This is a genomic window from Kribbella sp. NBC_00359 (genome assembly GCF_036097425.1).
Taxonomy (GTDB): domain Bacteria; phylum Actinomycetota; class Actinomycetes; order Propionibacteriales; family Kribbellaceae; genus Kribbella.
On record NZ_CP107975.1, the window covers coordinates 6,585,978 to 6,816,663 of the forward strand.

Genomic DNA, 230,686 nt, shown 5'->3' on the forward strand with positions numbered 1-230,686 from the left:
GATCCGATCGGCGGCGGCCGCGGCCGGCTACGACACCTGCGTCTCGTACGACGTCGACGGGTTGGACTGGCGGGACCCACCGGCGGACACGGTCGTCCGTGCGGTCCTCGACGGAGTCCAGCCGGGCTCGATCGTCAGTCTGCACCTCGGCCATCAGGTCACCATCGCGGCGCTGCCCCGAATCCTGGCCGGACTGTCCAGCAAGCGACTCCAGCCGGTCACCCTGACCGAGCTCCTGGCATGAAACCCCTCCGGCTCGCTCTGCTGGGAGGGCTGCTGATCGCGACCGCGTGCACCGGAAATCCCAGCGCCACCACCACCAGTGGTCCGACGTCGATCGTCACGCAGGTTCCTACGACAGGCCCCGCAAGGACGGCCACCCCGCAACTCCTGCCGGGGATGCCACCGCCGCTGTCGCCCACCGATGTCTGGGCCGCCGACCGCCCCGGCCGGTTCGCCGCCTCGGTACGCGGGATCCCGGTGCGGATCTATGTCCCGAACAGTGGCAGCAACACGGTCACCGAGATCGATCCGCGGACCTACCGGGTGATCCGGACGTTCCCGACCGCCCGGCAGCCGCAGCACGTCGTACCGTCGTGGGACCTGCGCGTCCTGTGGGTGAACAACGACCTCGGCAACAGCCTGACCCCGATCAACCCGGTCACGGGACTGCCCGGCCGCTCGGTGGCGGTCCACGATCCCTACAACCTCTACTTCACGCCGGACGGGAAACACGCGGTGGTGATGGCCTCGGCCGACCGGCGGCTGGTGTTTCTCGATCCACACACGATGGCCGCGCAGAGGTCGGTTCCGGTGCCTTGTGCCGGGGTGAACCATGCCGACTTCGCCGCCGACGGCCGGACCTTCGTGGTGTCGTGCGAGTTCTCCGGACAGCTCCTGCTGGTCGACACCGCGGCCGAGAAGATCCTGCAGGTGCTCCGGCTGCCGCAACGACGCAGGATGCCGGCTCCGATGCCGCAGGACGTGAAGCTCGCACCTGACGGGCGGGTCTACTACGTCGCGGACATGATGAGCAACGGCGTCTGGCTGGTGACTCCCCAGCCATTCGCAGTCCGCGCCTTCGTGCCGACCGGCAAGGGCGCACACGGTCTCTACGTGACCCGCGACTCGCGGCGGCTCATCGTCACCAACCGCGAGGAAGGCTCGATCTCCTTGCTCGACTTCGCCACCCGCCGAGTGGTCGCGACGTGGCGCATTCCGGGTGGCGGCAGCCCGGACATGGGTGGGGTCTCGCCGGACGGGGCCGTGTTGTGGGTCTCGGGCCGCTACAACGCCGTCGTGTACGCGATCCGGCTCCGTGACGGCCGGCTGCTCGCCCGGATCAAGGTGGGCAGTGGACCGCACGGACTCGCCGTCTTCCCGCAGCCCGGCAGGTACTCGCTCGGTCACACCGGCGTCTTCCGCTGACAGCAACCGAGCGGCACCTGGCCGGATCAGCCCATTGTCTTCACGAGCGCCTGGATCGCCTTCTTCTCGGCCGCCGGGTCCTTGCTGTCCCGGACCGAGGTGAAGAGCGCGTCGTTCTGGCTGTCGATGAAGTCCCAGGCCTTCCCGTCGAGCGGCTTGAGCCTGGTCTCGTCGTCGTCCCAAGCCTTCTCGTAGGCGTCGACGGCGTTGTTGAGGCCGGCCTGGTCGCCCTTGGCGAGGTCGGCGTCCATGCCACGGACCAGGGTGCGGAACCCGGCTACGTCAGCGGCGGGGAAATGCGAGGTCGCCTGCTGGGAGGTCAGGTGGACGTTCGCCTCCGCCGGGTTCGGGCCTTCGCCCTCGGCCGCCGCGTTCGCGTGCGGCTGTGCGGACGCCCAGTTCAGCAGGATGCCGGCCGCGATCGTGGCAGCTGTCATGACGCCGACGAGCGGCCACTCGCGGCGCGGCTGGTGGTACTTCGCCCCGCGTTCGCGGTGCTGGTGGCCCTCGATGACATCGGTCTTGGTGAGGGTCAGGTAGACGACCGTCGCCAGAATCGCGCACAGGAAGATGATGCTGGTGACCAGCGTTCCCAGGCCCAGGCCTTGGTCGGGGACCTTCGGGGAGGCCAGCCAGTCGCCCAGGTTCGCGCCCAGCGGACGGGTCAGGATGTACGCCAGCCAGAAGGCCAGGACGGGGTTCGCGCCCAGTCGCCAGCAGCCGACGATGATCGCGATCAGGGCCAGCGGAAGGAGGACCGACACGCCGGGGCTCCAGCCGGTCAGCTCGAGGGTCCAGTCGCCGGCCGCGGTGCCGAGCGCGAAGGTGACCAGGACGGCAAGCCAGTAGAAGCCCTCGCGGGGCCGCGTGACGATGCTGTGGATCGAGAGGGTGCGCTCGCGGGCCCACCAGATGCCGAACACGACCGCAAGGCCCAGCGCGAAGACCGACGTACTGATCCACAGCGGTACGCCGAGCTGGTCGGTGAGGATGTCCGTGTAGAGCGTGCCGGTGACGCTGACGACCACGACGGTGAGCCAGTAGGCGGCCGGCTTGTACCGGGACGTGCTCACCTGCCAGCCCAGGACCACGGCGAAGACCACGGTGAAGATGATCGCGGTGGCGACGAGTCCGACGCCCAGCTGCATGTTGATCCAGTCGGCGAAGCTCTCGCCGACGGTGGTGCAGAGGATCTTGATGAGCCAGAACCAGATAGTGACCTCGGGCACCTTGTTCAGCAGCACCCGGGGTGCGGCCGTACGGGATGCGGTATTGGTTGTCATGCGGCCACGCTTGCGCAAAGCACCTGCACGCAACCTGACTGCCGCCGTCAGGCCCGCGGGAACCGCACCTCGACGTGTCCGCGTCCGTCGGCGACCGCCCGTACGCCGAGGCCGGTCGCGGCCGCGATCCGGCGGACCACGGCGAGGCCGAGCCCGTGTCCGTCCGCACCGCTGTGACCGGGCGCGAAGACGCGTTCGAGATCGTCCGGTCCGAAGCCCGGCCCGTCGTCGAGGACATGGACGACGACACTGTCGCCGGCCACCTCTGCCTGGAGGGACGCAGTCGTCCTGGCGTGCCGGGTCGCGTTGTCGATCAGAGGCGCCAGTACAGCGGTCACCACCTCGGCGGGGACCGCCACCTCGAGCTCGGCTGGGACGTCGATCTGTACGTCGCGGCCCTCGGATACGTGATGCAGGACCAAGGCGAGCCGGCAGGACGCTTCTCCGCGCATGCGAGACCGGGCGGCATCGAGGATCGCACTCACCGCGGCACTGAGCCGGTCCGTCTCGGCGAGGACGACGTGCGGTACGACGTGGGTTCCCGAGAGTTCGGCAAGTTGGGCCTCGCCGCGCAGTACGGTCATCGGCGTCCGCAGCTCGTGGGCGATCTCGTCGGTCAGCCGCCGCTCGTCGGCGATCGTGTCCGAGACCCGGTCGAGGAGCCGGTCGAAGGTCTGGGCCAGCTCGCCGAACTCGTCGCGGGCCGGCCCCAGGCCGAAGCGCCGACCAGGGTCGTGGTCCCCCCACTCGTCGGCCAGCGCAGACATCTGATGGACGACACGCAAGGCCCGGCTGACGCCGAGGTAGGCGACGAAGCCCGCGAGTACGACGGCGAGACCGCCGAGCACGAGCGACATCAGCAAGCTGCGCTGCTCCGCGTTCTCGTACGGCGCGAGGTCCACCGTCACGACGACGGTGACCGGATGCCCGTGCACCGGCAGCGGTTCGGCGTACAGGAGGTAGTGACCAGTCGTCTGGAACTCGGCTCGGGTGGAGCTGCCCAGCCGGTCGACGATCCCGAGCATGGGGGAGTGGGCCGCTCCGTCGATGAGCCGGCCGTCGGCATAGACCCAGGCGACAGTGTCGAACGCGTCGCCGGTGCCCTCGACGAGCCTGACTGTTCCGTTGTGAACCTGGACAGTCGATGCGACGGCTTCGGCTCGTGTGCGCGCCAGCGTTCGGGTATCGGCGTCGGTCGCCCGGGTGAGCAGGACGTGGCTCAGCACCACGAGTACGGCGACGACCAGCGTCGCGGTCAGGACCGCGAGCGAGACGATTCGACCCCGGAAGCCGGTCAGTCCCATCGGTAGCCGACTCCGCGCACGGTCGCGACGCGGCCGGCGACACCCAGCCGATCGAGCTTCACGCGCAGTCGCCGCAGGTAGGAATCCAGGGTGTTCTCGCTGACATAAGCACCGTGCGGCCACCCGGCGGCGACCAGCGCGTGGCGGCGTACGACCTCGCCGGGAACCGAGATCAGCCGGCCCAGCAGCCGGAACTCGGTCGGCGTGAGTGATGCACCGGCGTCGCCCCGGCGTACCTCGTGGCTGGTCGGGTCGAGGACCACCTCGTCGACGGCGACAGCGACCGTGGTCCGGCGCAGCAGTGCGCGGATCCGCACCAGCAACTCCGGGACGTCGAAGGGTTTGGTGAGGTAGTCGTCGGCTCCGGCTTCGAAGCCGCTCACCTTGTGGTGCATGCCGCCCAGCGCGGTGAGCATCAGCACCGGGGCGTGCACCCCGTGCGCACGGAGGGCCAGGCAGACGTCCCGGCCGTCGGCGTCGGGCAGGCCGATGTCCAGGATCACGACCTGAGGGGCCGGGTCGAGCCGGGCGAGAAGATCGGAACCTTTCGCCGTGGCAACGACCGCGTGACCGTCGCCTTCCAGGGCTCGCCGAAGCAACCCGCGCAGCGCCCGGTCGTCCTCACAGACAGCGATCCTGGCCATAGCCAGAACCGTAACCGGTCGGTTGCTGGAGGCAAATGTAGTTGCTCAGCGTCCTCTCAGCCCCGCCTCGCCAGGATGGCGAGGTGCTGCTCGTGCGACGTAGGCGGACGTCAGAAGCCCCCTGCGACCTCACCACGGACGCGGTCGGGCCTAGGTTCAGTGTGGTGATCCCCGCCTTCAACGAGGAACGACTCATCGGGGACTGCCTGCAGTCGCTGGCCCGACAAGACTTCACCGGCGGGCACGAGGTGATCGTGGTCGACAACAACTGCACCGACGACACGGCGGAGATCGCCCGCCTGTACGGCGCGATCGTCGTACGCGAGGAGACGCCGGGCGTCTGCGCGGCGCGCCACCGTGGCACGCTCACGGCCCGCGGACAGATCGTCGTGTCGAGCGACGCCGACACCGTGTTCGGCGCTGGTTGGCTGTCCCGCATCGCTCAGACGTTCCGGCAGCTGAGGTCACGCGGCCGGATCGCCTTCGACCGGTGCAACCCCACCCTCACCTCGGCGCGCCGGCTGACGCAGGGCCTGGCGTACAACGTCGTCGTATCGTTCTTGTTCTACTACGTTCTCGCCGTCACCCTGAACCACGCGACCGGGCGCGCTGTCATCGGCACCGCTCCCGCCTTCCGGAATGATCGGTCCCGGCCGGTTTCACGGCGTTACCGGTTGAGCGGTTTGGGTTGGCTGACCGTGGCCGCCGCTGCCACGGCGCTGACGGCCCGACTGATGGACAACTGATGGGCAGCGCAACGAGATCGTCCAAAGCCCCGCGGTACGTCGCCGGGCTGACGGTGGGTGCGGCGGCGGCCTATTGGCTGATGATGTCGCCCTACTCGCAGACGCTCGGCCCGTTCCCGTACCGCGGCCCCGCCGACCGGTATGTCGTCGCCCTCACCTTCGATGACGGCCCGAACGAGCCGCACACGTCGCAACTCGCGGACTACCTCGACCGCGAGGGCATCCGGGCGACGTTCTTCCAGGTAGGTCGAGCCGTTCAGCGCTATCCCGAGGTGACGACCCGGCTGGCGTCCGCAGGTCATGTGATCGGCCTTCACGGTCACACCCACCACTTCACCCAGTACCTACGCCGCAGCACCCTCGCCGAGGACCTGGACCAAGGGATGGCTGCCTTCGCCCAGCTCGGGATCCGGCCGGCGCTCTACCGGCCGCCCTGGCTGCTGCGGATCCCTGCGCTTCACGGCCTGCTGCGGGACCGCGGGCTCGAGGTGGTGTCCGGCGAGTTCTGCCACCCGCTCGAGGTGGCTCAGCCCAGTCCCGAACGCATCGCCCGGCTCGCTGTGCGGGTCACTCACCCCGGCTCCATCATCATTTTCCATGACGGCCGTGATGGCAAAGGCGGCGACCGGGCCGCCACCGTCGACGCGGTCAAGGTGGTCGTCGACCGGCTCCGCGACAAGGGGTACGGCTTCGTCACCGTCGATCGCCTCCTCGGCGTACCCGCCTATCAAGATCCCTTTGCCGGCTCCGGGCGTTGGACCGAGAGATGAGCACACACGCCCGGCGGGCACGGAGTAGTCGCCGTACAAGGTCGATGCCCAGCGCAATTGCGCTCACGCTGGTCAGCGCCTTGATCCCGGGTTCTGGGTTGTTGATGGGTGGGCGGAAGAAGCTGGGTGCGTTCGTGCTGACGATCAGCGTCGGGTTGCTGCTGATCGCCGCGTACGTCGGTCTGACGCGACGGGACTCGATTCTGGCGTTCGCGGTGTCGCCGCGGCAGTTGCTGATCGCGACCGCGGCCGTCGTGGTGCTGGGTGTGTGCTGGATCTGGATAGTGGTTGCCTCGCACAAGCTGCTGCGCCCGGTCAGCATGACTTACACCGGGCGGCTGGTGGGGTCGATGTTCGTCGGGTTGTTGTGCTTCGCTATCGCGGTGCCGACGACGGTGGCGGCGCAGACGGTGATGGCGCAGCGCGACCTGGTCGGGAGCGTGTTCCAGTCCGAGGGCAACTCCAAGAGCGCGACCCGGCCGAAGGTGGACAACAACAAGGACCCGTGGGCCAAGACGCCCCGGTTGAATCTGCTGCTGCTGGGTGCTGACGACGGTGTCGGGCGGACCGGGGTGCGGACCGACACGGTGATCGTGGCCAGTATCGACACCAGGACCGGTGACACGGCGCTGATCTCGTTGAGCCGGAACTGGATGCGGATGCCGTTCCCGGCGGATTCGCCGCTGCACAAGGTGTATCCGGACGGTTTCTGGGATCCGAGGCTGGGCAATGTCGAGCAGCCGGAGTATTACCTGGACTCGATGTATGACAACGTCCCGAGGCAGCATCCGGGGATTCTGGGTCAGACCGACAACGAGGGCGCCGACGTGGTGAAGTTGGCCGCGAGTGCCGCGTTGGGGCTGGACATCGACTACTACATGCAGGTCAACCTGGCCGGGTTCCGGCAGATCATCGACGCGGTCGGCGGGATCACGGTGAACGTGAACTACCGGGTGCCGATCGGCGGCGACTACGGCGACGGTCCGGGGTCGAACACGGCGAAGAAGCCGTCGGGCTACATCGAGCCGGGCCCGAACCAGAAGCTCGACGGCTACCACGCGTTGTGGTTCGCCCGGGGCCGCTACGGCCTGAGTGACCCGTCGCGGCAGGAGCGGCAGCGGTGCACGATCCATGCGCTGGTGAACAGCGTGAACCCGGCCACGTTGGTGACGAAGTATCAGCAGATCGCCTCGGCCGGTAAGCAGTTGCTGCGTACCGACATCCCGCAGGAGATCCTGCCGGCGTTCATCCAGCTCGGCTTGAAGGTGAAGAGCGCGAACGTCACCAACGTCGACCTGGACAAGACCAAGAACTTCCCGACCGGCAAGAACCCCGACTACACCGCGATGCAGGAGATCATCCAGAAGGCCATCGCCCCGAAGACCAAGCCGGTCTCCACCCCGCCGAAGAAGCCCGGCACGAAAACCACGGCCACCCCGACAGCACCAGCCGGCACACCACAGAACCTCACCGACGCCTGCGCCTACAACCCCACCGGTAAGTGACGAACACCGACCCGGCGTCCGCGATAGGGCGGACGCCGGGTGGTGGGGTCAGAGGATGCTGAGGGTGATCGTGCCTCGCGCCAGCCCGCGGGTGGCGACCGTGTCGCGGCCGGCCTGCGTGTCGACGGTCAGGTGGTCGGTCGGTTCCGCGTTCTTCAGCCGTACGTCGGCCCGCAGTCCCGACACCCGCACGTTCCCGGCGGAACCGGAGACCTGGATGTGGTCCCGGCCGGCGGTGCCCGTGACGGTCACGGCGTCGACGGCCGAGTCGCCGCCGCTGGTGTTGAGCTGCGCACCGAGGTCGACGTCGACCCTCTGAACATCGGTGCCGCGCAGATCGCCGACGGTGACCGTGTCGGCGCCGCCGAGTGCGTTCAGCGCGACCCGCTCGACGTCATCGGTGTCCATCACGATGTTGCCCAGGTCCCGGGTGAACCGCAGTCGCGGACCGTTGGCGGAGGCAACGAACTTCTCCGCGCCGGCCGCACCGTTGAACACCATGGTGTCCTGGCCGCGACCGCCCTCGATCACGTCGCTGCCGTCGCCCGGATCCCAGATGAACTTGTCGTTGCCGTCGCCGAGCAGCGCCGTGTCGGTACCACGGTTCCCGTCGACCACGTCGTTCCCGGCGCCGGTGCGGATCAGTTCGTTGCCGCTGCCACCGAATACGGTGTCGTTGCCGTCACCGGTGTCGATGATCGTGAACGGCTGCACCTCGGCGCCGTAGTCGATCCGTACGGTGTCGTCGCCACCCCGGCTGGTGACCTGGATCTGGCCGAAGTCGCTCCGCTTCACGGTGCGCTTCGCCGTACCGTCACCGAAGTCGACCTCGAGAACCGACGTGTCGGCAGCCGGCACGCTCAGCGTGATGTGGTCCGCGTGGTTCGTGCCGGTGACGATCAGCTGGCCGGTGTCGATCGCGACGCTGCCCGAGGGCGTCGCGGATGCCGGGCCGGCCAGACTGACGGCGATGCCTGCGCTGAGAGCCGCGGCGGCCGCCGCGCTCAGGCTCCGCCGGATACGTCTCGTCGTGCTGCTCATGATGTGGGTCCCTCCCTGTTGATCACGGCGGTCCCGGATCGGAACGCCGGTTTGTATGGGGCCTATACGGGCGTCATCGCCGGCGGGTTCACCGCATATCTCCAAGAGTTTTCGACGCACCCGTTCCAAGAAGTTGCCGAGGGCACCTAAAGACAGAAGTGTCCGGGACGATCGGAATTCTCAGCGGTCCAAGGTCGAACCGGATCGGCTCGACGTCCGTATTGAGAGCACGAGAGGCGTATCAGGACCGGCAAAGGCAGGCGATCATGGCAACAGTCGTGGTGGACCCACCACCGACGGTCGTCGCGCCCGGTCACCTGGTAACCGGCCGATACCGCTTGACGATGTTGCTCGGCCGCGGCGGCATGGGCCGAGTCTGGCTCGGAGAGGACGAACTGCTGCGGCGGCGAGTCGCGCTCAAGCACATGGTGCTCCCGGCCCACGCGTCCGAGCACGTCCGCGCCACGGCGCTGGCCGAGGCACGCGCGGCGGCGCGACTGAATCACCACAACGCGGTCAAGGTGTACGACGTCATCGAGGACGCCGGCGATCACTGGATCGTCATGGAACTGCTGTCCGGGCGAACCATGGCCGATGCGCTGAGGTCGGACGGACCACTCCCGGCCGCGGACGTACGGCGGATCGCGCTGCACCTGGTCGACGCACTGCGGGCCGTCCATCGTGCGGGCCTGGTGCACTCCGACGTCAAGCCGGCGAACGTCCAACTGTGCGACGACGGGCGGGTTGTCCTGATGGACTTCGGCATCGCCGCTGCCATCGACGATCAGCACACGCTGTCGAGTGAGGCGCTGGCCGGCAGTCCGGCGTACATGTCACCGGAGCGAGCCCGTGGTGACGCGGTCGGCCCGGCGTCCGACCTGTTCTCCCTGGGCGCGACATTGTTCGCGGCTGTCGAGGGGAAGTCACCCTTCGGCGCCGGCGACCCGTTCAGCACGCTGGTCGCGGTGGTCGAGGCCTCACCGGGGCCGTTCGTGAACGCCGGCCCGCTGCGCCCGATCATCGAAGCCCTGCTCGCGAAAGACCCCGCCGATCGGCTGACCGTCGACCAAACCACCGCCGCCCTCCAGCGGCAGCCTGTCGAGTCGGAATCAGAACGGAAGTAGCCGGCCCGACGGGGACCGAAGGTCGAGGTCTCTCAGGCGTCTGCGTCTGACTGTTCGAATCCGCCTCGGCCGAATCAGAACCTGCTGCATCGATTACACCTCCTTCGAAGTGGCCGCCGCGCGCCATTGTGCCGACGGTGTGTTGATCTCATTGGTAATGACGGCGTAGCCCGCCGGAATGTGACGCTCAGCCTCTTGGACTGGCGTCACAACGAGCGTTCTCCGTCATGATGGTTGGAACGACGGAGACGGGAGGGGAGTGACCTTGCCTGAGTCCCTCGCACGCACCCTCGCGACTTCCGGTGACCTGCGGGAAGGTCCGAGTCGGAGCGCACACCCACCGATTGCGGACTATGCCTTCTTGTCGGATTGCGAGTCCAACTGCCTGATAGCGCCGAGTGGTGCGGTCGAGTGGATGTGCCTGCCGCGACACGACTCACCCAGTGTGTTCGGGGCGATTCTCGACCGGGCCGCGGGGAGCTTCCGGCTCGGTCCGTACGGCGTACAGGTGCCCGCCGCACGTCGTTATCTGCCAGGCAGCCTGATGCTCGAAACGACCTGGAAGGCACCGACGGGCTGGTTGATCGTCCGTGACGCCCTGCTCATGGGTCCGTGGCACAACGTCGCCGAGCGGTCCGTGACGCACCGCCGCACACCGACCGATTACGACGCCGAACACTGTCTGCTGCGGACCGTGAAATGCGTCAGCGGCACTGTGGATCTCTCGATGGTGTGCGAACCGATGTTCGGCTATGGCCGCAAGGAAGCAACGTGGCGGTATGACGGTCCCGGCTACGGCGAGGCGGTCGCGGACTGCCCTGACCTGGATCACGACGTCACGCTGAAGCTGACGACCGATCTACGCCTCGGTCTGGAGGGCCGCACGGCCCAGGCCCGGACCAGGATGTCGCAGGGCGATACGGCGTTCGTGGCGCTCTCGTGGTCGGTTCAGTCGCCGCCGCGGACCTGGGTGGACGCCCTCGAGAGGATGGGGCGAACGGCCGAGTACTGGCGACAGTGGATGAACGTCGGTGTGTTTCCGGATCACCCGTGGAGCAGCTATCTGGCGCGCAGCGCACTCACCCTGAAGGGACTCACCTTCGCTCCCACGGGGGCACTGCTCGCCGCCGCGACGACATCCCTGCCGGAGACGCCGTACGGCGAGCGGAACTGGGACTACCGCTACTCCTGGGTCCGGGACTCCACGTTCGCGCTCTGGGGGCTCTACACCATCGGGCTCGATCGCGAGGCGAACGACTTCTTCTCGTTCCTGACCGAGATGTGCGACGGCGACCACGACATCCAGATCATGTACGGCATCGGCGGCGAGCGCGAGCTGCCCGAGCAGACCCTGGACCACCTGACCGGTTACGAAGGCGCGAGACCGATCCGGGTCGGCAATGCCGCCTACCTGCAGGGCCAGCACGACGTCTGGGGAGCCATCCTCGATTCGGTGTATCTGCATGCCAGGTCGCGCGACCAGGTGACCGAAAGCCTGTGGCCGTTCCTCAAGCGGCAGGCAGAGGCGGCTGCGAAGCACTGGCGCGAGCCCGACCAGGGGATCTGGGAATCACGCGGTGAGCCGCAGCACTTCACGTCGTCCAAGCTGATGTGCTGGGTGGCGATGGATCGTGGCGCCAAGCTGGCCCGGCTGCACGACGAGCCCGGATTCGCCGATGATTGGCAGGCGGTCGCCGACGAGATCCGTCACGACATCTGCACCAACGGTGTCGACGACAGAGGTGTCTTCGTCCAGCGGTACGGCGCCGGCACGCTCGACGCCTCGCTGTTGCTCCTGCCGTTGCTGCGGTTCCTGCCGGCTGACGATCGGCGGGTTCGCGCCACTGTGCGGGCGATTGCCGACGAACTCACCGAGGACGGCATGGTGCTGCGCTACCGCGTCTCGGAGACCGACGACGGGATGCACGGTGCGGAGGGAACGTTCACGATCTGCTCGTTCTGGCTGGTGTCCGCGCTCGTCGAGATCGGCGAACTGGACGAGGCCACCGCGCTCTGCGAGAAGCTCCTGTCCTACGCGAGCCCGCTGGGTCTGTACGCCGAGGAGATCGACCCGGTCAGCGGACGCCACCTCGGCAACTTCCCGCAGGCGTTCACCCATTTGGCCATGATCAACGCCATCACGCACATCATTCGCGCCGAGGAAGCTGTCGGCCCGAACACCTTCGTCCCCGCCCACCAGCGTCTCTGATGGTCCGCGTCAGGCGGCTTGGGGCAGAAGGGTCCAGCGGGGGTCTTTGTCGGACCAGTGGTTGGTGAGGGCGTCGACGGCGAGGCGGTGGGTCGCCGGGTCGAGGATGCCGTGATCGGTGGCGGCTGTGAGTACCTCGAGGTACGTGGCGATGGACTCGATCGGAAGCGTCTTGGCGATCGGAGCGACGGAAGTCGCAACGTCGCGCATGTCGATGAGGGTGAAGACGCCGACGAGGATCGCGCCTTCGCTCTGGAGTTCGTCGGCGAACGCCTCGAGCGCCGTACCTGACGAGACGGCGTCGTCGACCAGCAGCACTCGCCGGCCGGTGACCGATGCTCCGCGGACGCGCCGTTCATGGTCCTCGTGCCCGACGTACCCGGGCTTGCGGACGAACGCGAAGGGAAGGTCGCCGGCCAGCGCGACCGCGGTGGCGAGCGGGATCCCACCGGTCTCGGCGCCGACGACGACGTCCACGTCGAGCTGATGGGCGAAGGTTGCACCTGGTTCGGCGAGGTCGTGCAGCAACCGCGGGTCGCCGTACGCGTTCTCGTTGGACAGCGGCTGCAAGGGGAGCCGGGTCTTCATGTCCCAGTGCCCGATGCCGGGCCGGACCAGGCCCGGCACGGTGGCGAGCCGGGTGACGAGGTCGGTGCCCGGATTCGGTACGGCGGTGAGGCGGGCAACGTCTGCACGGTCGGCGAGCCTGGTCCGCCGGGGGTTCGCCAAGGTGATCTGGTTCGTAGTCATGCCATTCACGGTCGCGCCGATGCGCTTTCGTCGCGCCCGTGGCTCTCACTAGTGATCACCCTGGAGGCCCCGCGGGGAACCGAGGCGTGTTCAGCTGGCGACGGTGATCAGCACCTTGCCGACCGCTCCGCTCTCGACGGCGGCGTGGGCGGCCGCTGTCTCCTCGAGCGGATAGCGGTGCAGGGGGAGACCGGCCTCCTCGCCGACCCGGAAGGCGCCGTCCACGATTGCCTGGTTGATGTCCGCGGCACCGGCGGAGATCCGGTCCCAGCCGACGGTGTAGAGCAGGACGAACTGGTAGCGCGTGTTCAGCCCCATGTTCCGCCGTACGTCGAGATCGAACGGGACGCCACCGTCGTTCGCGTAGATCGAGATCGTCCCGCCCGGGCGGAGAACTCCCAGATCGAGCTCCGCATTGGCTCCGGCCGCGACTTCCACGACGAGGTCGACCCCGTCGGGCGCGATACCCCTGATCGCCTCGACCGCGTCCGGATCGCGGTAGTTGACGACATGATGCGCCCCGGCGGCCGTCGCGAGGCGCGCTTTGGCCTCCTGGCTGACGGTCGCGATCACCTCCGCGCCCGCCCAGCGCGCGAGCTGGATCGCCGCGTTGCCCACTGCTCCGGCACCGCCTGCGACCAGGATCGTCCGATCCGCCAGCGCATCGGGTGCGAGCCGGGCTGGGCCGCCCTCACCGACCGTCAGCGCTCGATGAGCGGTGAGCGCCGGGATCCCGGTACTGGCGCCGAGGTCGAAGCCGGCCCCCGCGGGCAAGGGGAACACGCGCTCGGCGGGGACGACGGTGAACTCCTGCGCGGTCCCACTCGCGGGACGGCCGTCGCCGGCCAGCGTGACCCAGACGCGATCGCCGACGGCGAGGCTGTCCACGCCGGCGCCGAGTTTGTCGACCACGCCCGCGCCGTCGTGGTTGGGGACAGTTGCGTCCTCGGGTCCGCCGCCGTACTGACCGCTGCGCGCCTTCCAGTCCGTCGGGTTCACCCCCGACACCATCACGCGCAGCCGGACTTCGCCGTCGCCGGGTTCAGGGACGGGTGCGTCGACCAGGTCGAGCACGGCCGGATCGCCGGGGCGCGTGTACCTGATCGTTCTCATACGAACGTCCTCCTCGACATCGGCCGCTGCGGGCAGCGTCTCACGACCGGTGCGAAGCCGTCGCCCCTGGGCCGAAGGCCTCGGCGCCGGACACGCACCAGGAGCTGGACCAGTGACTTCCACTGGGGTGACACGTCAACCACGGACGCACTGTGGTCGTAACGGAACCCCTCCGATGATTGGAAGACCGATGAGAAACCTGATGTCGAATGCAAAGAACCTGCTGGTCGGCGCGGCCGGTGTGGCGGTCCTGCTGGCCGGGGCGACCACAGCCCAGGCCGCGGAGTCCGGACAGACCAGCCAGTCCGGGCAGGTGAAGCCGACGATCGTGCTGCTGCATGGTGCGTACGCGGACGGCTCGAGCTGGTCCGGAGTGACCAGCCGGCTCCAGCACGACGGCTACAACGTCGTGGCTCCCGCCGTACCGCTGCGCGGGATCGCGTCCGACACGTCGTACCTGAGCGGCGTCCTCGCGACCATCCCCGGGCCGAAGGTGCTCGTCGGTCACTCGTACGGCGGCGCCCTGGTCAGCGAGCTCGCGGACACCTCCGGGGTGAAGTCGCTCGTGTACGTCGCGGCGTTCATCCCGAAGGCCGGCGAGACGCTGGGCGCACTCAACTCGCAGTTCCCCGGCAGTGAACTCGGTCCGGACGTGACCAACGTGATCAGCTACCCCGGTGGGGTGGACCTGGCGCTGAAGCCGGACAAGGCCGGCCCGATCCTGGCCGCGGACATCCCGGCCCGGGAGGGTGCTGTCTTCATCGCGGCGCAGCGGCCGGTTGCGGCTGCGGCGTTCAGCGAGCCGGTTGAGAAGACCGCCCCGGCGGCCCTTCCGAAGTACGCGGTGATTCCGACCGGTGACAAGGCGATCGCCCCGGCCGCCGAGCGGTTCATGGCCACCCGGGCCGGCGCGACCGAGGTCGAGGTCCCCGGTGCGTCGCACCTGGTCGCGGTGTCTCAGCCGTCGGCAGTAACTCAGGTGATCGAGCGAGCCGCGCGTTGATCGCGCCCCTCGCCAGAGCCGGCCGGAGCATCCCGCTCCGGCCGGCTCTTGTCTGTCAGGCGGGTCAGCGGAACGGATCGCGGTCGGCTTCCTGCCGGACTGCATGCAGGGCCTCGCGGAGGTCCGGAATACTGACCGAGCCGAGTGCCAGGCGCAGGGCGTGTGGCGCTGTGGGCGTGGTTGCGAATGGTTCGGCGGTGGAGATCGCGACCCGTCTGCCGGCCAGAGCTGCGGCGATCCGGTCCGGGCGCGCGTCCCGGGCCAGGGGCAGCCACAGGAAGTACGACGACGGGTGCGCGATGCAAGGCAATTCGGCCAGGATCTCCGCGGCGATGGACTGGCGTAGGCGGGCGTCGTCGCGCTTCTGTGCCTCGAGCCGGTCGACGGTGCCGTCTTCCAGCCACCGGCAGGCGATCGCGGCCGTCAGGCCGGGGGTGTGCCAGGTCGTTGCCCGGATGACGCGCTCGAGCGCCGGCACGAGTGCCGCGGGTGCGGCGACGAAGCCGATCCGCAAACCGGTCGCCACGCTTTTCGACAGGCCTGAGACATAGATGGTGAGGTCGGGGGCCAGCATCGCCAGCGGCGGTGGTGCGTCCTCGACGAGGTAGGCATACGAGGCATCCTCGATGATCGAAACGCCGTACCGGTCGGCGATCGAAACGAGCCGTGCACGCTGGGAGTCGTCGTACACCCAGCCGAGCGGGTTGTGCAGGGTCGGCATCGCATAGACGGCGCGGACGCGGCGTCGTCGGCACAACTGTTCGAGCGCCTCGAGATCAGGATCGGCCTCGGTCACCGGCAGGGGCGACAACTCCAGCCCCAGCGTGCGCGCGAGCACGATGAACCCGGGATAGGTGACAGCATCCACCGCGACCACGTCGCCCGGCTGCAACCGGGCCATCGCCGTCACCGCGAGACCGTGCTGGGCGCCATTGACGATCAGGACTCTTTCGCGGCCGACGTCGAGTCCCCGCCGGCGCAAGTGCTGGGCGACCGCGGCCCGGTCTTGAGCGCGCCCGCGATGTGGCTGATAGCGCAAGAGCGCGTCGAGGTCGCCGGATCCGGCGAGGTCCCGCAAGGCCTGGCGCAGCAGTTCGGCCTGGCCGGGAACCGAGGGTGAGTTGAAGCTCAGATCGATGGCGTCGACGGCCACCGACCGTTGATCGATCTCATCGCCGGCCGCGGCAGCGAGGTCACGGACGAACGTGCCCCGGCCCTGCTCTGAGCTGACCAGTCCCATCGCTTCCAGTTCGCCGTACACCCGGGACGCCGTCACGAGCGCGATTCCCTCGTCCGCGGCGAGCCTGCGATGAGTGGGTAGGCGGTGGCCGGCCGGCCACCGGCCGTCGCGGATCTGCGCCGCCAGCGCATCGACCACGCCCTTGTACTTCGGCACTCTCACCGAAGCATTGTATGCATGACAATTCTTTGATCGTCATGGATCGGCGGCTCTAGCCTGCGATCCATGCACATCGCGATCCTGACCTTCGACGGCTACAACGAACTCGACAGCCTCATCGCCCTCGGCATTCTGAACCGCGTCAGCGCGCCAGGCTGGCGGGTGTCGATCGCGAGCCCGGCGCCGCGGGTGCGCTCGATGAACGGCGTCACCATCGACGCCACGATCGATCTCGACGAGGCCTGCACCGCGGACGCGGTCATCGTCGGCAGTGGCAGGAAGACCCGCGAGGTGGTGGAGGACCCCGCCATCATGAACTCCCTGCGCCGGCTCGACCCCACCCGGCAACTGTTGGCGGCACAGTGCTCCGGCACGTTGGTTCTGGCCAAGCTCGGTCATTTGACCGACGTGCCCGCCTGCACGGATCTCGTGTCCAAGCCGTGGGTCGTCGCGGCCGGCGTCGATGTCCTCGACCAGCCGTTCTTCGCCCGCGGCAACCTCGCCACCGCCGGCGGCTGCCTGGCATCGACGTACCTCGCCACCTGGACGATCGCCCGCCTCCACAGCCTCGAAGCCGCCGAAGACGCCATGCGATACGTCGCCCCAGTCGGCGAGAAGGACGACTACGTCGCCCGAGCACTCCGCAACGTCACTCCCTACCTCGACCCGGCCCCGACCGAGCTCGCTCGGCCAGTTGGCGCCCGGGGCGAACTGTCGTGAGGTGCTGTAGGCGTCCGGGGTGAGTGCGATCCTGTGGCGGTGAGAACTGGGATGACGGCCGCTGCTTGGGCCGAGCAGCAGGTTGCCGCGGTCCGCGACGACCCGTCCGGCCGGCTCGCCCTGATGCAGCGTTGCTACTACGGTCCGTTCGGGAAGGCGCCTCGGCATCTGCCGTATCGCCGGGCGGCGATGTCGGCGATGCAATGGGAGTTGCGGCGCGGGGTGCTGCAGCCACCCTTCAGTGATCGTCCGGGGAGTCCGTGGTGGCGGGCCGTGAACGAGCGCGTCCTTCGGGACGGCTGCGAGGCTGTGGCGCTGAGCGGCGACCTGTCGGGCTCGGCCTCGTCGCGCACGGTCGAGTTCTGGCTGTCCTTCGCGCAGTACCCGACCGCCAGGGCGTGGTGGAGGGCGCACAACGGCAGCGTGATCGCCGGTTATCTGGAGCACAGCGCGCTGGCTGAGACGGAGACCGTCGCTGAGCGCTTCTTCATGAACGTCGTGCTGTGCCGGGTGCTCTACACCCATGCCCTCGTCGCGGCGCCGCGGATCGCCTTGGGTTGGCTTCGTCCGCTCGCCCCGCTGCTCGGTGACCCGAGGCTCGGTATGGCCGGGATCTTCCTCCAGTTGTCCCGAGTGCTGCCGGACGAGTATCCGCTGCGCGAGGAGGTGCGGTTCTATCTGCGCAACGAGCTCGGATTCGGTCGGCTTCTGGACTACGGCGTGATCGTCCCGCGGCTGCAACAGATCTACGCGTGGTCGGCACACGAACTCGCCGACCCGGGCCTGCTCGAGTGCATCGACGACGGAGCCCTGACCTACGCGCTGTCAGCCGACGACCACACCTTCTGGCAGCCACCAGAGTCCCTCATCCTCCAGTTGGCCCGACGCCTACTGCCGCCACCTGGGGTCCGTCGACGCGCACAGGGTCAGCCTGAGTAGCGGGCGACGAGCGTGTTCATCGCTTCGTCGATGGCGTTGTCGACGCGGCGCCGGCTGGGGTCCTCGTCGTACCAGGTGATGATTTCGCGGGCGCCTGTTTCGAAGGGGATGGTCGCGACGAAGTCCGGGACGACTTGGCGGAGCTTGCTGTTGTCGAAGACCGCCGAATGGGTCTTGTCGCCCAGCAGGCCGTCACCCCACCCCTGATGTACGGCGGCGATCGCGTCCGAAGGAACGTGGACGATCTGTGCTGACGTCCCGGCTGCCGTGGCCAGCGCGTGCGCGATCTGGTCCCAGGTCAAGACGTCGTCGGAGGTGATCTGGAAGGTGTCGCCGAGTGTGCGTGGGTGGCCGAGCAAGGGGACGAGTCCGCGGGCGAAGTCGCGGTGGTGCGTCAGAGTCCACAGTGAGGTCCCGTCACCGTGCACCACGATGGGTTGCCCGCGGCGCATCCGTTCGACGATCGTCCAGCCGCCGTCGAACGGAACGAGAGTGCGGTCGTAGGTGTGTGAAGGCCGCACGATCGTGACCGGATAGCCCTCGTCCCGGTACAGCGTGGTCAGGAGGTCCTCGCAGGCGATCTTGTTGCGTGAGTACTGCCAGAACGGGTTGCGCAACGGCGTCGACTCGGTGATCGGCAGCCGGGCCGGTGGCGTCTGGTACGCCGAGGCAGAGCTGATGAACACGTATTGGCCGACATGTCCGCGCAGCGCGTCGGTGCGGGTGCGCACCTGATCGGGCGTGAACGCAATCCAGTCGACCACGGCATCGAAGTCCTGGCCGGCCACAGCGGCCAAGGACGCCGGGTCGTCGATATCGGCAGTGATCTGCTTCGCCTCTGGCGGGAGTGGGCGGATCGAGGTCTGGCCCCGGTTGACGACCGTGAGATCGAGTCCCAGCTCGACTGCTCGCCAGGAGCAGGCCGAGCTGATGATTCCGGTTCCACCGAGAAAGAGAACACGCAGCCCACTCATGCGAACAACCTCTCCGTAAGATCACCCAGGTCCCGAACTTGGAGAATGATAACAACTGAGCCATCCTGGGCTTTCATCTGAAAGATCAAAGAAGGGCGGGTGGGTTGTGAGCAGCCTCGAGGGGCGCGTTGTGCTGATCACCGGCGCCGGTGGTGGTATCGGCTCGGCGACCGCTCGCACCATGGTCGCCCAAGGCGCGCACGCGCTGATTCACGACATCACGGGATCCGCGCTCGATCCTCTCGCCAAGGAACTCGGTGACAGCGCCACGGCCCTGGTCGCCGACCTCACCGACCTGGCGGCGGTCAAGAAGCTGTGGGACGACGCCTGGGTCGTCAAGGGGCACGTGGACGTCCTGGTCAACAATGCCGGCGCCTATCCGCCTGCTCCACTGGACGCCCCGCTCGAGGAGTGGCTCAAGGTCTGGGACTTCTCGCTCGACCTGCATCTCAAGGCGCCCGCGGTCCTGTGCCGCGAGGCGGTGGCGGCGTACGCCGGACTGGACCGGGGCGGCATCATCATCAACCTGGCGTCGCGCGCTGCGTTTCGCGGCGAGGATCCGGAGTACTGGCACTACGCGGCAGCCAAGGCCGGTGTGGTTGCGATGACGCGCACGATCGCACGGCAGTACGGACGCAACGGCGTGACTGCCTTCGCTGTCGCTCCTGGCTATGTCGACACCGACTTGAACGAGCACTTCCGTGACACGGTCGGCGTCGAGGTCGCCGCGGAGCAGACCGGTCTGGGGGAGGTTGCACAACCGCAGGACGTGGCCAACATCATCGCGTTCCTGGCGAGTGGTCTGGCGAAGCACGCGACAGGCACCACCATCGACGTGAACGGAGCGTCGTATGTCCGTTGACACCGCCCTCGCGCGGATGAGTGCGGACCTGTTCCTCAACGGATGCTGGACCACGGGCAAGGCCGGGGCACTCGACAACGTTGACCCAGGCAACGGTCGTACGATCGGTGCCGTGTCGCTGGCCGGCACCGACCAGGTCGCCGAGGCGATCACTGCCGCCGAGAACGCGTTCCCTGCCTGGTCGGCGATGCCGGCCGCTGCTCGAGGAGACATCCTCCGGTGTGCGGCCGCGTTGCTCGCGGATCGCGGCGAGGAGGCCGTGGCAACGATCTTGTTGGAGACCGGCAAGACGGAGGCCGACGCCCGCGGCGAGATCGGCCGCGCCGTGGAGACACTGCGCTGGAACGGTGAGCAGGCCGGCCGAATCCCAGCAAGTGTGTTCCCCGGCGTTGTCGCCGGGTCGCGCCGTCTTTCGATTCCGACTCCGCTCGGTCCCGTCGCGGTCATCACGGCCTGGAACTTCCCGGCCGTCCTCGCGACGCGGAAGCTCGGCGCGGCCCTCGCCGCGGGCTGCACGGTGGTGTTCAAAGCATCGGAGTTCGCCCCGGCCACCGCACGACTCATCGTCGAACTGCTGGCGGAGGCGGGGCTTCCGGCCGGGGTGGTGAATCTGGTCTTCGGTGATCCGCAGGCGGTCTCCGAACAGCTCACGTCCTCCCCGGCGATCAAGGCTCTGTCCTTCACTGGATCCACAGCCGTCGGCAAGACGCTGGCCGCGCAGGCGGCTCCGAACCTCATCCGCACGGTCATGGAGCTGGGCGGGCACGCGCCAGTACTGGTGATGGATGACGCCGACGTCGATCACGTGATCGCCACCACCGCGGCCGCGAAGTTCGGTTCCGCCGGTCAGTCGTGTGTCGCGCCCTCGAGGTACTTCGTTCACGAGTCTCTGTACCGCGAGTTCGTCGACAAGCTCACGGCCAAGGCGGCGTCCTACGTCCTCGGGCACGGCACCGAGGACGGCGTGACGCTCGGCGCGGTCGCCCATCAGGGACGGGTGGACGCGCTTGTCCGCCTCGCCCGCGATGCTGCCGATCATGGGGCCGTCATCACGACCGGGGGCCGGCAAGTGGGCCGCGATGGCTTCTACTTCGAGCCGACGGTCGTCGCCGGACTCCCACTGGATTCCGAGGCCATGATCCTCTCGGAGGAGCCGTTCGGTCCGATCGCGACCGTCTCCTCGTTCAGCACGCTGGACGAGGCGATCGAGGCAGCCAACGCGGCGCCCTTCGCATTCGCGGCGTACCTGTTCACGAACAGCATGGACGTGCGCGACGAGGTCGTCCGGCGGCTGAGCGCGTCGAACATCGGCGTCAACCAGTTGGCTCCGTCGCTGCCCGACGTACCTCTGGGTGGCCTGGGCATCTCCGGCTACGGCTACGAAGGCGGAATCGAAGGCATCCTCGCCTTCACCCAACTACGTCTCGTCTCCGAGACCGCGGGAGATCCTCATGCTCGCCGATAATCATTCCTCCTTGGCGCACGTCCGTGACGTGGCCGCGACGGCGCGCGAACCGTACGTGCTCGACGCGATCGACCTGGCCCTGCTGAAGATCCTCGTGGCGGACTGTCGTACGTCGCAGCGCCAGATCGCCACCATGCTCGGAGTCTCCGCCCCCACCGTCGGTGAGCGGATGGCACGGCTGGAGCGCAAGGGCGTCATCACCGGGTACAGCGCCCAGGTCGACTGGTCGGTCGTCGGCTACGGGCAGGTCGTGTTCCTCTCCATCGAAGCCGGCCCGGGATACGACGTCGCCGCGATCATGGCCGCCCTCTGGGACCTGGCGGAGGTCGAGGACGTCACTCTGGTCACCGGTGAGCTCGATCTCCTGATCCGGATGCGGGTCCGCGACTACGGCGAGCTGAGGACGATCCTGATGGACCAGGTCTGGCGGATCCCGGGCATTCAGAGGACGGCGACCCTGCTGTCCGTGGCCGACATGCCGGCGAAGGACTTCGGAGCCGCCCTCCTCGACAAGCTCGAGCAGGCAGCCGGCGACTGACGGGTTCAGACCGCAAGCGCGACGGCGATCCGGGCCGCGAGGTCAGCGTTGTTACGGGCCAGCGCGAGGTTGGCCGGCACGCTCTCCCCGTCCGTCTCCTGCTCGATCCTCGCGAGGACGTACGGCGTGACGGCGGGACCTGCGACTCCGGCACGGGCACTCGCTTCCAACGCCGCCGTGAGTACGGCGTCGATGCGCGACGCCGGGATCTCGTCGTCGACGGGAATCGGAACAGTCAGCAGGACGCCGGTAGCCGACCGCGCCCGGAAGCGGAGAACGTCACAGACGACTCGCTCGTCGTCGACCCGGTGCGGAATCGGCAGGCCACTCGACCGCGTGTAGAACGCCGGGAACCAGTCGTGCTGCCAGCCCAGGACCGGGACGCCGGCGGTCTCGAGATACTCAAGTGTTCGCGGCAGGTCGAGGAAGGCCTTGGCGCCGGCGCAGACGATGATGACGGGGTGGTTGGCGATCGCGTCCAGGTCGGCCGAGACGTCGCCGCTGACTTCTGATCCGCGGTGGACACCGCCGATGCCGCCGGTGGCGAAGACCGAGATGCCGGCGGCGTGGGCCAAGGCAACCGTCGCCGAGACGGTGGTGACGCCGACGTCCCATCCTTGTGCCTGCGCCACTGCCAGATCGCGCTCGGCGACCTTGCGGGTGCCCTGCAGCACTCTCTTCTCTTCATCCGGCGAGAGACCGACATGTGGCCGGCCGTCGAGGATCGCGGTCACGGCTGGGGTGGCGCCGTGGTCGAGGACTGCTTGCTTGCACAGTCCTAGGGCTTCGGCGTTGGCCGGGGCCGGCAGGCCGAGATTCGAGAAGATCGTCGACTCGAGCGCGACGACCGCGCGACCTCTCTCCAGAGCCTGCGCCACGTCGTCGGACAAGATGGGCTCAATCACACACAGTTCCGTTCTCGTCAGCGGTGATGGATAGGGTGGCACCAGGTTCGCCGAGAACCCTGCTGGCAAGGCTATGGCCGGCTTCGACCGCCTCGACGGCATCGGCTTCATCGAGTACGGCGGACAGGAAGCCCGCGGCGAACGCATCGCCGGCGCCAGTCGTGTCACGCACGTCCTCCACCGGGGGTACTTGGACTGTTGCTGACCTGTCGCCGCCGAGATGAACCTCAGTGGGCTCCACGCCGTTCTTGACCACAACCGTCGTACCGGGATTGGCGAGGTCTCGCAGGGAGGCGGCGTCGGCTTCGATCCCGTTCGCGAAGACGTACGTCGGCTGCAGTGTTCTGATCAGGTCACGGAACTGGGTGGGTCCGATGGCCTCGATGAGTGCGACCGAGGACGCATCGATGGTGAGGATCGCGCCTTCGGCACGGGCGATGCCGGACGCTTGGCGGAGGACGGACAGCGACGGCCCGGCGAGGGAGTACGCCGAGAGGTGGATGGCGTCCGCACCGGACAGCCAGAGGTCAGGTACGTCGGCCAACTGAGCCGCGGCGGCTCGGTCGGGGTACATCGTGCGTTCTCCATCGTCATCCACCAGGATCACGATGGTGCCGGTTCGTCCTTCCCTCTGGACCCTGGCGTCGACACCGGCCCGGGCCAGGTCCCGCACCAGTGCCGCACCAACAGCGTCATCCCCAACGCGCCCGACGAACCGAACCGCCGTCCCAAGACTGCTCGCGAAGGCGGCAACATTGGACGCCGCACCACCGCGCGCCCGGCGGATCAGTGCCGGGTTGTCCGTCCCCTCCCGCGTCCCACCAGCCACCCAAACAACAACGTCCTCGACAAGGTCACCAACACACACCAGACTCCGTCGACCCTGCAACGCCCCACCTCCCATCCCGGCTGAGGCGACGGTATGGGAAGCGAGTCGGTCAGTCGACCACCGCCGGCGGTACCTGGTCCCCGACGAGGGGTGTCACCTCGCGTTTGCGGGGGAGCATCAGTGCCGGCACCAGGGTGAGCACCACCAGCACCCAGGCGACCCAGAAGGTGTGCGCGAACGACGCGGCGGCGTCGACCAGCCCGCGCAGGACCGCGGCGGGGTCGAGATGGAGCAGGGCGATGCCGCCCGGGCGGGTGTTGGCCGCGATGGCCGCCTGGGTCTCGCGGATGCCTCCGTCCTGCCCGGGGATGTTCTGCGTACCGGGGATGATCGGCGAGTTGTTGAGCTGGTTGGTGAGGATGACCGACATCGTCGCGACGCCGCAGGACGAGGCGATCTGCTGGGTGATGTTGAGCAGGGTGGAGCCGCGCGCGACCTGAGGGCCGGGGAGGGTCTTCAGCGCCGAGGTGAACAACGGCATCATCGTGGCGCCCATCCCGAAGCCCATCACGACCAGCATGCCGATGATCAGCAGGTACGGCGTCGTCGCCGTGAGCTGGGTCAGGCCGAACATGCCGATGACGATCAGCACCAGCCCGAACGGCACGATCCGGCCGACCGGCACCTTGTCCACGAGCCTCCCGGCGATCGGCATCGTCACCATGGCGCCGAGTCCCTGCGGCGCCACCAGGAGACCTGCCTGCAGGGTGGACTCGCCGCGGATCTGCTGGAAGTAGGTGGGCACCAGGAGGAGCCCGCCGAAGAACGCCGCGGCGAACAGGAACATCGTGATGATCGAGACGGTGAGGTTGCGGTTGCGGAACAGCCGAAGGTCGAGCAAGGGGTGCTCCGGCCGGAAGGAGTGCCAGACGAACGCCCCCATCAGCAGCAAACCGACCAGCATCGAGAGCCACACCCGGGTCGCGCCGAAATCACCGTTCTCGGCGGGCAGGGAGGACACGCCGAAGAGGAACAAGGCGAGACCGGGAGACATGAGGAGCACCCCGACGACGTCGAGCGACTCCGACCGATGCGCGGTGTCCCTGGCCAGTGCGAACCAGGCGTAGACCAGGGCGATCACGCCGAGCGGCACGTTGATGAGGAAGATCCAGTGCCAGCTCGCCACCTGGATCAACCAGCCGCCCAGGATCGGTCCCAGGATCGGGCCGAGCAGCATGGGCACCCCGAGGATGGCCATCAGCCGCCCCATCCGGTGAGGCCCCGCGGCTCTGGTCATGATGGTCATACCCAGCGGCATCAGCATGCCGCCGCCGAGGCCCTGCAGGACGCGGAAGCCGATCAGCATGTTGATCGTCGTCGCGGTCGCGCACAGGGCGGACCCGGCGGTGAAGAGGAAGATCGCGGTCATGTAGAGCCGCTTGGTGCCGAACCGGTCGGCCGCCCATCCGGTCAGCGGAATCACGGTCGCGAGTGCGAGCGTGTACGCCGTGACCGTCCAGGCGACATGTGAGTAGGCGACCGGGTTGCCGGGCGTACCGAACTCGATCTGGAAGGTCGGCAGGGCGACGTTGACCACCGTGATGTCGAGGATCGACATGACGGCGCCCAGTACCACGACGCCGGCGATCTTCAGTACGGCGGCATCGATGTGGTCCGGGTAGTCGGACTGGGTCGCTGGCTGGCTCATTGTGCCCCCCTGAGCGCGAATCACGTGATCCCGAGCCTACGCGCGAACCCTGCGCGGGCACGAGCCTTTTCCGTGATCAGCCGAGTTTGAAGGGGTCGCGGGTGGCGCCGGTGAGTTCTACCCAGACGGCCTTGACCTCGGTGTACTCGTGGATCGCATCGAGCCCGTTCTCACGGCCGATTCCGCTCGCGCCGAAGCCACCGAACGGCACGTTGGGAGCGACGACGCGGTAGGCGTTGATCCAGACGTTGCCGGCCCGGAGCCGCGCGGCGACCCGGTGCGCACGGTGCACGTCCTTCGTCCACACCGCACCGGCCAGACCGTACGGCGTGTCGTTGGCGAGACCGAGCGCATCGTCCTCGTCGCGGAACGTGTACACCGCCAGGACCGGGCCGAAGATCTCCTCCCGGACGACGGTGTGCGCCGAACTCACACCGGTGAGTACGGTCGGCCGGATGAAGAGGCCGCCGTGGTCCTGGTCGGGACCGCCACCGCAGGCGACCACGGCCCCTTCCTTCCGCGCTGTCGCCAGGTAACCGAGCACCTTCTGGTACTGCGGTGCGTTCGCGGCCGGCCCCATCTCGGTGTTCTCGTCGTTGGGGTCCCCGAGCCGGATCCGGTCGGCACGCTCGACGATGAGACCGACCAGTTCGTCGTGGACACTCTCGTGCACGATGAGGCGCGATCCGGCCATGCAGGTCTGTCCGGTCGCGGCGAAGACACCGGCAATGACGCCATTGGCCACCGCGGCGAGGTCCGCGTCGGGGAACACCACCTGAGCGGACTTGCCGCCGAGTTCGAGCGTCACCCGGTTCAGATTCGCGCCGGCGGCCCGGGCCACGGCGGCACCGGTCGCGGTCGACCCCGTGAAGGCGACCTTGTCCACGCCGGGGTGCCCGGCCAGCGATGCGCCGACCGACCGGCCCAGCCCGCAGACGACGTTGAACACGCCAGGCGGGATCCCGGCTTCGTGAACGAGTTCGGCGAAGGCCAGGGTCGAGGCGGGGGAGTGTTCGGATGGCTTCACGACGAAGGTGCAGCCGGCCGCGAGTGCGGTGGCGAGCTTGAAGGTCATCAGCAGGAGTGGCGAGTTCCACGGCGTGATGGCCGCGACGACACCGACCGGCTCGCGTCGGGTGTACACGAGGAAGTTGTCCCGGTCCGAGGGGATCGCGCGGCCCTCGATCTTGTCCGCCAACCCGGAGAAGTAGTAGTACCACTCCGGTAGGTACCGCATCTGGCCGATCATCTCGCGGTAGAGCTTGCCGGAGTCGGCGACCTCGAGCCGGGCCAGTCGCTCGGCGTTGGCGGCGATGACGTCCCCGAGTCGCTGGAGGAGCCGCGCCCGCTGGAAGCCGGTCATGCTGCCCCACGGACCGTCGAGAGCGTCCCGCGCGGCTCGGACCGCTCGGTCGACGTCGTCGACGGTCCCATCCGGAACAATCGCCCAGTCCTTGCCGGTGTAGGGATTGTTCGAGGCGAAGGTCGCACCCGACAGGGCGTCGACGAACTCTCCGCCGATGTACATCTGGAACCGCTGCAGGTCCTCCCGGTCCGTCTGCGGCGTGAGCGTCGTACTGGTCATCGCTGCTCCTGATCGTCGGAGGCGTCTCCCTACGGACGGTAGGTCACGCCCGCCCCGACGGCTAGCCAGGACGTCTGATCGAACGGGAGGCTTGACAGTTCCAGCGGCGGGGGAGATCTTCGCTTGTGACGGGGGGTCGGGATGGTGGGGAGCGATGGTGTCGGCCGACGGCTCGCGCTGATCGTGGCCACGTCGGCGTACGAGGATGAGGGTCTCGCGCAGCTGGTGTCGCCCGCGTACGACGCTGCCGCGCTGGCCGGTGTGCTGGCGGATCCGGCGATCGGCGGGTTTGCGGTGTCGTCCGTGCTGGATGCCGCATCCGGGCAGATCTCGCAGACCATCGAGGACTTCGCGGCCGAACGCGACCGTGGTGACCTGGTGCTGCTGTATCTGTCGTGCCACGGGCTGAAGGACGAGCAGGGCAGGCTGTACTTCGCCGCGCGCGATACGCGACGCGATCGGTTGCGCTCGACGGCTGTCTCGGCTGGGTTCGTGAACGACGTTCTGTTCGCCTGTCGATCGCGCTGCAAGGTTCTGGTGCTGGACTGCTGCTACAGCGGCGCGTTCGCCAGGGGCTTGTCCGTCAAGGCCGATCCTTCGGTTCACACCGCGGATCATTTCGACGCGCGCGGTCTGGTGGTGCTGACGGCATCCGATGCGACGCAGTACGCGTTCGAGGGCGACAAGGTGGTCGGAGGCGCCACGCCGTCGATCTTCACCTCCAGCGTGACCCGCGGGCTCCAGACCGGTGCCGCCGACATCGACGGAGACGGCCTGGTCTCGGTCGACGACCTGTATGAGTACGCGCGGCGACAGCTTGCCGGGCAACCGCAGCTGCAGAATCCGCGCAAGTGGGAGTTCGACGTGGCCGGCACGATCGTCCTGGCCAGATCGCCGGCTGCGCCGGGGCCTACAGTCGCGCCTCCGGCTGAGAGTCTTCCGGCGGTTCTGTCCCCCAACTGGGGAAACGCGGCGCCGGTCTCGGCTCGGGTCCGGCAGACCCAGTGGTGGCTCGGGCTGCTGCTGTTCCTGGCCACCGCGGTCGTCCTCAGCGTGTTGCTGATGCGGTGGCTCTTCGATTGGCTGTATTTCCTGGGTCTGACAGACCAACTGCCTGCTGACACTGCGGGGCTGGTCACAGCAGCCGCGGGCGGTGCCCTGTGGGCTGTCGCCTACGGCGCCGTCGATGCGGCTCGGAGCTCGCCGGCCCGCTGGTACGACCTGCACCTCCGCTGGCTGGCCACGCTACGCCAGGTGGTCCAGCCTTCAGGCTGGCGCCAGTTCGGGCAGGCGGTCCGCGCGGCGGTGCCACTGAACGTTGCACTCACCCTTGTGGTATCCGTCCTCATCGGCGCCTACGGCTACGACCACTGGGGCGGCTCGCAGGGCCGCGACAAGTCCTTCCCACTCGCTTACACACTCCTCACCACCCTCGCCGTCGCCACCTACCTGACCAGCGAACAACGCAAACGCCGAGAAGACGCCTAACCGTGCGGCGCTTGGTGAACTGCTAGCGATCCGCGTCAGGATCGCCGTACAGCAGCGAGGCGAGTCCTCTTCGGAGTCCTGTTTCGTCGGCGACCCGGCGAATCGCCAGGAGGGTTCCGGCGACGTATGGGTCCGCGGTCGAACCAGGATCGTGACGCATCACAAGTCGTTCCCCTGATCCACCGAACACCACCTCGGTGGTCACGACGAAACCGGGCAGCCGGACGGAATGGATCCGGGTGCCCGCAACCTCGACACCTCGGGCCTCGACCGGACCGTGCAGGTCCGGGAGCGGGATCGCCGCCCCGGGCCGGCGCACGCTGCCCAAGGTTTCGGCGAGCTCCCGGGATGTGCCGCTGGGGACGTCGGGCTTCTGATCGCTGGCGTAGTCGAGCACTTCCCAGTGCTCCAACTGCTCGGCGGCCATCGACGCGGCACGCAGTAGCACCGCCGCCATCACGGAGAAGTTTCCCGCCGCGATCACGCCGACGCCACGGTCACGCGCCGTACGATCGATCTCCGCATAGTCGGCGGCAGTCAGCCCGCTCGACCCCACCACGGCATGGATCCCGGCCTCGATCGCCGCGACCACGTTCGTCTTGACGGCAGTGGCGCTGGTGAAGTCCACGACCACGTCCACCGGAGCAGATCGCAGGGCCTCGGCGACCGTCCCGTAGATCGATCCGGCGGCTTTCGAGCCGGTGACCGTCGCGATGTCTTGACCGGCCGCCGATCTGGACACCCCAGCGGTGAGCGTCAGATCATCGGCGGCAGCGATGGCGGCGACGATCGGCGCCGCGGTCCAGCCAGTGATGCCGGCGAAACACACATTCGTCATGCCAAGACACTACGGCGTACGTCACTCGCGCGACCTGGGTTTCTGCTGTTGTTGCCGTCAGCAACATGGTGGCCGGCTGACCCGGATGTGAAGTCGGCTTGGCGATTCGGCAACTTTGATGGCCCTCGGAGCATCAAACAGGTGTCCAAGGGGGGCATCGTGAAGTCTTTTCACAGCATTCGTTCTGTCAATCTCCGTCTACCGATCCACATGAAGTGCTCGAACTCGCCGCCATACCCGTGGGAGCGATCACCGTCCCGGCGATCGTCGGCGCCGACTCTGCGCCGACAGGCCTGTTCCTGTCGCGTCCGCCACCTCAGCATGCGGCCTTCGGTCGCGCGATGAGACGCCGTTCGTTCGTCTGTGGTCTGTCGACCGCAACGCTGGCGACAGGTGTGCTCCTCGTGGGGAGTACGTCCGCGTCAGCCCAGAACACCGAGTACGCACCGGCCCAGCTTGTCACCGGCACCACCACGGTTCTGCCGCCGGTGTTCGGCAAGGCACGGTTCACGTGCCATGACGAAGGCGCCAACGTCACCGCCCGGCTGCGCAACGCCAACGCGACGGTCCAGTACTACATGGTCGGGATCACGGCGGGCGACATCCACTATGACTACGTCGTGACTCTGGCCGCACGCGGGGCTGAGCTCGTCGAGTTCGGTGGTCTGCCCAACGGTACGTATCTGCTCCAGGTCCAGAACGCCGCCGGTGCCTTCGACGCCCAAACCCGGGTGCGTGTGCGCTGCAACGTCACGCCGCCAACCGGAACACCTACGCGTACGCCGACCGCATCGCCATCGCAGACGCCGACTGCGACGCCGACAACCACCGCGCCGACAACGCCGGTGGGCGTGCCAACCGCGGTGGATGCTGGTCTTTCTGGCCCCCTCGCACAGGATGACTCGAACCAAGACCGGACGATCGTCGGCATCGGCCTGCTGGCGGCCGTCGCCATCATCATCGGCCTGGCCGCGCTCCTGGTACGGCGTCGCCGCGGACTGCACCACCTCTGACAGGAACGTCCCGCGTGGGCAGAAGCCGGAGCGGTCACAGGCGGATCTGGATCTCTCCGTCGAGTTCCTGCACCTCGTAGACGCTCAATGGCTTGACGGCCGGGCCGTTGATCACGGCGCCGGTCGTCACGTCGAATCGGGAACCGTGGCACTGGCACATGATCGTGCGTCCCGTGCGCAAACCTCCGGACAGCGGGCATGGCTCGCTGCCGCACGTGCAGAGGTCGCCGAAGGCGTAGACGCGGCCGTCGACCCGCGCGAAGGAGACGCGCAGCTTCCGATCGCCCAGGGTGAGGTAGTACGGAGCGACGCTGTCGTCGGCGATCGCCGCAGCGGCGTCGACGGTTCGGAACGTGCCCGCTGTGAGCTCGGACATCGGGTGCTCCTAGTAGGGATAGTCAGGGATGACGTCGGACTTCTTCGCATCGAGTCGCAGCTCGCCCAGAGCGCCGGCAGGTACGGCGGGACGGTGCGGCATCACCGGGGTCACACGCTCGTACCCGGACCCCAGGGGCGGCCTGGGGTCGACATCTCCCTTGTTCGGCCACAGTGACAGCGCACGTTCGGCCAGGGCGGTGATCGAGAGTGAGGGGTTCACTCCGGTGTTGGCCGGCATCACGCTGCCATCGATGACGTGCAGGCCCGGCTGGCCGAAGACGCGCTGGTAGGGGTCGACCGCGCCGCTCTCGCTGCTGTCGCCGATCGGAATCCCGCCGGTGAAGTGGGCCGAGGCAGTCCGGTTGATGACCTCGAACGGCAGGGCTCCTTCGTGGCCGCCCATCGTGGCCGCCATCCGATCGACGAACTGCTCGACGACGGGGATGTGCACCGACGGAGGCGTGCCGGTGTGGCGGCTTCGCAGTACTCCGTCGTGCCAGTAGAGCTCGATCGACGTGTCGGTCGTCTGGGAGCAGAGCATGACGACGGTCCGCTCGGCCCAGTTGCGTGCGTCGTCGAAGCTGAGGACGGACGTCGGATGCTCGATCAGTTGCTTGACCCAAGCGGCCGTCGGGTGTTTCTGCTCGCCGTGCTGGTGATAGGTGACCAGGAACGCGAAGAGGTCGTTCCCGACGCCCCAGTAGACGGGCTCGATGCTCGTGACGGGGTCGGGCCAGACACCGGAGGTGATCGACACGGACCCCGGGGTGAGCCGGATCCGGTCCGGATCACGCTTCCATTCCTCGTGCGTGCGGGTGATCGCGAGGAGCTGTTCGGAGTTCGTCCGCGCACGTTGGCCGAGCTGGGAGGAGACGTCCCGCAGTCGGCCCTCGTGTTGCGTGTGCAGCAAGAGCTTGGACGAGCCGTATGCGTGGGCGGCGACGATTACCTGCTCGGCGGTGTAGGTGTGGTGCTGCAGGTGCTCGGCCCGTTGCGCCCAGCCCGGGTGCCGTGCGTGCACCTCGAACCCGCCTCCCTCGAGGGGGATGAGGTCGTAGACCTCCTGGAGTTCGTGGACCCGGGCGCCGAGCTTCTCCGCCAGGTACAGGTAGTTGGTCGTGAGCTTGTTCTTCGCGTTGTGGCCACAGCCGATGTTGCACTTCCCGCACGAGACGCACCCAGTACGACGCGGTCCGGCGCCACCGAAGTACGGATCGTCGGCCTCGACTCCCGGGCTGCCGAAGTACACGCCGACCGGCGCTTTGTTGAACGTTTCCCCTCGTCCCATCTCGGTGGCGACCTGTCGCATGACGCGGTCGACGTCGGTGGGCATGTACGGGTAGCGAACGGCACCGAGCATCCGGGTCGCCTGGTCGTAGTGGGGGGCCAGTTCGTCGGCCCAATCGGTGATGCTCGCCCACTCCGGCGCGTCGAAGAACTGCTTTGGGGGCACGTAGAGCGTGTTCGCGTAGACATGAGATCCGCCGCCAACGCCCGCGCCGCATAGGACCAGCACGTCATCGAGGTACTCGACCCGCTGGATCCCGTAGAGGTCTGCCGCGGGGAACCACAAGAACCCGGGCAGATGCCACTGGCTCTTCGGGATGTCCGCGTCGCTCCATCGCTTGCCGGACTCCAGGACGCCGACCCGATACCCCTTCTCCGCGGCGCGAAGCGCGGAAACGCTGCCGCCGAACCCGGAGCCGACAACCAGCACGTCGTAGTCGAAGCTGTTCATCGGGATCTCCCTCCTGGACCCACTTGTCATCGACCACATTCGCGCCCGGTAGCTTCACATCGCACCCGTGGAACACCCTGGTCTCAACGCTGCTGCTGCGCAGCCTCGTCGAGAAGAAGGGTCGAAGCCGATGGACTACGAGACGCTCACCGTGCGGCAGGAGGGTGCCGTTCTGTTCGCAGCGATCAACAGCCCGCCGATGAATCTTCTCGGGCCCGAGCTGGTCCGCGACCTGGTGTCGTTGATTCAGCGGGCCGAGGCCGACGGCTCCATCCAGGTGCTCGTGTTCAAGAGCGAGGACCCCGACTACTTCATCCCGCACGTGGACGTCACCCGGATCGCGGAGTACCGGGCCGAGGCAGCGAAGCTGGTGGGCGAGCCGTCGATTGCGCTGCTCTTCCGCTATCTGAGCGCGAGCCGTCTGGTGACGATCGCGCAGATCGAGGGACGGGTACGGGGGGCCGGCAGCGAGTTCGTCCTGGCGTGTGACATGCGGTTCGCCGCCCGCGAGTCGGCGATCTTCGGTCAGTTCGAGCCCGCGTTCGGTCAGGTGCCCGGCGGGGGAGCGACCCAGCATCTGGTGCGCCTGATGGGTCGCGGCCGGGCGCTCGAGGTCATGTTGAGCGCGCGGGACTACGACGCCGAGCTCGCCGAACGCTACGGCTGGATCAACCGTGCCCTCCCCGCGGACGAACTCGACGGCTTCGTGCGCGATCTCGCTCACCGCATCGCCGGCTTCCCGGCCTCGGGCCGGACCGCAGTCAAGGACCGCGTCAACGCGATCGCCCTCGCCCCGGCCGACGACTTCCGCCAGGACTCCGACCTCTTCGGCGAGAGCGTACGCACCCCCGAAGCCCAGGCCCGAATCCGAGCAGCCCTGTCCAACGGCTTCCAAACCCGCCCCGCAGAACTAGACCTCCCGCAACTGCTGGAGGACCTACCCGTCTCCTGACGATCGGGCGTTCACCAGGGTGTCGCCGAGGTCACCAGCCGACTGCCTGGTCGCGAACCGCGCCAGTGACCGCTGAGCAGGTGCCGGCGGTGACGGAGCCTGTTCCTTGTGGAGTGGATGGGCTGCCCGAGGCGACGGCGGGGTGGGTGGGGTGTAGTTCCCACCGTCACCCGCGGGCCGAAGCCCTGGTCCCCGTCAGACCCCCTGGTAGTGCGGAGCAGATGCCCGGGTTGCCGACTGATCGCGCTCCCCGGGTTGTGCCCGGGGGTGTGACGGGTGCGATCGCGGTCCGCGGGCAGTGATAGTGGGTGGAGCCTCGGAGCAGGGAGCCGCTGATGACTCGATCTCGGCAGTGTTGGCTCGGTGCGATCGGGAGCCTTGACGGGCTTTGGCACCGACGGACCGCAGCGCAGGAAGGCGTGATCGCTGTCTTGGTGGATGGCGGTTCGGTCGGCCTGCGGGCAGTGGATTGGGCCGCGCTGGAGGCATCCGCCCGCGGGGTCCCGTTGCGTGTCGTCCATGCCATCGGGCATTCGCTCGACGCGTCGGCGGTGGACGGGGCCTCGACTGTGGTCGACGCTGCCTGCGCCCGGGCGCGGGCCGTCGCCGCCGATCTCCGGGTGATCACTGACGTGCAGGCGGGTACGTCGCCGCTCCTGTGCGGCCTCGAGGAGCTGATCGTCGTCGGCCGGCGCGGTCTGGTCCGGACGGGTGCCGACGGGCCGTCCGCCGGCCGTGTGGTGGTCGGTGTCGACGATCGACTCACGTCACCAGCAGCCCTGGGGTTCGCCTACCGGGCCGCGCGCCACCGTGGCTTGGGTCTCACGGTGCTGCAGTCGGTCTCGCGTGGCGACGATGTCCTGAGGTTGCTGGCGAGCGCGTTCCCGGACGTCGACGTACGACGTAGTTGCGTGCCGATGCCAACGGGCAGGGCGCTGGTGGACGAGGCCGCCGGAGCGGAGCTCGTGGTGGTCGGTACGCGCGGCCGCCGGCGAGCGCATCACGCCGTCTGTTGCTCGTTCACGAACAAGCTCCTTCGCTCGGCCCGCGGTCCGATGGCGATCGTCCCGACGCTGCGAGCGGACTGACGCCATCGAGACCCGCAAGCCTCGTTCGACGACGGAGCGGTGGCGCGTTCAGATATCCCTTCACAGCCAGGCGGAGGCGACGATCTGAGCTCTGTTGGCGGCCGGGTGTTCGCGGACGCCGTACTGCGCCCCGGCGCCCGCCCAGAGAATCAGCTGCCCTGCGTAGTCGGGATGGAGCTCGATCATGTGATTGAAGTAGCCGAGGGCAGTGGTCTCGGTCTTCAGGGCGGCTTCGGCTTCGTCGAGATACCGCCGGGTGGCGGCGATCTGGCGGCCGGCGTCGTCGTCACCGAGCCGGTTCAGGTGTCCGGAAACGATCGTTCGCGGGGCGAGTGCCTCGACGTTGTCGATCGCGGCCCGCCACGGTGCGAGACCGTCGGGTCCCAGGGCATCGCCGACGTACTGGTGGGCCCCGTTGTAGATCACGTCGCCGGCGACGACCAGCCCGAGGTCCGGCACGTGCAGGACACTGGAGTCGTCGGAGTCACCGTGGCCGACGTCGACGATCCGGAGTTCGTGGCCCTCCAGTGCGAAGCGATTGTCCGGCACCGTCACCGCGGTGACCGCTGACGGCGGAATGTCGTCGTACATCTTGTCCCACAGGAACGGCCGGGCCGCGACGCTGGCATGCATCTGCCGGATCACGCCCGCGGACGCGACGATGCGAGCGCCGAACCGGTCGGCGAGGAGCTGTGCCGCGAACCAGTGGTCCCCGTGGCCATGCGTGATGTAGATGTCGGTGAGCCTGCGTCGCTTGCCGGCCACCCAGTCGCCCAGGTCGCGCGCCGCGGAGGGGTTGAAGCCAGGGTCTGACAGGACGGCGTTCTCTTCTCCGAAGATCAGGGTGCTTGCGATCGGGGAGAAACTCCTCGGCTCACCGTTCGGAAGGGCACCGGGCTGCGCGGGCGCTTCACTGACGAACACCTCGTACGCGAGACCCTCTCTCGGCGTGCTGTTCATGGTCCTCTCCTCTAGTCGATGGACGTCTACGACGATGCCCTTCAACTGCGCTGCTCGCGCCTGGGCAAATCCCTGGTCCACTGATCCAGCCACGCTGCCGACGGTTCCGCAGACCAGGGAGTCACCCGGGCGCGACGCACGCCGCATCCGGGCAATCCTTAGGTTCGAAGGAAACTCGCAGAATGTTCGAAGGAGCAGGATGATGAAGCGCGATCGACTCACCCCGCTGGGAGCCATCACTCGCGGGCTGGTCGCGGGCACGATCGGAACCGTCGCCATGGACGCGCTGTTGTACGCGGAGTATCGAAGCGGCGGCGGCAAGAGCGAGGTCGGCCGCTGGGAGTTCTCGGCCGACATCAAGACCTGGGAGCAGGCACCGGCCCCAGCACAGGTCGGAAGACGGGTGTTCGAGGGCCTCTTCCAGCGTGAGCTGCCGGACAGCCGGGCCGCGCTGGTCAACAACATCATGCACTGGGGGTACGGGATCGCGAACGGTGCCGCGTACGGCGTTGTCGCCGGGTCAGTACCCAAGCCCCGGGCCTGGTACGGCGCGATCTTCGGCGCCGGTGTGTGGGGGACCAGCTACGTCGTACTCCCGGCGGCAAAGCTCTACCGCCCGATCTGGCAGTACAACTACAAGGTCCTGGCCAAGGACCTCAGCGCCCACCTGGTCTACGGCCTGACCACCGCGACCGCCTTCAAACTGACAACCTTCGTGCGAAGGCGGCGCCGCTGACCGCCGTCCGGCGATCGGAGCGGCCCTGCGCAGCTCGTGGGTGCGCAGGGCCGCCGTGTTCAGCTACCGGCTGTCAGAGTCCGGCGCACTGGCCCGACTTCGGGCCGGACGCGGTGTTGGGTTGGCCTGCGTTGGTCGGCGCGGGGGAGTTGCCCGTACAGGACAGCGGCCCGCTGATGTGGTTGCCCGAGACGATCGTCGAGCCGGTGTTGTTCTGCACGACGATCGAACCGGCAACCGTGGCACCGTCGATCGTCACCTGACCCACCGAGTTGCTGACCCTTACCGGACCCCTGACCGTCGTGGGCGCGCACTCTCCGTTGTGGTTGCCGAGCCAGACCCGGGTTGCACCGGTCACGCTCACCGGCCCCGACACGGTCGTCCCGCACAGCAGTACGTTGCCTGCTCCGGACGCCGTCACCGGCCCGCGGAATTCAGACCCGGATGCGTAGAGTCCGGCACCCGCCGCCACGGTTACAGGTCCCGAGAGAGTCGCGCCGTCGAAGCACGCGACGCCCGCGGACACGGTCAACGGACCATCGTGCGTTCCGGTGACCATCGTCGTACAGGAGGGGACGCCGGTGGCGACGAACGGCACGGCCCAGGTCTGGCCCTGACGGCTGTAGGTGACAGTCCCGTGATACACCCCGTCCACCGGGTAGGTGTGGCTCCCGCTGACGGTCATCAGGCTTCGGCCTTGACGTTGGCTCGCCACGTAGTCGCGTGCTGCGATACCGGCGGCCTCGGCCGGGGATCCGTCGCCCCAATCGATCATGGCGGTGAACTCACCCGGCGGAATCGAGCCGGCAGCGAGACGTCCCAGAGGTGCGTTGCTCACGGTCCTGTCCACGCCGAGGCGGGTGACCGTGCCCATCGCCTCCGAACTCCAGGTGACCTGGGCGATGGAGCCGAAGTTCACGTTGGCGAAGGCCCACCGAGGTCCGGCGACGCTGAGCCGTTGGCGATACGCGTCGTAGTCCTGGGTGAGCACCTTCGGAGACCAGGCCTTCTCCAGGATGCCGGCCAACCTTGGGAAGACCATGTACTCGTTCGTGGCCAGGCCACGCATCTGCTCGCCCCAGATGGGCGCCTCGATGCCGATGATGTCCGCCGCCTTCGGACCGCCGTACGCCGGTTGCGCCCAGACGGACCGGTACTTCTCGTACACCCACTCCGGGTCCCACGAGTAGGCCTTGTCGAGTTCTGTCCGCGGTGTCCGGCCGGGAGAGCCGTCGTACCCGAAGTCGAGGTAGGCGTTCCATTCCGGGGTCGTGATGACGCTGCGGCCCTGGTTGAACCACTCGGGCTTGATCAGCGGGGGGCCACCGCCGGTGTAGTCGGACCAGTAGTGGTTGATGGACGTCGAGCCCGGTGCGTATCCCTCCAGTGCCGGGTTCCAGCCCATCATTCGCTTGCCGGCGTTGTCGACGATGGTCTCCATCTGCCCGATCCACCACTTGTAATCCTCGTGCGGCATCCCGATGGCCTCGTCGCCGCCGATGTGGATGATCGGTGCGGGGGAGATCGCGGCGAGCTGTGCGATCGCGTCCCGCCAGAAGGCGAGCGCTCGCTCACTCGCCGGGTCGTTCGGGTTGGTGCAGAACCGGTCGGTCTGGGTCTGGCCCTGGCAGCCCACGACCGCGACGCCGCCGAGGGATCTGACCGCCGCCGTCGCGTGGGCCGGGCCCTCCAGCTCTGGGACGATCTCGATGAACCTGTCGGCGGCGTACTTGACCAGGCCCTTGAAGTCGTCTTGCGTGTAGAAGCCCGCGATACAGGCCGATCCGTTGCACCCGGTGCCGTCCAGAGCCGGGTAGCCCTTGATCTCCAGGCGCCAGGACTGGGAGTCGCTCAGGTGCAGGTGCAGCCGGTTCCCCTTCAACGCCGCCAGCTGGTCGATCATCGAGCGGATCTCGGCAACAGTCATGAAGTTGCGGGCGGGGTCGAGCTGAAGACCTCGATGCTCATAGCGCGGGTAGTCCAGGACTGTGATGGGCTGCGCAGTCCACGGCCCGACGCCGGTCGTGGGGGAGTTGATTGCCGCTGGCAACAGCTGTCGAAGGCTCTCGAAGCCGTTGAACAGGCCGTGTGCTTGCGGGGCGACGATCTTCACGCCGGCACTCGACACCGTGAGCGAGTAGCCCTCGGCCGCCTTGTTCTCCGGGATGCCGGACACCGATCCGAGGCTCAGTGAGATGTCAGACGCGGTAGCGGAACCTGTCACGACGGGGAGTACGAACCCGGTGGCCGGCCGCAGATAACCTGCGAGTACCTCGGCCGTGGCGGTGAGGGCATCACTGGAGACGATGATCCGGGATGTGTTCGTGAGCTCCCATGGCTGACCCGTGCCGGGCTGCTGCTTCACCGGCACGGGGATGATCTGTCCCACGGTCGGCGGCGGCTTGGGTCCGGACCAGATCTCGAACTCATTGATCGTGTAGCCGATGGTGGACGTGGTGGCCACGGCTTGCATCCGGACACACGAGATCGGGTCCTTGCGATCGATCACCTGGGAATCCTTGTCGCTCGGATTCACCACGTGGGTGACCGTCGACCAGGTCTGGCAGTCGGCGTCCGTGGAGACCTGCAGGTCGTATTCCGTCGGCTTGGCCGGAGAAGTCCAGCGGCTGAACACCTCGTAGACCGGGGCGGGCGTGGCCAGCTTGACCTGGAACCAGTCCTGGGTCGGATCGTAGCCGTTGCCGACCGACGCGTAGTTCGAGCTCCATCCGTTGTGCACGAACACGTCGACCGCGTTCGCGGGCGCGTACGTCGCCGCGGGCGGAGTCATGCGTTGGGACTTGGCGGAGGCGACCGCACCCGGCAGGAGGGCGAGGTTGACGCTCTCGGAGGCTGAGGGATCGGCGGACGTTGCTGGTGTGCCGGCGGACGCCTGTCCCACTGTCAAGGGGACAAGAGTTGCGGCCACAAGCGCACCGATCATAAGAGCGGGGACAGCGCGAGGCCGGGACCGACGGACTGCAGCCGGTCTCCCCTCGGGTTTCGACGACAAGAACGAGATTCTCACGTCACTCCTTACCGGTGCTGGGCGGTGTCACGCGGACGTAGAGAGGACGACCGTACCGGCGATTTTCCCGCCCCACTCGCCAGACGTGCAACAACACCAGCGCGCCGCCCCTGACCGGTCATCGAACCTCTGGCGGGCAGGCAGGTTACCCCATCTGCCAGCGACTAACCTTCGGGTGATCCTGCATGCCAGGACTGCCAGAGTTTGCCGTAGACGCGGCCTGCGCTGACAAGTTCGTCGTGGGTGCCGAGCTCGACGAGTTCACCGGCTTCCATGACCGCGATTCTGTCGGCGTCGTGCGCGGTCTGCAGGCGATGGGCGATCGCGATCACGGTGCGACCGCGGAGGACGGCGGCTAGTGATTGTTCTGTTCGCCGGGCTGTTTTTGGGTCGAGTTGTGCGGTGGCTTCGTCCAAGATCAGTGTGTGGGGATCGGCGAGGACAACTCGTGCCAGCGAGAGCTGTTGGGCACTGGCGCCGTCGAGGTTGGTGTCGTGGCCGAGCTCGGTGTCCAGGCCGTGGGGTAGGTCAGCGAACCACGCGGCTCCGACGGCGTCCAATGCGGCGTACAGCTCCTGGTCCGTGGCGTTCGGTCGTGCGACGCGCAAGTTGTCGCGCACGGTGTCGTGGAAGACGTGATGATCTTGGGTGATGAGTACGACGTGCTCGCGCAGGTGGTCGGGCGACAGGTCGGCAACTGGTGTCCCGCCGATCGTCACAGACCCGGTGCGAGGGCGGTCGAGGCCGGCGAGGAGACGTGCGAGGGTTGATTTGCCTGCTCCGGAGGTGCCGACGATCGCCAGCCGTTCTCCGGGCTGCACGAAGAGATCGATTCCGTGCAGTACGTCGCGAGCACCCGTGTAGCTGTAATACGCGTTGTTCACTTGGATGCGGTCACCGTCGAGGGCGTCGACGCCTTGGCCGTTCGCGGTCAGCTGGATGTCAGCCAGCCCTTCGACGCGGGCGTAGGAGGCTCCGGCTCCTTGCAGCTGCTCGATCCAGAGCATCAGCGTGTCGAGTGGGCCGACGAGTTGGCGTAGGTAGACCGTCGCCGTCACCACAGTTCCCAAGCTGACCAGACCATTGGCGTAGAGGCCACCACCGATGACCAGGACGCCGACCACCGGTAGTGCTAGCGCAATCTCCGACCACGGAAACAGCACCGTTCGCAGCCACAATGCACCTAGGCGTGCTGACCGGGCTTGAGTGATAGCGGCTTCCGTGACCTGTGTCCGGCGGTGTTCCAACCCGAGGAGTTCGATCGTACGGGCGCCTTTGGCCGTGCTGGCGACGACGTCGGCCAGCTCTGCCCCAGATGCGGCAACTGCCAAGTAGGCCGGCCTGGCACGTCGCAGATACCAGCGCACGGCCGCTCCAACGCCGATCAAACACACGAGCCCGCAAAGCCCGAGCAACGGATCCACGACGAGCACCGCGACGACGAGGAACAGGGCGTGGACCACTGCCACGAGAACTTCGGGCACTGCCGACCGCAATGTCGTGGCCACCAGCGAGGCATCGGTGCTGCCGCGGGCGATCAGATCGCCAGTGGGAAGATGGTCCGCCACTCGTGGGGGCAGCGCCAAGGTCCGTAGCAAGAATCGCTCGCGAACGCGTGCGGCGGTGCGTTCGCCGAACCGATAGCCGATCTTGAGCGCCCACCACGTCAGCACCGTCTGCACGATCGTCAACACCAGCGCGCCGAAGGCAAGTCGGTCCACCGTGCTCAGCACATCATCGGAGCCGGCTTGGATCGTGTCGATGATTCGGCCGAGCAGCCACGGACCGGTCAGAGCTGCCGCGGAGGCGAGCCCATTGACAAGGATGATCCCAACCACGGCCCGGCGGTCTGCGCCCAAGTCTCCGATCGCCGCAGCCCGGACTTCGGCTGGGCCCGCGACCGGCATCTGCCTACTCATCGGCTTCGGTGTCATCTTGGGCGCGGGATACCAGGTCGCGATAGTACGGGTCGCTGCGCAGAAGTTCCGCGTGCCTTCCGACTGACGAAGCGTGGCCGTTGATGAGGACGACGACCTCATCAGCACGATCGAGCACGAGTGGCGACGCCGTCGTGACGACCGTGGTCGTGCCGCGCCGGGCTTCGCGGAGCCGGTCGATCATGGCCGCTTCGGTGTTGGCATCGACTGCGGAGGTCGGGTCGACGGCAAGCAGTACGTCGGGTGTGGAATAGACGGCGCGGGCGAGTTGGATGCGTTGCCGTTGCCCACCGGAAAGGTCACTCCCGCCGGCGGCGATCGCCGCATCCAGACCGCCGGGCAAGGCCTCCACCACATCCTCGGCGACCGCGGTGCGGATGGCCGCACGAATCCGGTCATCGTCAGGTTCGAGACGCCCCGCCACAACGTCGCGCACTGTGCCGGCGAACACCTCGGCATGGTTGTCAGCGACAACCAACCGATGCCGGAACTCCTCGCGGGCAACATCATGAATCCGCACACCGGCCCACGTCACACCTGCCTCGGAATCGGTGCTCAGGTGCCCGAGCCTCTCGATCACCGCGGTCGCCTCCGCCGGCCGGGCAGCTACCAACGCTGTGAAAGCGCCAGGACGAACGATCACGCCCGAGTCAGGATCGGCCAACGGGCCACAACCAGTCGGGATCATCGCAGGGTCGTCGTCGTTGTGGCGTACGACCGGCAGGTTGAGCAGATCGATGATTCGTTGACCGGCCACCCGCGCACGAGCGATATCGCCAGCGCCCTCGATGAAGGACGCGACCGGAATGACCAGCACGGCAACGTAGCCGTAGACGGCGACAAGATCACCGATGGTGATATCGCCGACCGCAGCCATCCTTGCCGACGACCACACCACCGCGGCCAGGAACAGCGCCGGTAGGCCGCCTGACAATGCGCCAACCCAACTCGAGGGTCCGGCGACCCGGTAGCCACGATCCACCAATCCCTGCGACTGCTGTTCGTACCGCTCGGCCACGAACGCCTTCCCACCGAGGCCATTGAGCACGCGAAGTCCGGCCACCACATCGACGAGACGCGTCGTCAACCGCCCCTGGTACGCTCGGTACTCGCCGCCGGTGTGTTCGATGCGCCGCAAGAACGGACCGACTGCGATAGCGAGCAGCGGAACGCCGCCGAGGACCAGGGCGGTCAGCAACGGTGAAATGGTGAACAGCACGACCGCAACGACGGCGTAGGCCAGCACCGCGCCAACGCCAGGCCCCGTGACAGTCAACGCCTGCGCAACAGTGTTCACGTCGGAGATGCCGACGGTCACCACCTCCCCGGCGCTCACGCGACGCGCCAGGGAGGCGCCCAAGCGGGACGTGTGCCACACCGTCGCCCGGACCGAGCGAAACGATGCGTCCATCCGGATCTTGGTCATCGTGCGATGCCGAGCGATCCCCAGCAGCGCGTTCAGCACACTGACCGCGAGCAGTACCAGCGCCCACCCGACGAGAGCGGCGGTATCGCCTGCGACAAGCCCGTCATCCACCGCACGAGACAGCACCCAAGGTGGCACCGCCAGACCGACCATCCAGCAGCTGCCCAACATCGCACCCGCCGCGACACGTCGTGACTGCGATCGGGTAAGCCACAACAGGAAGCGGAAGGGGCTGGTCAGATCAGCCGATGTCGGCGGGACCCAGGTCTCGGTTGTCCTGTCCAACCACCGGCGCATAGCAGCCATCCGCCACATCCGCCGCCGTGCACTGTCGCTGGCCATGCCGCAAATCCTCGCAGGAGTTGGCGGTCACCTCACCCGGGCTGAGCGGGCCGCGTTTTCGATGAGGGCGGAGAACCGAGGCGCCTGCCGGGTGATTCCGCCAACGTGGCTGGCGGTCGAGTATTCGACGACGGTGGCGCCGACGCGTGCTGCCATCCAGCGTTCCTGGGCCGGGTCGATCATGCGGTCCTGGCCGGACACGGCGTACCAGGCTGGAACGTTGTGCCAGCCGACCGGGCCGGAGGGTGTCGTGACGATGGGGAAGTTGAGCGGCCGCTGTGCGGCGTTCAACTCGGCTGCCTGCCGGTTGCTGAGGTCTTGAGCGAAGTACTGATGGAAATAGGCCGGGTCGATGTACGCCGGCGAGGCGAACGGCTCGCCGGTGAAGACCAGGTGCCCGAAGGCCTCGGACGGGGTGAAGTCGGCGCCGAGGCTGGCAATCGAGTCGCCTTCGTCAGGTACGAGCGCCGCCGCGTAGACGAAGGCGGAGACGTCCGTGCGGTCGTGGGAGGCGCCGGCGGTGACGATACCGCCGTACGAATGGGAGACGAGCACCTTCTTGCCCTGGATGCCGTCCAAGGCGGTGCGGACGATCGCGACATCCTCGGCGACGCTGTTCAGGCCGAGCTTGGGGGTCACGGTGCGGTAGCCGTCGTCCTTGAGTCGCCGGGTGACCTCGAGCCAACTGGTGCTGTCGGCCCAAGCGCCGTGCACGAGCACAATCGTTGGTTTGGCGGTGTGCGCCTCGGCGGGCACCGTCAGGGACACGGCGGCGGTCAGGACGGCCAGTACGGCGGCTCCGAGCGCAGCGATCCTGCGGCGGCGGCCTGGGGGAGTGGCGGTCTCCGATGTGGGCTGGGTGTGCATTTGGTCCTCCTAGTGGGGTGAGTCCGTTGCCGCCACTCTGGGCGGAAAGCACGGACCCGGGCGCCCGGGTAGTCCCGGGTCAATGCCCGGGTCGACCGCCCCTACGCGCTCAATGTCTCGGACGAGATGTTCTACGGGGGCGTATTTTCAGACGGTGAGCCTGACGCGCTGACGAAGCTCCGCGAGTGCCCGCAAGCGTGACTTCCGTTTGGAGGATGAGTGATGCCGACCGACGATCGCCGGCCGCAGCCGATGCCTACGTCGGCGAGCGCGATGCTGGCCACGCTGACAGACGAGCGGTTCTCCGATCCGGAGTGGTTGTTCGAGCGGAAGTGGGACGGCGTGCGATGCCTGGCGTTCCGTACGGCGTCAGGCGAGGTCCGACTGCGCACACGCAACGACAAGTCGCTGGAAGGCACCTACCCCGAGATCGCCGACGCGGTGGCGAGCGAGTGCGAGGTGGCTGCGGTATTGGACGGTGAGGTCGTGGCGTTCGTCGGCCGCCGCACCAGCTTCGAGCGCCTGCAGGGCCGCTTGGGGCTGACCGATCCTGTCGCCGCGAGGGCGACCGGCATCGCTGTCTTCTACTACGTTTTCGATGTACTGCATCTCGACGGGTACGACGTTCGGGGCTTGCCGTTGCGGGAGCGCAAGCGCCTGCTCCGCGACGCCGTCCATTTCGCCGATCCGCTGCGGTTCACGGCGCACCGCAACACCACGGGCGAGGAGGAGTTCCGCAAGGCGTGCGCGCGAGGTGACGAGGGCGTGATCGCCAAGCGGGCCGATTCGCCGTACGTCGCCGGCCGGTCGCACGACTGGCTGAAGTTCAAGTGCGTGCGTGACCAGGAACTGGTGATCGGCGGCTACACCGCACCGAAGGGCTCCCGGATCGACTTCGGCGCGCTGCTCGTCGGCTACTTCGACGGCGCCGATTTCGTCTACGCCGGGAAGGTCGGTACGGGTTTCAACGCCTCGGTGCTCAACGACCTCTACGCGCGAATGCAGAGCTTGGAGCGGGAACAGTCCCCGTTCACTCGTGGACGAGTTCGTGAGCGGGACGTGCACTGGGTCGAACCGCGGCTCGTGGCGCAGATCGGCTTCACCGAGTGGACCCGGGACGGCCTGCTCCGACATCCGCGGTACACCGGGTTGCGCGACGACAAGAACGCGCGAGACGTCGTGCGCGAAAGCTGATCAGCCCGATTTAGCCTCTGGGTCGGCACATGGCCTGGTCGATCGCGGTCATCGCGGCCATCACCGCGACGTCCGGATCGGGATCGGCCAGGTTGTGCCAGACCTGGGGATCACACGGGCGGCCGCCGAGATCCGGAGGTGTGCTCGAGCTGTCCCAGACGTCTCGCGCGGTGGCGCCGCTGGAGGCCAGCGGGATGACGCTGACGCCGCGTTCGAGCGCCCAGCGGACCTCTTCGCTGGTGCCACTTCCCCCGCAGATGACAAGCAGCGCGCGGCAGTCGTTGAGGACGCTGCCGACGAGTTCTTCCCGCCCCAGATCAGTGAAGATCGCGGTGCCGACGTGCGCGTCCATCAGTGGCGCTTGCTCTCCGAGATTCTTCCGGAAGTAGATGCGGAACCGGTCAGGTTTGTAGCGGCCGTTGGCCCGGAGGAGTTCGGCGAGCCGGCTCGTGACACCCCACCCCGCCGGTCCGCCGAGCGAGGCGAGTTGCCACGACGGAGGGCGTGCGGTGAGCGCGACCGCGAGCTTGTCGTACCACGGTTGCAGCAAAGCCTTGTCGCCGCTCCCGCTGACGAACAAGCGTTCCGGGCGGGTTCGAGTGGTGATGGCCCGCAGCATCGGGGTGAGTTCGCTGAAGTTGCTGATCTCGCAGACGTGCACACCGCTGTTCTCCAGGTCGCGGACCCGCAGTTCGTGGAGCTGGACCCCCTCGGGGTCGGCCGGTCGACGCAGCACGGTGAGGTGCCGGTCCGCGGCTGTGGTGCCGTACCGGCGAGCAAGTCGCAGCAGAACGTCGATGTTGGGGTCGGCGAAGCTGAAACCCAGGAAGAGCATGGTGCGGGTGAGGTACGACGCTCGCAGCAGGGCCCACATCCGCGGATGCGTGTCCTCGTACTGCTCGAAGTCGCTGCGCGTGATCACCGGTGGCGCGATCCAGGTCGGCGGATTGTCGAGGCTGAGGCCGCCGTGCATCTTGATGATCGTCCGGCGCCCGGTGCCGATGTCGAGGGCGTCGTTGTCCTGCGTGGCGACGCTGGCCTCGGGAGCTGCGGTTTCCAGCAGCGAATCGAAGTTGGTCGTCCAGATCTCGTCGATCGGCAGCTTCGCGATGAGGTGATGACTCGCCGCCGGTGTCCGGTACGCCGACAGTTCGTTGCGCAGGTGATTGTCCAACGCCGGGCGCCGGCCGGGACCGTTCTGCTCGTAGTACTCGGCGAGCAATGGCAGATCCGCGAACGCGCCCGCTACGCCGATCTCGGCGGCGAGCGGGCTCAGGAGGTCGCTCCAGGTCGGCAGTCCGGCCGCCGCGGACAGACCGGCGCCTACGAACAGCGAGGCGACGCCGGCATCGACGGCGCCGCCGAAGATCCCCACGAGTTCGTACCGGTCGATGGTCACCCGGACAGCGTGCCACGTCCGGCCCGCGCCGAGGATCTCAAAAGCGTCCGTGCGACCAGTTGCGATGTTGCTTCTGTGAGAAAATCAGGCCGAGGTTTCCCGCCTGATCCGGCGCGTGTCGACCGACGCGACGACGTGAGTCGTCGAGGCCGCTGAGGCACACATCGACCTCACCTGGAGGCTCGATGGGCACGACAACCAGTGGTTCCCGGATGTCGTCGTGACCTCACCCCAGCTGCCTACGGAGCTCCGCGGCAGGCAGAGCGAGTGCGCGACCCTTGACGCCCTCGTTGCCCGCGTGCGCGCCGGCGCGAGCCAGGTGCTGGTACTGCGCGGCGAGGCCGGCGTCGGCAAGACAGCGCTGCTGGACTACCTGGCGAGTGGACTGGGACCGAGTTGCCGGCTGGCACGAGCGGCGGGTGTCGAGTCCGAGGTGGAACTGCCCTTCTCCGGGTTGCACCAGTTGTGCGCACCGATGCTGGACCATCTCGATGGCCTGCCCGGGCCGCAGCGTGACGCGCTGGCCACTGCTTTCGGGATGCACGCCGGACCACCGCCGGACCGGTTCCTGGTCGGACTGGCAGTGCTGAGCCTGTTCGCGGACGTGGCGGAGGAGGAGCCCTTGGTGTGCGTGATCGATGACGCGCAGTGGTTCGACCCCATCTCGGCCCAGACACTCGCGTTCGTGGCACGTCGTCAGCTGGCCGATCCGATCGGGCTGGTCTTCGCGCTGCGAGGCGAGCGCGAGGACAAGGAACTGACCGGGCAACCGACGATGGTCGTTCGAGGACTGCGGGACGCCGACGCCCACGCGCTGCTCGACAGCGTCCTGCCCGGCGACGTCGACCCTCGCGTGCGCGAGACGATTGTGGCCGAGACCCGGGGCAACCCGTTGGCGCTGCTGGAACTGCCTCGCGGTCTGTCGAGAGCCGAACTCAGTTTCGGGTTCGGTCTGGCGGCCGCTGCGCCGTTGGACACTCAGCTGGAGCAGGGCTTCTCGCAACGCCTGGCAGCACTTCCGGAACCGACGCGCCTGTTCCTGCTGGCAGCTGCCCTCGAACCTGTCGGGGACCTGAATCTTCTGAGACGAGCCTTGCAGCGGCTCGACGTCGACTTCGCCGCCTCGGTGCCGGCGGTGCGGGCGGGCCTGATCGAGCTGAGCGCTCGAGTCCGGTTCCGGCACCCGTTGGTGCGATCCGCCGTTGCCCGGGCCGCGGAGGTGGCCGACCTGCGAGCCGTCCACCTCGCGCTGGCCGAGGAGACCGATCCGGAGCGCGATCCCGCCCGCCGGGCCTGGCACCGGGCGCACGCGGCAAGCGGGCCTGATGAGGAGGTCGCCGTCGCGCTGGAACGGTGCGCGGATCGGGCCCGGGCCCGGGGTGGTCTGGCGGCGCAGGCGGCATTTCTCGAACGTGCCATCGAACTGACCGACGACCCGGCCAGGCGACCTGCCCGGGTCCTCGCCGCCGCCAGAGCCCGGCACCAATCCGGCTCGTCGGATATGGCGCTGGCGCTGCTCGCGGGCATCGAGACCGCGCCGCTCGACGAACCGACGCACGCCGAGGCGGAGGTTCTCCGGGCGCAGATAGCGTTCTTCTCCAGCCGTGGCCGCGACGCCCCGCCTCTGCTGCTGTCAGCCGCCCGGCGGATGGAAACGTTGGACGAAGCTGCCGCGCGCGACGGCTACCTCGATGCGTTGGCGGCGGGGCTGCTGGTCGGACGCTTGGCCGACGACGTCGGCGCCCGCGAAGTCGCCGTGGCGGCCCGCGCGGCACCTCCATCGACCGCTCGGCCGACCGATCTCCTGCTGGACGGCCTGGCAGTCCTGATGACCGAGGGCTATGGGGAAGGCGTCCCACTATTGCAGCGCGCCTTGAACGCCTGGCGCACCGAGGAGGTGTCGACCCCCGATGCCGTTCGCTGGCTGTGGCTCGCCACCCACGCCGCCCACGACATCTGGGACGACGAGAGCTGGGAGGTGTTCTGCACACGACACCTCCGCCTCGCGCGCCAGGCCGGAGCCCTGGCGGTGCTGCCGATCGCACTCAACAGCCGGATGGGCCTGCACTTCCTCGCCGGCGAGTTCGCAGCAGCGGCCGCGCTGGTCAACGAGTTTGCAACGGTCAACGAGGTCATGGGCAATCACCTGCTGCCGTACGGCGCTCTGGCTCTCGCGGCGTGGCAGGGCCGGAAAGACATCGTCTCCGCGCTCACCCAAACCAGCCTCGCGGATGCAGCGGCGCGGGGTGAGGGCATGGGACTCACGATCGTCGATTACTCATCGGCTGTCCTGCACAACGGTCTGGGGCAGTACCAGGAAGCGATGAGAGCGGCCGAGCAAGGCGCTGGATATCCCGACGAGCTCGGGTTCTCCACCTGGTCGCTGGTGGAGCTCGTCGAGGCCGCTGCGCGAAGCGGCCACCCCGACCGTGCAGCGGATGCACTCGAGTCGCTGAGTCGGACGACGAGCGCCAGTGGCACCGACTGGGCACTGGGAATCGAAGCCCGGTCCCGCGCACAGGTGAGTCAGGGCGACACGGCCGAGGGCTACTACGCCGAGGCAGTGGAGCGACTCAGCCGGACTCGTCTGCGCGTCGAGCACGCTCGCGCCCTACTGCTGTACGGCGAATGGTTGCGGCGGGAGAACCGTCGTCGCGACGCCCGCAGCCACTTGAGGTCGGCGTACGAGATGCTGACTGACATGGGTGCCGAAGCCTTCGCCGAACGGGCCCGTCGCGAACTGGTGGCGACCGGGGAGACGCTCCGCAGGCGATCCGTCGAGGCTCGGGAAGCATTCACGGCGCAAGAGGCGCAGATCGCGCGACTGGCGGCGGAGGGTCGTACGAACCCCGAGATCGGCGCTGAGCTCTTCCTCAGCCCCCGCACGGTCGAGTGGCACCTCCACAAGGTCTTCGCCAAGCTCGGCATCGGCTCTCGCCGAGAACTCACCGGCACCCTCCTGAACGTCTGAAGTGCCCGTGACCCGGGGGTTGACCCGGGACTACGCGGGCGCCTGGGGTGCGCCGTTCAGCCCAGAGTGGGGTTCACCGAACACAACCGCACCTAGCTGGGGTCTTTGATTCCCAAGCAGCGGTAGCTGACTTGACTGCACGATAGTCAGCTTCTTATATTCAGACTATCAAACCTGGACATTAGACATCCAGAATCATGTTGAGGAGTGGCGATGAGGATCTTTCTGGCCGGCGCGTCCGGAGTGATCGGGCAACGGTTGATCCCCCGGTTGGTTCAGCAGGGGCACGTGGTCGGCGCCATGACGCGCTCGGCCGGCAAGACGGAGCTGCTGCGCAACCTTGGTGCGCAAGCGATTCTCTGTGACGTGTTCGACCGGGAGGCGCTGATCCAGGCCGTGGTCGACTTCCAGCCGGACGTCATCCTGAACGAGCTGACCGACCTACCGGACGACGTGACGAAGATCGGCGACCACGCGGACCTGAACGCCCGGATCCGGACCGAGGGCAACCAGAACCTGATCGAGGCCGCGCGGAAGAGCGGTTCGCCGAAGATCCTGGCCCAGAGCGTCGCCTGGCAGCTGCCTGACGGGCCTGATGCTCTGGCCGTCGCAGAGCTGGAGGCTTCAGTTCTCGCCGAGGGTGGGGTCGTGCTGAGCTACGGACAGTTCTACGGTCCCGGCACCTATCACGAGCAGGGACGGCCCGCGGAGCCCCGGGTCAACATCGACCGAGCCGCCGACCGGACGGTCGAGGCGCTGGGCGAGCCGTCCGGCGTCGTCGTCATCACCGACTGAGGATCAGGTGTCCTGGCGCTCGGCCCAATCTCCGTTGGCCACGATCGCGAGGTCGTCGAGGTCGAGGTTCCGCCCGGATTCGGTGCGCGGACCGATGACCACAGGTTCGCCGGTACCTCGTTCCACCAGGCGCAGCGGCCCGCCCTCTTCCGCCTGCAGGTACTTGTTGCCCCACTGCATGAGCGCGAAGACGGCGGGCAGTAGGTCTCGTCCACTATCGGTCAGGTGGTACTCGTCGCGGGTGCGCTTGCCTGCCTCCCGGTACGGCTGCTTGGTGAACAGTCCGAGATCGGTGAGTTCCTTGAGCCGCGCCGCCACGATCGCAGCGGTGACTCTCGTGCGCCGGGCGAAGTCGTCGAACCGGGTGGTGCCGTAGAGAGCCTCGCGCAGGATCAGCATCGACGACCGGGTGCCGATGACATCCATCGCCAGCGCGATCGAGCAGTTCTCCAGCCGCCACGTACTCCGATCGGCCAGAACGCCTTCGAACGTGATCGCCATGACTTCTCCACCTCACAACTTCAAGGAGCTTCTCTTGTCATCCTCCCAGGTCTCCACCAGGGCGCCCGCTACTCGGCGCCGCCCGCTCCTGCCCGCAGGAGTGGCTTTGGCGGGCGCGGCGGTCACGTTCACGAGCCTGTATCTCGCGGCGGGTGCGCTGACGCCGTTGCTCGTGGTCTACAAGGAGCGGTGGGACTTTCCCCCATCGCTTCTCACGGTGGCGTTCGCCGTCTACGCGATCGGCTTCCTCGCTGCCGTTCTGACGGTCGGGTCGCTGTCCGACCACATCGGCCGGCGCCCGGTGCTGATCGGCGCACTGATCGTTCAGGTCGCATCGAACCTGCTGTTCCTCGTTGCCACCGACATCGGCTGGGTGATCGCCGGCCGCATCGTGCAAGGAGTTGCCGGCGGCGCGGCGACGACCGCCTTCACCGCGGCGCTCGTCGAACTCGCGCCGGCCAGCCGGAAGAGACTGGGCATGATTCTCGGCAGCGTCGGCCTGACCGGGGGCCTCGGGTTCGGCTCGTTGCTGGCCGGCTTCGCGATCCAGTTCACGTCCGCGGCGAACACCATCATCTTCGTCGTCCTCACCATCGTCACGATCCTCGGCACCGTGATCGTTGCCGTGTCTCCCGAGAGCGTCACTCGCTCACCGGGCGCGCTCCGCTCGCTGATCCCGCGGATCGCCTTCCCACCTGCGACCCGGAGAGAGTTCGCCGCGGCGGCTCCCGTCGTGGCCGCGGTCTGGATGCTCGCAGGACTCTCGGGCGGGATCGCGCCGAACATGGTGCGCAGCGTCTTCCATCTGAACAGCGGCCTGCTCAACGGCGTGGCCGGGTTCATTGCGCCGGCCACCTCGGCGGTCGTCGGACTCGTGTTCGCCCGCGTCGACTCCCGGCGCGCGATGACCATCGGCATCTACGCGTCCATCATCGGGGCCGTAGGCATCATCAGTGGCGTGTACGCCGGAAGCCTGGCCATCATGATCCTCGGCCAGGCGATCGCCGGTGTCGGCTTCGGTGCGTCCTTCACCGCGGCCCTGCGCCTCATCTTCCCGCTCGCGGCGGAGCATCAGCGCGCGGGGGTCGTCGGTGGGATCTACCTCGTCTCGTACGTCGCGCTCGGACTGCCCATCGTCATCGAAGGTCAACTCACCGGCCCTCTCGGCGAGATCCCGGCAGTCTCCTGGTACACCGGATCGGCCATCCTCCTCGCCCTGATCAGCCTCATCGCCCAGCTCCGCCTCAAGCGCCGGAGCGAGAGCGGAGGCTTGCCCGCCGCGACGTCTGTTGCTTGACCACGACGATTCAAGATCTCTAATATCCAGAACTGTGAAGATGAGCGAGGGCGTCGAATGGGCGATGCACAGCTGCGTGAATCTCAGTTGGCTGCCCGATGAGGCCGTCACGGCCAAACGACTCGCCGCCTTCTACGACCTCCCCACGGCGTACCTCAACAAGCAGCTCCAGGCCCTCACTCGGGCTGGGATTCTTTCCTCGGTCTCCGGGCCGAAGGGTGGGTTCCAGCTCGCCCGCGACCCGCGCAAGATCACCCTGCTCGACATCGTGATCGCGATCGACGGTGCCGATGACGCATTCCGTTGTACGCAGATCCTGAAAGCCGGGCCAGGCGGCAACCCTCGCGCCAACTACCGCAACATCTGCGTGGTGTCCCAGACGATGCGTGCCGCGGAGCTCAACTACCGTCGCGAGTTGGCCGGCCAGACCATCGCCGATATCGCCGCCCGCGTCGAGGCGCAGGCACCACGAGTCCCCGACGACACCCGCACCCGTTTCGCGGAGCTCAGATCCTGAACCCGGTCCACCATCCAGCTGGCCCCGAGCCGAGGGTGCGGGTGGTCAGTGTTTGCGGCGGGTTCGGCGTGGGGGTGCTGAGCTGGCGCGGAGGACGAGGTGGGTCGGGAGGACGGTGTCGGTGTCCGGCTCGTGGTCCGACGGTGTCTCCAAGGCTTGCAGCAGTAGCTGGGCGGCGACCGCGCCCTGCTCGTGGGCGTCTTGTGCCACGGTCGTCAGGTCGAGGACCTGTGCCAGCTCGTGATCGTCGATGCCCACGACCGACATTCTTTCGGGCACCTGGAGGCCGGCCCGGCGTAGCGCCCACAATGCGCCCAGGGCTAGTTCGTCGTACTCCGCGAACACCGCGGTCGGCAGTACCGGTCCCGAGAGCAGTTGTGCCATCGCGGCCGCGCCGCCTTTGATCCCGTAGCGACCGGTGACAATGAGGTCCGGATCGACCGTGAGCCCGGCGGACCTCAGGGCCAGGTCGTAGCCCCGGCGACGTTGCTCGGAGGAGGCGAAGCCGAAGCCGGGGTCGTCCGGTACGCCGGCGATGAGGCCGATCTTCTCGTGTCCCTGGTGCAGGAGATGGGTGACCGCGGTTCGGGCCGCGGCGACCTCGTCGATGCGTACCGAGGGCGAGCCAGGCACGTGGGATCCCACACTGACGAGCGGGAGGTCGAGGGCGCGCAGCGCCAGTGTGTGCTCCTCGGTGAGTGGCATCGACAGCGAGAGGATGCCGTCGACCCGTCGGGCGAGTGGCATCCGCTCGAAGAACCGGTCGCGGTCGTTCGCGCTGCCGAGGTGGTAGAGGACGACGTCGTACCCGGACTCGCGCAGGACGTCCGTCACGCCGGCGACCACGGTGCTGAAGAACCAGCGAGTGATGAACGGGACCACCACCGCGATGGCACGGGTCCGCCCCGACGCCAGGCCGGACGCCTGGGGTGAGGCGACGTAGGAGAGCTCCCGCGCAGCGTCCAGCACGCGCCGGCGGGTCTGCGGAGCGACCTTGGACTGTCCGCGCAGGGATCGGGACACGGTGGCGGGGGATACGCCGGCCAGAGCGGCGACGTCGAGAATGCCGGGCCGGCCGGCTGTCGACTCCCGCCCCGGCTCAGTGTTCACGACTCACCCCCATTGGATTGGATCTTCTGATGAAAACGCTTTCATCAACTCTTTTCCCATCTTACCGCCAGTAAAGGCTTAGGAAATAAGGACTTGTGGAGTCAAGGCGACACGCCCTTGTCCATCCTCAGTGACTCATGTCACACTCACCATGAAAACGCTTTTACCACTCCCGTCGGCCTCGCCCGATGCCCGCCGCCCACGACCCGAGTGGCGGCGTGGAAGGAGGAGGAGGAGCCTTGACTGCGAATGTGATCGTCACGGTGGAGCGCCAGTTCGACTACCCCCGCGAGCGAGTCTTCAGGGCATGGACCGAGCCGACGGAGCTGGCCCAGTGGCGCGGCTCCCCGGGCTGGCACGTGGAGACGGAGAGCCTGCGGGGCGAGCAGAAACTCGGCGGCCATCACTATCACCTCAAGGTGCGCGACAACGATCCGAGCACCCGCGTGGGCACCGACGGCGTCTACACCGAGTACTTCGACCCCGACGTCTTCGTGTCCCGCGAGCGGATCACCGGCGATCCCGGCATCGACCCCGACGTACCGCTCGAACTGCGGGTGGAGTTCTCCAAGACCGGGCGTGACGGGACGCTGCTCCGGATCATCCAAGGCCCCTACGAACCCGATGTCGCCGGCTGGCACGGCGAGGGCTGGGAGAAGGAACTGACCCGGCTTCAGGACTTCCTCGTCAAGACGAGCCGGCAGGAGGCCACCTCATGAGTTCGACCGTGGAGCGCTCCAGCCTGCAGCACACCGCCATCGTCCGGCAGAAGCCGCTGATGAACATGCGGCAGATCCTGCTGATGAATCTCGGATTCTTCGGCATCCAGTACAGCTTCGGGATGCAGCAGACCGCCGTGAACCCGGTGTACGAGTTCCTCGGCGCCAATCCGGGCGACCTGCCGATCCTGAACCTGGCCGGACCGGTCACCGGTCTTCTCATCCAGCCGCTCATCGGAGCTCTCTCGGACCGGACATGGAGCCCTCGGTGGGGTCGCCGCAAGCCGTTCTTCCTCGCCGGTGCTCTCGGCTGCAGCATCTGCCTGTTCCTGTTCCCGTTCGTCACGGCGGTCTGGATGGCCGTGCTGCTGCTGTGGCTCCTCGATGCCAGCAACAACACGGCGATGGAGCCGTACCGGGCATTCATCGCCGACAAGCTGCCGCCATCCCAGCTGGGCAAGGGCTTCCTGGCCCAGTCCTTCTTCACCGGCCTGGGCATCACCCTCGCCAACATCTCGCTGTACGTTTTCCAGCAGCTGATCGACGGGGCCACCAAGGCCGGTATCCCGTACTGGGTGGTGGGGTCGTTCATGCTCGGCGCGGTCTGCTCGATCGGGACGGTTCTGGTCTCGGTGCTGACCACGCCCGAGATCCCGCCGAGTGCGGAGGAGCTCGCCGCGCTGCGGGCGAAGCGGGGCGGCTTCGGCTCGGCCATGCGGGAGATCGGCGAGGCGATCGTCGAGATGCCACCCGAGCTGCGCAAGCTGGGCTTGGTCTACCTGTTCCAGTGGTACGGGATGGTCTGCTACTGGCAGTTCGTCGCGTTGTCCATCTGGAAGTCTGTCTTCCCGCCGACCGATCAGGGCAAGGAGGACGCTGTCGCGTGGACCGGCCTCGTCAACGGCTGGTACAACATCGTCACCTTCAGCGTTGCCTTCTCGCTGGTCGCCTTCGCCCGCCGGCGCGGCGCCAAGGTGGTGCACTGTGTCTGTCTGATGCTGGCCGCGGTCGGGTTGCTGATCTTCCCGTCGGTGAGCAACAAGTACTTGCTCTTCATCCCGATCATCGGGCTCGGCATCGCGTGGGCCTCGATCATGGGCGTGCCGTACATCATGGCGGTCCGGATGATCCCGTCGACCCGGTACGGCGTCTACATGGGCATCATCAACATGATGATCGTCGTCCCGATGCTGATCCAATCCGTCACCTTCGGGGCGATCTACGAGAACGTCCTCGGTGCGAACCCCAACAACGCCATCCGGTTCGCGGGCGTACTCCTCGGTCTGGCCGGGCTCACCATGCTGTGGATCAAGGAACCGCCGATCGTCCGTGACGTCGACGAGGTCAGCTACATGCCGTCGGCCGGGCACTGAGGAGGATCGCCATGACCATGAAGGACTACCGCACGATCGTCGTCGGCACCGACGGATCCGAGCTCGCGGGGCAGGTGGTCGCCCGGGCCGCGTGGCTCGCCGTCCGGGACGACGCCGACCTCGTCATCGTCTGCGCGTTCTCCCAGCTGCCCCGCCGGGCAGAGGCGAAGAACGTTGCCACCCTCGGCGGCGATCCGCGCACCGGACAGGTGCTCGGCCGCGAAGCCGCCGGCCTGGCCCTGGACGGGGCCATGACGACCGCGAGGAAGGAGGGGGCGACGGTCTCCGCTGCCCTCCTCGTCGATGGGGAGCCGTCCACTGCGCTGACCACCATTGCCGAGGAGCGCTCCGCGGACCTGATCGTGCTCGGCGCCGTCCACGACCGCTCACTCGCGGACAGACTGCTCGGAACGGTCGCTACCGAAGTGACCAAGCGGGCCGGCTGCGACGTACTCGTCGTCCGGCCGGTCGACGAGAAGGGTGATCTCGAGATACCCGAGGAGGCATCCCGGGTCTGAGGGCAGGTCGCCATGGCAGACAAGGTTGAGCTGATCGCCTACGCGGACCGCCTCGGCGGAGACCTGCCGGGGCTGCATGAAGTACTGCGCGGGCCGCTCGCGGGACTGTTCGGCGGGGTCCACGTGCTGCCGTTCTTCCCGCCGTACGACGGCGCCGACGCCGGCTTCGACCCGGTGGACCACACCAAGGTCGACGAACGGCTCGGCAGCTGGTCGGACGTCGCGTGCCTCGCGAAGGACTTCGACCTGATGGTGGACGTCATCGTCAACCATGTCTCGGCCGACTCCCCGCCGTTCGTGGATTGGCTCGCGCACGGCGGGGAGTCCGAGTACGACGGTATGGTGCTCACCTTCGCCGGAGTCTTTCCCGACGGGGCGACCGAGGAGATGCTGCTGCGGCTGTACCGCCCGCGTCCCGGGCTGCCATTTACGCCGTACCACCTCGCGGACGGTACCAAGCGGCTGGTCTGGACGACGTTCACACCACAGCAGATCGATATCGACGTGCGGCACGCGGGGACGCGCGAGTACTTGGTCAAGGTGCTCGATCGGCTCGCCGCGGCCGGGGTGCGACGAGTGCGTCTGGACGCGGTCGGCTATGCGGTGAAAACGCCGGGGCTGACCTCGTTCATGACTCCTGAGACGTTCGAGTTCATCGACGACGTCACCGCGTGGTGCCGCGAGCGCGGGCTCGAGGTCCTCGTCGAGGTGCACTCGTACTACCGCCGGCAGATCGAGATCGCCCAGCGGGTCGACCGCGTCTACGACTTCGCCCTTCCGCCGCTGGTGCTGCACGCGATCACCGCCAGGGACGCCGATCCGCTCCTGGCCTGGCTGGCCATCCGGCCGCCGGATGCGGTCACCGTGCTCGACACCCACGACGGCATCGGGGTGATCGACGTCGGCGCCGACGCCGGCGACCGGTCTCAGCTCGGGCTGCTCACACCCGAGCAGATCGATCGGCTGGTCGAGGCGATCCACGACGGCAGCGGAGGCACCTCGCGCCAGGCGACCGGGGGCGCCGCCTCCAACGTCGACCTGTACCAGGTGAACTGCACGTTCTACGACGCTCTCGGCCGGGACGACGACCGCTACCTGCTGGCGCGGGCGGTGCAGTTCCTCACGCCCGGCATCCCGCAGGTGTACTACGTCGGACTCCTCGCCGGCTCCAACGACATGGAACTCCTGGCACGCTCCACCGTCGGACGCGACGTCAACCGCCACCACTACACACGCCCGGAGATCGAGCGCGAGCTGCAACGCCCGGTGGTGCAGGCGTTGCTGCGACTCATCCGCTTTCGCAACTCCCACCCGGCTTTCGAGGGCGCGTTCTCAGCCGCGGGCGGCGGCCCTCACCTGACCATGACGTGGACCCACCACAACGACCAGGTAACCCTCGACGCGACCCTCGACACCCCGTCGGCCACCCTCACCTGGACCGAAGCAGGCACCCGCCGAACTGCGCCGCTCCACGAACTCCCCTTCTGACGCCTGCCCGCATCGTCACCTCTCGGCTCCCGGCCGCCCGGCGGAGAGGTGAGTCTGAATCTTGCAAAGATTGATTCAGATATTGCGTGGATGTGTCTGCCGCGTTACGGTCTGCCCACCGCGCCGCAGTCCTTCGGGGCTGTGCGATCGACTATCCGCCCCTGTCGAGAGAGAGCAGCGCATGTTCCGGTCAATCAAACCCTGGAAGGCCCGCGTCGGCGTGCTCGCCGCCTGCGGCGCGTTGGTCGCCGCCAGTCTTGCCGTCATGGCCGCCGTACCGGCGTGGGCCGCTGCGTCCGGCGGCGTCGGCGCCACCTTGCCGTACGTCGAAGTACAGGCCGAGAACTCGTCGACCAACGGGACCGTCATCGGTCCGAGCGCCGCCTACAACACGCTTGCCGCCGAGTCGTCCTATCGCAAGGCAGTGACGTTGCAGGGCACCGGCAAGTTCGTCGAGTTCACGACGCCCGCGGCGACGAACTCCATCGTCTTCCGCTACAGCATCCCGGACACCGGGTCCGGGTCGGTCTACACGCCGCAACTGTCCCTCTACGTCAACGGGACCAAGCAGCCCAACTTCACCCTGACCAACGCGTACAGCTGGTACTACGGCGGCTATCCGTTCACGAACTCGCCGGGGAGCAACCCGCATCACTTCTACGATGAGGTCCACCGGCTGTTCTCGACCACCTACCCGGCCGGCACGAAGTTCCGGCTGCAGGTCGACTCCGAGGACACTGCTTCGTCGTACACGATCGACTTCGCCGACTTCGAGAACGTCGCGGGCGCGCTGACCCAGCCGGCCGGCTCGGTCTCCGTGACGAGTCAGGGCGCGGACCCGACGGGTGCCGCGGACTCCACCAACGCGTTCAACTCGGCCATGACCGCGGCCGGGGCCGGGGGCACCGTGTGGATTCCGGAGGGGACGTTCAAGATCCCGGGTCACCTGATTCTGAACAACATCACCTTCAAGGGTGCGGGGATGTGGCGCTCGACCGTCGTCGGTGCGGCGCCGGGCTTCTACGGCAACTACGCGCCCAACGGCAGCAGCGGCGTACACCTGTCGGACTTCGCCATCTTCGGCGACGTCCAGGAGCGCAACGACGGCGCCCAGGTGAACGGCATCGGCGGCGCGCTGAACAACTCCACTGTGGACCGGGTGTGGATCGAGCACGAGAAGGTCGGCGCGTGGATGGACGGCCCGTTCACCAACCTGGTCTTCAGCGGCATGCGCATCCGCAACGTGACGGCCGACGGGGTCAACTTCCACAACGGCGTCACCAACTCCAAGGTCACGAACAGCGATCTGCGCAACCTCGGCGATGACGGCCTGGCGACCTGGGCGGAGCAGAACGCCGACGTCAACGACTCGTTCGACCACAACACGGTGCAGTACCCGATCCTTGCCAACGGCATCGCCATCTACGGCGGTCACGACAACTTCGTCACCGACAACCGGGTGATCGACGCCGGCCTCACGCAGGGCGGCGGAATCCACGTCGCGCAGCGGTTCGCCTCGACGACGCTCGGGCGTACGGACGTTCTCCGCAACACGATCATCCGGTCCGGGAGCCTGGATCCCAACTGGCAGTTCGGGGTCGGGGCACTGTGGTTCGATGCGCGGGACGGCGCGATGTCCGGCCTGACCAACGTCGACAACATCCTCATCCAGCAGAGCCCGTACGAGGCCGTCCAGTTCGTCTCGGGCTCGAACATCAGCAACGTCAAGATCAACAACGCGACGATCCAGAACACCGGAACCTGGGTGGTCCAGGAGCAGGTCGGCGGCTCGGCGACCATCACCAACAGCACCGCCACCGGTACCCAGGCGCCCGGACCGATCTACAGCTGTGGCGTCGGCTTCACGCTCACCGACGGCGGCGGCAACTCGGGCATCTTCGCGCCTGGACAGTGTCAGAACATCACCGCGCCGGCGTTCCCGCCGTACCTGCCGGACAACGGATCGCAGCTCTCGATCAGCCCGAGCGCGCTGAGCTTCGGTTCCGTCGCGACCGGTACGTCGAGTGCCCCGCAGGCCGTCACCGTCACGAACAGCGGTACCGCGGCGGCACCGGTCAGCTCGGTCGCGATCACCGGTGACTACGGTCAGACCAACAACTGCGGAACCAGCATCGCGGCCGGCGCCTCGTGCACGGTCAACGTCACTTTCAGCCCCACGACGGCGGGCAGTCGAGCCGGAAACCTGACGGTCAACGCCGCCGGTGTCACCAGCACCGTCCCGCTCTCGGGCACGGGCGTCGCACCTGGGCCGATCCTCACCCCGAACCCCGGCAGCCTGTCCTTCCCGGACACCCAGGTAGGAAGTTCCTCGCCGACTCAGACCGTCACGGTGACCAACTCCGGTACGACGTCGGCGACGGTGTCGGGCGTGTCCGCCTCGGGCGACTTCAGTCAGACGAACAACTGCGCCACGGTCGCGGTCGGCGCGTCCTGCACGGTGACGGTCACGTTCCGGCCGACCGCGTCGGGAGCGCGTGCCGGTGGCGTGACGGTGACCAGCAACGCCAACAACAGCCCGACCTCTATCTCCCTGACGGGCAACGGCATCGGGACCGACACCAACCTCGCCCTCGGCAAGCCGGCCTCGGCGAGCAGCCAGGTCAACGGCACGCAGACCCCTGCGATGGCAACGGATGGCGACGCGAACACCTATTGGGAAAGTGCCAACAACGCCTTCCCACAGTGGCTGCAGGCGGACCTCGGAGCGGTACGCAGCATCGGCAAGGTGACGCTGAAGCTACCGCCGAGCTCGGTGTGGGGCACGCGCACGCAGACGTTGTCGGTCCAGACGAGCACCGATGGATCGAACTTCAGTACGGCGGTCGCGTCCGCGACGTACACGTTCACGTCACCTACCAACGTCGTGAACATCACCGTTCCGGCGACCAACGCTCGCTACGTGCGGGTCAACATCACGGCCAACAGCGGTTGGCCTGCCGGGCAGCTGTCGGAACTCGAGGTGTACCCGAGCGGCGGCACCCAGATCAACGCTCCGACGTTGAGCACCAGCCCGTCCTCGCTCACCTTCGGATCGCAGACGCTCAACACGACAAGCGCCGCCCAGGCGATCACCGTGACCAACACGGGCAGCCTGGCCGCCTCGGTCTCGAGCGTCACGGCCTCGGGTGACTTCACGCAGACCAACAACTGCACCAGCATCGCGGTCAACGCTTCTTGCACGGTCAATGTCAGCTTCCGCCCGACCGCGTCCGGGACCCGGACGGGTACGTTGACGATCAACAGCAATGCGACCAACAGCCCGACCACCGTCGCGCTGTCCGGTACCGGCGCTGGTGCAACGAGCACCAACCTCGCAGCGGGTAAGCCCACCAGCGAGTCGAGCCACGCTGACGTCTACCCGTCGAACAACGTGACCGACGGCAACCAGGCGACGTACTGGGAGAGCGCGAACAACGCCTTCCCGCAGTGGGTACAGGTCGACCTCGGTGCTGCCAGCAGCGCCAGCCGGATCGTCTTGCAGCTGCCCGCCTCATGGGGAGCACGCACCGAGACGCTGTCTGTCCTCGGCAGTACCGACGGCACGACCTTCAGCACGGTCGTCGGATCCGCGGGGTACTCCTTCGCCCCTGGTAGCAACAACACGGTGACCATCACCTTCGCCCCGACGACCAAGCGCTACTTCCGGCTGAACGTCACGGCGAACACAGGCTGGCCCGCGGGCCAGCTCTCCGAGTTCCAGGTCTGGAACTCATAGTCAGGAATCTCCGGCCGGTACGACGAACCAGTCGTGCCGGCCGGGAGGGCGTTGTGTATTGCTGCGCGAATCTGCATCATAGAGTCCACAATCACGCAAAGGAGCGTGTCGTCGCCGGGGTCGGAAGGAGTGGTCCGCACTGACCGCGAAGTGGACGTTCGTACTCTGCGATGCGCTCGCGAAGGTGCACCCGGTTCGGGACCCGCGGCCCGTGGCCGCCGCCACCCGGTTCCAGGCGTTCCTCGGCGAGCCGGCCTCCTTCCAGCTCGCCTACCGTCCTCCGCTCGACCCGACGTTCCGGGACCCGCGCCCGCTCCAGGTGCGGATCGAGGGGGATGCGGCCGACCTGGTCACGGTGTCGAGCGTGGATCTCGTGCCTTGCGCCTTCCTCGCTCTCCCGGGGCATGACGACGGCTATGAGTGGGACGAACCCGGGCTGTATCCGGACGTGCTGCGCCCCGTGCCGAACGGCGAAGTTCCCGTGCGGTTCGGCAGTTGGGGGGCAGTGTGGTTCGACCTGACCACGACCGATCCGGTGCGGGCCGGCGTACACGAACTCACGATCGTGATGACCTCGCCGGACGGGTCTGAGCTCCATCGGGAGCCGGTCACCGTCGAAATCACCGGGATCGAGCTGCCGCCACTCGACATCGTGTCGAGCCACTGGATGCACCTCGACGCGCTGGCCGATCACTACGGCGTCGAGGTGTTCAGCGAAGAGCACTGGACCCTCGTCGAGCGATTCATGGCATCGGCGGCGGAGATGGGTGTGACGTCGCTGCTCGCACCGGTCTGGACGCCACCGCTCGACACTGCGGTCGGTTCGTACCGCACCGTTGTGCAGCTCATCGACATCACGGCGACGACCGAGGGATACCGGTTCGGCTTCGATCGGCTTCGGCGCTGGCTCGACCTGTGCCGACGCAGCGGGATCACCGGCGTCGAGGTCGCGCATCTCTTCACCCAGTGGGGTGCGGAGGCCACGCCCGGCATCGTCGTGAACCAGGAGCGAGCGTTCGGTTGGGACGTCCCGGCGACCGACGCGCGATACCGGACCTTGATGGAAGCGCTGCTGCCGGCGCTGCAGTCCGTGCTCGACGAGGAGTGGGACCGCGACCACGTGGTCTTCCACATCTCGGACGAGCCATCCGGGGAGGGTGGACTCGCGAGCTACCTCGCCGCGAAAGCCGTCGTCGCCGATCTCCTGAAGGGCTGGACGGTCGTCGACGCCCTCAGCGAGCACTCCTTCTACACGTCGGGTGCCGTTCCAGTCCCCGTCGTCGCGACCGATCACGTCGAACCGTTCCTGGCGGAGCGGCCGAAACGCTTGTGGGTGTACTGCTGCGTCTCACAGGATCGCGATGTCGCGAACCGCTTCATCGGCATGCCCTCGTCGCGCAACCGTGCGATCGGGCACCAGCTCTTCGCCTCCGGAGTAGACGGATTCCTCCACTGGGGATTCAACTTCTGGTACTCCTGGCACTCCATCCGGCGGGTTGACCCCTTCACGGACACCTCGGCCGGAGGCGCGTTCCCGTCCGGCGACCCCTTCGCCGTTTACCCCGGCCCGGACAGAACACCTTGGCCGTCGATCCGCTTCCGCGTGTTCGCGCAAGCAATGTGGGACCACCGCGCACTACAGGCCGTACGCGCGGCCCACGGAACCACCGCGGCCCTGGACCTCATCGACCCTGACCGCACCCTCCGCTTCGACCGCCCGGTCCTCGACCCAAACCACTACTACCAAGCCCGCCAACGCATAACCGCAGCACTGACCAACGCCGGCCCCGAGGCTTAGACCAACCGACTACCCATCGCCCAACCAGGCAATGTCTCGAGGCCCCTCAGGTTCGTTGCATTGCGGCGCCTAAGAGGAGGCGGGAGCGGGCCTTGGCGGCGGCTTCGGTGCGGCGGCGGGCGCCGAGTTTGGCGAGGATGTTGTGGACGTGATTCTTGACCGTGCTCAGCTCGATGCACAGACGGCCGGCGATCTCCTTGTTGGACAGGCCGTCGTCGATCAGGCCGAGGATCTCGCGTTCCCGGGCGGTCAGTTGGGTCGCGCTGAACTGGTCATGCGGCGATCGGCCGGAGGACCCGATCCGGCGAAGCATGGCGGCGGTGACCCTCGGCGGGCAGGCCGAGTCGCCCCGGGCGACGGCTCGCGCTGTCGTGACGATGTCGCGAAGCGTTCCCTCCCGGGCGACGAAACCCGGCGACCCCGGCCGCCACGCAGGCGATGATCGACTCGTCGTCCTCCGGCGTTCCCAGCGCGACCAGGCGTGCGCCGGGACGGCTTGCCGGCAGTGCGGGAATGAGTTGGGTTCCGCACTCGCCGGACACGTCCACGAGGATGATGTCGGGGTTCACGGGATCCCGTGACGTGGTGCCCGGGAAGGTCGGCGCCGTACCGATGACGTCGATCCCGGCGATCTGGCCCAGGGCCGTCGCGAGATTCTCACGATGAACCCGAACCGGACCGATGATCGTGATGACGAGTGGTCTGGTGTCGCGAAGCCCTCCCGTTGCCGCGCGGCCTGTCGTCACATCCACCACTGTTTGTGTCATGGACCCCTCCCCGACGTACGACGTTCCGGGTCGCGCCCCGCGATTCGGCCGCACTCCTAACGCGGCGAATTCTCCCCTCCTACAGAGTGCTACACCGGGGCCGGTCGCGGGAGGCCCAAACCTGGAAGGCCCGGATCTTTCGATTTAGCCCGGCCGCTGGATCAGACGATGTTCGGTGCGGGAGGCAGGTCGTACGCCGTCTTGTCGTCGACCTTGGCCGCGCGGCCGTCGAGAGTGAAGTGGACTCGTCCGGTCGGGTAGATCCAGATCTCGTCGAGGGTACGAGCGCGGAACTCCGTGAGCATCGCCGTACTCGCGTTCTGCGGCGGCCTCGTCGTGGTCCAGTAGCCGATCTTGGCCGGCCGTCCGAGCAGGGCCTGCACGGTCGCCTTTTCCTGGTGGACGATCCGCGTCCGCAAGTTGGTCAATCGTTCGGGCATGTCGTGATCCACCTGTTCTCAGAACGGCCGCCAGATACCGCGGCCTTCGTCGGTGCTGTCGAATCTGATCGAGCCGTCGCGGTTGACCTGGCTGCGTCCCTTCTCGGCTTCCCACCAGGCCTTGTGCCACCAGTTTCCTCCGGAGCGGCACGAGTCGACCGATCCGATCACGATGCCGCCGGTCGCGGCCTGCACCGCCTTGATGAAGATGTCGGCGGGTCCCGCTGACGAGCAGGCCGCGATCGAGACGAAGGACGGACCGGGGCCGAGAGCGTTCTTGATGATCGTCCCGAACTTCGTCGCCTGGCTCGTGGTCGACACCATGTCGTTGGCTTCGCCGGACTCGATGTGCCCGTCGCCGTCGGTGTCGTTGCCGAGCCGGAACCCCCCGCTGCCCGACCAGCCACCGTGCGCCTCGATATGGATGCCGGTGAGGTAGCCGCAGGTCCCGACGTGCGCACGGATCGCCTCGACCAGATCGCTCACGGTGTGGACCAGAATCCAGGTGTCCGCGTCGGTGTAGCCGCCGTAGTCGCGTAGGTCGATCTCGGTCTCGGCGTCGTGCACGAGCAGCAGGGTCCCGAGGTTCTTCAGCCCGCCCGCACAGGTGGCGGCCGACCTGGGAGCGATCGGTGCCAGGCCTTCCCACGCCTGGGGTGCCTGCGCGCCGATGCGGGCCGGCAGCTTCGCCTCGGCCGACGACTGAACCGCAGACCAGTCAGGGTTTTCGGCGAGGTCTTCGCCGACCGACTCAGCGCTGCCCGACAGCGCGAGGGGACCGCGGATGTTGTAGCCGCCGGTCAAAGTCGTCTCGATCGTCCACAGGCCGCGGCTGTCCATCGCGATGGCGTTGTTGGCGTTGCTGTCACCGTTCACGGTGAGCCAGTCGCGCACGTAGTCCGCCGACCCACTCTTCAGCTTGGCCGCCATGGCTGCGGCGACCGCGTCTCCGTTGGGGCTGTCGCACGGCGCCTGGCCCTGGTAGCCGAGCAGTGCGATGAGCGGTCCGCCCCGCGAGTTCAGCAGCCGGCTCCACGCGAGGCCTGGCCCGGTCGGTGGCGACTTCGAGGTGTCGATCCGTAGGACCGAGCACCCCGCGATGATCAGTAGGTCGAGATCCAGGCTCGCCGGCCAGGCGGCGGCGAGCTCGGTCGGTCCGAGCCAGTCCACGTACGTGCCGCTCGATCCGCAGGCGGCGCCGGTGGTCTCGATGGCAAGCATTCCGCTCGCGGACAGGCCGTGGCCCGAGTAGTAGAAGATGTCCGCCGGGCTGCGGACGAGGCGGCGGACGGGGCGCCCGGTCTGCCAGGTGGTGCGGGGACGAACGGTCAGCTCGAGGACCTCCACGCCGCCCGCTCGGAAGAGGGCCCTCGCGTCCGGCACCTCGCGGGTTTCGTCGCCGGTCGACGTTCCCAACGTCTGAGGTTGCGTCGCGATGCCCCGGACGGTCGCGCCCAACGCGGAACGGAAGGCAGCGTCGCTGGTCCCGCCGGCCCGGACCACGGTCGTCACCTCGGTCATGCTGGAGTCAACGGCCAGGAGTGGTCCGAGTGAGCTGACAGTTCGGCTGCCTCGGTACCGCAGCCTGCTGGGATTCGCCGGGTCCGGGCCTTCCAGTGGGATCGTCCAGGAGACGGGCGTGGCCACGGTCCCAGCACCTGCTTCGCGGTTCGGCGGCCGGCTCTTGAGTTCTACCGTGATCTCCGGTGGCATCGTCGCGGCCGGCAGTCCGGAGGCCGTCGCGAGTACGTCGACGGTCCGGGTGTCCAGACCGAGAACCTCGTCCCAGCGCAGGGGTGTGCCTGCGCCGCTCGGTCCGGCGAACCACAGTCCCTCGACGACGACTTGCGCCGTACCTGCCGGGCCGACGACGATCGCGTCGAGCTGTGCCCAGGTCCGGGTCCCGACCTTGCCGTCGACCTCAACCGGTGTCGCCGGAAACGCCAGTCGCTGGAACGACTCGACGGCCGCGCGCGTGTGTACGCCGTACTGGCAGTCCTCCTCGAGCGGCGACTCGGCGAGGCCGGTCTGTCCGGCAGCCAGCCGGTACGCGTGGAAGGCGTTGAGCTTCCGCTGGATCTCCCGGACGGCAGAGTGCTGCGAGCCGAATCGCAGCACGGTCGGCCTGCTCGCGGGCGCGACCACTACGTCGGGGCAGGGGCCTTTGACGGTCTCGGTGGGCGGGTCCGTCGTCGTTGGGCGGAGGACGAGCATGTGTCCGGGTACGACGCCTTGCTGGTCAGCGACCCGACGAGCGTAGCGGTGAGACCACGGATGGGACTGGGGATCGAGCACGTGGACGTAGAGCCCGGGGAGCGGTGAGTCCGTGCGGTAGCCGGCGGCGTGAAGCTGACCGCGGTGGCGCAGATCGCCGGTGGCGATGACTGCGACAGTGCCGAAGGGGCTGCCACGACCACGGCTCACGACGAGATCGCCAGGGCGCAGAGGGCTGAGGGGAGCCTTCGGGCCGGCGATCAGGTCGAAGCGGGGGAGCAGTTGCGCGGGCCCAGCACCGGAGACGAACAGGTCGAAGAGGGTCGTCGCGGCGAGCTGCGGTCGCGCGGACAGCCCGGCGTCGTGCAGGACGTGTTGCCACCACCACTCGCCGGCCTGCTCAAGGTCGTTGCCCTCGGCCACCGTCTCGGAGCTGCGGCAGGCGGCAGTCACCGCGCCGACGACTCGGTAGGCCGCGAGTACGCCGGAACTGAGCGCGCCCTCCATATAGCCGTAGAAGCCGGGCGATGCCTGCTCTCCGGCGAAGAACAACCGGCCCTGGAACGGCTTGGTGAGGTTCGGCGCAATCGTGGTGACCTCGCCGGGTGCGGGGATCGAGTAGCCGGTGCAGACCCACGGTTCCGACGGCCAGTCGGCGAAGACGGTCTTCGGTCGCTGAGCGGCGTACCCGGGGTAGAAGGTCTCGAGCCGTTCCTGATAGCGCCGCGCGTCGAGGACGAAACCGCCGCCGGAATACACGGACAGGCAGGCGGCCGGCCCGCTGGTCTGGTGGTCGGTGCCCTCCCAGACACTGCCGAGGTGGTCCCAGAGTGCGTGCGGTGCGAGGTGTTTGTCTTCCCAGAACGGGCGTGAGACGCCACTGAGGAACTTGACGCAGGGGCCGTGGCTGATGGTGTAGTCGGCGGCGCGGAACGGCGTACCGGCGAGGATGCGGGGCCAGACCATCGGCGCGGTCGTGAGGATGACGTAGTCGAACTCCGCCGAGGCTGCCGGCGTGCCGAAGCCGACCCGGACCGATCGGGAGCCGATCTCCACCGACGTGACGGGGGTATTCAGCCGGACGTCCCGCAGGGTCTTGGCCAGATGGGTCGCGAGTTGCTCGTTGCCACCCTTGCACCGGTGGGTCTCGATGCGGGTCCAGTAGGCGAGTGGATCGCCGGGCAGCATGTGGGCGCGAACAGCCGCCAGGTAGCCGAGGTAACTCTGCCGGGACACCGGAGCGCACTGGTCGTCCTCCGTGACGAACTCGAAGTACTTGCGGGGAGTAGTGGAAACGGGGCCGAACAGATCGGGTTCGTCGAGACGCTGCGCCAGTGATTTGCGATCGAGGACGGCGGCGTTGGGCGACGTCCAGGGGCGGAGCGGGTCGACTGTCGCGGCCTCGCGAGCGATCGTCGTACGGACGCGCAGCAGTTTCTCTTCGACCTCAGCGAGCTCGGCATCGGTCAGATCCTTCGTGCCCAACCGGACCCTGACCTTGAGACCGCGCCGTTCGTAGTCGGCTTCCTTGCTCACCTTCTCCAGTTCGAGACCGAAGCGCCGGGCGAGCTGGAACCAGGTCGGGTGATTCTCCCCGATCAGCTCCGCGCCCGCCTCGGCGATCTTTCCGGCGGCGAGCGTCGGATCGGTGCGCACCCGCCCACCCAGCCGACCGGTGGCCTCGAAGACGGTGACCTTTGTGCCACCTGTCTCGAGAGTCCAGGCGGCCATCAGACCGGCGAAGCCGGCCCCGATGACGGCGACCTTGGTGGCGGGCAGGCAGCCGGCGGCAACCGCTTCTGACGCAGAGAGATCGGGTGACGGTGGTGGTTCGAAGACGACCTCCGCAGGTAGATCTGACACCGCTTCCTCCTCGGAACGTGACTCACGCACTGCCTCGAGCGCGCGGCGCGGGTTGAGGTATCCACTGCCGAGCCGGAACAGGTCTGCACCCGGTGGAGGCAGATCGCAGCTGGACAGCAGCGCACGGCGGGTCTCGTCGATCGGGAGCGGCCGATCGGCCACCTCGAACATCAACGCGATCGTCCCGGTCACCGCCGGTGCCGCCATGCTGGTGCCGCTCATCCGGACGTAGCGGGGTACGTCGTCGTCGCTCGTGCCGGACCGGGCTCCGAGCACGAGCACCCCAGGCGCGACGAGGTCGGGTTTCTGCCGACCGTCGCGGGTGGGACCCGAGCTGCTGAAGTCGCCGATCGGCCGGTCCTGCCGGTGAGCGTTGTAGGCGCCGACCGTGATGGTGCGGTAGCCGTTGCAGATCGTCCCGGTCGTCGTCCGGGGGTTGGCCTGGTCGTCGTCGAGGTGGGCCTGACAGGGCGGGCAGGCGGTATCGCGTTCGATCCACGCATGGACGCGACCGTCCACGATGTCCTGTCCGGTCAAGGTGATCTCCCACCCGCCGGTCGATACGCCGGGGTCCACGAAGACGCTGATCTGGTTGTCGCCGTTGTTGGGGTCGCACGCGCGGTGGTAGATCCGCGCTGCCTTGCGCCCGTCGACCGTCACCGTGCCGTTCGAGCCGAGCGGGACGACGGACGCCGGGCCTGTCCCCGGCGCGACCTCGACGCCGAGGCGATCTCGTCCGGGGTACCAGATGTCGACCTGGTTGACGGTGAGGTCTCCCGGCTGCGCTTCGATGCGGAAGCGCCGTACCGAGCCGGGCCGCAGCCGCCACGCCGCGTGCGTCCGGCGGCCGAAGTAGTTGCCGCCGCTCGCGATGATCGCCAGACCGGATCTCGACGAGACGAGTTGGTCCATGGCCAGCTCGACGAGCGAGTGGCCGGTGTGTTCGCCGGCGTGCCGCCCGAGGCTGAGGTTGATGACGCACGGCCGTTGCTGGGCGATCTCCACGATGAAGTCCAGAGCCTCCAGCAGTTCCACCGAGTCACCCAGAGGGACCTCGGCGGTGGCCGGACGGCGACCGAGGTTGACGAAGATGAGGTCAGCCTCCCGCGCCATGCCCACCGGGCCTCCGCCGCGCCCGTTCCCGGCGGCGATGCTCGCCGTGTGGGTCCCGTGCGCACCGCTTCCGGAGTCGAAGTCCGCGGCGTCGTACCCGAGTGTCCGAACAGGATCGTCGCTCTCGAGTGCATGGTCGATGGCGGCCGCGTCGAGGATCCGTCCGTAGCCGTACTTCACCGCCGTGCTCTCGGCCGTCGGCCGCTGATCCCAGAGTGCGAGTACTCGCGTCGACCCGTCGGGATTCCTGAAGTCGGGATGCGTGACATCGAGACCCCAGTCGATGAGCGCGACCACCACGTCGCGACCGGTTGCGTCCAGTTCGGTGGACCGGTCGTCGTGTGGCTCGGCCGGCTCCTCGATGGTCGCGGGCTCGAGATCCGGCGCGTAGACCCGAGGGGCCTTGACGCTGGCGACGACAGTATCGGCTCGCAGGTCGGGGATCGCGCTACGGGCTACTCGTGCGGTGGCGATGTCACCGAAGCGGCTGACGATGCGAGCGGAGACGGGTGAGTCGCCGGGGTGCCGGAGGCGGAGAAGGACCGCGACCTCGTCCTCCGGCTCCCCAGCGCGGATGAGCTCCTGGAGTGCGGGATCCATCGGGGATCACCCGCGCGATCCGCCCCGGCTCGTGGCGGACCGCTTGGACGTCCCCGCGCCCTGACGGACCACCGGTTCCTCGTCGAGTTTGTCGATGATCGTCTGGAGCCTTGTCTCCGCTGCCGTGTCGGTCTCCACAGCGGCGACAGCGGTGGCGATCTCGCCGGCTGTGGTCACCAGACCGTCCACGCCGCCCGCGACGCCATCCAGCTTGCTGTCGAGTCCGTCGACCTTCGCGCTGACCCCGTCGACCTTTGCACTGACCCCGTCGAGCTTGGCGTCGATACCGTCGATCTTCGTGCCGATGGTGTCCGCCTTGGTGCCGAGGTCGCTCAAGGCGGCGACGATGCTGTCGAGTTTCCCGTCGACCCCGGTCACCTGGGCGCCCACGTCTGCAACGGCGGTTGCCACTTGGCCGACCGACGTACCGACGTCCGCGACAGCGTTCTCGATGTCGGTCAGCTGCTGATCGAGGTTCGGCGGGATGACCGGTGCCTTGATGATCAGCAGCGTGACGACAGTCTTCTTGGGTCGCGCGGTGCCGGCCGCCGGGTTCTGGCTGAAGACCGTGCCCTCGGTCCCTTCGGCCTCGATGGTCTGGACCTTGGGAACCAGCTCGAAGTCACGCAGCTTGGCTTCGGCGTCGGCCTGCGGCAGGCCTTGGACGTTGGGTACGCCGACCAGTCCGCCGCCCGCACCGCCGCCGATCACGAGGCTCGTCACCGTCATGGCCGTGCCTCCCTACTTCCGGCCGAGCAGCACGAACAGCAGCAACAGCATCATGCTGGAGTCGCCGCCACCCATGAATCCGCCCTTGCTGTCGCCACCGCCGCCGTACCCCGGCATCAGGAGCAGCAAAGGCAGGAGAATGCCCAACTGGTTCGACGACTGGGTGAGCACCCGGACGCTGTTTCCACTGTCGTCCGTCGCCGCGATCGACTCCTGCGTCAACAGCGGAAGCAGGACCGCCAGCATCTTGGTCTGCTGAAGGTCCGAGCGGATGGCATCCGTCGACTTCCGGCGGTCGGCCACTTCCCGCCGTACCAGCGCCACCTGGCGATCCTGACCCGTGGACAGGATGTTGGTCCGATTCTCCAGCGCGGTAACCGCCGTACTGAGGGTTTCGATCTTGCTGTCGAGATTGCGGGCCGCGCTCTGCACCTGGGTCTGGCTGGCAGGCGTGGTTGTCTGACGTGGCACGAAGCTGCTCTGGCGGGCCGGCGTCCGCACGAGGGTACGGCGGGCCGGAGTCGCCTCCTCGAACGCCTCGTAGTCCAGGCTTTCGAGCAACGAGTCCAGGTCTTCTGTGTATCCGTTCACTGAGCACCCCTCTCATCGGTGCTGCCGCGGTCCACCGCGGCGGATGGTCGACCTTGCAGGCGAACCTGCAACTTGACCGCGGGTATGACGAGCCGTTCGAACAGACTCGGCTCCGCAGGCATGAAGCCCGGCCGGCCGCGGCCCCGGCACCAACTGCAGTCCTGGTCGTCGCCGAAGCACGCCGGGCACGCACCCAACGCACTGGCCAGTTCCAGGCAACGGCTACGCAACGCCCGCAGCTCGGCGGTGAGCTCGTCGAACTGGACCCGGACCGCCGCGACCTGCTCTCGACGCTCGGCTTCTTCCTCGAGATCCCGTTCGTCCTGTTCGGCCTGCAGTTCCTCCTGTTCGAGGCCCTGTTGCATCTCCGTCTCGCGCTGGGAGATCAGCTGGACCACAGGCGCCAGCTCGGGATCCGCCTGGGCCAACTCCTTGACGGTCTGTTCCAGGCTCTGTCCGCTGGCGAGTTGCTGCTTGAGCAGTTCCAGGACGTCGGTTGCGACCATCACACTCACCTCAGGACGACGTCGTACTCGTCGTAGGCATCGAGGTCCTCGGGGAAGTCCTCCTCGAAGGCTTCGTCGTCTTCACGGGGGGATCCGGCCAGCAGCTCCAGCACGCGTTGCGAACGCTGGTAGGGGTCGTCGGGATCCGCGACCAATTCACCATCCGAGTCGAACAAGTAGCCCGGTACGACGACGGCCTCGTCCCAGCTCGTGGCTTCGTCCCAACTCGTCGCCTCGTCCCAACTCGCGGCCTCGGCCTCCGACTCCCGGGCCAGGGCCGACAGGAGTCCGGCATAGGCGTTGGCCGGTACGGGGGTGCCTGACGGCCCAGCCGGGATGGCGGCGTTCTGGCCGCCGAGGAGCGCCGCGAGCGCCTGCACCATCTCCGGTCTGCCGAGGAGCCTCAACAGTTGGTCGGTCGCCGGAGCAGGAGTGGCCGGAGCAGGAGTGGCCGGGGCCGAGGTCGGGGGCGGACCGGGCGGCTTCCCGGCTCCGGGAAGTCCACCTCCACCGGCAATGTTCACGACGCCGCTGATGACGGACCCGACGTCTCGACCGGTTCCCGTCGTGTGTTTCTGCAGGGCAGCGCCCGTACCGCCGGCCAGCGCTCCCACGAGAGCGCCGTACGGGCCGTATTTCATGCCTTGCATTCCGCCTTCGAGGCCGCCCTGCAACGCGGTCGCGGCGACGGGCGCGGCCTGCTGCGCGAAGTTCGAGAAGGCCTTGCCCAGGCCGGAGAAGAACTCCTCGTACTCGAGCGGTGTGACGTCGTCTCCGAAGGCCGTCGAGAACACCGAGTCCAGCTCGGCATCGGTCAGGCCGGAGAACCGATCGTCGAGCGCATCGCGTAGATAGGGGTAGCTGGTGTCAGGCATTCCCTCTTCCCTTCTGCGGCACTACTGGTCACCTCGTCGCGGATCGGAGTACGTCGGCCAATCGCCGGCCGGACAGGTGCTCGATCAGATCCGCATCGGCTGCCACCGTCTGGACCAAGGCCTCGGCTCGATTCACGTCGAGCGCGACGACTGTGAGCCCCGGATGCTCGTCGAGCAGCCGCTCGACGAGCGGGGGAGCGGTGCGATCCGACATCGAAACGACCACGAGATCGGCCCCGACCTCGGCCACGCACAGCATCAACTCCACGTCGGTGCCGAACGCGAGGTCGAGCTCCAGGTCCGATTCCCCCGAGATCGCAGCTCTGACCGCGTCAACCATCGGCGACGGTCGATCGGCAACCAGGATCCGGCTCACTGACACCTCCCGCGTCCGAACGACCATCACCTGTCCCGCCAAACTACGAGCGATCGCCCCGCCACGAGATGAACCCAAGGATCAGTTCTCGACCCAGATTCAGATCTGGTCCCTCCCTCACGCGGCAGTTCGCGCGCGGCGGAGGGTGGACTCCGCCGCGCGCTTCGTGCTGTGTGAGTGTCAGCCGGCGATCGCGCGGGCGTACTCACCGATCTGCAGGACACCGTCCGGGTCGTACTTCCGGCTCACCTCGGCGATCCGCTGAAGTGTTTCCTCGTCGTACGCGCGGCGCGCCGTCCGGGCGTCGTGGGGAGGTCCGAAGTTCGGCCAGACACCGCCGGTGTCCCATTCGGACAGCGCAGCGTAGAGGCGGTCCCAGTGCGGCAGCACGCGGGGGTCTTCCGCGATGCCCACGGCGAGCACGCTGAAGCCGGCGGAGCGGTGCGAGAAGGCGTTCGGGTGCTCGGCATCCCGGGCGTAGGCGCCACCCAGCTGGCGGACCTCGACCATCAGCTGCGGCGATCCCGACTCGTATCCGGCCACGTCGAGCAGCCGCTTCGCGGTCACGTCGGTGAACTCGGTCAGCAGCATGGCCGGGTCGACGACGGGCATCGGGTCGACCGGGTCGGCGTGGACCGAGTCGACGTCCAGGTACGGCTTCACGTCAGCGTCGTCGAGGATCACCGGAGCGACGGAGCGGATCTGGTCCAGCAGTTCGCGGCCCTCGTCCGCGGCAGCGGTCCAGAGGAAGCGAACACCGAGGGTCATGCGGCCCGCAAGGGCCGGCGGAACGCCGGGCATGTCGGGCAGCTGGAAGAGCACGAACGACGTCGTCGCCTGCTCGGGAAGCTCCTCCGACCAGTCTCGCCACCGCTCGATGACGCGTGCGGAGTCGGCGCCGTCGAAGTACACCGCGCCGCCGTAGAACGTCGGCAAGTGCACCAGGTCGAACTCCACCGCCGTCACGATCGCGGTCGCGCCCTTGCCGCCCCTGAGGGCGAAGAACAGATCCGGGTGCTCGGTCGGCGTGACGCGACGGAACTCGCCGTCACCGGTGACGACCTCGAACGCGCGCACCTTGTCCGCGGCGAGACCGTACGTGCGGGCCATCGGGCCGACGCCGCCACCGGTCGTGTACCCGACCACGCCGACGTCGCTGGTGGACCCGTTGAGCGGAGCCAGCCCGTATCGCGCGGCCGCTCGGATCACCGGGAGCCACTTGACGCCGGCTCCGACGCGAGCCCAGCCCTCAGGGTGAACCGTGACCTCGTCCAGGCCCTTGGTCACCACGAGCAGGTGTCCGGCGTACGAGCTGTCGGCCCCGTGGCCGGTGGCCTGGACGCCGACGGTGTAGCCGTGTTCCCGGGCGAAGCGGACGGTGGCGACCACGTCCTCGGCAGTGCGTACGGCGACAACCGCGGCCGGCCGCATGGGTACGGCGAGGAGCCACGGTGTGGACAGCGCGGCGTACTGCTCGTCGTCGGGCGTGTGGACCTCGCCGGTCAGGCGACTGCGAAGCTCCTCGAGGGAGGTGTGCGGCCGGATGGTGGCGCGGTCAAGAGCGATCGTCATCGAACTTCTCCTGTTCGGTCTGTCGTTGCTGTGATGACAGACCGACGGTGTCGCGAAGCACTTGACGGCGACTTGTGACCGGCTTGAGGCGCCGGCTCAAGTCTGATGCGGTGCCATGAAGAGCCCGTCTGGATCGACCCTGCGACGGATCGCGGTCAGCCGGGCGTGGACGTCCGGCGGGAAGGCTTTGCGCGTGTCGCTGCTGTCGTCGAGCATCGGCAGATAGGTGCCTCCGGTCGACCAGGGGGCCACCGCGGCCAGGAACCGCTCTGCGTCGGCGCGCTGCCGGGGCCAGTCGTCGGGTTCGAACCCCAGGCCGACACCCAGTGCCAGGAAGGCGCCGTCGAGGGCCGCCAGGATGCCGCCGTCCGGGTCCGGCCGGGACAGCGCGCCGCCGAGCTGGCGCAACTCGGCGACCGTGAGGCTGCTGCCCGATCGTGGACCGACCGTCTCGATGACCGCGGCGATCGCCGCGTCGGGAAGCTCGGCCACCGGCGTGCTGCTCGCGTACGCGGGGGTCGGCTCCTCGGGCTCGAGGTGCAGCCTGACCAGGTCGGCAGCCGGAACCCGCCCGATCGTGTCGAGTTCCGGAGCGAGTCCGCGCAACGGCGCCAGTACGTCGTCGGCGAACGCGTCGTCGCCCAGCACGGCACCGTCGATGATGGCCAACCGCCGCCCCCGGACCTCGGCCGGCATCGAGTCCCGATCGGGTACGTCGACCAGGCGAAACGACGTCGTCACGTGCTCGGGGGCGTCCGCGCACCAGGCGACCCACCCGGGCAGGACCTGGTCGACTGCCGTCCCGTCCCAGGCGAGGAACCCGGCGACGACGGTCTGGATCGGCTGGAGTTCGAACTCGAGCGCACACACGACCCCGAGCGGCGTACCGCCACCGCGGAGGGCCCAGAACAGGTCCGGGTCACTGTCGGCAGCCGCGCGTACGAAGGTGCCGTCGGCAAGGACGACCTCGACTGCCGTGACGGAGTTGCACTGCAGACCGAGTCGCCGGGCGTACCATCCGATCCCGCCACCGAGCGAGTAGCCGACCACGCCGACGTCGGGGGAGGACGGATGCAGCGTGGCCAGCCCGTACCTCCCGGCCGCCTCCGCCACATCACCCCACAACACGCCGGCGCCGACGCGGGCGATCCGGGTCTCGGGGTCGATGCTCAGCTCCGTCATCGCGGAGGTGCGCAGCAGTACGGCATCGGCCAGCCTGCCGCCGAGCGCGGGGGCGCCGTGGCCGGTGCCCTGCGGCGCGACTGACAGGCCGGCGGCCTGGGCGGCGCGGACGACCTCGGCGACCTCCTCGGGGAATGCGGGATAGGCGACGGCCGCGGGATAGTCGGAGACCACCAGGTTCCACGGTGCGCGCGCCATGTCGTACGCCGGGTCGCCGGGAAGCTGCACGGCGCCGCCGCAGAGCCCTCGTAGGCTCGCGGCCCGGAGACTCTGCTGCACCGTCACTGGAGCCTCCCGCTCTGGTCGTGCGTCATGGTCACCTGTCCGACTTGAGAAACTCTTGAGCTGCCGGGCTCCGCCGTGACGCCGGCCCCGTCCAATACGTCCCGAACGGTTCCCGGTGTGACGAACAGCCGTTGCGCGACTTCGTGAACGTCCAGGCCGGCGGCGGTCAGGTCGAGGATCTGCCGGTCGGTGCGCGACAACCGTGGCACCGCGTGGGTGCCCGGCTCGATCGGGCGACCGCGGCGCTCGAGTTCGGTCAAGGCCCGCTCGCGCACCGCACCGGCGCCGCGCTGCTCCGCCAACCGGCCGGCAGCTTCCAGCAGCGCGATCGCGTCCTCGTCGCCCACGTCCGGATGGCTGCCGAGCGCACATTGTGCTCGGGCGAGGTCGACCGCGGCGGTCGTCGACGAGAGCAGCTCCACCGCCTCGACGAGGTCGTCGAGACCCGCGCGACCACGGAACTCGCCCAGCATGCACAAAGCCCTGCCGAGGAAGCTCGGTGCGCCCCAGGTCCGAAGCAGAGCCAGTTCCTCCTCGGCTGTCTCGATCGCCTCCGACGTACGTCCGAGCCCGAACAAAGCTGCGGCCTTGATGGACCGCCACGGGTTCCAGACCGGATTGACGATGGCGATCCCGTCGATGGCCGACTGCGGATCGCCGAGCACGACAAGGGCTTCCTCGCAGCGGCCCTCGGCGACGAGCAGGCGCGCGACGGCCTGCTGATAGACGCGACCGCCTTCGCCGAACGCGGCACCGTCGGCGAAGGCGTCGGCCGCCCGGCGGGCGGCAGCGAGATCGCCCCGATCGAGATGGCAGCCGATCTGGAAGGCGCGGGCGAATGGCTCGCCCACCCGGGTACCTCCCCAGAGGCGATCCTGGTCGAGCGCAGCCCGCAGGCACGCCAAGGCCTCGTGAAGCTCACCGCGCCGCCACTGCCAGAAGCCCTCCCACAGACTGGTGGACAGAGCTGCGAACAGCGACCCGCGCGCGTGGCTGGCGGCGCGAGCCCGGCTCCAGAAGTCGCCGATGTCGTCGTCGGAGAGGATCCGGACCGCGGCGGCATTGACCCAGAAGAGCCCGTCGTCGACGGCGATCAGGTGGTCGCCGTCGAGTGCGAAACGCGCCATGGCGATGGCCCGTTCCCGGTCGTTGCCGGCCAGAACCGCCTCCAGCGCGACCGTGGCGGCCAGCATGCGCGCTCCCGGTCCTTGCCCTGTCGGCTCCTGCGCGGGTGTCTGCCAGCCGTCGCCGATGCTGTGCATGAACCCACTAATGCGCTGGATGGCGACGAGCGCCTGGCGCTGGTCGGCCAGCCCGTCAGGGAGCGCCGCGGCGGCCTCCCGGGCGAAGGTCGTCGCGACTCCGGGCGGACTCGCGAACACTTGGGTCGACGCGGCCGCGATGGCGATCTCGCTGCGGACGCGCGGGTCGTCCTGCAGCCGGTATGCCTGCACCAGGTGCTCAACCGCTGCCGCGCCGTCCACTGGCGCTTCGCGCATCCCGAGTTCGAGCACCACGTCACCTCGCCCCGAGCCCATCGGCGACTCGACGAGTGCCCTGCGCAGGTAGGTCACCGCGCTCTCCGATGCTCCTCGCTCCGCCGCCTCGCGCGCCGCCGTACGGAGCAGTGTCACGACGTTCTCGTCACCCCGGGGCGGCGCCAGCAGTAGGTGTGCCGCGACCAGTTCGTCACTCGTCCGCACAGACCGGAGGACCGACGCGGCCCGCTCGTGGCAAAGCTCCCGCTCTGCCGCCGGCTGCGCTTGGTACACCGCGTCCCGGACGAGTGGGTGCGCGAATGTCACTGGCTGCTCGTCCCTGACGATCTCGGCACGCGCCAGTGCGGCCAGCGCCTCCGCGGTACGGGCCTCAGTGACGCCGGCCAGTGCCGCGACCGCCGGCAGGGCCGCACCGTCGCCGAGAACGGAGGCAGCTCTCGCGACGACCACGACGTCGGGTGGCAGTCTGCGCAATTGCAGCAGTACCCGGCTCGACACCGCCCGCGACCCGACCGCTACGACCCGGTCGGCGTGGGAGGCATCCGGCCGGACGCCGTCAGCCGCAAGAGCCTGGAGCAGTTGACAGAGCAGGAACGGGTTCCCCGCGGTCGTCCGCTCGCAGGCGGTCACGAACAAGGGTGCGGGTCGTACGCCGAGCCGTCGCTCCACCAGCTCCGCCGTCGCCTCCGTGGACAGTGGCGCCGGCCGTACGACGAGCGCCTCGGGTTCGAGCGCCAGCTCTGCGATGAGGTCCTCGTGGTCGTGTTGCTCGCCGGTGCGCAGGGTCGCCAGTACCAGCACGGGTACCGCGGCGAGCCGTCGTACCAGATATGCCAGGAAGCGGAGCGATGCGCCGTCACACCACTGCGCATCGTCGACAGCGAGTACCAATGGTCCCTCGGTCGTGAGGTTGACCGCCAGCCAGTACAAGCCGTGCAGTACGGCGAAGCCCTCGGCCCGGCCGCCGTCGGCGATGTCGAACACGGCCCCGGCTCCCGCAGCCGCCCCACGCAGCAGCTCGCCGCGACGCGCGGGGTCGCCGACTTCCGCCTCGAACAGCTGGCGTACGACGCCGAACGCGAAGGCACTCTCCAGCGCGCTCCCGCGGGCCGACAGCACCCGCACGGATCGCTCGGCCGCGAGCCTGCGCGCCTCGGCCAGCAGCCGCGTCTTTCCGATCCCGGCCGGACCCTCGAACAACAGCAGGCCGGGCTGCCCGCCCGCGAGGCCGTCCAGCATCGACCGGAGTGCGGCGAGCTCGCGGTCCCGGTCGACGAGACCGTTGCGGTCCGGGGCCGTTGCCCGCACCGTCTCCTCCCGCGGTTGCTTGGCAGGAACCAGTTCGGGCGACTGCGCAAGTACCTGCGCCTCCAGTTCACGGAGAGCCGGGCCGGGGTCGACGCCGAGCTCGTCGGCCAGGGTCTCGCGGGCACGCCGCAACGCGGCCAGCGCGTCGGCCTGCCGATGGGCGCGGTACAACCCGAGCGCCAGCAGCCGCCACCGCTCCTCCCGCAACGGCTCCTCGGCGACCATCCCCTCGAGCTCGGCAGCGACGAGGGCCGCCTCCCCGAGATCGAGACGAGCGGCGAGCAGCCGTTCCCGGCCGACGGATCGCAGCTCGGTCAGGCGGGCGATCTCGGCAGCGGCCCACGGCTCGTCGGCGTACTCGGCCAGTGCCGGACCGCGCCACAGCGCGAGCGCCTCGTGCAGCGCGGCCGCCGCCTCCGCAGGGGAGGTCGTGGCCTTCTGCAGCAGGGTCTCGAACCGCCAGGCGTCGACCGCATCGGAAGGGAGCCGGACGGCATACCCGGGACCCTCGCGGACGACGACCGCGGACCGCGCGCGAGCCGGTGACCCCGGCTGCAAGCTGCGGCGCAGGTGCGAGACATAGGACTGCAGGGCGCCGGCGGTGTTGCCAGGCGCATGCTCTCCCCAGACCGCGTCGGCGAGCCGCTCGGCCGGGACGACCTCGCCGCGTGCGAGCACCAGCACGGCGAGTACGGCGCGCTGCCGCCGCCCACCCAGATCGAGCACGGCACCGTCATACGACGCCGTGAACTCGCCGAGCAGGTTGATCCGCAGCTGGTCCGCCCCCACGCCACCACCCCCACCGCCACGGTAAACGAAGAAGACTCATTTCGACATCGCCTCCGCGGGCGGTGAGCGCCCTGCTACTGCCAGTCGCGAGGCCGGATCGGCGTCCAATTCGTTGCGGGAGGCAACTGATGCGGTGATGGATGAGAGGACGCTGAGAGCGACGTGTCTGGTCTTTGATCGCGAACTAGCTTGGAGAGGTGCGCGCTGCCGGGCAGGGTGTTCGATCGCTGACGAGGTTCTTCGGCGTCAGTGCGCTGGCCGGTGCACTGATGGCCGGGCTGCTGGTGCCGCTTGCCGGCCTGGCGGGGATCGGCAGCGAGCAGGTGGCCGACTCGCTCCACGCGTTGCCGGAGACGTTGACGTCTCAGCCGCCCGAGGTGCGGACCCGGATTCTGGCCGCTGACGGGAGCTTGATCGCGAATCTGTACGAGGAGAACCGCGCGCCGGTCGGGCTGAACCAGATCGCCCCGGCGATGCGGCAGGCGATCGTCGCGATCGAGGACTCGCGGTTCTACCAGCACGGCGCACTCGATCTCCAGGGCACGCTGCGGGCGATGATCCGCAACCGCGCCGACGGAACTGTCCAGGGCGGCTCCAGCATCACCCAGCAGTACGTGAAACTGACCCTGCTCGAGGACGCCCGCACCCCGGCCGAGCAACGCGCCGCGACCGCGCTCACCTACCAGCGCAAGCTGACCGAGCTGCGGTATGCGATCGCGGTCGAGCAGCAGTACTCCAAGGACGAGATCCTCGCCAGGTACCTGAACCTGGCCAACTTCGGTGACGGCACGTACGGCGTCCAGGCCGCCGCCCAGCACTACTACGGCGTCAACGCCTCCGAGCTGACCCTTCCCGAGGCCGCGATGCTGGCCGGCATCGTCAAGAACCCGAGCGGCTACGACCCGGTGACCAATCCGGTGCAGGCCAGGAACCGCCGGGACACGGTGCTCGAGCGGATGCTCCAGCTCGGCCGGATCTCGGTCGCCGAGGCGAACGCGGCACTTCGGGCACCGGTGATCGACCTGTCCACGGTCCGACCGCTGCTGAACGGCTGCGCGAATTCGCCGTACCCCTTCTACTGCGAGTACGTCGTCTCCAAGCTGGTCGACAATCCGGCGCTCGGCGACACCGTCCAGGAGCGCGACCACTATCTGAAGACCGGCGGCCTGACGATCCGGACCTCGCTGGACCCACGCATCCAGGCCGCCGCGCAGCACTCGATCGACCAGCACAGCAAGCCGACCGACAACACGATCGCAGCGGTCACCGTCGTCGAGCCGGGGACCGGCCTGGTCAAGGCGATGGTGCAGAGCACGCCGTACGGCGAGGGCCGGCACGAGACGGCGTACAACTACAACGTCGAGAAGTCCTACGCCGGTGGGTACGGCGGGTTCCAGAACGGCTCGACGATGAAGGCGTTCACCATCGCCGCGGCGATCCAGCAGGGGATCCCGATCGACTACCAGATCAACTCGCCGCCGCAGATCGACCTGAGCGGCGTCCCGTTCCGGACCTGCACGGGCCGGACCCGGGTGCTGAACTACCAGCCGAGGAACTCCACCAGGAGCGGTGACTTCACTATGGTCGACGCGGCCCGGTTCTCGGTGAACACCTACTTCCTGCAGCTGTCCGAGAAGACCGGCTTGTGCGGGCCCGCGACGGTCGCTGCCAAGCTCGGCATGTACAACGCGCAGACCCTGAAGCCGCTCGACCAGGTGGTGTCCTTCACCCTCGGAGTCGGCTACGTAACTCCGCTGATGCTGTCGAACGCGTACGCGACGTTCGCGGCCCGTGGTGTCTACTGCCAGCCGCTACTCGTCACCTCGATCACCGACCAGGCCGGCAAGTCGATCGCGACCCCGGGCCAGTCCTGCAAGCAGGTCCTCGAACCGTGGGTCGCGGACGGCGTCAACCGGGTGCTGAGCGCAGTCATGCAACCCGGTGGTACTGGCGGGAACCTGACCTTCGGGAACTGGGACCTCGCCGGCAAGACCGGCACCATCAACCAGAATCTCGCCGTCTGGTTCTCCGGCTACACCCCGAACCTCGCCGCCGCGGCGGTGGTCGCCGACGCGACTCCGCCGTACACGAACCTGATCAACGGGCACCAGCTGGACGGTCAGGACATCACCGACCCGACCGGTTCGGGTACGGCGGGACCGATCTGGGAGACCGCGATGCGCGGTGCACTGGACGGGATGCCGCTGGAACACTTCGTCGCCCCGCCCGATCGGGTCCTCGGCAGCCTGGCCGGCCAGAGCTCGAGTCAGAACCAGAACGGTGGTTGACCAGGGCAACCGTACGGGCGAGGACGTGGTCAGTGGCTGGTGACGACGAGGGTCGGGGGGTCGTGAACGAGGCCTGGGAGGGCGTTCGTCTCGTACGGCTGGCGGAGTCCGGGGCGCCAGGCGAGGAGCCGGGTGCGGGATCCGGCGTTGAGGGCGATCACCAGCCAGTCAGCACGGCCGGCGAAGGCCAGCGCGGGTTGCGACTTGGTGGGCAGTTCGATCCCTGGCACGATGCTCAGCCGGCCGGTGTCGAGTTGCAGGATCGCGACGTCCATGGGCGCGAGCGGATGGCCGTCGAAACGTGAGTCTGTCGATGCTCGCTGGATCAGGAAGGCGACCTTCGTGCCGTCAGGGCTGACGACACCGCAGCAGGCGGCACGTGGAAGGGGTGATCCGAGGATCTCCCCGCCGGCGATCGACCGGCGGTGGAGCGTGCACGGTGACGCGTCGTCGTGGCAGCCGGTGGTCCAGAAGACTTGGCCTGCGCCGGCCGCGAGTGGCGCGACATATTGGTCGAGCTTGGCCTGTAACCGACCGGTCCGTGCGTCGACGAGGGCGAGCCACGTCGGTGAGATCCCCGGATCGGGCTGCATCAGCCCGACGATCGTGTCGCCCACGATTGCGGATGCGTAGAACCCGAGCGGCAGCCGGACCCGCTGCCCGCCGGCGACCGGAGCGATCGTCCCGTAGGGGTTGTCGATGTCACTGGCGAAGGAAGCGATCCAGACCCGATTGCCATCGGTCAGCGCCCACTCGGTGGGACGGAGGGGGCGGATGACACTCACCCGGTGATCGACGCTGATCCGCAACATCGCGTAGGGAGCCGTCTCGCTGCACGATCCGGTTGTCGCGTACGCCGTGACCGGATCACCTGCCAGCACAGCGGCGTACTCGCCGGGACGGACGACTGCGTCAGGCAGGGTCGTCGCGCGGCCGCTGTCGAAGTCGACGAGTCGCAGCCGGTCTCCGCCGAGCAGCACCTGGATCCCGGTGCGCTCCGCGGGTGGCGCACTCGACACGATCGGCAGCAGCGTGTCCGCTCCGCATGCGCCGGGTGCCGTCGGCCACGCCGTCGCCGTCCGCCCGCCCGGGATCGCGTTGATCGCCTCGGAGGGGGTGCTGGGACTCGGCACGGCCTGATGGGGCGGACGGTCCGTCGAGGCACGGAGGACGATCAGGGTCAGCACCGCCACCAGGAGGAGAATCCATCCGGCCCTTCGGCGCCCACGTCTCGACGTCTTCCCGACTTCGAGGATCTCTTCCTGATCGTGCTCCACACCACCATGAAATCACCGGCACCGTCGCTGGACGTTCCGTCTTGACGCATCGATGACATTCGCGTTTTATCCTCCTCACGGTGTCTTCGCAATTTCCCGATGTTTCGTAGCAAATTTCTGACACCGTGGCCGACGCGGCGCCCACCATCGGGACGCCCCGCTCCCGACCCCGCGGAGGCCAGAGAGGAAGACCATGCGTCCAGTCCCGCCCCGTCGACTGGTCGGCGCCGCGTGCGCTGCGGTCCTGACCACTGTTCCCATCGCCGTTGCGGTCGTCGTACCGGCGGCTGCTGACACGGCTGTCGGCGCCACTATGCCGTTCACCTCCTATGAAGCCGAGGCTGGTTCGCTCGGAGGCGGCGCGGCCTCGGTCTCGCTGTCCGCCGCGCCGACGACGCAGTACTCCAGTGCTTCGCTGGAGGCATCCGGGCACGCCTACGCCCACCTCGCGGGCGCCGGCCAGAGCGTGCAGTGGACCAACACCACCGGCCACCCGATCAGCGCGATCACCGTCCGGCTGAGCATCCCCGACAGCAGCAACGGTGGTGGGCAGACCAGCACGCTGAACCTGTACGTCGACGGAGGTCTGCGCCAGGCACTCAACGTCAACTCGAAGCAGACCTGGCTGTACGAAGGCAACAACAACTACAACGGCAACAGCCAGAATCCCTCCGACGGCAACCCACGGGTGTTCTTCGACGAGACGCACACCTTCGTCACCGGTACGCCGATCGCCGCGGGCAGCACGTTCATGCTGCGCAAGGATTCGGCGAACTCGGCCGCCTTCTACGACGTCGATGTCGTCGACGTGGAGAGCCCGCCGGCTGCGCTCGCCCAGCCTGCCAACTCGATCTCCATCACTGATTGCGGCGCGGTCGCCGACAACACGCCGACCAACGGTGCTGCCGACCCCGCGTCGGTCGACAGCCGGGCCGCCATCCAGAACTGCATCAACCAGGCGCAGTCGCAAGGCAGGACCTTGTGGATCCCGGCCGGAACCTTCTACGTGAAGGGGACGCAGGGTCTGCAGGCTCAGGGCATCACGATCGCCGGCGCGGGTGCGTGGTACAGCACGATCTATCGCGACGTACCGCTGCCGAACAGCACTCCGCTGCCCGCGTTGTGGGGCCTGACCTCGACCACGATCCAGAACCTGCACGTCGACACCAACGCGACCAGCCGTGCCACTGTCGACGGCGCCGGCGGCTCGATGGACGTCACCGGAACGAACTGGGTGGCCGACGGGATCTGGACCCAGCACACGCTCTCCGGCTTCTGGGCCTCCGGCACCGGCGGCACCATCCGGAACAACCGGCTCACGACGATCTGGGCCGATGGCGCCAACATCAACAACGTTTCGATGGGCAACTCCGTCGGGAACAACCTGACCATCACCAACAACTTCGTCCGTGGCACCGGTGACGACGCCCTGGCGATCAACTCCGTCAACTACAACGACATCGACGGCACCCGGGTCTACTACACCCCGATGGCGAACGCGGTGGTGACGAACAATACGTCGATCGCTCCATGGGGCGGCAAAGGCGTCGGCGTGTACGGCGGCAGCGGCCATCGGATCGAGAACAACTACGTCTCCGACACCGCCCGCTACATCGGCCTGGGCGCGGGCCGCTTCGGTGTCAACGGCAACGACCTGTTGTCGGCCACCGTCACCGGCAACATCGTCGTACGGTCCGGTGGGAATGCGTACAACCAGGGGCAGCCGGCGTTCCACATCGGGAACGGTGGTGACGGCCAGAACGTCGGCGTCGTCGACCGCGTCACGGCGAGCAACAACACCATCCTCAACTCGGTCTACGACGGCATCGGCTTCTCCACCTCGACCAACACCCAGTTCCAGAACAACACCGTCACCTCGCCAGGGCGCAACGGCATCGTCATCGCGCCGCCGTTCTACCCAGCTCCCTCCGGATCGGCGACGATCACCGGTAGCACGGTGACCGGCGGCGGTACGCCGTACCTCAACAACTCCGGGGGATTCAGTGCGTCGCTCAGCGGCAACAGCTGGCAGGGCGGTACGCCGGAAGGCCCGTACGGCGGGATGCCCGCCGCGATCCCCGGCACCGTGCAGGCGGAGAACTACAACACCGGCGGGCAGGGCGTCGCGTACAACGTGGGCTCGATCAACGGGACCGCGAACAGCTATCGCACCGACGGCGTCGACCTCGAGTCCACGTCAGACACCGGTGGCGGCTACAACGTGGGCTGGACCGGCAGCGGCCAGTGGTTCCATTACACAGTCAGCGTCGCCACCGCCGGTACGTACAGCTTGGCGATGCGGGTCGCGACGCCGGCCGCGGTGACCAACGCACTCCATCTGGCCAGCGCCTCCGGTACCAATCTCAGTGGCAACGTCAGCCTCCCGTCGACCGGTGGCTGGCAGATCTGGTCAACCGTCACCACTCAGGTGACCCTGCCGGCCGGGCTGCAGACCCTGACGGTCTACCAGGACAACGGCGGCTGGAATCTCAACAGCCTGCAATTCACCAGCGGGTCGACGGCGCCCGCGAACCTGGCGGCGGGCAAGCCCACCAGCGAGTCCTCGCACAACCAGATCTACGCGTCGGCCAACGTGACCGACGGGAACCAGTCGTCCTATTGGGAGAGCACGAACAACGTCTTCCCGCAGTGGACGCAGGTAGATCTCGGCTCCGCTCAGGCCGCGAGCCGGGTCGTGCTGCAGTTGCCCGCTTCCTGGGGAGCGCGTGACCAGACCTTGTCGCTGCTCGGGTCGACCGACGGCAACACCTTCACGACTGTGAAGGCTGCCGCGGCGTACACCTTCTCGCCGACAGCGAGCAACTCAGTGACCTTGACCTTCCCCGCGTCAACCCAGCGGTACTGGCGAGCCACCGTCACCGCGAACACCAGCTGGCCGGCCGCACAACTCTCCGAATTCCAGATCTGGACCCAATAGACACCAACGCCGCCCGGACAGACACTCCGGGGCGGCAGTTCTCCTGCTGCCGCGTGCGAAGTCTTGCCCGCGCTACAAGATCATCCACCGAACGTGTATCGCTCGGTTGCCTTGCCGTGCCGAGGGACTACGAGCCCGGTCTCGTAGGCGAGCACCACTGCCTGGCTGCGGCTGGTCAGCCCCAGCTTGGTCAGCACTCGTGAGACGTGCGTCTTCACGGTCGTCTCACCGATCGACAGGTCGCGGGCTATGTCGCTGTTCGACAGCCCGAGGGCGAGCTGGGTGAGGATGTCGGTTTCGCGTTCGGTCAGGACGTGCAGCCGCTCGTCCGGAACCGGCGTCGCCGTGGCGAAGGTCTCCACGAGTCTGCGGGTGACCGAGGGTGTCATCAGTGCGACCCCGTCGCGGGCGGCGCGAAGGGCAGCGAGCAGCTGCTGCTCCGGGGCGTCCTTGAGCAGGAACCCGACCGCGCCGGCTCGAAGCGCCTGGTATACGTACTCGTCGAGGTCGAACGTGGTCACCACAAGTACAGCGGGCGGCGGCTCCATCTTGACCAGCGAACGGGTTGCGGCGATCCCGTCGAGCCGCGGCATCCGGACGTCCATCAGCACGACGTCCGGTCGAAGTCGCCTGGCCTGCTCGACGGCTTCGACGCCGTCGGCTGCCTCGCCGACCACCTCAACGTCAGGCTCGGTGTCGAGGATCATCCGGTAGCCGGCCCTGATCAGTCGCTCGTCGTCGGCGACGAGGACGCGGATGCTCACGGCGCCGTACCAGGAACAGGGAGGCGCGCGCGTACGCCGAAGCCGCCGCCCGGCTCGCTGCCCGCATGGAAGCTGCCTCCGAAGAGCTCGGCGCGTTCGCGCATTCCGATCAGTCCGTGTCCGTCGCCGCCGTTGAGCGACCCCGGACCGTCATCGGTCACCTCGATGGCCACGGCGTCGAGCTCGTAGCTGACGTGCAGCCGGGCCGGGCTGCCCGGAGCGTGCTTGAGCGCGTTCGTGAGGGCTTCCTGCGCGATGCGGTAGGCCGACAGCTCGATGGCCGGGGCGAGGTCGCGGCGTTTCCCATCGACCACGAGTTCGACGACCGCGCCTGACGCCCGGGCCTGGTCGACCAGTGCCTCGAGCTCGTAGAGCTTGGGCTGTGGTGCGAATGGGGCGGCGGTCTGCGGCTCGGCCGATCGCAGGATTCCCAGCAATCGGCGCATCTCGTCGAGGCAGTCCGCAGCGACCCGCTCGATGTCGTCGAAGGCCCGCCGGGCCGTCCCGGGCTCTACGTCGAGCATGCGGCGTCCGCCACGAGCTTGGAGCACGACGACGCTCATCCCGTGGGCGACGACGTCGTGCAGTTCGCGCGCGATGCGTGCCCTCTCGTCTGCGGCGATCTGCTGGGCACGGTGCTCGGCTTCGTCGGCGCGGTCGCGGTAGCGGCGCACCAGTACGCCGGTGCCGAGGATCAGCAGGACGATGAGCGCATAGGTGACTGCCTCGCCGATCGGGTCGTCCGGATCGCTCAACCCCTGCACGTACAACAGCGCCGTCGTCAGCGTCGCCGACGCGATCGCCCGGCGCCAGGGCGGCGCGTACACCGCCAGGCTGTAGACAGCGATGATGCCGACCAGCGCCTCGCCGTACACGTTCGGCGGTGCGGTCACGTAGTCCTGGAGCGCAACCAGCGCAGCGACGAACGGCGCCACGATCAGCGGGTAGACCCTGCGCCAGGCAAGCGACGACGCAGCCACCACAGCGACCGCGAGGTGCAGCGCCGAAGGATGATCGACGGGTGCGCGTTCGAACGCGTAGCCGAAGTAAAGCTCGACCACGCTGAACACCGCCAGCGCGGCGGCCAGACCCACATCCGCCCGCAAGGGAGCCCGCCCCACCCAGGACATGGCACGAGTCTACGGCCGGCCTCCCGGAGCCGCCGTCCTCAGAAAGAACGACACTCCTCACCAGAATGCCCGACGACTCCGGCCGTGCCGCTTCCTAGCGTCGAGAGGGAATCGGACCAGGGAGGAATCATGGAGACTCTGCGGAAGAGGACCAGGCTGGCAGGATGGTCGATGATGGCCGGCGGGCTGGCGATGACGGTGCCACCGTTCCTGGGCCCACCGAACGGCGCCGACGACACCCGGCAACGGCTGGCTGATCTGGCCGCAAACCCCACGCCGACGGTGGCCAAGTCGCTCGTATTCCAAGCGGCCGTCCTGCTGATCCTGCCGGGTGTGGCAGCAATCGTCGGCCGCACCGTGGGACGAGGGAGCGCCACCGTGATATCGGGCGGCGTCGTGTACGGCGCCGGCCTCGTGGGCGCCTTCGGCTTCCTGCTGATGAGCGGCATCGAGGTCGCCGTCGCCGGCAACGGACCAATCAGCGCGACCCTGGTCGACGCCGCCGACCGCATGGGAAGCAGCCCTGCGGCCATCCCGACGTTCGTCCTCGCCCTGCTCTGCTTCCACCTCGTGGGGCTGCCGTGGCTCACGTTCGGCATGGTGCGAGCTCGCCAGATCCCGTGGTGGCTCGCGACCGTCTGCACGATCGGAACGGCTTTCGCGTTCTTCGGCAGCGGAACGAAGCTGGAGGCAGTCGGCTGGATCGTACTCGGCCTCGCGATCGCCGCAGTCGGCTCGACCATCGCACGGCCAGCAGTTCTTGCTCGACGCACGCCGGCTCCCGCTGAGGCGCAGCCCGCCTAAACAAGGCCCCGCCAGGCGACCGGCCGGGGTAGTGTTTCGCTCTGATGCCTCCTGCCCGCGCTCGCCGTCCTCGTCCGGCCGACATGACAGTCCCCGTCGGCGCCCGCACGGTGTTCACCGACGGTGCCTGCTCGCGCAACCCCGGACCTGGGGGCTGGGCGTGGGCGCTGTCGACGACCGAGTATGCGGCTGGTCACGAGGCTGCCTCCACGAACCAGCGGATGGAGATCCGTGCCGCCCTCGAGGCCGTGCGGGCCATCGACGGTCCACTGCTGGTCGTGTCGGATTCGACGTACGTCGTCAACTGCTTCCGCGACGGGTGGCACACAGGGTGGCTCGAGCGAGGCTGGCTCACCTCAGCGAAGAAGCCGGTCGCCAACAGGGACCTCTGGGAGCCCCTGGTGGCGTTGGTGACAAAGCGCGGGGATGTCGCTTTCCAATGGGTAAAGGGCCATTCCGGCCACGAGATGAACGACTTCGTGGACGGCTTGGCCGTGGCTGCCTGCTTCCCACAGCACTGACCTGGATGGACGCGCGCCAGCCCATATCTTGTGACGATCCGGCGCGAGTGCTTTCCTGATCGTGGGGGTGCGGTGCGGGCGGGCGAGGTGCCTGCGGTCGCCGCAGAGGACCATGAGCGATGGATCGAGTACGACGTACCTCGTGGTGGAAGCCGGATCGCACGAGGGGCAGCGGATCAACCTGACCGGCGCCCGTCTGACGGTCGGCCGGTTGCCGAGCTGCGAGGTGCGGTTCGAGGACCCGTACCTGAGCCGGACGCATGCGGCGCTGTGGCAGCAGGGCGGTGTGGACTACGTCGAAGATCTCGGTTCGGCCGGCGGCACCTTCGTGAACGGCGAGGCGATCACGGCGCCACGGCGGCTGTATCCGGGGGACCGTGTTGCGTTCGCGGACCTGCGGCTTCGCTACGACACGGGCGAGGGCGCGCGGACCGCGGTTCGCTACGACATCGGCGATCAGCGAGCGCACACGATCAACAATGTCGGGCGGGACCAGTACGTGCAGCATGTGATCCAGCAGCGGGAGAACTTCTTCCGCGAGATCGCCGCGACGAAGACGAGGGCCCGTGGGCTGATCTGGATCGGTGTCGTGGTGTTCCTGGTCGGACTCGCCATCGCCGCCGTCGGCTGGTACACGTACTTCGGTCAGCTCCTGGGCCTCTCGTCCGCGACAAGTATGCCTACGAAGGACGACCTCAGTGGGTTCTTGGTGTTCGCGCTCGGGGGCCTGGTCAACCTGGTCGGCGTACTGCTGATCATCGCCGGGATCGTGCTGCACATCGTCGCCACCGCGCGCCGCCGGCGGGTCGACCGGGAACTGCCGCCACCCCAGCTCATGAGATGAGTCGCGATGACCTTCAACATCGGCAACCAGAACGCCGCCAACATCAACAACGTCGGCCGTGACCAGCACATCACGGGCGGTCAGACCGGCATCGTGGTGACATCGGAGCAGGCCCTGCAGGCGCTCGCCGACCTGCGAGCAGGCGTCAACGCCACGCGTCTCGACCCCGTGTCCTCGGTCGCCGTGGAGACGGAACTCCACGACATCGAGGCCGGCTTCCGCCAGCCGGAGCCGGATCGGACCCGGATCGCGCCGAGGCTCGAGCGTCTGACCCGCATGCTCCTCGCCGCTGGGTCCTTGGCCTCGGCCGGATCGGCCCTCGTTGGGCCCCTCGGCGTACTCGCGCACTGGCTGGGAGCCCTCGGAGCGCCGATCCTCGGCCTCCTGCCGGCCCTACTGTGACCACTGGCGTGTTCTCAGCTGCGCGGTCGTCACCTCGTTCACCGAGTTGCCGAGCGGTCGTTTGCCCGTAGCGTTCAGGGGCGGCGGATGTAGTACTCGGTGAACTCGCGGCAGCGTCCTTCGCCGTCGAAGCGCATGATGAAGCAGTTCTCGTACGCGCGGACGATGGGTCCGTCAGGCACTTCGCGGTATCGCGAACTGCCGGTGGCCACCACGGTGTCACCGTCGACGGCGACCGGAGAGTACTCGGCCTCGTAGGTGCCAGGCGCGTCGCGGGTGGAGGCGTCGCCCGACGCGCTCTGTCCGAGCCAGGATGCGACCACTGCGTCCCGGCCGGCGATCGGCTCGTCGTACGGGTGGTAGCGGTACGCGACGTTCTCGCTGAACAGCCTTGAAATCTCGCCCGGATCGTAGGACATCCACGCCTCGACGTACCGGTCGAGCCAGTCCTGAGCGGTCTGCTGGTCCATTGGCCCACCTTAGTCCGCTCGGGTTCACGCTCTTGCCGTGCGATCATCGACGGATGGATGTCTCGTCGATCGACGATTTGGCTGCTGAACGGCTTGCCAAGGCAGCGTCGGCCGAGAGCGGGCGCAGCTCGGTCACGGTCTACAGCAGGCCTGGTGCCCGTCTCCGGCAGACGCTCACGGCGCTTGCCGCAGGTCGGGTGATGGGTGAGCACAAGAGTCCCGGGGATGCCTCGCTGCTCTGCCTACGTGGCCGTGTCCGGGTCCGTGCGGGCGACGCGGAGGTCGAGCTCGGTGCTGGTGATCTGGTCGCGGTGCCGCCGCAGCGCCACGACGTCGAAGCCTTGGAATCGTCCGTCCTCCTGCTCACGGTCGCACTGCACTGATTCTCGCGCTGACCCCCGACTGCGGATCGTGCGGTTGCTGATGGCAACTGCTTCCGTGTACGAGCGTTACCCGGTGACGATGTTGACGAGTCGCCCGGGCACCACGATCACCCGCTGTACGTCGGCGTCGGCCAGCATGCGGATCACCTGAGCGTCGGCCAACACCAGCGCCTCGGTGCTCGCCTTGTCGGCATCGGCAGGCAGCACGGTCGTCGCCCGCACCTTGCCGTTCACCTGCACCGCGATCTCGACCGTCTCGGTCGTCAGCAGGGTCGGGTCGGCGATCGGGAAGGTCTCCCACGCCAGCGACCTTGCATGCCCCAGCCGCGACCACAGCTCCTCGGCGACGTGGGGTGCCAGCGGGGCCAGCATCAGCAGCAGTGGCTCGACGACCTCACGCGGTGCTCCTCCGGCCGCACCCCATCGCGCGGTCAGGTGGTTGTTCAGCTCGGTGATGCGGGCGATCGCGGTGTTGAAGCGCAGCGCTTCCATGCCCTCGCGCACGGCCGCGATGGTCCGGTGGAGCTGCCGCCGGGTCTCCTCGTCGGCCGCGTCCGAAGAGACCCGCGGCGAACCGGTCTCCTCGTCGACGACGTTGCGCCAGACTCGCTGCAGTAGCCGGTAGACACCGATGACAGCCTTGTTGTCCCACGGCCGGGATTGCTCCAGCGGACCGGTGAACATCTCGTACAGCCGAAGCGTGTCCGCGCCGTACTCGGCGTACATCTCGTCCGGGGCGACGGAGTTCTTCAGGCTCTTGCCCATCTTGCCGAACTCGCGGGTGACCGGCCGGCCCTCGTAGGTGAAGCTGCCGTCAACCTCGGTGACCTGCGCCGCCGGTACGTAGAAGCCGCGCTCGTCGGCGTACGCGGCGGCCTGGATGTAGCCCTGGTTGAACAGCCGGGCGAACGGCTCGGACGCCGACACGTGCCCCAAGTCGTACAGCACCTTCTGCCAGAAGCGCGCGTACAGGAGGTGCAGTACGGCGTGCTCGACGCCGCCGACGTACAGGTCGACACCGCCGGTCGGATTGTCGGCGGTCGGCCCCATCCAGTACCGCTCGACCTCCGGGTCGACGAAGCGGTCGTGGTTGGTCGGGTCCAGGTAGCGGATCTCGTACCAGCAGGAACCGGCCCACTGCGGCATCGTGTTGGTCTCGCGGTGGTATTTCTTCAGCCCGTCGCCCAGGTCCAGCTCGACCTCGACCCAGTCCGGCAGCCGGGACAGCGGCGGCTCCGGCTCCGAGTCGGCCGCGTCCGGGCCGTCGTACGTGCGCGGCGAGAAGTCCGTCATCTCAGGCAGCTCGACCGGCAGCATCGAGTCGGGCAGCGGCACCGGCAGCCCATGCTCGTCGTACACGATTGGGAACGGCTCGCCCCAGTACCGCTGCCGGCTGAACAGCCAGTCCCGCAGCTTGTACGTGATCGCCGGCTCGCCCCGGCCCTGCACCTGCAGCCAGGCTGTTATCCGGGTGCCCGCCTCCTCCTTACCCAGTCCGTTCAGCGAGACGTCGGCGTTCGCAGAGGCGACCAGGATGCCGTCGCCGGTGTATGCCTCCGGCCACTCGGCCGGTGGGGTCTGCGGGCCGATCCGGTGCCGCTCGGTCCACTCCGCCGGCGGCTCGATCACCTTGACGACGGGCAGGTGGAACTTCTGCGCGAACTCCAGGTCCCGCTGGTCGTGTGCGGGCACCGCCATGATGGCGCCGCTGCCGTAACCCATCAGCACGTAGTCGGCGACGAAGATCGGCACCTGCTCGCCGTTGACCGGGTTGAGCGCTGTTGAGCCGGTGAAGACGCCGGTTTTGTCCCGGCCCTCGGTTTGCCGCTCCAGGTCCGAGCGCCCCGAGGCTGCTTTGCGGTACTCGGTGACGGCCTTGCCCGGCGTCGGGGCGCCACCGGTCCACTCCGGGCGTACGTCGTCCGGCCACCGGTCGGCCGTGACCTCGTCCACCAGCGGGTGCTCCGGGGCCAGAACCAAGTAGGTGGCGCCGAACAGTGTGTCCGGCCGGGTCGTGAAGACCTCGATGTCGCCGGCGGGGGAGCCGAAGCGGACCCGCGCACCGCTCGACCGGCCGATCCAGTTGCGTTGCATCTGGGCCACCGACTCCGGCCAGTCGACCGAATCCAGGTCGTCGATCAGCCGGTCCGCGAACGCGGTGATCCGCAGCATCCACTGAGTCAGCGGCCGCCGGTAGACCGGGAAGTTTCCGCGCTCGCTGCGGCCGTCGGGGGTGACCTCCTCGTTGGCCAGCACGGTGCCGAGGCCGGGGCACCAGTTGACGACCGCATCCGACCGGTACGCCAGTCGGTGTGCGTCCACCACGTGCCGGCGTTCCACTGTGGATAGCTCGGGCCACGGTCGGCCGTACGGGTTGGTGCCCTGGTCCGGCTCCCGGACCCTGGCGTCCAAATCGGCCCACAGTTCCGCGACGGGGCGGGCCTTGCTCGCGGCCGCGTCGTACCAGGCGTCGAAGATCCGCAGGAAGATCCATTGGGTCCAGTGGTAGAAGTCGACGTCCGTGGTGACGATGCTGCGGCGCAGGTCGTGGCCCAGGCCGAGCCGGCGCAGTTGCCGCCGGTAGGTCCGGAGGTTCGCCTCGGTCGTGTCTCGGGGGTGCTGCCCGGTCTCCACCGCGTACTGCTCGGCTGGCAGGCCGAACGCGTCGAAGCCCATCGTGTGCAGCACGTTGGCCCCGGACATCCGCAGGTAGCGGGCGTAGACGTCGGTACCGATGTAGCCCAGCGGGTGGCCGACGTGCAGCCCAGCGCCGCTCGGGTACGGGAACATGTCCAGCACGTAGCGGCGCGGCCGCCCGGCGACCTTGTCGAAGCCGTCGGACAGCGGCCCGGTCGGGTTGGAGGCATGGAAGGTGCCCTCCCGCTCCCATCGGTCCTGCCAGGCCCTCTCGATCCGCCCGGCCAGCGCCGCGGTGTAGCGGTGCGAAGGGATACCGGCCGGCAGTGTCTCGGTGGACCCGTCGCCTACTTCGCTCATCGTCGCTCCTTGTCGGGTACGGATACGAAAAGAGCCCCCGTAGTCCACGAGGGCTCGCCGCACTGACTGGATCTGTCAGCGCGGCCCGGTAAGGAGGAAGCGGATACTCACCCGTCGATGGTAACGCGGCCAACGGCGTACGATCCGCGTCGGCAAAGGCTCAACCTCCCGTCGGTTCTGTGGGGCTGGCTGCTGGTGTACGAGCGCTGGTATCGCGCGGCCGCCGAGACCGGCCACAGCATGGCCTTAGAGAATCTCGAGGCTTTGCTGTGTGACCGAGATGGCCCAGGCAACACCACCGAATCCGTCGGCGAGGCTTGACGCTCGCCAGCCATGCCCCAGCCACCTTGTGCAGTCGAGCTGGTGAGTTCTGAGTTGGGTGTCAATCTGGGCGAGTTGGATGTTTATCGGTATACGAATGGCGTCAGGATTGGATCGTGACCGCAATCATCCACGTCGTTCACGGCCCGGCGAGCCGCATTCCGGCGGACTGCCACGGGCTCCGCTCGTACCTGGACGAGGTTCTTGCGGAACCTCGCGACACCATCGCGGTGCCGCATTGCCGGCGATGGTCGCGTGGGATCTGAGTACCTCGCGAACGCTGACAGCCACCATCCGCGGGTTGCGTCGAGATGGTGGCTGTTGCGCTGACCACCAGCCGATTTGGTGATCCGTCCGACTCCCGGTCGCAGTGATGCCAGATCCGGGAAGCCGTTCCAACAACATGAAGAAGAGGACACAGTGATGCTCGATCCCGTCGTCGACAAAGGTCAGCTGACCGAGACCGACCGCTTCATCTTCGAGTCGTGGGGCTACTTCATGATTCCCAACGTCTTGACCAAGGACGAGGCCGCCGAGGCGTACGACGTTTCGCGGCGCCTGCACCAGAGCCGCGACCGCGAGTTCGGGCAGATCGGCCGGACCTACGAGAGCGAGCCGGTTCTCGAGCGGCTCATAGATCATCCTGACGTCCTTCCGAAGGTGCAGGGTCTGCTCGGCGACCGATTCGTGCTGCAGGCCGGCTGGAACACGATGCAGCCGGCGCACGCGGGGAACGGCCGTTGGCACCAGGACGGATCGTCCGCCTTCGACTTCAAGGACCTGGGATACCCGGTTCCGTTGCTTCAGCTCCGCGTGTCGTATCTGCTCACCGATCAGACCGTGCCTGGCATGGGCAACATGGAGCTGATTCCCGGCAGCCACCGCTCGCGGGTCGGTCTACCTGATTCAGTCCGTGAGCGCAACGACGACATCGCGATCGGCCATGTCGTATGCGCCGAGGCCGGGGCGGCTCTGGTGTTCCACAACGGCGTCTGGCATCGAACCTTCCGCCACGACGGCGACTACGATCGCTTCACGACGCACTACGTCTACAGCCCACCGTGGGTCCGCATGGCCGACCGTTTCACCAACGACCCCGAGTTCCTCGAGCGCACCACCCCCCTGAGGCGCGCCATGATGGGGGAGTTCGCAAGGCCGGACGCCCCATTCGGCGCCAACTACGATCCCCTCCCGATCTGACCCACGGACCCGCTGAACCGTGCGAGGCTACCCGACCCGGAGACCAGGACGCCGGCCCGGGCGATTCCGGGCCGGCGCGCCGATCACTTCTCGGGGTAGAGCTTGCCGAGGAGCTTTCCGTCCTTGTCGTACGCCCTGACCTTCAGCTGCTCGTCGTTGGAGTGACTGTTCTTGTCGAGCGCGGTGAAGGCGTACCAGCCGTCCTTGAGCGGCGATTCGTACGTCGGGCCGGAGCCGATCTGTACGACGACCTTGGCGGTGTTCGCCGGTGCCTGCCCCCAACCGGTGGGCAGTGACCGGCCACAGATGTTGCCGTTGCAGTCCGTGCGTTCGGGAAGGATCGTGGCGATCTCCTTGCCGCGGGTCCCGTCAGGCCACTCGATCCGCGGGTAGTCCGTGTCAAGGTCGTCGAGGCGCACTGCGGTGGCCCCCCAGCCGTAGCCGGCGCCCTGCTGGATTTCGTCCCTCGTCAACTGGCAGGCGATCGCTGTCTTGCCGGACGGTGAGATCGCGATCAGCAGTTCGCGGCTGAATCCGCGGTAGTTCTTCTCGCCATCCAGATTCAGACGGTCGGAGACCAGGATGTGCCATGTGGTCATGTCGACCCATGCGTTCACCGAGCAGTTGCGAAGCTGGTCGGCTGGGTCCTTCGGGAACGGATCCGCCTTCGCGGCAGCGACCAATGCGGCGGACGGTTTGTCCCCGCCGGGGATGGTGCAGTACGGGGTCACCGGGTCCCCGGCAGACATCTTACGGATGTAAATCTGCGAGCTGACGGACCGGAAGCCGGTGCTTCCCTTCATCGTGCCCTTTGCGCCGGGGTACCGCAGCGCGCAGCGGCGTGCGGCCTCCTGCCTGGAGATCCGCTGGCCGGCGCCGTCCTCGCCGCGGGGGACACCTGGGACCGGGCTGAACTGGGAGTTCTCGGTTCGGGTGCCGGCGACACCGGGGTCGTTGCCGGTGGTGGTGAGGTTGGGGATGAGGGTGACAGCGAGGGCTGCCGCTGCGACGCCGACGATGGCGCCGCCTGCGCCTAGGAAGCGGCGGCGCCGGAGGCCACGGCGGCCTCGGGCGAGGACCGTTCCGGTGTCGAAGTGATCCAGTGGTTCGGTGTCGGCCAGTCGGCGTAGCTCAGCGCTGACCTCGCGGGTGTCTTCCATCTCGTTCTCCTTCACAGCGCCGGACTCCGTCGCCGATCGATGGCCTTGCGGAGAGTGTCGAGGCCACGGGCGGCCTGGCTTCTCACCGTGCCCTCCGAGCACCCGAGGATCTCTGCGGTCTGCTCGATCGAGAGGTCCTCGTAGTACCGCAGGACGACGCAGGCACGCTGCCGTGGCGCCAGTGCTCGCAGCGCTTCGAGCACCTCGTCACGGTCAGCGTGCCCAGCCGCGAAGTCGCCGTTCTTGACGGCGAACTCCGGGACCTCGGCGATGGTGACCTCCCGACGCCAGGGGCGCCGGCCATCGTCGTACGCGACGTTGACCAGCATCCGGCGGGCATAGGCGAACGGATTCCCGGCCCGTTGCACCTTCGGCCAGGCGAGGTACAGCTTGTAGAGCGTCTCCTGGACGACGTCATCCGCCTTGTGCCGGTCGCCGCCGATCAGGTACGCCGTCCTCCGTAGCGACGGAATCGCCGCCTCCACGAACTCGACGAACGCCTCGTCCCGCTCCGCCATCCCCGCCTCCGCTCTCCCTGTCCCTCTCAAGACGGAAACCCAGCCCGCTTACGCTGCATCCGCTGCACACTTTGAGATGCACGAGACGTCCGAGGAACCGCTCGACCTCGAAGACGTTGCCGTTGGGTACGTCGTGATGTCTCGCCGCTCGCCGCAGACCAAGACCGTGCGGTCGCGGCAGCCGGCGCACCCGGCCACCGTCTGTGTGGAGACCTTCACGGCGGCTCAACTCGCCCAGCGCAAGCGCGAGTCGGATGGCCGGCCTCGCTGTCTTCGGCGGAGCGGCGGCGAGAGTCAAAGGTGCGGGTCTACTCGCTGTGCGAGAACTGTGTCCGGAAGATGGAGGGCGCCGCGCGACGCGTGGACGACGGCTGAAGAACACGAGACGGTCTTGGCCGCGACCAAGTGGGCGACCTGAACAGAAGCGACCTGGTCGGCGTGGGTCTTGGACCTGCGTGTGTCGCCTAATTGGTGGCGCGGTCTGTGCCGGGCCAGGAAAACAAGGTCGAGATCACGAACGTGCCCTCGGTCACGTGGTGGGAGACCTGGAATTCGAGGTGGACGAAGCCGACATCGTCGGGCGTGAACACATGGGTGCTGTAGCTGCGGTCGCTCGCAACGCGGCGGTCCACTCCAGCACGCCAGTCCGTGGCAGCGGCGGTGGGGAAGCCCCACTCGGCTGCGTACTCCGCGATGAGCCGCTGGGTGGCATCGGGGTCGAGTCCGGCCGCCGGTTGCTGCACCATCAGCCGGTCGGGGTCGCTCATCGGTGTCGAACTCAGCATCACCGCCTCCGCCGCCTGCGTGCGGTACACCCGCCCGCCGGGCAGCAGGACGGTGAGGTCAAATGGCCGGCGGTTGGGATTCATCCAGACCTGGCTGTCCGCGTCCGCGTCGAACCCGGCGGAGCCGCGGGTAGGTGGGCTCGTAAGGTCGATCGTCCGGTCCTCGGTCGAGGCTTCCGACAGCGGTTTCGTCGGTGGGATCGCGGAGACGTCTCCGGCTCGTCCGGCGCTGACGTCCACGTCCCACCGTCTGAAAGCACCGGCGATGAGGCGGCCGGCGCGTTCGAGGAGACGGTGTCCGACCGCGCGCTCGGACACCGGGGTGCCGGCCAGCTTGCGTGCTTCGTCCGCGTGGTCCCGGACGAATGCGAGGTACGTCGGCAGTGTGTCGTCCTCGATCAGCCGCCAGCGGTTCGCGAACACGGCGATGTTCCCGTTGGCCAGCGGTGTCCGCACGACTATCACGCCTCGCGGCAGGCGCGCGACCAGCGCGAACGGGAACCGCTCGGGGAAGGAGTGGACACCGGGTATCGATGCTGCACCGACGAGTGTCAGCAGATACGTGAACAGCACGCCCTCCGGCCGATCGTGGCGCAGCATCTGGAGGTAGAAACGGTCGATGATGTCGAACTGCTCGCGGAACAAGAGGGTGCGGTTACCGCGATCGATCAGCGTCGCGTCGTTCGTCGCCTGACCGCGGTCGATGTCCTGCCAGGCCTCGAGGGTGGCCACATCGATGATGCGCAGCTGGTAGAGCTCCTCGATCTTGTGCAGACCGCCGGCGACGTACGCCTCGTGCATCGTCGCCTGGTCCTCGAAGATCTTTCTCTGCATCCGTAGGAATGTCGTCGCATAGAAACCCAGATCGGCCACGCTGTGCACAGTGAGGCGTCTCATCGGCCGCCCGAACACAGCCATGGCCATCTTGCGGGCGGTGTCCGGCAGAAAGCCGAGATCCTGAAATCCGGCGTAGAACGACGGGCCGATCAGGCTCGCCATCCCAGCCCACTCGAGGTGCGAGTGCTCGAGGAACAGCTTGCCGTAGTAGTCATAGACAGCCTCGACCGTCCGCCGGTTCGCAGCGAAGCCACGAGCGGGCCGCCACGTCTCTCGATCGATCCCCGCGCTCTTGAGCGCACGATCGAGCCAGACCTCCTTCACCACATGGGCTTCCACAGACATTTCGCCCCCGGACATCACACGCCGATCAGACCCCGCACCACCTCACGCACCCCAGGATCCGGCACGACAGCCGCACTCCAGCCACCGATCAACGCAGCGCCACACCACCTAAGACTCTCCACCCCTGCCTCAGATCCTCCTCCCCAGCCGTAAACCTGTGAAGGGATCAGCCCAGCACAGGCAAATGTTTGCCGCCGTGCCGACGAAATCCAGGCGCTGTCGCGCTGCTCGGCGAACTAGACGGCAGTCGGCTGGGCGGTTCGGGCGACTTGGGTGTCGCACCAGATGACTGTCCGGTTCCGGCCGACGATGCTCATGGTCCGGCCGACCTGGGCCGCCAAGGCTCGGTTGCGGTAACTGCCATAGTCACGGTTCGCGCCGAAGGCCAACTGCTTGCGTGTCCGGCTCACGATCTGGTGCTGTAGCAGCCTCCATGCCGTGAGTGAACCTGACGGAGAGGGAGGCGGCGATGTCAGGGAGCGTGGAAGGCTCGTTGCAGGAGGCGAGCGTGCCGTTGCGGCACGCTGTCGAGATCCTGCGTCAGCGCCCGGCCGACCACGCAGCGGCCAAGGCACTGGTGCCGCAGCTTCACGAGCTGCGAAGTCTGATGTCGACGGTGACGCTGCTGATGAGTTCGTTCGACCTGCCTCGGTTCGCCGAGGTTGTGCGCCCGAGTCAGGGCGTGCGGCCTGTACGCGCGCTGCAAGAAGCTGACGCCGAGCTGAGTGCGGTGGCCAGGACTGCTATACGCCGCCCCGGTTCCTGGTTACGACTCGCAGTCCGACTTCGCATCCATGGGCCTCGACGCCGAACTCATCTTCAAAGCCGAGGTCAGCGCCCTCCTGGCGCCACGTAGCTGAACCGGAGACCTGTGGCGGTGGGTCTCCGGCTCAGCGAGTCGCGGTCAAGCGTGGGGTACTACGACGTGCTTGACCTCGGCCATGTAACGGTTGGCCGCGGTTGCGGCCTCATCGGGATTGCCGCCGTCTTGGCGGTTGACCATGTATGCCGCGTACCAGTCCCACCAGTCGTGTGGGGGTGCGACTGCCTCGAAGGATCCGTGGCGCAGGGCGGTTTCGTGGAGAAGCTGCGCGAGTTCCTCGACGTTCATGTCAGACCCTTCCGGGGATGCGCTCGGTGACTTCTTGCAGCACCCACTGGTTGCCGTCGGGGTCCGAGAAGACAGCCTGGCTGAAGTAGGACCGGCCTTCCGGATCGCGACCGGGCTTGGGTGGTTGTCCTGGTACGGCGTTCCAGATCTCGCCCACATCGATGCCGCGGTCGACCAGTTCGGCTCGGGCTGCCTCGATGTCCTCGACAACAAGCAGCAGACGCTGCAGCGGAGCCGGGCCGGGCGGACCGAACTGGATCGAGGCCGGCGAGCCGGGCGGGGTGAACTGCACAGCGCGAACCTTCTCGCTAAACTGGACGTCGATGTCGAGTCGCCATCCGAGGCGTTGGTAGAACGCCTTCGCGCGATCGAAGTCGGTCACCGGGATCGGCGTGACCTCGAACCTCATCGCAACGGTTGCGAGGTCCTGCCCCTCGGGCGGAGACGGGACGGTAATGGGTGTGGTGTTCACGGGTCTACTCCTTGGACGTCAGTCGGGGTGATGTTGTGGGGGCATCGGGTCGCGACCGCGATGAGCTCGCGGAGTCGGCGCTCGGGCTCGCTGTCGCGCCCGAGACCGGGGGAGGCCAGGGGCGCCATCCGGGCCTGGGTCGCAGGGCGAGCGGCGGAGACGAAGAACGCCGCGAGCGCCGGTGGCAGTTCGTCGGCGGCAGGGGTTGTATCGACGAAGGCCTTGGTCTCCGCGGTCGCTCGCTTGTCGAACGACGCGATGCGTCGCGCGATGCGGTCGGCCTCGTCGTCGGGTACGACGCGATTGACCTTGATCGGCCTGTGGTCGAGCGTAACGCGCCAGTGCTGCGGGGTGACCCCCTCGACGGAAAGTGCGGTGTGGCAGTCATGGACACCTCCGGATCGGGTCGTGCAGGGCATGACTCAAACTCTCCTCGCGTCAGGACCCGCTCGCACCAGTCAGAGGACCTGGTCGGACATCACCGGTGACGTGCCCCGACTGCGACGTACTCGAGCGCGACGGCGCAGCAACCGACGCATCGGCCCCTTCGTCGGCCACGTGCCGCGGCGGCGCCGATCTCCCCAGCTATCGATGAAGCTGAGGGTCGCCGTACCGCGCCTCCGGGAGCGCGGCGATGGGTAGTGACTGGTACCGAACCGGTTCAGCGGTCATTGTGGCTTCCCGTTTTCGGCCCACCGTTGAAAGAGGTCGACCTGCGCTTGGGACCACGCCCCGTCGCAGGGCATGGTGCCTTCTCGGAGACGCGCGAGGATGGGTTCGGCCAGCCGACTGACGTCGTCGTACGACCAGAGGTCGAAATGCCTCAGCATCGATTGGCGGTCCTTTTCGCGGAACAAGGGTTTGATGTCGGTCTCGAAGCCGGTCGGATCGTTGTGGTCGTCTGCCATGACTTCCTCCTGGCGGTCGACCACAGGCTAAGCCCGGATCCACAGATGGTTGAAGGTCGCACTCCTGTCACATCTCGCGGGGCTGTTCGGTCAAGAGAGGTGTAACCAGATCCTCGCCGGAAGGACGGCCCGCTCATGAAGACCATCGTTCTCGTCCACGGCTTCTGGGTGACCCCGCGCAGCTGGGAACACTGGATCGACCGCTACCAACGGGCCGGTTACCACGTCGTCGCGCCGGCCTACCCGGGGTTCGAGGTCGAGGTGGAGGCACTCAACGCCGACCCGACGCCGATCGAGGCGTTGACGGCCCCGGCGATCATCTCGCACCTGGAGTCGGTGGTCGGCGCCCTCGACGAGCCGCCGGTCATCATCGGCCACTCCGCGGGCGGTGCGTTCACCCAGGTCCTGCTGGACCACGGATTCGGTGTTGCGGGCGTGGCGATCAACTCCGCCCCGACCGAGGGTGTGCGCGTCATCCCGCTGTCGCAGCTCAAGGCGACGTTCCCGGTGCTGAAGAACCCGGCGAACCGGCACAAGGCCGTCGGCCTGACGCCCGAGCAGTGGAAGTACACGTTCGCCAACACCTTCACCGAGGAAGAGTCCCTCGAGCTCTACCAGCGGTACCACGTGCCGGCCTCGGGGCGGATCTTCTGGAACAGCGTGCTGGCGAACTTCGAGCCCGGCCCGCAGGACGTCCACGTCGACTACCACAACGACAACCGGCCCCCGCTGCTGTTCGTGTCCGGCAGCGAGGACCACCTGATGCCGCCGAGCGTGCAGCGCTCCAACGCCAAGCACTACAAGTCCCCGAAGACCATCACCGAGATCAAGGAATACGAAGGCATGCCCCACCTGCTACCCGCGCACAAGGGGTGGGAGGAGGTCGCCGACTACGCCCTCGCCTGGGCCGCCAAGCAAGCCGGCTGGCCGACCGCAACCAACGCCTGAACGACGTCTGTCACGCACATCGGGCGGGCCGACGGTCCTGATCGAAGTACACGGCTGGCGTCTCCTCACTGATCCGGCGCTTGATCCCTCGGAGGTCCTCGGAGCTGTAAGGCGGTGGCTGACCTCAGTCAACTTGAGGTCGTATTCAAGTCGACACAAGATCGGCAATGCTGAGCTGCGGGATGGAATCGAGTCGCAGGTGCAGAGCGTCGAGCGCACGCTTCCCGAGGACATCGCCCGCCTGGTGACCTTCGTCGTTGCCAGTCCACGACGCGTCGCGGTGAACGAGATTCCCGTCCGGGCCGCGGACCAAACCTGGTGAAACGGGGTCACGGCCCGGCGGAACTGGGAGTCGCGCAGGGGATGAGTACGGCGGTCAGGGTTGTGACGCCCTGGGCAGGGTGGACCGTCAAGCTCGGGTGGCGGTAGGCGATGTGGATGTCTCCACGAGATGGGCGGCTCGACCCTTGAGCCTGTACCAGCCAAGTCTCGTGGAGGTTGCTGTGGGCAATGAACGGCTGAGCGCCGAGGATCTGCACGGGGTACTCGAGGCAGAGGTACGCGAGATGACGACCGCTACGGACTGGGCCACGCGGCTGGAAGTGGCAGCATTGTTCCCGGCATTCGGTGCGGCCGGTCAGAACTACACTCTGGGCGGCAAGGTCGACCAGCAGGTCAATGGCTTCCGCGTAGGCGTCGTGTACGACGTGACCGACACAGTGGGCCCACCGATACATCTTCCACACCCGGCAGCTCCCGGCAATCGCACGGTACTCATCGGAGTGTGGGACGCATTGGCCAGCGAGGCAACGGCGGACGACTTCCCCACTGCGTATGACCGACGGGCGATGCATCTCAGGTCGTCACTCAATACGAGGGCAGTCAGATCGTGATCGCCGATCACCTGGACGTCCAAACAACTCCGGATCATCAATGGTGGCCGCGCCCTGCCCCGGACCTTCACACCGCCAGATAACGAAGTACGGCTGGAGTACCAGGCCGAATCTGGGACGATCCCCGGGCGAATTGAGCACTACTACTCAGCTCGCGCCGGCGTCTCCGCGTGCAGACTGAGCTGAAGCCGCTGCGTGCGCCGAGGGGGCAGGTCTGGGGTGCACCACGGGATGATGGCCGGTCGCCGCCGCCGGTCCCTGGAGCATCGTCGACAGGGGAGGAGCGCAGTCGGCGTGACTGTGCGGGCCAAGCAAGCAAAGATGTTCGTCGTCGCGGTCGTGCTCGTCGTCGCGGCAGCGGGTGGTTGTGGCGGGCAACGGCCCGGGGGTGGGTCGCCTTCGGCGCCGGTGTCGCCTGATCTGGTCAAGATGCGCGGAACGGCTGCCGACGACGCCGGGTCGTACGAGTTGATCGTGGACGGAAACAGGCGGTTCCGGCAGACGTTACTCACTGGACCAGACGCCGGCGCGTACGTCGTGTGGGACGGCAAGGTGTTGCTGTCCTACGACCCGCAGAGCGATCCGAAGTACCAGCGGCAGGAGCACCCGAGCAAGGACGAGTTCCCTGGAGCGACGTTCTTCTACCGGCCCGGCACGAAGGAGTTCGCCGACATGTGTCCGGCAGCGAAGCGGCTGGGAACGACGACACTGTTCGCCAGGTCAGCGGTGCGCTATCACTGCGACAAGGTGGTGCCGGCTGAGGACTCGCCGGCGGAGCCGATGGACGCGCGAGAGATCGCTCTGGATGAGCAGACCGGCCTGGTCCTGGCGGACGGCGGCCCGGACAAACTGACCGGGGTGACGTTCGCCCCTGTGATCGCTACCGACACGTTCTCGACGAAGATGCCACCTGGCGGCGACAACGCAGCACCAGGAAGCGGTCCGTCCGGACCGGGGCTGGCAAAGACCGAGGCCCGGCTCCGCCAGATCGCGGCCACCACGGCGACACCGATCTACTACCTCGGCGCCGAATTCCACGGATTGCCGCTGGAGGACGCGATCATCTTCACCGGGGGCACCGAGGCGCAGGGCGATACCTCCCTCGACCCCGGCCAGTCATTGAGCGTGGGCTACGGATCCTATTGCAGCGAAGGCACTTGCAGTTCACGGATCGAGGTCGGCGCCGAGGAAATCCCACTCGACCAGAACGTTGCCGGGTGCTCGCGGCTGGCCCCGATTCACGCCGTACCAACCGTCTCCCTCGCTGGTGACTCGGTCGTCGTCTTCACTGGCCCGCTCGCGATCCGCGTCGGCACGACGCCCGGCGATGTCGAGCTGGCCGCACAGGCCGCGAAAGAACTGCGCCGGGTCGGTGAGTCGGCCGCGGCCGGGACGTTGCCGCCTCCGCCGGCGTCGAAACTCACGCTCATCGATGCCGCCTGCGGCCGTCGCCCGGGCGAGCACGGACCGGGACTGTACGACGATCCGGCACTCAACCCGGCCTCCGAAGGTATGCCGGCCTTCACCGTGCCGCGTCTCGGCGGCGGACAACTACGCTGGGCCGACTACACCGGGAGACCGATCGTGGTGGCCGCCGGCGACGTCACCGACATTGCCCCGGCAGTCCGTCGCCTCGCCAAGTTCACCTCCGGCGGCACGTCGCCAACCGTGATCGGCCTGACCTGGGACACCGTCGGCGACAAGGAGCATCCCGCGCCGACAGCCGAGATCCAACGCAAGGCCGGCCAACTGCCGGTCCCGGTCGGCTACCCGGCCACCGAGCCCGCCGTCTGGCTCAGCGACGCCGCGGGCATCGATCCGAGCCAGTCCGGAGTGATCGGATTCCTCGACAGCAAAGGCATACCGTCGACCCTCCTACCCACCGACGCATCCGACGCCGAAGTCCGCACCGCGCTCCAGCAACTTCACTAGTCACATCGCACCATCGCTCGGCGAGCAGCACCAGGCTCGCGCGCACTCCGGATCAGCGTCGTCGGCAATCACCGTTACCTGACAGAACGCATCCCGCGGCTGTACGCGTGATCGGACGGCGCCTTGGAGGATGTCGATCTCATCGACGTTGGTCACCAGCAGTACTGCGACGCCGGACCAATCGAGCGAATATCCTCGGAGGGGCTCGCTGCACGCGGGCGGCGGGCAGACGGCAGGGAGGCCGCCGATGAAGGGTGATCGGGTCGAGATCGTCGTCGATGTCGGAGATGCCACCCGCACTTACGAGGTGGTGGCGACCAGGGCCGGACGTCGAGTAGAGACTGCGGTACGACGCGGCCTGGTCGAGGTCACCGAGCTGACCCGAAGTGGCGCCGTAGTCCGCACAGCACGATTCATGGCGAGTCGAGTCGTTGCCCTGGTGGAACACCCCGTAAAAGAAGGCAAACCGACCGAGCCCGACGACCAATAGCCGCCGCCTCCGTCGGTTCCGACGATCAGCACCGTTCGGTCGGGGCAGCAGGTGGAGGGGGATTGTGGTCTTGTCGGATAGTGCCTCGGGAGGTGTCGCGTGCACCGAGCGGACAGCCAGTGGCCAGGCCCAGGGTCCTGCGGTCCACCTCGGGGCGAGCATCGCGTACCGGTATGGAGGACCACTGCCAGTTCTTCGGTACGCCGAATCCGCCCCACGTTTTCCTCACCCGGGCATCCCGCCGCGATCCAGCTCAGGCACATGCCGGCCAGCCGAACCGACACCCGGTTCCGCGGCGAGGCCGTCGGCGGGTGGTAGGGGGAGTGGCGGCGATTCTCGACAGAACTAATGGCACCGCTGGAGAGGTCCTCAACTAGGCGATGACCTGAACCCTCCACGCGCCGCTCGTGCCGCGATCAGCTGGGGTGCGTCTGCGGGTCCTGCGACGGCGATCACGATGCGTGGCAGCTCAGCAACCTTCCTCCCCGGCTCCGGGCAGGGGAGCCGAGGGCGCTAGATCGCCGTGTAGTTCCGGAGGACGACCTTGGCTGAGGCGTTGCGCGGCTGCCTGTGCGGATCGATTATGAGGCATTGATTGGGGGGTGCGCCGGTTCCGTTCTGAGTCGTCCGCGCCTCCCTGGGGAAGGGGAATCAGATGAGGAAGTTCGTGCTGCTCGTGGGAGCCGTGCTAGCGCTGACGCTGGGGTTGCTGACGCCGGCGTCTGCGGTCACGCCCGGCGCACTGACCCCGGCGACGGCCTCTGCCAGGTGTCAGGCCTTCTTCGGCGTCCCAGCCGGACCAGAGCCGTTGTCTGCCTGTCAGTGGGACATGCGTGCGATCGGAGTCGGTGCGGCGTCGTACGCCAACGCCACTGGTGCCGGCGTCGACGTGGGAGTGATCGACGGCGGGGTCGACTTCACCCACCCCGACCTTGTCGGCAGCATCGACGTCGCTCGGTCGTGCTCGTTCATCTTCTCGACGACGCCGACGGCCGACCCGCGGGAGGTCGCCAACGGTAACTGCAGCAACAAGGCCGCAGTACAGGACCTGCAAGGCCACGGCACGCACGTGTCCAGCACGATCGCCGGCCGGGTCAACGGCGTCGGCATCGCAGGCGTCGCACCCCGTGCCAAGATCGTCGCCATCAAGGCCTGCACCATCGCGGGCTTCTGCTTCGCCGACTCGGTGGCCGCCGCGCTTCGGTACGCCGGTGACCAGCGCCTCGACGTCGTCAACCTCAGCCTGTTCGCCGACCCGTGGCTCTACTTCTGCGGCAACGACGCCGAGCAGCGGGCGATCCTCGCAGACCTGGCGAAGGCCTCTCGGTACGCACAGCAGCGCGGCGTCGTAGTCGTGGCCGCGGCCGGCAACGAGGCGCAGGACCTGGGGCACCCGACCACCGACACCATCAGCCCGGACTGGCCGCCGGACACAGCCGTGACCCGCGAGGTACGCAACAACTGCCGAGTGGCGCCTGCTGAACTCCCCGGTGTGGTCGCGGTGTCGGCCTCTGGCGTGAGCACGCTGGCCAGCTACTCCAACACCGGAGGTCCGACCGTGGACGTGACGGCGCCGGGTGGCGACGCGGCGCAGACTCCTGGTACGACGTTCGGCCGGGTCCTTGCGGCCTGGTCTCGCACTGATGGCACCGGCCAATGGGAGGCCTTGGCCGCCGCCGGGCGCGGGGTCGAGGACGCCAACGGCGCCCGCTGGGTCTGGATCAGTGGGACGTCGATGGCATCGCCTCACGTGGCTGGGGTGGCAGCGCTGATCCGTCAGCTCCACCCCAACTGGAGCCCGGGTGCCGTGGCAGCGCAGATTCGGCGCACTGCGACGCCGACGGCATGCCCGGCCGTCTGGCCGGCCGATGACGTCCGCCAGTGCACCGGCGGGCCGTCGAGCAACACCTTCTTCGGCGCCGGCATGGTGAACGCCTTGGCGGCAACCTCCTGACACCGAAGCGCTGAGTGGGGCGGGCACCAGCCCGCCCCACTCCCGCCGCCCGTGACTCGAAGTTCCGCGCTCGCTGCGTGTGGACTCCCTCGGGGACGAGGCCTTGTCAGTGACAGGATTCACCCCGGCCCGACGAGTCCCGGAGAGAGCCACCGCGGGGGCCGCGAGTACGCGCAGATCGGCGCGCTCTCGCCGGACGGTCAACGGGCACGACTTCCACAAGATTATGGGTGAGGACAGTTCCGCCTCGGCTGAAGAGGAGGCGCTCCGATGGGAATCGGGCCACCTCGAACTGGTTCCCCGATATCCCCAGGCCGCACGGTGAGGACCTAGACACCAGGTTGGGTGCTGTCATGACTAAATGCGCGCCTCGGACCATCTGAGACCGGACGGCATTGGTGCGAGCCTCCAACCTCATCATGCCATGAGCGGGAGTCGCATTGAGGTCTCCGCGGGACGACGCTCATTCCCTTACCTACAAGGCGTTTTCGCCTTCCTGATTGTTGCGAGTTGGGCCTACTTCAACACCGCTGTTGCGCCCAGTTCGCTCCAGAATCCTCTCAGGGCGGTAGGCGGTCCAGTGACCTGCCGACGCGCCTCCTCGGATGTGCGCTCGGAGGACAGCACGGGCGTTCGGGGTCCTCCGCCGTGCCGTTGCGGGCAACTAACCGGCGTATCACACCGAGAGCAGACGTAGCGAAGAAGCTGCGAATACCCTCTCGCTGCCTGTGCAGGAGGTTGCGTGCGCAGCCGATGGTGGAACGTAGCCGCCGCCCAATACGACCCTGTCGCCCATTTTGGCAACCGTCTGTCCGGAGGTGTCGATCAGTACGATCGATCCGTCGCGCACGGCTGCTGAGAATCCGGGTGGCCAGGCCACATCGATGCGACGTCCACCGTTGTGGACGACCAGGCAATTGGCAGCCACATCCACCCCAAGAATCCCTTCCAGCCGCGCAGCCATCCTCTTTGCCGGGCGCCGCTGGACAGTCAGCCCCGGCGTCTGAAGTGGATCGCCCATCACTCCTACTCTCTCTAGAACTTCAAGTTCATGCAGGGGATCGCTGCATCTACTCGTTGCGCGTTGTGGCTCGGGCCAGGGCCTGGGTCGCTGGTCTCACCGGACCTGGTGAACAGAGTGGCACGCCAGGTGGCCGCGCGTCGCGAGTTATCCGCAGACGCTCAGTGGCACGTAAGCGTCAGCACCGACGTGAGCACCTGCTCTCGCCATGCGGACCAACCGTCGTTACCTTGGGAGCCGCCTCCGGACCTGGCGACACCTCATTGTCGGGTTCTGCGGACAGCGCAAGCGTGGCCCATGACCCGCGGACAACCCTGAACAGCCATCAACAAAGCCTGACCACTGAGCGCTGTTTGCTAACGGACCTGCTAACAGGCGGTGTGGATTGCGGCAGAAAGGCAGGGACGAGGGAGCCGGGTTCCACGCTCAGCGAGGGCTCGCAGGCAGGCGGCATGGACCCGGATGGGCGGGTGATCAGCAACTTTGAATCTCGAAGACCAGGATCGAGACCTGGCGGGGGAGCAGGGCAAACCTCGGTCCGGAGCCCTCCCCAGCGGGGTTTGGCAACGGATCTGCTAGCACGTCGCAACTCGGCCGCTTCCTCGTCGGTCGAGTCCGAGGCGGGGAAGCTGCCGCCGTCCACGGCAGCACATCGACTCTTCGAGGACGCGGCCCCACTCCACCGGTAACTGATGGCGAAGGGGGTCGACGCGCACGTAAGGTTGCTGGAATGTCGACGTGGACCGCGCCCGAGCGACCCGAGCCGCCGAAGAACCCGATCGACGAGCGGGCCGCGCTCGAAGACCGCCTCGAGTTCCAGCGCACGACATTGCTGCTGAAATGTGGTGGGCTGACGCCGGAACAACTGGCGCTGCGGTCGGTGCCGCCGTCGACGCTCTCGCTGCTCGGCCTGGTTCGGCACCTGTCTGGAGTCGAGGCTTGGTTCCATGCGTACGACGGTCAACCAGACCACATGTACTTCTGGGACTACGTGCCGGGTTCGAGGGAAGGCTGCGACGAGGTCGATATCGCGCGTGCCGCCGACGACCTGGCGAGCTATCAAGCGAGTGTCGCCCGGTCGCGGAAGGCCGTCGCGGGGCGCGGTCTCGACGAAGCCATCCCGGGCGAGGACTACACGCTGCGGTGGATCTACCTGCACATGATCGAGGAGTACGCGCGCCACAATGGCCACGCGGATTTCATCCGTGAACGCATCGACGGCGCGACGGGCGAATAGCCTCCGCCCGGATCCTGCTGAATTGGCATCATCGTCGCTGTGAGCCGCGACATCTTCATCGAGGACATCCCGCCAAACATCCGCAGCGTCGAGGAAATCCCCGACTCGTGGCGGCCGTCCCCGCTGCCGTTCGGACTCGCTGAGGTCGTGGCCGCCGTTCGGGAAATCGTCCCGTCTGCAGACTTCAGCGACCCCACTTGGGGACAGGTCGGGATCCCTGGCGCAGCCATCGAGGTCAACATCTCCGACGAGCCGCAGCTCGACTCGTTCGTCCTGCACGTCCGCGCCGCCGACCAGGCCGCCGCCGACCAGTTCGCCGCGCAACTCCTCGACCGACTCAATGTCCGAGCTTTCGACCCCGAAAGCGACACCGGCTTGTTCAGAGTTCTCTAGTCCATCTGCAGACCCACGCTTGACCGAAGAACCGGCCGCGGACGGTTCGTCAGTTTTTAGGCGAGGTGTCAACCATCAACTGGCACGGAATCGTCAGGCATCAGGTGGCACACGACACGAGATCCGAGCTTTTGTCCTCCGCCAACGGATGCGCGACGCCACGGAGGCGCGGCTTGTGCGAGAGGCTGCAGCGCGGATTCGGGCGGACGGGTGACTCCGGAGCTCATCGACTTGCTCGGACGCTGCCTGCAGACAATGCCGGGCAACCACCTTCCGAGCCATCGCGCGCACCCGGCACCCCTCATTATGAAGTGCCTTCAAACCTGCTGAGCGGGCTGAGTCCAAGCTGACGGTGTGCACGTCCTGTATCAAGGCCCCAGGTGCACAACAACCCCGGGCGGCTCACACACGCAGCCAGTACGGCGGACCGCAAGTTTCGCCGTACAGGGCCCAGGCTGCAGGGTCCGGCTGCGAGGCTGGGCACAGCGGCGACACCTTCTCTGGACAGGCCGGCGTACTCAGCAAGGAGTGAGCTAGCTGCTTCCAGGGCGAGGGCCAGGAGCGTATCTTGAGCGCGTGGCGTCGAGATCTTTGCCGCAACGCGTAGCCCGGGCGGTCGGCGAAAGCCCGCTCTCCGAGCGCGTTGCTCGTGCTCAGGATCTGGTTTACGGGCCACTGATAGAACGGGTACGACGCAGCCCGCTGCACACCGACGTGCTCGGTCATTCCCTACATCCGTCGCTTACCGACGTGACCGCCGGGTGCTGGCTCAGCACGTCCCTTCTCGACCTCGCCGGAGGGTCCGAGTCGCGTCGTGGGGCGACGCTCCTAGCCGGGTTCGGATTGCTGGCGTCCGTGCCGACGGCTCTCGCAGGGGCCGCAGACTGGGCGGAATTGTCAGGCGCCGAACGCCGGATCGGTGCGGTCCACGCCCTCGGTGCGGACACTGCAACGTTCCTCTTTGCCGGATCACTCGTCGCGCGGCTGCGCGGCAGGCACCGGCTCGGCACAAAGCTTGCCATCGCCGGGAACTTCGTCATCGCGGGTGCGGGCTTCCTCGGCGGGCATCTGGCTCTGCACCGCGGAACTGCTCGCCGAACTTCCATGGCTGAGCGCAACTAGAGCTCCCAAACCAATGCAGCAGCCATTATCCGCACGGGCGCTTTCGTAGGCCCCGCCCGACCAGAACGCGGGGGGACCATGGGCCTCTCGGGGACGGGCAAACGCTCGACCCGCGGTTTGCTCCTTACCGCGGCATGAAGCGCAGCACCGGATGCGCGCGCCTGAGCGAACGTGCTGAATCGCTCGACATCGAGTCGGCACTAGTCGGCCTCCATAGGCCCCGCGCCGGATGCCAACGACAGTTCATCCTCGAAGAGGCGCGCCCGGCCGAGAACCACCCGGGAGACCCCCGATGACGGGGTCCAAAGCACGACGTCACCAACCCGGTAGTACTGGCTCATCCGAGCGCCTCTTCGTTCACCCGGATGAGGATAGGTGCATCGCCAGCGTCGTGACCGCTCGTCGTCATGAGCGCGGATCGCGGCTATGTGCGGATGCTCCAAACGCTTCGGCTGTGACCTCGGGCGGGGGCGGTCGGGCGCGGGTGGTGCTGGCAGGGACTCAACCCAGGTTGTTGGCGGGATCCTCGGTGTCCCGGACGTCGCGGCGGACAAGCGCGTATCGGCGTGCCTGTCTGGTGGGGTCTTCCAGGGTCAGTACCGTCACCTCTCGGTTGAGGGCGTCGGTGCCCCGTCCTACCCGTGCGGTCATGACGAGCGGCTCGCCTTGCCCGTACTCCTCGACCTTCGCGGGCTGGCGGTTCTGCCGGAACAGGTAGTGGGTGACGCGGATATGGATGGCGCCGCCAGGGTGTTGTTCCCAGGTGAAGCGTTCCGTTTCGGTGGCCAGCGCGTTGGCGTGTTCGAACCAGCCGGTCCCGCGGGCCAGGAAGGCGACGCGACGTCCTTCCATCGCCCCCATGTAGAGCGCATCGTCGGCCCATAGACCGAGCAGGGACGGACCGTTGGCATCGGTGGGGCCGGATGTCACGGTGGGGGAAGCCCAGGAGAGCAGGCGGGCGTCCAGGTCCCACAGGTAACCCCGCCCGTACGGGCCGTTCTCCAGGTCGCGCTGCAGCACCACAGGCAGATCGCGGGTAATCTGTTGCGAGCGTGACGCCGCGGCCATCGCCGTGGTGGCGACGGTGTCGACATCGCCGGTGAAGGCGACACAGGTGCGCAGGATCTCACTCAGACTGCCGTTGGCGGGGGTTGTGATCGCGGTGAGGGCCGCCCGAACGCTCATCCAGCCGTGTGCACCTACCGTGCCGCGCCAGGGTCGTGACCAGCCGCCGGCACCACCACTCGAGAGCAACTGCTGGTCGATCCAACGTCCCACCTCTGCCACCGGCCCCAGCTCGAAGTGGCAGTAGTGCACTGCCAGCGCGGCGGCCTGCGCGGCCTCGATGCCGGCCGGCGTATCGTGCGTTACGCGGGCCTGTACGGCGGCGTGGTGCAGCACGTCGGACACCGTCGGCAACAGGCCAATCGGCCCGGCCCGCATGGCTGCACCGCTCTTGTCGCTGTGCGGATTGATCCGGAACAGCAACTCCTCGCCATCACCCACCTCGCGCAGCAGCCGATAGAAGCCGTCGGCGTATCCCTCGCGCTGATCTCGTTTGAAGACGCGGACGAACTGGTCGGCCAGCCGCTGTGCGGTCCACGGTCCACCCGAAATCAGCAGTTCGGTGATGGCGATGGTCATCTGCGTGTCGTCGGTATACGCACCCGGACGAACGCCTGAGTGGGCTGGATGCTGGACGTATCCCTCCAAGGTGTTGTGCGTGGCGACAAATTCCGGATCCGCATACTCAAACCCAGCACCGTAGGCGTCACCGACGGCCAGTTCGACCAGCACCGCACCCTCCTATCTGCTCACGCAAGACCATCGTGGACCAAGCCAAGCCCGTCGGCCCGGAGCCAGCCCGACGCCCCCTGACCCAATCATCCGATCCCCGGCGCTCGTTCATCGGCATGACCGCGCGGAATGCGGCAGATCCGGTTGCCGCAGCGCACGCCATCTGCGGCACGTCCGAGCGAGATGGTCCCTTCGTCGGGCCGGTCTGGCGACGGTCATGAATGGTTGCCCAGTCGTCGCCGCACCACACGCCGCCGCAGGGTGGGCGAAGCCACCACCTCGTAACCAGCCTCGAGGAAGACCTGCACCAGCCCGACCGACGCCTCGTCCCAGATCACGGTCTTGCCCGGCGGCGGCTCGATCGGGTACCCCTCCAGGACGCGGGCGCCGACCTGCTCGCCGTACTCAACGGTGGCGGCGGCGAGCTCGTAGGTCAGCCCCGACTGACGCCGGCCCTTGCGCACGACGAAGCACGTGACTGACCAGACGCCCTCAAGCTCGGGGTCCATCCGCATCCACGCCTGCTTCCGGCTCCACAGCCTCGGGTAGTTCTCCCGCGGCTCGACCGCGACCCAGCCGGCCGCCTCGCCGTCGACGTACCCGATCAGCCCCGACGTCGGTCCGGTGGTACCGCAGGCGGTCTGCTCCAGCAGCGCGGCATCCCTCTGCTCCTGGGTCGTGTCCCGCCAGATCCAGCCGGGCACCTTCAGCGCTTGGCAACGGCACTTGTGGGCTCCGCCCATGGCGAAGACCGCCTCGACGTCCTCTGTCGATGCTTGATTGGCCGGGAGCCACATGAAATCAGGCATGCAGCCATCATGCTCTTCGCTGGGCATGCCATCGTCGAAGACCGCGGTCCACCACCGCACGCGAACGAACCGGCGGAGGGTCTGGGAGAGACGGTCGTCGTACCAGCAGGTCCACGCCTTCACTATCTGCGGCGAATCCGGGCGTTCCGCCCGGAGATCCGTACCTCTGACCAGCACATGGCTGAAGCTCGAAGCGGGCAGCGAATAGACGAGGAGTGGAAGCGCTACGTCAGCCTGCGCGAGGAAGAGTGTGTGACAGAGCTCGAGGTCATGGCCAGCACCAAAGCGATGACCAGGATGAGGCAGGCGATTGGCCACAGCCACTCAGGGTTGTGGGGCCAGGCCCACGAGTACGGCCGGAATGGTGAGGGCGATGGCGAGACCGGCGGCGGCCAAGATGTCGACAACGCGCCGCCTGGTCGGGCTTTCCTGAGTCTCCGCGTAAGAACTCTCGGGAGCCTCGCCAGGATTGCTCGATCGCGGGGTCTGCGCCCAGTAGGTGTTCAGGCTGGCCGCGCGCTCCTCGGCGCGCTTGGGCTTCCACAAGCCCACGGCGGTGCAAGGGCGACCACCTCGCCGAATGATGATGATTCCGTGCGAGCCGGACCTGGCCGAAACGACGTTGTCTCTGGCGATTCGGTGAGTCCGCAACCGATTGCGCACAACCAGCTCGTCGGGTGACAGCCAGACCGCGGGCCGTACGACGCCAAACCACCACAGCGCCGCGTACATCGCGATCGCCGTGAGCGGGTCGCTGATCGGGTGGTCGTCTTGCATCGCGGTGGAGATCAGGGCGATCGCGCCAGTCGCGACGACTGCCGCTCCCGTGCCGAGCCGGATGGACAGGGCCACCCGCCAACAGCGGCCGACCGCACCGTCAGCCAACTGCGGTCCCACGCGACGCTCTGTGCTCACACGCGAATCATCGCAGGCACACGCCTGGCAGGCGAACCCGCTGCCACACTCGCCGCGCCGAGGGTAACCAGGCCAGGCCCGGCGGCACATTTGCTCCACGAGCGCTCGACCCGATAACGCCGGGCCCTGGCATGGTCCGCAGTTGGCCTTCCCGTCGAGCCCTTCCTGAATTCGGCATGAGCGCGCGGAACGCGGCAGATCAGTGCGTTAGCGGGCGATACTTCGACCCATGACCCGCACGGTTCCAGGCCTCGGCACGCTGGCCAACGAAGAGTTCGACTGGCTGGTCAGCGAGCCGCTAGAAGTTCAGGCCCTCGGATCCCCATGCCGCTTCACCATCGATGGATTCGATCCTTCGTGGTCTCCGAGGCTCGCCGCAAGCGTCGAGCGATTTCGCAGCCTCAGTAACGAGGACCTCCGACGCCAGGCCGGCGACCACGTCTGGGCCTACTACCGCGACTTCGCGGAGCGCTACGGCTCCGAGCCCGGCTTTCCAGCGATACCCGGAATCGAAGCAGTGTGGGACTTCGTCACCCTCGGCAATCAGGTTTGGGTGCAACGCGACGAAGCCCATTGGTACCTGAGCATCGAAAACGAGTGCGCATGGGAACCCGAACACGGGCTGAACCTCGTATTCAAGGACGGCGGGCAGTTGGTGAGAGTTGGTCAGGTCGACGGACACCTGACCAACCGAAGTGCGTTCGCCGACGACTCGATCCCCGACGAAACCGTTTACGTCAGTCTCTTCTGAGCTGCGGCGACCAGCTCGCTTTGTGGCAGATCCGTGCGTCCAGGTGAGCCTCATCCGCTGGGCGGGGCTACGCTTCGCCACCAGCGTTCGTCGACGTTCACTTCATCTGTGAGTTCGTCTCTGTCCCGTACATGTTCCACGAACTCCTGAGGAAGCCGCACGTGGTGGTCGAGTACATAGTGGGCAAGTCCCTCAGGCCAGATGTAGACGCCGTCGGTCAAATCGAGGTTGCCGTTGGTTGCGTTGTCGCACAGGCGGCAAGGCGACAAGCCCATCCACGCCCGCGCGACCAGGCCATTCCTCAGGTAGAGGCCGACTTCCAGGCGCTCGTCTTCGTCCCAGTCCTCATCAACGAACTCTCCGACGTCCGGCCAGCCACGGTCTGCGTAGCCGCCGCTCCAGTAACCGATCAGGATCAGCGGATTCTCAAACGGGTTCATCGAGGGCACGCCAAGATGATGGCAGCCTTTCGAAGGTGTTGTGGGTGTTCAGCCATCCCAGGGAACCACGAGCCACCGGTAGACCGGAGGCTCAGGGAACATCCTGACATCGGCAGATCAGGACGTTCCTAATCGCCTGCTGGCCTCCGGTCTGTGGCACCGTCTCGCCTTCGTGGCGATCGTGGCAGTCCGTGGGGAATCAGACGCCGCGTTCTCCGCGGCGTCGTTGGAGGCCGTGGGTCTCGTGGTCGCAGGTGGCGGTCATGCCGTGGCCTCGCCAGGGGTGCAGGCCGAAGTCGGGAACTCGTGGCGAACGAGGCCGTCGCCGGTTTCGTCGAAATTCCGTACCGGCCATGGTCGTCGTTGTCTTCGAGCTCGATCCGCGTCTCTGTGCGCTTCCTGGTCCGCAGCGCATGCTGCCACCGACGCTGCCCCCAACCGCTGCTCCTGTGATCTGCATCGATAGCATTCGGGCATCGAGGCGAGTGCCTGAGGCTCTTGGACAGAGCGGCGGGCACTCGCCTTGACTTGGGGATCAGGGGTTGGGACTGGGGGTCGCACTTTCCGCCGGGCCAGCCGTCCGCCGAAAGTGAGGAGCTTCTGTGAGGCTGTACAGACCCGGGGTGCTGATTGTCGCCCTTGGGCTGGTGGCCGGGGTGGCCGCCGTGGTGACCATCAGCCGCCCGGCCGCCGCGGAGGAGACCCAGAAGGTCTCGTACCGCGGTTACGAAGTCACTGTGCCAGTGAGTTGGCCGGTCGTCGACCTGGCCGCCAATCCGACTAGCTGTGTGCGTTTCGACCGTCCCGCCGTGTATCTCGGCCGGAGCACCGCTCAGGCCAACTGCCCGGCCCATCTGGTCGGCCGCAGCGAGGGACTCGTTCTCGAGCCGTTGACCAAGGAACAGCGGTCGGCACCTGGCCTGCTGCGTCGTGCCGTCAAGGATGCCGGCGTACTCGCGACGGCCTACTACGCTCCGGGCGACGAGCAGGCGGCCGACGACGTACTGGCCACGGGTCGCGTCGTCTCGAAGACCCAGTCCGCCCAGGTCGCTCAGCCGGCCGCGGTCGCGCCCTCGGTGGTTGCCACGGGCAACTTCACCGGTCAGGCGTTCGACGCTTGTACGGCGCCGAGCCAGTCGACGATGGACGCGTGGCTGCCGGACTACAAGGCCGTCGGCATCTACATCAGTGGTGGCCTGCGCGCCTGTGCGCAGGCGAACCTGACGCCTGACTGGGTGTCGACCAACGCGAGCAAGGGCTGGCAGTTCCTGCTGATCGACGTCGGCATGCAGGCACCCTGCACGAACTTCAGCAGCAAGATGTCTACTGACCCGGCCACCGCACTGGCGCAGGGCAAGACCGCCGCCGCCAACGCCGTTGCAGCGGCGCAGGCGCTTGGGTTCGCGCAGCGAAGCGCGATCTACAGCGACATCGAGGGCTACGCCTCCACGGCCGCGTGCAAGGCCTCAGTGCTGTCCTACCTGAGCGGTTGGACCCAGGAGCTCAACGCCCGCGGCTACCTCGGTGGCGCCTACGTCGCCGCCGGGTCGGGTGGTGTCGACCTGAACAGCGCGTACACCAGTACGGCGTACACGCGGCCGGACAACCTGTGGTTCGCCCGCTGGAACAACGTGGCGGCCGTCACCGACGACAAGTACATCTCGAGCACGTACTGGACGAACCACCAGCGAGTCCACCAGTATGTCGGCAACGCCACCGAGACCCACGGCGGCGTGAGCATGAACATCGACAAGAACTGGGCGGACCTCACCCCACCGCCGCCACCTGTCAGCAGCCTCAGCGTGACCGGTTCGGTGGGCTCTGCCACGCTGCGCTGGACCAGTCCGGCCGGTACGACGCTCGGCCAGATCATCGTCCGCGGCGCGCCGGGCAACACCGCGCCCGCGCTGCCGACGTCCGGTACGGCGATCTACAACGGCACCGCGAGCCTCTATACCGTGACTGGATTGGCGAACTCCGCCAGCTACGCCTACCGGGCCTGGGTGAAGGACAGCACCGGAAAGATCGGCCCGGGCATCGGCGTGCGTCTGATCGGCACGAAGGCCACGATCACGGCCAGTGCCGCCTCGATCATGTACACCCGGCCGGTCACCGTGAGCACCACGGTGACGCGGATCAACGATGGCGGCAAGCTGTCCGGCGTACCGGTCTACCTGTACGCCAAGGCGAAGACCGCGACGAAGTGGTCGCTGGTGGGACAGTTCACGTCGGACGCCAACGGTGTGGTCAGTTCGGCGCAGAAGCCCGCAGTGTCGACGTACTACATGTGGGGCTACAACGGCACGACGGGTTTGCTGGGCACGCGAAGCGCGACTGTGCTGGTCCAGGTCCAGCCGGCGATGTCGGCGTACCTGACCCCGTCCCCGATTCTGCTCGGCCAGTCGTCGGTGCTGTACGGGTATCTGAACCCGCCGCACGCCGGGATGACCGTCTACTTGCAGCGCCGGTCGGGAACCAGTTGGGTCGCGGTGACAACGGGAAAGCTGGCGACGAACGGAAAGTTCGCGTTCAGCATCAAGCCGACTGCACGCGGCACGTACACGTACCGCGTCGTATGGCTGGCAGACGCCGACCACCAGGGGACGCAGACCGCGTCGAAGGTCCTGACGGTCAGCTGACCGCGGTCAGGCCGGCCGCCACACTTCGACTGTGTGCGGCCGGCCTGTCGTACCGGGTCAAACCCACCGCTACCTCCGATCCCCGCGTCCGATTGCAAGACCTGAGGCCTACCGGCATGTGGCCTCAGTCGACGATCTTGTTCAGCAGCCCGACCACGCCGAGCGCTGTACCGACACCGCCAATCAGTCCGGTATACGACCGCCTCGGCTTCCGCAGATCGGCGAGGACGACAGGGAGGACAAGTCCGCTGGCTCCCGCCGGCCGCGGAACGGCAGAACGAGATCTGGAACGCCGACGCCGCGCAGAGGTATGACACTCCAGGGTCCGGCATGTTCGCGCCCGAGGTGCCGTTGCCCACGGTCGAGCGGTTGGCGGAGCTCGCGGCTGACAGGCGCGCGCTCGAGTTCGCGATCGGCACCGGGCGGGTCGCCGTACCGCTGGCGGAGCGCGGCGTACCGGTCAGCGAGATCGAGCTGTCCACCGCGATGCTCGAGCAACTGCGGTCGAAGGCCGATCAGGCCGCGCCCCGGGTGACTGTCGGCGACATGTCCGCCCCTGCACTCGTCGGTGGAGGTTTCGAGGTTCGGGTGATGGCAACTGCGGTTGCGACTACGTCACCGTTGGAGATGCCTACGTGTCAACGTGGGTTGCCGGGAGAGCCTGGGAGTTTGCGGGTGTCGATGAGTTGCTGGGCGACATCGCGGAGCTTGACGTTGCTGTCCTGGGAGTAGCGTCGCAGGACCGCGAAGGCACGATCGGCGTCCAGGTCGAACCGCTCCATCAGAATCCCCATCGCCTGTCCCACCAGTTTCCGCGCGTCGACCGCCTCGGCCAGGGTCTTGTCTCGCCTCGCGCTGGCCACCGCGACCGAGGCGTGCCGAGCCAGGATGTGGGCCACCGCCTCGTCGTCGTCGGAGAAGGCGTCCAGCCTGGTGCTGTACAACCCGAGCACTCCGACTGTCGCGCTACCGTTGCCGACCGCGAGCGGAACGTCGAGCACGCTGCGCACGCCGAGCTCAGTGACTTTCGCCGCCCAATCCGGCCATCGGGTTTCATTGGTGGTGTCGCGGATCAAGACCGTAGATCGGTTGTGCAAAGCGGTCACCAGCGGGCCCTTCCGGGTGCTGATTTGTGTTTGGTAGATGGCTTCGACCACCGGGGCGGTCACCGCGGCAATCTCCGGCCGGCCTCGGGTGAGCAGTGCGACACCGGCGTAGCTGCAGTTCAGCGCCTGCAGTGCGAAGTGCACCACTGCATCTACAGTTTCGTCTACGGTCGGCAAGTCGTGCAGCGCGATCGCCAGCTCAGCGAACACGTCAGCTGGGGCAGCGGTCCCCGCCACCGCCACGGAGGAGTCTTCCATCACGCGAAGGACTTCGAATGTGAGCCGGGTCGGCAGGGGGCGAACGGTGCTGCGCGCATCGTGATTCACGTTGGAAGCCATCGGTCGCTCGTCTCGGTCCTGGGCAACTGCCCGGTAGGTCGTAACCGAGGACGACAGGGCCAAATGGCGGTGATTGAAAGCCGACGGCAATTGAAGGGTATCAGGCCATGAGGCCGCCGGACGCATGTAGCGAGGACGCGCCCCTGTGTCGACGCGGCGGACGCTCGTCCTCGGCGGTGACCAAGCGCTACACACGCGTGACGAACAACCTCGCCGAGGATGGTCCGCCGTCGAGGGTGATCACGGGTTCGCGCAGTGCCCGGACGTTACTGCGCCCTGTCGGCGCGCGAGGCTGGGACAGGCTCAATCGGAAACGAAATGACCTGGCCCTGCTAGCCAGTAGCCGTTAGCGGAGCGCCGCCACTGCGGTCTCGATCACCGTGTCGGGAGGGCTCACGACGTCGGGCACGACGCCGGTGCCTTCCCAGTTGGTGCCGGTGATGCTGTCGACGACGTACGCCTCGGGCAGGTACGCCAGAACCGTCGGCGCAAGCCGGATCGGCGTGATGTGATCGGCGGCGCCGGGCGTGGTCTCACCCACGACGACAACCCGGCCCCGTGTCTGCAGGTGATATGCGAGCGCTTCGCCGGACGAGAACGTGCCCGGGCCGACGAGGATGGCGACCTGCTGCCGCAGACTCGTGCCGGACGGCAGGGCGGGTGTCCACCACTGGCGCCGCCGGTTCGGATAGACGACCTCGGACAGCTGCGTCGGCGTATCGCCGAGCAGCCGGCCGGCGATGTGCGCCACCGTTGCCGAGTCGCCGCCCCCGTTGGCGCGCAGGTCGAGCAAGATCCGGGCCGAGCCGTGCGCGAGGGCGAACGCGGCGTCGAGATACGGCTGGGCGAGGCTGACGGGGTCGAGCTCATCGACGCTGATGAGGCAGGTGCCGTCCGCCAGCCGCCGTACCTGCGAAACGCCCGCGGCCCGAGCCCGGACCACGTCCGGGTCGGGATCCGGCCAGCCCGGCGACACGCTGTCGGGCCGGCCGGTGCCGCCGGGCTCGAAGGTAAGCGCGAGATGGCGGGAGACCGTCCACGCGCACCGTTCGATCGCCACGCAGTCGGTGTCAGTGACCGGGGTATCCACCGCCTCGAACCGTTCGGTGAGCACGGCGATCAGCTCGTCGCGGCGGGCGCCGGGTGGCATCAGCCGGCGCAGCCAGCCCGTGAGCCGCTCGACGAGGTCATGCACCACCAGGGCGTCGGACATGATCGAACAGTAGAGCAGTGGGTCCGCGTCCAGCAGTCTCGACCGTTATGCCCGCAGCAAACCGACGGACATGACTCCCTGCGTCGACCACACCGTCCACAACGCAGACCCCCTGCTCAGAGCCGACAGGTGCGGCGATCCCGCCCGGCACCGCTTCGCGCCCTCGGCGACCTGTGGGTGCAGGCCGACCGCCGATCCGTTCAGTGCAGGGCGGCGATGATGCCGTCCGCCAAGCCTCCCCGCCAGCAGGCGTAGTCGTGGCCACCGCGGTACTCCCTGAACGAGGCGGCGTGGCCGCGCTTCGTCAGTACGTCGTGGAATCGGTGGTTGGCCTTCAGGAGCTCGCCCTCCTCGCTGCCGGCTTCCAGGTAGAACCTCGTGGGCCGCGCTGTGGGCTCTTCGTAGGCGGCGATGACCGTCGCGCCGGAGAGTCCGCCGGTGTCATCGCCCGGCCACCACATGGCGGCCGACTGGCCGATCACCCAGCCGATCTGATCTGGCGCGACGGCGGCGACATGCGCAGCAGCCAGTCCGCCAAGGCTTTGCCCGGCGAGCACAGTCCGGCTTGGCTCGTCGGTGACCGGGTAGGCCGTGCGCAGATACGGCAACAGGTCGCCTAGGACGAACTCGACGAACTGATCCGGGTGGGTCAGGCTGCGGACCCGCTCCGGCCCGCGCTCGGCGGAACCGTTGATCGACTCGACCAGGACGGCAACGAAAGGCGGTACGACGCCATCGGCGATCAGGTTCGCGAACGTTGCGGTGATATCGAGCCGCACCCAGGAGCTGCCGTCGAAGGAGATCACGAGCGGCAGATCCGCTGACCTTCGATCGGTGTCCGGGGTCCAGACCTGGATGACCGAGTCGTCGAGTTCTATGCGGGTGAGCTGTCCCCGCCGTACGTCGGGTCGTCTGGCTGCCCAGGGCTGCGGCAGCGCAGCTGGAAGTTCGAGAATCGAGGCCGGACCGGGGTTGCCCCACAACGTCCCCGGTGGCAGTCCCGCCGAGATGTGTGGATCCGGCACCCCGGCAGCGAGGACCTGCAGCCACTGATCCTCGTCCGGCTTCGGTGTACGCAGCGAGAGATCGCGAACCGGGCAGAGTTGATAGGCCGTCCGCAGGTCGGCGGGTAGCTTCGAAGTCCAGGCCCAGCTGCCACCCGGTCCGGGCACCATCAGGAAATGGGAGAGATTCCCGGCCTCCTGGGCGTCATCGGTCAAGGCGACCAGTCTGACGAGGACGTCCACAGCAGGGTGCGTCGGGTCGGTCTCCACCCAGCGCAGTGTGACCTCGTGACCCGAGGTGAGGTTCTCCAGATGCGGCATGCCTCGTCGTAGCATGAGACTCACTGTTTCAACCATCGGCCGACCGGGGGTGGCAGTGGACAGCAAACTCCTCGCTGTGGCCACCGAACTGCTCGACGAGTACGGCTGGAGCGCCCTCAGTCTCGACCGAATCGCTGAGCGGGCCGGCGTCTCTCGCGCGACGGTCTGGCGAGCTGGGCTCACCCGCACCAATGTCGAACGCTTGTTGCGACTGAGGCTGGCCGCCGACTATCAGGAGCTGATGTGGCGCCCGCCGACGCCCGGCTCGGGCGTTGATCGCCTCGAGTTCGCGCTCAGGTCACTCTGCGAGGTGGCCGAGCGAAACCTGCCGTTACTCGCTCACACCGACCTCGCGTTCCATGGACCGGACCTGGACGCGATCGGCGTCGAGCTCGACTACTTCGGACCCTGGCTCCAGATCCTCGAACAGGCCGCCACCGACGGGACCCTGCCACCGATCGAGGACCCGTCGAGATTCGTCGTAGCACTGACAGACGCTCTGCTACTCACCTATGTACACCTACGCGCCCACCACAGCGACTACGGCTGGACCACCAGCCGCACTGCCGACCACCTGGTCAACCTACTGACCCGCGGCTTCGCCCCCGCCGCGACTGAACCTCACGCCTCATGGCAGAAGGCGATTCGGACTACCAGCGCGGACTGCGGAACTGAGGTCAGTTCAGGGTGAGCTGTTGCCGGTGGAAGTCGAAGTGCTGTGTCGGGAAGCGGTACACGTCGGCCAGCGTCATGTACTCCCTGAAGAACGGATCCCATCGCGTCGGGTAGTACATTCCCCGCGCCAGGTCCGATTCGCTCTCCGCATCCAAGCGCCGGTGCAGCTTGTCGATAACGTGGTCGAACATCACCAGCATGCGATGAGGGCTCAGCGTGTTGCCGCCGGCGTACGAACCGAGGTAGTTCATCACGTCGAACGGCCTGGTCCCTGCGTTCAGTAGCCGTGCGTACCTCCGGCTGGCTCCGCTGGGGAGGCGCCCGAAGATCCGTACCAGTCGGAGCAGGGCCCGGAGGATCAGGTACCCGAGCAGCATGTGGAACAGCAGTTGCCGGTTGGTCCACCGCGTTCCGTTGGACGGTCTACGCAGGGCGGCCTTGTCGGCGTGCTCGACGAGTTGGTGGAAGTCGCGTCGAGCCCGCTCCCACTCCTCATGCGCCTGACTCCGCTCCATGTCTCATGGTCGGCCGCGATGTTGCCCGTGCCAACAGCACCGTGGCGCACTGCTTCCCGTCAACGATCACCGTGCGGACCCGGATGATTCATCCGGGTCCGCACCGGCCGAAGAACTGCCCAAGCTCTGTAGCCGACAGCGAAGGCGCGATGGCCGCCTCTTGCCGAATCAACGCGTACCTCAAGGCATGCTGCCTGCGGTCTCAGAATCGGTGTGGGCGGAGTACACCTGCCTCAGGTGCCCGACACGGCTAGCGGTGCGTGGGTCCGGTTGGCTGCGGGATCGGCTCGCCGCCTCGCCGCTTGCCGGATGCGATCGACAGGTCGCCGCCGCGACCGCGGCGCGGGAACGCTACGAGTGTCACGAGCAACCCCAGGCCGGCTGCCGCGAATACGACCCAGTACGCACGGTGGAACGCGTGGGCGTCCAGACCGCGGGACGCGAGGACCGTGGCCGCGACCGCGACGCTGATGCCTCCGCCGACCTCTCGCATCGTCTCGACGAGGCCGCCGGCAAGCCCGGCCATGTCGTGGTGCACCCCGGTGAGAGCGCTGATCTGGACGGCGGGTGCGGCCAGGCCCCCGGCGAACCCGGTCAGGATCAACATCGGCATCAGGCTGCTCGCATAATGCGGATGTGCGGGGACTCGGGTCAGCAGGTAGGCGGCGACGGCCAGCACTCCGAAGCCCGCTGTGATCAGGCGCCGCGGTCCGACGATTCCCACGAGTTTCGCGCCGCTCGTCGCCGCGGTCACGAAGGACGTGACGGTGGTTGCCAGCCAGGCCAGACCCGTGCGAGTGGGGGAGTAGCCAAGCGCCTGCTGCATGAGCAGCGACCCGAGGAAGATGGACGCGAAGATTGCGCCGAACAGCAGGAACGCGGCGAGGTTCGCAGCAACCAGCGACCGGTTCCGTACTGCTGCCGCCGGTACCAGCGGCGCGGACGATCGGGTCTCGATGACCACGAACACGACGAACGCCACGGCCGACGCGGCGAGTAGGCCCAGGGTGCCGGTCGATCGCCATCCGTGAGTGCTCGATCGGCTCACGGCGTACACCAGCAACAACAGGCCACCGGTTGCCGTGAGCGCGCCGCCGAGGTCGAAGCGTTGCCGCACCGCGCGCCCTGGAGCTTGGTGCGGAAGCAGCAGTACTCCCAGCGCGATCAGCCCCACCCCCACCGGCGCGTTGATGAAGAAGATCCAACGCCAGCCCGGACCGGCGGTCAGCAGACCGCTTGCGAGCACTCCGATCGAGGCCGAGATGCCAGTGGTGGCGCCGTAGACGCCAAGAGCCCGATTGCGCTGGGCGCCTTCGGCGAACGTCACGGCGAGGATCGCCAGCGCTGCCGGCGGGACCATGGCGGCACCCAGACCCTGTACGGCGCGCGCGGCAACGAGTACTCCGGTCGACCCGGCGAACCCCGCGAGTACCGAGGCCGTGGTGAAGACCGCCAGCCCGGTGATGAGGGTACGGCGCCGTCCCCACAAGTCGGCGATTCTGCCGCCGAGCAACAGGAAGCCACCGAGCATCAGCCCGTACGCCGTCACGATCCACTGCACCGAGCCCTGCGTGATGTGCAGGTCCCGCTGGATCGTTGGCAGCGCGACATTCACGATCGCGACGTCGAGCACGACCATGAATTGCGCAAGGCAGCACAGCAGCAGAACGAGGCCTGATCTGGGGCGCGTCCGCATCACGCGCTCCGCTCGTAGGTCAGCTGGACGAGTCCCTCGCCCACGGTCGCGACACCGGACAGCCGCAGCGCGCGCGGGATCGTGAGGTCGCTGAAAACCCGTTCGCCCGAGCCCACGATGTGCGGGAAGACGATCAGCCGCACCTCGTCGATCAGGTTGTGCTCGGCGATCGTGCGCACGAGCTGGTAACTGGCATACACGACGACGTCGCCGTCGACCCGCTGCCGCAGCCCCGCGATCTCTGCGGCGATGTCACCGGTGAGGACGGTCGTCGGGCCCCAGTCCGTCCGTCCCGCGGTGGAACGGACGACGTACTTGGGTATCCGGTCCAGGGCGGCTGCCCAGTCGCCCGGACGTCCCACCCATCGCTGCGCGAACCACTCGTAGCTGCGGCCACCGACCAGCAGCGCTGCCGTGTTCAGTGCCTCCTCGAACTCCACCTTGGCCCAGGCCTCGCGGTCCGCGTCCGGGATCCGGGTGAACCAGCCCCCGAACTCGAAACCCTCTTCGCCGGTCGGATCCTGGCTGATCCCGTCCAGCGTGGCATTGGTGCTGATCACGATGCGTCCCATCGAAGTCTCCTGTCGTTTTTCGGTACGGACGGTTGAGGTAGGCACCGGGCGGCTCCGAAACTGGGCGGCGGGGCACCGCCCAGTTCTCGTCTCCGGTGGTGTCTGTACCGGCAAAGGAGGTGGTTGGCGCATGCGACCGATCGAGGACGACTTGTTGGTACGAGCGCAGGCCGGGGACGGTACTGCGTTCCGGGAGCTCACCGAGCCGTATCAGCGGGAGCTCCTGGTGCACTGTTACCGGATGCTCGGCTCGCTGCAGGACGCCGAGGACACGCTGCAGGAGACCCTGCTGGCCGCCTGGCAGGCCATGCCCGGCTTCGAGGGCCGCTCGTCAGTCCGCACCTGGCTCTACACGATCGCAACCAACCGCTGCCTGAACGCGCGGCGGGCGATCCGCCGTCGGCCGGCAAAGGAGTGGGACGTGCCTGGAGTGCAACCACCGGCCGCGACACGCAGCGGCGAGGTCGTTTGGCTCGAACCACTCCCCGAACACCTGTCAGCTGATGTCGGCACGGCGCCCGGCCCGGAGGCGCGGTACGAGCAGAGCGAGTCGATCTCGCTCGCGTTCGTGACCGCCTTGCAGTTGCTGCCACCCCGCCAGCTCGCCGTACTCGTCCTGCGTGACGTCCTTGGCTATCGGGCTCATGACGTGGCCGACATGCTGCACACCACGACAGAGTCGGTGACGAGCGCCCTCAAACGAGCGCGGGCCGCGCTGCTCAAGGAGCCCGCCGGCGTGGCCGAGCGGCCGGCGGCACCACAGCCCGGCTCGCCCGCCGAAGCGAGGCTCGTCGCGCAGTTCGTCCGCGCGTACGAGGCGAGCGACGTCGACGGGGTCATCGCGCTACTCACCGACGACGTGTTCCTCTCGATGCCGCCGATGCCGTTCGAGTATGAAGGCAAGCCGATCGTCGCCGAGTTCTGGCGGCTGCTGTTCAACGCGAATCGCCAGTACCGCCTGGTGCCCACCCGCGCCAACGGCCAGCCGGCGTTCGGTACCTATGTTCGCGGCGCCGACGGTGTCTTCCACGGCACCGGCCTGTTCGTGATCACCCTGGCGGGCGAGCAGATCAGTGCGATGACCCGGTTCGAGAAGATGCTCCTGGCCAGATGCGGGTTGCCCCGAACACTGCCCGCCGTACGTGGGTCAGAAGATGTAGAACCCGGTGACGGCGATTGGGACTCTCCCTAGCAGGAGCCAGGATCGGTCACGGTCTGGCCGCGCAGGATGCGCTCGGATGCATTGGGAAAGCTCGGACTGGGGTTGGGGCAGGTGGCAGCGCCCGGGCCAACTGTCTAGAAGGATCGGGATCTGTCGCGCAGCCACCGCGCGCGCCCGCCCGGCCTTGGCCGCCGTAGGCACATTCGGTGGCTGTTGCCGCCGGACCGTGCCGCATAGGCTCAGCCGGGTGACCGGGTCGCGGGTCCAATCTGGCGCCGCCGGGTCCAGCCCGAGGCGGACGGTCGCACGCCAGTTGGAGCGACTGGCGGGGCTCGGCGCTCGGCCGGAGGACTCCCATGACGAGCGGCTTCGGCAGGGGACGCTCATCTTCGTGTCGGTTCTGATCGCCCTGATCGCCACGATCTGGGTTCTCACCTACCTCGCCTACGGCGACCCGGTCTCGGCGGCGATTCCAGGCGCCTATCAGGTGGTCACCGTCGTCGGGCTGGTCGTGCTGGCTCGGACGCGGCGTTTCGGCACATTCCGCACCACACAGCTCGCAGCGTTCCTGGTGCTGCCTGCCTTGTTGCAGCTCTCGCTCGGCGGCTTCGTGGCCTCGAGCGGGATGATCCTGTGGGCGATGGTCACGCCGCTGGCGGCGCTTGCGCTGCTCGGACTCGGGCGCTCTGTGCCGTGGCTGGCGGCGTACCTGGTCGAGTTGGTCCTGCTGGCCGTCCCCGACGCCCGGCTCCCATACTCCCCAGCGGCGCTGCCGGCCGGGTTCGTGGTCACGTTCCTGGTGCTGAACATCGCGGGCGTCACGGTGAGCGCGTATGTGATGCTCGGCTACTTCGTGGAGCAGCGGGACCGCGCCCACCGGGAGCTCCAGCTGGAGCGGGAGCGGTCGGAGCGGCTGCTGCTCAACGTGCTGCCGGAGCCGATCGCGGAGCGTCTCAAAGCCGAGCCGGGCGTAATCGCGGAACACTACGATGCAGTGAGCGTGCTCTTCGCCGACATCGTCGGCTTCACCGCGCGGTCCGCGGTGACGGAGGCGGCGGAAGTCGTTGCGCTGCTGGACCAGGTGTTCTCCGCGTTCGACCGGCTCGCCGATGCCGCGGGCGTCGAGAAGATCAAGACGATCGGGGACGCGTACATGCTGGTCGGCGGGCTGCCGGAGCCGCAGCCGGACCACCTTGCGGCGGTTGCCCGTACCGCGCTCGCGATGCGTGAGGAGATCGCCCGGATCGCGGCCCGCCCGGGGCAGGGCTGGCTTGCGGTCCGGATCGGGATCGACTCGGGACCGGTGGTCGCCGGAGTGATCGGCCGGCGCAAGTTCATCTACGACCTGTGGGGCGACACCGTGAACACGGCGAGCCGGATGGAGTCCTATGGACAGCCCGGCGAGATCCAGGTGACCGGGCGAGCTGCCGCCGCGCTCGGCCCGGAGTTCGTGGTGCGGCCGCGCGGCACGATCCAGGTCAAGGGAAAGGGCCCGATGGAGACCTACCTGCTCGACTGGGCCGATCAGGCTGCGCAGGAGATACCTCCGGGCCGATAGTCAGCAGCTCATTGCCCTGGCTGGCCCGCTCGCGTGCTCGCATCGACCCTGTCCGTCGAACGGGGCAATCCCAACCTAGCCGGTCGGGAGTGTGCCTGACGTGATTGTCCGTTGCACCTGATCTCATGGGTGAGGCGAGTGTCATGATCGGTATCGGGATCACCGGGAGGCTGGGATGACGCCGGGGGAGCGGTTCGACGAGTTGGTTGGCGAGTTCCTGGATATGCCTGGAGTGACGGGGCCAGGTTCGGGGCGGGGCTTCGGTTCTTCGGCGTTGCGTGTCGGGAACAAGATCTTTGCGATGCTGGCGCACGATCGGCTGGTGGTGAAGTTGCCGGCGGCCCGGGTCGATGTGTTGGTGGCCGCTGGGGAGGGAGTTCGGTTCGACGCGAACAAGGGTGTGCCGATGAAGGAATGGTTCAGTGTTGATCCTGATTCGGCTTTGTCGTGGCAGGAGCTTGCTCGTGAGGGTTGTGCTTACGTCGCGGGGAAATAGACATTTCGGTCACGTGGCCCGACCCGGGGACAGCCCGACCGACTTCGTCCGCGAAGCATGTCGGCCCGAATCGTCTGTTCGATGAGCTGCTCTCGGGTTCATGCCCGGGTGGAGTGGATCGCGGTGGCGCGAGTACTCCTTCGGCAACACGGTCAACAGCTGACTTGCCGGTCGGCACCCGAGAGGCGTACTGACGCAGTGCGGATCGAGCTGATCGGCCGCACTGCGTCAGCGTGCGCTTAGCGGTGGGTCGACGCCTTCGCGTCACCCGGCAGGAGCACCGGCCCGACTGCCGGCAGAACGCGGCGGTGGCTGAAGGCGAGCAGGGCGTTGGCTGCCTGTTTGGGGCGTTCGCCGGTCAACGACATTCGGGCGGCGATGAGGCCCGCCACCATGGGAGTTGCGAATGAGGTGCCGCTCCATTGCGCCATACCGGCGAAGTCGCGGAACCGGCCTGCGTTTGGTCGTTCGGTGCATTTGTAGCGCCCGGTCAGAAACGCGTTCACGAGATTCTCGCCCGGTGCATAGACGTCGACCCAACTGCCATAGTTGCTGAACGACGCACGGCTGGTTCCGTCGGCGGCCAGTGCTCCCACCGAAACGGCGTCGGGGTAGGCGGCCGGCCAGAACCGCTGGTCAGTGCCGTCGTTGCCGGCCGCGGCGACGAGTACGGGGCCGTCCGCGCCGCCCTGCCGCGGCCGGGTGAAGGTGTCGAGAGCCATCGACGGTACGTCGAAGCGCGTCGTGGAGCCGGCCGAGAGACTGATGATGTCCGGACCCTCGTCCATCACTTCCGCCAGTCGATCGGCCAGATCCGCCTCGAACACCGCTCCAGCCTTGTTGAAGTAGCTCTTCACCACCACTTCGGCCCGCGGCGCGATCGCGCGGACGACGCCCGCGATGAAGGTTCCGTGACCCGCGTACGGGCGGATCAGCTTGGTCACCGGGTCGAAGGCCACTTCGGGATCGCCGCTAACGCCCTTCAGCCAGCGTGCACTCGGTGCCGGGGTCCAGCCGACGTCCAGGACGACCACCTTGACCCCGCGGCCGTCGGCCTTGCCCACCTTGGTCAGAAATGGATCTGGGAGCGCGCCTTCAAGCACTTCCTCGGGCTCCGTCGCGGGGCAAGGACTGACGCTGCAGACGTAGAACAGGTGTTCCGGCGTGACATGACCGCGGCCGAACCGGCTGTCGGCATGCGCCAGGAAACGCTGGATCTCAGTGAAGCCGTCGCCGTCCGGTGCGTCGGCCGGTACGGCGTCCGGCAGGTCGAGCCGGGTGACGCCGAGGCTGCTGCGCCGAGCGTTTCCACCGCCGAACAAATCCACCGCTCGGGGACCGTCGTGATCCCTGACCAGCACGCCCCTGGACCGGTAGATGGCGTTCACCCCGGCGGTGCGCCAGTTCGGCGGATCGATCTCGATCTCGTCGCCGAATTCGGCCAGAATCAGCTCGACCTGGTCTTCGAATTTATCGTTTGAGTCACCGTCCGGCTGGTTGTTGTTCCCGCCTGAGTTGTTGTCGTCCGGCATCTTCTTTCCCCCTCGATCATCACAGGCAGGTACATCCCGGCCAGTTAACATTTCACTGTGCCGACAAACCAGAGGGTGTGTCGAGGGCGCCGGAGGATCTGCTGACTTCGGCTTTGTCACGTCCGCATGAGGCGATTTCCGCCGAGCAACTGCTCCTCGGGAGCGGACCGCCGCAGTTCACCGCGTCGATCGCTCACCGGGCCGGCGGCATCCGCTTGCGCCAACTGGGCGACGTCGACACCGCGATCCGGCAGATGCGGCCGGTGAGATTGGCCGGTACGCCGGCTTCGAGGCGCCGTTCGATTCCGAGTCGGTGGCTTGGGTGAATCCGCTTGCGGTTGGCTGGGCGGTTCTGTGGTGGTGGTCGGCTAGCGTCGGGGCGTGTTGTTGCCTGAGTCGTCGGTGCCGGGGGCGGATCTGCCTGTCCGGGCGGTTCTGCCTGCCACGGTCGATGCGGTGCGTTCGCGCGGTACTGCGGTGTTGGTTGCGCCGCCTGGATCGGGGAAGACCTCGCTGTTGCCGCTTGCGCTGGGCGACGCGCTCGGGGGCACGATCATCGTCGCCGAGCCGCGAAGGATGGCAACCCGCGCGGCTGCGGTCCGGCTGGCGATGCTGGTCGGCGAACCGCTCGGGCAGCGGATCGGCTACGCGATGCGCGGTGAACGCAGCGGCGGCCAGGGACTCCGTGTCGAGGTGGTGACGACAGGGCTCCTTGTACGGCGTCTGCAGCAGAACCCGGAGTTGCCGGGTGTCGCCGCGATTGTGATCGACGAGTGCCACGAGCGGCACCTCGATGCCGATCTGCTGCTCGCGTTCTGCGTCGACATCCGGGCGAATCTTCGGGACGACCTGGCGATCGTCGCGACCTCGGCCACGGCGGACACGATCAGGCTGAGTCGCGCCTTGGGCGCTGAGGTTCCAGCTCCTGTGATCACCGCTTCTGCTGCGCTGTACGACGTCGCGATCGAGTGGGCCCCACCACCGGTCCCCGTGCCGCTGCTTCCCGGTGGGCGGGTCGACCCGCGCTTACTGGATCACGTCGCGGCCGTCGTCCGGCGTGCACTGACCGAGAACGACGGCGACATCCTCGTGTTCGTCCCGGGGGAGGCCGAGATCAACGGCGTGACTCGCCGGTTGGCCGGTGAGAATGTCCTGCCGTTGTTCGGTCGCCAGTCCAGGGCTGAACAGGAGCGCGCGTTGGCGTCGTCCGCCACTCGCCGGATCGTGGTCACGACGTCGGTCGCGGAGAGTTCGCTGACTGTGCCGGGGGTCAGGGTTGTGGTCGACTCGGGTCTTGCCCGGGAGCCGCGGACCGATCAATCCCGTGGCCTCGGTGCGTTGGTCACCTGCCGGGTCTCGAGATCGTCGGCCGACCAGCGAGCGGGTCGCGCCGGGCGGGAGGCGCCTGGCCGCGTCTATCGGTGCTGGTCTGCCACCGACCACGCGCATCTCGACGATCATGCGGCACCGGAGATTGCGATCGCCGATCTGGCAGCCTTCGCCCTCGACCTCGCGGCGTGGGGTGCGCCTGCTGGTGACGGTCTGAGCTTGCTCGAGGCGCCGCCGGTGGTGGCGATGACTGCGGCCACCGAATTGCTGCGCCGCCTCGATGCCGTTGACGACGGCGGCCGGATCACTGAGCGGGGACGGCGGATGGTGGCGATCGGGGCGCATCCCCGGTTGGCTCGTGCGTTGCTGGACGGGACACCACGGGTCGGCGCCGACCGGGCACGCGAGGTCGTCGCGATGCTCTCGGACGACTCCGGCCGCGACTTCGGCGATGATCTACCGGCCCGCTGGCGAGCCCTCCGCCGCGGCGAGGACCGCGGAGCCACGGCCCGCTGGCGAGAAGAAACAAAGCGCCTGGGCCGAGGCACGACGACCGGCGCCCCGTTGGATGGCGATGGAGTGCGGCCGGCGATTGGTGGGCCGGCTGGTCGGGGGACGCGCGTAGTACCGGATGATCTTGCGGTCGGGGTTGTGGTGGGGTTGGCGTATCCGGATCGGATTGCGCGGGTCCGGGGGGTCGACTCGGCGACGTACCAGATGTCTGGTGGCACGGGTGCTGCGCTGGATCCGCAGTCGCCGTTGCGGACCACGACCTGGCTGGCGATCGCGGTTGCTGACCGGGCACCCGGTCGCGCCGACGCCAGGATCCGTTCCGCGGCCCCGATCGATGAGCAGACCGCGCGAGACATCGCCGGCGACCTCGTCTCGACCACCGACCAGATCCGCTGGGACGACGGCCGGATCGTGACGCGGCGCGTCGAGGCACTCGGGGCGATCGTGCTGAACGACGTCCCGCTGGCAAACCCCGACCGGCTGCTCGTCCAAGCGGCCGTCCGCGACGGTATCCGGCGCAGCGGTCTGTCCGTACTGCGCTGGTCGGAGGCCGCGCTCGCCTTGCGGGAGCGGCTCGCGTTCTGCCATGCCCACCTCGGAGCGCCGTGGCCTGCGGTCGACGACGAGGCACTCCTGGCCGATCTTGACGAATGGCTCGGTACCGAGCTTGCCTCGGTGCGAGGCGCGCGCGATCTTGCCCACATCGACGTGGCTTCGGCGCTTCGGCGACTGCTGCCATGGCCCGCAGCAACCCGGTTCGGCGAACTCGCACCGGAACGGCTCCGGGTCCCATCGGGCTCCGAGGTGCGACTCGCGTACGACGGTGTCGAGCCGCCGGTCCTCGCGGTGAAGCTGCAGGAGGTATTCGGCTGGACTGCCACTCCGGCCGTCGCGGACGGTCGTGTCCCAGTCGTTCTGCACCTACTGTCGCCCGCACGGCGCCCGGTCGCGATCACGAGCGATCTCGCCTCTTTCTGGAAGCAGGGTTATCCCCAGGTGCGCGCCGACCTGCGAGCGCGCTACCCCCGCCATCCGTGGCCGGAAGATCCACTCACCGCCGTCCCGACCAAGCGACTAAAACCTCGGCAGTGAACCGAGCCGGTCCTCACCGCCATGCTCCGGCGAACTCGTCCTGTGTGACGGTCTGCGGGTTGATGTCGAGATTCTCGGTGCCTCTCCGGAGATCCTTCGCGACGTAACCTGCGCGTCTCCTTCGGTCACGCGGCTGAAACATGCACTTCTTACCTTGAGAGTCCACGTCAGCCGCGCGAGGCGGTGAGCCGATGTACGAGCACGTCGACCCGTTCATCGGGACCGGCGCCACCGACCTGCCCTCGCCCCAGGGCCTGGCTGCGACCTGGTGGTGGCCCAAGCCGCAGGTCGGCAACACGCACCCGGGCGCCATGCACCCCTTCGGGATGGTGTCGGCCTGTCCGTACTCCGGTGCCTACCCGACCGGCTACGGGCTGTACGACTTCAACACCGAGGGCGTGCCCGACCTGTTGTACGACCGCCCGGTCGCCTCGGGCTTCACTCACTTCCAGCAGTCCGGCACTGGCGCGATCCGCAAGTACTACAACTACTTCCGGGTCACGCCGATGCTCGGTCCGCTCGACGACCTGGGCACCACCTGGGACCTGCTGGAGGAAGTGGCCGAGCCCGGCTACTACGCGGCGACGCTGAGCTCCGGGGTGCGCTGCGAGGTGACGGTCGGCCCCAAGTCGGCCGTCCATCGGTACACCTTCCCGGCGCATGACGCCGCCCGGATCGTGATCGACGCATCGACCGGCGGCCTGGCCATCCCGCACAGCCGGACGGTGCCGCTGAAGGCGCACCTGGCGATGCTGGAGCCTGGGGTGGCCCAGGGGGAGATCCACGTGGAGGGGGTGCCGCTGGCCGTACACCTGGAGGTCGACGCCCCCGGCTGGCGGCAACTGCTGTGGTACGACCGGCGCCTGATGCCTGGCGGCACCCGCCTCGACTTCGACTACATCCGGCCGACCACACTGCGGCCGTTCGGGGTGATGTTCATGGGTCCCTCGCGTGCCGAGCAGACCGTCGAGGTGCGGCTGGGGTTCTCCCTGCGCGGGTGTGAGAAGGCCCGCGACAACCTGCACACGGAGGTCGGCCGCAGCCAGGTCACCTTCGCCGGGCGGCGCGATCACACGGCAGCCACCTGGCGCGACCACCTCGCCAAGGTTGCGATCAAGGCCGAGTCCGACGACCAGGCAACGGTCTTCGGCACCGCGCTCTACCACTCGATGGTCAAGCCGTGCTTCGCCCCGGACGAGAGTCCGTCGTGGACGACCGAGGGCCCCTACGCGTTCGACATCTGCACCATGTGGGACATCTACCGTACCCAGCTGCCACTGATGACCACGTTGTTCCCGCAGCGTTCGGTCGCGCTGGCCGGCGCGATGCTGTCGATAGCCGAGCAGGAGGGCAACCTCCCGATCGGCTATCGGATGGCCAAGGGCGCCGACCGGTTCTCCCGGCAGGGCAGCGCGCTCGCGCACACGTTCCTGGCCGACCTGTGCCAGCTGGATCTGCCGGGTATCGACTGGGACTGGGCCATGGTGCACCTGGAGATGGACCTGCGCCGGACGTACGGCGAGGACTACCTGGTGCACGGTGTCGCGCACCCGATCAGCCACACCCTCGACCTGGCGTACGCCTACCACTGCACCGCGGCGATCGCCCACAAGGTGCGCGACCGGACGCTGGCCCAGCAGATGCGCAACCTCGCCAAAGGCTGGCAGGCGGCGTACGACCCCGACACCGGCCTGCTGCGCGACTCGACGTTCTACGAGGGCGGCCGGTGGAACTACTCCTTCCGGCTGCTGCACGACATGCGCTCCCGCATCGCGCTCGCCGGCGGCGATGCGGCGTTCGTGGGGCTGCTCGACCGGTTCTTCGGGTACGACGCGGCACCGGTCACCCAGCCAGGGGTGACGCCGGGCGTGGCCGAGATGAACTCCGGGTACGGCCTGTGCCGGTTCGAAGGATTGAACAACGAACCGGACTACGAGGCGCCGTGGTCCTACCACTACGCCGGACGGCCGGACCGAACCGCCGAGGTGGTGCATGCCGCGGTCGCCAACCAGTTCGGCACCGGTCGGGGCGGGCTGCCAGGTAACGACGACTCCGGCGGGCTGTCGGCGTGGTACGTGTGGGCGACGCTCGGGCTGTTCCCGGTGGCCGGGCAGAACCTGTTCCTGGTGAGCGCGCCGGCCGTGGCGGAATCCACCAGCCGGCTACCGGAGGGCGAGCTTTCGATCACCACAACAGGATTCGAGCCGGTCGAGGCAGGAGGGCCGGTCTCCTACGTCCAATCCGTCGCGGTAGACGGCAAGACACTCGAACGCCCCTGGATCTCCGGCATGGAACTGCGGCACATCCGCAACCTGCACATCGAGCTCGGCCCTCAGCCCTCAGGCTGGGGCACCCGGACCAGGCCACCATCCACATCCGACCCGCTGCACACCGCTGGAGGTGAGGCATGAATATCGCTGCCGACACGCTCGTCCCGTCCACACCGAACCGCCGCCTGGTCATTGTTGTCCGCGCAGACCCAGTGATCTGTGGGCACTCCGGTGAGGCCCGGTGCCTCGCGGAGGTGGCGCTCACCCGCGGGTTCGACGACGTACGGATCGTGACCTGGCCGCTGGATGCGCTGGAGGCGACCGGGCTGCCGTTGAAACCACTCGATCGCGTGCTGCCGTACAGCCCTGGCATCACCGTGGAGCGGCCCGATCCAGTTGGCGACTACCGGGTTCCGGACGGGCGCCTCCTGTCCGGGCTCATCGGGCGGCTGGTCGAGCTGTTCAGCGACGGGGTACCGACGGTGGCGATGTCGCTGTACCTGAGCCCGCATGCGATCGCCGTACAGGAGGCCGTCCAGGTGGCGCGCCGGATCGGGCCCGCACGGGTCATCACTGTGGCTGAGGCGGTAGGCTCCGACATCACCAACGTGGTGCGCGAGTGTGTTGCCACCGGCCGGTTCGGGGCGGCGGCGTACATCCTGTCGGTCTACCTGGCGGCCGACCACTGCGTGGCGGTGTCGGCGTACACCAGGGACCTGATCGTGGCCTCGGCAGCAACCCTCGACGGCATGCGCGGTACGACGTTCGCGCAGCGATGCCGTGAGCGGATCGCCATCTCCTACCCAGCCGTCGACTCCTGGACCTACCTGTCGCTCACTGATGACAGGATCGCCGAAGATCTTGCCCACCGCGGCCTTTCGAGGGACGGGTACGTACTGTTCCTGTCCCGGATCGCCTCGGCGAAGGGGGTCGACGACCTGATCGACGCCTACGCCGGGTCGCGGTCGGCCGAGCGGGTGCCGCTGGTCCTGGCCGGGCGCGGGCCGCACGAAGATGCGGTGGTGGCGCGGGTGGCTGCAGCGGGCCTGGGCGAGCGGGTGCAGGTGCTGACCGACGTGGACGACGCGGAGAAGCCGGCGCTGATGGCCGGGAGCGCGGCGTTCGTGCTGCCGACACGCGAGCAGCCGGAGTTCGTGGAGACGTTCGGGATCGCGCTGGTCGAGAAGGCTCTCGCCGGCGGCGGGCCGATCATCACCTGCGCGACCGGCGGCGTACCCGAGGCGGTCGGTGATACGGCCCTGCTGGTGCCGCAGCGTGACCCGGCCACCCTGCGGACCGTCCTTGACGAGGTCGTGTGCGACTGGACCCGCGAGCAGCGGGCGGAGGCCGAGCGGCGCGCGCGGGCGTACGCGTTGCAGTTCGACCGGGTCGCGGTGTTCGACCGCCTCTTCGCGCTCGCCGAGCCTCCCGCCTTCCACGTCGCCTGAGCTCGATCCGCCGGTCGCGGCGGCCGCTCTCGGAAGCGAGCTTCGTGTGGACTGAGGTGTCCTCGTCACGCCGGTCGGAGAGCTGTACGAGGTGCTGGATCTGCAAGTGAATTGCAACCACGAGACCAGAACGGCCGAAGTCGCCATAAGCCCCGCCCTGCGTGGCTTCAGCGTTGGTGTCCGAGGAGGAACACGCACACTATCCACACGCCTGCAGTTGAGCGTATGAGATGAGGGGAGACCGACTCGAACCCCGGAACCGCTGAGTTGCAGTCTACGTTGATCGTGAATCGCCACTGGTGAGCGAGATGCCTTGCAGGTAAGGGATTCAGTGGCCGCGATAGACGCGTCAGTCCTCATCATTGTCCGTCCTTTCGCGCTGATTCGGGTGCGTACAGAGGTGTGCAGGAAACCCCGGCCGGCACTCGGGTGACAGGAGGTACGTCGTAAAGGCCGTCTCGGACCGACACCACTTGGCCGTAGCGATGCGGCCGAGGCCGGCGAGTTTGATGACGCCAGCCGCTTTCGGCGACGGCGACGTGCTCGACGACCTCGCCTCGTCGGAGTCTCCGGATGCTTGCGGCAGGAGGCTTCGGATGAGCATCTGAAGGCGTAGGTCATCTGTCCCGTGCTGCATAACTCGACCTCGGGAGTTGCACCGGTCGAGCTGCCGACGACTGCTCGGAGCGGATCTCAAGCCGCGCGGGGTACGCCTTCATCCAGCTGATCAAAGAAGATCGTCGCGCCGCTGGTCTTCTGTGACATGGTCACGCGGATCGCCAAGGTCGGTGACGTGAAGTCGGTCGGCCGGATCGGTTTGAAGGCGATCGTGTACTTCGAGCTGATGACCACCTTCGCCCTGGTCTTCGGCCCGATGCGCCAACCTGGTCGAGCCGGGTGCCCGGGTTCGACGTCACCGTTGCGGCCCTCGACGCCGGCCCGATCCGGAGCGCCTGGCGGGTTGCCGCGTTTGGGTGACGGCGCAGACCTCAAGCCACCATGCCAACGTGGTCGCCGGTCGGAGAGGGGAGGAAGCGAGGTCGGCACGCCGGGTTGATCCGATACGCCGCGTCGAAGGTGCCTCGGTGCTACGCGGCAAACCACTCCAGGTTTGGCCCGCAGCAGGAGCCGACCGTTCGGAGACGGTCGTTTTCGGCACCGTCCCGGCCCATCGGACCTGGTTGTGCCACCGTGCGCGGGTGCTAGTGCCGCGCGTCGTTAGTTGATTTACGGTTGGTGGTTGGGATGATGAGGCATGGCGAATCGTCCTGCGGCTGCGTTGGTGTTGCGTGAGGGTGACGAGGCGGGTCTGGTCGCGTTGATGCGGGCGTCGAGTGTGCGGGCTGGGTTGGCGCAGCGGGCGCGGATCGTGTTGCTGGCCTCGCAGGGGGTGTCGAACACCAGGATCGCGGAGTTGGTCGGGGTGTCGCGGCCGACGGTGATCGGGTGGCGAGATCGGTACGCCGAGCGGGGGCTGGCTGGGCTGGACGACGAGCCGCGTGCGGGCCGGCCGCGGACGGTTGATCATCGGGGCATCGTGGCCGCGACGTTGAGGCCGCCGCCGAAGAAGTACGGGGTGACGCACTGGTCGTCGCGGTTGTTGGGGCGGCATCTGGGGATCGGGGATGCCACGGTGGCCAGGGCGTGGCGTGAGTTCGGGGTGCAGCCGTGGCGGTCGGAGTCGTTTCGTTTCTCCACCGATCCCGAGCTGGTGGCCAAGGTCACCGACGTGGTCGGGCTGTATTTGGCGCCGCCGGACAACGCGGTGGTGTTGTGTGTGGACGAGAAGAGCCAGATCCAGGCGCTGGACCGCACGGCGCCGATCCTGCCGCTGCAGCCGGGGCTGGCCGAACGCCGCTCGCACGACTATGTCCGGCACGGCACCACGACCCTGTTCGCCGCGCTGGAGATCGCCACCGGCCAGGTCACCGCGGCCTGCAAACCGAGGCATCGCCACCAAGAGTTCCTGGCGTTCCTCAAGCAGGTCGCCCGTGCCCACCCCGGCCGCGAACTGCACCTGGTCATGGACAACTACGCCGCCCACAAACACCCCAAGATCAAGGCCTGGCTGGCCGACAACCCCCGCGTCAGCGTGCACTTCACCCCGACCCACGCGTCCTGGATGAACCTGGTCGAGGTGTGGTTCTCCATCATCGAACGCCAAGCCATCCACCGCGGCACCTTCCGATCCGTCAACGACCTCACCGCCAAGATCCGGGCCTTCATCACCGGCTGGAACGACCGATCCCACCCGTTCGCCTGGACCAAGACCGCAGACCAGATCCTCAACAAGGCCAACCGTCAGAAGACATCAGACGCGCGGCACTAGGCCGCAAGCCCAAAAGAGCTGTTTGGCAGGCAGACGGGACCCGCGGGTCGTTCGTGCGCCGGACACCGTATTTTCCGAGTGGTTTCTCGCATCCGACAGATGAGGAGCGGAGTGGGGGCCTCGACTCCTGATCGGGAGCGTGAAGGTCGAGCGACCGGCATCGAGAGGGGATACACACCATGGGCGTGCCATGGAGCATCACCAGCGGGATCGCACAATTGCCAACAGCGCAGGACAGCGAGATGAAGCCTGGCCAGGCTCTCTATCCCGGCGATATCCTGACGTCGCCCAGCAGGAGTACACACTCGCTTTCCAAGGTGACGGGAATCTCGTCGTGCATGGGCCGGCGAGTTCGGTCGTCTGGGCGTCCAACACCACGGGGAAGCCGGTTGGTCTCTGCACGCTTCGCACCGATGGAGGGACCCTGGCGATCCATGGCCCGGGGATGAAGTTGGGGTGGAAGGTGCCGAACACCGAAGACATAGATGTGATCGGTAACGCTCCGCTCCTGGTTCTGGACGACGGGAATGTCGTCTTGAACAGCGACATCAGGCAGCTGCCCGGGATTGATGCATCGTTCCGCGGTGCTATGACTCTGCAGCGAAGGAGGAGGCGTGAATATCCTGATCCCACTGCTCCAGGAGGGCCAAAGCGCCGTGGCCGACCTGATGTACGGTCCAGAACGCGGCTCCGATGGCGATCGCCTGGAGCTCGGTGACCTCCTGGCCAATGACGCTTTTCCCGTCCCGGCGCGTATCCGTGACCAGCGAGAGAGTCGATCACCCGACATCCAGCGCGCGCTGTCGCTGGGCTATGTCCCGATCCTGGATACGTCGTCGTGGGACTACGCCGTCGAGGAGACGCGGACACGCCCGCCCGTGCACGCCCACCGGTGGGTCACGTTCGTCGCCGTGTCCCCGGTTCGCGGGGTGTCCGCCCCCGACGACGACTCTCCGCGCGAGGAGCTCACCGCCTTCGTGGACCTGCCCGGAGGAACGACTACGATGAGCATCCCGCTCGCCGGGCCGCCTGTGGTCGAGATGCTCGAGGCCCGACACTGCGCGCTGCCGAGCCGCGGCCTGTGCGCGCCGGGTTGCGGTAGTTGCGCGATCCGCGAAGTGCTAGGGCCGAGGAGCGGGCTCGTCTGCATGTGCGACCACGACGGGCAGGCCGGGTAAATGTCGAGCGCGACGGACTGGATCAGTGCCATCTCGACTGCGGCGCTCGGTGTGGCCGGGTTGTTCCTCACCGGCTGGCAGTGGGTTGCCAGCGGGTTCCGGCCACGGCTCGTGTCGCGGATCGACGCGAACCGGGAGGCCATCGAGATCAAGATCCGCAACCGGGGCAGGGCGTCCGGCATCGTGGAACGGGTCGCGGTTGTGGCCCCGCTCGGCGACGACCTCGAGGTCCAAGAGGCCACCTTCAACGGCTTCCCCGTCGGACGCTTTGCGCCGTTCATCGTGCCCGGTGCCGCGGCGGTGCGGCTGATCATCGAGGCTCCGGACTCCGGAAGCTTTCGGCCGAACATCAGCTTGATTATCGACGTCGGAGAGGCGCAGGCCCGGCACGTGGTTCCGCGGCATGATTCGCGGGTGAGCCTGTTCGGGCTGCGCTCGGTCATGCCGCCGCGGTAGGGAGCAGGGTGCAGTCGTGGGGTTCTCGCTGATGTACCGCAAGACGCCGCCGTTGGTGTCAGGCCCCAGACAGGTTGCTATACGCCGCGATGCGGAGGGCGATGTCTTTCTACATGGAGCAGGACATGGTCGTGTTCTACGACGCGGCGGGTGCGCGCGGCTGTCCGATCGGTATGGCGAACCTGACCGGCCTGCTTTACATCTGCCAGGACGACCTCTACATCTGCCGAGACGACACGGGTTGGATCGGCTTCGAGCCGGAGGGATTTTCGGCGAAGACGAGAAGTCGAGCCTGTTCACGTTGGCTGGCGTCGAGGTCTTCTTCACTGAGCGAGGGTTCGCTGTCTTCTATGACGACCTGGTACGGGCGGGCGCGCAGATGCCGGCGGTCCGATGCTCCGAGGTGGACTCTGTCCGGCGAGTCCCTGCGGTGATGTGAGGGGCTCTTCATCGCCTCGGCGGGTTCCGCTACATCGACGGCTCGCCAGGGCGCTGCATGCTCCTCGACCGCTCAGAAGAAAGTCAGGCATTGTCTGTTCCGGTCCTGACTCCAGATCCCTTGCCCGGCCCCGGCTGGCCGCGCTGAACAGCGTCCGGCCGCACACCTTCACCGTACACTCGTGCACCACGCGGCGATTTAAGAGTGATCTTCGCACGTCCACGGGGCGCCGGCTGGGATCAGCTGCGGCCGGCAAGTGGTGCCACAGCCGCATCGGGCACTAGTTGTGATGTCCAGGGTCGTTGGTTAGTCAGTTGATGGGTGGGTGGCCCAGCCGTCTGCCAGGGTGCGGTGGAAGGTAGGCGGGTGCCGTTGTTTGGGTGGTACTTGTCGGTGTAGCCGGTGCGGCTCCTGGCGGTGGCCTGGGCGTTGCGTTTGCCTTGATGCTGGCCCAGGTAGCGCCAGCCGCCGCTGTCGTGGATGTTGCCGAACTTGGTCACGTCGACATGGATGAGGGAGCCGGGGTGGTCGTGTTCGTAGCGGCGTGGCGGTTCGGCGGTGAACCCGTCAATCGGTTGATGCGGCAGCGGACCAGTACGGCGTGCACGGTCGAGGCCGGTACGCCGAGGCGACCGGCGATCTGTACCTGGCCGAGCCGCAGTCACCACCTCAGCCGCACGATCCGGCGTACCCCATGCGGTGGTGTCGTGCTCGGGCTGTGGTGCGGCCTCGAGTTGCGATCGACCATCCCGGCCGGGCCTTCGGCCGGCACTGCTCGGCCCATTTGCGGCCGTGCGCGGCGCGACCATGAACATCTTCGTCGCGGTAGCACAGCTCCAGCCCTGCTCGACGATCAGGCGCGCCAGCCGTAACCGCGTCCGTGGAGTCAGCGTCGCGTTGACTGGGACACGAAGGCCTCCTGGTGTGAAGCGGTTCCGTAGACAGCTCCACTTCACAAACCGGAGGCCTTCAGCTGTCAGACCGACTCACCGCCATCGGTCGGGACAACCTCTCTCGACATCACATCTAGTCCGAGATCTCTGGAGACATCAGTCCGGTGTGTCTTGAGACATCGGACTGGGACATTCTGAACCAGAAGACTGTCTGCGGCCTCGTGACCAGCGCAGGTTCCTATCCACCGATCCGCTGGGCTGAAGCATATGCACACCGAACTGGAACGGACCGTTAAGTCCGCAAGGCGGCGACCAGGTTTCTGCGTGCGGTAGAGCGACCCGCGACGGCCGTGATCTGCACGGCCATGGCCCCACTCGTGCTTAAATCAGCAGATGGCAGCAGCAGGCGCGCCCCGAGTGATGGTCCTCGGCGGTGGAATGGCGGGGATTGCGGCGGCTTGGCGGCTCTCCGAAGCTGGCTGGCGAGAGCGCTTCTCCTCCATCACCGTGGTCGAGCGTAGCTTCCGGCTCGGCGGTAAAGGAGCTTCCAGCCGCGGTCCACATGGTCGCATCGAGGAACACGGCCTGCACGTCTGGCTCGGCCACTACGACAACGCCTTTCGGTTGATACGCGACTGCTATGCAGAGCTGGATCGCGCTCGGACCGATCCGTCCTGTCCGATCCGTACGTGGCGAGACGCTTTCATCCCCGCTAACGACCTGGGACTCTTCGACATCGATTCCTCCGGCTGGTTGCCTTGGATAGCGAGGTTCTCGGGTAACACACTTCTGCCAGGCGACGCCGGGAGCGACGCTGGCGGTCTCTTTGGTCCAGACCTTCTAGTCCGCAGCGCTCTGCTGATCCGCGACTTCTATGCATCGCTGCGATTCGATGCGGCCCAAAGGGGAACGGTGACGTTGGCCGCCTCACCACACCCGCCCCGCACCCCTCGCTCTTCGCCCGCCGTTCGGGCGCTCGCCTCGACACTCCTTGCCGCGAGCAACCAGCTTCTTCAATTGGCGAGCCATGGAGCCCAGCGGCTCGCTGGTCCGGCCGGGGCAGCCGCAGTCGACGCGACCCTGGCGCCGCTGCTCGCCCGCCTCGCACCCCTCATCAGGGTCGACCCGAACGCGCGTCGGCTGCATGAACTTGTCGATCTGGTCCGTGCAGTGTTGGGCGGCATGATCGCCGATCAGCTCTACGACGATCGCCAGGCGTACGACGCGATCAATCACCTGGAGTTCAAGGACTGGCTGATCCGACATCGGGTGCAACCGACTACGCTGCAATCGGCAATCGTACGAGGTCAATACGACCTGGTTTTCTCGCTGGAAGACGGTGATCCGGCACGCCCAAGGTTTGCGGCGGGCTGGGGACTGTTCCTGTCGGCCAAGCTATGGTTGGACTACAAGGGTTCCATCTTCTGGAGGACGCGGGCCGGAATGGGCGACGTGGTCTTCGCGCCGCTGTACCAATCGCTGGTCGCCCGAGGTGTTCAGTTTCGCTTCATGACCCCCGTGGTCGAGTTGGTGCCGTCCCGGGACGGATCGTCCATCAACTCGATCACTGTCGGACGGACCATCCCCCTCGCACCCGGCGTGCAGCAGTACAACCCCCTGACGACGGTCAAGGGACTTCCGTGCTTTCCCAGTGAGCCGGACTGGCGTCAGTTGCGGGTGCTCCAGCCCGGCGCAGCGCGCCACAGTTCGTCGCCGCCCAGTCTAGGGGCTATGGCCGAAGTCGAGGAACTCTGCTATGGACGAGATTTCGAGTTGTTGGTGCTCGCCATGCCCCCGGCTGCGGCGCGTCGCGCCTGCACCCGACTGATGGATCAGCGTTCGGACTGGCGCGCGATGGTAGACAATATTGGCTCCGTCTCAACCCACGCCTTCCAACTGTGGCTGAAACCCGCAGAGGCTGCGCTCGGCTGGGCCCATCCCGGCACGACCATGAGCGCGTTCGCGAAGCCGTTCGATACTTGGGCTTCCGTCTCCCACGTTGCCGAGTTTGAAGAGTGGACCGAGACCGAGCCGCCCCGAACGGTAGCCTACTTCTGCAGCACGCTCCCACCTGAAGCGGGTACGGGGCGTGATGCGGGTGACTACACGCACGACCAGGCCATCGGTTTTCTTCGGCGCCACAGCTCTGCCTTCTGGCCGCATGCGACCGATCCCGATACCGGTGACTTCCGCTGGGACCTCCTGTGCGGGCAAAGTGACGCGCTGGGCCAGGAGCGATTCGATACCCAGTACTGGACGGCGAACACCGACCCATCCGACCAATATGTCCAATCCCTTCCGGGGACCGATCGCTTCCGGATGCGGCCGGACAGCAGCGGTTATCGGAACCTCGTGCTCGCGGGCGACTGGACGGACTGCGGCATCAACGCTGGCTGTATCGAGGCTGCCGTCGTTAGCGGCCTTCAGGCCGGCAACGCACTGCTCGGCCGTTCCCGGTGGGAGCGCGTAAGCGGATCGTTGCTTCGCTAGACGGTATGACGTGACGCCGTCGTGGTGGCGGGGTTGCGGGCCGGGGCCTCACTCACAAGATTCGTGGGTTACCGAGTAGGGGCTGCCTGCTCGGTCTATCCGACATTTGTGGGAGGCCCCGGTGTTTATCGAGCGTACGAGTGTGGGGCTGGATGTGCACGCCCGGTCGGTGGTCGCGGCGGCGATCGACGGTGTCACGGGCGAGTTGGTGCAGGCGAGACTGGCGCCGTCTCATGAGCACATCCGATCCTGGTTGGGTGATCTGCCGGGGCCGGTGGCGGTGGCCTATGAGGCCGGCCCGACCGGGTTCGGGCTGGCAAGGTCACTGACCGCGGCCGGGATCCGCTGCGAGGTGGTCGCGCCGAGCAAGCTGCAGCGACCCAGCGGTGATCGGGTCAAGACCGACGCCAAGGACGCGGTGCATCTGGCCCGGCTGTTGCGGCTGGACGAGTTCACGCCGGTGTCGGTCCCGACCGTGGAACAAGAGACCGCCCGGGACCTGGTCCGGGCCCGCGAGGACGCCCGCGCGGATCTGATGCGCGCGAGGCATCGGCTGTCGAAGCTCTTGCTGCGCCAAGGCATCGTCTACTCCGGCGGGCAGGCATGGACCGGCGCGCACGATGCGTGGCTGCGAGGTCAGCGGTTCGACTCGGTGGCGCTGCAGTTGACGTTCGAGTCCGACTACGACGCCGTACTGGCCGTCCAGGCCCGCCGCGACCGCCTCGATACCGCGATCGAGGCGATGGCCGCCGACAGCCAGTTCACACCCTTGGTACGGCGGCTTGGCTGTCTGCGCGGGGTCGGTGCCCTGACCGGGCTGGCGCTGGCGGTCGAGATCGGCGACTGGCACCGGCAACACCATCGGATCGTTCGTCGGCCTGGTCCCCTCGGAGTCCTCCTCGGGGGCGTCCCGGGTCCAAGGATCGATCACCAAGACCGGCAACACCCACGTCCGCAGACTCCTCATCGAAGCGGCCTGGCACCACCGCGCCCGCTACGTGACCGGCAAGACCATCCGCGACCGATGGGAGTTGGCCTCGCCGGCCGCCCCTGCCCGCGGCGATGCCGGCAACCGGCGACTGCATGATCGCTGGGACGCTTTCCGGGCCCGTCGCAAGCGCCACGTGGTCGCCAACGTCGCCATCGCCCGCGAGCTGGCCGGCTGGTGCTGGTCCCTGGCCGTGCTCGAGGACTAGATCCCACAAGCCGGCTTCGTCGACCACCGAAGTGGAAGCAGCGCGTGGAGCGACCCGCGATACAGCTATGAGCAACCCGGCCACCGCGCCGGGCGACGCTCGATCCTAGACACGCGAACCCGCTCCTGCCGAACACCCCGTCCTGCGGTAACCAACCCGCGCAAATCAGTCTGACCGCGCGTCGCCAACGACACGCTCACCACCCACCAGCCGAGGCGCCCGCCCCGAGACAAACCAGGACGGGCGCCTCACCCTGCCCATTGACAAGAAACCGCTACATATCAGCTGTACTGACCAGGCACGTTGGTTGAGAAAGTGTGACGACACGCGGTGAGTGTTGTTGAAGGGTGAAGACCTCCCGGCGTGGAGTGGAGCTGTCTAGGAACCAGTTCCAACACTCAGGAGGTCTTCGTGTCCCACGCTAACGCTGCCTTGACTCCTCGCGCGCGTTTACGGCTGGCGCGTCTGGTGGTGGACGACGGCTGGCCGATCGCGCGGGCCGCGGAGTTGTTCCAGGTGTCGTGGCCGACCGCGAAACGCTGGGCCGGCAGGTACCGTCACCTCGGCCCGGCCGGCATGGGTGACCGCTCGTCTCGGCCCCACCACCAACCCAACCGCACCCCGCCACACCTGGTCCGCCGGATCGTCAGCCTGCGCCGCCGTCACCGGCTCGGGCCGGTCCAACTCGCCGATCGACTCGGCCTGGCGTCCTCGACCGTGCACGCCGTCCTGACCCAGTGCCGGCTGCACCGGCTGTCCCACCTCGACCGGTACTCCGGCGAGCCGATCCGCCGCTACGAACACCCATACCCCGGCGCCCTGCTCCACGTCGATGTGAAGAAACTCGGCAACATCCCCGACGGCGGCGGCTGGCGCTACCTCGGCCGCGCCCAGGGCAACAAGAACCGGGTCGCCACCGGTGGCAAGCCCCGCAACGCCCACTACAACAACAAGATCGGCACCGCGTTCGTCCACACCGTCCTCGACGACCACTCCCGCGTCGCCTACGCAGAAATCCACGACGACGAAACCGCCACCACCGCGACCGCCGTACTGCGTAACGCCGTCGCCTGGTTCGCCGCCCGCGGCGTCACCACCGAGCGGGTCTTGTCCGACAACGGCTCGGCCTACCGCTCCCACCTATGGCGCGACACCTGCCTAGCCCTCGGCATCACACCCAAGAAGACCCGCCCATACCGGCCCCAGACCAACGGCAAAATCGAGAGATTCCACCGCACCCTCGCCGACGGCTGGGCCTTCAAACAGCTCTACCCCACCGAACAAACCCGCCGCGACGCACTACCCGCCTGGCTCCACCACTACAACCACCACCGACCCCACACCGCAATCGGCCAACTCCCACCCATCACCCGCCTAACCAACCTGCCTGGTCAGTACAGCTGATATGTAGCGGTTTCTTGTCAATGGGCAGGGTGAGGCGCCCGTCCTGGTTTGTCTCGGGGCGGGCGCCTCGGCTGGTGGGTGGTGAGCGTGTCGTTGGCGACGCGCGGTCAGACTGATTTGCGCGGGTTGGTTACCGCAGGACGGGGTGTTCGGCAGGAGCGGGTTCGCGTGTCTAGGATCGAGCGTCGCCCGGCGCGGTGGCCGGGTTGCTCATAGCTGTATCGCGGGTCGCTCCACGCGCTGCTTCCACTTCGGTGGTCGACGAAGCCGGCTTGTGGGATCTAGTCCTCGAGCACGGCCAGGGACCAGCACCAGCCGGCCAGCTCGCGGGCGATGGCGACGTTGGCGACCACGTGGCGCTTGCGACGGGCCCGGAAAGCGTCCCAGCGATCATGCAGTCGCCGGTTGCCGGCATCGCCGCGGGCAGGGGCGGCCGGCGAGGCCAACTCCCATCGGTCGCGGATGGTCTTGCCGGTCACGTAGCGGGCGCGGTGGTGCCAGGCCGCTTCGATGAGGAGTCTGCGGACGTGGGTGTTGCCGGTCTTGGTGATCGATCCTTGGACCCGGGACGCCCCCGAGGAGGACTCCGAGGGGACCAGGCCGACGAACGATCCGATGGTGTTGCCGGTGCCAGTCGCCGATCTCGACCGCCAGCGCCAGCCCGGTCAGGGCACCGACCCCGCGCAGACAGCCAAGCCGCCGTACCAAGGGTGTGAACTGGCTGTCGGCGGCCATCGCCTCGATCGCGGTATCGAGGCGGTCGCGGCGGGCCTGGACGGCCAGTACGGCGTCGTAGTCGGACTCGAACGTCAACTGCAGCGCCACCGAGTCGAACCGCTGACCTCGCAGCCACGCATCGTGCGCGCCGGTCCATGCCTGCCCGCCGGAGTAGACGATGCCTTGGCGCAGCAAGAGCTTCGACAGCCGATGCCTCGCGCGCATCAGATCCGCGCGGGCGTCCTCGCGGGCCCGGACCAGGTCCCGGGCGGTCTCTTGTTCCACGGTCGGGACCGACACCGGCGTGAACTCGTCCAGCCGCAACAGCCGGGCCAGATGCACCGCGTCCTTGGCGTCGGTCTTGACCCGATCACCGCTGGGTCGCTGCAGCTTGCTCGGCGCGACCACCTCGCAGCGGATCCCGGCCGCGGTCAGTGACCTTGCCAGCCCGAACCCGGTCGGGCCGGCCTCATAGGCCACCGCCACCGGCCCCGGCAGATCACCCAACCAGGATCGGATGTGCTCATGAGACGGCGCCAGTCTCGCCTGCACCAACTCGCCCGTGACACCGTCGATCGCCGCCGCGACCACCGACCGGGCGTGCACATCCAGCCCCACACTCGTACGCTCGATAAACACCGGGGCCTCCCACAAATGTCGGATAGACCGAGCAGGCAGCCCCTACTCGGTAACCCACGAATCTTGTGAGTGAGGCCCCGGCCCGCAACCCCGCCACCACGACGGCGTCACGTCATACCGTCTAGCTCACGTAGCGTGATCGTCCCTGGGCGCGTTGCCGGGATCGCCCAACCCTTGACGCACCTGGGGAGGGGGCTAACATCAGCTAACGAGACGAGTTCGCACCGGGGGGCGCCATGTCGCTTCAAGGGCCGAAGGAGCGGATGCTGGAAAGCGACGCCTTCCGTCGGGCTGCGATGAGCGTCTATCACTATTCGGTCGGCCGGCAGATGCGGCTGCAAGGCGCGGCGGCGGTGCTCCTCCCACCAGAGATGCGGCCGCTTCCTCTGGGCGAGGCACTACGACAGCTGCAGGAGCTGGACCCACACTCTGGGTTGCGCGACGCGGTATGGCGGCTGGTTCACGCTGCGCCGCTGGGACGCCTGGGCAACGAGAAGTATGAGTACGTCTATCCACCGGAACTGCGAGCTCTGAAAGATCTCGACGAAGGGCTCCGTAATTTTCATCGACTTCGGCTCGAATATCGTGCCGGCGCACCACTCTTTGCCGCTGCGCTCATAGCTCTGGGCAAGGACAACAGGGACGAGGCCAGAGATCTCAGCGATATGCTCGACGACAGTCGCGTTTCTGCGGCAACCAAGCGCATCTTCGGTATAGACGCGCCAACACTTCTTTCGAACATGACGGACGGCGACCGCAAGAATTACGCACATAAGGAGTTGGTCCGCCTGGAGACGGAAGTCGGTCTCAACTTGTACGAGTTTGTGGAGGACTTCGTCGACGCGGCGGCCTTCATTGACTCGGGAATGTTTCCGGGGCCACCCAATGACGGGCGAGGTATCACGGTGTACCCGGCTTCTTCGGTCATACGGCAGGATGCAGACTCGCTAACGACCACCGCGATCGTGACCACTGTGGCGCGCGGCGATTTCCGGACCTTGGCCAGGTCGGTCGATCCTCAGTGCTGGCCGCTTGCGAGCTCCGTGATCCGCATGGCCAGGTACGTAGACGGTCGCTTCAGCCTAAACCCGTTGCCGGAAGGCAAGCGGCCAGAACCCGGGTACGGCTGGTGTCAGTGTGGTCGGCATGAGGCTGGCGATGATCAGCTCCTCCTGGAGGAGCGGGCACACATCACGTGGGGCGATACCGTCACTCAGAGGGGATCATTCCACAACGTACTGGGGACCGTCTTCGAGGTAGATCCTCCCCGCTTATCAAGGGGAAAACAGTCAACGGGAATAGACCTGAGATATTGGCTTGTGCGAAGCATCAGCAGCCAGCTGTTGTGGGATGATCGGCTGGGCGGGATTGTCCTGAACGAGGGCTACATCAAGGTTCGCCCTCTCATGGCGGCCGACTACTGGCGCGTTACGATTAAGAAGGTGTTGAGATTTAGTGACCGCACGCCTAATGCGAACAGTTACGGATGGATGGACAGCGGCCAGGCTGCCAACTACTTAGCCCCGGCAGCGCTCACCTGGTGGCTCGAGAGTGAGATGTATAGCGCCGAGACCAAGATATACAGCGATAAGGACGAGGTGCTGACGAAGGTGCGTGAGAACTACGAGAAGGCGCAAAGGAACAACGCGGAGAATTTGTGAGAACAATGGACGAACGGCACGGACACGACGAGCGGCCTGAATGGACGCGAGCGGAGCGGTCAGCAGCGTGGGATCGGATTGGCTGGCTGCTCGAGGACATGGGAGCGGTCGGTCAGACCATTGGCAAGCGGAGCCTCAACACGTGGGCTTCGGCATCGCAGCGATTAAAGCAGGACAAGTATGCCGCCGATGAGATGAGTGCAGACCTGCTATCCGCCTTCGTCACGGCGTTGGAGAACGCTAGCGATGCCTGGTCGCTCGTCGCTGGTATACCGGAGCGCCTGAACGTCGCAGTGGGCATACCGACTGCTTTCGCCCTACTCACTCGGGCAGCGACCGGTGATACCTTCGGACTTGCTCCTCCCGTGACCATTCGCGGCCCTGCTCGCTCTGGCGACGACCTGCCTGAGCAGGCTGAGATCGCCCTTCGTGGACCGAGTAAGGATGCAGCAGACCAGCTGCTTTCGGTGCTCGTGGTCCGCCGGGATGGTGCCTCTTACGTCCTGGAGAGTTCGGACGCACCAACCGACCTCACGGTGGGCCTCTACCAGGGTTTGATCTATTTCGTCCACCTGGATAGGCCCTTGGCACATCTTGATGTGGTCGTCGTGGATCACAAGCCGTCCAAGTGAGAAGGCCCCTCCGTGCGTAGTCGATCTTTGCCTCGAAGGCATGCGCGGTGCAAGCCTTACAGCAATTCCGGCGGCCGACGCATCCGTACGACTTGGCCGAGAACATGACGGCGGCAGCGGCACAGGGGGACGACCTGTCGGACGCTCAACGCCAGATGATCGGCGCGGCTACGGCAGTCTTCGAGGAGCTGCTTGCTGGGACCAAGGGAGCTGCCCTGCTGCAACCTGACGGGGCTCGGGAGGGCCCGACCCCTGACAACCCGCGTCACGACGGGGTTCGCTTTGCGCAGATGCGTGCGGTTATCGCACGTACCTTCGACGTATACTCCACACTATTCTTGCAGAGCGTCGATCTTCTTGAGGACTTGCTTCAGGAGGGCCTCAGCACTGCTCTGCCAGAGGCGTCCTCGGTGGCGGCTTCTTCGCTGGTCCTCGCTGGGTCTCGTGGTGATCGCCCTGCCGCCCGACTGTGGATATGCAATTCAACCAACCTCCCCGCCACCAACGTGGTGGTTTGGATGACGGACCTCACCGCCCACCACGGCGCGATAATCAGGGCCAGGAATGGCGCGGTGGCGCCGGACGCGCTGACAGTTCCGGCTGGTGGAATCGAGCCGGCGGGATTGACCGTCGCTATCCCAGACGATGCAGCCGCCGGCGTCTACCACGGCCACGTGCTGGCGGTCGGCCTGCCGGACGCCAGCCTTCCGCTTCGCCTCGTCGTCACGTGATGAAGGCAGACCTCGCCGCGGTCGAAGAGAGTCTGTCCAGGTATGCGAGCCTGGCCTCTACCGCCATGAGTGAGTATCTGGCTGGCGGGGAGCCGGCTGAATACCTGTACGACCTAATACGCGACTACCCAAGCAGAAGAGGCAAAGGGATCCGGCCGGCGCTTGCCCTGGCCACCTGTCAGGCCTACGGTGGTTCATTGCGTGAGGCGATCGGGCCGGCGATCGCGCTCGAGCTGCTGCACAACGCTTTCCTCATCCACGATGATATCGAAGATGAGAGCCTCAGCCGGCGGGGAGCGGCGGCGCTGCACGAACTGCACGGTGTCGGTCTCGCCATTAATGCGGGGGACGCCCTGGCATCGCTTGCATTTCGCCCATTACGCGGCCCCGCGCTGAGTGATCGACTTGCCGCACGGATGCTCGACGAGTTTTCCTCGACCGTCCAGTTGACTACTGAAGGTCAAGCGATGGACCTGGGCTGGCAGCGGAACAACGTGGTGGACCTCGGTCCGGCTGAATACCTCGCCATGGCTGCCAGAAAGACATGCTGGTACACAGCGGTACTCCCGCTGCGCATAGGCGCCATTATCGGCTCGCAAGGCACCGCGTCGTTGTCCGCGCTAAGCAGGTTCGGATTCTTTCTCGGAGCTGCCTTTCAGATCCGGGATGATATCCTGAACATTTCCGGCTTTGAGCACCGCCGAAAAGAGCATTTCGAGGACATCAGGGAGGGAAAGCGGACCTTGATGCTTCTGCATGTCCTGAGGGAGGCGAACGATATCGAGCGAGCCTGGCTAACAGTCTTCCTCGAGAAGCCTGAAAGACAGCGGAGTCGCGCTGACGTGAAACGTGTCCTCGAGTTGATGAAGACCTGCGGTTCGCTCGACTTCGCGGACGGTTACGCCGCTTCGATGGCAGCGGCTGCGGATCATTTGTTCGACGAGGCATTCAACGAGGTGCCTGACTCCGCCCACAAGGACTTCCTTCGCGGACTTGCTTCCTATTTCATCGCCCGGCGTGTCTGAAATGCCTTGCCGTGGTCGACCGTCGTGCGCGACCATGGAATATGCAGGTCCGCATCTGTCCTGACCGATACAGATCGTAGCGACGAAGGGGCAGGCCGCAGGAGGGGGAACACGCATGTCCACAACCGAGCGGAATCTGGCCGTCCCGAACTTCGCTGACGACTCCGCGCGCCGGCAGGTGAACGTGCTCTTCTGTGATCTTGTTGGTTCCACCGAACTGTCCGAGCGACTCGATCCCGAAGAGTTTGCGGATGTTCTGGATCGTTACAGACGATGTGTCGCCACCGTCGTCCAAGATCATGAGGGTCGCCTGCACCACACGCTGGGGGACGGCGTCATGGCGAGTTGGGGGCATCCGCGTGCGCGGGAGGACGACGCCGTGCGCGCCGTCCTCGCCGGTCTCTCCATCACGTCCGCTGTGGCAGCCGTCGGTGATTTGCCCGGCAGGGCGCCACCGTTACGCGTGCGGGTCGGCATCCACACCGGGATAGCCGTGATCGCCGACACCATCCTCGGCCCTCATGAGGAGTTCGCCAACATAATGGGCGAGACGCCAAATTTGGCTGCTCGGCTCCAGACGGTTGCCGAGCCCGGACTTGTCGTAATCAGCGAATCGACGTTCGACTTGGTGCGCGAGCGGTTCGACGTGACTGATCTCGGCCCGCGCCAATTACGCGGGGTCTCTCGCCTCGTACGGGTGTTCACCGTCAGGCGCCCGGCAGAGCGGTTGTCGGCGCCGGCTCGGCTCGGTCGCGAACGGCCGGTTGTAGGACGCACCGCCGAGATGTTCGCCCTCGAAACCGCGTGGCAAAACGTGAAGAATGGCAGTGGAGAGGTCATCAATCTCGTTGGCGACGCGGGTATGGGAAAGTCACGGCTGGTTCAGCACCTGTGTGAGTCGGTGAGGTCAGCGGGCGGGACGGGAGTCGTGGTCCGTTGCTCTCCATTGTGGACCGACACGGCCTTCGAGGCCATGCGGCAGTTTCTCATGCATGCCGCAGGAATCGCCACCGGCGACTCCCCGGAGACGACTCGCGGACTGCTGCAGCGTCTTTGCCACGACCGAGGCCTCCGTGAGGAGGGGACCATCGCGGTCCTCGCAAACCTGCTCGAGTTCGTGCCAGTCGGAGGCATCGGCACTGTCAGCAGCGCGCCGGAGCAGCGGAGGGAGCAGACCTTTACGTCGCTGGTCGCGCTACTCGACAGCTTTGCAGCCGACGGTCCAGCAGTCATCGCTTTCGATGATCTGCACTGGGCGGACCCGTCGACCGCGGAGCTGGTCCAGCGCCTAGTCAGCCGAGATCCAAAGTCGGGCATGCTATTCGTTCTGGCGAACCGTCCGTCGGCCGAACCGGTCGTCAGCGGTGCTCCCACGATCCGCCTTGGCCCGCTCGCGCCTGGGGAGGTCCAGTCGTTGATCCGTTCGGTTGTACCCGAGCTGCCCCCCGCCGTACACGCGGCGGTGGTTTCGAAATCCGACGGAGTCCCGCTTTTTGTCACAGAGGTGGCGCGGGCCCTCGCCAGAGCGACGTCTGGCACGCCGCCGGAAATCCCACCCCGCCTTCACGATCTCCTTGTAGCGCGGCTCGACCAACAGCTCGAGCAGCGTTCGCTTGCACAGTTGTTGGCGACAATCGGCATGTTCGCGGAGAGGACGGTCGTGGAAGGGGTGACCGGCTTGCCGCAGGACGAGGTGCGCCGCCAACTGGGGACGTTGGTGGAGGCGGGGATCCTCGTGGAGGAAGGGGCAGCCCATAACCCCCTCTATCGGTTCAGCCACGTGTTACTCCGCGAGGCCGCCTACTCGACACTGCTCAGGGCGCGACGACGAGCCATCCACCGCTCGGTAGCTGAGTACCTGCGCAGCGAGCACGAGACGGAGACGATTCCGGCCGAGGTAATCGCATACCACCTTGAGCAGGCGGCCGACGTGACAGCGAGCTTGGTGTGGTGGCGGCGCGCTGCATTGGCTGCTGCCGGCCTGGCAGCTCATCGCGAGGCAGTTCGACATCTTCGCCATATTCTCGACCTGCTGCCGGCGGCTGGGCCTACTGCGGCGGTTGACGAAGTGGAGGTGCTGGTGCTCCTCGGCGGGAGTTTGGTGGCTCTAGAGGGCTATACCTCTCCCGAAGCGAACCGCATCAATGAACGCGCCAGAACGCTGTTCGTGACATCGGAGCAAGCCACCTCCGGATCCGGGACCTATTACCAGCTGTGGGCGTTCCATCATGTGCGGGCCGAGTTCGCTGCGTCAGCAGCGCTGTCGCAGCAGCTTTACGAACGGCGCGGGGATGCTGCGGCGGCCACCATGATGGGCTATGACCTGTTCGAACAGGGGAACCTCGGCGACGCCATCGCCTCACTGGAACGCGCGCGACGGCTCGCGGCCGAGTCCGCTTCGCCGGTCAACCCTGATGACTCATCATCGGTGCTGATAGGCGCGGTGCCCATCGACATACCAGCCGCGGCAGCCATACTGCTGGGCGTTGTCCAGTGGATCACCGGTCTCCGAGACACGGGACGGGCAACCATACAGGAGGCCCTTGGAGAGGCCCAGACTCTCGGTCCACCCAACGGCCCGTTCACCCGGACGTACACCAACTGCTACGCCGCTTGGTGGTCGTTGCTTTCGGATGATCCGCTCACCGCCGCCGCCTATGCCGGCAAGGCCATCGATGAGGCGGCTGTTCATGGCTACAACGGTTGGCTGGCCGCTGCGAGTATGCACGCCGCAGGCGCGGCGACGACGCTCGGCGACCCCGCTTCTGCTGCTCAAACCCTCGAGTATCTTCTGAAGGCGTGGCGTGACAGTGGCGCGGAGGCGTTCAGGCCTGTTTTCCTGCGATGGCTGGGGAGGGCCTATTCTGCGAGCGGCGATCTTTCGAGCGGGTTGCGCGCCATCGATGAGGGAATTCAGCACATCGCCGCTTTCGGTGGCCGCGCTCACCTGCCGGAACTGCACAGAGATCGCGGGCTGTTGCTCTCGAGACGCGGAGACAGAGATGCCGCGGCCGCCGAATTCAGGCGCGCGGCCGAGACGGCCACGATGCAAGGCGCATGGAGCTTCATGCTCCGCGCCGTTACCAACCTGATTGAGATTCGTCCATCGGACCTGAGCTTGCACCAGTCCCTGTGGGTAGTGCTCGATCACATATCGGCTCCAGATACGGAACCGGACCTGCTGCGAGCACGTGCAGCCATCGCGTCAGCCGAGGGACGTCGGCGGACACTGGACTAGTCTAGCTCGGGAGGTGCAGGGGGAAGGCCTGCAAGCGTGTCGTAGACCACCGGGTTCGCCGGGCCGTGCGGCTTCGAGCGCCTCGAGCTTTCCCGCCATCCGCGGTTCGCCGTCGGTGCGGTGGATGATAGGTCGCAGTATTCGTGCGTCGGTACTCACGGGGCTGTTATTTCGCCGCTGGAAACATCGACGCCCGGCGAGCCGGATGACCTCCGACCCGCCGCTGGCCATCGCATAGGCGCCTACGCGAGCGGCATCGTGCTCGACATCGCCGCTTGGCTCGGTTTCCACAGGAGAGTATGTCGGCCGCGTGGACTACATGCGTTCCGAGTTGATGGCCACGCCAACCTCGGCGGAGGACTCGTCGATGGTCTGGGGCCGGATCAGCCCAGCACGCCTCCGTCCTTACCCCGACCGCCTGCTTTGGCGGGGCCAGGTGTTTGGGACCGCCGCGTGTCGGCATTTCGGGATCCCTTGGTCCACGCCGACGTGGGGTATACGTCAGGTCACGGCCGTTCGATCCGCGTACGGACGCGTCGGCCGACCGTTCCAGTCCGGGCACGGTCATACGGTCGACAGGGTCGTCGGCAGCGGACCTGGTCGACGCTGCGACCCACGGCAGCGCGCCGACCGGCGCCGATTGTTCGCAGCGGAACGCTCTTGTGTGAAGCAAGTTGACAGACGTATCACGATGGCGATCGCATGCTGGTCGGCGCGGTGTTGCGCCGACGCCATACAGGACTCATCATCGCTCCTCGTTCGGTGTGCTTCACTGAAACATGGAATGGCCCTTGCTCGCGGCACTGAGCGCCTCCGAAAGACAGGAGCTCCTGGCGGCTGCGTGGGCACGCAATTTTCGTCGGAACGAAGTGGTCTGTCGCGCGGGTGACCCGGCTGACTCGCTCCACCTGGTCGAGTCCGGCCATCTTGCGGTCCGGGGCAGCCTTGCCTCCGGCGCCACTGCGACGATAAACATCCTTTCTGCAGGTGACTACTTCGGAGAGCTTGCCCTGCTCCGCGACGACAGGCGACGTACGGCGACGGTGGTGGCAATCGAGCCGAGTCGCACCCTGTCCATCGCCGCGACGACCTTCACTCGGCTGCGCGCCAATAACCCTTTGGTGGAACGAGCCCTCTCCATCCTCCTCGCCGACCGAGTCGACCAACTGAGCAGGCGGCTGCTGGAGATGATGTACCTCAGCCTCGACCGCCGCATATACAGACGTCTCATCGAGCTCGCGATCTCGTATGGAGCCGTTGACAACCGAGCCAGCATCCCGCTGAGCCAGGCAAGCCTCGCCGATCTGGTCGGGGCGACGAGACCTTCGGTCAACCAGGTGCTGCGCCGTCTCGCACGCCAACGCCTCGTGTCTGTACACCGCGGTCGCATCGATCTGCTCGACATCGCCGCGCTGTCAGGCCGTTGCGGAGACTAGGCACGTTGCGGGCGGCTGGCGGGACCAAACGTCAGTTGTCGTCGTAGTCGTGCGAGGCGTGGTACTCATAACTCATGACGTCTCCTTTCTCGCGGAACGAGGACGTCGGGATGTGGACCGGCGCGGTTCGATAATGGACCTCACACTTCAGATCGAGACAACGCAACCCAGATACCTGCCCGCACCCAGAGCGCCCGCCTTCGTTATGTCGTGGGCACGTCTCTGGCTGTGTCGGCCAGCGAGCAGATCGCGAGCACGCCGCGCCTGACAATCTGTCCATGGAACTTCCACTCGCATCGGTGTCCGACCGAGAACGACGTGAACCATCTCGGTCCATGACCAGATCCACCGCGACCGGGCTCTCCGATTGGCCGGCGAACCGTCTCGCGGAGCCGCGCGGCCGGGTGCCCGCGGCGGTCGAACCCTGCAAGACTGCTGTTGTCGCCAGTCCACCGGAGTCCTGGCCCGGTCGGTGCTCGGACGAGGAAGCCTGCGCGACCTCCGAGCGGCCAGCTGACGCGGAGATGCCCCGGCATGATGTCTCCGGAGCCTCCGTCGTCGAACTCGTATCCAGAGCACGACAAGGACAGCACGACGCGTGGACCATGGTCTTCGAGCGCTACGAGACCCTGGTGCGCTCCATCACGCGCACGTATCGCTTGCCCGTCGCCGATATGGAAGACGTCAGCCAGACGGTGTGGCTGAAGCTCCTCGAGCACATCGACGAACTGCGGGCGCCGGCGGCACTTCCGGGCTGGATTGCCGCCACCACAGCGAAGGTTTGCAGAAGCGAGGTGAACCTGCGGAACCGCGCGATCACTGTGGACCCGCTCTCACCCACCGAGGCCGAGCACTCGAGGTGGCGGCTGCTGACCAGCGCTCCTGAAGATGCCGAGCCCGGCGATGACGTGCTGCGCAACGAGGTCCGCCGTGCCATCAAGGACGGCCTCGCTGAGCTGCCGCCGAAACAGCGACACTTCCTGCTGCTCCTCATGGCCGACCCTCCGGTGCCGTACGCCCAGATCGGTCGCTGGTTCGGTATGCCCATCGGCAGCATCGGCCCCACCCGGGCGCGCTGCCTGAACAAGCTTCGGCGCACTGCGGCAGTTCGCAGGCTGATCGATCCGGACGCGGTCGACGACGCCGGAATGGCGGCTTAGGACTATTCCCTCACAACGATGAGCAACCGAAGGAGATGACCACTGTGTCAACCGCAACTATTCGCGACTGGAGAGGCATCAAGCACCACCCGAGCCAGTACTCGACCGCCGAGCTGATCGGCGTGCTGACCTGCGCGCAGCACACGCACGAACAGGTGGCCCAGTTCATCGAGAAGGTTGAAGCCGAGCTCGCACTGCGCGGTGCAGGCCCAGAGCCTTCTGCAGCATGATCGGACTTTCAAGGCGACTTGGCCCGGGTTGGCCGAACCTCTTGTGTGAACTTCCACTACGCACTGATCGCAGACCCTCGAGATCAGAGGTGCGCCGTCGATGTCGATCCTGCTCCCGCCACAGATCCGACCTCCTGCCCCTGCCGCGGCGTCGAGGCGCCTGGAGAGGATTCCGCTCATTCGGCACCTCGCGCACTACGACCACCGCGTCCCCGGTTCGTTGCCTGTCGACAAACTGTCAGCGCCTCGCCACTGAGGCGATCCACGGAACGACGCGACTATCCGAATCCCGCACCGCACCGAACCACCGCAGAATCTGGATGAACGAAACGCCGACCGGATAGCTGCGACGGCAGTCGCTCACTAGCTTCAAGCGCAGGCAACACCACAAGAGGTGAGTTCCATGCGGCAGATCCAGATCCGTCGACGGCCGCTGAACAGGCGGAGGACAACCAAGGCCCTCGATCTTCGAACCCCATCAGGCCGGCAACTGCCGTACTGACCTCACCAGAATGCACGACGAATGAAGCTCAGACTGCACATCCACCACGAATACCTGGGCGGCTGGTGCGCCGACATCGACGACGACCACGACCGCCAACCAGACGACCCGTATTGGTGTGTCAACCGATGGCCGACCTTGCAAGATGCCCTCACGGCCGGCTGCCGGCAACTGGCCACCCTCACCGCGGCCCAGCAAAACACGCTCCCCCGCCTAAGCGGCCAGTTCGAGTCCGCTGCGTGACCTCAGACCCTGGCCAAACACCAGCGGCCCGAGCCAAGTTGCGTTCGATGTCGTGGAGTTGGTGAGCTGCTGCAGCCGGATCCATCGTGTGGCAAAGCCGGAAGTGATGCAGTGACCTCAAAGCCACCACACGCATGAATGGGATTGACCCGTTTCGAAGGACAGGGTGGGTTGACCCGTTTCGACGGACAGGGTCGATGTGAGGTGGTCAGGCTACCTGCTCGGCCGTGACCGTGATGGTGGATTCGTAGTGTGTGGGGCTGAGGTAGCCGAGGGTGGAGTGGCGTCGGCGGGTGTTGTACCAGCCCTCGATGTAGTCGAAGATCGCGCTAGTGGCGGCCTTGCGGGTGGGCCAGGTGCGGCGGTGGATGAGTTCGGTCTTCACGGTCGCGAAGAAGGACTCGGCGACCGCGTTGTCCCAGCACTGACCCTTGCGGCCGACCGACAATCGGACACTGAGATCCCTTGCCAGGTTGGCGAACTGGGCCGAGGTGTACTGACCGGATTCAATCGGAGTGGAACACCACATCGGCTGCTGGCCGGCGCCGATTCACCGCGTCGGTGAGCGCCTCGGCGACCAGGTCGGTGCGCAGATGATCGGCGGTCGCCCAGCCGACCACCCGCCGCGAGGCGAGATCGATCACGGTGGCCAGGTAGAGCCACCCTTCCCAGGTGTGGCTGTAGGTGATGTCGCCACACCAGCGGCGGTCCAACTGGCCGGGTCGGTCGGGGTCGATACCGAAGTCGCGGCCGATCAGATCCGGGCGGGTGCTCGCGCCCGGGTCAGGGATCGTCGCCTTCTTCCAGCGTCTCGGGATCCGGCCGTGGCGTTCGGCGGCTCGCATCAGCCGCACCACCCGCTTGCGGGAACACCGCTCGCCTTGAGCTCGGAGCTCACGGTGGACCCGCGGCGAGCCGTAGGTCAGGCGAGACTCGTCGTGGATCTCGACGGTCTTGCCGGTCAGGACGGCGTCGCGCTGCACACGGCGGGACGGTCGGCTGGCGCGGTCGGCGTAATCGGCGGAACGGGAGACCTGCAGCAACTCACATGCCCGCTTCACGCTGTGGTCGCCTCGCTTCTCCGCCTTGATGAACGGGTAACAGTTCACCGGGTCTCCTTGATGCTCCTATGTCAAGCGGTTCACTGGTCAGGCCGCGATGGCCACCCGCGGCGTGGTCTGGGTGTCGTGTTGCTGGTCGGTGCGCAGGGCGGTGAAGACGGTGTCGAACAGCCGGCGGCGCAGCAGCCGCAGGGCGGCGGTCTTGTCCTTGCCGCGGGTTTCCTGTTTGGCGAGGTAGGTGTGTCCGGGGCCGATGCCGCGGGCCTGGGTGACCGCGATCATGTGCAGGGCACAGTTCATCGCCCGGTTGCCGCCGTGGTTGAGCCGGACCTTGCCCTTGCTGGCGCCAGACCAGACCAGACCGGGACGGGCGCGGTGCCGGTGAAGCGGGCGAACGCGTCCTTGCCCCGGAACCGGTGCAAGCCTGCGGTTTCGCCGATGATCACCGCGGCCGAGAGCACCCGGCATCCCGGGATGTCCAGCAGGCTTGGAGCGATGGCACGTACCAGCGTGCGCAGTTCGGCCTCGAGCGGGTTGATCTGGTGGTTCAGCTCGTCGCACCGGCTCAGCAGGCTGCGGGCCAGGCGCGCGACCACACCGTCGAATCGGTCCAGCTCCACGAGCAGCTCGGCGACGACACCGTGGCGCTTGAGACCACGGGAGGGGATCTGCAGGTCGGGGTCGAGTTCGTGCAGATACCAGCGGATCTGCGAGGCGATCCGGGTGCGCTGGCCGACCAGGTCATGGCGGTGGTCCGACAACAGCTTCACCTCCCGTGCCGGGCCGTCCAGCGCAGCGACCGGAAGGTCCGGGTGGCGCAGCGCGGCCACCGCGACCGCCTCTGCGTCGATCGGGTCGGACTTGCCCGGCTGTCTGGCCGAGCGGCGGGCGCCGGCCATCAGCCTGGGGGGAACCCGCACGACCCGGCGGCCGGCGGCGAGCAGGTCTGCCTCCAGGCGACGGGTCAGATGCCGACAGTCCTCGAGTGCGAAGGTGACGCCGTCGAACTGCGCCGACCAGCGGACCAGCTCCAGATGGCCCTCGCTGTTGGTGCGGACGGTCTTCACGCCCAGGCGCCGACCGACGTCGTCGACCGCGACGACAGTATGGGGTCCGCTTATGGGAATCGGTACCGATCATGACCATGCCGAGGCAGCTCCTGACGCTGACGGAAACGACGGATCCCGGATCGCGCGGAGGCGGGCACGCCTCAATCGAGCACGATGGCAGGCTCTTATCAAGCCACGCTCCCCACGCGTCCTGGGCGCCCGGCGGAGCCGCACATCGAGGACAAGCCATCGACACATGGGCGAGGCAACGAAGAAACGAGCGAACCCCACCGGGCACCAAGATCATGGCATTGACGCGAAGGAAGCCGTGGCCCGCTTGAGGATCTCGACGTCCTCCCGGAGCCGGCGGTTCTCCCGCCGCAACTGCGCGAGCTCGTCTTTCTCGCTCGTGGTCAACCCGCCGTCACCGGTGCCGGCGTCGCGTTCGGCCTGCCGCAGCCACTCCCGCACCGCGGTCTCGGTCAGATCGAAGTCCTTCGCGACCTGACCAACCGACCGGTCACCGCGCTGGCACAGCTCGACGATCTCGGCCTTGAACTCGGACGTGAACGAACGACGAGGCTGCGGCTTCTTCTTGCCCATGGACTCCATGATGAACATCCTTCCGGAGCACAAGCTCCTGAACTCGGATGTCCGTCAAAACGGGTCAGGCCCATGAACGACTTCGTCGACGATGTCGCGAGTACGGCCGCGTTCGACATCTTCGACGACGGATCCCTTCCGTCAGGCAAGTCTCGATCCCGGCTCGCTGACAGTCCTCCTGCTGCTCTTCGGCGACAGGCATTGGCTCCTTGGGGCCATCATGTTCCCGCCCTCAGAGCCTAGGCGTCCCTCACGGTTGGCGTACCGAGCCACCGGACCTCGACGAGGTTCCCACGTTCCAGATGCGCAAGACCCGGCCGGGGGAGGGTGCCGCCTAGACCCGTAGGCGGTGTTCCCCGGCCGATCAGATGCTCCGACCCGCCGCCTGCCGCTTCGCAGCTGGCTAAACCCCGGTCCCGCTCCATCTGTCCGGGATTCACCTTGACGAGGTGTGTCGGCGGTGTCGCCGAGGAGGTAGTCCGGCTAGGTGTTCGTTGACCCGTCCCAGACCAGGCGTGCGTCGGTGGAAACGTCGAGCTGCGAGGCCTCGGGGCAGAAGCCAAGTGGCCCGTGTTCCATCCGAGGGGTGGCAGAGGAGCGGATGGTCGGGCAGGTACCACTAGATAATCGGTGCAGGCGGCTTCGACTGCCTATGTGCCGATCGATGAGCCGCGGCCGCACTCACTTCGCGCGGCGGGCCAGCGTCACCGGATCCTCGATGCGCACCCGGCCCCGATCCAGTGTGATCAGTCCCGAGGTCGCGGCGCTGCGGAGGGTCTGGTTCGTCGTCGCTCTTGTGCTACCCGCGAGGCCGGCCAGTGTCTCCTGGGTGAGCGGGATAACGGTGCCCCGCGAGCCGTCGCCATAAATCCGGCTCAGCTCGAGGACCTGTCGGAGCACGCGCTTCCCGACCGGAACGTAGCGCGCCTCGATCAGGCGCATGTCCAGTTGGCGTATGTATCCGGCAAGCAGGTCGACCAGGAAGCGGTCGACTCCGGGAAATTCGTGCCGTAGCCTCGTGAACTGGTCCCGGGCTAGTACAAGTGTCTCGACCGAGTCGAGTGCAGCCACCGTGGCCGCGCGCGGCTGATCGCTGGATAGGAGCGCCAGCTCACCAAAGGTCGAGCCGGACCCGAGCACCGCCAGGATGGCGGTGTCGCCCATGGGAGTAGTCACGCGGACGCAGACGTGTCCGGTGATTAGAAGATACAGCGTTTCGGCAGGATCACCCTCGTGGAAGACGACCTCGTTCCGGGTGAAACGGCGACGGTTGCCAGCCCGAATCAACCGGGTCCGGGTGTCCTGATCGAGGGCGTCGAGAACTGGGATGCTCACCCTCTCAGTGTCGAGACGTACAGGCTGCGACGCCAGTCACGGCTCCAACGTAATCCTCTTCTAGACGCTATGACGTGACGCCATCGTGGTTGGGCCTGACCCGTTTTGACGGACATCCGAGATCAGGAGCTGGTGCTCCGGAAGGATGTTCATCATGGAGTCTATGGGCAAGAAGAAGCCGCGGCCTCGGCGTTCGTTCACGTCCGAGTTCAAGGCCGAGATCGTGGAGTTGTGTCAGCGCGGTGACCGGTCGGTGGGTCAGGTCGCGAAGGACTTCGACCTGACCGAGACCGCGGTGCGGGAGTGGCTGCGGCAGGCCGAACGCGATGCCGGCACCGGTGATGGCGGGTTGACCACGAGCGAGAAGGACGAGCTGGCGGCGTTGCGGCGGGAGAACCGCCGGCTCCGGGAGGATGTCGAGATCCTCAAGCGGGCGACGGCTTTCTTCGTGAAGGAGACCCGGTGAACTGTTACCCGTTCATCGAGGCGGAGAAGCGAGGCGACCACAGCGTGAAGCGGGCGTGTGAGTTGCTGCAGGTCTCTCGTTCCGCCTACTACGCCGACCGCACCGGCGGCCCCTCGGTGCGCGCGCAGCGCGACGCCGTCCTGACCGCAAAGATCGTCGAGATCCACGACGAGTCCCGCCTGACCTACGGCTCGCCGCGGGTCCACCGCGAACTCCGAGCTCAAGGTGAGAGATGTTCCCGCAAGCGGGTGGTGCGGCTGATGCGAGCCGCCGACCTCCATCGCCGGATCCCGAGACGCTCGAAGAAGACGACGATCCCTGACCCGGGCGCCACCACCAGACCGGACCTGATCGGCCGCGACTTCGGCATCGACCCCGACCACCCCGGCCAGCTGGACCGCCGCTGGTGTGGCGACATCACCTACATCCAGACCTGGGAAGGTTGGCTCTACCTGGCCACCGTGATCGACCTCGCCTCGCGGCGGGTGGTCGGCTGGGCGACAGCCGATCATCTGCGCACCGGCCTGGTCGCCGAGGCGCTCACCGACGCGGTGAATCGGCGCCGGCCGGCGCCCGATGTGCTGTTCCACTCCGATCGCGGCTGCCAATACACCTCGGCCCAGTTCGCCAACCTGGCCAGGGATCTCGGTGTCAGACTGTCAGTCGGCCGCAAGGGCCAATGCTGGGACAACGCGGTCGCCGAATCCTTCTTCGCCACCCTGAAAACCGAACTCATCCACCGCCGCACCTGGCCCACCCGCAAGGCCGCCAGCAGCGCGATCTTCGACTACATCGAGGGCTGGTACAACACCCGCCGACGCCACTCGACCCTCGGCTACCTCAGCCCCGCCACCTTCGAATCAACCCAACCCACCACCCTCGAACAGGTAGCCTGAACCGACCTCACACCAACCGTGTCCGTCGAACCGGGTCAACCCCAGGTGGCGGGGTTGCGGGCCGGGGCATCACTCACAACATTCGTGGGTACCGAGTAGCGGCTGCCTGCTCGGCCTATCCGACATTTGTGGAGGCCCCGGTGTTTACTGAGCGTACGAGTGTGGGCTGGATGTGCACGCCCGGTCGGTCGCGGCCGCGGCGATCGACAGCGTGATCGGCGAGCTGGTGCAGGCGAGGCTGACGGCGTCTGCTGAGCACATTCGGTCGTGGCTGCGGGACTTGCCGGGGCCGGTGGCGGTGGCTTACGAGGCTGTTCGACCGGGGTCGGGCTGGCTGGCCAGAGCATTGATCGCGGCGGGAGTGCGGTATGAGGTCGTCGCGCCGAGCATGCTGCAGCGTCTGGCGGGGTGATCGGGTCAAGACCGACGCCAAGGACGCGGCTCACCTGGCCCGGCTGTTGCGGATGGACGAGTTCAGGCCGGTGTCGGTCCCGATGGTGGAACAAGAGACGGCGCGCGACCTGGTCCGCGCCCGCGCAGACCTGATGCGGCCCGGCACCGGCTGTTCAAGCTCTTGCTGCCCGAAGGCATCGTCTACTCCGGTGGCCATGCGTGGACCGATGCCCATGATGCGTGGCTGCGACGCGTTCGGTTCGACTCGGCGGTGCTGCGGTTGACGTTCGAGTCCGACTACGACGCCGTACTCGCGATCCAGGCACGCCGGCACGGCCTCGATACCGCGATCGAGGCGATGGCCGCGGACTCACAGCTCACACCCTTGGTGCGGCGGCTGGGATGCCTGCGCCGGGGTCGGCGCCCTGACCGGGTTGGCGCTGGCGGTGGAGATCAGCGACTGGCAGCGGTTCACCGGCAACAACATCGCACCGCCCGCGGCCCGTGCCCGCGGTGATGCCGGCAACCGCCGCCTGCAGCCCGCTGGAACGTCGTCCGGGCCTGTCACAAACGGCACTTGGTCGCCACGTCGCCATCTCCACGAACCGGCCTCGTCGACCACCCGGCCCCGCACACCGAGACAGGCCCTTCACCTCGATGGAGCACGTTGTGACTCCTTGCTCGCCCAGGTGGGCTGCTCATTGCTGGTTCAACGTCGCGGAGCCGGTAGGGCGTCTGGTTGTTCCAGCAGGCGACCACCCTGGTGAGCAGGGTGGTCGCGATGCGGCAGAGCGCGGAGTTGTGGTGCTTGCCGGTCTCGACCATGACGCGGTGGTATTTGGCTGCCAGCGTCGGATCGAGGCGTCGGGCTTGGTTGGCGCTGATGAATAGGGCTTCGCGGAGTAGGGCGTCGCCGCGCTTGGTGGGTCCACCGTGCCGGCCAGAAACTCCAGAGGAGTCCAGGGAAGGACCAGGCCACTGAACGAGCGGGCGGCGGCCAGGGAGGAGAACCTGGTGGCGTCACCGAGCCGACCGAGGATGACCGCGCTAGTGACTGCGCCGATGCCGGGGCGGAGGAGACGATGCCTTGCGGGTCGCGCTCGCGGACCAAGACGGCGATACGTTCGTCGAGTTCCTTGATCTCCTCGGTCAATGCCAGAGCCAGGCGAGCCTCGACCGCGATGTCCTCGGCGAGGTCGGGGAAGGAGATGTCCTCGTCCCACAGTTGGAGGCTGGCGCGTGCGGCGGCCCCACGGGAGTGGCGGCGGAAGAAGCGGGTGAGCCGGGCCCGACCGAGGCGACGCACGGTATGGGGGTCGGCGTATCCGGCGGCCAGGAACCGCAGGGGCGTGTTGTTGCCTAGGCCGGCGGAGAATGCGGCATGCCAGTCTGGTGCGAGGATCTCCAGCAGTGCGTCGAGGCGGGCCAAGCTAGTGGTGCGGCGCTTGACGAGTGTGGAGTGCAGCTTGGTCGTCCGACGTAGCGGGTCGCCAGGCCCCAGACCTCGTTCCGGGTGCAGCCCTTCGGGGTGCAGCATCGGGAGCCGCGCCAGGAGCACCGAATCCAACCGGTCGCTCTTGGTGTGCTTGGTGTAGTAGGCACGCAGGTCGGCGGACCGCTCCGCGGAAACCAGCACGACGTGAGCACCCTTGCGGCGGAGCCAGGCCGCCAGCGGAACCCACGCGTTGCGGGTCGGTTCCATCACGATGGTGAGCTCACTGGGCTCGCTGCCCGCGGGGAGCCGCTCCCACAGCTGATCCAGCTCGGTTGCCGTGGTCCGGAATCGGTATCCAGACCAGACAAGCTCGCCGCGTTCGTCGGCCAGGCTGGCCTGGTGCGGCGCGCGCACGGCGATGTCGATTCCCATCCGGAGGATCACTGCGGGCTCCCTTGGTCGCTCGGACTGGCTGCCGGCGGCCAACGGCCGTGGGAGGTCGATCCGCACCAGACATTCGCTAACAGGGATCCCCACGAGCAGGCGTGGCAGTGGGGTCGCCAGGTTCCTAACATGGCATCTTGAGCCTCCGGCGTTGGGCCCCGCCCGCCAGCAGGATCAACAGGCAAGGAGTCGCAGTGCGCTCCACTCGGACAAGCAACGTTGATGGGCAGGTGCCGGACGACCCCGATCCTCCGCGCCCGTCGACACGAAGGCCCGGATTGTCGCCTACCCAGATCGAATGTCGGACAGGACTCGTTCGATGGTGGTGATGCCGCGGTTGGCGAACCAGGCGACTGAGGCGCGGAGCACGACGGTTGCGGTGGCTGCGGTTTCATCATCGTGGATTTCGGCGTAGGCGACGCGTGCGTGGTCGTCGATGACGGTGTGGACGTAGGCGGTGCCTATCTTGTTATTGAGTGGCGGTTGGCTGGTTTGTCGAGGGGCGGCCCGGTTGCGGTGGCCTTCCCGCCCACGTAGCGCCAGCCGCCGCCGTCGGGGATGTTGCCGAGCTTCTTCACATCGACGTGGAGCATCGCGCCGGGGTGGGGTGTGTTCGGTAGCGGCGGATCGGTTCGCCGGTGATCCGGTCCAGGTGCGACAGCCGGTTCAGGCGGCACCTGCGCAGTGCGGCGTGCACGGTCGAGGCTGCCAGGCCGAGGTGGTCGCCGATGCCGACCGGTCCGAGGCGTCTGCGGCGGCGCAGGATCACGGTCCGGCGGACCAGGCGTGTAGGTGTTCGGTTGGGCTGGCGATCTGGGCGCGACGACCGGTCTGTCATGCCGGCCAGGCCGTGGTCGCGGTATCGGTCGGTCCACCGTTTCGCGGTCGGCCAGGACAGGTCGAATCGTTCGGCCGCCCGGGCGATGGGCCAGCCGTCGTCGATCACCAGATTGATGCTCAGGGCTGGTTCAACCCTTTACGCACCTGAATCAGCGAGCACTACGCATAGCTAGATGTACTGACCAGGCACGTTGATCGAGATCGTGTGACAACACGAAGTGAATGTGTTTGACGGGTGAAGACCTCCCGGCGTGGACGCGCGAGCCGCAAATGGGCGCGCGGGGTCAAGGCAGCGTTAGCGCAGGGAAACGAAGACCTCCCGGTCGTTGGAGCCGGTCCTAGGCGGCTCCATCGGTCCGTCGCCGGTACGGGGCTCCATCCGACTGTGGCTCGCCACTATGAGGACCGGCTCCGCCTGGAGCGACGGGTCCAGGTGGAGTGGACCTCCATCGGGGTCAGGTCCACCAGCTGGGGTGGCGAGCCTGACGCGCTAGTACTGTCGGAGGTTGACCTCGACAACGGATCCATCGTCGCGCACAACTGCCGGAAGCGCTCAACACACAGAGCTTCACCAACAGTGGCTGGCGATGGACTCCCAGGAAGTATGCAGTTTCGGCGGCGCCCGTCAGATGTGCACTGCTCGCAGATTGGGACTCGTCGATGACGCGCGCCACAAATAGGCTGTAGGTCCAAGGTGCCCGCGGCCGTCCACGTGCCTCCAGTATGGCCGGGGGTACATTACACCGGCCTCCCGTCCACGAGGAACGGCCCGGGCAAACTGGAAACGACCACCTCTCCGCCTGGTCCACGGCTGCGAGTTGTGCGCCATTGCTGGTGGACACTTTGGCCTCCTCAGAAGGCGAGGCCTCCGTTGGCCGCGACCACCTCCCCGTTGATGTAGTTGCCAGCCGGGGTCGCCAGAAACGAGATCAGCCGCGCGACGTCGGCGGCCCGACCCATCCCGGAGAGCAGCCGCGAGAGTTTGACCTCCTTGGTCGCCGCAGGAATGGCGTCTGCCAGGCCGCAGTCGAGCAGTCCTGGCGCCACGACAGCAGTGCGGATGTTCTGCGCGGCGTACTCCTGGGCCACGGATCGCGCGAGCGCCTCAATTGCACCCTTGCTGGCCGCATAGTTGGCTTGTCCTGCGTTTCCCAGTGCTGCGACGACCGAGGAGACGTAGATGATTCGCCCGCGTCTTCTGCCGATCATGCGGCGGACCGCGTACTTGGTCGCCAAGAACGCCCCGCCGACGTTGACCCACATTACTTCATAGAAGTCCTCGGAAGACATGCTCACCAGCAGCCCGTCCCGGGCTATAGCGGCGTTGTGTACCAACACCTCCACACCGCCCATCGTCTCAGCGGCGGCGATGACGGCTCGCGCTCCATCATCCGTCGCGATGTCCGCGGTGACCACGACAAGGCGTCCGGGATGGACGACGGCCAATTCTTTGAGCAGGCTGGCATCGGACCTGGCGTTGGCGATGACGATCGCACCTTCCTCAAGGAGCGTCTTGGTGATCTCGAGGCCGAGTCCGCGGCCGGCACCCGTGACGGCGACGACTCGCTCGGCGTGGACGAAATTCATTCCGGCACCGGCTCGCGTCCGGAGCGCATTGCTCGCACGAGAGATCGCATTAGCGGGTCGGTCAACACGCGGTCCGTCCGCGTCCAGTAGGCGAACTGCATGTTGTCGCTCTCGAAGCCCTGGTCAACCAGGAACGGGGGGAGCAGCGCCGTCGGCGTGCCCGCAACCTTGGTGCGCGCCGCGTCGGCGAACAGCAGACCGCGCCTGCGTTGGTGAGCCGGTAGCCAATCGAAGAAAGGTGCCTGGAGCTCGAGGTACTCCTCGTCCTCGGCGACGACGACCACGGCCCTGCGGGACGGCACCTCGGTCTTGAGCGCCATCACAGGCGCCGAGTCGTTGATCACGACTAGGGTCAATCCCTTGCAGGCCCAGTGCGACCGCAGTCGGCACTGATCGGCCGCGTCTGGCCAGACCGAGTCGAGGGTCCACGACGTGCCTGAACCCCGCCATCGCATCCGCTGGCTTCCCTCGACGACGACGGCGACGCCGTCGATCAACCGCATGTTCATCGTGCCGCCCTCCGACGTGGTTGATGGACCGGGACTCGGTCCTGCGCTGTGTGCGTGCCCGGGGCGTCCATCCTCAGACGCTGGGCCAGGGCCACCGCTCGCGGGCGGCGATGCTCCTCCGGCGATCCTGCTTCTGTCGCTGCCAGCAGTAGGCGAACGGCCGCCTCGGCCTCGGCGCGCAGTCCCGCCCGAAGGCACGTCTCCGCGAGCGGGGCGAGATAGCGGCTGTCGCCGGGTACTTGACGGACGGCCTCCCGGAAGTGGTTGAGCGCAGCGTCGAGGTCCCCGCCGAGGAACCTGGGCAGCGTCGCCTGACACGACCCGAGCACGTAGTTGGCCATCGGATCCGATGGTCGGCGAGCGACGAGGGTCCGCGCGCGACGGCGCAGCCTCAACCCCCTGACTATTCGGCTCGGCGCCTTGGCGGCGATCGCATGATGACCGGCGATCCTGAGCCGTTGCAGAGAGACGTCGAAGTCGTGTTTGTCGCGTGACCCCAGTCTCAGCAGGGTGTCGAGCCGACGAAGTTCCGCGTGCGATAGTCCCGTCTTGCTGTCCCGGCGCAGCCGGTCGATCCGTCCGGCCACCAGGTCGGTCACGGTTGGCGTGCGCAGGTTTGTTCGGTCGCGGGCTCGATCGACGAGCCGCGCCACCGATCGTTCACCCTCTTCAAGCACGGCGCGGACCCGGGCCGTGCCAGGCAGGTCGAGGCGAGGGTCGAGCGGCGGGCCAAAGACGAGTCGAGCCTTGCCTCTGCGTGGCCAGCGGGCTCCCTTCGGGAGCAGGTCGGCCGTCCCCGCGATGCCGACCGGAATCACAGGAACGCCCTCACGCAAGGCGATATAGAAGGCGCCGGGGTGGAACGGCAAAAGCGAGTCGCCGCTACCCCTCGTCCCTTCCGGGTAGACGCACAAGACGTTGCCCGAGCGCAGGATCTCTGCCGAAGCCCGCAAGGTCGATGGAGTCAATTGCTCCCGATCCACGGGGATGGCCCCGACAGCCTCGTGCCAGATCCGGGACACGGGCTTCGAGAAACTCTCCTTCTTGGTGAGGAAGTAAATGTCATCGCCTCGTACTGCGTGGAGCGCAGTCTCTATTAATGGGTGGTCGAGGAAACTGGCGTGATTCGCCACGACGACGCAGCCGCCGGTGACGGGCACGTGCTCCAGGCCCGAGACGGCGTCGAGTCGGGGCTCGCTCACGAAGCGGCGACTGACCACCGCAGACATTGCGCGCACCGCCCGCTTGACCGCACGGCCGGATGCCGATTGGGCAGTACTGGGCATCATGCCACCCCCTCAAGCTGGGTCTGCGCAAGCAGGAACTCACGCAGGAGCTCGATACTTGTAAGGACGAGCCCATGTTCGCGGGCGAACTCCACGAGATCTGGGAGCCGCGCCATCTGGCCGTCGGCTTTGATCACCTCGACAATGACCGCTCCCGGGTCGAGGTCGGCCAGGCGCGCCAGATCGACCGATGCTTCGGTGTGTCCGGGCCGCTCGAGGGTCCCGCCAGCTCGCGCGATGAGGGGGAACACATGGCCTGGGCGCCGTAGATCCCCGGCTTTGCCTTCGTGGAGCAGGGCGACGGTTGCGGCCCGGTCGGCTGCCGAGATGCCGGTGGTGACGCCGTGCTCAGGTCCGCCGTCGACGCTCACAGTAAACGCAGTGCCATGCGGATCCTCGTTGCGGTCCACCATCAGGGGCAGGCGCAACTCTTCGGCCCGATGGGGTGTGATCGGTGCGCAGACCAGCCCTTTCGCGTGCGTAATCATGAAATTGATGACTTCGTCTGTCGCATACTCGGCAGCGACGACGAGGTCACCCTCGTTTTCGCGGTCCTCGTCATCGACGAGCACGATCATGTCCCCGCGTGCGATAGCGGCTACGGCGTCCGGGATACTGTCCAAGCAGGTCTCGCAGACAGGGGTTACGACGGCTGTCGGGGAATGGATGTCGGTCATGCGGTGCACCTTCCTTGCTATGTCCTGAGCGTTATGAACCAGTGGAATTGGTATCGAGAGGAGATGTGACCTGCCACGTCCTGGTGCGAGAAGACGGCTCAACGGCGTGTCGACTGCAACTGGCGCCTAAGATCAGTGGCTTCGGACAACAGATCGGAGCACGGTCCGAGGCCGCGCATACCTCGTTGCGGCTGAACCGTGCGGCGATTACCGGGATCCTCCGGTGCATCGACACGGTCAACCGAAAGGAGCGCTAGCGTCAACGCTACGACCTCCTCGTCGGCCGGCGCCTCCCTCGTTACGAGGTGTGCCATGACCTGCTCGCCGGTCACAGCGGGATATTCCCGTGCTTGCGACGGGCGAGGTCCGTGCACTTCGTGCGCAGCATGGCTAGCGCCTCGACGAGGCGCTGTCGGGTCTCCCTCGGGTCGATGATGTCGTCGACGACGCCGAGCTCCGCAGGAAGAAACGGTGTTATCGTCCGCTCGTACTGCTCGATCAGCTCGGCGCTGCGCGCCTTCGGATCACTCGCGGCCTCTATCTCGCGTCGGAAGATGACCCGAGCGGCCGCCTGCGCACCCATTACAGCGATCTCGTTTCCTGGCCAGGCGAGGCACAGATCGGCTCCGATCGACTTGGAATTCATCACGATGTAGGCGCCGCCGTACGCCTTGCGCAGAATGACCTGCACGCGCGGCACAGTCGCCTCGCAGTAGGCGTACAACAGCTTGGCGCCGCGTCTGATCAGCCCCGAGTGCTCCTGGTCAACCCCGGGGAGGAACCCTGGCACGTCGACCAGTGACACAAGTGGAATGTTGAAGGCGTCGCACGTGCGCACGAACCGAGCCGCCTTTTCCGCTGCGGCGGCGTCGAGAACTCCGGCTCGCACCGCGGGCTGGTTGGCTACGAAGCCCACGACCTCCCCGCCGAGCCGGGACAGGGCACACACCACGTTCGTTGCCCAGTCAGCATGAAACTCGAGGTATTCGCCGTCGTCGACAATGTGGTCGAGCACCTGCCGCACGTCGTAGCCGACCCGCGGGTCGCTGGGCACGACATCGAGCAGGTTCTCGCCGTTGTACCGCCGCTGCAGGGGCTCGAAGCGCGGCGGTCGCTCCTCGTTGTGCGACGGAAGGAACGAGAGCAGGTAGCGCACCTCGAGGAGGCACTCCTCCTCGTCGTCGTACACGAACGTGGCCAAGCCGCTCGATGCCCCGTGTATCTCCGCGCCGCCGAGCTCGCACGGGCTGACCTGTTCCCCGGTCACCTGAGCCACAACGTCGGGTCCTGTGACGAACATGTTGGAGGTCTGGCGCACCATGAAGATGACGTCATTGAGCGCCGGGGCGTAGGCGGCTCCGCCGGCGCACGAGCCGAGCACGACAGCGAGCTGGGGCACCACGCCAGACATGTGCACGCTGCGGGCGAAAATCCCGCCGACGCCCGCCAGCGATGCGACGCCTTCTTGGATACGGGCGCCGCCTCCGTCATTGATCGCCACGATCGGGCATCTAGTCGACTCGGCGAGATCCATCAGTGTGTGGACCTTGCGGGCGTGCGCCTCACCGACCGAACCTCCGAAGACGCGAGGGTCCTGCGCGTAGACGAAGATCCTGCGCCCGTCCACGAGTCCCCATCCCGTCACAACCCCATCGGTATCGGGGCGGTTGATCCCAATCCCGAACGCGGTGGCCCGATGCCGGACAAGCTGGCCAGTCTCGACGAACGTGCCTTCGTCCAGCAGCAGCTCGATCCGCTCGCGAGCTGTCAGCTTCCGGCCGGCTTGTTGCCGCGGCGCGGGCCCGTCGACGGCCTCGGCGCGACGCCGAGCGAGATTCTCGGTGATGGCTCGAAGGCCAGTGGCAGACTTCCTTCCATCGTATGTTGGGTGATCGTCGGTGACGGCGTGGATGGACATGGATACCTCCGGACGGGAACTGGACAAATGGGAGAGGCCACCGTGGTCGGTTTAGACGTCTGGGTGCGCAGTCGAGAGCGGGTGATTAGCCGGCCGCACCGAAAACGGGCGGGGCATCCACCAATTCAGCCTCCCCAGGAGGCGCATGGACGCGGGGACGAGGATTAATCGGACGACGGTCGCGTCGATAAGGATGGCGAAGGCCATGCCGAAGCCTAGTTGCTTGATCGGCAGCATCCCGACCATCGCGAAAGCGCCGAAGACCACGACCATCAGCAGCGCGGCACCGGAGATTAGCGGTGCGGTGGCGGACATGCCCGCCGCGACGCTTGCCTCATTGTCTCCTGTGGACCTGTAGTGCTCCCGCACCCTGCTTAGCAGGAAGACCTCGTAGTCCGTTGACAGGCTGAATAGCAATGTCAGCAGGAGCACCGGCACGAAGTTTTGCACCTTGGTGCTGCCCTCGAGCCCGAGTTGGCCAGCGCCAACCCCGTGTTGAAAGACCACGACGAGGATGCCGAACGTGGCAGTGACGGAGAGGAGATTCATCATGATCGCCTTCAGCGGTAGCAGCAACGAACGGAAGGTCAGCATCAGCAGCACGTACATCACCACGAGCATCACTGCAGCCACCCACGGCATCCGGTTCTGGATCACGGCGTTGCTGTCGACCCCTTCGGCCGTCTCTCCGCCTACGAAGACCTGCACATCGGGATCGTGCGTCGTCAACACGGCCGCACGCACATCGTCCAACAGCCGACGAGTCGCGGGGTCGGATGCGGACGAATTGGTCATCACGTCGAGCGCCACTCGGCGGCCGTCGTCGGACAGATAGTGGCCGACAGCGGCACGGGCACCTTCCGGGAGCCGCGCAAGGACATCGTCCGCGGCGCCAACGTGGCCCGGTGCGAGCCCGTCCAGGAGCGGGAGCGCGGAGTCGACCCGTTCCACACCGTCGATCGACTCGATCTCGCCGATCAGCCGCGAGACCGCCGCATAGCCGGCCCCTTCCAGCAGTGGCGCCTCGGAAGTGACCACGACGGTGAGCGGAGCGGTCGAGCCGGCGCCGAACTGTGACCGCATGCGGTCGTATCCCTGACGCACCGCGGATGATGCAGGCAGGATCTGCGCGTCGGGCGTGAACGTGGCCAAGCCGTGCGCCGGCATACCCATGAGGAGCAGCGCCGCTGCCCCGACGCCGAGGAAGAGGACTGGGCGCCGCATGACGGTTTCGGTGACTTGCTGCCACCTATTCGGCGGTGCGCCACGGTGGTCACCACCGCGAGGTTGGGTACGCCGCTGCGGTCGGCGTAGCCGGCCCATTGCGATCTTGGGACCAAGGATCCGGAGCAGCACGGGCAGCAGGAGCAACGAGCTGAGCACGGCGAAGGCCACGACGAGCATCGCACCGAGGGCGATCGACGAGATCACATTCAATGGCACGAGGAACAACGTGGCCATAGCCGCCACGATCGTGGCACCCGAGAACAGCACGCTCCCCCCCGACGTTCGCAGTGTCGCAGCCAGGGCCTGGTCGACGCTGCGGCCCCTTGCTAGTTCCTCCTTGAAGCGCGCAATGACGAACATCGAGTAGTCGATCCCCACGCCGAGGCCGAGCATGGTCGCGGTGTTCTGCACGAAGAGCGAGAGTTCAACCCGGCTGGCCACGATCGCGAGGAGCGCGAGGGTCGTCACGATCGCCGCGACACCAACCGCCACCGAGACGAGCGCGGCGACTACGCCCCGGAATACGAGCACCAGCACCAACAGGATCAAGGGAAGGGCAAGCAGCTCTGCGTGAGCGAGCCCGCGTTCGCTGAGAGCGTTGACCTCTCCCCAGAACGGTCCCGTGCCGACCAGAGAGACCTCGAGCCCTCGGACGTCGTACCGATGGGTGAACTCCTTCTGGACGTCAGGGAGCACCCTCCGTGCGCTGTCTTCGTCCAGGCCCAGCCCCAGGATCTGCATCGCTGTGCGCTGGTCTCTGCCGACGTATCTGCTCCGCATGACTGGATCGGAGGTCGCGTAACCCACCTCGCTTAGGGTCTCCAGCTCTCTATTGCTGGCGACCTCCCGCAGCACTGCGCTCACCCGGCGAGAGAACTCCGGCTGGGCCGCCGCGTACCGCTGGTCGTGCACGACCACGGTGATGCTGCTCCGTCCGCGACCCACGAAGCCGTCCGCCACGAGCTCGGCGGCGCGGGCACTGTCGGATCCCTCGACCGTCCACCCGCCGGCCGAAAGCAGGTGCGGCAGCGGCGCGCTAGCTATGCCCGCCACGGCGAGCAGCAGCACCCATCCGGCTAGGATGGCCCATCTGTGACGGCCTAGGAACGTTGCCAGACGCTCCGGGAGTGTGGCTCGGGGCATCGACTGGGCGGGTCGCATGGGCGTCACGGTTCGCATCTGAATCTGGTCCTTACGTTGATGTAGCGACAATCGCTCCGAGCGCCGGAAACGACCTTTCATCCGCCGCCATGAGGCGACGTTGCGCTGCCCCAAGCCAGGGGCTTCAATGGACTTGCCGCTGCTCGCGACTCTGAGCCTCGGCAGAGACAGGGGTTCGTCCCCCGCGCCCGGACGTTCGGGCGCAACGAGGTCGTCTGCCACGAGGGGCGACCCGGCCGATTCGCTCCACTTGGTGCCATGCTGGCCATCTGGCCGTGCGCGGCAGCCTCGCCTCGGGTGCGGCGGCTCCCTTCAGCATTTTGGGATCCGGGTGACTACCTCGATAAGCTCGCCCCTCTCCGGCCTGGCTGTCGACGAACGGCCGGCGTGGTGGCGATCGAGGACAGCCGTATGCTCGCTCTTGCCGCGTCCAGCCTCAACCGGCTCTGCCAGACCAACGCGCACCTGGAAGGCGTGTTATCGACCCCTGTTGGCCGAGAGCGTCGACCGGCTGAGCCGGCGGCTGCTAGAGACGATGGTTGTCGGGCTAGAGCTGCGGATCTACCGCCGGCTCATCGACCTCGTCGCCTCGTTCCGCGCGCCCAACAACACCGCAACCATCCCCCTGTGCCAGGCCAGCTTGGCGGACCTGGTCCGCGCGACCCGGCTCTCGTCAAAGCAGATGCTGCACCGGCTGGTCGACCAAGGCCAGGTGCGTGTCCGCCGAGGCCGCATCGACGTCCTCGACATCGATGCGCTGTCACGTCGGTGTGGCTACTGAACGACGGCCGGATGCATCGGCGGACCTCAGTTGTCGTCATAGTCGTGCGTCGCGTAGTACTCGTAACTCATGGGAGTCTCCTCCTCCTCGATTGTGCCGCGTCCGGCCTTCTCTCGGCGCGATCCCGCGGACACGTTTGCCGATATCTGAAGGCTTCCACCGCCGAATCTCGTGCGCTGTCGGCAGCACGACGAATCGTGTGTCGGAAAGCGGACACAACGACAGACCGGTCCACCACAGGACCGCGGCACGAAGCTCGCCTCAGTGCGCACACAGACGCTGCAGGTCTGGCTCGAGAAACGGCGCACGACCTGGGCTGGGACAGGGTCCTGCGCCGTTGCCACAGGCTTCGTGCACTCTTTCGAGTCATGCACCGAGATGAGCCACCTGATTCGCCGCGAGGAGCGGCCGGAGGACAACCCGGTCATGGCGGTCGGGTACTTCTGCAGCGTTCTGTCGCGGCGCGCGGCGGCGGACGCCGTATGCGCCCACGACGAGGCTCGCTCGAACGCCCTTGCGTTTCGATCCAGGTCACGATCGCGATCCGGAGTTCGTCGCGGGTGGACCAGGTTCGCCGATCGAGAACATTCCTCTGCAGTAGCGCGAAGAAGCTTTCCATGGCGGCGTTGTCGCCGGCGGCGCCGACCCGGCCCATCGAGCCGACGATGCCGTGGCGTGCGAGGGCACGGACGAACTTCCTGGACCGAAATTGGGCGAGTTCAACTGGTCGATCCGCGGTCGGTGTGCAGAACACAACCGGCCACATCCGTGCGCCTCGCGACGGCATTGTTGAGCGCGGCGACCGCGGGCCGGGACTTCATCCGCGAGTCGATGGAGTAGCCCACGATCCGGTTCGAGAACACGTCCTTGATCGCACAGAGATACAACTTGCCCTCCCTCGTCTTGTGTTCGGTGATCTCGGCCAGCCACAGCTGGTTCGGCGCCGTTGCGGTGAAGTCGCGGCGAACGAGGTCGTTGTGGACCGGCGGACCCGGCTTCTTGCCGTTCCTGCCACGCTTCTTCTTGCCGAAGGCACTCCACCAGCGGTGTTCGGAGCAGATCCGCCAGGCGGTGCGATCGGCCATCGGCTGTCCGGCGTCACGGGCCTCGTCGACCAGGAACCGGTACCCGAACTCCGGGACGTCGCGGTGGGCGTCGAACAGCGCGTTGGGCCGGTATGCCGCTTGAGCTCGGCGGCAGGGACACGCTGGGCCAGCCACCGGTGGTAGGGCTGGCGAGCGATCTTGAGTACCCGGCACGTCACCGCCACCGCGATCCCGGCGGCGGCCAGCTCGCTCACGAGCGGGTAGCGCTGTAATGGGTTGCGGTTGGCCCGTGGCCGGCTGAGAGGCTGACCTCGACCAGTGCGGGTGACTCCGGGTAGATCCGACTCACCGCTGGTGGTGATGTCTTCAAAAGGACGTGTCCCCGCGCCTGGTCAAGGCTCAGCCCCTGCGCGCAGATGTCCTGATCAGAAGCCTGTCCGTTGGCCGGATCGCGGCCCGACGTGACTCATTACAGATGTGTCTCTGAGCGACCCACGGGCCGGGCAAGTTCCGATTCGTGCAGTTCGTAAGGAGAAGCATGCCCCGCGTTGCAGACCTGTTCGTCCATGTCGTCGGCGTCGACACCCACGCCAGGACCAACACCTTCGCGTTGCTAGAGACCAGATCCGGTGTGGTCCTCGCCACCGAGACCTTCCCAACTAGCGCTGCCGGCAATCGACGCGCGACCCAGTGGGTCTTGCGCAACAGCGAAGGCAGCGTACTGGCGGCCGTCGAGGGCACCTCCTCCTACGGCGCCGGCATCAGCCAGGCGCTGCAAGACGAAGGCGTCGACGTGGTCGAGGTCCGCCCGCTGGCGCATGCGAGTCGTGCTCACACAGGCAAGTCCGACCCGATTGATGCCGAAGCAGCCGCACGACACGTGCTCGGCCAGGACTTCACCAGGCTGGCCCGACCACGCGACACCGGAGCGCGTTCAGCGTTACGGATCCTGCTGTCCGCCCGGTCGATCATCGACCAGCAGCGCACCGCGAACCGCAACGCGTTGACCGCCCTTGTCCGAACCAACAACCTCGGTATCGACGCCCGCCACCCGTTGACCGACGCACAGGTCCGGACCATCGCGGCGTGGCGACTTCGGCCGAACCAGACCACCGATGCCGCCACAGTTGCACGCGCAGAAGCACGGCGTCTTGCGCAGGCGGTACTCGAGCAGACCACGCTCCTGGCTGACAACCATCGGCAGCTGCGAGAACTCACCGACAAGATCGCCCCCGGACTCCAAGACGTCCGAGGCGTCGGACCTGTCACCGCCGCCATCATTGTCTGCGCCTACTCCCACCACGGACGCGTCCGGTCCGAAGCGGCTTTCGCCGTCTTGGCCGGAGTCGCACCGTTGCCAGCCTCATCGGGCAACACCACTCGCCACCGCCTATCGCGAGCCGGCGACCGCCAACTCAACCGAGCCTTCGAGGTCATCGTCCGCACCCGAGTCACCTGCGACCCAGCCACACGCGACTACGTCGCGCGTCGCAAAACAGAGGGCATGACCACCCGTGAGATTCGCCGCTGCCTAAAACGCTACGTCTGCCGGGCGATCTATCGCGAAGTCCGCTCCTGCATGGCTTGACACGAGGGCATAGAAGCGTCCTTTTCCCGGAAGACTCGCCTGCGATAGCTACGCCGCCGCGCGACGCAGCACCTCGTTCTCCCGCTCCAGCAACTTGATCCGCCGCCGCGCCTCCCGCAACTCGGCCGCCTCACCACGGCTCGGACCCGGCTTGGCGCCCTCGTCGACCTCCGCCTGGCGCAGCCACTTGAACAGCGTCATCGGGTGAACCCCGAAATCCTTGGCCACCTGCTCGACCGTCACTCCAGGCCCCCGGTCGCGAGCAACACGCACCACGTCGTCACGGAACTCGCGAGGGTAGGGCTTGGGCACAGCAACATCCTTCCAGGTCGCCATCTCGGCACGCCAACTCAGATGTCACCTATCAGTGCAGCAGACCCCGCGCTTGCGTCCGCCCTGACTCTGGACGACGCCTGTTTGAGCAGCCGTTCGAGATCGAAGCCAGTACCCCGGCTACTACGTCGACGGAACCGGCTCCCTACCGGCATCCAGTTCCGGCCACTCGGCCAGATCGTTGTTGACGTTCGGCTTTCCCCGCACCGTTCGATCGTTGAAGGGTGCGCGCGCCCGCTTTCGCACTCCGAGCTCGCTGCAAAGAAGGACGACCTGGCAAGCACCTGGCATCAAGAGTTGACGAGCGCACCGCACGTGCTGTCGTTGCAGCAGGCCAATGTGATCAGCCTCGGGCTCAGTATTGCCAGCTGCTTGGGCTTGCTTCCTTGGTCAGGCAGGTTCAGGGAGGCCAAGTACTGCGCCCAGGCGGGCCAGCTGGTGGTCCAAGTGGCTGGCGAACTGTGTGACGGTGTTTGTCAGTTGGCCAAATAGTTCGAGGCTCACCAGGCCCCAGAGTGAAGAGAATGCGAGTAGGCCGCGGGCGAGAACCTCTGGTTCCAACTCGCTGGATAGGCCAGGGCGGAGCCGGTCCAGCTCGTGGTGGAGTGCTCCCGTCATAGGGGGATCGTCGGCGGTCGGCTCGAGCTTTGCGTCGGCGAGCAGGCCGAGCAGCAAGAGGGGCACGCGGCTTCCGGCGGCTGTGGTTCGCTCCGGAGGCGCTTGATAGCCAGGTACCGGGCTGCCATAGAGCAGTGCCCATTCGGCCGGGTTCGCGACCGCCCATATGCGCACTGCACGTCCGATAGCCAGCCAGCGACGGCCCAGGTCGACACGGCGGCACCGGGACTCTGCAGCCTCCACGGCGTCGCCCAACGAGTTGTACGACTCCTCGATCAGTACAGTTAGCAGCTCGTCCCGGCTTGGCACGTAGCGGTAGATCGCTGACGAGACCAGGCCGAGCTCGCGAGCGATCGCCCGCAGGGACAGGCCAGCGCTCCCTTCGGTGCCGAGCTGCTGGTGAGCTATCCGCAGGATGTCGACCATCGTTTGCCGGTGCTGGCGCTGTCGCGGGGTCTCCGTCATCGGTTCATTGTCGCTAAACCTCGAGATCTACGCTATCTCTACCACAGTCAATAGCGTCCGGAACAACGGCCCACACCCCGTCGGCATGCTCTCCGAGCAGGTACTTTGGCCTCGCAATCACGCGGAAAGTTGAGCTCGCACGAGGTAGCGACGAGGTCCTGCAGTTTGCCGACATTCCAACCGGCCATCCGACCGTGGTGCCATCAAGAGCCCCTCAGGACCGATGAAGCGAATCGTCGGCGTAGGGGTTGGACGGTGGGGCAGGTAAAGCCACACGGTCGTGATCTCAGGGAAGGTCTGGGTCTTCGAAGGCTTGTTGGAGGGCTTGGCGGCGGTTGGGTTGGCGGCTTGGCGGGCGAGGTAGGTGTCTTGGGTGATGGAGACTTTGGCTTGGCCTAGTTGGTCGGCGATTTGGCGGGCGGTGTGGCCAGCTTGGTCGAGGGCAGTGGCGGTGGTCTGCCGAGTGCGTGGGAGCGGATTCAGGCGAGCTTGTCTGATCCGGCGAGCCGGATCGCCTCGTGAAGCTGAGCAAGGAGGTTGGAGTGCTGTCGAGTGGATGCCGTAGGTCTTGGCGATGCCTCAGACCAGCCTGTGGTTGGGTTTGATGCGGCCGGTTTCAATGAGTTCGATTCTGGTTTGGGGCCATGTGAAGGTGTCGGCGACCTGCTTGCGGGTCATGCCAGCTTCGCGTCGGAGGGCTCGCAAGCTGTGGCCTAGGTCGCGGCGGGCGGTGTTTGCCAGCGGGGAGAGCGCGGTGCGGAGGGCTCGGCGGGTGTTGGTGGGGTCGCGGTGGCCGCCGATGGTGTCGGCGAAGACGGGGTCGTCGAGGCGGGTGCCGTCGGCGCGGCGGGATGCGAAGTGTGGCGAGGGCTCAGTGCGGGAGGTGGAGGAGGCGTTAGCCGGTTCTGGATTTGGTGCTCTTGCGGAGGAGGCATTCGCCTTTGAGGCGGGCGATGGTGTGGGTGACTTCGACGGTGCCGGCTTCGAGGTCGATTTGGTGCCAGACGACGGCGAGGGCTTCGCCGATGCGGACGCCGGTGCCGAGCATGAAGGTGGTCAGGTCAGCGAGGTCGGCCTCGACGGCTCGTTGGTCGGCGGCGAGGCTCTTGCGGAGGGGGCGACTTCTTCGCGGGTGAGGCTCGGGGTGGGTTATTGGTGGGGGCCTCGATGGCGTCGACTTCACCGACGGGATTGACGGAGGTGGCGCCATAGCGGACTGCGAGTTTCACGGCGCCGGGGATGATCGCGCGGCAGGTCTTGGCGGTGGGCGCACCGGCGGTGCTCTTGATCTTGGTGAGAACGGTATCGATGCGTGGCGTGCTGGCTTTGCCGATGCGGAGTTCGCTGAGGGCTGGGCGGATGTGGTTCTTGAGGGACCGTCGGTAGGTGTCGAGCGGTGTGGGGGAGCGTTGCCGTCGGCGACCAGGCCCTCGAATCTCTTCTCCCAGAGGTCGAGCAGATGGCTGATCTTCTGCATCGCGGTGAGCTCGCCGGCCTGGTTGGTCCTGGAGCTTCTTGAGCACAGCGCGCTCGGCAGCGGTCTTGGTTTTGCCGTAGGCGGACACGGGACGGACGTGTCCGTCGTGGTCGCGGAACTTGTACTTGGCGGGCTTGCCCTTGTCGTCGGTCTGAGCGACCCACGTGGAGATCTCGCCCCAGCTTCCGATGGGCAGTGGTGGCGTCGACATCTCACGCCTCCAACCTGTGTGACGGTTGGAAGCTCAACGCCAGGCCGAGGCGTCGAGTCTGGGAACACGGCAACGATGAGAAACGGTGTGATGTGACGCATAGTCACGATCGGATGAACAGCGAAGAGGTGGCCTGATGGTCTCCGGTCGGGGACTGGGGTGGATGCGACTTGAAGCAGCACCATCGCAATTGAGTGCGTTTTGAGTGTGCGGGAGACACAATCAAGCCCAGGACACTCTCATGACCTGGGCTTTTGTGGCCGCCCGCGACTCGAACCCCGAACCCGCTGATTCTCTGTCGAGATGATCGACGAGAGGTGTCTGCTAGCCGGATTGCGCGGGTGATCTGTGTAGATGCACGACCAGGGTCACCCCGACACATTTGATCGTTCTCAACGTTGCCCGTCCATTTTACATTGGGTTAGATGTGGGGATCAGGAATCGTCTGTGAACCTCGCCGTCCCGGTCCGCGCTGTCTGTACTGATCAGGAATCGCTGGGGCTCGGCGTGGGGCTGGCCGCCTGCTCGATTGGAAGGATCAGATAGGCGCACGACCCAGCGGCTGGAGGGGAAGGGTTGGGTGCTGGGCTCGGCGACGATGCTGGGGTATGGGTTGGGGTTCGGGTTGGGCTACTCGTGGTCGAGGGCGGGATGGTTGGCAGATGGGGTGGCCGAAGACATACCTCAGACTGATCCTTCGCGCCGACTGTCACAATGACGCTCAATGCATTGGTGACTGCGGGCATCGAGAATTCGTGTGTCATCACGCCGTCGCCGTCTGGACCAACGATTGCGTAGTAGGCCAACCGATCGAACGGGTCCGCTACGGTGCTCATGGTGACGCGAACGAACATTCTGTCGTCAGCCCTCAACCCACTTGCATGTGCAGTACCTTCGATAAAGATTCGGTCCTCATCATCGCGGATAGCCTTCGCGGTAATGCTCGGTCGGTCGTCTTTAGCAAAGACTATAGGCGTCAAGATTACGGCGATGATGATTCCAGCCATCAGCATGGGTATGCCGATCCAAAGAAATTTGGAATTTGCTGAGAGTCTGGCGGCCAGCGCGCATCCGACCGCAAGCACGACCAAGATCACGGCCACGGCTGTCAGTACCGGGTAGTTCCGCGCCAGTCGAGCGACTGTGCCAGTCAACTCGCCGAATGCTGCGAAGATGGCGGCAAGAATCGTGACGCCGCCTGCAAGGGCCGTCGCGACATCCTTCGTGGCTTCTGGGTTGCCATTACCCATGGTCACCATCCTCCAACCTGCGGTCCTCGAACCTGTTCTCCAAGGCCGCGACGACTAGCCGAGCCTTCCACCGGTCCAGGCGCTCACACCAACGACGAGGCATGTGTTCCTGGGTGGCGCGTCCCCTCACAACTGCCATATCTCGAGGACAATCTCATTGCTGTTCGTCCACCTGGGTGCTGTCCATGATGCCTCAGCGCGCGCGATCTGTTGAGTCTGAAAGGTAGTTTTCCATCAGCCTCGTCGAGGGACGTCCGACAAGGCTGATGGCAACGTCCGAGCTTGACAGAATTCAAACAATCGATCATTGGCATCGATCCACCTTTCCTCCTGGTCCCGACCTCCTCTGCCTGAGTTGCAGTCCTCGCCAGTTCGGTCTCGCGATGGAGTCAGGAAACCGCGAGATCTTGCCGTTCCGAGAAGTGCTGGCAAGATGACCAAATCCGGGTGCGCCCGTGTGTCTGGCACAGAACCGCACTGTCCGACGCCGCAGCAATTTGATATTGCCCGACGAGTAGGCGAGGTGACGGCATCAAGCAACCGTCGATTTGCGACCGGGCAGCCGAGTTGCACGCCCACCTTCAACAGCAGATCTGACCATCGAGGATCCGACGGGGGCCTGCTCGATCCACAACACACACGTCGCGTCGTGCCCGCGGCGTTGGAGACGATCGCCGTAGTCGAGCACCTGTCCCAGACCAACACGCAGTTGGTGAATCTCATTGCCGAGCGTCAGTGACTTGACCTCGCACACCACCAAGCGGCCAGGTTGCGTCCCGCGGAGTGGTGGAAGTGGGTCGTCACCGTGTGCGGGTCAGCGAGTGGTGCTGATCATGCCGTGAGGAGTTCGGTTGGCGCCACCTCCTCGGCTGGTTGCGTGGTGGTGTCGAGGAGCGCCATGGAGCCTTCGGACAGGTAGCGGCGTTCGGAGACCTGCCATTCGTCGTGGGTCTCGACCAGCACCGATCCTGCTAGGCGGAGCAGGGCGGCGGGGTTGGGGAAGACCCCGACGACGTCGGTGCGGCGCTTGATCTCCTTGTTCACCCGTTCCAGTGGGTTGGTCGACCAGATCTTCTTCCAGTGCGCGACCGGGAAGTCGGCGAACGCGGTGACGTCGTCGGCCGCGGCGCGAAGCATGGCTTCGACCTTGGGCAGTTGCCGGCCCGGCATGGTGGCGATCACGTCGAGTTGTTCGCGGACGTGGACCGGGTCGGGCTGGGCGAAGATGGTGCGGATCGCGGCGGCGACCATGTCGGCGTGGCCCTTGGGGACCTGGGCGAGGACGTTGCGCAGGAAGTGCACCCGGCAGCGCTGCCACGCGGCGCCGAGCAGGACCGCCTCGATGGCGGCCTTGAGGCCGGCGTGGGCGTCGGAGATGACCAGTTGGACCCCGCGCAGGCCCCGGGTCTTCAGGCTGCGCAGGAACGCGGTCCAGAACGCGCCGTCCTCGCTGTCGCCGACGTCGAACCCCAGGACTTCGCGGCGCCCGTCGGCGGCGACGCCGGTGGCCACCACGACCGCCTGGGACACCACCCGGTGGTCGACTCTGGCCTTGCAGTAGGTGGCGTCCAGGAAGACGTAGCGGAACGGCTGCTCGGCCAGTGACCGGTCCCGGAACGCGGCCACCTCGACGTCGAGCTCGGCGCAGATCCGTGACACCTCGGACTTGGAGATCCCAATGTCGGCGCCGAGTGCCTTGACCAGGTCGTCGACCTTGCGGGTCGAGGTGCCGTACAGGTAGGCCTCCATGATCACCGCGAACAGCGACTGATCCACCCGCCGGCGGCGCTCGAGGAGTGAGGGAAAGAACGATCCCGTTCGCAGCATCGGGATCCGCAACTCCAGATCTCCTGCGGTCGTGGTGAGCGTCTTCGACCGGTGGCCGTTGCGCTGCGCGACCCGGTCGGCGGTGCGTTCGTGCGGTCCGGCGCCGATCACCGCGGTCAGCTCGGCCTCGATCAACGCCTGGTAGATCGTCGTCGCGGCCTGCCGGATCCGTTCCTCGACATCACCACCCTTGAGAACTTCGAGCACCTCGAGCAGGGCAGACTGGTCCAGAGCCATCGTGTGAAGTGTCCTTTCGCGAGAACCATTGGCGTGGTCTCGCCGACCTTCACACGATGGCCTCCTCACGCGTGGGCATCCACGCCGAGCAGATCCCGACTTACACCACCCGAGGGGACGCAACCAACGGATTCGGAAGGCGATGTCAGCCGTGGGTTGACATCGGCTCGAAGCCAGAGAGCGTGGATACGAGGTAGGACAGATTCAACGCTCGAGCTGCCTACTACCTGTTCCTCAACGAGAACCCGAACCAAGGCCGCCAAGTTCTGCCATCTCGGGACGCTAGCGCCCTTGAGCGCCGCACTGACACCTTCGTGGCTCAGGCCCCAGGAAGGTCACGTTCGTCAAACCAACGGCTGATCTTGCGGGTTGATGGCTTCCCCGCCATCTCGCACAGGCTTTGCAAGGCTTGCGCTAGATCGCGCTGCGGACCAGGCGGCAGCCGATCCTCGCTGAGATCCGTAGGTCAGGCGCCGTACGTGAGCGAGTCGTACAGCTCGGGCGGCGGTGTGCTCCAGGGCAGAGGTTCGAGTTCGCCGTTCTCGTGGTGCTTGGTGCGGGTGCAGTTCTTGAAGGTGCCGCTGGGGTCCATCAGCTTGGCCATGTGGGGGTAGCAGTGGTCGCGCCACCACACGCTCATGCCGGTGCCGGGTTCGAGCCGGAGGGCTTCCCAAGCGTGCCAGAGCGCGGACAGGACACACACGGCTTCGCCGTGTTTCCACCACTGGCTGCACCAGGGTGCGTTCGGCGGGATGTGGCGTCGGAAGGCCTTGATCAGGAAGTGCTCGACGAAGTCGGGCAGGGTCTTGAAGTACAGCTGCGGTTGTTCGCCGGCGGCTTGTTCGAGGGCGTCGCCGGCCGCGGCGGCTTCCTCCTCGAGCTGGTCCGCGAGGTCGCGCTGCGCCTCGTCGCCGTCGTCGCCGTACGCCGTGTCGTCCCATTCGGTGTCGGGCAGCGTCACGAAGGCTCTCCTGTCGGCGCGATGATCGAGCTGCGTGCGCCGGGGTCGTGCCGCGCGAGGGAGGCGCGGACCCGGTCGGCGTACGGACGTTCCATCCAAGGGATCGACCTGATCAGGGTCGCACGCGCCCCGGACGAGAACACGATCGCGCGGCCGGCGGGCAGCGCTGCGAGCTCGGCGATGTCGAGGATTTGTTCGCGCTGCAGCTGTCGGTTGACCGACGTGCCCTGCTTGCTGGTCGACGTCGAGGAGCGCAGGAGTTCGCGGTCGCCGATGAGCTTGCTGAGCCGGTCGAGAAAGGTGGCGTCGTCGACGCCGCCGCCGTAGATGCGGCGGTTCGCGGCGGACCAGAGTTTCTCCATGCCGCGCTCGCCCCAGCAGCCGACGCCTTGGGCCCAGGACTGCAGGATCGTGACGAGGACGATGCCGCGGGAGCCGTAGTGGCTGTACAGGTCGGGCAGGTCTTTCCACCGGCACACGTTCGCGGCCTCGTCGAGGACGCCGATCATCGGCACGGGGAGCAGGTCGCCGGGGCAGGTGGTGGCGTAGTCCCCGCCGGCCTTGACGGCGGCGGTGAGCGCGGTGACGAGTGGTCCGGCGTTGCCGGCGCCTTCCCGCGACAGGCCGTAGAGGTTGACGTCCACGATGCGGCTGCGGTGAGGGCCCGGCAAGGGGCGTTGCGGACCGCATGCTCTCGGACTCCGATGGTCAGCGACGCGCATGGTTGGGCAGTGCGCTGGCTCGGGGGCGTTGAGCGGATATGACGGGTGGGCGGCCGGTGAGCGAGCCAGGAGGTCCAAGTGGTGACTCGGAGCTGTGGATAACTGTGGTTGTGCTGGAAGGGGTGCCGGTGCTTTGTTCACAGGCGGCTCGTGTGCTGTGCCGGATTGTTGTACGACTGGCGAAGGTGGAGCGCGGGACCGACGACGCTTCCGTGATGGAGGAGGGGCGTCTTGAGCGGCGATGAGGTCGATGAGTGGTCGACGCCGGATGACTTGTTGGGGATGGAGGCGCTGGCTGAGACGCCGGTGGCGGGGGAGGGGATCGGGCGGCTGGCGTTCTACGGGCGGTGTTCGACGGAGGACAACCAGGATCCGCGGACGTCGAAGGCGTGGCAGGTGGTGGAGGCGGAGCGCTTTGTGGGGCCGTTGGGTGGGGTGATCGTTGAGGAGTTCTTCGATGTCGGCCAGTCGCGGTCATTGCCGTGGGAGCGGCGTCAGGAGGCCAGTCGGCTGTTGAGGGCGTTGAAGGATCCCGGTCGTCGGTGGGATGGGTTGGTGGTGGGGGAGGCTACGCGGTGCTGGTTCAGCAATCAGTTCAGTCTGACGTGGCCGAAGTTCGATCGGTACGGCGTGTCCCTGTGGATACCTAGCCTCGGTGGTCGGTTCGATCCGGAGAACACGGTCCATGACATGGCGATGACGATCACGGGCGGGTTGTCGACGTCGGAGCGTCAGCACGTGCAGCGCCGGGTTCGTGCGGCGATGGCGGCGTAGGTGCTGATTGATGGCAAACACCAGGGCGGCCGTGCTCCTTATGGCTACCGGGTGGTCGACGCCGGACCGCACCCGAACCCGCGGAAAGTCCAGGAGGGCTATCGGCTTCGTGTGCTCGCGATCGACGAGCTTGCTGCGCCGGCCGTGGAGCGGATCTATGCGATGTATCTGGAGGGTCTGGGGTTCAAGGCGATCGCTGAGACGCTTAACGCCGAAGGTACTGCGTGTCCGTCGGCGCACTCCCCGAAGCAGAATCGGCATCGGAGTGGGCACGGTTGGCAGTCGTCGACGGTCAAAGCGATCCTGGACAACCCGCGCTACACCGGCTTCGCCGTCTATGGCCGGTGGCGGAAGGTCGAGGAGTTGCTTGATCCCGAGAACGTGGCGGCGGGTCATGTGGTGAGGTTCCGACGGTCGCCGACGTCGAAGATCGTCCGTTCGCGCGAGGCCGCGCATGCCGCGATCGTCTCGTTGGAGGACTTCACGCGGGTCCAGCTCGAGATACGCGCACGCCGAGAAGCCGGCCTGCGCGACCAGACATCTCGAGAGCGAGTGCGCGTGCGCACTCCGCACACGTATCTGTTCAAGGGTCGGGTTCGGTGCAGCATCTGCACCAGGAAGATGGAAGGCGCGATGCGCCGGAACACGGAGTTCTGTCGGTGCGCGGCACGCACCCTCGCCCCTGGCGCGAGCGCCTCCCTGGAGCATCCGCCGACGGTGTACCTCCGTGTGGATCAGCTCAGCACGAGGGTTAACGATTGGATTGCGAAGCTCTTCAGTCCCGAGTACCTGGATGCCACCGTCGATGAGCTCACCGCGGCGGTCGAGGAGGACGCACCGGCAGATCGCACGGAGGCGGATCTGAAGAGGAGGATCGCCGCGGCGGAGGCGACGATGTGGCGGCTTCGGCGCGCGTTGGAGGCCGGTTGGGATCCTGCTGAGATGACAGCGCAATACAACGCTGCGGTCGCTGAGAAGCGAGCGGCCGAAGCGGGCCTGGCGACAATCGAGCGTCCGCAGCGGCTGACGCCGAAGGAGATCCGAGCGATGGTGGATCAGTTAGGCGACATCGCACAGGCGCTGGATTGCGCGAGCCAAAGAACTGGCTGACCTGTACGACGCACTTCGGCTGGCGATCGATTACTACCATCGGGCCCGAGTGGCCGAAGTCTCGATCACGCCTGCCCCGCGTGTGAATAGTGTGTGTGTCCGAGGGGGGACTTGAACCCCCACGCCCCGCGAAGGGCACTAGCACCTCAAGCTAGCGCGTCTGCCTATTCCGCCACCCGGACGAGTGGTCGCACCGCCTCAGCGGTGCTGACCGGAGAACAGTAGCAAACTCCAGGGGTGGAATTCACATCGGGCGGGTGGGCTGGTGACGAGGGGGTGGGGAGAGCGTAGTTTGAAATTCAAGGAGCGGCTCGCGGTGGGAGGTGAGGGGGCATGAGCGGTTGGAACGGCATGTCCTTCGAGGGCAAGGAGACGATGCTCGGGGTGGTGCGGCGGGAGGCCGGACAGTTCTTCGAGCTGGTGGACTCCGACGACGTCTGGGAGGCGCCGACCGGGGCCGGGCACTGGCAGGTGCGGGACGTGGTGGCCCACATCACGGACACGACGGAGGCGTACTTCGTCGCCTTCGACGCGGCTCGGGCCGACCAGGAGCTGCCGGAGGCGTACGGGTTGCCGGGGATGGCTGCGCGGGTGGACACACAGGCGCTGGCGCTGCGGTCGGTGCCGCGGACCGAGTTGGTCGAGCGGCTCCGTACGGACTTCGACAAGATGATGGAGATCTTCGACGCGCTGGGCCCGGAGGAGTGGAGCGGGTTCAACGTCCCGCACTTCTACATGGGTCCGCTGCCGGCGTTCTTCTTCCCGGCGTTCCAGCTGATGGACTACGGCGTCCACTCCTGGGACATCCGGCAGGGGACCGGCCGGGCCCACGGGCTCTCGGGCGAGGCGGCGGATCTCCTCGTACCGTTCATGTTCGTGTTGTGGAAGTACACGACCGGCGCCAAGGATCCGTGCGAGCTCGGCATCCGGATCACCAGCGGCCCGAACGCCGGCGACACCCTGGTACGGGTCGGCGCGGACGGCATGGACTACGAGCCGGGGGACGCGACCGGGCTGCCGACGGTCCTCGAGTTCGACCCGGGTAGCTTCGTGCTGACCGCGTTCGGCCGGAGCAACGCCGGCACGATCCGTGGCGACCGCGCGGTCGCCGACCGTTACCTGAACCTGTTCTTCCGGATCTGAGGGGATCGCATGACCGATATCGACCTGCCCGCGATCGAGGCCGAGCGCGACCGGATCAGGACGACGTACCTGACACCGGGCGGGAAGAGTTCCGCGCGCGGGCTGCATCACACCGCGCTGCTGAGTGCGGACGTCGAGCGCACGGTCAAGTTCTACCAGGAGGTGCTCGGGTTCCCGCTGACGGAGATCATCGAGAACCGGGACTACCAGGGGTCCAACCACTTCTTCTTCGACATCGGGAACGGGAACCTGCTCGCGTTCTTCGACTTCCCCGGGCTCGATCTCGGTCCGTACGCCGAGGTGCTGGGCGGACTGCATCACCTGGCGATCTCGGTCGAGCCGGCCCAGTGGGAGCGGCTCAAGCACAACCTGGACGAGGCCGGCGTCGAGTACATGGAGGAGAGCGGTACGTCGATCTACTTCCGTGACCCCGACGGCGCCAGGATCGAGCTGATCGCCGACCCGCTGGGCGAGATGTACGGCCTCAAGGTGCTCTGAGCCACGAGGTCGTCCGAGCGCTCAGCCGTTGACCGGGTGAGCGCCGGGCGGGATCCTCGGATCAACGCGCTCCGGGGGGAACGAGATGGGGCAACGCAGTCCGTTGGTGACACTTGCGGCGACCGCCGTGGGTCTTGTCGCCCTGCTCGTGGTCAACAGCACCCAGACCGGCAGCCCGACCGCGGCCGGCACCGCAGCCGCGCCGGTGACGAGTACCCCGACAACTACGGAACCCTCGACTACACCGCCAACCCCAACTGCGGTGCCGCAGAAGACCGCTACACCCTCGGCGCAACGGACCACCGTCTACGCCGGTAGGACGACGGAGCGTGAGGCGAGTGTCGCCATAGCGGTCAAGGGCGACCGAGCCGTCGCCTACGTCTGCGACGGACGTCGGCTCGAGGCCTGGCTGACCGGCACGTTCACCACAGGTCAGCTCGCACTGCGCTCCCGCACCGGCGAACGGCTCGTCGGCACTGCGACCGCGAAGTCAGCGGTTGGCACGTTCACGTTACGTGGCCGCACGCTGCACTTCGCGATCAGCGCGGCTGGTCCGCCGGCCGGGCTGTACCGGTCGGCGAGCAACAGCAGGACCATCGGGTGGATCGTGTTGCCGGACGGCAGTCAGGTCGGCGTCGACAACGACGGGACGCCGTCGGCTGCACCGCGGCTCGATCCGGGGAGCCGAATTGCGAGCATCGACGGCGTGCAGGTGACGGCGCAGTCGATCACCGGTGACGAGACGTTCTGAGGAGCGGATGTGACGACGACACCGGTTCACCAGGTCACGAGGGTCGGGATCCCACTCGCGGTCGGGGCCGCGGCCGCCGTCGCACTCGGCGTCTACGGTCGGGTCCACAACCCCACCGGCGTCGCGATCAACGTCGCGGGCTTCTCGAGCTTCCAGTCCGTGAAGGCCTGGATGGCGACCCTCGCCCTGCTGCTCGGCGTGGTGCAGGTGGTCTCCGCGATGGCCCTCTTCGGACACTTCAAGGGTCTGGCCGGGCGTTCCTGGGTCGGCCCGCTCCACCGCTGGTCAGGCCGTGCCGCGGTCGCGGTCACCCTGCCCGTGGTCGCGCATTGCCTGTACGCATTGGGATTCCAGTACGGCGAACCGCGCGTACTGATCCATTCACTGCTCGGCTGCTTCTTCTACGGCGCGTTCGTCGCGAAGATGCTCACGCTCAGTCGCAGGGACGCGCCGTCGTGGCTGCTGCCCGTGGCCGGTGGTGCCGTGTTCACCGCCCTGGTCGGGCTGTGGCTGACCTCGTCGCTGTGGTTCTTCACCACGTTCGGCATCATCCGTTGAAGGGACCACCTGTGTCCGAGACCAGTCGCCGTACCTTGCTCGTCGCCGCCGGACTGGCGACCGTGACCGGCTGCGCCAAGTACGGCGAACCCAAGAGCACGCCGGCCCCGGCACCGGCCAACGCCATCCTCGGCAAGACCGAGGACATCCCGGTCGGTGGCGGGGTGATCTTCGCGCCGAACCAGGTGGTCGTCACGCAGCCGGCCAAGGGCAGTTTCAAGGCGTTCAGCTCGATCTGCACGCACCTGGGCTGCCCGGTCGCGACCGTCGCGGACGGCACCATCAACTGCGACTGCCACGGCAGCAAGTACGCGATCGCCACCGGCGCCGTGGTCGCGGGACCGGCGCCGCGACCACTCCCGCCCAAGCAGATCACCATCTCCGGCGACTCGATCACCCTGACCTGACGACGATCTGACCGACCCGGTGGGGGAGGATGGGTCGCATGACTTCTCCGACGCCGAGCGACCGTACGTCGTACACCCCCGACGCCGAGGTGGTGGAGCTCTGCAGTGAGCTGATCCGGATCGACACCACGAACTACGGCAACGGCAAGAGCAACGGTGAGCGGGTCGCCGCCGAGTACGTCGCGGCCAAGCTGGACGAGGTCGGGATCGAGTCGACGATCTACGAGTCCGAGCCCGGCCGGGCCACGCTGGTCGCGCACTGGGAAGGCGAGGACCAGTCCGCCGATCCGCTGCTCGTGCACGGCCACCTGGACGTCGTACCGGCCGATCCGAAGGACTGGAAGGTCGACCCGTTCGCCGGCGAGATCTTCGACGGGTGCGTCTGGGGCCGCGGCGCGGTCGACATGAAGGACTTCGACGCGATGGTGCTGTCGGTGGTCCGGGCGCGGCAGCGGGCCGGTGCGAAGCCGCGGCGGCCGGTGCGGCTCGTCTTCACCGCGGACGAGGAGGCCGGCGGCGTGTACGGCGCCCAGTGGCTGGTCAACAACCACCCGGACACCGTTGCCGACTGCACCGAAGGGATCGGCGAGGTCGGCGGGTTCTCGATCACGCTGAAGGACGACCTGCGGCTGTACCTGATCGAGACCGCCGAGAAGGGCATGAACTGGATGCGGCTCAAGGCCCGCGGTACGGCGGGCCACGGGTCGATGGTGAACACCGACAACGCGGTCACCCACCTGGTCGAGGCGGTCACCCGGATCGGCGGGCACGAGTGGCCGCTGCGGATGACGCCGACGGTCCGGGAGTTCCTGAAGACGCTGGAGGACGTGCTCGAGATCGAGCTCGACCCGGACGACATGACCGCGACGTTGGCGAAGCTGGGCAGCTTCAGCCGGATGTTCGGTACGACGATCCGCAACAGCTCCAACCCAACGATGCTGAACGCCGGCTACAAGGTGAACGTGATCCCCGGCGACGCCGAGGCGCACATCGACGGCCGGTTCCTGCCCGGGTACGAGGACGAGTTCTACGCCACGATCGACGAGCTGCTCGGTGACAAGGTGCGGCGTGAGACGGTGGTCCAGGACATCGCCCTGGAGACCGAGTTCAGCGGCGGCCTGGTCGAGGCGATGAAGGCATGCCTCGCGGCCGAGGACCCGCAGAGCCGGACCGCGCCGCTGCTGATGTCGGGTGGTACGGACGCCAAGTCGTGGAGCCGGTTGGGAGTGCGCTGCTTCGGGTTCGTGCCGCTGCAGCTGCCGCCGGACCTCGACTTCATGGGCATGTTCCACGGCATCGACGAGCGGGTGCCGACGGCGTCGCTGGAGTTCGGTTCCCGGGTCCTGGACCGCTTCCTCGATCAGGCCTGATGCCGCAGGACCACAGTCGGTGGGTTGAGCAGACCTGAATTCAGGAAGTCGGCGGCATGCTCGACGTTCTGGAGGTCGAAGCGGCGTCCGTACTGAGCGGTGACGGATTCGACGAGCGGCGCGAGGTGGTCGTCTGCGGCCAAGGCGTTGGCCGCGGTGTTGTGGACGACGATGCGCAGGTCGTTCGGTCCGGGCTGCGCCGCATGCGTCAGGTCGACGCGGTACGGCGGCGCCCAGAGCGTGCCGCAGAGGGTGTCGTTGAGCCAGATCTCGGCGGCGACTCCGATCGGCGGCACGAGCATCGCCCGGTAGGAGTGCGCCGGTAGATAGGTCTCGGTCTCGGCCGGCACAGCCTGGCCGGCGCCGAAGTCGAGCAGCACCCGCGTGCTCGCGTCCAGGTCAGGTAGCTCGACCGAGGTCTGGTAGGTCGCGGATCCCGAGTACGCCGCTCGGCCCGGGTCGTCCTCCCAGCGGTGCGGGAGCGTCACGGGCGTGGTCCCATCGGCGAAGGCGACCATCCACGCCCCTCCGCCCGAGCCGACCGTCACCTCTTCCACCGCGACCCGTTCTACCGACGAGCTGGTCGGGACGAGGACGGTCGCCTCGTACGCGTCCAAGGTCACCTCCGCTCCGTCGATGACCGTGACCGCGCCGGTGAACGGATCCCACTGCTCCACCGGCCCGTCGCAGCGGACTGTCCGCGGCTCGTTGCCGGTGTTCGCGACGAAGTACACGTCACCGTCGTCCAGTCGGCGGTGCACCACCCCGACGTCGTCCGGCGCTGTCACCGGTGCAGCCGGCAGCACCGCCGACGGGTCACCGACCACTGAGCCGCCGGCCGCTCGGACCGCGTCGAGCCAGCGGGTAGTTGCCTCCGGCATCGTCGCGTCCGGGGGTACGACGACCAGCGGAACCTCGGCCGGGTCGATCAGACTCAGCGCATCGTCGTCGATCAGGTCGAAGTCGAGTCCGGCCGACCGGATGCTGCGAGGGATGTCGTCGCCGATCAACCGTCGCACGGTCCGATACAGATTCAGCGATCCGTGCATCTCGGCGTACGCGTCGGAGGCCGGCACGTAGACCTTGACCGGCCGGACCGGTGTTCCCTGCTGCAGCAACCAGGACAGGCGGTGCAGATAGCCGAAGAGATCCGTTGCCACCGGCCACCAAGGGTTGCGGTCGTCGAGCGCACCGGCGGCGTAGAAGATCCAGCCCAGTCCGGGGCCGCCGGACGGCGAGTACGGCCAGCCGTGTCCGATCAGCTGATTCACCCCGGACAGGAAGTGCTCGTGCGCCTCGCCCTTGAGATCGAGCGGGGTCGCGCGGAACGACGGCGAGTGGACCCAGGTCCAGGCTTCCGCCGACACGACCGATCGGCCGTGGATGCTCGCGGCCGATGACGCCCACCGCGTCTCCGGGATGCTCGTCCACCCCCAGCCCTCGCCTTCGAACAGGTCGGCGAACCGGTAGCTGCTCATCGTCGCGGGCGGTTCGCCGTAGCTCTGGATCCGGAACGGTACGCCGTGCCCGGCCGCCCAGCGCTGGAAGACCGCGACGAAGTTCTCCTCGTACAACTCCGACAACGTCCGGTGGAAGTCGATGCGCAGTTGCCTCGAGCCGGTCGTGTCGACGAGCAACTCGTACAGCCGCGGCCGCAACTCGTATCCGCGCCGACGGCCGAATTCCTCGAGGATGTTCGCCGTCCAGTCGGCCTGGTACACCTCCAGGCTGTCGCAGAACACCGATCCGACCAGCTCCGGCGTGGCCGCCGTCAGCAACGGTTCCGCGACGCATCTGATGTGTTCGGCCGCCGCAGCCGCCGAGTAGTGGTCGAGCACCGGCCCTTCCGCGCCCGCCGCGGCGCGCTTGACGTTCTGCCCGGTCAGGCGCGAGGACGCGATCACCACCTCACGCGGCCCGTTGCCCCGCGGCACCCGGATCGTGCCGTCGCTCACCGGGATTTCGACGAACGACGTGGGCACGCCCGCAGACCCTTCGCCCACGAACGCTGCGACGACCTCGTCTCCGGGCCACGCCGCCACCGCCGGTACGTCGTACGCCTCGGGGCCGATCTCGCGCCGATCCCAGCAGAGCCGCCGGGCGGCCAGGTCCGGTCCGATGTGCCCGCCGCCGAAGGACCAACCGCTGCCCATCGTCAGGTCGAACCTCAGTCCGAGATCGCGTGCCGTTCGCGCAGCATGCCGGACGTCGTCGAGGAACTTGTCCGAACCGAACGGTGTGTCGACCGGGCCCAGCGGATAGACGAAGGCGACCTCGACCCCGCCCAGCCCGGCCGCGGCCATCGCCCCCAGTTGGCGGTCGAGCTCACGCCGGTCGACCGACGGCCCGAACCACCACCATCGCATCATCGGCCGCCCCTCGGGCGGCGGTGTCCGGAACTGGCTTCGTACGTCGTCGACGGTCGCCACCCGATCACCCCATCGCGATCCGCGACCAGAGGTCAACGCCTATGACCACTACCGGTCAGATCCGGTCGCGATGCGGTGATACCGGAGGTGAGAAGGTACTGACCGATCGCGTACGACGACATCACCAGCGCACCGCGTCCCGGGAAGTCACGGCCGGCCATCCGCAGTGCGATCAGTGCGTCGGAGATGAAGAACAGCGTGCCGCCGAGGCCGCTGCGCGGGCTGTGCCACCGCGAGGCGATCGCAGTTGCCGTGAGCAACAACGCGTACGCCGCGACCGGCACGCGCTGACCGCCCAACCCAGGGGAGAGCGCCGCGATCAGCGCTGCCCAGAGCGCGCCGTACGCCGCGAACACGCGCCACGATCGTTGCGCCGGGTTGGCGAGGAAGACCGCCAGGTAGCAGGCGTGGGCGGCGGCGAAGGCGGCCATGCCGGCCAGTTGAAGATCGGTCTCGAGGAGGAGGTCACCGGCGGCCGACGCAAGCAGGGCCGCTTGGAGGAATGGTGGTGCGTCCTGCGTTCGGGACCATGACCACAGCAGTGGCATCAGCGGCACCTTGCTGGCCTGTTTGAGGATCTTGACGTCGAAGGCAACGGCCGCCACCTGCACGACCGTCGTACCCCAGAACGCCGTCAACAGTCGCTGGTCGCGCGCCAACCCCCGCAGGTTCATGCCCCCGAGTCTGCCGTACGTCGGACCGCAACTCGCCGGTGTTCATGACAAGTTCAACGTGGCGCGGAGGCGCGGGAGGTACTGGATCAGTGGTTTGAGTGGCGTGGGGGAGGTGACGACGGAGAGCGTGAGGCGGTAGCGGAAGGGGGCGGGGGTGAGATGTTCGCCGGGGCGGAGTTCGGTGGCGAGGGCGCTGCGGGGGACCAGGGCCAGGTGGGCGCGGCGGCGGGCCATGGCGACCGTTGTGCTGAGAGTGACGCCGCGGCGTGGGAGGGCGCCGTGGGCGGCCAGGCGGGCGTGGATGTCTTCGATGCCGCGGTCGTAGGTGGCGAACGCGACCGGACGATCCTTCAGCGGGTGCCGGCCGCGGCCGGGTGGGCGGGCGCCGGGTGGGACGAACAGGACGAGCTCGTCGCGGCCGACGCGGCGTGCGACGGTCTCGCGCGGCAGGGTCATCTGGTCGGCGATCGCGATGAAGGCGGCGTCCATCGTGCCCTCGGCGATGCGCTCGACCAGGAAGTGGCCGTGGTCGACCTGCTGCTCGATGTCCAGGTCGGGCAGATCGGCGTCCAGGACCGGGAAGAGGATCGGCGCGAGGCTGGCGAAGGTGCCGATCACCAGTCGCCGGCCGACGGCGGCCGCGCGGGTTGCGGCGTACACCTCCTCGAGGTGGCCGAGGATGTGGTCGGCCCGGCGGCTGAGCTCGGCGCCGGCTGCCGTCGGGCGGGCGCCGCGGGTGTCGCGCTCGAACAGCTTGGTGCCGCACAGGCGCTCCAACCGGCTCAGTCGCTGGGACGCGGAGGGCTGCGAGATGCGCAGCTCGCGGGCGGCCGTGCCGACGGCGCCCGTGCGGTTGATGGCCTGGACCAGCCGCAGGTCCTCGACCGATGGTAATGAGGCCATAGGTTCAGCCTATGGCAACCAGGCAGCATCGGCTCCCTACCTGAGGGCCCGGAAACCTCGAAGAATCAAGGGTATGAAAGCCCGGTCCGAAGCGCTGGCGTTGCTCGCCGGTGGGGGAGCGGCGGACTTCGCCTTCCGGATCGCGCAGGTGGCGCTGCCGTTGGTGGTCCTGCGCGAGACCGGCTCGGTCGCCGCGACCGGCCTGGTCGGGGGCGCGGCCGGCATACCGGTGCTGTTGTCACCGTGGTGGGCCCGGAAGGCACGGCAATGGGTGGACTCGGGTCCGCGGCTCGCTGTGGTTGCGGCTGTCTCAGCGGCAGCGCTGGCCCTCGTGCCGGCCGCGGCGATGCTCGGACTGCTCACTCCTGAGCTGCTTGTGATCAGCGGACTCCTGCTCGGCTGCGGCGACGCGCTGTCCACCCCGGGCCGGTCGGCTCTGCTCGCCGACACCGGAGACCGGTGGGGTGATGGCAGGGCCGTCGTACTGCTCACCTGGCAAGACGGACTCCGCCGGATCGGCATGATGGTTGGCCCGGTCGTCGGCGCGCTGGCGGTGGCGGCGAACCTGACGAACGGACTGCTGTGGGTGGAAGCCGCGACCGTGCTCGCCGCCGGGCTGCTGGCCTGCACCGTGCGCGCCGAGCGAGCACCTGAAGGTGTTGCGACACCCTCGATCCGGGCGAGCCTCGAAGGGCGCCGTGAGGTGCTCTACGGCTGGATCGTCCGGGGTACGGGATGCGTGACGTGGTTCGCTTTCACTCTCGGCCTGTCGGTGATCGGCGAGGAGCGCGGGCGGCCGGGCATCTACCTCGCCTCCGGCATGACCGGGTACGGCGTGGGGTCGGTGATCGGGACCGCGATCTCGCTGGCGGTCGTCCGGCGGATCCGCCCGGTGCCGTTGGCATCGATCGCCTGGACGGGCATGGGGCTGTGCTGGATCGGCATGGGTCTGTGGACCACTCCGGCGGTAGTCGCCGTGATGGGTGCGCTCTCCGGGCTGACCGTCGTACTCGGGATCGCGGCGATCTCCGTGATCATCACGCGGTCGTCGGCCGGCGCCGAGCGGCGGACGTTGTTGTCGGGCCAGAGTGTGGTGGTGAGCGCGAGCAGTTCGGCCGGGATGCTGGCCGGCGGGCCGATCATCGCTGCCGTGGGGGCTGAGCACACTCTGGTCGGAGCCGGGCTGCTGACGGCGCTGGTCGCGGTACTCGTGCTGGTGCGGTGCGAGACTGCGGGGTATGTCCGAGATCGTGATCACCACGTTGGCCGAGCGGCCTGAGTACCTGGAGCGGATGTACGAGTTCGCCGACGCGTGGCCCGAGTTCATGCACAACGACCCGATCGGCAACGCGTTCATGGGTCAGGTGCCGGTGCGGTTCCCCGACCAGTGCGTCGTGGCGACCGAGGACGGTGAGCTGGTGGCACACGGCCGCAGCATCCCGTTCGTCTTCCCGGACGAGAACCGCACGGAGCTCCCGTCCGGCGGCTGGGACCGGGTGCTGCACTGGGGGTTCGCCGACCTGCGCAACGGCCGAGAGCCGAACGTGTCGAGTGCACTGGAGATCCTGATCCGGCCTTCCCACCTCGGCCGCGGCCTGTCCCACGAGATGCTCGGGGCGATGCGGGCGGCGGTGAAGGCCAAGGGACACAGCGCTTTGTTCGCGCCGGTCCGGCCGAACGGCAAGACGGACGCGGATCAGCCGATGACGGAGTACATCGAGCAACTGCGCCCAGATGGTCTGCCACATGACCCGTGGCTGCGGGTGCACGTCAAGGCGGGCGCCACCATCGTGAAGGTGGCGCCCCGGTCGATGGTGATCGCGGGCTCACTCGCGGAGTGGCGGGAGTGGACCGGCCTGCCCTTCGACACGACGGGCGACGTGATCGTCCGGAGGGCGCTCGTACCGGTGCATTGCGACGTACGGCATGACCACGCGGTGTACGTCGAGCCCAATGTGTGGATGCGGCACGACCTTTAGCGCGCGAGTCGGCCGAGGAGGGAGGCGGCGGCGCAGATGCCGGCGGTGGCGGCGACGATGAGGACCCCGAAGTCCAGCCAGTAGTTGGTGGGTAGGCCGATGAGCAGGCCGCGCAGGGCGCTGACCTCGTACGTGAGTGGGTTGACGTGGCTGATGACCTGCAGCCAACCGGGCATCAAGCTCACGGGGTACAGGGCGTTGGACGCGAAGAACAGCGGCATGGTGATCGCCTGGCCGATGCCCATCAGCCGGTCGCGCCGCAAGACCAGGCCGGCGATCGTCATCGACAGGCAGGAGAAGAAGGCGGCGCCGAGGACGACGACCACGAGTACTGCCAGCAACTTCAGCGGATTCCACGTCATGCTGACGCCGAGCAGCGCGGCGACGATGATGACGACGATCGCCTGCGAGATCGTCCGTACGCCGGCCGCGAACGCCTTGCCGGCCACCAGGGCGGACCGCGGGCTGGGCGTGACGAGGAGCTTGGTGAGGATGCCGGCGTCGCGCTCCCAGATGATCTGGATGCCGTAGAAGATGGCGACGAACAACGCGGACTGCGCGATGATCCCCGGCGCGAGATAGTCCAGGTACGGAACGTCGCCGGTCGGGATCGCCCGGATCCGGCTGAACGTCTGGCCGAAGATGACCAGCCACAGAATCGGCTGGATCGCGCGAGTGATGAGCTCGGTCCGGTCGTGCCGCAGCTTCTGCAACTCGACCAAGCAGAATGTCCCGATCCGGGAGAGTAGCCGGACGGCTGCTCGGGGCCTGGACTCAGCCCATGCGTTGGGCGGTACGACGGGTGCCACGGACATCGCGCAGGCCTCCCTTCTCGGCAGCGGCGAGACTCTCGCCGGTGTGGTGGCGGAACACGTCCTCGAGGCTGGCCTCGGGTCCGAGCTCGGCCTTGAGCTCGTCGGGGCTCCCGATCGCGCGCAGCCGGCCCTCGTGCATCAGGGCGACCCGGTCGCAGAGCAGGTCGGCCTCCTCCATGTAGTGCGTGGTCAGCAGCACGGTCATCCCGTACCGCTCCTGCATCTGCTGAACCCGGGCCCAGACCGAATCCCGGGCCACCGGGTCGAGGCCCACCGTCGGCTCGTCCAGGACGAGCAGAGCCGGCCGATTGACCAGCGCCTGCGCCAGCTCCAGGCGGCGCACCATGCCACCGGAGTATGTCGAGGCCAGCCGGTCCGCGGCATCGGTCAGGTCGACGATCTCGAGCACCTCGGCGACCCGGGCCGCCCGCTCCCGGCGCGGTACGTCGAACAGCCGCGCGAACCACGACACGTTCTCCCGGGCGGTCAGCGCCCCTTCGATCGACAGCTGCTGCGGGACGTAGCCGAGCATCCGTCGTACCGACATCGCGTCGGTGCGGACGTCGAGCCCGAAGACCCGGACCGTGCCGGACTGTGGCGGGTACAGGGTGTTGAGCACGCGCAACGTGGTGGTCTTGCCGGCGCCGTTCGGACCGAGCAGTCCGAAGCACTCGCCGGGTGAGACCTCCAGATCCAGGTTGTCGACGGCGAGATGATCGCCGAACCGATGGCTCAAGCCGTCGATCCGGACGGCCGGAACCGGGTCAGGTACTGAATCCGCACTCATCCTCGCTCCTCCACCAGGGCGCGTTCATCTTGCTGGGGATGCAACCGCTCCGCGAGTACGCCGAGCACCGGCAACGCGGCCCGCAATGCGTCCCGGTCGTCGGTCTCGAGGCCGTCGAGCGCCTGGGTGACGAGCGCAGTACGGCGGTCGCGCCAGGCCTCGACCTGCTCACGGGCCGGCTCGGTCAAGGTCAGCCGGGCGATGCGCCGATCGGCCTCGTCCGGGGCGCGCACGAGTAGCCCGCGCTCGATGAGCTGACCGACGAGTGTCGACACCGTGTTCGCGACCAGGCCGAGCTCGGCGGCGGCCTCGGTCACGGAGATGCCGGGGTTGCGGCGGACTGTCCGGACCAGCTCGGTCTGTGAGCCGGTCAGCGTCGACAGCGACCCGGGCCGGCCCGCGGATCGGCGGAGATGCCGGCGCACCAGCCCGAGCGCGGCCAGCAACTCCTCGGCAAGGACCTCGTTGCTCATGCTGCTCAGAATACCTCTGTCGCAGAGATATTTCAGCACGAAACCCCAACTAGTGGGGGTACGGCGGGGAACCGGGCCGTCGGAGCATCGATGCCATGAACACGACAGACAGCAACAAAGCCGTCGTCAGGGACTTCATCGACGGACTGTTCACCAACGGGGACCCGAGCGCGGTCGACACGTACCTCGCCGAGGACTTCATCAACCACGATCCGCCGTTCGGAGTCACGCCGGACGGCGAGGGGATGCGGGCGGCCGGCGCGATGATGCGGGCCGCGTTCCCCGACTGGCACAGCGAGCTGCACGCACTCGTTGCCGAGGGCGACATCGTCGTCGAGCGGTTCACCGCCGGCGGGACCCAGGAGGGCGAGGTGATGGGCATCGCGCCGACTGGGAAGACCGTCAGCCTGCCCGGGATCAACATCTTCCGGCTCCGCGACGGCCGGATCGTCGAGCGCTGGGGCCGCCTGGACGACCTCGGTTTCCTCAGGCAGCTCGGCGTCGTGCCGGCGTAGCATCACGATCATGGGGGCGGCGGATCGCCTGGACGTGCTGATTCAGCGCTGTTACGCGGGGCTGGACGCCGATGAGCTGCGGTCCGAGACGCTGCGCCGGCTGAAGGGCCTGCTGACCATCGACGCGGCGTTCTTCGCGACGGTCGATCCGGCCACGGTGCTGTTCACGGCGGTGAGTGTGGACGAACCGCTCGGTGCGGTGACCGAGCAGTTCCTCGCGAACGAGTTCGGCCAGGCGGATGTGAACAAGTTCGCCACGCTCGCCGCGGCCCGCGATCCGGTCAGCTCACTCGCGCACGCGACGAAGGGCGACTGGGCCAGCAGCGCTCGGTACGCCGAGGTGATGCGGCCACTCGGTCTCGGTGACGAGCTCCGGGCCGCGCTGGTGTCGAACGGCCGCTGCTGGGGCGTCATCTGCCTGCACCGCGAAGACGCGGACGCCGGCTTCTCGGAGCAGGAGTTGCAACTCGTACGGCGCCTGACACCACACCTGGCCGAGGGACTGCGACGAGGCCTTCGCACGGGGTCGATGGAGACCGCGGACGTCGGGCCGGGGGTGGTCGTGCTGGATGCGGATCTGCGGGTGGAGTCGATCAGTGCGGAGGCCGAGCACTGGTTGGCCGAGCTGGATCCGGATCGTCGCAGCGAGCTCCCCGTCGCGGTGCGAGCGGTGGCCGCTCAGCTGATGCGAGTGCAGGAACTGCCGGCCGCGCCGGCGGTCAAGGTGCGGACGAACGCGGGCCGCTGGCTGGCCCTGCACGCCTCGACACTTCGAGGTGGTGGCGAGCGGACCGCGGTGGTGATCGAGCCGGTCACCCCCGCGCAGCTGGGGTCGTTCCTGCTGGATGTGCATGGGTTGACACCGGCTCAGCAGCGCGTGACGGAGTTGCTGTTGCAGGGGTTCTCCACACGGCAGATCGTCGAGCGGTTGTGCTTGTCGCCGCACACCGTGCAGGAACATGTGCGAGCGGCGTACGACAAGGTCGGCGTCGGCAGTCGCCGGGAGCTGGTGACAGCGTTGCTCAGAGGGTCCGCATGACCCGGATGATGCGGCGGCGGAGCCAGACCCGCCGGGTGCCGTCGGGGTAGCGTCTCAGCCGGGCCAGCTCCCAGCCGCCGTACTCCGCGTGCTCAGTCAGCAAGCGACGGACCGCGCCACGCGATTCCGTCCTGGACACCTCGAACTGCTGCAACTCGTATTCGGCCATCCGCACCTCCACCTACGTCCTACGACACATCCTCCAGCGCAGCGACGATCGCGGGCGGGAGAGTGAGCTCCTCCACGCCCAGGACCGACTTGAGCTGCATCGCCGTCCGGGCCCCGACGATCGCCGCCGACACGCCCGGCCGGTCCCGCACCCAGGTGAGCGCCACCTCGAGCGGGGTCCAGCCGAGCCCGTCGGCGGCTCGGGCGACCGCTTCCACGATGCCCGAACCGCGGCCGTCGAGATAGGGGTCGACGAATCTGGACAGATGCTGAGACGCCGCCCGGGAGTCCGCCGGGATGCCCGTTCGGTACTTTCCAGTCAACACGCCGCGGCCAAGCGGCGACCAGGCCAGCACCCCGATCCCGAGCCCGCCGGCCGCGCGGATCGCGTCCGCCTCGGCGTCGCGGGCCAGCAGTGAGTACTCGACCTGGTTGGACACCGGCACCGCGCGGCCGGGCCAGGCCTGCTGCCAGGTGACCGCCCGGGCCGACTTCCAGCCGGCGTAGTTCGACACGCCGACATACCGGACCTTGCCCGAGTTCACCGCATGGTCGAGCGCGGACAGCGTCTCCTCCAGCGGTACGTCGTCCGACCAGGTGTGCAGCTGCCACAGGTCGATGTGGTCGACGTTCAGCCGTCGCAGCGACGCCTCGAGGTCACGCAGCAGGGCACCCCGCGAGGTGTCGGTGATCCGCTCGCCGCGGCGGACGCTGAACCCGGCCTTGGTCGCGATCACCAGGTCGTCGCGGTCCACCACGTCGCCGAGCAGCGACCCGATCAGGCGCTCGCTGTCGCCGTCGCCGTACGCCGCCGCGGTGTCGATCAGCGTGCCGCCGGCGGCGACGAACGCGGCGAGCTGCTCGCGCGCCTCGTGCTCGTCGGTGTCGCGGCCCCAGGACATGGTGCCCAGGCCGAGCCTGCTCACCGCCAGTCCACTGTGACCGAGATAGCGCTGCTGCATGACCCGAGCCTATTGCGGGCCACCGACAACGGCTCGCTAGGCTCGCCAGTCATGCGACTCGGACTCAACATCGGCTTCGTCTTCGGCGGCGACGACCATCTGGATCATCTGCGGCTGGTGCGCGAGGCCGAGCGACTCGGATTCTCGGTCACCTGGGCGGCGGAGGCGTACGGCTCCGACGCCGCCACGCTGCTCAGCTGGATCGCCGCCCAGACCACCACGATCGACGTCGGCGCGGCGGTCTTCCAGATCCCGGCCCGGACCCCGGCGATGACCGCGATGACCGCGGCCACCCTGGACCGGCTGTCGAACGGCCGGTTCCGGCTCGGTCTCGGCGTGTCCGGACCGCAGGTGTCGGAGGGCTGGCACGGCGTCCGGTTCTCTCAGCCGTTGCTCAGGACACGTGAGTACGTTGCGATCGTGAACTCCGCTCTCCGCCGCGAGACCGTCGCGTACGAGGGCAAGTACTTCACGCTGCCGCTGCCCGACGGACCCGGCAAGGCACTGAAGCTGACCGTCCGGCCGATCCGCGACCACGTGCCGATCTACCTGGCCGCGGTCGGCCCGAAGAACCTCGAGCTGGCCGGCGAGATCGCCGACGGCTGGCTCGGCATCCTCAACGACCCCGCCTATCTGGGAGAGCAGTTGAACCACGTCAAGACGGGCCGCGAGACCCGCCAACTCGGACTCGACGGTTTCGACGTCGTCGCGTCCGTACCGGTGATGACCGGCGACGACCTGCACGCCGCGGCCGACCCGATCCGGGGGTACGCCGCGCTGTACATCGGCGGCATGGGCAGCCGGGAGAAGAACTTCTACAACGCGCTCGCGGTCCGGATGGGCTACGCCGACGAGGCCAAGGAGATCCAGGACCTCTACCTGGACAAGAAGCACCGCGAGGCGATGGCCGCCGTACCGGAAGGATTCATCGACTCGATCTCCCTGCTGGGCGGCAAGGAGCGGATGGCCGACAAGCTCACCGCGTACGCCGAGGCCGGGGCGACGACCGTCGCGATCACGCCGTTCGCGTCCACCGTCGACCAGCGGATCGCCGACCTGCGCACGGTCGCCGAGGCCCTCGACCTCGCCGGAGTCGGTCACTGATGACGATCTGGGACGCCATCATCCTCGGCATCGTCGAGGGCCTGACCGAATTCCTGCCGGTGTCCAGCACCGGCCACCTGACCATCGTGTCGAAGATGCTCGGCCTGCAGATCGACGACCCGGCGATCACCGGCTTCACCGCGGTGATCCAGGTCGGCGCGATCGCGGCGGTCGTCCTGTTCTTCTGGAAGGACATCCGGCGGATCGCCGTCGCCTGGGTGCGCGGCCTGGTCAAACCCGAGCACCGCGGTGAGTTCGACCACCGGATGGGCTGGTACGTGATCGTCGGCTCGGTGCCGATCGTCATCGTCGGGTTCCTCGCGCGAGACGTCATCTCCGGTCCGCTGCGCAGCCTGTGGTGGGTGGCCGCGGCACTGATCGGCTGGTCGTTCGTGATGGTTGCCGCCGAGCGCCTCGGCACCAAGAGCAGGCCGCTGGAGAAGCTCAACTTCGTCGACGCCCTCGTGATGGGCCTGGTCCAGTGCCTGGCGCTGATCCCGGGCATCTCGCGGTCGGGCGCGACGATCTCGGCCGGCCTGTTCCGCGGCCTGGAACGGGTGGCCGCGGCCAGGGTCTCCTTCCTGCTCGGCATTCCGGCCCTGGTCGGGGCCGGTGCGTACGAGCTGAAGGACGCCCTGAACGGCGACGTCGGTGCCGTCCCGCTGCTGGTCGGGACCGTGGTCAGCTTCATCGTCGCCTATGTGTCGATCGCCTGGCTGCTGCGGTTCCTCGTCAACCACACGATCGAGGTGTTCGCCTTCTACCGCCTCCTGCTCGGCATCGTGCTCGTCATCCTGCTGGCCACCAGCACGATCACGGCGACCTAGAGCCAGCCGACCTTGCGGAAGAACCGGTACATGGTGGTGCAGGTGACGGCCAGCAGCAGGAGGACGGCGTAGTACCCGAAGTGCCAGCGCAGCTCGGGCATGTTGTCGAAGTTCATCCCGTAGATGCCGGCCACCATGGTCGGCACCGCGGCGATGGCGACCCAGGCCGAGATCCGGCGCATGTCGTCGTTCTGCTGCACCGAAACCCTGGCCAGGTGGGCGTTCAGGGCCGAACTGAGCAGCGTGTCGATGGACTCGGTCTGGTCGGAGACGCGGTTGAGGTGGTCGACGACGTCGCGGAAGTACGGCGCGGCCTTCGGGTTGATCCCGGGCATGCCGTGGGCGAACTGTTCCATCGGATCGCGCAGCGGCTGGACCGCGCGGCGCATCTCGAGCACCTCGCGCTTGAGCTTGTAGATCCGCTCGGCGTCGCTGGTGCGCTCGGGGGAGAACACCGAGCTCTCGATCTCGTCGACGTCGAGCTCGACCGACTCCGCGACGGTCTCGTAGTCGTCCACGACCGAGTCGCAGATCGCCCACAGGACGGCGGCCGGACCGTGGCCGAGCAGGGAGCCACGCTCCTCCAGCTGGTGCCGGGCCGTGGCCAGCTCACCGCCCTCGCCGTGCCGGACGGTCACGACGTACCGCGGACCGATGAAGACGCTGAGCTGGCCGGTCTCCACGGCGTCACCCTCGTCGACGTACCAGAGGGTGCGCAGGACGACGACGATCGCCTCGCCGAACCGCTCGATCTTGGGCCGCTGGTGGGCCTTGAGGGCGTCCTCGACGGCGAGCTCGTGCAGGTCGAACAGGCCCTGGACGCGGCGCATCTCGGCGTCCGACGGATCGTGCAGGCCGACCCAGCCGAAGCACTCGCCGTTGTCGTCGATGGCCTGGGCAACGGTCTCGGGGTCCCTGGGCAGGTCCTGCCGTTCGCCCTCGGCGTACACGCCGCAGTCCACGATCACGCCACCATCATGGCACCGTCGCTTGACCGGACCGGATAGCGTGCAGGTCATGCCCACGGTGATTCTGGTCCGGCACGGCCGCAGCGCCGCGAACACATCCGGCACACTGGCCGGCCGCACGCCGGGTGTGAAGCTGGACGAGACCGGCGTCAAGCAGGCGGAGGCGGTCGCGCAGCGGCTGGCCGAGCTGCCGCTGGCGGCGATCGTCACCTCACCGCTGGAGCGCTGCAAGCAGACCGCGGCGGCGATCGCGAAACACCACGAAGGGTTGCGTCCGGCAACGGATCGGCGGCTGACCGAGTGCGGGTACGGCGACTGGACCGGGCAGAAGATCGGCACCCTGGCGAAGGATCCGTTGTGGGCGGTCGTCCAGCAGCACCCGTCCGCGGTGACGTTCCCGAACGGGGAGTCGATGCGGGCCATGCAGCAGCGTGCCGTCGACGCCGTACGGGCGCATGACGCGGCGCTGGCGAAAAGCCACGGCGACGGTGCGATCTGGGTGGCCGTGTCACACGGCGATGTGATCAAGGCGATCGTCGCGGACGCGCTGGGTCAGCACCTGGACACCTTCCAGCGGATCGTGGTGGACACCGCGTCGACCACGATCATCACGTACACCCCGACCCGCCCGTTCCTGGTCCGGCTGAACGACTCCGGCAGCGAACTGAAGTCCCTGATCCCCAAACCCCCGGCCAAGGGACGGACCAAGAAGCAGTCCTCGGACGCGGTGGTCGGCGGACGGTAATAGGGTCTAGACATGGCGCGAGTTGTGCATTCCTACGACGACCCGGATCGGTTCGTCGCCGGCACCGTGGGGGAACCCGGTGCGAGGACGTTCTTCCTGCAGGCGCGGGCCGGCGTCCGGTTGACCTCGGTGGCCTGTGAGAAGGAACAGGTGATGGCGCTCGCGGAGCGGCTCGACGTGATGCTGGACGAGGTGGCCCGGCGGTTCGACCGGGACCCGGCCACGCCGACCACGATCGACGACACGGACCCGCTGGAGCAGCCGATCGAGGAGGAGTTCCGGGCCGGCACCATGACGCTGGCCTGGGAGGCCGACGCCGAGCGGGTGGTGATCGAGGTGTTCGCGGTCGTCACGGGCGAGCAGGCCGACCTGGAGGAGACCGACCCGATCACGGCCGCGATGGAGTCCGAGGACGCCGAGGTGTTCGTCGTCCGGATCACCGAGGAGCAGGCCCGCGCGTTCGCCCGGCGGGCGGTCGCCCTGGTCGCGTCCGGTCGCCCGAGCTGCCCGTTCTGCGGCCGGCCGATCGACCCCGAGGGGCATATCTGTCCACGTGCCAACGGCTACCGCAGGCACCTGCCGGAATGAGCGATCCGGACCTGCTCGCCCAGGGGGAGCTGTCCCTGCACGGCCGGCTCGTGGCCGCGTCGAACGGCACCTTCCAGGGATCGGTGAGCCTCGACGGCGAGACCGCGACCGTGGTCTACAAGCCCGTGCAGGGGGAGCGGCCGTTGTGGGACTTCCCCGACGGCACGCTGGCTCAGCGCGAGTTCGCGGCGTACGTCGTGTCCGAGGCGCTCGGGTGGTCGGTCGTGCCGCCCACGCTGCTCCGGGACGGCCCGCTTGGCGAGGGCATGGTGCAGCTGTGGATCGACGAGGCCGAGCTCGGGCCGGGGGAGACCGAGCTGGTCGACATCGTCCCGCAGGGGCGGGTGCCGGCCGGCTGGCTCGGCGTACTCGACGCGCTCGACGGGCGGCACAACCCGGTGACGCTGGTGCACGCGGACAACGAGGCGTTGCGGCGGATGGCGGTATTCGATGCCGTGGTCAACAATGCCGACCGCAAGGGCGGCCACGTGCTGAACCCGGGCGACGGCCGGGTGTACGGCGTCGACCACGGCGTCACGTTCAACGCCGACGACAAGCTGCGGACGGTCCTGTGGGGCTGGGCCGGCGACCCGATCCCGGCCGACCTGCTGGACGACGTACGCCGGTTGGCCGATCAGCTGGCCGGTGGACTCGGTCAGCAGCTGTGCGAGCTGATCACCGCGGTCGAGTTGACCGCCACCCGCGAGCGCTGCGCGACCCTGCTCAAGACGGGTGTCTATCCGTTGCCCAGCGACGATTGGCCCGCCATTCCCTGGCCCGCGTTCTGACCTGGATTCGACCGGGGAGTGGAACGTGTCGCTTCGTTGAAAACCGGACTGGCATAAGCTCCGACACATGCAGGCGTGGACGAAACCAGACATCCCGGTCGTGCCGGGCCCGGCCCGGCGGCTGCGCCTTTACGACACCGCCTCGGGCGGGCTGGTCGAGGTGCCGGCGGTCGACAGCGCGACCGCTCGGATGTACGTGTGCGGCATCACACCGTACGACGCCACCCACATGGGCCATGCGGCGACGTACCTGACGTTCGACCTGGTCAACCGGCTCTGGCGAGACGCCGGGTACGACGTCCACTACACGCAGAACATCACCGATGTCGACGACCCGCTGCTCGAGCGCGCGGCCGAGACCGGTGTCGACTGGACCGACCTGGCGTACCAGGAGATCCAGCTCTTCCGAGACGACATGACCGCGTTGCGGGTCATCCCGCCGCAGCACTACGTCGGTGTCGTGGAGTCGATCGACCTGGTGGCGAACGCGGTCGAGGACCTGCAGCGGGCCGGCGCGGTCTACTCGGTCGACGGCGACCTGTACTTCGCAGTCAAGGCGGATCCGGCGTTCGGCAGTGTCTCCGGCTACGACCGCGAGACGATGCGGGAACTGTTCGCCGAACGTGGCGGGGACCCCGATCGCGAAGGTAAGCGGGACCCGCTGGACAGCCTGCTGTGGCGGCACGAGCGGCCGGGTGAGCCGGCCTGGGACTCGGCGGTCGGCCGTGGTCGTCCGGGCTGGCACGTCGAGTGTTCGGCGATCGCGCTCGAGCATCTCGGGATGACGTTCGACGTCCAGGGCGGTGGGTCGGACCTTATCTTCCCGCACCACGAGATGTCGGCGAGCGGCGCGCAGGTGGCGACCGGGAAGTACCCGTTCGCGCGGGCCTACGTGCACCAGGCGATGGTCGGCCTGGACGGCGAGAAGATGTCCAAGTCCAAGGGCAATCTCGTGCTGGTGTCGAAGGAACGCCTGGCCGGTGCCGATCCGATGGCGATCCGGCTGGCGTTGCTCGCGCACCACTACCGCACGGACTGGTTCTGGATGCCGTCCGATCTGCTCGACGCGCAGGCGCGTCTCGACGTCTGGCGTGGCGCGATCGGCCGGGGTTCGGGTCCGGACGGTGCCGCGGCGGTCGACGCCGTACGCGCGGCGCTCACCAACGACCTCGACACGGTGGCCGCGCTGTCGGCGGTCGACACCTGGGCGTCCGCCAACGGCGACGACCCGGAGGCGCCCGTCCTGGTCGCCCAGGCCGTCGACGCGCTCCTCGGAGTGAAGCTCTAGCTAGCCGGTTACCGGCTGGTGGGTCTTGATCGGCGTCGGCACCGGCGCGGCCGGCGGGTGGTCGACCGGGGGCGCCGGGTTCTGCGGGTTGGTCGGCTTCGGCGTGGGCTCGGGCTTCGGGGCCGGCTGCGCGCAGGTCGCCGAGGCCAGGCTGATGACCTCAGTGCCACCGCCCAGGTCGATGCTCAGTCCGCTGATCGTGAACGAGCCGTCCGAGTGCTTGACCTGCTCGTTGACCTTGATCGTGGCCAGCGGGGCGGCCGGGATCGTCGCGCCCTGCTTCGTGGACGGCAGCGCGACCTTCTGGCCGAGCAGGCTCAACGCGCCGATATCGAAGCCGCCCTGATCGCCCGAGCACCAGACGTTCAGGGAGTCGATCTCGAGGAGCGAGCTCGGCGGCGTGAGCAGCAGGTTGCAGAGGTCGGGCAGGTTCTTGACCGGAAGATCAGCCGTGCTCAGCTGCGGCAGCGGCAGGCCGAGGTCAGCAACCGGCGCTGATGGCGGCCCCGAACACGTCCGGACGGGGCCAGCCGTGGATCGCGACCGTACCAGGACCGCCACCGAACGTGTCCAACGTGGGACTGTGTGCACCCAAGGGCAGCACGATCGGCGACGCCGACCGCTTGTTGTCGATGATCGAACCGAGCAGGAAGGTCCGTCCGGGTGGCGTCGGCGTCTTCTTCGCGCCGACCCCGGCCTTCCACTCCCCGAGGCTCTTGCCGTTCAGGAACAGGTCGAGGGTGCGCGAGCCGGTGTGGACCCGGATCAGGTACGGCGACGACGCGTGGTCGAGGTCTGTGTCCTGAAGCCAGCCGGTCGAGCGGTTCGGCTTGGACGGGAGCAGCACCCGCACCCAGCCGTCGGACTGCTCGACCACAGGCAGCCAGGTCGGGCCGAACTGACTCGGCGCGACCTTGGCGAACGCATCCGCGTCGGGCGCGCTGTAGAGCGCGGTCTCCGTCCGCGGGTGGACGACCAGTCCGTCGGTGCCGGCGAACGGCTGGGTGTCGAGTGGCGCGGTGGTGATGGTGGTCGCGGTCGTCGACGCCGTGAGCGTGGTGAGGTCGACGTCCTCGTGCTGCTTGCCGCCGAGCACTCCGACGACGGCGACGATGCCGAGCAGGGCGAGCACAGCCAGGGCAGGGATCGAGCTCCCGCCTCGCTCGTCGCACATGTACCGGCTCCCCGTGGTGTGGTCCCGGACGAGAATAGACCCGCAAGTAACAACGCCCCACACCCCGTAGTGGTTACGTCGTCAGGTAGTGATCGGCGATGTCGTCGCTCGTGGTCAGCCAGACGTCGGGCTGCGCGGCGATGTACTCCAGCGCGAGGTCCAGATACTTCGCCCGGAACGGCTGCCCGATCACGAACGGGTGCAGGGCCAGCGCCATCACCCGGCCGCTGTGCTCGGACTCCGCGCGGAGTACGTCGTACTGGTCCTTGACCATCTGGAGGAAGTCGGGGCCGGTGAGGCCGCGCAGGAACAGGCCGAGGTCGTTGAGCTCGAGCGTGTACGGGACGCTGAGCATGCCGGGGACGTTCAGCCGGTAGGGCTGGTCGTCGTTGGTCCAGTCGAGCACGTAGCTGTAGCCGAGCTCGGACAGCAGTTGGGGAGTGTTGTGGGTCTCGGTCAGGGCCGGACCCATCCAGCCCTTGGGGTGTTTGCCGGCGGCCGTCTCGATGGTGTCGGTGATGTCGGTGAGGACCCTGCGTTCCTCGTCCGGTTCGTAGCCGGTGTGCAGGGTCGAGTTGGTCTGGCCGTGGGCGAGCCAGGCCCAGTCGCGTTCCACGCCGGCCTTGATGATCTGTGGGTTGTGCTCGGCAACCATCGAGTTCACCAGAGCGCTGGCCCGGAGGCCGTGCCGGTCGAGGATGTCGATGATGCGCCAGATGCCGACCCGGGCGCCGTAGTCACGCCAGCCGTGGTTGAGGGGGTCGGGCTTGACGTCGAGGGGCCAGATGCTCGTCGACGGCTGGTCGGGGACGAAGTGCTCGAGGTTGAGGCCGACATAGAAGGCGACTCGCTTGCCGTCGGGCCACGTGAGCCGGGGGCGTTCGGTGATGGGGCTGTAGTCGAAGAGCGTCATGCCTGGAGGGTAAAATCTGACATCAGTGTCAAGTTCAAGTCCCGCGGGAGGATCGGCGATGCGGATCGGGGAACTGGCCCGGCGAACGGGCGTGAGCGAGCGGTCGCTCCGGTACTACGAGCAGCACGGGCTCCTGGTGTCGGAGCGGTCTCCTGGTGGACAGCGCGAGTACGCCGAACGCGCGATCGACCGGGTGATCCTGATCCAGGAGCTGTTCGCCGCCGGCCTACACAGCAAGAAGATCGCCGAGCTGCTCCCGTGCATGCGCGACCCCGACGGCGGCCCCAACGAGCGCGCCACCCCGGAGCTCGTCACCTCGTTGACCGCCGAACGTGACCGCATCGACCGCATGATCGCCGACCTCGCCACCTCCCGCGCCGTCCTCGACGACGTCATCACCACCGCCGCCCGGGAACTGTAGCTCCGGGTCCTAGTCGCTCGGGTGGTTTTTGTTGCGGCGGCGTAGGTAGCGTTCGAATTCGGCGGCTATTGCTTCGCCGGTGGCCTCGGGGAGGTCGGTCGTGTCGCGTTGCTCCTCGAGGGACTGGACGTACTCGGCCACCTCCGGGTCCTCCTCGCTGAGCTCGTCGGCGCCGCGCTGCCACGCGCGGGCCAGCTCCGGGAGGTCGCCTTCGGGAATCTGCAGGTCCAGCAGCGCCTCGACCTTGCCGAGCAGGGCCAGGGACGCCTTCGGGCACGGGGTGCCGGCGATGTAGTGGGGGATCGCCGACCAGATCGAGACCGACGGTATGCCGAGGGTGCTGCAGAGGTCGGCGAAGACGCCGGTGATGCCGGTCGGGCCCTCGTACGTCGACGCCTCCAGGCTCCAGGACGTGGTCAGCTCCGGGTCCGACGAGCTGGCCGAGACCGGGATCGGGCGGGTGTGCGGCGAGTCCGCGAGCAGGGCGCCGAGGACGACGACGAGCTGCGCGTTGGACTCGTCGACGACCTCGAGCAGCTCCTGGCAGAAGCCGCGCCAGCGCATGTTCGGCTCGATGCCGCGGATCAGCAGCACGTCCCGGTCGGTGTCCTCGGGCCGGGCCAGGTAGAGCCGCGTGGTCGGCCACGACAACCGTCGCACGCCGTCCTCGTCGAAGCCGACCTGGGGCCGGTTCACCTGGAAGTCGTAGTAGTCCTCGGGGTCGATCGCGGTGACGAGCTCCGCGTCCCACTCGTCGATGAGGTGGTCGACCGCTCCGGTGGCCGCCTCGGCCGCGTCGTTCCAGCCTTCGAACGCGGCGATCACGACCGGGTCCCTCAGGTTCGCGAGGTCAACCACTCGCAGGCCCCCTGTCGTCTCTGTAGCCATCCGGCGGGGTCGCCGGAAACCGGACTGCCAGCCTACGTGCTCAGGCGGCCGGGTGTGCCCGGTTTCACGCCCAGCGGAACGTGTCGGACGGCCCCGGCATGTCCTGACCTGGGGCGACACGGGAAACTAGGAGAGACGTGATCGCCGGAGACTGACGGAGGAGCTGGAGTTGCCACCCCTGCAAGCGGTGCTGTGGGACATGGACGGGACGTTGGTCGACTCCGAGAAGGTCTGGGCGGAGGTCCAGCTGCGACTGCTGGCCGAACTGGGCGCGACCTGGACGGTCGAGGACTGTGTCGGGCTGATCGGCAGTGACCTGCGGGACGCGGTGCAGGTGTGGATGTCGCGGATCCCCGCGGGGGTGATCACCGCTGACGAGCTGGCCGACCGGATGTTCTCCGAGGTGATCGAGTCGCTCCGCAGGGAGGTGACCTTCCAGCCGGGTGCGGTCGAGCTCCTGCGGGCGCTTCGCAAGGAAGAAGTCCCGTGCGCGCTCGTCTCGGCGTCCTACCGGACGATGATCGACGCGGTCCTCGGCCACCTGCCCCCGGAGCCGTTCGACGTGATCGTCGCCGGCGACGAGGTAACCCTCGGCAAGCCGCACCCGGAGCCGTACCTGACCGCCGCGGCGAAGCTCGGCGTGGACCCGGCGCAGTGTGTGGTGATCGAGGACTCGGTCACCGGCACCCAGGCGGGGACGGCGGCCGGCGCGTACGTCGTCGCCGTACCGCAATGGGTGTCGATCCCGGAGGCGCCACGCCGCCTCGTCGTCGGCTCCCTCGAGCCCCTCACCCCGGAGTCCCTGCGCGCTCTGCTCCATTGACGAGTTACCGTCACTTGGTGCCCTCGGGGGCGTTGTTGTTCGGGGAACGGGCTGGGGAAGGGTGAGATCGTGATCGAGTGGGTGCGCCGGGTGTCGGCGGCCGCGGCGGTGGGCGCGCTGGGCGTGTCCCTGGCCGCGTGCGGTGAGCCGGACGACAACGCGCCGCACCAGGGTGAGACGACGCCGAAGCTGATGGTGCTTCGGCTCGCGACCACGGACGCGATCACGTCGCTCGATCCGGCCGGTCCGTACGACGTGGGCTCGCGGACGGTGCAGGCGAATCTGTACCAGACCCTGCTGACGATCATGCCGGGCAAGCCGACTCCGGTGCCGGATGCCGCGGACTGCCAGTACGATTCGCCGACGACGTACACGTGCAGCCTGAAGGAGCACCTGACCTTCCCGAACGGGCACGAGCTGACGTCCTCGGACGTGAAGTTCAGCTTCGACCGGATGCTGCGGCTGAAGACGCCGGGTGGCGCGGCCGGCCTGTTCACCTCGGTGAAGTCGGTGAGTACGCCGGACGACCTGACCGCGGTGTTCAACCTGAAGAGCCCGGACGCCCGGCTGCCGTACCTGCTGACCACGACCGCCGCGTCGATCGTGGACGAGGAGTCCTACCCGGCGAACAAGCTGCTCGACACCAAGGCGATCGGCAGCGGCCCGTACCAGGTGACGGCGTACAAGCCCGGCGAGGAGATCACGCTGGCGAAGTTCGCCGGGTACCACGGTCCGCGCGGCGCGCAGAACGACGGGGTCGAGATCAGCCTGCTGAAGGACTCCACCGCGCTCTACCAGGCGATCACCACCGGCAAGGCCGACCTGGCCTTCCACGGCTTCGGCCCGAGCCTGTTGGACAAGCTGCGCAAGTCGGATCAGGTCCAGGTGATCGACAGCGACTACGCGGACACGCGGTTCTTCGCCTTCCAGATGAAGTCCCTGATCGCGCGCCAGCCGGCCGTACGACGTGCGATCGCGCAGCTGATCGACCGTCCGGCGATCGCCAAGAAGGCGTACGGCGACCACGTCACGCCGCTGTACTCCGTGGTGCCGCCCGGGTTCGGCGGGCAGGTCGACGCGTTCAGGACGGAGTACAAGCAGCCGAGCAAGGCGGCCGCCACGGCGATCCTGAAGGACGCGGGCATCACCGTGCCGGTGCCGTTGACGGTCGGCTGGACGCCGACGCAGTACGGCACGGGCGCGAAGGCCGAGGTGATCGAGCTCAAGCGGCAGCTCGAGGCGTCGGGGCTGTTCCGGGTCACCTTGCGGAGCGCGGAGTGGCCGCAGTATCAGCAGCTGACCCGGGCCGGGGCGTACGACCTGTTCCACTCGGGCTGGATCCCGCAGTACCCGGACGCCGACGACTACCTCGCGCAGTTCGTCGCCACCGACGGAGCGTTCCAGAACGGCTACCGCTCGGCCGCGGCGTCGAAGTTGCTGCAGCAGGAGACCACCGAGCAGAACGGCCTGGAGCGCGACGATCTGGTCGGGCAGTTACAGGGCGTGCTCGCCCGGGAGGCCCCGGTGATCCCGACCTGGCAGGGCCGGCTGACCGTGGTCGCGGGCAAGGATCTGGAGAACGTTTCGGCGGCGATGGACCCGCTGTCGTACCTCTATCTCTCCGTCCTGCGGAAATGACACAAAGATGCCATGACAGTAACGGTTCGCGAGGCCTCGGCGACCGTGGGTGCGTCAGCGTGGTTTACTGCCGATTGTCCACGATACGGGACGATTTCCTGACGATCACGATCGGGCAACGCAGCACTTTCCGCGTTTGACTCCGGGCTGTAATGGCGGCAGGTTAAGGCCGCAGCCATACCGGATTTCGTTCTGGTTCAACCGACCGAGGCAGGGGTACCTTCGCGTGACAGTGCCACTCGATGTCGAGCCCGGATCAGAAGCAGCACAGCCTGAGGCGGTCGCAGCGGGTGCCGGCAGGATCGAGGGCCGGTCGCTCTGGCAGATCTCGTGGATGCGGCTGAAGCGTGACAAGGTCGCCATGGCCGGCGGTGCCTTCGTGGTGTTCCTGATCCTGGTCGCGATCTTCGCGCCGCTGCTCTGCAAGCTCGTCGGCGTGACGCCGAACGACTTCCACCAGGATCTGGTCGACCCGTCGCTGCAGACGCCGATCGGGGGGCTGAACGGGATCAGCTGGGACCACCCGTTCGGGGTCGAGCCGGTCAACGGCCGCGACATCTTCGCCCGGATCGTGTACGGCGCCCGGATCTCGCTGCTGATCGCGTTCCTGGCCACGCTGCTGTCGGTCGTGATCGGCACCGTGGCAGGCGTCGTGGCCGGCTACTTCGGCGGCGTGGTGGACACGCTGATCAGCCGCCTGATGGACATCTTCCTGGCCTTCCCACTGGTGCTGTTCGCCTTGGCGCTGGTCGGTGCGCTGCCGGACTCGCTGCTCGGACTGAGCGGTGACAACCTGCGGGTGGCGCTGATCGTGTTCATCATCGGTTTCTTCAGCTGGCCCTATATCGGCCGGATCATCCGCGGCCAGACGCTGTCGCTGCGCGAGCGGGAGTTCGTCGACGCGGCCCGGAGTCTCGGCGCCCGGCGTCCGTACATCCTGTTCACCGAGCTGCTGCCGAACCTGATCGCCCCGATCCTGGTGTACGCGACGCTGCTGATCCCGACCAACGTGCTCTTCGAGGCCGCTCTGTCGTACCTGGGCGTGGGTGTCCGGCCGCCGACAGCCAGCTGGGGCGACATGCTGTCGATCGCCGCGAACTGGTACCAGGTCGACCCGCTCTACATGGTCCCGCCCGGCCTGGCCATCTTCATCACGGTGCTGGCCTTCAATCTGTTCGGCGACGGCTTGCGCGATGCTCTCGACCCGCGGACGCGATAGGACTTCTCTCCAACCAGGGAGCCTGGCTCTCACGAAAAAAGGGGTGCAACAAGAGATGAGATGGAATCGCATCACGACGGTAACCGCCGTCAGTGCGGCCGTCGCGTTGAGCCTGGTGGCTTGCGGGGGCAACAACAACAAGAGCTCCAGCGGGTCTGGCAGCGGTGGTAACTCGACGACGCCGCAGTACAACGCGGCCGTCACCGGGATCTACAACCCGAGCGACAAGAAGGGTGGCACGCTGCGGATGGCGATCACCCAGAACTGGGACTCCCAGGACCCGGGTGACACCTACTACGGCCTGTCCTGGAACCTGGTCCGCAACTACGTCCGTCCGCTGATGGTCTTCAAGTCGGCTCCGGGCGCGGCGGGTGCGGAGGTCGTTCCGGACCTGGCCGAGGCGGCCGGTGTGCCGAGCGACGACGCCAAGACCTGGACCTACAAGATCCGCAAGGGCGTCAAGTTCGAGGACGGCACGGAGGTGACGTCCAAGGACGTCAAGTACGCCGTCGCCCGCTCCCTGGACAAGACCACGCTGCCGAACGGGCCGACGTACTTCAACGACTTCCTGCTGGACGTGCCGAAGAACTACAGCGTCTACAAGGACCCGACGATGGCCGGGATCGCCAAGGCGATCGAGACGCCGGACGCCAACACCATCGTCTTCCACCTGAACAAGCCGTTCGCCGGCTTCGACTACTTCGCCCAGCTGCCGGCCACCGCTCCGGTGCCGCAGGCCAAGGACACCGGCGCGAAGTACAAGCTGCACCCGATCTCGACCGGCCCGTACAAGTTCGAGAGCAACGACCCCAACAAGGGCCTGACCCTGGTCCGCAACGACCAGTACGACCCGAAGACCGACCCGAACTCGGGCCGCAAGGCGCTGCCGGACAAGATCACCGTCACGTACAACGTGAACGGCGCCGACATCGACAACCGGCTGCAGGCCGGTGACCTCGACGTCGACATCGCCGGCACCGGTGTGCAGGCGGAGACCCAGGCCAAGATCCTCGCGAACCCGCAGCTCAAGGCCCACGCGGACAACGTGCCCGCGCCGCGGCTGAACTTCACCGTGCTCAACAGCGAGGTCAAGCCGCTGGACAACGTCGACTGCCGCAAGGCGATCCTGTACGCCGCCGACCACGAGGGTTACCAGCGTGCGTACGGCGGTCCGGTCGGTGGTGACATCGCGACGAACCTGATGCCGCCGCTGGTCACCGGTTCGCAGAAGTTCGACGACTACGGCTTCGAGCAGGACAAGAACGGCAACCCGGACAAGGCCAAGGCGTCGCTGCAGGCGTGTGGCATGCCGTCCGGCTTCAGCACCAACATCGCCTACCGGGCCGACCGCCCGAAGGAGAAGGCGGTTGCGGAGTCGCTGCAGCAGTCGCTGGCCAAGGTCGGCATCAAGCTGACCCCGAAGGGCTACCCGACCGGCGACTACACCAAGCTGTACGCCGGCAAGCCGGACTACGCGAAGGCCAACAACCTCGGCATGATCGTCTACAGCTGGGGTGCTGACTGGCCGGACGGTTTCGGCTTCCTGAGCCAGATCGTCGACAGCCGGGTCATCCGGCCCACCGGTGGTAACACCAACCTGGGCGTCCGGATCCCCGAGGTCGACCAGCTGATCGACCAGGCCCTGAAGACCACCGACAAGGCCGAGCGCGAGAAGCTCTGGGTCGACGTCGACAAGAAGGTCATGGAGCAGGCCGCCGTCCTGCCGGGCATCTGGGCCAAGGGCCTGCTGTACCGCCCGGACACCCTGGCCAACGTGTACGTGAGCGACAGTCAGAACATGTACGACTACGCCGGGATCGGCCTGAAGTAGTCGTCGGTTGCCCTGACCAACATTCGCCAGCAGAGGTAGGTGAAGGCTGACGGTGGCCGGTGATCGTGATGATCACCGGCCACCAAGCCAAGTACCGTGTTCGCATATCTGGTCCGCCGGGTGATCGGAGCAATAGTCCTGCTCTTCATCGTCACGGCCGTGACGTTCTCGATCTTCTTCCTCGTTCCGAAGCTCGGTGGTGCCACCAGCGACGACCTGGCCTCCCGCTATGTCGGCAAGAGTGCGGGCGCGGAGCAGATCCACGAAACCGCGGTGAGGCTCGGCTTCACCGACCCACTGTGGGTGCAGTACGGCCGCTTCATGAAGGGTCTGTTCGTCGGGCAGGACTACAACTACGGCCCGGCCGTCGAGCACTGCCCGGCGCCCTGCTTCGGCTACTCGTTCCTGAACCAGACCCCGGTCTGGCCGGATCTGGTCGCCCGAATGCCGGTCACCCTGTCGCTGGCGGTCGGCGCGGCCGTCATCTGGCTCGTCAGCGGCGTCGGCGTCGGCGTCGTCTCCGCGCTCAAACGTGGGTCGGTGATGGACCGATCACTGATGTCCGTGGCGCTGGCCGGGGTCTCGCTGCCGATCTTCTTCACCGGCCTGTTGGCGCTGTCGATCTTCAGCTACGGCCTCGGGTGGACCGCGCAGGGCGGCACGAACCCGATGGACGCCTCGAACCCGCTCGAATGGGCGTACGACCTGATCCTTCCGTGGACCACGCTCGCCTTCCTGTACGCCGCGGCGTACGCGCGACTAACCCGGGCCGGCATGCTCGAGACGATGAACGAGGACTACGTCCGCACCGCGCGGGCCAAGGGGCTGCGGGAACGGAACGTGATTGTCCAGCACGGCCTGCGGTCCGCGCTGACGCCGATCCTGACCATCTTCGGCCTGGATCTAGGCCTGTTGCTGGGCGGCGCGATCCTGACCGAAACGACGTTCTCGCTGCCCGGGATCGGCCAGTACGCCGTGCTCGCGCTGCAATCGAACGACCTGCCCAAGGTGCTCGGGGTGACACTGGTCGCAGCGTTCTTCATCGTGCTGGCGAATCTCGTCGTCGATGTCCTGTACGCCGTCGTCGACCCGAGAGTGCGGATCTCGTGACCGAACCCCAGCAAGACACTGTGCAGCGCATCCCGCGGGGTGAGGCGTTCCTCGACGTCCGCGACCTGAAGGTGCACTTCCCGACCGACGACGGCATCGTGAAGTCCGTCGACGGGCTGTCGTTCGCGCTCGAGCGGGGCAAGACGCTCGGCATCGTGGGCGAGTCCGGCTCCGGCAAGAGCGTGACCAGCCTGTCCATCATGGGCCTCAACCCGCCGGGGGTGGCCAGGATCAGCGGCGAGATCTTCCTCGACGGCCAGGACCTGGTCTCGTCGACGCCCGAGGAGGTCCGGCAGCTCCGCGGCAAGCGGATGGCGATGATCTTCCAGGACCCGCTGTCCGCGATGCACCCGTTCTACACCGTCGGGCACCAGATCATCGAGGCGTACCGGGTGCACAACCAGGTGAGCAAGCAGGTCGCGCGCAAGCACGCGATCGAGATGCTCGACCGGGTCGGCATCCCGCAGCCGGACCGGCGGGTCGACGCGTACCCGCACCAGTTCTCCGGCGGCATGCGCCAGCGCGCGATGATCGCGATGGCGCTGTCCTGCGACCCGGACCTGCTGATCGCGGACGAGCCGACCACGGCCCTCGATGTGACGGTGCAGGCGCAGATCCTGGACCTGATCCGGGACCTGCAGCGCGAGTTCAACTCCGCCGTCATCATCATCACCCACGACCTCGGTGTGGTCGCCGAGCTGGCCGACGACATCCAGGTCATGTACGCCGGCCGAGCGGTCGAGTACAGCACCGCGGAGGACATCTTCGACCGGCCGCAGCACCCGTACACCTGGGGTCTGCTCGGCTCGATGCCGCGGATCGACCGGGAGCGCAGCGAGCGGCTGATCCCGATCAAGGGCACGCCGCCGAGCCTGATCAACGTGCCTAAGGGCTGCGCGTTCAACCCGCGCTGCAATTACGCGCACCTGAACGGCGGCGCCAGCGAGACCGAACGGCCGGAGCTGCTGGACATCGGTGACGGCCATATGGTCGCCTGCCATCTCTCCCCGCAGAACCGCAAAACAGCGTGGGAGACCGACATCAAGCCGAAGCTCTGAACGGGACGACGACTGTGACAACTGCGAACACCGATCCCACCGCCGTCCCGGGCGTAGTCGCGCCGAAGCTCGGCGAGGAGCTGCTGTCGGTCACCGGCCTGGTGAAGCACTTCCCGATCCGCAAGGGCCTGCTGCAGCGCCAGGTCGGCGCCGTTCAGGCTGTCGACGGACTGACCTTCAACGTGACCCGCGGCGAGACACTCTCGCTGGTGGGGGAGTCCGGGTGTGGCAAGACCACGACCGGACGGCTGCTCACCCGGCTGCTGGAGCCTACCTCGGGGAAGATCGTCCTCGAGGGTAGGGACATCAGCCATATCGGCGACGGCAAGATGCGTCCGCTGCGTCGCGACGTACAGATGATCTTCCAGGACCCGTACGGCTCGCTGAACCCGCGGCACACGGTCGGCAAGATCGTCGGTGCGCCGTTCCGGCTGCAGCACGTCAAGACCGAGCAGGGCGTGAAGAAGTCTGTCCAGGAGTTGCTCGAGCTGGTCGGTCTGAGCCCGGAGCACTACAACCGCTATCCGCACGAGTTCTCCGGAGGTCAGCGCCAGCGCATCGGCATCGCGCGGACGCTGGCCCTCCGTCCGAAGCTGATCGTCGCCGACGAGCCGGTGTCCGCGCTGGACGTGTCGATCCAGGCCCAGGTGGTGAACCTGCTGGAGGACCTGCAGGAAGAGTTCGAACTGACGTACGTGATGATCGCTCATGATCTGTCCGTCGTACGGCACGTGTCGGACCGGGTCGCGGTCATGTACCTCGGCAAGATCGTCGAGCTCGCCGACCGGGTCGACCTGTACGAGAGCCCGATGCACCCCTACACAGTGGCGCTGATGTCGGCCGTCCCGGTCCCGGACACCAAGCGCAAGGGCAAGCAGGACCGCATCCGCCTCCAGGGTGACGTCCCCAGCCCGATCAACCCGCCTCCCGCCTGCCGCTTCCACACCCGCTGCTGGAAAGCCCAGGAGATCTGCAAGACCACCGAGCCCCCGCTGCTGCAGCTGGCTCCCGGTCACCAGACCGCGTGCCACTTCCCGGAGAACCAACCCTCCGACAAGCCCGCGGCTCCGGCCCCGAGCGCGGACGTCCAGGACAGCTGAGGTCAGTGGCTGGGCGTCGCCTCGAGGAGTAGCCGGGCGATCAGGGCGTGGCCGGCGGCGTTGGGGTGGTCGCCGTCGGCGGCGAGCAAGGTCGTGACGTCGGCGGCGTCGCGCTCGAAGGGCGTGTAGATGTCGACGTACGTGGCGTCGTCCGTGTGGGCGGCGCCGGCGATCGCGGCATTGACCTGGAGCGTGAGCTGGTCGGTGGCGGCGCGACCCGTGGCCGGGAAGGTACGGCGGGCGACGTCGCCGTCCTCGAAGACGTTCCAGTAGCCGGTGGCCAGGATCGTTGTCGGCTGATCGCCGCGCAGGGCGTGGATGCGGCCGAGGATCCGGTCCAGGTTGATGGTGAGTTGTTCGCGCTCGTCGGCGACGCAGTCGGTGTCGGTACAGCGGCCGGCGGTGACGTCGTCGTGGTGGTCGCCGAAGTCGTTCGCGCCGATGGTGAGCAGCACGATGTCGGCGCCGGAGATCGCTTGCTCCGTGGGGGAGTTGGGCTGGTCGAGCTGCCGGAGCAGACCGGTGCTGTCGAGGCCGCCCGCGCCGAGGTTGTCGACGGTGACGGTGTCGCCGGTCCGGGTGTGCAGAAGATCGCCGTACATGCTGGGGAAGGCCGTGCAGTTGCAGGCCGTACCTGAGGTGACCGAGTCGCCGAGCGCGACGACGTGGACCTGACCGACAGCTGGGATCGGCAGCCGTGGTGCGGCGCTCACCGCGCCGCCGCCGGCCAGGGCGGCGACGAGTGCGATGAGGAGCAGCGCGGTGGTGAGCCGTCGCAGTCTGGGCATCACGCCGGTTTCGGGGACCTCGCTTCACGGTGAGCCGGGGCGGCAGTGAGCTGGTTGGCCAACCAAGGGTAGGCGGTCGCGAACGCGGGACCGGCGAACTGCCAGACGTGGCTGCCGGGAGAGACCTCGACCTGGGACCAGATGTCCACCTTGGCCGCGGCCTGGGAGAGTTCCTCGGCCTCGTGCTGGTGCCGGGGCTCGGCGGTGCTGGTGAGGAACAAGCCGCTCACGCCGCGGTACCGGCCGTGGGCATGCATGACCAGGAGGGGTTCGTTCGCGTGCTCGGCGGCGACGTTCCCGCCGTAGAGATCGGCGAGGGTCTGGGCCGGGTCGCCGCTGTTCGGGGCCAGGTCGCCGGAGATGTCGACGAAGTGGGTGAAGGTCGACGGGTGCTCGACGACCAGGTCGAGCGCGCAGGTGCCGCCCATCGAGAATCCGGCGACGGCCCACTGCGCCGGGTTCCGGGACGCGTCGAAGGTGTGCTCGATAAAGTGCGGGATGTCCTGGTCGAGGTGGTCGGCGGAGTTGCCCCGCGGGCCGTTCACGCACTCGGTGTCGTTGTTGAACCGCGCGATCGAATCGGTGAAGACGAGGATCGGCGCGTACCCGTGGTGGCTGTGGGCGTAGTCGTCCGACACCTGTACGGCGTTGCCGAGCCGGACCCAGTCACCCGGACCACCGCGCTCGCCGCCGACCATCTCCACCACGGGCAGCGTCGGGCGATGCCGGCCGCGGAACCAGATCGGCGGCAGGTAGACCAGCTCCTGCCGATGCCGGAAGCCGCTGTACGTCGGTGGGATGGTCACCGCGACCAATCGACCGGCCGGCGGGAGTTTCGCCGTACCGGCGTCGTGTGCCAGCCCGGCCATCGATTCCTGACCGGGCAGCGGGGTGTGGGTCCAGTCGTTCACCGCCGCGGAGATGGTCGGGTAGTAGCCGACGAATTGGTTGATCTGGTTCGCGAAGACCAGCGTCGCGAGCGCGATCGCCACGACCGCCGTGCCGCGTCGCCACCAGCGCGCGCTCCGCCAGCCGGCCGCCAGCACGATCAACGCCGCCAGCGCGGCCCCGAACCAGAGCCACACATGGAACGGCAGCGGGTCGGTGATGCCGAGCAATCGCACCGCCGGATACGCGGCGATCAGCGTCCCCAGCGTCGCCCCACCCACGATCATCGGCACCGCCCGCACGCGCCACTGCCGATCCCGCCACCCCACCGCGACCACGAGGGCGGCAACGGCCACGACATCCAGCACCGCCGGAAGCCAGCCCCCGAGCAGCGACACGTTCATCCAACCCCTCCTGAGTGCCGGGAAGACCCACATGCCAGACGCGGACCAGGCCCAGCCGGTTGGCACGAGGTGAGATCTGAGCGCCTGAGACCGGCAGCTGGCCGGCTCGCCCGGGTGGTACCCGTTCGAGGCGGTCAGGTCACCGTGTGTCGCAGTCGGGGGCCGGGGGAGCGGCGTTCGACAATGTCGAACGACGAGCGTTGTGCCGCCTCGCGATCGCTCCTAGATTCCGGACAGCCGTGGTCGTCACGGCGTGGAAGGGAGGCTCGGTATGGCTACGACCGAAGCGGTCAAAGCACGAACCCTTCTGGCTGAGTGTTCCGCGGAGTTCGCAGGAACGTTCATCCTGATCCTGTTCGGTGTTGGCGTGGTGGCCCAAGTGGTGGCAGGGGGTATCGGGGATCACGACTCGATCGCCTGGGCCTGGGGTATCGGCGTGACGATGGGCGTGTACGTCTCGGCCCGGATCAGCGGCGCCCACATCAATCCCGCGGTCACGATCGCCCTGGCGGCGTTCCGCGGGTTCGCCTGGCGGAAGGTGCTGCCGTACATCGGTGCGCAGTTCCTCGGCGCGTTCGTGGCGGCTCTGGTGGTCCGCTGGAACTACAACGCCGTTCTGGAGAAGTTCGACCCTGGCCTGACCATCAAGAGTCAGGGCGTGTTCTCCACCCTGCCGGGCAACGGCAACGTGGAACTCGGGGTCGGCGTGTGGGGCGGTTTCCTCGACCAGATCATCGGCACCGCGATCCTCATGCTGGTCATCCTGGCCATCGTCGACCTGCGCAACACCGCCCCCGCGGCGAACCTGGGCCCGTTCATCATCGGCCTGCTGGTCGTCGGCATCGGAATGGCCTGGGGCACGCTGGCAGGCTACGCGATCAACCCGGCGCGTGACTTCGGGCCGCGGCTGGCCTCCTACCTGACCGGCTACGGGGGAGCCTTCAAGGACCAGTTCGGCGACCTCTATTTCTGGGTCCCGATCGTGGGACCGATCATCGGTGCGCTCATCGGCGCGCTCCTGTACGACCTGCTGGTCGGCCGGAACCTGCCGGTCGGCGACGCGGACGAGGAGGTCGGCCGGGTGCCTGATGAGGAGAGCGCAGCATGATTCACCGCAGCACACCCCTGTGTGAGGAGAGGACTTTCCATGGCTGACTTCGTCGGTGCCGTCGATCAGGGCACCACGAGCACCCGTTTCATGATCTTCGACCACTCCGGCAACGAGGTGGGTATCCACCAGCTGGAGCACGACCAGATCCTGCCGCAGGCCGGCTGGGTCGAGCACAACCCGGTGGAGATCTGGGAGCGGACCAGCTCGGTCATCCGGACCGCGATGAACGCGCAGGGTCTGCAGGCCAGCGACCTCGCGGCGGTCGGCATCACCAACCAGCGCGAGACCGCGGTGGTCTGGAACCGCAAGACCGGGCGGCCCTACTACAACGCGATCGTCTGGCAGGACACCCGGACCGACCGGATCGCCTCCGCGCTGGACCGCGAGGGCAAGGGCGACGTGATCCGGCAGAAGGCCGGCCTGCCGCCGGCGACGTACTTCTCGGCCGGCAAGGTGCAGTGGATCCTGGAGAACGTCGACGGGGTCCGCGCGGCCGCCGAGGCCGGTGACGCCGTCTTCGGCAACACCGATACCTGGGTGCTGTGGAACCTCACCGGCGGCACCGAAGGCGGCGTCCATATCACCGATGTCACGAACGCCAGCCGCACGATGCTGATGAACCTGGAGACGCTCGACTGGGACGACGAGCTGATCTCGTTCTTCAACATCCCGCGCCAGATGCTGCCCGAGATCCGGCCCTCGTCGGACCCGAACAAGTACGGCGAGACGCTGGCGAACGGACCGTTTGGCGGGGTGATCCCGCTGACCGGCGACCTCGGCGACCAGCAGGCGGCGACCGTCGGTCAGGTCTGCTTCAACCCGGGCGAGGCGAAGAACACCTACGGCACCGGCAACTTCATGCTGCTGAACACCGGCACCGAGCTGGTCCGATCGAAGGCGGGCCTGCTCACCACGATGTGCTACAAGTTCGGTGACGAGGCGCCGGTCTACGCGCTGGAGGGCTCGATCGCGGTGACCGGGTCGGCCGTCCAGTGGCTGCGGGACCAGCTCGGCATCATCTCCGGCGCGGCGGAGACCGAGACACTGGCCCGGCAGGTCGCGGACAACGGCGGCGTGTACTTCGTGCCCGCGTTCTCCGGCCTGTTCGCGCCGTACTGGCGTTCCGACGCTCGCGGTGCGATCGTCGGACTGTCCCGGTTCAACACCAACGCCCACCTGGCCCGAGCAACACTGGAAGCGATCTGCTACCAGAGCAAGGACGTCTCGGACGCGATGGAGAAGGACTCCGGCGTCAAGCTGGACGTGCTCAAGGTGGACGGTGGCATCACCGCCAACGAGCTCTGCATGCAGATGCAGGCCGACATCCTCGGCGTGGCGGTGAGCAAGCCGGTCGTGGCGGAGACCACGGCACTCGGGGCGGCGTACGCGGCAGGCCTGGCGGTCGGCTTCTGGAAGAACAAGGAAGAGCTCGTCCAGAACTGGAACGAGGACAAGCGGTGGGAGCCGCAGTGGAACGACGAACAGCGGGCCAAGGGGTACGCCGGCTGGCAGAAGGCAGTCCAGCGCACGCTTGACTGGGTCGACGTCGGCTGATCAGGCGGTATCGGCAGTAGGTAACGGAATCGGAAGGAACAGCACAGTGGGCGTAGTGGCGCTGTCACCGCAAGCGAGGGCCGAAGCGATCGACGCGATGGCCGACGGACGGGAACTGGACGTCCTGGTGATCGGTGGCGGGGTGGTCGGCTCCGGGTCGGCTCTGGACGCCGCGACCCGTGGCCTGACCACTGGACTGCTGGAGGCGCGCGACTTCGCCAGCGGCACCTCCAGCCGGTCCAGCAAGCTCGTCCACGGTGGCCTGCGCTACCTGGAGATGCTCGACTTCCGGCTGGTACACGAGGCGTTGCAGGAGCGAGGTCTGCTCCTGCAACGCCTGGCACCGCATCTGGTCAAGCCGGTGCCGTTCCTCTACCCGCTCCAGCACCGGTGGTGGGAGCGGTTCTACGCCGGCGCCGGCGTGGCCCTGTACGACGGCATGGCCGTCAGCTCCGGGTTCGGCGCCGGACTGCCGCTCCACCGGCACCTGACCCGCCGCGGCGCGATGCGGCTGGTCCCGAGCCTGCGGAAGTCGGCCCTGATCGGCGCACTGCAGTACTACGACGCCCAGGTCGACGACGCCCGGCACACGATGGAGCTCGCCCGCACGGCGGCGTCGTACGGCGCTCACGTGGCCAACCGGGTCAAGGTCACCGGTTTCCTGCGACAAGGTGAGCGCGTCAC

At 67.4% G+C, this 230,686-nt stretch carries 204 protein-coding genes, 1 tRNA gene and 7 pseudogenes (2 of these 212 only partly in view); 108 read left to right on the forward strand and 104 right to left on the reverse strand.

Annotated elements, in window-relative coordinates:
* Positions 1–244 carry the 3' end of a polysaccharide deacetylase family protein gene (locus OG876_RS32115; protein ID WP_328520424.1) on the forward strand. It extends 527 nt beyond the left edge of the window, so only the last 244 of its 771 coding nucleotides appear in the window; the start codon falls outside the window, past its left edge; its stop codon occupies positions 242–244.
* Positions 241–1,428: a YncE family protein gene (locus OG876_RS32120; protein WP_328520425.1), complete on the forward strand. Its 1,188-nt coding sequence runs from the start codon at positions 241–243 to the stop codon at positions 1,426–1,428. Before OG876_RS32115 ends, OG876_RS32120 begins: the two co-directional genes overlap by 4 nt.
* A gap of 26 nt (positions 1,429–1,454) precedes the next feature.
* Here OG876_RS32120 and OG876_RS32125 read toward each other — a convergent pair whose 3' ends face one another.
* From OG876_RS32125 to OG876_RS32135, 3 genes are read right to left on the reverse strand one after another with little or no spacing between them, the layout of a single operon-like run.
* Positions 1,455–2,711 (reverse strand): COG4705 family protein, encoded by a 1,257-nt coding sequence (locus OG876_RS32125; RefSeq protein ID WP_328520426.1) that lies wholly within the window; start codon positions 2,709–2,711, stop codon positions 1,455–1,457.
* A 47-nt stretch (positions 2,712–2,758) separates the two neighbouring features.
* A complete protein-coding gene (locus tag OG876_RS32130) occupies positions 2,759–4,015 on the reverse strand; it encodes an ATP-binding protein (protein WP_328520427.1) in 1,257 nt (418 codons plus the stop codon).
* Complete coding sequence (locus OG876_RS32135) at positions 4,006–4,659, reverse strand: response regulator transcription factor (protein ID WP_328520428.1); 654 nt, start codon at positions 4,657–4,659, stop codon at positions 4,006–4,008. The genes OG876_RS32130 and OG876_RS32135 overlap by 10 nt, the downstream gene beginning before the upstream one ends.
* A 161-nt stretch (positions 4,660–4,820) precedes the next feature.
* Between OG876_RS32135 and OG876_RS32140 the strand changes: the two genes are divergently transcribed.
* Genes OG876_RS32140 through OG876_RS32150 form a run of 3 tightly spaced genes read left to right on the forward strand, consistent with a single transcriptional unit; the run spans position 4,821 to position 7,680 of the window.
* A complete protein-coding gene (locus tag OG876_RS32140) occupies positions 4,821–5,405 on the forward strand; it encodes a glycosyltransferase (protein WP_442914193.1) in 585 nt (194 codons plus the stop codon).
* Complete coding sequence (locus tag OG876_RS32145; RefSeq protein WP_328520430.1) at positions 5,405–6,175, forward strand: polysaccharide deacetylase family protein; 771 nt, start codon at positions 5,405–5,407, stop codon at positions 6,173–6,175. The genes OG876_RS32140 and OG876_RS32145 overlap by 1 nt, the downstream gene beginning before the upstream one ends.
* 44 nt (positions 6,176–6,219) lie before the next feature.
* Positions 6,220–7,680: an LCP family protein gene (locus OG876_RS32150; protein WP_328520431.1), complete on the forward strand. Its 1,461-nt coding sequence runs from the start codon at positions 6,220–6,222 to the stop codon at positions 7,678–7,680.
* A 48-nt stretch (positions 7,681–7,728) separates the two neighbouring features.
* Here the strand turns inward: OG876_RS32150 and OG876_RS32155 are convergent, their stop codons facing one another.
* Positions 7,729–8,721, reverse strand: a complete 993-nt coding sequence (locus tag OG876_RS32155; protein ID WP_328520432.1) for a calcium-binding protein — start codon at positions 8,719–8,721, stop codon at positions 7,729–7,731.
* 266 nt (positions 8,722–8,987) lie between these two features.
* Between OG876_RS32155 and OG876_RS32160 the strand changes: the two genes are divergently transcribed.
* On the forward strand, positions 8,988–9,845 hold the full coding sequence (locus OG876_RS32160) for a serine/threonine-protein kinase (protein ID WP_328520433.1): 858 nt from the start codon (positions 8,988–8,990) through the stop codon (positions 9,843–9,845).
* A gap of 265 nt (positions 9,846–10,110) precedes the next feature.
* Positions 10,111–12,054: a glycoside hydrolase family 15 protein gene (locus OG876_RS32165; RefSeq protein ID WP_442914040.1), complete on the forward strand. Its 1,944-nt coding sequence runs from the start codon at positions 10,111–10,113 to the stop codon at positions 12,052–12,054.
* Between the two features lie 9 nt (positions 12,055–12,063).
* Here the strand turns inward: OG876_RS32165 and OG876_RS32170 are convergent, their stop codons facing one another.
* Entirely contained in the window at positions 12,064–12,804 is a 741-nt protein-coding gene (locus OG876_RS32170) for an orotate phosphoribosyltransferase (protein ID WP_328520435.1), read from the reverse strand.
* Positions 12,805–12,894: 90 nt separating this feature from the next.
* On the reverse strand, positions 12,895–13,917 hold the full coding sequence (locus OG876_RS32175; RefSeq protein WP_328520436.1) for an NADPH:quinone reductase: 1,023 nt from the start codon (positions 13,915–13,917) through the stop codon (positions 12,895–12,897).
* Positions 13,918–14,119: 202 nt separating this feature from the next.
* Here OG876_RS32175 and OG876_RS32180 point away from each other — a divergent pair, with 202 nt between their 5' ends.
* Complete coding sequence (locus OG876_RS32180) at positions 14,120–14,920, forward strand: alpha/beta fold hydrolase (RefSeq protein WP_328520437.1); 801 nt, start codon at positions 14,120–14,122, stop codon at positions 14,918–14,920.
* Positions 14,921–14,984: 64 nt separating this feature from the next.
* Here OG876_RS32180 and OG876_RS32185 read toward each other — a convergent pair whose 3' ends face one another.
* Positions 14,985–16,322 (reverse strand): aminotransferase-like domain-containing protein, encoded by a 1,338-nt coding sequence (locus OG876_RS32185; protein ID WP_328520438.1) that lies wholly within the window; start codon positions 16,320–16,322, stop codon positions 14,985–14,987.
* A gap of 63 nt (positions 16,323–16,385) precedes the next feature.
* On the opposite strand from OG876_RS32185, the gene OG876_RS32190 reads away from it, so the two are divergent.
* Both OG876_RS32190 and OG876_RS32195 read left to right on the forward strand, forming a co-directional pair.
* Complete coding sequence (locus OG876_RS32190; protein ID WP_328520439.1) at positions 16,386–17,039, forward strand: DJ-1/PfpI family protein; 654 nt, start codon at positions 16,386–16,388, stop codon at positions 17,037–17,039.
* Positions 17,040–17,078: 39 nt separating this feature from the next.
* A complete protein-coding gene (locus OG876_RS32195) occupies positions 17,079–17,978 on the forward strand; it encodes a hypothetical protein (protein WP_328520440.1) in 900 nt (299 codons plus the stop codon).
* Here OG876_RS32195 and OG876_RS32200 read toward each other — a convergent pair.
* A complete protein-coding gene (locus tag OG876_RS32200) occupies positions 17,966–18,952 on the reverse strand; it encodes an SDR family oxidoreductase (protein ID WP_328520441.1) in 987 nt (328 codons plus the stop codon). The genes OG876_RS32195 and OG876_RS32200 overlap by 13 nt on opposite strands.
* Before the next feature lie 106 nt (positions 18,953–19,058).
* Between OG876_RS32200 and OG876_RS32205 the strand changes: the two genes are divergently transcribed.
* The 3 genes from OG876_RS32205 to OG876_RS32215 are packed head-to-tail and all read left to right on the forward strand — an operon-like array spanning position 19,059 to position 21,817.
* Complete coding sequence (locus OG876_RS32205) at positions 19,059–19,814, forward strand: SDR family NAD(P)-dependent oxidoreductase (RefSeq protein WP_328520442.1); 756 nt, start codon at positions 19,059–19,061, stop codon at positions 19,812–19,814.
* The gene (locus OG876_RS32210; protein WP_328520443.1) at positions 19,804–21,279 is read left to right on the forward strand and encodes an aldehyde dehydrogenase family protein; all 1,476 of its coding nucleotides are present in this window, start codon (positions 19,804–19,806) and stop codon (positions 21,277–21,279) included. The genes OG876_RS32205 and OG876_RS32210 overlap by 11 nt, the downstream gene beginning before the upstream one ends.
* Positions 21,280–21,289: 10 nt before the next feature.
* Positions 21,290–21,817: an Lrp/AsnC family transcriptional regulator gene (locus OG876_RS32215; RefSeq protein WP_328520444.1), complete on the forward strand. Its 528-nt coding sequence runs from the start codon at positions 21,290–21,292 to the stop codon at positions 21,815–21,817.
* A gap of 5 nt (positions 21,818–21,822) precedes the next feature.
* Here OG876_RS32215 and OG876_RS32220 read toward each other — a convergent pair whose 3' ends face one another.
* The 4 genes from OG876_RS32220 to OG876_RS32235 all read right to left on the reverse strand — a co-directional run bounded on the left by OG876_RS32220 (position 21,823) and on the right by OG876_RS32235 (position 26,844).
* Positions 21,823–22,722, reverse strand: a complete 900-nt coding sequence (locus OG876_RS32220) for a pseudouridine-5'-phosphate glycosidase (protein WP_328520445.1) — start codon at positions 22,720–22,722, stop codon at positions 21,823–21,825.
* Positions 22,715–23,626 (reverse strand): carbohydrate kinase family protein, encoded by a 912-nt coding sequence (locus OG876_RS32225; protein WP_328520446.1) that lies wholly within the window; start codon positions 23,624–23,626, stop codon positions 22,715–22,717. Before OG876_RS32225 ends, OG876_RS32220 begins: the two co-directional genes overlap by 8 nt.
* 34 nt (positions 23,627–23,660) lie before the next feature.
* Complete coding sequence (locus tag OG876_RS32230) at positions 23,661–25,259, reverse strand: DHA2 family efflux MFS transporter permease subunit (RefSeq protein WP_328520447.1); 1,599 nt, start codon at positions 25,257–25,259, stop codon at positions 23,661–23,663.
* Between the two features lie 76 nt (positions 25,260–25,335).
* A complete protein-coding gene (locus OG876_RS32235) occupies positions 25,336–26,844 on the reverse strand; it encodes an aldehyde dehydrogenase (protein WP_328520448.1) in 1,509 nt (502 codons plus the stop codon).
* A 141-nt stretch (positions 26,845–26,985) separates the two neighbouring features.
* On the opposite strand from OG876_RS32235, the gene OG876_RS32240 reads away from it, so the two are divergent.
* On the forward strand, positions 26,986–28,332 hold the full coding sequence (locus OG876_RS32240) for a caspase family protein (RefSeq protein WP_328520449.1): 1,347 nt from the start codon (positions 26,986–26,988) through the stop codon (positions 28,330–28,332).
* A gap of 22 nt (positions 28,333–28,354) precedes the next feature.
* Here OG876_RS32240 and dapB read toward each other — a convergent pair whose 3' ends face one another.
* A complete protein-coding gene (gene dapB / locus OG876_RS32245) occupies positions 28,355–29,170 on the reverse strand; it encodes a 4-hydroxy-tetrahydrodipicolinate reductase (RefSeq protein ID WP_328520450.1) in 816 nt (271 codons plus the stop codon).
* A 341-nt stretch (positions 29,171–29,511) separates the two neighbouring features.
* Between dapB and OG876_RS32250 the strand changes: the two genes are divergently transcribed.
* Positions 29,512–30,183, forward strand: a complete 672-nt coding sequence (locus tag OG876_RS32250) for a hypothetical protein (RefSeq protein ID WP_328520451.1) — start codon at positions 29,512–29,514, stop codon at positions 30,181–30,183.
* A 34-nt stretch (positions 30,184–30,217) separates the two neighbouring features.
* On the opposite strand, the gene OG876_RS32255 is transcribed toward OG876_RS32250, so the two are convergent.
* Positions 30,218–30,559 carry a Rieske (2Fe-2S) protein gene (locus OG876_RS32255; RefSeq protein WP_328520452.1) on the reverse strand — a complete coding sequence of 114 codons (342 nt, stop codon included), beginning with the start codon at positions 30,557–30,559 and terminating at the stop codon, positions 30,218–30,220.
* A gap of 9 nt (positions 30,560–30,568) precedes the next feature.
* Positions 30,569–32,299 carry a GMC family oxidoreductase gene (locus OG876_RS32260; RefSeq protein ID WP_328520453.1) on the reverse strand — a complete coding sequence of 577 codons (1,731 nt, stop codon included), beginning with the start codon at positions 32,297–32,299 and terminating at the stop codon, positions 30,569–30,571.
* Between the two features lie 130 nt (positions 32,300–32,429).
* On the opposite strand from OG876_RS32260, the gene OG876_RS32265 reads away from it, so the two are divergent.
* Both OG876_RS32265 and OG876_RS32270 read left to right on the forward strand, forming a co-directional pair.
* Positions 32,430–33,251, forward strand: a complete 822-nt coding sequence (locus tag OG876_RS32265; protein WP_328520454.1) for an enoyl-CoA hydratase/isomerase family protein — start codon at positions 32,430–32,432, stop codon at positions 33,249–33,251.
* A 419-nt stretch (positions 33,252–33,670) separates the two neighbouring features.
* Positions 33,671–34,339 carry a universal stress protein gene (locus OG876_RS32270; protein WP_328520455.1) on the forward strand — a complete coding sequence of 223 codons (669 nt, stop codon included), beginning with the start codon at positions 33,671–33,673 and terminating at the stop codon, positions 34,337–34,339.
* Positions 34,340–34,399: 60 nt separating this feature from the next.
* Here OG876_RS32270 and OG876_RS32275 read toward each other — a convergent pair whose 3' ends face one another.
* Positions 34,400–35,299: an MBL fold metallo-hydrolase gene (locus tag OG876_RS32275; protein WP_328520456.1), complete on the reverse strand. Its 900-nt coding sequence runs from the start codon at positions 35,297–35,299 to the stop codon at positions 34,400–34,402.
* A 202-nt stretch (positions 35,300–35,501) separates the two neighbouring features.
* On the opposite strand from OG876_RS32275, the gene OG876_RS32280 reads away from it, so the two are divergent.
* Positions 35,502–36,035, forward strand: a complete 534-nt coding sequence (locus tag OG876_RS32280; protein ID WP_328520457.1) for a DUF1440 domain-containing protein — start codon at positions 35,502–35,504, stop codon at positions 36,033–36,035.
* Between the two features lie 73 nt (positions 36,036–36,108).
* Here OG876_RS32280 and OG876_RS32285 read toward each other — a convergent pair whose 3' ends face one another.
* The 4 genes from OG876_RS32285 to OG876_RS32300 all read right to left on the reverse strand — a co-directional run bounded on the left by OG876_RS32285 (position 36,109) and on the right by OG876_RS32300 (position 43,635).
* Entirely contained in the window at positions 36,109–38,937 is a 2,829-nt protein-coding gene (locus OG876_RS32285; RefSeq protein WP_328526985.1) for a family 20 glycosylhydrolase, read from the reverse strand.
* Positions 38,938–39,227: 290 nt separating this feature from the next.
* Positions 39,228–40,997, reverse strand: a complete 1,770-nt coding sequence (locus OG876_RS32290; protein WP_328526986.1) for an ABC transporter ATP-binding protein — start codon at positions 40,995–40,997, stop codon at positions 39,228–39,230.
* Positions 40,975–42,537 (reverse strand): ABC transporter ATP-binding protein, encoded by a 1,563-nt coding sequence (locus OG876_RS32295; RefSeq protein WP_328520458.1) that lies wholly within the window; start codon positions 42,535–42,537, stop codon positions 40,975–40,977. Before OG876_RS32295 ends, OG876_RS32290 begins: the two co-directional genes overlap by 23 nt.
* A 258-nt stretch (positions 42,538–42,795) precedes the next feature.
* Positions 42,796–43,635 (reverse strand): alpha/beta hydrolase, encoded by an 840-nt coding sequence (locus tag OG876_RS32300; protein WP_328520459.1) that lies wholly within the window; start codon positions 43,633–43,635, stop codon positions 42,796–42,798.
* A gap of 222 nt (positions 43,636–43,857) precedes the next feature.
* Between OG876_RS32300 and ligD the strand changes: the two genes are divergently transcribed.
* Entirely contained in the window at positions 43,858–44,829 is a 972-nt protein-coding gene (gene ligD, locus OG876_RS32305; protein WP_328520460.1) for a non-homologous end-joining DNA ligase, read from the forward strand.
* A gap of 10 nt (positions 44,830–44,839) precedes the next feature.
* On the opposite strand, the gene OG876_RS32310 is transcribed toward ligD, so the two are convergent.
* Complete coding sequence (locus OG876_RS32310; protein WP_328520461.1) at positions 44,840–46,228, reverse strand: SIR2 family protein; 1,389 nt, start codon at positions 46,226–46,228, stop codon at positions 44,840–44,842.
* Positions 46,229–46,448: 220 nt separating this feature from the next.
* On the opposite strand from OG876_RS32310, the gene OG876_RS32315 reads away from it, so the two are divergent.
* Positions 46,449–49,199, forward strand: coding sequence for an ATP-binding protein (locus OG876_RS32315; RefSeq protein ID WP_328520462.1), 2,751 nt, complete (start codon positions 46,449–46,451; stop codon positions 49,197–49,199).
* A gap of 213 nt (positions 49,200–49,412) precedes the next feature.
* Positions 49,413–49,994, forward strand: coding sequence for an SDR family oxidoreductase (locus OG876_RS32320; RefSeq protein WP_328520463.1), 582 nt, complete (start codon positions 49,413–49,415; stop codon positions 49,992–49,994).
* 3 nt (positions 49,995–49,997) lie between these two features.
* Here OG876_RS32320 and OG876_RS32325 read toward each other — a convergent pair whose 3' ends face one another.
* A complete protein-coding gene (locus tag OG876_RS32325) occupies positions 49,998–50,495 on the reverse strand; it encodes a winged helix-turn-helix transcriptional regulator (protein WP_328520464.1) in 498 nt (165 codons plus the stop codon).
* On the opposite strand from OG876_RS32325, the gene OG876_RS32330 reads away from it, so the two are divergent.
* Entirely contained in the window at positions 50,494–51,792 is a 1,299-nt protein-coding gene (locus tag OG876_RS32330; protein WP_328520465.1) for an MFS transporter, read from the forward strand. The two genes, OG876_RS32325 and OG876_RS32330, sit on opposite strands and share 2 nt — an antisense overlap.
* 40 nt (positions 51,793–51,832) lie before the next feature.
* Positions 51,833–52,309, forward strand: a complete 477-nt coding sequence (locus OG876_RS32335; protein ID WP_328520466.1) for an RrF2 family transcriptional regulator — start codon at positions 51,833–51,835, stop codon at positions 52,307–52,309.
* Positions 52,310–52,354: 45 nt separating this feature from the next.
* Here the strand turns inward: OG876_RS32335 and OG876_RS32340 are convergent, their stop codons facing one another.
* On the reverse strand, positions 52,355–53,419 hold the full coding sequence (locus tag OG876_RS32340) for a LacI family DNA-binding transcriptional regulator (RefSeq protein WP_328520467.1): 1,065 nt from the start codon (positions 53,417–53,419) through the stop codon (positions 52,355–52,357).
* 239 nt (positions 53,420–53,658) lie between these two features.
* Between OG876_RS32340 and OG876_RS32345 the strand changes: the two genes are divergently transcribed.
* From OG876_RS32345 to OG876_RS32370, 6 genes are all read left to right on the forward strand, one after another.
* A complete protein-coding gene (locus OG876_RS32345; protein WP_328520468.1) occupies positions 53,659–54,138 on the forward strand; it encodes an SRPBCC family protein in 480 nt (159 codons plus the stop codon).
* Complete coding sequence (locus OG876_RS32350; RefSeq protein ID WP_328520469.1) at positions 54,135–55,511, forward strand: MFS transporter; 1,377 nt, start codon at positions 54,135–54,137, stop codon at positions 55,509–55,511. Before OG876_RS32345 ends, OG876_RS32350 begins: the two co-directional genes overlap by 4 nt.
* Positions 55,512–55,522: 11 nt before the next feature.
* Positions 55,523–56,029, forward strand: a complete 507-nt coding sequence (locus OG876_RS32355; RefSeq protein ID WP_328520470.1) for a universal stress protein — start codon at positions 55,523–55,525, stop codon at positions 56,027–56,029.
* Between the two features lie 12 nt (positions 56,030–56,041).
* Positions 56,042–57,517, forward strand: coding sequence for a sucrose phosphorylase (gtfA, locus tag OG876_RS32360; RefSeq protein ID WP_328520471.1), 1,476 nt, complete (start codon positions 56,042–56,044; stop codon positions 57,515–57,517).
* 181 nt (positions 57,518–57,698) lie between these two features.
* Positions 57,699–61,253 carry a choice-of-anchor D domain-containing protein gene (locus OG876_RS32365; RefSeq protein ID WP_328520472.1) on the forward strand — a complete coding sequence of 1,185 codons (3,555 nt, stop codon included), beginning with the start codon at positions 57,699–57,701 and terminating at the stop codon, positions 61,251–61,253.
* A gap of 184 nt (positions 61,254–61,437) precedes the next feature.
* Complete coding sequence (locus OG876_RS32370) at positions 61,438–63,051, forward strand: DUF4091 domain-containing protein (RefSeq protein ID WP_328520473.1); 1,614 nt, start codon at positions 61,438–61,440, stop codon at positions 63,049–63,051.
* Positions 63,052–63,097: 46 nt separating this feature from the next.
* Here OG876_RS32370 and OG876_RS32375 read toward each other — a convergent pair whose 3' ends face one another.
* The 12 genes from OG876_RS32375 to OG876_RS32430 all read right to left on the reverse strand — a co-directional run bounded on the left by OG876_RS32375 (position 63,098) and on the right by OG876_RS32430 (position 79,760).
* Positions 63,098–63,364: a response regulator transcription factor gene (locus OG876_RS32375; RefSeq protein WP_328520474.1), complete on the reverse strand. Its 267-nt coding sequence runs from the start codon at positions 63,362–63,364 to the stop codon at positions 63,098–63,100.
* Entirely contained in the window at positions 63,324–63,818 is a 495-nt protein-coding gene (locus OG876_RS32380) for a hypothetical protein (protein WP_328520475.1), read from the reverse strand. Before OG876_RS32380 ends, OG876_RS32375 begins: the two co-directional genes overlap by 41 nt.
* Positions 63,819–63,979: 161 nt before the next feature.
* Positions 63,980–64,258 carry a hypothetical protein gene (locus tag OG876_RS32385; protein WP_328520476.1) on the reverse strand — a complete coding sequence of 93 codons (279 nt, stop codon included), beginning with the start codon at positions 64,256–64,258 and terminating at the stop codon, positions 63,980–63,982.
* Between the two features lie 18 nt (positions 64,259–64,276).
* Positions 64,277–70,048 (reverse strand): FAD-dependent oxidoreductase, encoded by a 5,772-nt coding sequence (locus tag OG876_RS32390; protein WP_328520477.1) that lies wholly within the window; start codon positions 70,046–70,048, stop codon positions 64,277–64,279.
* 6 nt (positions 70,049–70,054) lie between these two features.
* Entirely contained in the window at positions 70,055–70,777 is a 723-nt protein-coding gene (locus OG876_RS32395; RefSeq protein WP_328520478.1) for a PASTA domain-containing protein, read from the reverse strand.
* Positions 70,778–70,789: 12 nt separating this feature from the next.
* Positions 70,790–71,368 carry a hypothetical protein gene (locus OG876_RS32400; protein WP_328520479.1) on the reverse strand — a complete coding sequence of 193 codons (579 nt, stop codon included), beginning with the start codon at positions 71,366–71,368 and terminating at the stop codon, positions 70,790–70,792.
* Positions 71,365–71,874 carry a hypothetical protein gene (locus tag OG876_RS32405; protein WP_328520480.1) on the reverse strand — a complete coding sequence of 170 codons (510 nt, stop codon included), beginning with the start codon at positions 71,872–71,874 and terminating at the stop codon, positions 71,365–71,367. The genes OG876_RS32400 and OG876_RS32405 overlap by 4 nt, the downstream gene beginning before the upstream one ends.
* 5 nt (positions 71,875–71,879) lie before the next feature.
* Positions 71,880–72,749: a hypothetical protein gene (locus OG876_RS32410; protein ID WP_328520481.1), complete on the reverse strand. Its 870-nt coding sequence runs from the start codon at positions 72,747–72,749 to the stop codon at positions 71,880–71,882.
* A gap of 28 nt (positions 72,750–72,777) precedes the next feature.
* A complete protein-coding gene (locus tag OG876_RS32415; protein ID WP_328520482.1) occupies positions 72,778–73,125 on the reverse strand; it encodes a hypothetical protein in 348 nt (115 codons plus the stop codon).
* Positions 73,126–73,305: 180 nt separating this feature from the next.
* On the reverse strand, positions 73,306–74,697 hold the full coding sequence (locus OG876_RS32420) for an FAD-binding oxidoreductase (RefSeq protein WP_328520483.1): 1,392 nt from the start codon (positions 74,695–74,697) through the stop codon (positions 73,306–73,308).
* 96 nt (positions 74,698–74,793) lie between these two features.
* Positions 74,794–76,164: an FAD-binding oxidoreductase gene (locus tag OG876_RS32425; RefSeq protein ID WP_328520484.1), complete on the reverse strand. Its 1,371-nt coding sequence runs from the start codon at positions 76,162–76,164 to the stop codon at positions 74,794–74,796.
* Positions 76,161–79,760: a BTAD domain-containing putative transcriptional regulator gene (locus OG876_RS32430; protein ID WP_328520485.1), complete on the reverse strand. Its 3,600-nt coding sequence runs from the start codon at positions 79,758–79,760 to the stop codon at positions 76,161–76,163. Before OG876_RS32430 ends, OG876_RS32425 begins: the two co-directional genes overlap by 4 nt.
* A gap of 197 nt (positions 79,761–79,957) precedes the next feature.
* Here OG876_RS32430 and OG876_RS32435 point away from each other — a divergent pair, with 197 nt between their 5' ends.
* The gene (locus OG876_RS32435) at positions 79,958–82,048 is read left to right on the forward strand and encodes a transglycosylase domain-containing protein (protein WP_328520486.1); all 2,091 of its coding nucleotides are present in this window, start codon (positions 79,958–79,960) and stop codon (positions 82,046–82,048) included.
* A 29-nt stretch (positions 82,049–82,077) separates the two neighbouring features.
* Here OG876_RS32435 and OG876_RS32440 read toward each other — a convergent pair whose 3' ends face one another.
* Positions 82,078–83,241, reverse strand: a complete 1,164-nt coding sequence (locus OG876_RS32440; RefSeq protein WP_328520487.1) for a hypothetical protein — start codon at positions 83,239–83,241, stop codon at positions 82,078–82,080.
* Positions 83,242–83,518: 277 nt separating this feature from the next.
* Here OG876_RS32440 and OG876_RS32445 point away from each other — a divergent pair, with 277 nt between their 5' ends.
* Positions 83,519–86,263 (forward strand): carbohydrate-binding protein, encoded by a 2,745-nt coding sequence (locus OG876_RS32445; protein WP_328520488.1) that lies wholly within the window; start codon positions 83,519–83,521, stop codon positions 86,261–86,263.
* Between the two features lie 80 nt (positions 86,264–86,343).
* Here the strand turns inward: OG876_RS32445 and OG876_RS32450 are convergent, their stop codons facing one another.
* Positions 86,344–87,027, reverse strand: a complete 684-nt coding sequence (locus OG876_RS32450; RefSeq protein WP_328520489.1) for a response regulator transcription factor — start codon at positions 87,025–87,027, stop codon at positions 86,344–86,346.
* Positions 87,024–88,157 (reverse strand): sensor histidine kinase, encoded by a 1,134-nt coding sequence (locus OG876_RS32455; protein WP_328520490.1) that lies wholly within the window; start codon positions 88,155–88,157, stop codon positions 87,024–87,026. Before OG876_RS32455 ends, OG876_RS32450 begins: the two co-directional genes overlap by 4 nt.
* A 129-nt stretch (positions 88,158–88,286) precedes the next feature.
* Here OG876_RS32455 and OG876_RS32460 point away from each other — a divergent pair, with 129 nt between their 5' ends.
* From OG876_RS32460 to OG876_RS32475, 4 genes are all read left to right on the forward strand, one after another.
* On the forward strand, positions 88,287–88,961 hold the full coding sequence (locus OG876_RS32460; RefSeq protein ID WP_328520491.1) for a hypothetical protein: 675 nt from the start codon (positions 88,287–88,289) through the stop codon (positions 88,959–88,961).
* An 83-nt stretch (positions 88,962–89,044) separates the two neighbouring features.
* Positions 89,045–89,482: a ribonuclease H family protein gene (locus OG876_RS32465; protein WP_328520492.1), complete on the forward strand. Its 438-nt coding sequence runs from the start codon at positions 89,045–89,047 to the stop codon at positions 89,480–89,482.
* A 112-nt stretch (positions 89,483–89,594) separates the two neighbouring features.
* Entirely contained in the window at positions 89,595–90,326 is a 732-nt protein-coding gene (locus OG876_RS32470) for an FHA domain-containing protein (RefSeq protein ID WP_328520493.1), read from the forward strand.
* Positions 90,327–90,332: 6 nt separating this feature from the next.
* Complete coding sequence (locus OG876_RS32475; protein ID WP_328520494.1) at positions 90,333–90,728, forward strand: hypothetical protein; 396 nt, start codon at positions 90,333–90,335, stop codon at positions 90,726–90,728.
* 74 nt (positions 90,729–90,802) lie between these two features.
* Here the strand turns inward: OG876_RS32475 and OG876_RS32480 are convergent, their stop codons facing one another.
* Positions 90,803–91,198, reverse strand: a complete 396-nt coding sequence (locus tag OG876_RS32480) for a nuclear transport factor 2 family protein (protein WP_328520495.1) — start codon at positions 91,196–91,198, stop codon at positions 90,803–90,805.
* Positions 91,199–91,251: 53 nt separating this feature from the next.
* Between OG876_RS32480 and OG876_RS32485 the strand changes: the two genes are divergently transcribed.
* Positions 91,252–91,581 (forward strand): cupin domain-containing protein, encoded by a 330-nt coding sequence (locus OG876_RS32485; protein WP_328520496.1) that lies wholly within the window; start codon positions 91,252–91,254, stop codon positions 91,579–91,581.
* Between the two features lie 66 nt (positions 91,582–91,647).
* Here the strand turns inward: OG876_RS32485 and leuS are convergent, their stop codons facing one another.
* Positions 91,648–94,578, reverse strand: a complete 2,931-nt coding sequence (gene leuS / locus OG876_RS32490; RefSeq protein WP_328520497.1) for a leucine--tRNA ligase — start codon at positions 94,576–94,578, stop codon at positions 91,648–91,650.
* Positions 94,579–95,322: 744 nt separating this feature from the next.
* Here leuS and OG876_RS32495 point away from each other — a divergent pair.
* Entirely contained in the window at positions 95,323–96,099 is a 777-nt protein-coding gene (locus OG876_RS32495; protein ID WP_328520498.1) for a phytanoyl-CoA dioxygenase family protein, read from the forward strand.
* Positions 96,100–96,182: 83 nt separating this feature from the next.
* Here the strand turns inward: OG876_RS32495 and OG876_RS32500 are convergent, their stop codons facing one another.
* From OG876_RS32500 to OG876_RS32535, 8 genes are all read right to left on the reverse strand, one after another.
* On the reverse strand, positions 96,183–97,259 hold the full coding sequence (locus OG876_RS32500) for a hypothetical protein (RefSeq protein ID WP_328520499.1): 1,077 nt from the start codon (positions 97,257–97,259) through the stop codon (positions 96,183–96,185).
* 11 nt (positions 97,260–97,270) lie between these two features.
* Positions 97,271–97,777, reverse strand: coding sequence for a SigE family RNA polymerase sigma factor (locus OG876_RS32505; protein ID WP_328520500.1), 507 nt, complete (start codon positions 97,775–97,777; stop codon positions 97,271–97,273).
* Positions 97,778–98,241: 464 nt separating this feature from the next.
* Complete coding sequence (locus tag OG876_RS32510; RefSeq protein WP_328520501.1) at positions 98,242–99,744, reverse strand: hypothetical protein; 1,503 nt, start codon at positions 99,742–99,744, stop codon at positions 98,242–98,244.
* A gap of 236 nt (positions 99,745–99,980) precedes the next feature.
* A complete protein-coding gene (locus OG876_RS32515) occupies positions 99,981–100,154 on the reverse strand; it encodes a hypothetical protein (protein ID WP_328520502.1) in 174 nt (57 codons plus the stop codon).
* Positions 100,155–100,648: 494 nt separating this feature from the next.
* On the reverse strand, positions 100,649–100,855 hold the full coding sequence (locus OG876_RS32520; protein ID WP_328520503.1) for a hypothetical protein: 207 nt from the start codon (positions 100,853–100,855) through the stop codon (positions 100,649–100,651).
* Position 100,856: 1 nt separating this feature from the next.
* Positions 100,857–101,327: a VOC family protein gene (locus OG876_RS32525; protein WP_328520504.1), complete on the reverse strand. Its 471-nt coding sequence runs from the start codon at positions 101,325–101,327 to the stop codon at positions 100,857–100,859.
* Entirely contained in the window at positions 101,324–101,746 is a 423-nt protein-coding gene (locus OG876_RS32530; RefSeq protein ID WP_328520505.1) for a hypothetical protein, read from the reverse strand. Before OG876_RS32530 ends, OG876_RS32525 begins: the two co-directional genes overlap by 4 nt.
* A 249-nt stretch (positions 101,747–101,995) precedes the next feature.
* Positions 101,996–102,235 carry a hypothetical protein gene (locus tag OG876_RS32535; protein ID WP_328520506.1) on the reverse strand — a complete coding sequence of 80 codons (240 nt, stop codon included), beginning with the start codon at positions 102,233–102,235 and terminating at the stop codon, positions 101,996–101,998.
* A gap of 135 nt (positions 102,236–102,370) precedes the next feature.
* On the opposite strand from OG876_RS32535, the gene OG876_RS32540 reads away from it, so the two are divergent.
* From OG876_RS32540 to OG876_RS32565, 6 genes are all read left to right on the forward strand, one after another.
* Positions 102,371–103,183 carry an alpha/beta hydrolase gene (locus tag OG876_RS32540; protein WP_328520507.1) on the forward strand — a complete coding sequence of 271 codons (813 nt, stop codon included), beginning with the start codon at positions 102,371–102,373 and terminating at the stop codon, positions 103,181–103,183.
* A 199-nt stretch (positions 103,184–103,382) separates the two neighbouring features.
* Entirely contained in the window at positions 103,383–103,505 is a 123-nt protein-coding gene (locus OG876_RS32545) for a hypothetical protein (RefSeq protein ID WP_328520508.1), read from the forward strand.
* A gap of 169 nt (positions 103,506–103,674) precedes the next feature.
* Positions 103,675–104,076 carry a hypothetical protein gene (locus OG876_RS32550; protein WP_328520509.1) on the forward strand — a complete coding sequence of 134 codons (402 nt, stop codon included), beginning with the start codon at positions 103,675–103,677 and terminating at the stop codon, positions 104,074–104,076.
* A 294-nt stretch (positions 104,077–104,370) separates the two neighbouring features.
* A complete protein-coding gene (locus OG876_RS32555; RefSeq protein ID WP_328520510.1) occupies positions 104,371–106,008 on the forward strand; it encodes a hypothetical protein in 1,638 nt (545 codons plus the stop codon).
* A gap of 247 nt (positions 106,009–106,255) precedes the next feature.
* On the forward strand, positions 106,256–106,498 hold the full coding sequence (locus tag OG876_RS32560; protein WP_328520511.1) for a hypothetical protein: 243 nt from the start codon (positions 106,256–106,258) through the stop codon (positions 106,496–106,498).
* 655 nt (positions 106,499–107,153) lie between these two features.
* Positions 107,154–108,452, forward strand: a complete 1,299-nt coding sequence (locus OG876_RS32565; RefSeq protein ID WP_328520512.1) for a S8 family peptidase — start codon at positions 107,154–107,156, stop codon at positions 108,450–108,452.
* Positions 108,453–109,128: 676 nt separating this feature from the next.
* Here the strand turns inward: OG876_RS32565 and OG876_RS32570 are convergent.
* Positions 109,129–109,473 (reverse strand): hypothetical protein, encoded by a 345-nt coding sequence (locus OG876_RS32570; RefSeq protein ID WP_328520513.1) that lies wholly within the window; start codon positions 109,471–109,473, stop codon positions 109,129–109,131.
* A gap of 730 nt (positions 109,474–110,203) precedes the next feature.
* Here OG876_RS32570 and OG876_RS32575 point away from each other — a divergent pair.
* From OG876_RS32575 to OG876_RS44120, 3 genes are all read left to right on the forward strand, one after another.
* Positions 110,204–110,710 carry a DinB family protein gene (locus tag OG876_RS32575; RefSeq protein WP_328520514.1) on the forward strand — a complete coding sequence of 169 codons (507 nt, stop codon included), beginning with the start codon at positions 110,204–110,206 and terminating at the stop codon, positions 110,708–110,710.
* Positions 110,711–110,749: 39 nt separating this feature from the next.
* Entirely contained in the window at positions 110,750–111,103 is a 354-nt protein-coding gene (locus OG876_RS32580) for a hypothetical protein (protein WP_328520515.1), read from the forward strand.
* Between the two features lie 750 nt (positions 111,104–111,853).
* Positions 111,854–112,225 carry a hypothetical protein gene (locus tag OG876_RS44120; RefSeq protein WP_442914041.1) on the forward strand — a complete coding sequence of 124 codons (372 nt, stop codon included), beginning with the start codon at positions 111,854–111,856 and terminating at the stop codon, positions 112,223–112,225.
* Between the two features lie 200 nt (positions 112,226–112,425).
* Here the strand turns inward: OG876_RS44120 and OG876_RS44125 are convergent, their stop codons facing one another.
* From OG876_RS44125 to OG876_RS32595, 4 genes are all read right to left on the reverse strand, one after another.
* Positions 112,426–112,566, reverse strand: a complete 141-nt coding sequence (locus OG876_RS44125) for a DUF6086 family protein (RefSeq protein WP_442914042.1) — start codon at positions 112,564–112,566, stop codon at positions 112,426–112,428.
* 160 nt (positions 112,567–112,726) lie between these two features.
* The gene (locus tag OG876_RS32585; RefSeq protein WP_328520516.1) at positions 112,727–114,022 is read right to left on the reverse strand and encodes an ADP-ribosylglycohydrolase family protein; all 1,296 of its coding nucleotides are present in this window, start codon (positions 114,020–114,022) and stop codon (positions 112,727–112,729) included.
* A 215-nt stretch (positions 114,023–114,237) separates the two neighbouring features.
* Positions 114,238–114,831: a hypothetical protein gene (locus OG876_RS32590; RefSeq protein ID WP_328520517.1), complete on the reverse strand. Its 594-nt coding sequence runs from the start codon at positions 114,829–114,831 to the stop codon at positions 114,238–114,240.
* Between the two features lie 324 nt (positions 114,832–115,155).
* Positions 115,156–115,746 (reverse strand): hypothetical protein, encoded by a 591-nt coding sequence (locus OG876_RS32595; RefSeq protein WP_328520518.1) that lies wholly within the window; start codon positions 115,744–115,746, stop codon positions 115,156–115,158.
* A gap of 229 nt (positions 115,747–115,975) precedes the next feature.
* On the opposite strand from OG876_RS32595, the gene OG876_RS32600 reads away from it, so the two are divergent.
* Positions 115,976–116,497, forward strand: coding sequence for a DUF6985 domain-containing protein (locus OG876_RS32600; RefSeq protein WP_328520519.1), 522 nt, complete (start codon positions 115,976–115,978; stop codon positions 116,495–116,497).
* Positions 116,498–116,547: 50 nt separating this feature from the next.
* Here the strand turns inward: OG876_RS32600 and OG876_RS32605 are convergent, their stop codons facing one another.
* Positions 116,548–116,946, reverse strand: coding sequence for a hypothetical protein (locus OG876_RS32605; protein WP_328520520.1), 399 nt, complete (start codon positions 116,944–116,946; stop codon positions 116,548–116,550).
* 593 nt (positions 116,947–117,539) lie between these two features.
* Between OG876_RS32605 and OG876_RS32610 the strand changes: the two genes are divergently transcribed.
* Together OG876_RS32610 and OG876_RS32615 are read left to right on the forward strand one after the other, a co-directional pair.
* On the forward strand, positions 117,540–119,576 hold the full coding sequence (locus OG876_RS32610; protein WP_328520521.1) for a DUF1906 domain-containing protein: 2,037 nt from the start codon (positions 117,540–117,542) through the stop codon (positions 119,574–119,576).
* A 330-nt stretch (positions 119,577–119,906) separates the two neighbouring features.
* Positions 119,907–120,308, forward strand: a complete 402-nt coding sequence (locus OG876_RS32615; RefSeq protein WP_328520522.1) for a class I SAM-dependent methyltransferase — start codon at positions 119,907–119,909, stop codon at positions 120,306–120,308.
* On the opposite strand, the gene OG876_RS32620 is transcribed toward OG876_RS32615, so the two are convergent.
* The 3 genes from OG876_RS32620 to OG876_RS32630 all read right to left on the reverse strand — a co-directional run bounded on the left by OG876_RS32620 (position 120,215) and on the right by OG876_RS32630 (position 123,559).
* Positions 120,215–120,940 carry a GAF and ANTAR domain-containing protein gene (locus tag OG876_RS32620; RefSeq protein ID WP_328526987.1) on the reverse strand — a complete coding sequence of 242 codons (726 nt, stop codon included), beginning with the start codon at positions 120,938–120,940 and terminating at the stop codon, positions 120,215–120,217. The two genes, OG876_RS32615 and OG876_RS32620, sit on opposite strands and share 94 nt — an antisense overlap.
* Positions 120,941–121,367: 427 nt before the next feature.
* Positions 121,368–122,234, reverse strand: coding sequence for a S41 family peptidase (locus OG876_RS32625; RefSeq protein ID WP_328520523.1), 867 nt, complete (start codon positions 122,232–122,234; stop codon positions 121,368–121,370).
* A 200-nt stretch (positions 122,235–122,434) separates the two neighbouring features.
* Positions 122,435–123,559: an alpha/beta hydrolase-fold protein gene (locus OG876_RS32630; RefSeq protein WP_328520524.1), complete on the reverse strand. Its 1,125-nt coding sequence runs from the start codon at positions 123,557–123,559 to the stop codon at positions 122,435–122,437.
* Positions 123,560–123,635: 76 nt separating this feature from the next.
* Between OG876_RS32630 and OG876_RS32635 the strand changes: the two genes are divergently transcribed.
* Entirely contained in the window at positions 123,636–124,250 is a 615-nt protein-coding gene (locus OG876_RS32635; RefSeq protein ID WP_328520525.1) for a TetR/AcrR family transcriptional regulator, read from the forward strand.
* Here the strand turns inward: OG876_RS32635 and OG876_RS32640 are convergent.
* The 3 genes from OG876_RS32640 to OG876_RS32650 all read right to left on the reverse strand — a co-directional run bounded on the left by OG876_RS32640 (position 124,237) and on the right by OG876_RS32650 (position 127,017).
* Positions 124,237–124,749 (reverse strand): DinB family protein, encoded by a 513-nt coding sequence (locus tag OG876_RS32640; protein WP_328520526.1) that lies wholly within the window; start codon positions 124,747–124,749, stop codon positions 124,237–124,239. The genes OG876_RS32635 and OG876_RS32640 overlap by 14 nt on opposite strands.
* Positions 124,750–124,999: 250 nt before the next feature.
* On the reverse strand, positions 125,000–126,445 hold the full coding sequence (locus OG876_RS32645; RefSeq protein WP_328520527.1) for an MFS transporter: 1,446 nt from the start codon (positions 126,443–126,445) through the stop codon (positions 125,000–125,002).
* On the reverse strand, positions 126,445–127,017 hold the full coding sequence (locus OG876_RS32650; RefSeq protein ID WP_328520528.1) for a dihydrofolate reductase family protein: 573 nt from the start codon (positions 127,015–127,017) through the stop codon (positions 126,445–126,447). Before OG876_RS32650 ends, OG876_RS32645 begins: the two co-directional genes overlap by 1 nt.
* A gap of 130 nt (positions 127,018–127,147) precedes the next feature.
* On the opposite strand from OG876_RS32650, the gene OG876_RS32655 reads away from it, so the two are divergent.
* From OG876_RS32655 to OG876_RS32665, 3 genes are all read left to right on the forward strand, one after another.
* Positions 127,148–128,209, forward strand: coding sequence for a sigma-70 family RNA polymerase sigma factor (locus tag OG876_RS32655; RefSeq protein ID WP_328520529.1), 1,062 nt, complete (start codon positions 127,148–127,150; stop codon positions 128,207–128,209).
* Positions 128,210–128,426: 217 nt separating this feature from the next.
* A complete protein-coding gene (locus tag OG876_RS32660; RefSeq protein ID WP_328520530.1) occupies positions 128,427–129,737 on the forward strand; it encodes an adenylate/guanylate cyclase domain-containing protein in 1,311 nt (436 codons plus the stop codon).
* A gap of 175 nt (positions 129,738–129,912) precedes the next feature.
* Positions 129,913–130,233 carry a hypothetical protein gene (locus tag OG876_RS32665; RefSeq protein WP_328520531.1) on the forward strand — a complete coding sequence of 107 codons (321 nt, stop codon included), beginning with the start codon at positions 129,913–129,915 and terminating at the stop codon, positions 130,231–130,233.
* Positions 130,234–130,472: 239 nt separating this feature from the next.
* Here OG876_RS32665 and OG876_RS32670 read toward each other — a convergent pair whose 3' ends face one another.
* Positions 130,473–131,765 carry a S8 family peptidase gene (locus OG876_RS32670; RefSeq protein WP_328520532.1) on the reverse strand — a complete coding sequence of 431 codons (1,293 nt, stop codon included), beginning with the start codon at positions 131,763–131,765 and terminating at the stop codon, positions 130,473–130,475.
* A gap of 381 nt (positions 131,766–132,146) precedes the next feature.
* Here OG876_RS32670 and hrpB point away from each other — a divergent pair, with 381 nt between their 5' ends.
* The 8 genes from hrpB (at position 132,147) to OG876_RS32710 (ending at position 142,814) form a co-directional block, all read left to right on the forward strand.
* Positions 132,147–134,699: an ATP-dependent helicase HrpB gene (gene hrpB, locus OG876_RS32675; protein WP_328520533.1), complete on the forward strand. Its 2,553-nt coding sequence runs from the start codon at positions 132,147–132,149 to the stop codon at positions 134,697–134,699.
* Between the two features lie 191 nt (positions 134,700–134,890).
* Entirely contained in the window at positions 134,891–137,110 is a 2,220-nt protein-coding gene (locus OG876_RS32680) for a glycoside hydrolase domain-containing protein (protein ID WP_328520534.1), read from the forward strand.
* Positions 137,107–138,417, forward strand: coding sequence for a glycosyltransferase (locus tag OG876_RS32685; RefSeq protein ID WP_328520535.1), 1,311 nt, complete (start codon positions 137,107–137,109; stop codon positions 138,415–138,417). Before OG876_RS32680 ends, OG876_RS32685 begins: the two co-directional genes overlap by 4 nt.
* Before the next feature lie 763 nt (positions 138,418–139,180).
* The gene (locus OG876_RS44130; protein WP_442914043.1) at positions 139,181–139,474 is read left to right on the forward strand and encodes a hypothetical protein; all 294 of its coding nucleotides are present in this window, start codon (positions 139,181–139,183) and stop codon (positions 139,472–139,474) included.
* Positions 139,475–139,672: 198 nt separating this feature from the next.
* Positions 139,673–140,746: an IS630 family transposase gene (locus tag OG876_RS32695; RefSeq protein ID WP_442914044.1), complete on the forward strand. Its 1,074-nt coding sequence runs from the start codon at positions 139,673–139,675 to the stop codon at positions 140,744–140,746.
* Positions 140,747–141,360: 614 nt separating this feature from the next.
* Positions 141,361–141,924 carry a hypothetical protein gene (locus tag OG876_RS32700; protein WP_328520537.1) on the forward strand — a complete coding sequence of 188 codons (564 nt, stop codon included), beginning with the start codon at positions 141,361–141,363 and terminating at the stop codon, positions 141,922–141,924.
* 51 nt (positions 141,925–141,975) lie between these two features.
* Complete coding sequence (locus OG876_RS32705) at positions 141,976–142,380, forward strand: hypothetical protein (RefSeq protein WP_328520538.1); 405 nt, start codon at positions 141,976–141,978, stop codon at positions 142,378–142,380.
* Between the two features lie 125 nt (positions 142,381–142,505).
* Positions 142,506–142,814, forward strand: coding sequence for a hypothetical protein (locus OG876_RS32710; protein ID WP_328520539.1), 309 nt, complete (start codon positions 142,506–142,508; stop codon positions 142,812–142,814).
* 355 nt (positions 142,815–143,169) lie between these two features.
* Here the strand turns inward: OG876_RS32710 and OG876_RS32715 are convergent.
* Positions 143,170–143,775: pseudogene (locus tag OG876_RS32715) on the reverse strand (leucine zipper domain-containing protein); the annotation flags it as partial.
* Positions 143,776–144,105: 330 nt separating this feature from the next.
* Here OG876_RS32715 and OG876_RS32720 point away from each other — a divergent pair.
* The 4 genes and pseudogenes from OG876_RS32720 (at position 144,106) to OG876_RS32730 (ending at position 148,802) form a co-directional block, all read left to right on the forward strand.
* Positions 144,106–146,202, forward strand: coding sequence for an FAD-dependent oxidoreductase (locus OG876_RS32720; RefSeq protein ID WP_328520540.1), 2,097 nt, complete (start codon positions 144,106–144,108; stop codon positions 146,200–146,202).
* A 154-nt stretch (positions 146,203–146,356) separates the two neighbouring features.
* Positions 146,357–147,049, forward strand: a pseudogene (locus tag OG876_RS32725) (IS110 family transposase); the annotation flags it as partial.
* Between the two features lie 31 nt (positions 147,050–147,080).
* Entirely contained in the window at positions 147,081–147,398 is a 318-nt protein-coding gene (locus OG876_RS44135) for a transposase (protein ID WP_442914194.1), read from the forward strand.
* 411 nt (positions 147,399–147,809) lie between these two features.
* Positions 147,810–148,802 (forward strand): IS481 family transposase, encoded by a 993-nt coding sequence (locus OG876_RS32730; RefSeq protein WP_328520542.1) that lies wholly within the window; start codon positions 147,810–147,812, stop codon positions 148,800–148,802.
* 281 nt (positions 148,803–149,083) lie between these two features.
* Here OG876_RS32730 and OG876_RS44140 read toward each other — a convergent pair whose 3' ends face one another.
* A complete protein-coding gene (locus OG876_RS44140) occupies positions 149,084–149,419 on the reverse strand; it encodes a transposase (RefSeq protein ID WP_442914195.1) in 336 nt (111 codons plus the stop codon).
* A gap of 13 nt (positions 149,420–149,432) precedes the next feature.
* Positions 149,433–150,158: pseudogene (locus OG876_RS32735) on the reverse strand (IS110 family transposase); the annotation flags it as partial.
* A gap of 263 nt (positions 150,159–150,421) precedes the next feature.
* Here OG876_RS32735 and OG876_RS32740 point away from each other — a divergent pair.
* From OG876_RS32740 to OG876_RS32780, 9 genes are all read left to right on the forward strand, one after another.
* The gene (locus OG876_RS32740; RefSeq protein ID WP_328520543.1) at positions 150,422–151,819 is read left to right on the forward strand and encodes a hypothetical protein; all 1,398 of its coding nucleotides are present in this window, start codon (positions 150,422–150,424) and stop codon (positions 151,817–151,819) included.
* A gap of 5 nt (positions 151,820–151,824) precedes the next feature.
* Entirely contained in the window at positions 151,825–152,451 is a 627-nt protein-coding gene (locus tag OG876_RS32745) for a hypothetical protein (RefSeq protein ID WP_328520544.1), read from the forward strand.
* 47 nt (positions 152,452–152,498) lie between these two features.
* Positions 152,499–153,182, forward strand: a complete 684-nt coding sequence (locus OG876_RS32750; protein ID WP_328520545.1) for a hypothetical protein — start codon at positions 152,499–152,501, stop codon at positions 153,180–153,182.
* Positions 153,183–153,247: 65 nt separating this feature from the next.
* Positions 153,248–154,207, forward strand: a complete 960-nt coding sequence (locus OG876_RS32755; protein ID WP_328520546.1) for a polyprenyl synthetase family protein — start codon at positions 153,248–153,250, stop codon at positions 154,205–154,207.
* Between the two features lie 115 nt (positions 154,208–154,322).
* On the forward strand, positions 154,323–157,445 hold the full coding sequence (locus OG876_RS32760) for an ATP-binding protein (protein WP_328520547.1): 3,123 nt from the start codon (positions 154,323–154,325) through the stop codon (positions 157,443–157,445).
* Between the two features lie 791 nt (positions 157,446–158,236).
* Positions 158,237–158,881, forward strand: coding sequence for a Crp/Fnr family transcriptional regulator (locus OG876_RS32765; RefSeq protein ID WP_328520548.1), 645 nt, complete (start codon positions 158,237–158,239; stop codon positions 158,879–158,881).
* A gap of 605 nt (positions 158,882–159,486) precedes the next feature.
* A complete protein-coding gene (locus OG876_RS32770) occupies positions 159,487–160,041 on the forward strand; it encodes a sigma-70 family RNA polymerase sigma factor (protein ID WP_328520549.1) in 555 nt (184 codons plus the stop codon).
* 35 nt (positions 160,042–160,076) lie between these two features.
* Entirely contained in the window at positions 160,077–160,271 is a 195-nt protein-coding gene (locus OG876_RS32775) for a hypothetical protein (RefSeq protein WP_328520550.1), read from the forward strand.
* 523 nt (positions 160,272–160,794) lie between these two features.
* Entirely contained in the window at positions 160,795–161,016 is a 222-nt protein-coding gene (locus OG876_RS32780) for a hypothetical protein (RefSeq protein WP_328520551.1), read from the forward strand.
* Positions 161,017–161,224: 208 nt separating this feature from the next.
* Here the strand turns inward: OG876_RS32780 and OG876_RS32785 are convergent, their stop codons facing one another.
* The 6 genes from OG876_RS32785 to OG876_RS32810 form a co-directional block, all read right to left on the reverse strand.
* Positions 161,225–161,464, reverse strand: a complete 240-nt coding sequence (locus OG876_RS32785; protein WP_328520552.1) for an IS3 family transposase — start codon at positions 161,462–161,464, stop codon at positions 161,225–161,227.
* A 58-nt stretch (positions 161,465–161,522) separates the two neighbouring features.
* Positions 161,523–162,125 (reverse strand): IS3 family transposase, encoded by a 603-nt coding sequence (locus tag OG876_RS32790; protein ID WP_328520553.1) that lies wholly within the window; start codon positions 162,123–162,125, stop codon positions 161,523–161,525.
* Positions 162,126–162,164: 39 nt separating this feature from the next.
* Positions 162,165–162,377, reverse strand: a complete 213-nt coding sequence (locus OG876_RS32795; protein WP_328520554.1) for a hypothetical protein — start codon at positions 162,375–162,377, stop codon at positions 162,165–162,167.
* Positions 162,374–163,204, reverse strand: coding sequence for an IS110 family transposase (locus OG876_RS32800; RefSeq protein ID WP_442914196.1), 831 nt, complete (start codon positions 163,202–163,204; stop codon positions 162,374–162,376). Before OG876_RS32800 ends, OG876_RS32795 begins: the two co-directional genes overlap by 4 nt.
* 225 nt (positions 163,205–163,429) lie before the next feature.
* Entirely contained in the window at positions 163,430–163,738 is a 309-nt protein-coding gene (locus OG876_RS32805; RefSeq protein ID WP_328520556.1) for a transposase, read from the reverse strand.
* Between the two features lie 672 nt (positions 163,739–164,410).
* Positions 164,411–165,064: a Crp/Fnr family transcriptional regulator gene (locus OG876_RS32810; protein ID WP_328520557.1), complete on the reverse strand. Its 654-nt coding sequence runs from the start codon at positions 165,062–165,064 to the stop codon at positions 164,411–164,413.
* Positions 165,065–165,218: 154 nt separating this feature from the next.
* Between OG876_RS32810 and OG876_RS32815 the strand changes: the two genes are divergently transcribed.
* The 3 genes from OG876_RS32815 (at position 165,219) to OG876_RS32825 (ending at position 166,838) form a co-directional block, all read left to right on the forward strand.
* Complete coding sequence (locus OG876_RS32815; protein ID WP_328520558.1) at positions 165,219–165,530, forward strand: transposase; 312 nt, start codon at positions 165,219–165,221, stop codon at positions 165,528–165,530.
* The gene (locus OG876_RS32820) at positions 165,527–166,426 is read left to right on the forward strand and encodes an IS3 family transposase (protein WP_328518669.1); all 900 of its coding nucleotides are present in this window, start codon (positions 165,527–165,529) and stop codon (positions 166,424–166,426) included. Before OG876_RS32815 ends, OG876_RS32820 begins: the two co-directional genes overlap by 4 nt.
* A 172-nt stretch (positions 166,427–166,598) precedes the next feature.
* Entirely contained in the window at positions 166,599–166,838 is a 240-nt protein-coding gene (locus OG876_RS32825) for a hypothetical protein (RefSeq protein ID WP_328520559.1), read from the forward strand.
* A 545-nt stretch (positions 166,839–167,383) separates the two neighbouring features.
* On the opposite strand, the pseudogene OG876_RS44145 reads toward OG876_RS32825, so the two are convergent.
* The 9 genes and pseudogenes from OG876_RS44145 to OG876_RS32865 form a co-directional block, all read right to left on the reverse strand.
* Positions 167,384–168,042, reverse strand: a pseudogene (locus OG876_RS44145) (transposase).
* 179 nt (positions 168,043–168,221) lie between these two features.
* Positions 168,222–168,686, reverse strand: a pseudogene (locus OG876_RS44150) (IS110 family transposase); the annotation flags it as partial.
* A gap of 312 nt (positions 168,687–168,998) precedes the next feature.
* Positions 168,999–169,659, reverse strand: a pseudogene (locus OG876_RS32835) (helix-turn-helix domain-containing protein); the annotation flags it as partial.
* Between the two features lie 731 nt (positions 169,660–170,390).
* On the reverse strand, positions 170,391–171,125 hold the full coding sequence (locus OG876_RS32840) for an SDR family NAD(P)-dependent oxidoreductase (protein ID WP_328520561.1): 735 nt from the start codon (positions 171,123–171,125) through the stop codon (positions 170,391–170,393).
* Positions 171,122–171,634 carry a hypothetical protein gene (locus OG876_RS32845; RefSeq protein WP_328520562.1) on the reverse strand — a complete coding sequence of 171 codons (513 nt, stop codon included), beginning with the start codon at positions 171,632–171,634 and terminating at the stop codon, positions 171,122–171,124. The genes OG876_RS32840 and OG876_RS32845 overlap by 4 nt, the downstream gene beginning before the upstream one ends.
* On the reverse strand, positions 171,631–172,863 hold the full coding sequence (locus tag OG876_RS32850; protein WP_328520563.1) for a 1-acyl-sn-glycerol-3-phosphate acyltransferase: 1,233 nt from the start codon (positions 172,861–172,863) through the stop codon (positions 171,631–171,633). Before OG876_RS32850 ends, OG876_RS32845 begins: the two co-directional genes overlap by 4 nt.
* Before the next feature lie 56 nt (positions 172,864–172,919).
* Positions 172,920–173,597, reverse strand: coding sequence for a 3,4-dihydroxy-2-butanone-4-phosphate synthase (ribB, locus tag OG876_RS32855; protein WP_328520564.1), 678 nt, complete (start codon positions 173,595–173,597; stop codon positions 172,920–172,922).
* A 328-nt stretch (positions 173,598–173,925) separates the two neighbouring features.
* Complete coding sequence (locus OG876_RS32860) at positions 173,926–175,515, reverse strand: acyl-CoA carboxylase subunit beta (protein ID WP_328520565.1); 1,590 nt, start codon at positions 175,513–175,515, stop codon at positions 173,926–173,928.
* Positions 175,516–175,566: 51 nt separating this feature from the next.
* The gene (locus tag OG876_RS32865; protein WP_328520566.1) at positions 175,567–177,810 is read right to left on the reverse strand and encodes an MMPL family transporter; all 2,244 of its coding nucleotides are present in this window, start codon (positions 177,808–177,810) and stop codon (positions 175,567–175,569) included.
* A gap of 583 nt (positions 177,811–178,393) precedes the next feature.
* On the opposite strand from OG876_RS32865, the gene OG876_RS32870 reads away from it, so the two are divergent.
* Entirely contained in the window at positions 178,394–178,684 is a 291-nt protein-coding gene (locus tag OG876_RS32870) for a helix-turn-helix domain-containing protein (RefSeq protein ID WP_328520567.1), read from the forward strand.
* 424 nt (positions 178,685–179,108) lie between these two features.
* On the opposite strand, the pseudogene OG876_RS32875 reads toward OG876_RS32870, so the two are convergent.
* Positions 179,109–180,008, reverse strand: a pseudogene (locus OG876_RS32875) (IS3 family transposase); the annotation flags it as partial.
* A gap of 260 nt (positions 180,009–180,268) precedes the next feature.
* Between OG876_RS32875 and OG876_RS32880 the strand changes: the two are divergent.
* Positions 180,269–181,318, forward strand: a complete 1,050-nt coding sequence (locus OG876_RS32880) for an IS110 family transposase (protein ID WP_328520568.1) — start codon at positions 180,269–180,271, stop codon at positions 181,316–181,318.
* 48 nt (positions 181,319–181,366) lie between these two features.
* Here OG876_RS32880 and OG876_RS32885 read toward each other — a convergent pair whose 3' ends face one another.
* From OG876_RS32885 to OG876_RS32915, 8 genes are all read right to left on the reverse strand, one after another.
* A complete protein-coding gene (locus tag OG876_RS32885) occupies positions 181,367–181,630 on the reverse strand; it encodes a transposase (protein WP_328520569.1) in 264 nt (87 codons plus the stop codon).
* A gap of 411 nt (positions 181,631–182,041) precedes the next feature.
* On the reverse strand, positions 182,042–182,734 hold the full coding sequence (locus tag OG876_RS32890) for a TetR/AcrR family transcriptional regulator (protein WP_328520570.1): 693 nt from the start codon (positions 182,732–182,734) through the stop codon (positions 182,042–182,044).
* Positions 182,735–183,313: 579 nt separating this feature from the next.
* A complete protein-coding gene (locus OG876_RS44155) occupies positions 183,314–183,535 on the reverse strand; it encodes a helix-turn-helix domain-containing protein (protein ID WP_442914197.1) in 222 nt (73 codons plus the stop codon).
* 94 nt (positions 183,536–183,629) lie between these two features.
* On the reverse strand, positions 183,630–183,782 hold the full coding sequence (locus OG876_RS32895) for a hypothetical protein (RefSeq protein ID WP_328520571.1): 153 nt from the start codon (positions 183,780–183,782) through the stop codon (positions 183,630–183,632).
* 1,125 nt (positions 183,783–184,907) lie between these two features.
* Positions 184,908–185,681 carry a hypothetical protein gene (locus OG876_RS32900; protein ID WP_328520572.1) on the reverse strand — a complete coding sequence of 258 codons (774 nt, stop codon included), beginning with the start codon at positions 185,679–185,681 and terminating at the stop codon, positions 184,908–184,910.
* Positions 185,682–186,503: 822 nt separating this feature from the next.
* Positions 186,504–187,736 (reverse strand): IS256 family transposase, encoded by a 1,233-nt coding sequence (locus OG876_RS32905; RefSeq protein ID WP_328520573.1) that lies wholly within the window; start codon positions 187,734–187,736, stop codon positions 186,504–186,506.
* A 466-nt stretch (positions 187,737–188,202) separates the two neighbouring features.
* Positions 188,203–188,697, reverse strand: coding sequence for a DUF4913 domain-containing protein (locus OG876_RS32910; RefSeq protein ID WP_328520574.1), 495 nt, complete (start codon positions 188,695–188,697; stop codon positions 188,203–188,205).
* The gene (locus OG876_RS32915; protein ID WP_328520575.1) at positions 188,694–189,341 is read right to left on the reverse strand and encodes a type IV secretory system conjugative DNA transfer family protein; all 648 of its coding nucleotides are present in this window, start codon (positions 189,339–189,341) and stop codon (positions 188,694–188,696) included. Before OG876_RS32915 ends, OG876_RS32910 begins: the two co-directional genes overlap by 4 nt.
* Positions 189,342–189,650: 309 nt before the next feature.
* Here OG876_RS32915 and OG876_RS32920 point away from each other — a divergent pair, with 309 nt between their 5' ends.
* Positions 189,651–190,193, forward strand: a complete 543-nt coding sequence (locus OG876_RS32920; protein ID WP_328520576.1) for a recombinase family protein — start codon at positions 189,651–189,653, stop codon at positions 190,191–190,193.
* Complete coding sequence (locus OG876_RS32925; RefSeq protein ID WP_328520577.1) at positions 190,194–191,303, forward strand: recombinase family protein; 1,110 nt, start codon at positions 190,194–190,196, stop codon at positions 191,301–191,303.
* A gap of 96 nt (positions 191,304–191,399) precedes the next feature.
* On the opposite strand, the gene OG876_RS32930 is transcribed toward OG876_RS32925, so the two are convergent.
* Positions 191,400–191,485, reverse strand: a tRNA-Leu gene (locus OG876_RS32930).
* Between the two features lie 151 nt (positions 191,486–191,636).
* Between OG876_RS32930 and OG876_RS32935 the strand changes: the two genes are divergently transcribed.
* The 6 genes from OG876_RS32935 (at position 191,637) to OG876_RS32960 (ending at position 196,030) form a co-directional block, all read left to right on the forward strand.
* On the forward strand, positions 191,637–192,446 hold the full coding sequence (locus OG876_RS32935) for a maleylpyruvate isomerase family mycothiol-dependent enzyme (RefSeq protein WP_328520578.1): 810 nt from the start codon (positions 191,637–191,639) through the stop codon (positions 192,444–192,446).
* Between the two features lie 9 nt (positions 192,447–192,455).
* Complete coding sequence (locus OG876_RS32940) at positions 192,456–192,944, forward strand: VOC family protein (protein WP_328520579.1); 489 nt, start codon at positions 192,456–192,458, stop codon at positions 192,942–192,944.
* An 85-nt stretch (positions 192,945–193,029) separates the two neighbouring features.
* A complete protein-coding gene (locus tag OG876_RS32945) occupies positions 193,030–193,695 on the forward strand; it encodes a hypothetical protein (protein ID WP_328520580.1) in 666 nt (221 codons plus the stop codon).
* Between the two features lie 9 nt (positions 193,696–193,704).
* Complete coding sequence (locus OG876_RS32950) at positions 193,705–194,253, forward strand: DUF6529 family protein (protein ID WP_328520581.1); 549 nt, start codon at positions 193,705–193,707, stop codon at positions 194,251–194,253.
* 11 nt (positions 194,254–194,264) lie between these two features.
* A complete protein-coding gene (locus OG876_RS32955) occupies positions 194,265–194,660 on the forward strand; it encodes a Rieske (2Fe-2S) protein (protein ID WP_328520582.1) in 396 nt (131 codons plus the stop codon).
* 38 nt (positions 194,661–194,698) lie between these two features.
* Positions 194,699–196,030: a M20/M25/M40 family metallo-hydrolase gene (locus OG876_RS32960; RefSeq protein ID WP_328520583.1), complete on the forward strand. Its 1,332-nt coding sequence runs from the start codon at positions 194,699–194,701 to the stop codon at positions 196,028–196,030.
* On the opposite strand, the gene OG876_RS32965 is transcribed toward OG876_RS32960, so the two are convergent.
* From OG876_RS32965 to OG876_RS32975, 3 genes are read right to left on the reverse strand one after another with little or no spacing between them, the layout of a single operon-like run.
* A complete protein-coding gene (locus tag OG876_RS32965) occupies positions 196,021–198,459 on the reverse strand; it encodes a glycosyl hydrolase (RefSeq protein ID WP_328520584.1) in 2,439 nt (812 codons plus the stop codon). The genes OG876_RS32960 and OG876_RS32965 overlap by 10 nt on opposite strands.
* Before the next feature lie 32 nt (positions 198,460–198,491).
* Positions 198,492–199,133, reverse strand: coding sequence for a lysoplasmalogenase (locus tag OG876_RS32970; protein ID WP_328520585.1), 642 nt, complete (start codon positions 199,131–199,133; stop codon positions 198,492–198,494).
* A 42-nt stretch (positions 199,134–199,175) separates the two neighbouring features.
* Positions 199,176–200,036 (reverse strand): LysR family transcriptional regulator, encoded by an 861-nt coding sequence (locus OG876_RS32975; RefSeq protein ID WP_328520586.1) that lies wholly within the window; start codon positions 200,034–200,036, stop codon positions 199,176–199,178.
* 73 nt (positions 200,037–200,109) lie between these two features.
* On the opposite strand from OG876_RS32975, the gene OG876_RS32980 reads away from it, so the two are divergent.
* Both OG876_RS32980 and OG876_RS32985 read left to right on the forward strand, forming a co-directional pair.
* Positions 200,110–201,315 carry an MFS transporter gene (locus OG876_RS32980; RefSeq protein WP_328520587.1) on the forward strand — a complete coding sequence of 402 codons (1,206 nt, stop codon included), beginning with the start codon at positions 200,110–200,112 and terminating at the stop codon, positions 201,313–201,315.
* Positions 201,275–202,015 carry an N-acetyltransferase gene (locus OG876_RS32985; RefSeq protein ID WP_328520588.1) on the forward strand — a complete coding sequence of 247 codons (741 nt, stop codon included), beginning with the start codon at positions 201,275–201,277 and terminating at the stop codon, positions 202,013–202,015. Before OG876_RS32980 ends, OG876_RS32985 begins: the two co-directional genes overlap by 41 nt.
* Here OG876_RS32985 and OG876_RS32990 read toward each other — a convergent pair.
* Genes OG876_RS32990 through OG876_RS33000 form a run of 3 tightly spaced genes read right to left on the reverse strand, consistent with a single transcriptional unit; the run spans position 202,012 to position 204,090 of the window.
* Complete coding sequence (locus OG876_RS32990; RefSeq protein ID WP_328520589.1) at positions 202,012–202,830, reverse strand: ABC transporter permease; 819 nt, start codon at positions 202,828–202,830, stop codon at positions 202,012–202,014. The two genes, OG876_RS32985 and OG876_RS32990, sit on opposite strands and share 4 nt — an antisense overlap.
* Positions 202,790–203,617 (reverse strand): ABC transporter ATP-binding protein, encoded by an 828-nt coding sequence (locus OG876_RS32995; protein ID WP_328520590.1) that lies wholly within the window; start codon positions 203,615–203,617, stop codon positions 202,790–202,792. The genes OG876_RS32990 and OG876_RS32995 overlap by 41 nt, the downstream gene beginning before the upstream one ends.
* On the reverse strand, positions 203,614–204,090 hold the full coding sequence (locus OG876_RS33000) for a MarR family winged helix-turn-helix transcriptional regulator (RefSeq protein WP_328520591.1): 477 nt from the start codon (positions 204,088–204,090) through the stop codon (positions 203,614–203,616). Before OG876_RS33000 ends, OG876_RS32995 begins: the two co-directional genes overlap by 4 nt.
* A gap of 95 nt (positions 204,091–204,185) precedes the next feature.
* Here OG876_RS33000 and OG876_RS33005 point away from each other — a divergent pair, with 95 nt between their 5' ends.
* A complete protein-coding gene (locus OG876_RS33005) occupies positions 204,186–204,605 on the forward strand; it encodes an ester cyclase (RefSeq protein ID WP_328520592.1) in 420 nt (139 codons plus the stop codon).
* Between the two features lie 10 nt (positions 204,606–204,615).
* Positions 204,616–205,644, forward strand: a complete 1,029-nt coding sequence (locus tag OG876_RS33010; protein WP_328520593.1) for a LuxR C-terminal-related transcriptional regulator — start codon at positions 204,616–204,618, stop codon at positions 205,642–205,644.
* Here OG876_RS33010 and OG876_RS33015 read toward each other — a convergent pair.
* Both OG876_RS33015 and OG876_RS33020 read right to left on the reverse strand, forming a co-directional pair.
* A complete protein-coding gene (locus OG876_RS33015; RefSeq protein WP_130448421.1) occupies positions 205,628–205,813 on the reverse strand; it encodes a DUF5703 family protein in 186 nt (61 codons plus the stop codon). The genes OG876_RS33010 and OG876_RS33015 overlap by 17 nt on opposite strands.
* Positions 205,814–205,832: 19 nt before the next feature.
* Positions 205,833–206,774, reverse strand: coding sequence for an aldo/keto reductase (locus tag OG876_RS33020; RefSeq protein WP_328520594.1), 942 nt, complete (start codon positions 206,772–206,774; stop codon positions 205,833–205,835).
* Between the two features lie 51 nt (positions 206,775–206,825).
* On the opposite strand from OG876_RS33020, the gene OG876_RS33025 reads away from it, so the two are divergent.
* Both OG876_RS33025 and OG876_RS33030 read left to right on the forward strand, forming a co-directional pair.
* Entirely contained in the window at positions 206,826–207,878 is a 1,053-nt protein-coding gene (locus OG876_RS33025; protein ID WP_328520595.1) for an LLM class F420-dependent oxidoreductase, read from the forward strand.
* Positions 207,878–208,705, forward strand: coding sequence for an undecaprenyl-diphosphate phosphatase (locus OG876_RS33030; protein WP_328520596.1), 828 nt, complete (start codon positions 207,878–207,880; stop codon positions 208,703–208,705). Before OG876_RS33025 ends, OG876_RS33030 begins: the two co-directional genes overlap by 1 nt.
* On the opposite strand, the gene OG876_RS33035 is transcribed toward OG876_RS33030, so the two are convergent.
* Complete coding sequence (locus OG876_RS33035; RefSeq protein WP_328520597.1) at positions 208,702–209,673, reverse strand: magnesium and cobalt transport protein CorA; 972 nt, start codon at positions 209,671–209,673, stop codon at positions 208,702–208,704. The genes OG876_RS33030 and OG876_RS33035 overlap by 4 nt on opposite strands.
* A gap of 49 nt (positions 209,674–209,722) precedes the next feature.
* On the opposite strand from OG876_RS33035, the gene OG876_RS33040 reads away from it, so the two are divergent.
* The 4 genes from OG876_RS33040 (at position 209,723) to mshC (ending at position 213,082) form a co-directional block, all read left to right on the forward strand.
* Complete coding sequence (locus OG876_RS33040; RefSeq protein WP_328520598.1) at positions 209,723–210,418, forward strand: histidine phosphatase family protein; 696 nt, start codon at positions 209,723–209,725, stop codon at positions 210,416–210,418.
* Positions 210,419–210,430: 12 nt separating this feature from the next.
* Entirely contained in the window at positions 210,431–211,006 is a 576-nt protein-coding gene (locus tag OG876_RS33045; RefSeq protein ID WP_328520599.1) for a DUF3090 domain-containing protein, read from the forward strand.
* Positions 211,003–211,794, forward strand: a complete 792-nt coding sequence (locus OG876_RS33050; RefSeq protein ID WP_328520600.1) for an SCO1664 family protein — start codon at positions 211,003–211,005, stop codon at positions 211,792–211,794. Before OG876_RS33045 ends, OG876_RS33050 begins: the two co-directional genes overlap by 4 nt.
* Positions 211,795–211,861: 67 nt before the next feature.
* Positions 211,862–213,082: a cysteine--1-D-myo-inosityl 2-amino-2-deoxy-alpha-D-glucopyranoside ligase gene (gene mshC / locus OG876_RS33055; protein WP_328520601.1), complete on the forward strand. Its 1,221-nt coding sequence runs from the start codon at positions 211,862–211,864 to the stop codon at positions 213,080–213,082.
* Here mshC and OG876_RS33060 read toward each other — a convergent pair whose 3' ends face one another.
* The 3 genes from OG876_RS33060 to OG876_RS33070 form a co-directional block, all read right to left on the reverse strand.
* Positions 213,083–213,643: a hypothetical protein gene (locus tag OG876_RS33060; protein WP_328520602.1), complete on the reverse strand. Its 561-nt coding sequence runs from the start codon at positions 213,641–213,643 to the stop codon at positions 213,083–213,085. It lies immediately after the preceding gene.
* Positions 213,564–214,256: a L,D-transpeptidase gene (locus OG876_RS33065; protein ID WP_328520603.1), complete on the reverse strand. Its 693-nt coding sequence runs from the start codon at positions 214,254–214,256 to the stop codon at positions 213,564–213,566. The genes OG876_RS33060 and OG876_RS33065 overlap by 80 nt, the downstream gene beginning before the upstream one ends.
* A 73-nt stretch (positions 214,257–214,329) precedes the next feature.
* Complete coding sequence (locus OG876_RS33070; RefSeq protein WP_328520604.1) at positions 214,330–215,169, reverse strand: polysaccharide deacetylase family protein; 840 nt, start codon at positions 215,167–215,169, stop codon at positions 214,330–214,332.
* A gap of 58 nt (positions 215,170–215,227) precedes the next feature.
* Between OG876_RS33070 and OG876_RS33075 the strand changes: the two genes are divergently transcribed.
* Entirely contained in the window at positions 215,228–215,590 is a 363-nt protein-coding gene (locus OG876_RS33075) for a MerR family transcriptional regulator (RefSeq protein ID WP_328520605.1), read from the forward strand.
* Between the two features lie 9 nt (positions 215,591–215,599).
* On the opposite strand, the gene OG876_RS33080 is transcribed toward OG876_RS33075, so the two are convergent.
* Entirely contained in the window at positions 215,600–216,448 is an 849-nt protein-coding gene (locus OG876_RS33080) for a PAC2 family protein (RefSeq protein ID WP_328520606.1), read from the reverse strand.
* A gap of 199 nt (positions 216,449–216,647) precedes the next feature.
* Between OG876_RS33080 and OG876_RS33085 the strand changes: the two genes are divergently transcribed.
* From OG876_RS33085 to OG876_RS33115, 7 genes are all read left to right on the forward strand, one after another.
* Positions 216,648–217,301 (forward strand): HAD family hydrolase, encoded by a 654-nt coding sequence (locus OG876_RS33085; protein WP_328520607.1) that lies wholly within the window; start codon positions 216,648–216,650, stop codon positions 217,299–217,301.
* Positions 217,302–217,370: 69 nt separating this feature from the next.
* Complete coding sequence (locus OG876_RS33090; RefSeq protein ID WP_328520608.1) at positions 217,371–218,939, forward strand: ABC transporter substrate-binding protein; 1,569 nt, start codon at positions 217,371–217,373, stop codon at positions 218,937–218,939.
* A gap of 226 nt (positions 218,940–219,165) precedes the next feature.
* Positions 219,166–220,158 carry an ABC transporter permease gene (locus tag OG876_RS33095; protein ID WP_328520609.1) on the forward strand — a complete coding sequence of 331 codons (993 nt, stop codon included), beginning with the start codon at positions 219,166–219,168 and terminating at the stop codon, positions 220,156–220,158.
* 55 nt (positions 220,159–220,213) lie between these two features.
* Complete coding sequence (locus tag OG876_RS33100; RefSeq protein ID WP_328520610.1) at positions 220,214–221,989, forward strand: ABC transporter substrate-binding protein; 1,776 nt, start codon at positions 220,214–220,216, stop codon at positions 221,987–221,989.
* Positions 221,990–222,085: 96 nt separating this feature from the next.
* A complete protein-coding gene (locus tag OG876_RS33105; RefSeq protein WP_328520611.1) occupies positions 222,086–223,099 on the forward strand; it encodes an ABC transporter permease in 1,014 nt (337 codons plus the stop codon).
* Complete coding sequence (locus OG876_RS33110) at positions 223,096–224,157, forward strand: ABC transporter ATP-binding protein (protein ID WP_328520612.1); 1,062 nt, start codon at positions 223,096–223,098, stop codon at positions 224,155–224,157. Before OG876_RS33105 ends, OG876_RS33110 begins: the two co-directional genes overlap by 4 nt.
* 14 nt (positions 224,158–224,171) lie before the next feature.
* Positions 224,172–225,257 carry an ABC transporter ATP-binding protein gene (locus OG876_RS33115; protein WP_328520613.1) on the forward strand — a complete coding sequence of 362 codons (1,086 nt, stop codon included), beginning with the start codon at positions 224,172–224,174 and terminating at the stop codon, positions 225,255–225,257.
* A 2-nt stretch (positions 225,258–225,259) separates the two neighbouring features.
* Here the strand turns inward: OG876_RS33115 and OG876_RS33120 are convergent, their stop codons facing one another.
* Positions 225,260–226,045 (reverse strand): SGNH/GDSL hydrolase family protein, encoded by a 786-nt coding sequence (locus tag OG876_RS33120; protein ID WP_328520614.1) that lies wholly within the window; start codon positions 226,043–226,045, stop codon positions 225,260–225,262.
* A complete protein-coding gene (locus OG876_RS33125) occupies positions 226,045–227,337 on the reverse strand; it encodes an alpha/beta hydrolase (RefSeq protein ID WP_328520615.1) in 1,293 nt (430 codons plus the stop codon). The genes OG876_RS33120 and OG876_RS33125 overlap by 1 nt, the downstream gene beginning before the upstream one ends.
* 271 nt (positions 227,338–227,608) lie before the next feature.
* Here OG876_RS33125 and OG876_RS33130 point away from each other — a divergent pair, with 271 nt between their 5' ends.
* The 3 genes in view from OG876_RS33130 to OG876_RS33140 are tightly spaced (at most 46 nt apart) and all read left to right on the forward strand, a layout consistent with a single transcriptional unit that may run on beyond the window.
* Positions 227,609–228,445: an MIP/aquaporin family protein gene (locus tag OG876_RS33130; RefSeq protein ID WP_328520616.1), complete on the forward strand. Its 837-nt coding sequence runs from the start codon at positions 227,609–227,611 to the stop codon at positions 228,443–228,445.
* 39 nt (positions 228,446–228,484) lie between these two features.
* Positions 228,485–230,002: a glycerol kinase GlpK gene (gene glpK, locus OG876_RS33135; protein ID WP_328520617.1), complete on the forward strand. Its 1,518-nt coding sequence runs from the start codon at positions 228,485–228,487 to the stop codon at positions 230,000–230,002.
* 46 nt (positions 230,003–230,048) lie between these two features.
* A protein-coding gene (locus OG876_RS33140) for a glycerol-3-phosphate dehydrogenase/oxidase (RefSeq protein ID WP_328520618.1) crosses the window boundary here: on the forward strand, positions 230,049–230,686 show its 5' portion. Its footprint extends 1,075 nt past the window's final position; only the first 638 of its 1,713 coding nucleotides appear in the window; it begins with the start codon at positions 230,049–230,051; its stop codon lies beyond the right edge, outside the window.

Bases quoted from the DNA above. Each gene is read 5' to 3' on its own strand.
- OG876_RS32600 (WP_328520519.1), top strand. From the start codon at position 115,976: ATGACCCGCACGGTTCCAGGCCTCGGCACGCTGGCCAACGAAGAGTTC.
- OG876_RS32755 (WP_328520546.1), top strand. From the start codon at position 153,248: ATGAGTGAGTATCTGGCTGGCGGGGAGCCGGCTGAATACCTGTACGAC.
- OG876_RS32510 (WP_328520501.1), bottom strand. From the start codon at position 99,744: ATGTCTGTGGAAGCCCATGTGGTGAAGGAGGTCTGGCTCGATCGTGCG.
- OG876_RS32520 (WP_328520503.1), bottom strand. From the start codon at position 100,855: ATGAACGTCGAGGAACTCGCGCAGCTTCTCCACGAAACCGCCCTGCGC.
- OG876_RS32640 (WP_328520526.1), bottom strand. From the start codon at position 124,749: ATGGAGCGGAGTCAGGCGCATGAGGAGTGGGAGCGGGCTCGACGCGAC.
- OG876_RS32745 (WP_328520544.1), top strand. From the start codon at position 151,825: ATGGACGAACGGCACGGACACGACGAGCGGCCTGAATGGACGCGAGCG.
- OG876_RS32225 (WP_328520446.1), bottom strand. From the start codon at position 23,626: ATGGGAGGTGGGGCGTTGCAGGGTCGACGGAGTCTGGTGTGTGTTGGT.
- OG876_RS32130 (WP_328520427.1), bottom strand. From the start codon at position 4,015: ATGGGACTGACCGGCTTCCGGGGTCGAATCGTCTCGCTCGCGGTCCTG.
- OG876_RS32560 (WP_328520511.1), top strand. From the start codon at position 106,256: ATGAAGGGTGATCGGGTCGAGATCGTCGTCGATGTCGGAGATGCCACC.
- OG876_RS32740 (WP_328520543.1), top strand. From the start codon at position 150,422: ATGCTGGAAAGCGACGCCTTCCGTCGGGCTGCGATGAGCGTCTATCAC.
- OG876_RS32410 (WP_328520481.1), bottom strand. From the start codon at position 72,749: ATGCCTGACACCAGCTACCCCTATCTACGCGATGCGCTCGACGATCGG.
- OG876_RS32420 (WP_328520483.1), bottom strand. From the start codon at position 74,697: ATGACGATCGCTCTTGACCGCGCCACCATCCGGCCGCACACCTCCCTC.
- OG876_RS32395 (WP_328520478.1), bottom strand. From the start codon at position 70,777: ATGACGGTGACGAGCCTCGTGATCGGCGGCGGTGCGGGCGGCGGACTG.
- OG876_RS32485 (WP_328520496.1), top strand. From the start codon at position 91,252: ATGGATGTCTCGTCGATCGACGATTTGGCTGCTGAACGGCTTGCCAAG.
- OG876_RS33120 (WP_328520614.1), bottom strand. From the start codon at position 226,045: ATGCCCAGACTGCGACGGCTCACCACCGCGCTGCTCCTCATCGCACTC.
- OG876_RS32985 (WP_328520588.1), top strand. From the start codon at position 201,275: ATGTCCGAGATCGTGATCACCACGTTGGCCGAGCGGCCTGAGTACCTG.
- OG876_RS32795 (WP_328520554.1), bottom strand. From the start codon at position 162,377: ATGAACTGTGCCCTGCACATGATCGCGGTCACCCAGGCCCGCGGCATC.
- OG876_RS32335 (WP_328520466.1), top strand. From the start codon at position 51,833: ATGAGCGAGGGCGTCGAATGGGCGATGCACAGCTGCGTGAATCTCAGT.
- OG876_RS32300 (WP_328520459.1), bottom strand. From the start codon at position 43,635: ATGCACACCCAGCCCACATCGGAGACCGCCACTCCCCCAGGCCGCCGC.
- OG876_RS33000 (WP_328520591.1), bottom strand. From the start codon at position 204,090: ATGAGCAACGAGGTCCTTGCCGAGGAGTTGCTGGCCGCGCTCGGGCTG.
- OG876_RS32470 (WP_328520493.1), top strand. From the start codon at position 89,595: ATGAGCGATGGATCGAGTACGACGTACCTCGTGGTGGAAGCCGGATCG.
- OG876_RS32505 (WP_328520500.1), bottom strand. From the start codon at position 97,777: ATGGCGGAGCGGGACGAGGCGTTCGTCGAGTTCGTGGAGGCGGCGATT.
- OG876_RS32900 (WP_328520572.1), bottom strand. From the start codon at position 185,681: ATGGTGACCATGGGTAATGGCAACCCAGAAGCCACGAAGGATGTCGCG.
- OG876_RS32850 (WP_328520563.1), bottom strand. From the start codon at position 172,863: ATGTCTGCGGTGGTCAGTCGCCGCTTCGTGAGCGAGCCCCGACTCGAC.
- OG876_RS32445 (WP_328520488.1), top strand. From the start codon at position 83,519: ATGCGTCCAGTCCCGCCCCGTCGACTGGTCGGCGCCGCGTGCGCTGCG.
- OG876_RS32170 (WP_328520435.1), bottom strand. From the start codon at position 12,804: ATGACTACGAACCAGATCACCTTGGCGAACCCCCGGCGGACCAGGCTC.
- OG876_RS32255 (WP_328520452.1), bottom strand. From the start codon at position 30,559: ATGTCCGAGCTCACAGCGGGCACGTTCCGAACCGTCGACGCCGCTGCG.
- OG876_RS32625 (WP_328520523.1), bottom strand. From the start codon at position 122,234: ATGTCCGACGCCCTGGTGGTGCATGACCTCGTCGAGCGGCTCACGGGC.
- OG876_RS32250 (WP_328520451.1), top strand. From the start codon at position 29,512: ATGAGACGCCGTTCGTTCGTCTGTGGTCTGTCGACCGCAACGCTGGCG.
- OG876_RS32390 (WP_328520477.1), bottom strand. From the start codon at position 70,048: ATGGATCCCGCACTCCAGGAGCTCATCCGCGCTGGGGAGCCGGAGGAC.
- OG876_RS32500 (WP_328520499.1), bottom strand. From the start codon at position 97,259: ATGGAAGACACCCGCGAGGTCAGCGCTGAGCTACGCCGACTGGCCGAC.
- OG876_RS32935 (WP_328520578.1), top strand. From the start codon at position 191,637: ATGAGCGGTTGGAACGGCATGTCCTTCGAGGGCAAGGAGACGATGCTC.
- OG876_RS32670 (WP_328520532.1), bottom strand. From the start codon at position 131,765: ATGCCGGACGACAACAACTCAGGCGGGAACAACAACCAGCCGGACGGT.
- dapB (WP_328520450.1), bottom strand. From the start codon at position 29,170: ATGACGAATGTGTGTTTCGCCGGCATCACTGGCTGGACCGCGGCGCCG.
- OG876_RS33050 (WP_328520600.1), top strand. From the start codon at position 211,003: ATGAGCGATCCGGACCTGCTCGCCCAGGGGGAGCTGTCCCTGCACGGC.
- OG876_RS32280 (WP_328520457.1), top strand. From the start codon at position 35,502: ATGAAGCGCGATCGACTCACCCCGCTGGGAGCCATCACTCGCGGGCTG.
- OG876_RS32665 (WP_328520531.1), top strand. From the start codon at position 129,913: ATGACGCCGGGGGAGCGGTTCGACGAGTTGGTTGGCGAGTTCCTGGAT.
- OG876_RS32695 (WP_442914044.1), top strand. From the start codon at position 139,673: ATGGCGAATCGTCCTGCGGCTGCGTTGGTGTTGCGTGAGGGTGACGAG.
- OG876_RS32265 (WP_328520454.1), top strand. From the start codon at position 32,430: ATGGACTACGAGACGCTCACCGTGCGGCAGGAGGGTGCCGTTCTGTTC.
- OG876_RS32770 (WP_328520549.1), top strand. From the start codon at position 159,487: ATGGTCTTCGAGCGCTACGAGACCCTGGTGCGCTCCATCACGCGCACG.
- OG876_RS32210 (WP_328520443.1), top strand. From the start codon at position 19,804: ATGTCCGTTGACACCGCCCTCGCGCGGATGAGTGCGGACCTGTTCCTC.
- OG876_RS32535 (WP_328520506.1), bottom strand. From the start codon at position 102,235: ATGGCAGACGACCACAACGATCCGACCGGCTTCGAGACCGACATCAAA.
- OG876_RS33015 (WP_130448421.1), bottom strand. From the start codon at position 205,813: ATGGCCGAATACGAGTTGCAGCAGTTCGAGGTGTCCAGGACGGAATCG.
- OG876_RS32780 (WP_328520551.1), top strand. From the start codon at position 160,795: ATGAAGCTCAGACTGCACATCCACCACGAATACCTGGGCGGCTGGTGC.
- OG876_RS33025 (WP_328520595.1), top strand. From the start codon at position 206,826: ATGCGACTCGGACTCAACATCGGCTTCGTCTTCGGCGGCGACGACCAT.
- OG876_RS32355 (WP_328520470.1), top strand. From the start codon at position 55,523: ATGACCATGAAGGACTACCGCACGATCGTCGTCGGCACCGACGGATCC.
- OG876_RS32480 (WP_328520495.1), bottom strand. From the start codon at position 91,198: ATGGACCAGCAGACCGCTCAGGACTGGCTCGACCGGTACGTCGAGGCG.
- OG876_RS32680 (WP_328520534.1), top strand. From the start codon at position 134,891: ATGTACGAGCACGTCGACCCGTTCATCGGGACCGGCGCCACCGACCTG.
- OG876_RS33100 (WP_328520610.1), top strand. From the start codon at position 220,214: ATGAGATGGAATCGCATCACGACGGTAACCGCCGTCAGTGCGGCCGTC.
- OG876_RS32405 (WP_328520480.1), bottom strand. From the start codon at position 71,874: ATGGTCGCAACCGACGTCCTGGAACTGCTCAAGCAGCAACTCGCCAGC.
- OG876_RS32645 (WP_328520527.1), bottom strand. From the start codon at position 126,445: ATGCGGACGCGCCCCAGATCAGGCCTCGTTCTGCTGCTGTGCTGCCTT.
- OG876_RS32620 (WP_328526987.1), bottom strand. From the start codon at position 120,940: ATGGAAGACTCCTCCGTGGCGGTGGCGGGGACCGCTGCCCCAGCTGAC.
- OG876_RS32320 (WP_328520463.1), top strand. From the start codon at position 49,413: ATGAGGATCTTTCTGGCCGGCGCGTCCGGAGTGATCGGGCAACGGTTG.
- OG876_RS33125 (WP_328520615.1), bottom strand. From the start codon at position 227,337: ATGAACGTGTCGCTGCTCGGGGGCTGGCTTCCGGCGGTGCTGGATGTC.
- OG876_RS32180 (WP_328520437.1), top strand. From the start codon at position 14,120: ATGTCGAATGCAAAGAACCTGCTGGTCGGCGCGGCCGGTGTGGCGGTC.
- OG876_RS32325 (WP_328520464.1), bottom strand. From the start codon at position 50,495: ATGGCGATCACGTTCGAAGGCGTTCTGGCCGATCGGAGTACGTGGCGG.
- OG876_RS32760 (WP_328520547.1), top strand. From the start codon at position 154,323: ATGTCCACAACCGAGCGGAATCTGGCCGTCCCGAACTTCGCTGACGAC.
- OG876_RS32160 (WP_328520433.1), top strand. From the start codon at position 8,988: ATGGCAACAGTCGTGGTGGACCCACCACCGACGGTCGTCGCGCCCGGT.
- OG876_RS32995 (WP_328520590.1), bottom strand. From the start codon at position 203,617: ATGAGTGCGGATTCAGTACCTGACCCGGTTCCGGCCGTCCGGATCGAC.
- OG876_RS33030 (WP_328520596.1), top strand. From the start codon at position 207,878: ATGACGATCTGGGACGCCATCATCCTCGGCATCGTCGAGGGCCTGACC.
- OG876_RS32260 (WP_328520453.1), bottom strand. From the start codon at position 32,299: ATGAACAGCTTCGACTACGACGTGCTGGTTGTCGGCTCCGGGTTCGGC.
- OG876_RS32175 (WP_328520436.1), bottom strand. From the start codon at position 13,917: ATGAGAACGATCAGGTACACGCGCCCCGGCGATCCGGCCGTGCTCGAC.
- OG876_RS33005 (WP_328520592.1), top strand. From the start codon at position 204,186: ATGAACACGACAGACAGCAACAAAGCCGTCGTCAGGGACTTCATCGAC.
- OG876_RS32805 (WP_328520556.1), bottom strand. From the start codon at position 163,738: ATGGAGTCCATGGGCAAGAAGAAGCCGCAGCCTCGTCGTTCGTTCACG.
- ribB (WP_328520564.1), bottom strand. From the start codon at position 173,597: ATGACCGACATCCATTCCCCGACAGCCGTCGTAACCCCTGTCTGCGAG.
- OG876_RS33040 (WP_328520598.1), top strand. From the start codon at position 209,723: ATGCCCACGGTGATTCTGGTCCGGCACGGCCGCAGCGCCGCGAACACA.
- glpK (WP_328520617.1), top strand. From the start codon at position 228,485: ATGGCTGACTTCGTCGGTGCCGTCGATCAGGGCACCACGAGCACCCGT.
- OG876_RS33020 (WP_328520594.1), bottom strand. From the start codon at position 206,774: ATGCAGCAGCGCTATCTCGGTCACAGTGGACTGGCGGTGAGCAGGCTC.
- OG876_RS32685 (WP_328520535.1), top strand. From the start codon at position 137,107: ATGAATATCGCTGCCGACACGCTCGTCCCGTCCACACCGAACCGCCGC.
- OG876_RS32775 (WP_328520550.1), top strand. From the start codon at position 160,077: ATGACCACTGTGTCAACCGCAACTATTCGCGACTGGAGAGGCATCAAG.
- OG876_RS32895 (WP_328520571.1), bottom strand. From the start codon at position 183,782: ATGCTCGGCACCGGCGTCCGCATCGGCGAAGCCCTCGCCGTCGTCTGG.
- OG876_RS32155 (WP_328520432.1), bottom strand. From the start codon at position 8,721: ATGAGCAGCACGACGAGACGTATCCGGCGGAGCCTGAGCGCGGCGGCC.
- OG876_RS32290 (WP_328526986.1), bottom strand. From the start codon at position 40,997: ATGACACCGAAGCCGATGAGTAGGCAGATGCCGGTCGCGGGCCCAGCC.
- OG876_RS33075 (WP_328520605.1), top strand. From the start codon at position 215,228: ATGCGGATCGGGGAACTGGCCCGGCGAACGGGCGTGAGCGAGCGGTCG.
- OG876_RS32815 (WP_328520558.1), top strand. From the start codon at position 165,219: ATGGAGTCTATGGGCAAGAAGAAGCCGCGGCCTCGGCGTTCGTTCACG.
- OG876_RS32240 (WP_328520449.1), top strand. From the start codon at position 26,986: ATGGTGGGGAGCGATGGTGTCGGCCGACGGCTCGCGCTGATCGTGGCC.
- OG876_RS32565 (WP_328520512.1), top strand. From the start codon at position 107,154: ATGAGGAAGTTCGTGCTGCTCGTGGGAGCCGTGCTAGCGCTGACGCTG.
- OG876_RS32905 (WP_328520573.1), bottom strand. From the start codon at position 187,736: ATGGCTCTGGACCAGTCTGCCCTGCTCGAGGTGCTCGAAGTTCTCAAG.
- OG876_RS32455 (WP_328520490.1), bottom strand. From the start codon at position 88,157: ATGTCCTGGGTGGGGCGGGCTCCCTTGCGGGCGGATGTGGGTCTGGCC.
- OG876_RS32990 (WP_328520589.1), bottom strand. From the start codon at position 202,830: ATGTCCGTGGCACCCGTCGTACCGCCCAACGCATGGGCTGAGTCCAGG.
- OG876_RS44125 (WP_442914042.1), bottom strand. From the start codon at position 112,566: ATGAGCCAGTACTACCGGGTTGGTGACGTCGTGCTTTGGACCCCGTCA.
- OG876_RS32385 (WP_328520476.1), bottom strand. From the start codon at position 64,258: ATGCCCGAACGATTGACCAACTTGCGGACGCGGATCGTCCACCAGGAA.
- OG876_RS32530 (WP_328520505.1), bottom strand. From the start codon at position 101,746: ATGCCCTGCACGACCCGATCCGGAGGTGTCCATGACTGCCACACCGCA.
- OG876_RS33070 (WP_328520604.1), bottom strand. From the start codon at position 215,169: ATGACGCTCTTCGACTACAGCCCCATCACCGAACGCCCCCGGCTCACG.
- OG876_RS32845 (WP_328520562.1), bottom strand. From the start codon at position 171,634: ATGAACATGCGGTTGATCGACGGCGTCGCCGTCGTCGTCGAGGGAAGC.
- OG876_RS32120 (WP_328520425.1), top strand. From the start codon at position 241: ATGAAACCCCTCCGGCTCGCTCTGCTGGGAGGGCTGCTGATCGCGACC.
- OG876_RS32655 (WP_328520529.1), top strand. From the start codon at position 127,148: ATGCGACCGATCGAGGACGACTTGTTGGTACGAGCGCAGGCCGGGGAC.
- OG876_RS32135 (WP_328520428.1), bottom strand. From the start codon at position 4,659: ATGGCCAGGATCGCTGTCTGTGAGGACGACCGGGCGCTGCGCGGGTTG.
- OG876_RS33010 (WP_328520593.1), top strand. From the start codon at position 204,616: ATGGGGGCGGCGGATCGCCTGGACGTGCTGATTCAGCGCTGTTACGCG.
- gtfA (WP_328520471.1), top strand. From the start codon at position 56,042: ATGGCAGACAAGGTTGAGCTGATCGCCTACGCGGACCGCCTCGGCGGA.
- OG876_RS32890 (WP_328520570.1), bottom strand. From the start codon at position 182,734: ATGACGGAGACCCCGCGACAGCGCCAGCACCGGCAAACGATGGTCGAC.
- OG876_RS32980 (WP_328520587.1), top strand. From the start codon at position 200,110: ATGAAAGCCCGGTCCGAAGCGCTGGCGTTGCTCGCCGGTGGGGGAGCG.
- OG876_RS32880 (WP_328520568.1), top strand. From the start codon at position 180,269: ATGCCCCGCGTTGCAGACCTGTTCGTCCATGTCGTCGGCGTCGACACC.
- OG876_RS33130 (WP_328520616.1), top strand. From the start codon at position 227,609: ATGGCTACGACCGAAGCGGTCAAAGCACGAACCCTTCTGGCTGAGTGT.
- OG876_RS32940 (WP_328520579.1), top strand. From the start codon at position 192,456: ATGACCGATATCGACCTGCCCGCGATCGAGGCCGAGCGCGACCGGATC.
- OG876_RS32230 (WP_328520447.1), bottom strand. From the start codon at position 25,259: ATGAGCCAGCCAGCGACCCAGTCCGACTACCCGGACCACATCGATGCC.
- OG876_RS32540 (WP_328520507.1), top strand. From the start codon at position 102,371: ATGAAGACCATCGTTCTCGTCCACGGCTTCTGGGTGACCCCGCGCAGC.
- OG876_RS32615 (WP_328520522.1), top strand. From the start codon at position 119,907: ATGTTCGCGCCCGAGGTGCCGTTGCCCACGGTCGAGCGGTTGGCGGAG.
- OG876_RS32650 (WP_328520528.1), bottom strand. From the start codon at position 127,017: ATGGGACGCATCGTGATCAGCACCAATGCCACGCTGGACGGGATCAGC.
- OG876_RS33045 (WP_328520599.1), top strand. From the start codon at position 210,431: ATGGCGCGAGTTGTGCATTCCTACGACGACCCGGATCGGTTCGTCGCC.
- OG876_RS32570 (WP_328520513.1), bottom strand. From the start codon at position 109,473: ATGGGCGATCCACTTCAGACGCCGGGGCTGACTGTCCAGCGGCGCCCG.
- OG876_RS32150 (WP_328520431.1), top strand. From the start codon at position 6,220: ATGCCCAGCGCAATTGCGCTCACGCTGGTCAGCGCCTTGATCCCGGGT.
- ligD (WP_328520460.1), top strand. From the start codon at position 43,858: ATGCCGACCGACGATCGCCGGCCGCAGCCGATGCCTACGTCGGCGAGC.
- OG876_RS32125 (WP_328520426.1), bottom strand. From the start codon at position 2,711: ATGACAACCAATACCGCATCCCGTACGGCCGCACCCCGGGTGCTGCTG.
- OG876_RS32235 (WP_328520448.1), bottom strand. From the start codon at position 26,844: ATGACCAGTACGACGCTCACGCCGCAGACGGACCGGGAGGACCTGCAG.
- OG876_RS32960 (WP_328520583.1), top strand. From the start codon at position 194,699: ATGACTTCTCCGACGCCGAGCGACCGTACGTCGTACACCCCCGACGCC.
- OG876_RS32275 (WP_328520456.1), bottom strand. From the start codon at position 35,299: ATGAACAGCACGCCGAGAGAGGGTCTCGCGTACGAGGTGTTCGTCAGT.
- OG876_RS32860 (WP_328520565.1), bottom strand. From the start codon at position 175,515: ATGTCCATCCACGCCGTCACCGACGATCACCCAACATACGATGGAAGG.
- OG876_RS32630 (WP_328520524.1), bottom strand. From the start codon at position 123,559: ATGCCGCATCTGGAGAACCTCACCTCGGGTCACGAGGTCACACTGCGC.
- OG876_RS32330 (WP_328520465.1), top strand. From the start codon at position 50,494: ATGACTTCTCCACCTCACAACTTCAAGGAGCTTCTCTTGTCATCCTCC.
- OG876_RS32710 (WP_328520539.1), top strand. From the start codon at position 142,506: ATGGTCGTGTTCTACGACGCGGCGGGTGCGCGCGGCTGTCCGATCGGT.
- OG876_RS32475 (WP_328520494.1), top strand. From the start codon at position 90,333: ATGACCTTCAACATCGGCAACCAGAACGCCGCCAACATCAACAACGTC.
- OG876_RS32375 (WP_328520474.1), bottom strand. From the start codon at position 63,364: ATGCTTCGCCGGATCGGGTCCTCCGGCCGATCGCCGCATGACCAGTTC.
- OG876_RS44130 (WP_442914043.1), top strand. From the start codon at position 139,181: ATGGTCACGCGGATCGCCAAGGTCGGTGACGTGAAGTCGGTCGGCCGG.
- OG876_RS32970 (WP_328520585.1), bottom strand. From the start codon at position 199,133: ATGAACCTGCGGGGGTTGGCGCGCGACCAGCGACTGTTGACGGCGTTC.
- OG876_RS32945 (WP_328520580.1), top strand. From the start codon at position 193,030: ATGGGGCAACGCAGTCCGTTGGTGACACTTGCGGCGACCGCCGTGGGT.
- OG876_RS32365 (WP_328520472.1), top strand. From the start codon at position 57,699: ATGTTCCGGTCAATCAAACCCTGGAAGGCCCGCGTCGGCGTGCTCGCC.
- OG876_RS32460 (WP_328520491.1), top strand. From the start codon at position 88,287: ATGGAGACTCTGCGGAAGAGGACCAGGCTGGCAGGATGGTCGATGATG.
- OG876_RS32975 (WP_328520586.1), bottom strand. From the start codon at position 200,036: ATGGCCTCATTACCATCGGTCGAGGACCTGCGGCTGGTCCAGGCCATC.
- OG876_RS32145 (WP_328520430.1), top strand. From the start codon at position 5,405: ATGGGCAGCGCAACGAGATCGTCCAAAGCCCCGCGGTACGTCGCCGGG.
- OG876_RS32190 (WP_328520439.1), top strand. From the start codon at position 16,386: ATGCACATCGCGATCCTGACCTTCGACGGCTACAACGAACTCGACAGC.
- leuS (WP_328520497.1), bottom strand. From the start codon at position 94,578: ATGAGCGAAGTAGGCGACGGGTCCACCGAGACACTGCCGGCCGGTATC.
- OG876_RS32575 (WP_328520514.1), top strand. From the start codon at position 110,204: ATGTCGACGTGGACCGCGCCCGAGCGACCCGAGCCGCCGAAGAACCCG.
- OG876_RS32590 (WP_328520517.1), bottom strand. From the start codon at position 114,831: ATGCCTGATTTCATGTGGCTCCCGGCCAATCAAGCATCGACAGAGGAC.
- mshC (WP_328520601.1), top strand. From the start codon at position 211,862: ATGCAGGCGTGGACGAAACCAGACATCCCGGTCGTGCCGGGCCCGGCC.
- OG876_RS32380 (WP_328520475.1), bottom strand. From the start codon at position 63,818: ATGACACAAACAGTGGTGGATGTGACGACAGGCCGCGCGGCAACGGGA.
- OG876_RS32495 (WP_328520498.1), top strand. From the start codon at position 95,323: ATGCTCGATCCCGTCGTCGACAAAGGTCAGCTGACCGAGACCGACCGC.
- OG876_RS32840 (WP_328520561.1), bottom strand. From the start codon at position 171,125: ATGAATTTCGTCCACGCCGAGCGAGTCGTCGCCGTCACGGGTGCCGGC.
- OG876_RS32350 (WP_328520469.1), top strand. From the start codon at position 54,135: ATGAGTTCGACCGTGGAGCGCTCCAGCCTGCAGCACACCGCCATCGTC.
- OG876_RS32720 (WP_328520540.1), top strand. From the start codon at position 144,106: ATGGCAGCAGCAGGCGCGCCCCGAGTGATGGTCCTCGGCGGTGGAATG.
- OG876_RS32200 (WP_328520441.1), bottom strand. From the start codon at position 18,952: ATGAGTGGGCTGCGTGTTCTCTTTCTCGGTGGAACCGGAATCATCAGC.
- OG876_RS33065 (WP_328520603.1), bottom strand. From the start codon at position 214,256: ATGTGCGACGAGCGAGGCGGGAGCTCGATCCCTGCCCTGGCTGTGCTC.
- OG876_RS32465 (WP_328520492.1), top strand. From the start codon at position 89,045: ATGACAGTCCCCGTCGGCGCCCGCACGGTGTTCACCGACGGTGCCTGC.